General features: G+C 69.2%; 228 protein-coding genes, 1 tRNA gene and 1 pseudogene (1 of these 230 only partly in view). 79 read left to right on the top strand and 151 right to left on the bottom strand.

Annotated elements, in window-relative coordinates; genetic code table 11:
• Positions 1-14: the beginning of a hypothetical protein gene (locus HFP15_RS04505; RefSeq protein WP_168511732.1), read on the bottom strand. The gene continues 124 nt to the left of window position 1, outside the view; the window shows 14 of its 138 coding nt (coding positions 1-14); it begins with the start codon at positions 12-14; its stop codon lies beyond the left edge, outside the window.
• 163 nt (positions 15-177) lie between these two features.
• Here HFP15_RS04505 and HFP15_RS04500 point away from each other — a divergent pair, with 163 nt between their 5' ends.
• Positions 178-549, top strand: coding sequence for a winged helix-turn-helix transcriptional regulator (locus HFP15_RS04500; RefSeq protein ID WP_168511730.1), 372 nt, complete (start codon positions 178-180; stop codon positions 547-549).
• Positions 550-630: 81 nt separating this feature from the next.
• Here the strand turns inward: HFP15_RS04500 and HFP15_RS04495 are convergent, their stop codons facing one another.
• The 11 genes from HFP15_RS04495 to HFP15_RS04445 all read right to left on the bottom strand — a co-directional run bounded on the left by HFP15_RS04495 (position 631) and on the right by HFP15_RS04445 (position 6254).
• Positions 631-1203 (bottom strand): alkaline shock response membrane anchor protein AmaP, encoded by a 573-nt coding sequence (locus HFP15_RS04495; RefSeq protein WP_168511729.1) that lies wholly within the window; start codon positions 1201-1203, stop codon positions 631-633.
• Complete coding sequence (locus tag HFP15_RS04490; RefSeq protein WP_168511727.1) at positions 1203-1727, bottom strand: DUF6286 domain-containing protein; 525 nt, start codon at positions 1725-1727, stop codon at positions 1203-1205. The genes HFP15_RS04495 and HFP15_RS04490 overlap by 1 nt, the downstream gene beginning before the upstream one ends.
• On the bottom strand, positions 1724-2086 hold the full coding sequence (locus HFP15_RS04485) for an Asp23/Gls24 family envelope stress response protein (RefSeq protein ID WP_168511725.1): 363 nt from the start codon (positions 2084-2086) through the stop codon (positions 1724-1726). The genes HFP15_RS04490 and HFP15_RS04485 overlap by 4 nt, the downstream gene beginning before the upstream one ends.
• Positions 2087-2090: 4 nt before the next feature.
• Positions 2091-2267: a hypothetical protein gene (locus HFP15_RS04480; protein ID WP_168511723.1), complete on the bottom strand. Its 177-nt coding sequence runs from the start codon at positions 2265-2267 to the stop codon at positions 2091-2093.
• Positions 2268-2270: 3 nt separating this feature from the next.
• Complete coding sequence (locus HFP15_RS04475; protein ID WP_168511721.1) at positions 2271-2747, bottom strand: Asp23/Gls24 family envelope stress response protein; 477 nt, start codon at positions 2745-2747, stop codon at positions 2271-2273.
• 66 nt (positions 2748-2813) lie between these two features.
• Positions 2814-3125 (bottom strand): hypothetical protein, encoded by a 312-nt coding sequence (locus tag HFP15_RS04470; protein WP_168511719.1) that lies wholly within the window; start codon positions 3123-3125, stop codon positions 2814-2816.
• Positions 3122-3487, bottom strand: coding sequence for an Asp23/Gls24 family envelope stress response protein (locus HFP15_RS04465; protein WP_168511717.1), 366 nt, complete (start codon positions 3485-3487; stop codon positions 3122-3124). Before HFP15_RS04465 ends, HFP15_RS04470 begins: the two co-directional genes overlap by 4 nt.
• Positions 3488-3497: 10 nt before the next feature.
• Positions 3498-4046 (bottom strand): Asp23/Gls24 family envelope stress response protein, encoded by a 549-nt coding sequence (locus HFP15_RS04460; protein WP_168511715.1) that lies wholly within the window; start codon positions 4044-4046, stop codon positions 3498-3500.
• Positions 4037-4624: an RNA polymerase sigma factor gene (locus HFP15_RS04455; protein WP_168511713.1), complete on the bottom strand. Its 588-nt coding sequence runs from the start codon at positions 4622-4624 to the stop codon at positions 4037-4039. Before HFP15_RS04455 ends, HFP15_RS04460 begins: the two co-directional genes overlap by 10 nt.
• A gap of 244 nt (positions 4625-4868) precedes the next feature.
• The gene (locus HFP15_RS04450; RefSeq protein ID WP_168511711.1) at positions 4869-5672 is read right to left on the bottom strand and encodes an Rv2133c family protein; all 804 of its coding nucleotides are present in this window, start codon (positions 5670-5672) and stop codon (positions 4869-4871) included.
• 6 nt (positions 5673-5678) lie between these two features.
• Positions 5679-6254 (bottom strand): Rv2134c family protein, encoded by a 576-nt coding sequence (locus HFP15_RS04445; RefSeq protein WP_168511709.1) that lies wholly within the window; start codon positions 6252-6254, stop codon positions 5679-5681.
• Between the two features lie 109 nt (positions 6255-6363).
• Here HFP15_RS04445 and HFP15_RS04440 point away from each other — a divergent pair, with 109 nt between their 5' ends.
• The 4 genes from HFP15_RS04440 to HFP15_RS04425 are packed head-to-tail and all read left to right on the top strand — an operon-like array spanning position 6364 to position 10234.
• Positions 6364-8277 (top strand): prolyl oligopeptidase family serine peptidase, encoded by a 1914-nt coding sequence (locus HFP15_RS04440; RefSeq protein ID WP_168511707.1) that lies wholly within the window; start codon positions 6364-6366, stop codon positions 8275-8277.
• On the top strand, positions 8274-9164 hold the full coding sequence (locus HFP15_RS04435) for a S66 peptidase family protein (RefSeq protein WP_168511705.1): 891 nt from the start codon (positions 8274-8276) through the stop codon (positions 9162-9164). The genes HFP15_RS04440 and HFP15_RS04435 overlap by 4 nt, the downstream gene beginning before the upstream one ends.
• Positions 9119-9520 carry a TIGR03668 family PPOX class F420-dependent oxidoreductase gene (locus HFP15_RS04430; protein ID WP_168511703.1) on the top strand — a complete coding sequence of 134 codons (402 nt, stop codon included), beginning with the start codon at positions 9119-9121 and terminating at the stop codon, positions 9518-9520. The genes HFP15_RS04435 and HFP15_RS04430 overlap by 46 nt, the downstream gene beginning before the upstream one ends.
• A 3-nt stretch (positions 9521-9523) precedes the next feature.
• Complete coding sequence (locus tag HFP15_RS04425; protein ID WP_168511701.1) at positions 9524-10234, top strand: class I SAM-dependent methyltransferase; 711 nt, start codon at positions 9524-9526, stop codon at positions 10232-10234.
• On the opposite strand, the gene HFP15_RS04420 is transcribed toward HFP15_RS04425, so the two are convergent.
• Positions 10228-11349: an FAD-dependent oxidoreductase gene (locus tag HFP15_RS04420; RefSeq protein WP_168511699.1), complete on the bottom strand. Its 1122-nt coding sequence runs from the start codon at positions 11347-11349 to the stop codon at positions 10228-10230. The two genes, HFP15_RS04425 and HFP15_RS04420, sit on opposite strands and share 7 nt — an antisense overlap.
• Positions 11350-11428: 79 nt before the next feature.
• Here HFP15_RS04420 and HFP15_RS04415 point away from each other — a divergent pair, with 79 nt between their 5' ends.
• Complete coding sequence (locus tag HFP15_RS04415) at positions 11429-12100, top strand: TetR/AcrR family transcriptional regulator (RefSeq protein ID WP_168511697.1); 672 nt, start codon at positions 11429-11431, stop codon at positions 12098-12100.
• A 19-nt stretch (positions 12101-12119) separates the two neighbouring features.
• Here the strand turns inward: HFP15_RS04415 and mptB are convergent, their stop codons facing one another.
• From mptB to HFP15_RS04390, 5 genes are all read right to left on the bottom strand, one after another.
• The gene (gene mptB, locus HFP15_RS04410) at positions 12120-13694 is read right to left on the bottom strand and encodes a polyprenol phosphomannose-dependent alpha 1,6 mannosyltransferase MptB (RefSeq protein WP_168511695.1); all 1575 of its coding nucleotides are present in this window, start codon (positions 13692-13694) and stop codon (positions 12120-12122) included.
• 69 nt (positions 13695-13763) lie between these two features.
• The gene (nikE, locus tag HFP15_RS04405; RefSeq protein ID WP_168511693.1) at positions 13764-15377 is read right to left on the bottom strand and encodes a nickel ABC transporter ATP-binding protein NikE; all 1614 of its coding nucleotides are present in this window, start codon (positions 15375-15377) and stop codon (positions 13764-13766) included.
• Positions 15374-16330, bottom strand: a complete 957-nt coding sequence (locus HFP15_RS04400) for an ABC transporter permease (RefSeq protein WP_168511690.1) — start codon at positions 16328-16330, stop codon at positions 15374-15376. The genes nikE and HFP15_RS04400 overlap by 4 nt, the downstream gene beginning before the upstream one ends.
• Positions 16327-17340, bottom strand: coding sequence for an ABC transporter permease (locus tag HFP15_RS04395; RefSeq protein ID WP_168511688.1), 1014 nt, complete (start codon positions 17338-17340; stop codon positions 16327-16329). Before HFP15_RS04395 ends, HFP15_RS04400 begins: the two co-directional genes overlap by 4 nt.
• A gap of 7 nt (positions 17341-17347) precedes the next feature.
• Complete coding sequence (locus HFP15_RS04390; protein ID WP_168511686.1) at positions 17348-19120, bottom strand: ABC transporter substrate-binding protein; 1773 nt, start codon at positions 19118-19120, stop codon at positions 17348-17350.
• Positions 19121-19259: 139 nt separating this feature from the next.
• Here HFP15_RS04390 and HFP15_RS04385 point away from each other — a divergent pair, with 139 nt between their 5' ends.
• The 5 genes from HFP15_RS04385 (at position 19260) to HFP15_RS04365 (ending at position 27616) form a co-directional block, all read left to right on the top strand.
• Positions 19260-20087, top strand: coding sequence for a M55 family metallopeptidase (locus tag HFP15_RS04385; protein WP_168511684.1), 828 nt, complete (start codon positions 19260-19262; stop codon positions 20085-20087).
• Entirely contained in the window at positions 20080-21369 is a 1290-nt protein-coding gene (locus HFP15_RS04380; RefSeq protein ID WP_168511682.1) for a M20/M25/M40 family metallo-hydrolase, read from the top strand. The genes HFP15_RS04385 and HFP15_RS04380 overlap by 8 nt, the downstream gene beginning before the upstream one ends.
• A 186-nt stretch (positions 21370-21555) precedes the next feature.
• Positions 21556-24474: a GH92 family glycosyl hydrolase gene (locus HFP15_RS04375; protein WP_168511680.1), complete on the top strand. Its 2919-nt coding sequence runs from the start codon at positions 21556-21558 to the stop codon at positions 24472-24474.
• On the top strand, positions 24471-26630 hold the full coding sequence (locus tag HFP15_RS04370) for an FUSC family protein (protein ID WP_246271377.1): 2160 nt from the start codon (positions 24471-24473) through the stop codon (positions 26628-26630). Before HFP15_RS04375 ends, HFP15_RS04370 begins: the two co-directional genes overlap by 4 nt.
• Positions 26627-27616: a malate dehydrogenase gene (locus tag HFP15_RS04365; RefSeq protein ID WP_168511678.1), complete on the top strand. Its 990-nt coding sequence runs from the start codon at positions 26627-26629 to the stop codon at positions 27614-27616. The genes HFP15_RS04370 and HFP15_RS04365 overlap by 4 nt, the downstream gene beginning before the upstream one ends.
• 54 nt (positions 27617-27670) lie before the next feature.
• Here HFP15_RS04365 and HFP15_RS04360 read toward each other — a convergent pair whose 3' ends face one another.
• Entirely contained in the window at positions 27671-28510 is an 840-nt protein-coding gene (locus tag HFP15_RS04360; protein WP_168511676.1) for a LysR family transcriptional regulator, read from the bottom strand.
• Positions 28511-28592: 82 nt separating this feature from the next.
• Between HFP15_RS04360 and HFP15_RS04355 the strand changes: the two genes are divergently transcribed.
• A complete protein-coding gene (locus HFP15_RS04355; protein WP_168511674.1) occupies positions 28593-29318 on the top strand; it encodes an SDR family oxidoreductase in 726 nt (241 codons plus the stop codon).
• A 51-nt stretch (positions 29319-29369) separates the two neighbouring features.
• Here the strand turns inward: HFP15_RS04355 and HFP15_RS04350 are convergent, their stop codons facing one another.
• The 3 genes from HFP15_RS04350 to HFP15_RS04340 all read right to left on the bottom strand — a co-directional run bounded on the left by HFP15_RS04350 (position 29370) and on the right by HFP15_RS04340 (position 33127).
• Positions 29370-31370 carry a M3 family metallopeptidase gene (locus HFP15_RS04350; RefSeq protein ID WP_246271416.1) on the bottom strand — a complete coding sequence of 667 codons (2001 nt, stop codon included), beginning with the start codon at positions 31368-31370 and terminating at the stop codon, positions 29370-29372.
• Positions 31371-31503: 133 nt separating this feature from the next.
• Positions 31504-32214, bottom strand: a complete 711-nt coding sequence (locus HFP15_RS04345) for a histidine phosphatase family protein (RefSeq protein WP_168511670.1) — start codon at positions 32212-32214, stop codon at positions 31504-31506.
• A gap of 76 nt (positions 32215-32290) precedes the next feature.
• The gene (locus tag HFP15_RS04340) at positions 32291-33127 is read right to left on the bottom strand and encodes an undecaprenyl-diphosphate phosphatase (protein ID WP_168511668.1); all 837 of its coding nucleotides are present in this window, start codon (positions 33125-33127) and stop codon (positions 32291-32293) included.
• Positions 33128-33236: 109 nt separating this feature from the next.
• Between HFP15_RS04340 and HFP15_RS04335 the strand changes: the two genes are divergently transcribed.
• The 4 genes from HFP15_RS04335 (at position 33237) to HFP15_RS04320 (ending at position 35853) form a co-directional block, all read left to right on the top strand.
• The gene (locus HFP15_RS04335) at positions 33237-34193 is read left to right on the top strand and encodes an aldo/keto reductase (RefSeq protein ID WP_168511666.1); all 957 of its coding nucleotides are present in this window, start codon (positions 33237-33239) and stop codon (positions 34191-34193) included.
• A gap of 78 nt (positions 34194-34271) precedes the next feature.
• A complete protein-coding gene (locus HFP15_RS04330) occupies positions 34272-35270 on the top strand; it encodes a YncE family protein (RefSeq protein WP_376768845.1) in 999 nt (332 codons plus the stop codon).
• The gene (locus HFP15_RS04325; protein WP_168511662.1) at positions 35267-35485 is read left to right on the top strand and encodes a DUF5703 family protein; all 219 of its coding nucleotides are present in this window, start codon (positions 35267-35269) and stop codon (positions 35483-35485) included. Before HFP15_RS04330 ends, HFP15_RS04325 begins: the two co-directional genes overlap by 4 nt.
• 47 nt (positions 35486-35532) lie before the next feature.
• The gene (locus tag HFP15_RS04320; RefSeq protein WP_168511660.1) at positions 35533-35853 is read left to right on the top strand and encodes a hypothetical protein; all 321 of its coding nucleotides are present in this window, start codon (positions 35533-35535) and stop codon (positions 35851-35853) included.
• Here HFP15_RS04320 and HFP15_RS04315 read toward each other — a convergent pair.
• Both HFP15_RS04315 and HFP15_RS04310 read right to left on the bottom strand, forming a co-directional pair.
• Positions 35850-37172 carry a M20/M25/M40 family metallo-hydrolase gene (locus HFP15_RS04315; RefSeq protein ID WP_168511658.1) on the bottom strand — a complete coding sequence of 441 codons (1323 nt, stop codon included), beginning with the start codon at positions 37170-37172 and terminating at the stop codon, positions 35850-35852. The two genes, HFP15_RS04320 and HFP15_RS04315, sit on opposite strands and share 4 nt — an antisense overlap.
• Positions 37173-37210: 38 nt before the next feature.
• The gene (locus tag HFP15_RS04310; RefSeq protein ID WP_168511656.1) at positions 37211-38263 is read right to left on the bottom strand and encodes an NAD-dependent epimerase/dehydratase family protein; all 1053 of its coding nucleotides are present in this window, start codon (positions 38261-38263) and stop codon (positions 37211-37213) included.
• A 56-nt stretch (positions 38264-38319) separates the two neighbouring features.
• On the opposite strand from HFP15_RS04310, the gene HFP15_RS04305 reads away from it, so the two are divergent.
• From HFP15_RS04305 to HFP15_RS04295, 3 genes are read left to right on the top strand one after another with little or no spacing between them, the layout of a single operon-like run.
• Positions 38320-39165: an SDR family oxidoreductase gene (locus HFP15_RS04305; RefSeq protein WP_168511654.1), complete on the top strand. Its 846-nt coding sequence runs from the start codon at positions 38320-38322 to the stop codon at positions 39163-39165.
• Positions 39166-39174: 9 nt separating this feature from the next.
• Complete coding sequence (locus tag HFP15_RS04300; RefSeq protein WP_168511652.1) at positions 39175-39441, top strand: hypothetical protein; 267 nt, start codon at positions 39175-39177, stop codon at positions 39439-39441.
• A gap of 58 nt (positions 39442-39499) precedes the next feature.
• On the top strand, positions 39500-39901 hold the full coding sequence (locus HFP15_RS04295) for a ChaB family protein (RefSeq protein WP_168511650.1): 402 nt from the start codon (positions 39500-39502) through the stop codon (positions 39899-39901).
• 75 nt (positions 39902-39976) lie between these two features.
• On the opposite strand, the gene HFP15_RS04290 is transcribed toward HFP15_RS04295, so the two are convergent.
• Entirely contained in the window at positions 39977-40648 is a 672-nt protein-coding gene (locus HFP15_RS04290) for a hypothetical protein (RefSeq protein WP_168511648.1), read from the bottom strand.
• A gap of 107 nt (positions 40649-40755) precedes the next feature.
• On the bottom strand, positions 40756-41175 hold the full coding sequence (locus tag HFP15_RS04285) for a CBS domain-containing protein (RefSeq protein ID WP_168511646.1): 420 nt from the start codon (positions 41173-41175) through the stop codon (positions 40756-40758).
• Between the two features lie 152 nt (positions 41176-41327).
• Between HFP15_RS04285 and HFP15_RS04280 the strand changes: the two genes are divergently transcribed.
• The 4 genes from HFP15_RS04280 (at position 41328) to HFP15_RS04265 (ending at position 44468) form a co-directional block, all read left to right on the top strand.
• Complete coding sequence (locus tag HFP15_RS04280; protein WP_312871458.1) at positions 41328-41738, top strand: pyridoxamine 5'-phosphate oxidase family protein; 411 nt, start codon at positions 41328-41330, stop codon at positions 41736-41738.
• A gap of 54 nt (positions 41739-41792) precedes the next feature.
• Positions 41793-43328 (top strand): sensor histidine kinase, encoded by a 1536-nt coding sequence (locus tag HFP15_RS04275; protein ID WP_168512462.1) that lies wholly within the window; start codon positions 41793-41795, stop codon positions 43326-43328.
• Positions 43325-43978, top strand: a complete 654-nt coding sequence (locus HFP15_RS04270; protein WP_168511644.1) for a response regulator — start codon at positions 43325-43327, stop codon at positions 43976-43978. Before HFP15_RS04275 ends, HFP15_RS04270 begins: the two co-directional genes overlap by 4 nt.
• Before the next feature lie 106 nt (positions 43979-44084).
• Entirely contained in the window at positions 44085-44468 is a 384-nt protein-coding gene (locus HFP15_RS04265) for a PPOX class F420-dependent oxidoreductase (protein WP_168511642.1), read from the top strand.
• Positions 44469-44648: 180 nt separating this feature from the next.
• On the opposite strand, the gene HFP15_RS04260 is transcribed toward HFP15_RS04265, so the two are convergent.
• Positions 44649-46190, bottom strand: coding sequence for an acyl--CoA ligase family protein (locus HFP15_RS04260; protein ID WP_168511640.1), 1542 nt, complete (start codon positions 46188-46190; stop codon positions 44649-44651).
• Between the two features lie 99 nt (positions 46191-46289).
• Between HFP15_RS04260 and HFP15_RS04255 the strand changes: the two genes are divergently transcribed.
• Positions 46290-46694 (top strand): ATP-binding protein, encoded by a 405-nt coding sequence (locus HFP15_RS04255; RefSeq protein WP_168511638.1) that lies wholly within the window; start codon positions 46290-46292, stop codon positions 46692-46694.
• A 1-nt stretch (position 46695) separates the two neighbouring features.
• Here the strand turns inward: HFP15_RS04255 and HFP15_RS04250 are convergent, their stop codons facing one another.
• From HFP15_RS04250 to HFP15_RS04230, 5 genes are read right to left on the bottom strand one after another with little or no spacing between them, the layout of a single operon-like run.
• A complete protein-coding gene (locus HFP15_RS04250; RefSeq protein ID WP_168511636.1) occupies positions 46696-47946 on the bottom strand; it encodes a PP2C family protein-serine/threonine phosphatase in 1251 nt (416 codons plus the stop codon).
• Positions 47946-48935: an ATP-binding protein gene (locus tag HFP15_RS04245; RefSeq protein ID WP_168511634.1), complete on the bottom strand. Its 990-nt coding sequence runs from the start codon at positions 48933-48935 to the stop codon at positions 47946-47948. The genes HFP15_RS04250 and HFP15_RS04245 overlap by 1 nt, the downstream gene beginning before the upstream one ends.
• A complete protein-coding gene (locus HFP15_RS04240; protein WP_168511632.1) occupies positions 48932-49351 on the bottom strand; it encodes an anti-sigma regulatory factor in 420 nt (139 codons plus the stop codon). The genes HFP15_RS04245 and HFP15_RS04240 overlap by 4 nt, the downstream gene beginning before the upstream one ends.
• Positions 49348-49725, bottom strand: coding sequence for an STAS domain-containing protein (locus tag HFP15_RS04235; RefSeq protein WP_168511629.1), 378 nt, complete (start codon positions 49723-49725; stop codon positions 49348-49350). Before HFP15_RS04235 ends, HFP15_RS04240 begins: the two co-directional genes overlap by 4 nt.
• Positions 49725-50594, bottom strand: a complete 870-nt coding sequence (locus tag HFP15_RS04230) for an STAS domain-containing protein (RefSeq protein WP_168511627.1) — start codon at positions 50592-50594, stop codon at positions 49725-49727. Before HFP15_RS04230 ends, HFP15_RS04235 begins: the two co-directional genes overlap by 1 nt.
• A 126-nt stretch (positions 50595-50720) precedes the next feature.
• On the opposite strand from HFP15_RS04230, the gene HFP15_RS04225 reads away from it, so the two are divergent.
• Together HFP15_RS04225 and HFP15_RS04220 are read left to right on the top strand one after the other, a co-directional pair.
• Positions 50721-51062: an STAS domain-containing protein gene (locus tag HFP15_RS04225; RefSeq protein ID WP_168511625.1), complete on the top strand. Its 342-nt coding sequence runs from the start codon at positions 50721-50723 to the stop codon at positions 51060-51062.
• Positions 51063-51162: 100 nt separating this feature from the next.
• Positions 51163-51606, top strand: coding sequence for an Hsp20/alpha crystallin family protein (locus tag HFP15_RS04220; RefSeq protein WP_168511623.1), 444 nt, complete (start codon positions 51163-51165; stop codon positions 51604-51606).
• Positions 51607-51687: 81 nt separating this feature from the next.
• On the opposite strand, the gene HFP15_RS04215 is transcribed toward HFP15_RS04220, so the two are convergent.
• The 18 genes from HFP15_RS04215 to HFP15_RS04135 all read right to left on the bottom strand — a co-directional run bounded on the left by HFP15_RS04215 (position 51688) and on the right by HFP15_RS04135 (position 67159).
• Positions 51688-52605: an SDR family NAD(P)-dependent oxidoreductase gene (locus HFP15_RS04215; protein WP_168511621.1), complete on the bottom strand. Its 918-nt coding sequence runs from the start codon at positions 52603-52605 to the stop codon at positions 51688-51690.
• A gap of 23 nt (positions 52606-52628) precedes the next feature.
• Entirely contained in the window at positions 52629-53297 is a 669-nt protein-coding gene (locus tag HFP15_RS04210) for a response regulator transcription factor (RefSeq protein ID WP_168512460.1), read from the bottom strand.
• Positions 53284-53934: an IclR family transcriptional regulator gene (locus tag HFP15_RS04205; protein ID WP_312871457.1), complete on the bottom strand. Its 651-nt coding sequence runs from the start codon at positions 53932-53934 to the stop codon at positions 53284-53286. The genes HFP15_RS04210 and HFP15_RS04205 overlap by 14 nt, the downstream gene beginning before the upstream one ends.
• The gene (locus HFP15_RS04200; RefSeq protein ID WP_168511617.1) at positions 53931-54899 is read right to left on the bottom strand and encodes an ABC transporter ATP-binding protein; all 969 of its coding nucleotides are present in this window, start codon (positions 54897-54899) and stop codon (positions 53931-53933) included. Before HFP15_RS04200 ends, HFP15_RS04205 begins: the two co-directional genes overlap by 4 nt.
• Positions 54896-55921: an ABC transporter ATP-binding protein gene (locus HFP15_RS04195; protein ID WP_168511615.1), complete on the bottom strand. Its 1026-nt coding sequence runs from the start codon at positions 55919-55921 to the stop codon at positions 54896-54898. The genes HFP15_RS04200 and HFP15_RS04195 overlap by 4 nt, the downstream gene beginning before the upstream one ends.
• Positions 55918-56784 carry an ABC transporter permease gene (locus tag HFP15_RS04190; protein ID WP_168511613.1) on the bottom strand — a complete coding sequence of 289 codons (867 nt, stop codon included), beginning with the start codon at positions 56782-56784 and terminating at the stop codon, positions 55918-55920. The genes HFP15_RS04195 and HFP15_RS04190 overlap by 4 nt, the downstream gene beginning before the upstream one ends.
• The gene (locus HFP15_RS04185) at positions 56771-57790 is read right to left on the bottom strand and encodes an ABC transporter permease (RefSeq protein WP_168511611.1); all 1020 of its coding nucleotides are present in this window, start codon (positions 57788-57790) and stop codon (positions 56771-56773) included. Before HFP15_RS04185 ends, HFP15_RS04190 begins: the two co-directional genes overlap by 14 nt.
• Complete coding sequence (locus HFP15_RS04180) at positions 57775-59370, bottom strand: ABC transporter substrate-binding protein (RefSeq protein ID WP_312871456.1); 1596 nt, start codon at positions 59368-59370, stop codon at positions 57775-57777. Before HFP15_RS04180 ends, HFP15_RS04185 begins: the two co-directional genes overlap by 16 nt.
• A 146-nt stretch (positions 59371-59516) precedes the next feature.
• Positions 59517-60635 (bottom strand): NDMA-dependent alcohol dehydrogenase, encoded by a 1119-nt coding sequence (locus tag HFP15_RS04175; RefSeq protein WP_168511609.1) that lies wholly within the window; start codon positions 60633-60635, stop codon positions 59517-59519.
• Positions 60636-60646: 11 nt separating this feature from the next.
• Positions 60647-61753: an NDMA-dependent alcohol dehydrogenase gene (locus HFP15_RS04170; protein WP_168511607.1), complete on the bottom strand. Its 1107-nt coding sequence runs from the start codon at positions 61751-61753 to the stop codon at positions 60647-60649.
• Positions 61754-61848: 95 nt separating this feature from the next.
• Positions 61849-62181, bottom strand: a complete 333-nt coding sequence (locus HFP15_RS04165; RefSeq protein WP_168511605.1) for a hypothetical protein — start codon at positions 62179-62181, stop codon at positions 61849-61851.
• Positions 62181-62564, bottom strand: coding sequence for a hypothetical protein (locus HFP15_RS04160; protein ID WP_168511603.1), 384 nt, complete (start codon positions 62562-62564; stop codon positions 62181-62183). Before HFP15_RS04160 ends, HFP15_RS04165 begins: the two co-directional genes overlap by 1 nt.
• Before the next feature lie 10 nt (positions 62565-62574).
• A complete protein-coding gene (locus HFP15_RS04155) occupies positions 62575-63804 on the bottom strand; it encodes an NRAMP family divalent metal transporter (RefSeq protein WP_168511601.1) in 1230 nt (409 codons plus the stop codon).
• Positions 63801-64235: a hypothetical protein gene (locus tag HFP15_RS04150; protein WP_168511599.1), complete on the bottom strand. Its 435-nt coding sequence runs from the start codon at positions 64233-64235 to the stop codon at positions 63801-63803. The genes HFP15_RS04155 and HFP15_RS04150 overlap by 4 nt, the downstream gene beginning before the upstream one ends.
• Positions 64232-64357: a hypothetical protein gene (locus HFP15_RS43375; RefSeq protein ID WP_281355474.1), complete on the bottom strand. Its 126-nt coding sequence runs from the start codon at positions 64355-64357 to the stop codon at positions 64232-64234. Before HFP15_RS43375 ends, HFP15_RS04150 begins: the two co-directional genes overlap by 4 nt.
• Positions 64358-64428: 71 nt before the next feature.
• Positions 64429-65229 carry a universal stress protein gene (locus HFP15_RS04145; protein ID WP_168511597.1) on the bottom strand — a complete coding sequence of 267 codons (801 nt, stop codon included), beginning with the start codon at positions 65227-65229 and terminating at the stop codon, positions 64429-64431.
• Complete coding sequence (locus tag HFP15_RS04140) at positions 65226-66161, bottom strand: Acg family FMN-binding oxidoreductase (RefSeq protein ID WP_168511595.1); 936 nt, start codon at positions 66159-66161, stop codon at positions 65226-65228. Before HFP15_RS04140 ends, HFP15_RS04145 begins: the two co-directional genes overlap by 4 nt.
• Positions 66158-67159: an Acg family FMN-binding oxidoreductase gene (locus HFP15_RS04135; RefSeq protein ID WP_168511593.1), complete on the bottom strand. Its 1002-nt coding sequence runs from the start codon at positions 67157-67159 to the stop codon at positions 66158-66160. Before HFP15_RS04135 ends, HFP15_RS04140 begins: the two co-directional genes overlap by 4 nt.
• A 127-nt stretch (positions 67160-67286) precedes the next feature.
• Here HFP15_RS04135 and HFP15_RS04130 point away from each other — a divergent pair, with 127 nt between their 5' ends.
• Positions 67287-69008 (top strand): sensor histidine kinase, encoded by a 1722-nt coding sequence (locus HFP15_RS04130; protein ID WP_168511591.1) that lies wholly within the window; start codon positions 67287-67289, stop codon positions 69006-69008.
• An 8-nt stretch (positions 69009-69016) separates the two neighbouring features.
• Here HFP15_RS04130 and HFP15_RS04125 read toward each other — a convergent pair whose 3' ends face one another.
• Positions 69017-69445: a pyridoxamine 5'-phosphate oxidase family protein gene (locus HFP15_RS04125; RefSeq protein WP_168511589.1), complete on the bottom strand. Its 429-nt coding sequence runs from the start codon at positions 69443-69445 to the stop codon at positions 69017-69019.
• Between the two features lie 121 nt (positions 69446-69566).
• Here HFP15_RS04125 and HFP15_RS04120 point away from each other — a divergent pair, with 121 nt between their 5' ends.
• Positions 69567-70361, top strand: coding sequence for a pentapeptide repeat-containing protein (locus HFP15_RS04120; protein WP_168511587.1), 795 nt, complete (start codon positions 69567-69569; stop codon positions 70359-70361).
• A 21-nt stretch (positions 70362-70382) separates the two neighbouring features.
• Here the strand turns inward: HFP15_RS04120 and ppk2 are convergent, their stop codons facing one another.
• Complete coding sequence (ppk2, locus tag HFP15_RS04115) at positions 70383-71177, bottom strand: polyphosphate kinase 2 (protein WP_168511585.1); 795 nt, start codon at positions 71175-71177, stop codon at positions 70383-70385.
• A gap of 132 nt (positions 71178-71309) precedes the next feature.
• On the opposite strand from ppk2, the gene HFP15_RS04110 reads away from it, so the two are divergent.
• The gene (locus tag HFP15_RS04110) at positions 71310-71966 is read left to right on the top strand and encodes a response regulator (protein WP_168511583.1); all 657 of its coding nucleotides are present in this window, start codon (positions 71310-71312) and stop codon (positions 71964-71966) included.
• Between the two features lie 3 nt (positions 71967-71969).
• On the opposite strand, the gene HFP15_RS04105 is transcribed toward HFP15_RS04110, so the two are convergent.
• On the bottom strand, positions 71970-72803 hold the full coding sequence (locus HFP15_RS04105; protein ID WP_168511581.1) for a universal stress protein: 834 nt from the start codon (positions 72801-72803) through the stop codon (positions 71970-71972).
• A gap of 9 nt (positions 72804-72812) precedes the next feature.
• Positions 72813-73400, bottom strand: a complete 588-nt coding sequence (locus HFP15_RS04100; protein ID WP_168511579.1) for an Rv1733c family protein — start codon at positions 73398-73400, stop codon at positions 72813-72815.
• 196 nt (positions 73401-73596) lie between these two features.
• Here HFP15_RS04100 and HFP15_RS04095 point away from each other — a divergent pair, with 196 nt between their 5' ends.
• From HFP15_RS04095 to HFP15_RS04080, 4 genes are all read left to right on the top strand, one after another.
• Positions 73597-74157: a DinB family protein gene (locus HFP15_RS04095; protein WP_168511577.1), complete on the top strand. Its 561-nt coding sequence runs from the start codon at positions 73597-73599 to the stop codon at positions 74155-74157.
• 99 nt (positions 74158-74256) lie between these two features.
• Complete coding sequence (locus HFP15_RS04090; RefSeq protein ID WP_168511575.1) at positions 74257-74859, top strand: AMIN-like domain-containing (lipo)protein; 603 nt, start codon at positions 74257-74259, stop codon at positions 74857-74859.
• 69 nt (positions 74860-74928) lie between these two features.
• Complete coding sequence (locus HFP15_RS04085; protein WP_246271376.1) at positions 74929-75294, top strand: dsRBD fold-containing protein; 366 nt, start codon at positions 74929-74931, stop codon at positions 75292-75294.
• A 30-nt stretch (positions 75295-75324) separates the two neighbouring features.
• Complete coding sequence (locus HFP15_RS04080; protein WP_168511573.1) at positions 75325-75942, top strand: thiamine pyrophosphate-dependent enzyme; 618 nt, start codon at positions 75325-75327, stop codon at positions 75940-75942.
• Here HFP15_RS04080 and HFP15_RS04075 read toward each other — a convergent pair.
• From HFP15_RS04075 to HFP15_RS04065, 3 genes are all read right to left on the bottom strand, one after another.
• The gene (locus HFP15_RS04075) at positions 75878-77935 is read right to left on the bottom strand and encodes a cation-translocating P-type ATPase (RefSeq protein ID WP_168511571.1); all 2058 of its coding nucleotides are present in this window, start codon (positions 77933-77935) and stop codon (positions 75878-75880) included. The two genes, HFP15_RS04080 and HFP15_RS04075, sit on opposite strands and share 65 nt — an antisense overlap.
• A gap of 125 nt (positions 77936-78060) precedes the next feature.
• Complete coding sequence (locus HFP15_RS04070) at positions 78061-78831, bottom strand: universal stress protein (protein ID WP_168511569.1); 771 nt, start codon at positions 78829-78831, stop codon at positions 78061-78063.
• Positions 78828-79304 (bottom strand): universal stress protein, encoded by a 477-nt coding sequence (locus HFP15_RS04065; RefSeq protein ID WP_168511567.1) that lies wholly within the window; start codon positions 79302-79304, stop codon positions 78828-78830. The genes HFP15_RS04070 and HFP15_RS04065 overlap by 4 nt, the downstream gene beginning before the upstream one ends.
• Positions 79305-79436: 132 nt before the next feature.
• On the opposite strand from HFP15_RS04065, the gene HFP15_RS04060 reads away from it, so the two are divergent.
• Positions 79437-79820, top strand: a complete 384-nt coding sequence (locus tag HFP15_RS04060) for a hypothetical protein (RefSeq protein ID WP_168511565.1) — start codon at positions 79437-79439, stop codon at positions 79818-79820.
• On the opposite strand, the gene HFP15_RS04055 is transcribed toward HFP15_RS04060, so the two are convergent.
• The gene (locus HFP15_RS04055; protein WP_312871455.1) at positions 79766-80668 is read right to left on the bottom strand and encodes a universal stress protein; all 903 of its coding nucleotides are present in this window, start codon (positions 80666-80668) and stop codon (positions 79766-79768) included. The two genes, HFP15_RS04060 and HFP15_RS04055, sit on opposite strands and share 55 nt — an antisense overlap.
• Positions 80669-80721: 53 nt before the next feature.
• Here HFP15_RS04055 and HFP15_RS04050 point away from each other — a divergent pair, with 53 nt between their 5' ends.
• Positions 80722-81132, top strand: coding sequence for a CBS domain-containing protein (locus HFP15_RS04050; protein ID WP_168511563.1), 411 nt, complete (start codon positions 80722-80724; stop codon positions 81130-81132).
• Positions 81133-81136: 4 nt separating this feature from the next.
• On the opposite strand, the gene HFP15_RS04045 is transcribed toward HFP15_RS04050, so the two are convergent.
• Entirely contained in the window at positions 81137-82030 is an 894-nt protein-coding gene (locus HFP15_RS04045; RefSeq protein WP_168511561.1) for a universal stress protein, read from the bottom strand.
• Positions 82031-82165: 135 nt separating this feature from the next.
• Between HFP15_RS04045 and HFP15_RS04040 the strand changes: the two genes are divergently transcribed.
• The 9 genes from HFP15_RS04040 to HFP15_RS04000 all read left to right on the top strand — a co-directional run bounded on the left by HFP15_RS04040 (position 82166) and on the right by HFP15_RS04000 (position 93044).
• The gene (locus tag HFP15_RS04040) at positions 82166-82579 is read left to right on the top strand and encodes a pyridoxamine 5'-phosphate oxidase family protein (RefSeq protein WP_168511559.1); all 414 of its coding nucleotides are present in this window, start codon (positions 82166-82168) and stop codon (positions 82577-82579) included.
• Positions 82580-82966: 387 nt separating this feature from the next.
• Positions 82967-85354, top strand: coding sequence for a sensor histidine kinase (locus HFP15_RS04035; RefSeq protein ID WP_376768844.1), 2388 nt, complete (start codon positions 82967-82969; stop codon positions 85352-85354).
• Complete coding sequence (locus tag HFP15_RS04030; protein WP_168512452.1) at positions 85354-85761, top strand: roadblock/LC7 domain-containing protein; 408 nt, start codon at positions 85354-85356, stop codon at positions 85759-85761. The genes HFP15_RS04035 and HFP15_RS04030 overlap by 1 nt, the downstream gene beginning before the upstream one ends.
• Positions 85758-86129 (top strand): DUF742 domain-containing protein, encoded by a 372-nt coding sequence (locus HFP15_RS04025; protein ID WP_168511555.1) that lies wholly within the window; start codon positions 85758-85760, stop codon positions 86127-86129. The genes HFP15_RS04030 and HFP15_RS04025 overlap by 4 nt, the downstream gene beginning before the upstream one ends.
• Positions 86110-86730, top strand: a complete 621-nt coding sequence (locus tag HFP15_RS04020; RefSeq protein WP_168511553.1) for a GTP-binding protein — start codon at positions 86110-86112, stop codon at positions 86728-86730. Before HFP15_RS04025 ends, HFP15_RS04020 begins: the two co-directional genes overlap by 20 nt.
• Positions 86731-86770: 40 nt before the next feature.
• Positions 86771-87868: a glycoside hydrolase family 3 N-terminal domain-containing protein gene (locus tag HFP15_RS04015; protein ID WP_168511551.1), complete on the top strand. Its 1098-nt coding sequence runs from the start codon at positions 86771-86773 to the stop codon at positions 87866-87868.
• A gap of 69 nt (positions 87869-87937) precedes the next feature.
• The gene (locus HFP15_RS04010) at positions 87938-90658 is read left to right on the top strand and encodes a patatin-like phospholipase domain-containing protein (protein WP_168511549.1); all 2721 of its coding nucleotides are present in this window, start codon (positions 87938-87940) and stop codon (positions 90656-90658) included.
• A gap of 107 nt (positions 90659-90765) precedes the next feature.
• Positions 90766-92295, top strand: coding sequence for a CYTH and CHAD domain-containing protein (locus HFP15_RS43785; RefSeq protein WP_168511547.1), 1530 nt, complete (start codon positions 90766-90768; stop codon positions 92293-92295).
• Entirely contained in the window at positions 92292-93044 is a 753-nt protein-coding gene (locus HFP15_RS04000) for a ParA family protein (RefSeq protein WP_168511545.1), read from the top strand. Before HFP15_RS43785 ends, HFP15_RS04000 begins: the two co-directional genes overlap by 4 nt.
• Before the next feature lie 8 nt (positions 93045-93052).
• Here the strand turns inward: HFP15_RS04000 and HFP15_RS03995 are convergent, their stop codons facing one another.
• A complete protein-coding gene (locus tag HFP15_RS03995) occupies positions 93053-93961 on the bottom strand; it encodes an MBL fold metallo-hydrolase (RefSeq protein WP_168511543.1) in 909 nt (302 codons plus the stop codon).
• Between the two features lie 252 nt (positions 93962-94213).
• On the bottom strand, positions 94214-94801 hold the full coding sequence (locus HFP15_RS03990; RefSeq protein ID WP_168511541.1) for a TetR/AcrR family transcriptional regulator: 588 nt from the start codon (positions 94799-94801) through the stop codon (positions 94214-94216).
• A gap of 169 nt (positions 94802-94970) precedes the next feature.
• Here HFP15_RS03990 and HFP15_RS03985 point away from each other — a divergent pair, with 169 nt between their 5' ends.
• Positions 94971-96473, top strand: a complete 1503-nt coding sequence (locus HFP15_RS03985; protein ID WP_168511539.1) for a long-chain-fatty-acid--CoA ligase — start codon at positions 94971-94973, stop codon at positions 96471-96473.
• Here the strand turns inward: HFP15_RS03985 and trxA are convergent.
• The 3 genes from trxA to HFP15_RS03970 form a co-directional block, all read right to left on the bottom strand.
• Positions 96462-96833: a thioredoxin gene (gene trxA, locus HFP15_RS03980; RefSeq protein ID WP_168511537.1), complete on the bottom strand. Its 372-nt coding sequence runs from the start codon at positions 96831-96833 to the stop codon at positions 96462-96464. The two genes, HFP15_RS03985 and trxA, sit on opposite strands and share 12 nt — an antisense overlap.
• Before the next feature lie 68 nt (positions 96834-96901).
• On the bottom strand, positions 96902-97741 hold the full coding sequence (locus tag HFP15_RS03975; RefSeq protein WP_168511535.1) for a MerR family transcriptional regulator: 840 nt from the start codon (positions 97739-97741) through the stop codon (positions 96902-96904).
• Positions 97742-97752: 11 nt separating this feature from the next.
• Entirely contained in the window at positions 97753-98388 is a 636-nt protein-coding gene (locus HFP15_RS03970) for a TetR/AcrR family transcriptional regulator (RefSeq protein WP_168511533.1), read from the bottom strand.
• A 100-nt stretch (positions 98389-98488) separates the two neighbouring features.
• Here HFP15_RS03970 and HFP15_RS03965 point away from each other — a divergent pair, with 100 nt between their 5' ends.
• Positions 98489-99631 (top strand): thiolase family protein, encoded by a 1143-nt coding sequence (locus tag HFP15_RS03965; RefSeq protein WP_168511531.1) that lies wholly within the window; start codon positions 98489-98491, stop codon positions 99629-99631.
• Positions 99632-99655: 24 nt separating this feature from the next.
• Here HFP15_RS03965 and HFP15_RS03960 read toward each other — a convergent pair whose 3' ends face one another.
• The 5 genes from HFP15_RS03960 to HFP15_RS03940 form a co-directional block, all read right to left on the bottom strand.
• Positions 99656-104116, bottom strand: coding sequence for a HAMP domain-containing protein (locus tag HFP15_RS03960; RefSeq protein ID WP_168511529.1), 4461 nt, complete (start codon positions 104114-104116; stop codon positions 99656-99658).
• Between the two features lie 29 nt (positions 104117-104145).
• Positions 104146-104592, bottom strand: a complete 447-nt coding sequence (locus tag HFP15_RS03955; RefSeq protein ID WP_168511527.1) for a response regulator — start codon at positions 104590-104592, stop codon at positions 104146-104148.
• Positions 104593-104765: 173 nt separating this feature from the next.
• Positions 104766-105251, bottom strand: coding sequence for a flavin reductase family protein (locus tag HFP15_RS03950; protein WP_168511525.1), 486 nt, complete (start codon positions 105249-105251; stop codon positions 104766-104768).
• Positions 105248-105739: an NADPH-dependent FMN reductase gene (locus tag HFP15_RS03945; RefSeq protein ID WP_168511523.1), complete on the bottom strand. Its 492-nt coding sequence runs from the start codon at positions 105737-105739 to the stop codon at positions 105248-105250. The genes HFP15_RS03950 and HFP15_RS03945 overlap by 4 nt, the downstream gene beginning before the upstream one ends.
• 155 nt (positions 105740-105894) lie before the next feature.
• The gene (locus HFP15_RS03940; protein WP_168511521.1) at positions 105895-106785 is read right to left on the bottom strand and encodes a LysR substrate-binding domain-containing protein; all 891 of its coding nucleotides are present in this window, start codon (positions 106783-106785) and stop codon (positions 105895-105897) included.
• A gap of 104 nt (positions 106786-106889) precedes the next feature.
• Between HFP15_RS03940 and HFP15_RS03935 the strand changes: the two genes are divergently transcribed.
• The gene (locus HFP15_RS03935) at positions 106890-108362 is read left to right on the top strand and encodes a 3-hydroxyacyl-CoA dehydrogenase (RefSeq protein ID WP_168511519.1); all 1473 of its coding nucleotides are present in this window, start codon (positions 106890-106892) and stop codon (positions 108360-108362) included.
• On the opposite strand, the gene HFP15_RS03930 is transcribed toward HFP15_RS03935, so the two are convergent.
• The 5 genes from HFP15_RS03930 to HFP15_RS03910 are packed head-to-tail and all read right to left on the bottom strand — an operon-like array spanning position 108345 to position 113099.
• Entirely contained in the window at positions 108345-109664 is a 1320-nt protein-coding gene (locus HFP15_RS03930) for an MFS transporter (protein WP_168511517.1), read from the bottom strand. The genes HFP15_RS03935 and HFP15_RS03930 overlap by 18 nt on opposite strands.
• 1 nt (position 109665) lies before the next feature.
• On the bottom strand, positions 109666-111087 hold the full coding sequence (locus tag HFP15_RS03925; RefSeq protein WP_168511515.1) for an FAD-dependent oxidoreductase: 1422 nt from the start codon (positions 111085-111087) through the stop codon (positions 109666-109668).
• The gene (locus HFP15_RS03920; RefSeq protein WP_168511513.1) at positions 111084-111860 is read right to left on the bottom strand and encodes an SDR family NAD(P)-dependent oxidoreductase; all 777 of its coding nucleotides are present in this window, start codon (positions 111858-111860) and stop codon (positions 111084-111086) included. Before HFP15_RS03920 ends, HFP15_RS03925 begins: the two co-directional genes overlap by 4 nt.
• On the bottom strand, positions 111853-112656 hold the full coding sequence (locus HFP15_RS03915; RefSeq protein WP_210716713.1) for an SDR family NAD(P)-dependent oxidoreductase: 804 nt from the start codon (positions 112654-112656) through the stop codon (positions 111853-111855). Before HFP15_RS03915 ends, HFP15_RS03920 begins: the two co-directional genes overlap by 8 nt.
• A gap of 17 nt (positions 112657-112673) precedes the next feature.
• Complete coding sequence (locus HFP15_RS03910) at positions 112674-113099, bottom strand: nuclear transport factor 2 family protein (RefSeq protein WP_168511511.1); 426 nt, start codon at positions 113097-113099, stop codon at positions 112674-112676.
• Between the two features lie 113 nt (positions 113100-113212).
• Here HFP15_RS03910 and HFP15_RS03905 point away from each other — a divergent pair, with 113 nt between their 5' ends.
• From HFP15_RS03905 to HFP15_RS03885, 5 genes are all read left to right on the top strand, one after another.
• On the top strand, positions 113213-113908 hold the full coding sequence (locus HFP15_RS03905) for an IclR family transcriptional regulator (RefSeq protein WP_246271375.1): 696 nt from the start codon (positions 113213-113215) through the stop codon (positions 113906-113908).
• Positions 113909-114011: 103 nt separating this feature from the next.
• Positions 114012-114095, top strand: a tRNA-Leu gene (locus HFP15_RS03900).
• A 114-nt stretch (positions 114096-114209) separates the two neighbouring features.
• On the top strand, positions 114210-114674 hold the full coding sequence (locus HFP15_RS03895) for an AbrB/MazE/SpoVT family DNA-binding domain-containing protein (protein ID WP_246271374.1): 465 nt from the start codon (positions 114210-114212) through the stop codon (positions 114672-114674).
• Positions 114671-115711, top strand: coding sequence for a tyrosine-type recombinase/integrase (locus HFP15_RS03890; RefSeq protein WP_168511509.1), 1041 nt, complete (start codon positions 114671-114673; stop codon positions 115709-115711). Before HFP15_RS03895 ends, HFP15_RS03890 begins: the two co-directional genes overlap by 4 nt.
• A 374-nt stretch (positions 115712-116085) precedes the next feature.
• A complete protein-coding gene (locus HFP15_RS03885) occupies positions 116086-117522 on the top strand; it encodes a tetratricopeptide repeat protein (RefSeq protein ID WP_168511507.1) in 1437 nt (478 codons plus the stop codon).
• A gap of 18 nt (positions 117523-117540) precedes the next feature.
• Here HFP15_RS03885 and HFP15_RS03880 read toward each other — a convergent pair whose 3' ends face one another.
• From HFP15_RS03880 to HFP15_RS03850, 7 genes are all read right to left on the bottom strand, one after another.
• Entirely contained in the window at positions 117541-118149 is a 609-nt protein-coding gene (locus HFP15_RS03880) for a metallophosphoesterase (protein WP_168511505.1), read from the bottom strand.
• Positions 118146-118925 carry a nucleotidyltransferase domain-containing protein gene (locus HFP15_RS03875; RefSeq protein ID WP_168511503.1) on the bottom strand — a complete coding sequence of 260 codons (780 nt, stop codon included), beginning with the start codon at positions 118923-118925 and terminating at the stop codon, positions 118146-118148. Before HFP15_RS03875 ends, HFP15_RS03880 begins: the two co-directional genes overlap by 4 nt.
• 207 nt (positions 118926-119132) lie before the next feature.
• Positions 119133-120161 (bottom strand): tyrosine-type recombinase/integrase, encoded by a 1029-nt coding sequence (locus HFP15_RS03870; protein ID WP_168511501.1) that lies wholly within the window; start codon positions 120159-120161, stop codon positions 119133-119135.
• Positions 120158-120637, bottom strand: coding sequence for a hypothetical protein (locus HFP15_RS03865; RefSeq protein WP_168511499.1), 480 nt, complete (start codon positions 120635-120637; stop codon positions 120158-120160). The genes HFP15_RS03870 and HFP15_RS03865 overlap by 4 nt, the downstream gene beginning before the upstream one ends.
• 256 nt (positions 120638-120893) lie before the next feature.
• Complete coding sequence (locus tag HFP15_RS03860) at positions 120894-121823, bottom strand: TRM11 family SAM-dependent methyltransferase (protein ID WP_246271372.1); 930 nt, start codon at positions 121821-121823, stop codon at positions 120894-120896.
• The gene (locus HFP15_RS03855; RefSeq protein WP_168511497.1) at positions 121823-122455 is read right to left on the bottom strand and encodes a class I SAM-dependent methyltransferase; all 633 of its coding nucleotides are present in this window, start codon (positions 122453-122455) and stop codon (positions 121823-121825) included. The genes HFP15_RS03860 and HFP15_RS03855 overlap by 1 nt, the downstream gene beginning before the upstream one ends.
• A 125-nt stretch (positions 122456-122580) precedes the next feature.
• Complete coding sequence (locus HFP15_RS03850) at positions 122581-122874, bottom strand: hypothetical protein (protein ID WP_168511495.1); 294 nt, start codon at positions 122872-122874, stop codon at positions 122581-122583.
• Between the two features lie 805 nt (positions 122875-123679).
• On the opposite strand from HFP15_RS03850, the gene HFP15_RS03845 reads away from it, so the two are divergent.
• The 10 genes and pseudogenes from HFP15_RS03845 to HFP15_RS03795 all read left to right on the top strand — a co-directional run bounded on the left by HFP15_RS03845 (position 123680) and on the right by HFP15_RS03795 (position 136093).
• Positions 123680-124510 carry a hypothetical protein gene (locus HFP15_RS03845; protein ID WP_246271371.1) on the top strand — a complete coding sequence of 277 codons (831 nt, stop codon included), beginning with the start codon at positions 123680-123682 and terminating at the stop codon, positions 124508-124510.
• A gap of 183 nt (positions 124511-124693) precedes the next feature.
• Positions 124694-125068, top strand: a complete 375-nt coding sequence (locus HFP15_RS03840) for a pilin (protein ID WP_246271370.1) — start codon at positions 124694-124696, stop codon at positions 125066-125068.
• A gap of 246 nt (positions 125069-125314) precedes the next feature.
• Entirely contained in the window at positions 125315-127090 is a 1776-nt protein-coding gene (locus HFP15_RS43370; RefSeq protein ID WP_210716712.1) for a TrbL/VirB6 family protein, read from the top strand.
• Complete coding sequence (locus tag HFP15_RS03825; protein WP_210716711.1) at positions 127090-128109, top strand: PrgI family protein; 1020 nt, start codon at positions 127090-127092, stop codon at positions 128107-128109. Before HFP15_RS43370 ends, HFP15_RS03825 begins: the two co-directional genes overlap by 1 nt.
• A 4-nt stretch (positions 128110-128113) precedes the next feature.
• Positions 128114-129994, top strand: coding sequence for a VirB4 family type IV secretion system protein (locus HFP15_RS03820; RefSeq protein WP_168511489.1), 1881 nt, complete (start codon positions 128114-128116; stop codon positions 129992-129994).
• Complete coding sequence (locus HFP15_RS03815) at positions 129991-131229, top strand: hypothetical protein (RefSeq protein ID WP_168511487.1); 1239 nt, start codon at positions 129991-129993, stop codon at positions 131227-131229. The genes HFP15_RS03820 and HFP15_RS03815 overlap by 4 nt, the downstream gene beginning before the upstream one ends.
• Positions 131230-131356: 127 nt before the next feature.
• A pseudogene (locus HFP15_RS03810) lies at positions 131357-132632 on the top strand (ISL3 family transposase).
• Positions 132633-132665: 33 nt separating this feature from the next.
• Positions 132666-134087 (top strand): type IV secretory system conjugative DNA transfer family protein, encoded by a 1422-nt coding sequence (locus tag HFP15_RS03805; protein ID WP_168511485.1) that lies wholly within the window; start codon positions 132666-132668, stop codon positions 134085-134087.
• A gap of 55 nt (positions 134088-134142) precedes the next feature.
• The gene (locus HFP15_RS03800; protein WP_168511483.1) at positions 134143-135078 is read left to right on the top strand and encodes a replication-relaxation family protein; all 936 of its coding nucleotides are present in this window, start codon (positions 134143-134145) and stop codon (positions 135076-135078) included.
• Positions 135079-135088: 10 nt separating this feature from the next.
• Positions 135089-136093 (top strand): M23 family metallopeptidase, encoded by a 1005-nt coding sequence (locus HFP15_RS03795; RefSeq protein ID WP_168511481.1) that lies wholly within the window; start codon positions 135089-135091, stop codon positions 136091-136093.
• Positions 136094-136121: 28 nt separating this feature from the next.
• Here the strand turns inward: HFP15_RS03795 and HFP15_RS03790 are convergent, their stop codons facing one another.
• Both HFP15_RS03790 and HFP15_RS03785 read right to left on the bottom strand, forming a co-directional pair.
• The gene (locus HFP15_RS03790) at positions 136122-136457 is read right to left on the bottom strand and encodes a hypothetical protein (protein WP_168511479.1); all 336 of its coding nucleotides are present in this window, start codon (positions 136455-136457) and stop codon (positions 136122-136124) included.
• A 175-nt stretch (positions 136458-136632) separates the two neighbouring features.
• Positions 136633-137607 carry a restriction system modified-DNA reader domain-containing protein gene (locus HFP15_RS03785; protein ID WP_168511477.1) on the bottom strand — a complete coding sequence of 325 codons (975 nt, stop codon included), beginning with the start codon at positions 137605-137607 and terminating at the stop codon, positions 136633-136635.
• Between the two features lie 263 nt (positions 137608-137870).
• On the opposite strand from HFP15_RS03785, the gene HFP15_RS03780 reads away from it, so the two are divergent.
• Both HFP15_RS03780 and HFP15_RS03775 read left to right on the top strand, forming a co-directional pair.
• Positions 137871-138464: a helix-turn-helix domain-containing protein gene (locus HFP15_RS03780; protein WP_168511475.1), complete on the top strand. Its 594-nt coding sequence runs from the start codon at positions 137871-137873 to the stop codon at positions 138462-138464.
• Positions 138465-138558: 94 nt separating this feature from the next.
• Complete coding sequence (locus tag HFP15_RS03775) at positions 138559-138816, top strand: hypothetical protein (protein WP_168511473.1); 258 nt, start codon at positions 138559-138561, stop codon at positions 138814-138816.
• 259 nt (positions 138817-139075) lie between these two features.
• Here HFP15_RS03775 and HFP15_RS03770 read toward each other — a convergent pair whose 3' ends face one another.
• The 21 genes from HFP15_RS03770 to HFP15_RS03670 form a co-directional block, all read right to left on the bottom strand.
• Positions 139076-139438, bottom strand: coding sequence for a hypothetical protein (locus HFP15_RS03770; RefSeq protein ID WP_168511471.1), 363 nt, complete (start codon positions 139436-139438; stop codon positions 139076-139078).
• 30 nt (positions 139439-139468) lie between these two features.
• Positions 139469-140065, bottom strand: a complete 597-nt coding sequence (locus HFP15_RS03765; protein ID WP_168511469.1) for a hypothetical protein — start codon at positions 140063-140065, stop codon at positions 139469-139471.
• 36 nt (positions 140066-140101) lie between these two features.
• Complete coding sequence (locus HFP15_RS03760; RefSeq protein ID WP_168511467.1) at positions 140102-140338, bottom strand: hypothetical protein; 237 nt, start codon at positions 140336-140338, stop codon at positions 140102-140104.
• A 409-nt stretch (positions 140339-140747) separates the two neighbouring features.
• Positions 140748-141550, bottom strand: a protein-coding gene (locus HFP15_RS03755; RefSeq protein ID WP_246271369.1) for an IS5 family transposase whose coding sequence is annotated in 2 segments (ribosomal slippage) — positions 140748-141211 and positions 141211-141550 — 804 coding nt in all. Because the reading frame shifts where the segments join, the coding sequence is not laid out codon by codon here.
• A 355-nt stretch (positions 141551-141905) separates the two neighbouring features.
• Positions 141906-142550 carry a hypothetical protein gene (locus HFP15_RS42125; protein WP_210716710.1) on the bottom strand — a complete coding sequence of 215 codons (645 nt, stop codon included), beginning with the start codon at positions 142548-142550 and terminating at the stop codon, positions 141906-141908.
• 727 nt (positions 142551-143277) lie between these two features.
• Entirely contained in the window at positions 143278-146199 is a 2922-nt protein-coding gene (locus HFP15_RS03745) for an AfsR/SARP family transcriptional regulator (RefSeq protein ID WP_168511465.1), read from the bottom strand.
• Positions 146196-146621, bottom strand: a complete 426-nt coding sequence (locus tag HFP15_RS03740; RefSeq protein ID WP_168511462.1) for a hypothetical protein — start codon at positions 146619-146621, stop codon at positions 146196-146198. The genes HFP15_RS03745 and HFP15_RS03740 overlap by 4 nt, the downstream gene beginning before the upstream one ends.
• A complete protein-coding gene (locus tag HFP15_RS03735; RefSeq protein WP_312871452.1) occupies positions 146618-147097 on the bottom strand; it encodes a TadE/TadG family type IV pilus assembly protein in 480 nt (159 codons plus the stop codon). Before HFP15_RS03735 ends, HFP15_RS03740 begins: the two co-directional genes overlap by 4 nt.
• Positions 147058-147474, bottom strand: a complete 417-nt coding sequence (locus HFP15_RS03730; RefSeq protein WP_168511460.1) for a TadE/TadG family type IV pilus assembly protein — start codon at positions 147472-147474, stop codon at positions 147058-147060. Before HFP15_RS03730 ends, HFP15_RS03735 begins: the two co-directional genes overlap by 40 nt.
• Positions 147474-147914, bottom strand: a complete 441-nt coding sequence (locus HFP15_RS03725) for a hypothetical protein (RefSeq protein WP_168511458.1) — start codon at positions 147912-147914, stop codon at positions 147474-147476. Before HFP15_RS03725 ends, HFP15_RS03730 begins: the two co-directional genes overlap by 1 nt.
• Before the next feature lie 47 nt (positions 147915-147961).
• On the bottom strand, positions 147962-148240 hold the full coding sequence (locus HFP15_RS03720; RefSeq protein WP_168511329.1) for a hypothetical protein: 279 nt from the start codon (positions 148238-148240) through the stop codon (positions 147962-147964).
• A 73-nt stretch (positions 148241-148313) separates the two neighbouring features.
• The gene (locus tag HFP15_RS03715; protein WP_168511456.1) at positions 148314-149219 is read right to left on the bottom strand and encodes a pilus assembly protein TadB; all 906 of its coding nucleotides are present in this window, start codon (positions 149217-149219) and stop codon (positions 148314-148316) included.
• Positions 149216-150139 (bottom strand): type II secretion system F family protein, encoded by a 924-nt coding sequence (locus HFP15_RS03710; RefSeq protein WP_168511454.1) that lies wholly within the window; start codon positions 150137-150139, stop codon positions 149216-149218. Before HFP15_RS03710 ends, HFP15_RS03715 begins: the two co-directional genes overlap by 4 nt.
• On the bottom strand, positions 150139-151605 hold the full coding sequence (locus HFP15_RS03705) for a TadA family conjugal transfer-associated ATPase (protein WP_168511452.1): 1467 nt from the start codon (positions 151603-151605) through the stop codon (positions 150139-150141). Before HFP15_RS03705 ends, HFP15_RS03710 begins: the two co-directional genes overlap by 1 nt.
• Positions 151602-152429 carry a hypothetical protein gene (locus HFP15_RS03700; protein ID WP_168511450.1) on the bottom strand — a complete coding sequence of 276 codons (828 nt, stop codon included), beginning with the start codon at positions 152427-152429 and terminating at the stop codon, positions 151602-151604. Before HFP15_RS03700 ends, HFP15_RS03705 begins: the two co-directional genes overlap by 4 nt.
• 39 nt (positions 152430-152468) lie before the next feature.
• Complete coding sequence (locus HFP15_RS03695) at positions 152469-153167, bottom strand: SAF domain-containing protein (RefSeq protein ID WP_168511448.1); 699 nt, start codon at positions 153165-153167, stop codon at positions 152469-152471.
• 101 nt (positions 153168-153268) lie between these two features.
• Positions 153269-153700 carry a hypothetical protein gene (locus tag HFP15_RS03690; RefSeq protein WP_312871449.1) on the bottom strand — a complete coding sequence of 144 codons (432 nt, stop codon included), beginning with the start codon at positions 153698-153700 and terminating at the stop codon, positions 153269-153271.
• A 512-nt stretch (positions 153701-154212) separates the two neighbouring features.
• Entirely contained in the window at positions 154213-154779 is a 567-nt protein-coding gene (locus HFP15_RS03685; protein WP_168511446.1) for a hypothetical protein, read from the bottom strand.
• A gap of 28 nt (positions 154780-154807) precedes the next feature.
• Positions 154808-155251, bottom strand: coding sequence for a prepilin peptidase (locus HFP15_RS42505; protein ID WP_376768843.1), 444 nt, complete (start codon positions 155249-155251; stop codon positions 154808-154810).
• Between the two features lie 267 nt (positions 155252-155518).
• Positions 155519-156127: an SAF domain-containing protein gene (locus HFP15_RS03675; protein ID WP_168511444.1), complete on the bottom strand. Its 609-nt coding sequence runs from the start codon at positions 156125-156127 to the stop codon at positions 155519-155521.
• Positions 156128-156410: 283 nt separating this feature from the next.
• Positions 156411-156731, bottom strand: a complete 321-nt coding sequence (locus tag HFP15_RS03670; RefSeq protein WP_168511327.1) for a DUF6355 family natural product biosynthesis protein — start codon at positions 156729-156731, stop codon at positions 156411-156413.
• 323 nt (positions 156732-157054) lie between these two features.
• Here HFP15_RS03670 and HFP15_RS03665 point away from each other — a divergent pair, with 323 nt between their 5' ends.
• Together HFP15_RS03665 and HFP15_RS03660 are read left to right on the top strand one after the other, a co-directional pair.
• Positions 157055-159337, top strand: coding sequence for an ATP-binding protein (locus HFP15_RS03665; protein ID WP_168511442.1), 2283 nt, complete (start codon positions 157055-157057; stop codon positions 159335-159337).
• 15 nt (positions 159338-159352) lie between these two features.
• Complete coding sequence (locus tag HFP15_RS03660; RefSeq protein WP_168511440.1) at positions 159353-160702, top strand: FAD-binding protein; 1350 nt, start codon at positions 159353-159355, stop codon at positions 160700-160702.
• Here the strand turns inward: HFP15_RS03660 and HFP15_RS03655 are convergent.
• Positions 160699-161223, bottom strand: a complete 525-nt coding sequence (locus tag HFP15_RS03655; RefSeq protein ID WP_168511438.1) for an NUDIX domain-containing protein — start codon at positions 161221-161223, stop codon at positions 160699-160701. The two genes, HFP15_RS03660 and HFP15_RS03655, sit on opposite strands and share 4 nt — an antisense overlap.
• A complete protein-coding gene (locus tag HFP15_RS03650) occupies positions 161211-162560 on the bottom strand; it encodes a helix-turn-helix domain-containing protein (protein ID WP_168511436.1) in 1350 nt (449 codons plus the stop codon). The genes HFP15_RS03655 and HFP15_RS03650 overlap by 13 nt, the downstream gene beginning before the upstream one ends.
• A 228-nt stretch (positions 162561-162788) precedes the next feature.
• On the opposite strand from HFP15_RS03650, the gene HFP15_RS43780 reads away from it, so the two are divergent.
• The 3 genes from HFP15_RS43780 to HFP15_RS03635 all read left to right on the top strand — a co-directional run bounded on the left by HFP15_RS43780 (position 162789) and on the right by HFP15_RS03635 (position 164536).
• Complete coding sequence (locus HFP15_RS43780; protein WP_168511434.1) at positions 162789-163313, top strand: GntR family transcriptional regulator; 525 nt, start codon at positions 162789-162791, stop codon at positions 163311-163313.
• Positions 163282-163548, top strand: coding sequence for a DUF2188 domain-containing protein (locus HFP15_RS03640; RefSeq protein WP_312871447.1), 267 nt, complete (start codon positions 163282-163284; stop codon positions 163546-163548). Before HFP15_RS43780 ends, HFP15_RS03640 begins: the two co-directional genes overlap by 32 nt.
• Positions 163549-163972: 424 nt before the next feature.
• Positions 163973-164536, top strand: a complete 564-nt coding sequence (locus HFP15_RS03635; RefSeq protein WP_168511432.1) for a GntR family transcriptional regulator — start codon at positions 163973-163975, stop codon at positions 164534-164536.
• 100 nt (positions 164537-164636) lie between these two features.
• On the opposite strand, the gene HFP15_RS03630 is transcribed toward HFP15_RS03635, so the two are convergent.
• Positions 164637-164876 (bottom strand): hypothetical protein, encoded by a 240-nt coding sequence (locus tag HFP15_RS03630; RefSeq protein WP_168511430.1) that lies wholly within the window; start codon positions 164874-164876, stop codon positions 164637-164639.
• Positions 164877-165203: 327 nt separating this feature from the next.
• The gene (locus tag HFP15_RS03625) at positions 165204-165980 is read right to left on the bottom strand and encodes a hypothetical protein (RefSeq protein ID WP_168511428.1); all 777 of its coding nucleotides are present in this window, start codon (positions 165978-165980) and stop codon (positions 165204-165206) included.
• Positions 165981-166591: 611 nt separating this feature from the next.
• Here HFP15_RS03625 and HFP15_RS03620 point away from each other — a divergent pair.
• From HFP15_RS03620 to HFP15_RS03610, 3 genes are all read left to right on the top strand, one after another.
• Positions 166592-168232, top strand: coding sequence for an SIR2 family NAD-dependent protein deacylase (locus tag HFP15_RS03620; RefSeq protein WP_168511425.1), 1641 nt, complete (start codon positions 166592-166594; stop codon positions 168230-168232).
• On the top strand, positions 168229-169656 hold the full coding sequence (locus tag HFP15_RS03615) for an argonaute/piwi family protein (protein WP_168511423.1): 1428 nt from the start codon (positions 168229-168231) through the stop codon (positions 169654-169656). Before HFP15_RS03620 ends, HFP15_RS03615 begins: the two co-directional genes overlap by 4 nt.
• 514 nt (positions 169657-170170) lie before the next feature.
• The gene (locus HFP15_RS03610) at positions 170171-170536 is read left to right on the top strand and encodes a hypothetical protein (RefSeq protein ID WP_312871445.1); all 366 of its coding nucleotides are present in this window, start codon (positions 170171-170173) and stop codon (positions 170534-170536) included.
• A gap of 243 nt (positions 170537-170779) precedes the next feature.
• Here HFP15_RS03610 and HFP15_RS03605 read toward each other — a convergent pair whose 3' ends face one another.
• The 9 genes from HFP15_RS03605 to HFP15_RS03565 form a co-directional block, all read right to left on the bottom strand.
• Positions 170780-172000 (bottom strand): NAD(P)/FAD-dependent oxidoreductase, encoded by a 1221-nt coding sequence (locus HFP15_RS03605; protein ID WP_168512427.1) that lies wholly within the window; start codon positions 171998-172000, stop codon positions 170780-170782.
• Between the two features lie 23 nt (positions 172001-172023).
• The gene (locus HFP15_RS03600; RefSeq protein WP_168511421.1) at positions 172024-172215 is read right to left on the bottom strand and encodes a ferredoxin; all 192 of its coding nucleotides are present in this window, start codon (positions 172213-172215) and stop codon (positions 172024-172026) included.
• A gap of 156 nt (positions 172216-172371) precedes the next feature.
• Positions 172372-173760 (bottom strand): aldehyde dehydrogenase family protein, encoded by a 1389-nt coding sequence (locus HFP15_RS03595; protein ID WP_168511419.1) that lies wholly within the window; start codon positions 173758-173760, stop codon positions 172372-172374.
• The gene (locus HFP15_RS03590) at positions 173757-175307 is read right to left on the bottom strand and encodes an acyl-CoA synthetase (RefSeq protein WP_168511417.1); all 1551 of its coding nucleotides are present in this window, start codon (positions 175305-175307) and stop codon (positions 173757-173759) included. Before HFP15_RS03590 ends, HFP15_RS03595 begins: the two co-directional genes overlap by 4 nt.
• 15 nt (positions 175308-175322) lie before the next feature.
• Complete coding sequence (locus HFP15_RS03585; protein ID WP_168511415.1) at positions 175323-175871, bottom strand: RNA polymerase sigma factor; 549 nt, start codon at positions 175869-175871, stop codon at positions 175323-175325.
• Positions 175871-176956: an ABC transporter ATP-binding protein gene (locus HFP15_RS03580; RefSeq protein ID WP_168511413.1), complete on the bottom strand. Its 1086-nt coding sequence runs from the start codon at positions 176954-176956 to the stop codon at positions 175871-175873. The genes HFP15_RS03585 and HFP15_RS03580 overlap by 1 nt, the downstream gene beginning before the upstream one ends.
• Positions 176957-176999: 43 nt before the next feature.
• Positions 177000-178271 (bottom strand): cytochrome P450, encoded by a 1272-nt coding sequence (locus HFP15_RS03575; protein ID WP_168511411.1) that lies wholly within the window; start codon positions 178269-178271, stop codon positions 177000-177002.
• A gap of 21 nt (positions 178272-178292) precedes the next feature.
• Positions 178293-178703 (bottom strand): SCP2 sterol-binding domain-containing protein, encoded by a 411-nt coding sequence (locus tag HFP15_RS03570; protein ID WP_168511409.1) that lies wholly within the window; start codon positions 178701-178703, stop codon positions 178293-178295.
• A gap of 60 nt (positions 178704-178763) precedes the next feature.
• Positions 178764-179552, bottom strand: coding sequence for a coniferyl-alcohol dehydrogenase (locus tag HFP15_RS03565; protein ID WP_168511407.1), 789 nt, complete (start codon positions 179550-179552; stop codon positions 178764-178766).
• 335 nt (positions 179553-179887) lie between these two features.
• On the opposite strand from HFP15_RS03565, the gene HFP15_RS03560 reads away from it, so the two are divergent.
• The gene (locus tag HFP15_RS03560) at positions 179888-180487 is read left to right on the top strand and encodes a TetR/AcrR family transcriptional regulator (RefSeq protein WP_168511405.1); all 600 of its coding nucleotides are present in this window, start codon (positions 179888-179890) and stop codon (positions 180485-180487) included.
• A gap of 64 nt (positions 180488-180551) precedes the next feature.
• On the opposite strand, the gene HFP15_RS03555 is transcribed toward HFP15_RS03560, so the two are convergent.
• The 14 genes from HFP15_RS03555 to HFP15_RS03490 all read right to left on the bottom strand — a co-directional run bounded on the left by HFP15_RS03555 (position 180552) and on the right by HFP15_RS03490 (position 194892).
• Positions 180552-181217, bottom strand: a complete 666-nt coding sequence (locus HFP15_RS03555) for an Rv1363c family protein (RefSeq protein ID WP_168511403.1) — start codon at positions 181215-181217, stop codon at positions 180552-180554.
• Between the two features lie 17 nt (positions 181218-181234).
• Positions 181235-181939 carry an Rv1363c family protein gene (locus tag HFP15_RS03550; protein ID WP_168511401.1) on the bottom strand — a complete coding sequence of 235 codons (705 nt, stop codon included), beginning with the start codon at positions 181937-181939 and terminating at the stop codon, positions 181235-181237.
• A complete protein-coding gene (locus tag HFP15_RS03545) occupies positions 181936-183306 on the bottom strand; it encodes an MCE family protein (RefSeq protein WP_168511399.1) in 1371 nt (456 codons plus the stop codon). The genes HFP15_RS03550 and HFP15_RS03545 overlap by 4 nt, the downstream gene beginning before the upstream one ends.
• Positions 183303-184523: an MCE family protein gene (locus HFP15_RS03540; RefSeq protein ID WP_168511397.1), complete on the bottom strand. Its 1221-nt coding sequence runs from the start codon at positions 184521-184523 to the stop codon at positions 183303-183305. The genes HFP15_RS03545 and HFP15_RS03540 overlap by 4 nt, the downstream gene beginning before the upstream one ends.
• Positions 184520-185782: an MCE family protein gene (locus HFP15_RS03535; RefSeq protein ID WP_168511395.1), complete on the bottom strand. Its 1263-nt coding sequence runs from the start codon at positions 185780-185782 to the stop codon at positions 184520-184522. Before HFP15_RS03535 ends, HFP15_RS03540 begins: the two co-directional genes overlap by 4 nt.
• Entirely contained in the window at positions 185779-186780 is a 1002-nt protein-coding gene (locus tag HFP15_RS03530) for an MCE family protein (protein ID WP_246271402.1), read from the bottom strand. Before HFP15_RS03530 ends, HFP15_RS03535 begins: the two co-directional genes overlap by 4 nt.
• 17 nt (positions 186781-186797) lie before the next feature.
• The gene (locus tag HFP15_RS03525) at positions 186798-187841 is read right to left on the bottom strand and encodes an MCE family protein (protein WP_168511391.1); all 1044 of its coding nucleotides are present in this window, start codon (positions 187839-187841) and stop codon (positions 186798-186800) included.
• Positions 187838-189040: an MCE family protein gene (locus HFP15_RS03520; protein ID WP_168511389.1), complete on the bottom strand. Its 1203-nt coding sequence runs from the start codon at positions 189038-189040 to the stop codon at positions 187838-187840. Before HFP15_RS03520 ends, HFP15_RS03525 begins: the two co-directional genes overlap by 4 nt.
• A gap of 9 nt (positions 189041-189049) precedes the next feature.
• Complete coding sequence (locus tag HFP15_RS03515; RefSeq protein WP_168511387.1) at positions 189050-189880, bottom strand: ABC transporter permease; 831 nt, start codon at positions 189878-189880, stop codon at positions 189050-189052.
• 43 nt (positions 189881-189923) lie between these two features.
• Positions 189924-190760 (bottom strand): MlaE family ABC transporter permease, encoded by an 837-nt coding sequence (locus HFP15_RS03510; protein ID WP_168511385.1) that lies wholly within the window; start codon positions 190758-190760, stop codon positions 189924-189926.
• Positions 190761-191755: 995 nt separating this feature from the next.
• The gene (locus tag HFP15_RS03505) at positions 191756-192520 is read right to left on the bottom strand and encodes an enoyl-CoA hydratase/isomerase family protein (protein WP_168511383.1); all 765 of its coding nucleotides are present in this window, start codon (positions 192518-192520) and stop codon (positions 191756-191758) included.
• Between the two features lie 28 nt (positions 192521-192548).
• On the bottom strand, positions 192549-192800 hold the full coding sequence (locus HFP15_RS03500; protein ID WP_168511381.1) for a hypothetical protein: 252 nt from the start codon (positions 192798-192800) through the stop codon (positions 192549-192551).
• A 39-nt stretch (positions 192801-192839) separates the two neighbouring features.
• On the bottom strand, positions 192840-193628 hold the full coding sequence (locus HFP15_RS03495) for an enoyl-CoA hydratase/isomerase family protein (RefSeq protein ID WP_168511379.1): 789 nt from the start codon (positions 193626-193628) through the stop codon (positions 192840-192842).
• A 67-nt stretch (positions 193629-193695) separates the two neighbouring features.
• Positions 193696-194892 carry a TetR/AcrR family transcriptional regulator gene (locus tag HFP15_RS03490; RefSeq protein ID WP_168511377.1) on the bottom strand — a complete coding sequence of 399 codons (1197 nt, stop codon included), beginning with the start codon at positions 194890-194892 and terminating at the stop codon, positions 193696-193698.
• A 212-nt stretch (positions 194893-195104) separates the two neighbouring features.
• Here HFP15_RS03490 and HFP15_RS03485 point away from each other — a divergent pair, with 212 nt between their 5' ends.
• From HFP15_RS03485 to HFP15_RS03475, 3 genes are read left to right on the top strand one after another with little or no spacing between them, the layout of a single operon-like run.
• A complete protein-coding gene (locus HFP15_RS03485; protein ID WP_168511375.1) occupies positions 195105-195968 on the top strand; it encodes an SDR family oxidoreductase in 864 nt (287 codons plus the stop codon).
• A complete protein-coding gene (locus tag HFP15_RS03480; protein ID WP_168511373.1) occupies positions 195961-197115 on the top strand; it encodes an acyl-CoA dehydrogenase family protein in 1155 nt (384 codons plus the stop codon). The genes HFP15_RS03485 and HFP15_RS03480 overlap by 8 nt, the downstream gene beginning before the upstream one ends.
• Positions 197116-197166: 51 nt before the next feature.
• Positions 197167-197655 carry an ester cyclase gene (locus HFP15_RS03475; protein WP_168511371.1) on the top strand — a complete coding sequence of 163 codons (489 nt, stop codon included), beginning with the start codon at positions 197167-197169 and terminating at the stop codon, positions 197653-197655.
• A gap of 30 nt (positions 197656-197685) precedes the next feature.
• On the opposite strand, the gene HFP15_RS43365 is transcribed toward HFP15_RS03475, so the two are convergent.
• Together HFP15_RS43365 and HFP15_RS03470 are read right to left on the bottom strand one after the other, a co-directional pair.
• Complete coding sequence (locus HFP15_RS43365) at positions 197686-197811, bottom strand: hypothetical protein (RefSeq protein WP_281355472.1); 126 nt, start codon at positions 197809-197811, stop codon at positions 197686-197688.
• Between the two features lie 48 nt (positions 197812-197859).
• Entirely contained in the window at positions 197860-198699 is an 840-nt protein-coding gene (locus HFP15_RS03470) for a PaaI family thioesterase (RefSeq protein ID WP_168511369.1), read from the bottom strand.
• 275 nt (positions 198700-198974) lie between these two features.
• On the opposite strand from HFP15_RS03470, the gene HFP15_RS03465 reads away from it, so the two are divergent.
• Positions 198975-200195 carry a TetR/AcrR family transcriptional regulator gene (locus tag HFP15_RS03465; RefSeq protein ID WP_168511367.1) on the top strand — a complete coding sequence of 407 codons (1221 nt, stop codon included), beginning with the start codon at positions 198975-198977 and terminating at the stop codon, positions 200193-200195.
• Positions 200196-200296: 101 nt separating this feature from the next.
• Here the strand turns inward: HFP15_RS03465 and HFP15_RS42120 are convergent, their stop codons facing one another.
• From HFP15_RS42120 to HFP15_RS03455, 3 genes are all read right to left on the bottom strand, one after another.
• Entirely contained in the window at positions 200297-201085 is a 789-nt protein-coding gene (locus HFP15_RS42120) for a helix-turn-helix transcriptional regulator (RefSeq protein ID WP_210716709.1), read from the bottom strand.
• Positions 201031-202563, bottom strand: coding sequence for an ATP-binding protein (locus HFP15_RS42115; protein WP_210716708.1), 1533 nt, complete (start codon positions 202561-202563; stop codon positions 201031-201033). Before HFP15_RS42115 ends, HFP15_RS42120 begins: the two co-directional genes overlap by 55 nt.
• A 331-nt stretch (positions 202564-202894) precedes the next feature.
• Positions 202895-203629 (bottom strand): glucose 1-dehydrogenase, encoded by a 735-nt coding sequence (locus HFP15_RS03455; RefSeq protein WP_168511364.1) that lies wholly within the window; start codon positions 203627-203629, stop codon positions 202895-202897.
• Positions 203630-203747: 118 nt separating this feature from the next.
• Between HFP15_RS03455 and HFP15_RS03450 the strand changes: the two genes are divergently transcribed.
• Positions 203748-204380 carry a TetR/AcrR family transcriptional regulator gene (locus tag HFP15_RS03450; protein ID WP_168511362.1) on the top strand — a complete coding sequence of 211 codons (633 nt, stop codon included), beginning with the start codon at positions 203748-203750 and terminating at the stop codon, positions 204378-204380.
• A gap of 63 nt (positions 204381-204443) precedes the next feature.
• On the opposite strand, the gene HFP15_RS43775 is transcribed toward HFP15_RS03450, so the two are convergent.
• From HFP15_RS43775 to HFP15_RS03400, 10 genes are read right to left on the bottom strand one after another with little or no spacing between them, the layout of a single operon-like run.
• Positions 204444-205448: a zinc-binding dehydrogenase gene (locus tag HFP15_RS43775; RefSeq protein WP_168511361.1), complete on the bottom strand. Its 1005-nt coding sequence runs from the start codon at positions 205446-205448 to the stop codon at positions 204444-204446.
• A gap of 1 nt (position 205449) precedes the next feature.
• On the bottom strand, positions 205450-206991 hold the full coding sequence (locus HFP15_RS03440; protein WP_168511359.1) for a phytoene desaturase family protein: 1542 nt from the start codon (positions 206989-206991) through the stop codon (positions 205450-205452).
• 31 nt (positions 206992-207022) lie between these two features.
• A complete protein-coding gene (locus tag HFP15_RS03435; protein WP_168511357.1) occupies positions 207023-208138 on the bottom strand; it encodes an NDMA-dependent alcohol dehydrogenase in 1116 nt (371 codons plus the stop codon).
• Positions 208139-208146: 8 nt separating this feature from the next.
• The gene (locus HFP15_RS03430; RefSeq protein WP_168511355.1) at positions 208147-209307 is read right to left on the bottom strand and encodes an acyl-CoA dehydrogenase family protein; all 1161 of its coding nucleotides are present in this window, start codon (positions 209305-209307) and stop codon (positions 208147-208149) included.
• Between the two features lie 11 nt (positions 209308-209318).
• Complete coding sequence (locus HFP15_RS03425; protein ID WP_168511353.1) at positions 209319-210500, bottom strand: acyl-CoA dehydrogenase family protein; 1182 nt, start codon at positions 210498-210500, stop codon at positions 209319-209321.
• Positions 210501-210514: 14 nt separating this feature from the next.
• Positions 210515-211459, bottom strand: coding sequence for a hydroxymethylglutaryl-CoA lyase (locus HFP15_RS03420; RefSeq protein ID WP_168511351.1), 945 nt, complete (start codon positions 211457-211459; stop codon positions 210515-210517).
• Entirely contained in the window at positions 211456-212268 is an 813-nt protein-coding gene (locus HFP15_RS03415; protein ID WP_168511349.1) for an enoyl-CoA hydratase/isomerase family protein, read from the bottom strand. The genes HFP15_RS03420 and HFP15_RS03415 overlap by 4 nt, the downstream gene beginning before the upstream one ends.
• Positions 212265-213488, bottom strand: coding sequence for a cytochrome P450 (locus HFP15_RS03410; RefSeq protein ID WP_168511347.1), 1224 nt, complete (start codon positions 213486-213488; stop codon positions 212265-212267). Before HFP15_RS03410 ends, HFP15_RS03415 begins: the two co-directional genes overlap by 4 nt.
• 11 nt (positions 213489-213499) lie before the next feature.
• Entirely contained in the window at positions 213500-215095 is a 1596-nt protein-coding gene (locus HFP15_RS03405) for a class I adenylate-forming enzyme family protein (RefSeq protein WP_168511345.1), read from the bottom strand.
• Between the two features lie 39 nt (positions 215096-215134).
• Positions 215135-215902, bottom strand: coding sequence for an enoyl-CoA hydratase/isomerase family protein (locus HFP15_RS03400; protein WP_168511343.1), 768 nt, complete (start codon positions 215900-215902; stop codon positions 215135-215137).
• Between the two features lie 144 nt (positions 215903-216046).
• Between HFP15_RS03400 and HFP15_RS03395 the strand changes: the two genes are divergently transcribed.
• Positions 216047-217228 (top strand): TetR/AcrR family transcriptional regulator, encoded by a 1182-nt coding sequence (locus HFP15_RS03395; RefSeq protein ID WP_168511341.1) that lies wholly within the window; start codon positions 216047-216049, stop codon positions 217226-217228.
• On the opposite strand, the gene HFP15_RS03390 is transcribed toward HFP15_RS03395, so the two are convergent.
• The 5 genes from HFP15_RS03390 to HFP15_RS03370 all read right to left on the bottom strand — a co-directional run.
• Complete coding sequence (locus HFP15_RS03390; RefSeq protein WP_168511339.1) at positions 217229-218131, bottom strand: MBL fold metallo-hydrolase; 903 nt, start codon at positions 218129-218131, stop codon at positions 217229-217231. It abuts the gene before it with no gap.
• A 35-nt stretch (positions 218132-218166) separates the two neighbouring features.
• The gene (locus HFP15_RS03385; RefSeq protein WP_168511337.1) at positions 218167-219321 is read right to left on the bottom strand and encodes a CaiB/BaiF CoA transferase family protein; all 1155 of its coding nucleotides are present in this window, start codon (positions 219319-219321) and stop codon (positions 218167-218169) included.
• Between the two features lie 126 nt (positions 219322-219447).
• Complete coding sequence (locus tag HFP15_RS03380) at positions 219448-221616, bottom strand: 3-hydroxyacyl-CoA dehydrogenase NAD-binding domain-containing protein (RefSeq protein ID WP_168511335.1); 2169 nt, start codon at positions 221614-221616, stop codon at positions 219448-219450.
• A gap of 28 nt (positions 221617-221644) precedes the next feature.
• On the bottom strand, positions 221645-222868 hold the full coding sequence (locus HFP15_RS03375; protein WP_168511333.1) for an acetyl-CoA C-acetyltransferase: 1224 nt from the start codon (positions 222866-222868) through the stop codon (positions 221645-221647).
• Between the two features lie 193 nt (positions 222869-223061).
• Positions 223062-224541 (bottom strand): phytoene desaturase family protein (locus HFP15_RS03370; protein ID WP_168511331.1); only part of this gene is annotated, 1480 nt, incomplete at its 5' end.

The following is a 224541-nucleotide window of genomic DNA, read 5'->3' as shown; positions in this document are numbered from 1 at the left end:
AAGGTCTGGGACATCGAGCGCCTCCCTCAGGGCACGATTTGTAACAGTTCCCATCTTCTGTTCCAGCTTCTGACCTGGGAAGAAGGCACTTTGCTGTGCCAGGGGAACATCGATGTGACCGTCCAGCTCAATGGGGAACGATCTGTAACAGAGGGAATCGCTGGTAACGTGGAACACATGTCCGACGAGGTGTCCGCACAGCTGGCCGAGGCCTGCCCGATCGTCGAGGTGCTCGACCACGTGGCGGGTAAATGGAGCATCGGGATCATCGTCGCCGCGGCGAACGGACCCGTCCGCTTCACCGAACTGGAGCGCGCGGTCGAGGGCATCAGCCGGCGCATGCTGACGCTGAACCTGCGCAAGCTGGAACGCGACGGGCTGCTGGTGCGCACCGTCTACCCGACCGTGCCGCCGAGAGTCGAGTACGAACTCACCGACATGGCGCGCGAACTGTATGAATCACTGCGCGGGCTGCTGGACCGGGCGCAGAAGCATCGTGGCTCGATCGCCGCGTCCCGGATCGCCTACGATTCCGGGAACGCCGCCTGAACATCGCGTCGTGTTCGAGGCGACGCCCGCCGGCCGTCAGCCAGGCTCGGGCAACATGCCCGGCGACGGCCGCGGCGGACGTCAGCGCACGCGCGGTGCCGTCTCGGTGGCGAACCGGAACTCCACGACGGTGGGCAGGGCTTCCAGATCCAATGCCTGGCACAACCTCGGCACGCCCTGCTCGGTGATCCGCTCGCGGATCACCGACAGATCGGCGTCGGGCCCGGCGGTGACGGTGACCAGCAGCGTCGGATCGTCCTGCGGACCGGACAACGTCGCCGAGGCCTCGCGCACACCGGAATAGCCTTCGACCTCTCCGGTGAACGGTTCCGTCGCGACGTTCGCCTCCAGCCGCGTCGACCCGGTGGCGGCGGTGCCGCGCCAGCGCCAGGTCACCGTCCTCGGCCGCCGCAGCGCCTGCGCGCCCAGCCAGCGCAGGAACAACAGCCCCACCAGGACCGCGATCGCGGTCACGACGTACCAGACCCAGGTCGGTGGCAGGTGCGTGCCGGGTACCAGCGGGCGGTTCCGGTCGAGCACCCGCAGCCAGCCGTACGACGTGGTGATCGCGAACGCGCCCGCGGCGAGCAGGACGAGCCCGAACAGGGCCAGCAGTGTGCGATTGAGCCGCGCCGGGCGGTTGAGACTCGCCATCAGACCCTTCCGATCTTCGTGTGCACCCGCGGGCGACGCTGCGGCCCGATCCGGTCGAGCTGCGCGATCACGGCCTCGTCAACCCGTGCGCCCAGATCGTCGGGCGCGGTGCGCGTCGGCGTGATCTTCGCCTTCACCTTCCGGCGCCGGTACTTCAGCCGCACGGCCGCCACGCCGTCGACCGCGACGGCGGAGGCCTGCAGCGCTGCCCTGATCCCGCGCCGCGACGCGCCCGCGATGCTGGCCCCGCCACCCTCCTGCAGTGGCAGGACGAGAGCCCGGCCCGGCAGCACCGCGGCGAGGAACAGGACGAGGCCGAAGAACGCCAGCGCCGACCCGGCGATCACCACCGGCAGCGCGGTCCAGTCGAGCCCGTGCACGTACTCGGCGATGCGCCGGTAATCCAGCACCGGCCGTTCGTTGATCAGCAGCTGGATCGCGCTCGTGGCGACCAGTGCGCACACCGCGAGACCTGCGAGCGCCACGATCGTCGCGGGCAGGCTGCGCCGGGAACGGCGGATCACCGCACCCTCCTCTCCCCGGAATCCGCACCGCGCAACGAGGTCACGGTGATGTCGACCCGATCCACGATGAGCCCGGTCAGCTCGGCGACCTCGCGGGTGAGCTGCTCGCGCGCGGCCTCGGTGGTCTTCGGCACCGACGCCGGATAGGCGACGGACAACTCCACGTCGAGCGTGACCTGCTCGCCGCGCACCCGGGCGTCGATCTTCGGCTCACTGCCGCCGACGGTCAGCCCGAGCATCCGGCGCGACGAGCCGCCGACGCCCTCCATCTCGGTGACCAGCCGGGTGGCGATGCGCTGCACCGCACGGTCGGCGACCGTGGTGGTGCCGCGCGTCTCGATCTCCTCGGTCACGGTCATCGCGTCATCGCCGGTCCCGTCCGGTCAGCTGGGACAGGTCGAGCTTGCCCTCCAGCGCGCGCCCCGCGAGCCAGCCCAGCGCCCCCAGCACGGCGACGATCAGAAAGGCCCCGAACCCGCCGAACGCGCCGGCGATTCCCAGTACGAGCCCGGTCAACAGGCCAAGGACGGAAGCAGACATGGCCTACTGCACCCGTCCGGTGGCGCCGTCTTCTTCCATGTCCTCGTCGGGCAGGTGCACGTCGTTGACCATGATGTTGACCTCGACGACCTCGAGCCCGGTCATCTGCTCGATCGCGTTGATGGCGTTGCTGCGCACCGCGCGCGCCAGGTCGGCGATCGACACCCCGTACTCGACCACGAGCTGCAGGTCCACGGCCGCCTGCTTCTCCCCCACCTCGACCGAGACGCCCTGGCCCGCGCTGGCGTTGGCGCCGGGGATGCGGTCGCGGATCGCGCTGAACGCGCGGCTCACGCCGCCGCCGAGGTCGTGCACCCCGGGGATCTCGCGGGCGGCGAGACCGGCGATCTTCTGCACCACGGTGCTCGCGATCGTGGTGGTGCCCTGACTGGTCACCAGCGGCGTGCTGGTCTCCGACCGGGCCAGCTCGCCGCCCTTGCGGGACGAGGTCGCGGTCTTCTCCTCGGTGCTGCTGGTCATGCTCGACAACTCCTTCGTGGTGTTTTTCGTGCCTACATCAGGAAAGACAACGCTGATCGCGAAACGTCACGCACCGATTTGCCGGTCCTGGACCGCCGTGGCGTCCACATCGGTCACCACCAGCAGCACTGCGGCGCGCTCGAACGGCGTGCCCACAAGAGTTTTCGCGACGACCTCCCCGGCCGCGGACAACACCGGGGGCAGTGGCAGCGCGGTCGCCACGAGCCGGATCCGCACCAGGTCCTCGGCCGCGTCGATGGCCAGCGAGTCGAGGTTGAACGCGGCGGTGGACCGGACCATCGGCGGCGCGGGCCGCACGCCCTCCACAGTGGACAACGCGGCGAGCAGGGCCGAGACCAGCTCGGTGCGCGCGGTCATGAGGTGCTCGCGGGTTCGATGTCCAGCACCGCGACCGACACCTCGTCCACGGTCAGCCCGGTGTCGCGGGTGATGGCCTGCCGCACCTCCCGCTGCACCCGTCGCGCGACGACGGCCGCCTGCGCGTGCCCGCTCGTCGCGATGCCGACGCGTACCCGTACCGACTCACCGTCCACCCGCACCGCGACCCCGTCGGTGGCGACCGGCGTGATTCCCTTGGCCTGCTGCCATTTCGACCGTCCCCACGCGCGCAGCAGACCGCCGACTCCGGTCTCCAGCCGGGCCACCCCCGGTATGCCGCGGGCCGCGTGCGCGGCGATGCCGGCCACGACCGGTTCCTCGATCGCCCACTCGATGGCCATGCTCATCCCCTCACCGGTCATAGAAGTCGGCCAGCTCCAGGTCCAGCCGTGCGAGCCGGACGCCGACGCTCACGGCGCACGCGGCCATCACTCGTTCCCGCACGGTTGCCAGGAGTTCGGCCAGGTCGTCGCGATAAGTCGCGGCCACGGTCAGCTCGGCGTGGAGCACGGTCTCCCCGGCCTCGACCCCGAGGGCGCGCACCCGGCAGCGGCGTGCCCGGACCCCATCGATCTCGTCGGCGGCGAAGCGCAGCACCACGGCGACCGCCTGCTCGCTGACCTCCAGCGTGCCCGGCTCGTCGGCGTCCAGCGGCAGCATTTCACCCCTTCCACGAAGCTCGGCACGGACCGCGGACATGATCCGGTCCGTCAGGTCGATCCTGGGCTGCACGCGGTCGGCGGCCAGTTCGTCGGTGGCCTCCCGCAGCGCACGCAGGCTTTCACGGGCCGTCGCGCAGTGCGGGCAGGACAGCCCGTGTGCGTCCGCAGCGTCGAGCTGCGCCCACAGTTGTTCCAGCGACCGGCCACACGGCAGGTCGTACGTCGTCTCTACCGCCATGGCTGCATCACCTCCGCCAGTTGCGCGCGGGCGCGGGCGATGCGGCCACGGACCGCCGTGGTCGAACTGTCCACCGCCGCCGCGATCTCCTCATAGGACCGGCCGTGTACCTCCCGCAGCAGCCAGCACGCGCGCTGCTGCGGGGTGAGCTGTTCGAGCGCGTCGAGCAGCGCCCGCATCTGGGCGCTCACCTCGGCCGCCCGTTCGGGGCGCGCGTCGCCGCGCCGGGTTTCGGTCGTGTCCGGGTCCACGTCCGCCATGGGGCGGCGGGCCCGGATCGCGTTGAGACACCGGTTGGTCGTGGTCCGGTACAGCCAGCCGACGAACGCCGCGTCCTGCTGCAACTGCCCGAGCCGCCGCCACACCGTGAGGAACACGTCCTGCACGATGTCCTCGGCGTCGCCGGTGCTGCCGAGCATCCGCAGCGCCAGGCGGAACATCGGGCCCTGATACCGGCGCACCAACTCCTCGTAGGCGTGTACGTCGCCGTCGCGCGCCCTCGCGACCAGGGTCGCATCGTCGAGCGACGGCTGTGTCGCCTCTGTCGTGGTCGCCGCAGTCACCGCACCCCCGCTCATCAGCTTCACTGCCAGGCTTTCCGTATGACAGACACAGCGGATGCCGCAACGTCACGGGCCGGACACAGGTAATTCGAGTGAACGACGTCACCGGATTGGTCGTAGGCACTCCGGGAGAAGATCGGCGAGCGCGACCGGGCCGACAAGCGCCGAGCTGGACGTTGCCGGGATGGAGCTCACCGTGCAGCAGGCCTTCAGCGGCTTCTGCGCCACGCCGCCATTCGCGCTGCGGCGTCGACGGTCATCAGAACAGCGGCCAGGGGATGGCGCGCCAGTCGTCGCCGGGCTCGGGGAACACGCCCGAGGCCGCGAGTGCCTCGGCGCGTTCGGCGATCGCGCTGACCTCCAGGCCGGTCAGGTGCTCGGACAGCTCGTCGCCGAGCGGGCCGTAGATCTTCTCCGGCAGGGCGCGCAGCTTCTCGAGCGCTTCCTCCGGCAGCCGCTCGCCGATCCAGCCCCACAGCACGGTGCGCAGTTTGGGTTCGGCGTGCAGGCAGATGCCGTGATCGACGCCGTACACCCCACCGTCGGCGCCGGCGAGCACGTGCCCGCCCTTGCGGTCGGTGTTGTTCGCGATGATGTCCAGGACCGCCAGATCGCGGATACCGGGCGTGTCGGCATGGGTGAGCACCGCGGGCTCGCCGAGCCGGTCGTGCGCGTGCAGCACCACCCGCCAGCCCGGCGGGACCTCCTCCGGCGCGCGCACGTCGACGAGTTCCTCCTCGGAGGTCTCGACCCACAGCTGCACCATGCCCGAGCCGAACGGGCCGTCGCGCAGCACCGTGGGCGGGATGCTCCCGATACCCGAGCCCGCCGCCAACAAGTATGTGGCGACCTCGCGCCCGGCGAGCGTCCCGTCGGGGAAGTCCCACAGCGGGCGCTCACCCGAAACCGGCTTGTACACCGCGTTCGCGCTCAGCCCGTCCATTTCGACCGAGCAGAACAAGGTCACGTTGGAGGCGTCGACCAGACGGCCTTCGACCTCGAGCCGTCCGTGCGCGATGAGGTGCTTCGCTTCGGGATCGGCTGGGGTGAGGAGTTCGGCCACGTGCGCCTAATCCTCGGTGAGGTCGGACTCGCGGCGGTACCCGTTCTGCCGGGGGCAGATGTGGCCCGCCGGGTCGAGCGGCTCACCGCACAGCGGGCACGGCTTGCGCCCGGCGTTGACCACCCGGTCGGCGCGCTCGGCGAAGGCACGGGCGGCGGCCGGGCTGAGGAAGACGCGGACCGCGTCCGGGCCCTCCTCGGTGTCGTCGAGCACGACCGTCTCGTCGACCTCGCCCTCGGTGATGGCGAGCAGTTCGACGACGACCGCCTTGCTCTCGGCGTCCCAGCCGAGACCCATCGTGCCGACGCGGAACTCCTCCTCGACGGGCACCGTGAGCGGGTCGACGTCGACCAGTTCGTCGGGCACCGTCTCGGGCACGTCCGCGCCGAAGCGGTTCGCGACCTCTTCCAGCAACGAGCCGAGGCGCTCGGCGAGCACCGCGACCTGTTGCTTCTCGATGGTCACGCTGATGGTGCGGACATCCTCGGACGCCTGCAGATAAAACGTGCGGTCGCCAGGTTCCCCGACCGTCCCTGCGACGAACCGGTCGGGCTGGCGGAAGACGTGGATTACACGAGCCATGGCACCCCCGACCCTAAGCCACCGTTCCATGATCGGCACCCGCCGCCCCTCCGTTTGAGTCTAGTGGAGTGCGCCACAGCAGCGCCTTTTGCTGGACTACAGTGCCCCGGTGGCCGAAAAAGCACCGTATGGCAGCTGGATCTCGCCGATCGGCGCCGCCGACGTCGCGGCCGCCGGCGGGGGCGCACAGTGGCTCGACGTCGTGGACGGGCAGGCGTGGTGGGCGCAGGCCCGGCCGGCCGAGGGCGGACGGCTCGCGCTGGTGCGCGCCGACGGGCGGGAAATGCTTCCCGCGCCGTGGAACGCGCGCAACCGCGTGCACGAGTACGGCGGCAGGCCGTGGCTCGTCATCGGACGTTCGCTGTACTTCACGCACTGGGACGACCAGCGGGTTTACCTGCGGGACCTGGACAGTGGAACGATTTCGCCGATCACGCCGGAACCGGACAAGCCACAGGGAGTGCGCTACGGCGACCTCCGTCCCGGCCCGCGCGGTGAGGTGTGGGCGGTCCGGGAGACGAGCACGGGACCGCGGCGCACCGACATCCGCCGCGATCTCGTCGCGTTCGCGGAGGGCGAAATCCGTTCGCTCGCCGCGAGTCACCACTTCCTGACCGCACCACAGCTGTCCCCCGACGGCAGGCACGCGGCGTGGCTGGGCTGGAACCATCCGTCGATGCCCTGGGACGAGACGGAGCTGTGCGTCGCGGAGGTCACGGCCGACGGCGCGTTCGGCCCGCACCGGGTGCTCGCCGGCGGACCGGGAGTGTCGGTGTGTCAGCTCGAATGGGACTCGCCCGGCACGCTGCTCGTGGCGATGGACCCGGACGGCTGGTGGAACCTCTACCGCGTCACGCTCGACGGCCAGGCCGTCAACCTCGCCCCGGTCGACCAGGAGCTGGGCGGGGCGCTGTGGAAGATCGGCACCCGCTGGTTCGCGCCGCTCGGCGAGGGCAGGCACGCCGTCATCGCCTCCGGGCGGCTCGCCGTCCTCGACGAGAACGACGGCACACTCAGCCGTCTCGCACCTCGGGTCACGCAATGGCACACCACCTTCTGCGTGCACGACGGGGCGGTGTTCGGCATCGGGGCGGGACCGGAACAAGAAAGCGCTGTCTTGCGTGTCGACCCGCACACCGGTTCGGTGACCACGCTGGGCGAGATGCCGGCGGTGCCGCCTGCGGGCTACCTGCCGGTCCCGGTCGAACGTGTCTTCACCGGGCCGGACGGCGAGCGGATCCCGGCCTACGTCTACCCGCCTGCGAATCCCGGCTTCCGTGGCGAGCAGGGCGCACCGCCGCCGTACCTCGTGCACGTCCACGGCGGGCCCACCGGGCGCAACTACCCCGTCCTGGACTTGAGCTTCGCGTACTTCACCAGCCGCGGCATCGGGGTCGTCGCGGTCGACTACGGCGGCTCGACCGGCTACGGCCGCCGGTACCGCGAGCGGCTGCGCGAGAACTGGGGCGTCGTGGATGTGGCCGACTGCGTGACGGTGGCGCGGGCACTCGTGGCGGAAGGGACCGCGGACCCGGACCGGCTGGCGATCCGGGGCGGCAGCGCGGGCGGGTTCACCTCCGCGGCCGCGATGACCGGTCAACGCGTCTTCCGCGCCGGCACCGTCAAGTACCCGATCCTCGACCTCGCCGGCTGGACCGGCGACGGCGGCGAGACCCACGACTTCGAATCCCGCTATCTCGACGGACTCGTCGGGCCCCTACCGGAGACGCGGCAGCGCTACGCGGACCGCTCTCCGCTCTCGCACGCGAGCGAACTGGCCGGACCGGTGCTGTTCCTGCAGGGGCTGGACGACCAGATCTGCCCGCCCGAGCAGGCCGACCGGTTCGTGGAGGCATTGCGGGGCAAGGGGATCCCGTACGCCTACCTGACCTTCGAAGGCGAGCAGCACGGATTCCGCAAGGCGGAGACGATGATCGCGGCACTGGAAGCCGAACTGTCCTTCTACGGCCAGGTTTTCGGGTTCGCCACCCCCGGTGTGCCCACGCTGGACCTCAAGTCGTGACGGGTCCGGGAGACACCGTCGCACTCATCACGCCGGCCGGGCCGGTCGCGGCGGAGCGGATCGACGGGGCCGTCGCCGCGCTCGAAGCCTGGGGACTGACGGTGAAGCGGTTCACCGGAACACGTCACCCGGACATACCGTATCTGGCGGACACCGACGCCCGGCGTGCCGAGGACTTCGCGGCGGCGTGGCTCGATCCCGCGATCTCGGCGGTCATCTCCGCCCGGGGCGGGTATGGCACGCAGCGGATGCTCGACCTCGTGGACTGGTCCGCGCTGCGGCAGGCCGGGCCGAAGATCTTCACCGGCTCCAGCGACGTGACCGCGTTGCACGAGGCCATCGCCACGCATCTCGGGCTGCCGACGTTGTTCTCCCCCATGCCCGCAGGCACCTTCTGGGACGACGACGCGGCGGTGCGGATGCGGCAGGTGCTCTTCGGCGCGGACGTGACACTGACGGCGACTGAGGCACTGGTCCCGGGGACGGCGAGCGGGACGACGGTCGGCGGGAACCTGAGCCTGCTCACGGCCGGCGTCGGAGCGGCCGAGCACCGGCGTCCGGACGGCGGCATCGCGCTGCTCGAAGACATCGGCGAGGCGCCTTACCGCATCGACCGGATGCTCACCCAGTTGTTGCGCTCCGGCTGGTTCGACGGTGTGACCGGTGTTGTGCTCGGATCCTGGACCGACTGTGGCGACGTACGGCCGGTGCTGGTCGAGCGGCTCGCGCCGCTGGGGGTGCCGGTGCTGTGGGGCGTGCAGTTCGGGCATCGGCCCGGCGCGGCGACGATTCCGCTCGGTGTCGGGGCGACAATCGACGCGGCAAGCCTTAACGTGCGGGTATGCGGGATCCCCAGGCACGAGACCGGTTCGCGGCAGCACGGATAGCCCGGCTCGCGACGGCGGATGCCGGCGGTGTGCCGCATCTGGTGCCGGTCACGTTCGCGGTCACCGGCGACGAGATCGTGTTCGCGGTGGATCACAAACCCAAGCGCAGCACCGACCTGAAGCGGCTGCGCAACATCGCCGCCAACCCGGCGGTCACGTTCCTCGTCGACGCCTACGACGAGGACTGGACCCGGCTGTGGTGGGTCCGCGCGGACGGCCACGCCGCGATCCACAGCAGCTCCGACGACGCGGTGGCGAGCCTGTGCGAGAAGTACGCGCAGTACCGGCAGCGGCCACCGGAGGGCCCGGTCGTGCGGACGCGCGTTCACACGTGGCGGCACTGGTCGGCGAGCTGAGCCGTGGCCGACGACGCCTTCGGGCATCCCCGGCTCGCCGCGCTATACGACCTGCTCGAAGGTGACCGCGAGGACCTGGACGCCTACCTCACGCTCGCGACGGAGATCGGGGCTCGGCACGTACTGGACATCGGCTGCGGGACGGGCGCGTTCGCGCTACGGCTCGCCGCACGCGGGTTCGCCGTGACGGGTGCCGAACCGGCGCTCGCGTCGCTGGAGGTCGCGCGCGGCAAACGCGGCGCGGAGCGCGTGCGCTGGATTCACGGCGACGCCACCGCGCTGCCGCCGATGCGGGCGGACCTGGCCACGATGACCGCCAACGTCGCGCAGGCGATCGTCGAACCCGATGAGTGGCACGCGACGCTTCGCGGCATTCACGGCGCCCTGCGGCCCGGCGGGCTGCTGGCGTTCGAGACCCGCGACCCGAGGCGCCGCGCCTGGGAAGAGTGGAATCGCAACGCTTCCTACCGTGTCGTCCATGGGGTCGAGGTCTGGGTCGAGCTGCTCGATGTGCGTCTGCCTTTGGTGAGCTTCCGCTGGACCCACGTGTTCGAAGACGGCGAGGTGCTGACCTCCGACTCGACCTTGCGATTCCGGGACCGCGAGGAGATCGAAGCCGCCATCACCGAACACGGCTACTCCCTCGAAGACGTCCGAGATGCCTCCGACCGGCCGGGCAAGGAGTTCGTGTTCCTGGCGCGCAAGCCTTACTGAGGCTGTCCCGTGAACAGCCGGACCAGGCTGTGCGGAACGTCCGCCCCGAAGCAGATGTCGAAGTCCCGGGCGGCTTCGGCGGCCTCATCGGCGTTTCGTACGAACAGTTCCCGCTCGTACGCGGCGAGCGCGGCCTCGACGTCCCCGGGCCGCGCGGCGAGCGCCTTGCCGAGTTCCGCGCCGTCGAACATGGCCAGGTTCGCGCCTTCCCCGTTCGGCGGCGAGAGGTGCGCCGCGTCGCCGAGCAGGGTCACGCCCGGCACGCGGGCCCAGCGGTGCCCGATCGGCAGCGTATTGAGCGGACGCAGGACCGGCGCGGTTTCGCCGTCGGTGATCAATGCCGTCAACTCCGGAGCCCAGCCGTCGAACTCCTCGGCGATCCTGGCTGCTGCCGCGGCGGAATCGGTGAAATCGATCTCCGCGAACCACTCCTGTGGCTTGGACAGCGTGACGTAGGTGTGCAGGTTCCCGCCGCTCTCCCGGTGCGCCTGGATGCCCTTGCCCGGTGCGAGCGCGAGCATGGCCCCGTCGCCGACCACTTTCGCGGCCGCAGGGTGCCGCGTCCGGGCATCGAACAGGTAGGTCTCGACGAACGAGGTGCCGATGTACTCGGGCACCGCGCTGGAAACGAGCGGCCGGACGCGTGACCAGGCACCGTCCGCGCCGACCAGCAGGCTCGTCACGACGGTGCTGCCGTCGGCGAAGGTCACCTCGTGACGCCCCTCGCCGAGTACGCGGACGCCGCGGACCTTGCGTCCCCAGCAGACGGTCCCAGTCGGGAGCGATTCGAGCAGGATCCGGCGCAACTCGCCGCGCTGGACCTCGGGGCGGTTGCCCGTGCCGTCGTCGGCTTGATCGAACAGGACGGTCCCGTCCCGGTCGAGGACACGTGTCGCCTCACGGCCTTCCAGGATCAAGCCGCGGAACTCCTCCGTCAGGCCCGCCACGTCCAGCGCGATCCTGCCGTTGTGGTCGTGGATGTCGAGCAGCCCGCCCTGTGTGCGCGCCGCCGGCGAGTCCTCCGCCTCATAGACCGTGGCCGGGATCCCGTGCACGTGCAGGACACGGGCGAGCGTGAGGCCGCCGAGTCCGGCGCCGATGATCGTGACGTGCATGATGCCCCCTCCAAAACACTCTGGAATGTCGTTCCATAGCTAGTTTGGAATGGAATTCCAGTTGTGTCAAGATGGAGGCATGGCAACGCGGACGCGGCGCACGGACGCGCTCACCCGGGAACGCATCGTCGGGGCCGCCGTCGAACTTCTCGACACGGCCGGCGAGGGCGGGCTGACCTTCAAGGCACTCACCGAGCGCCTCGCCACCGGCGCCGGGGCGATTTACTGGCATGTGGCGAACAAGGACGAGCTGCTCGACGCCGCCACCGACGGCGCCGTCGCGGCCGCACTGGCCACCGAACCCGGCGGGCAGTCGCCACGAGAGGAGATCCGCGCCGTCGCGTTCGGCCTGTTCGACGCGATCGACGAGCATCCCTGGCTCGGCACCCAGCTCGCCCTGCAGTTCTCCCGCAACCCGTGGGGCACGGTCACGCCGCGGATCTTCGAAAGCATCGGCCGGCGGGTGCGCGCGCTCGGGGTCCCCGAGGCCGCCTGGTTCACCGCGACCTCGGCGCTGGTGCACTACATCCTCGGCGCCGCGGGCCAGAACGCCGCCAACGCCCGTGGCGCCGGAGCCGGCGTGGACCGGGCGGAGTTCCTCGACAACGCGTCGAAGGCGTGGGAGAAGCTCGGCCCCGACGACTACCCGTTCCTGCACGCCATCGCAGGCCAGCTGCGCGAACACGACGACCGCGAACAGTTCCTCGCCGGGCTCGACTTCGTCCTGACCGGCATCACCGCGTCGGTCTGACCGACGCGTCAGCGGACGCTCACGCCGCCGGGATCTGACCGCCCTCTTCCACCGGGGCGGGAGGACGCTGCCGCCGCCACGCGCCGATCAGGCCGAGCGGGTCCGGCCGCAGCAGCGAGGCCGCCGCGTACACGCCGATGGCGATGCTGATCACGACGAACCACCAGTCGTAGAGCGCCTGCTCGCCCGTCGGGTAGTACGCCATCACCAGGAACACCGCGACCCCGACCACCACGGCGAGATGCCGCCTGCGCCACGGGAACGCCGAGGCGACCACGAAGCCCCAGGTCAGGTACCACGGCAGGGTCGGCGGCGCGAGGATCGCGGTGGCCAGCAGCGCCATCGCCATCCGGAAGACCGCCTCGTTCCCGCCGAACCGGGACTTCCACCACTGCCGCGCGAGGAACACCGCCAGCGCACCCCACGCGAGCAGCCGGGCGACCGTGACGAACGGCGACTCCGGCACGGTGATCACCAGGTTCACCAGCGTGTGCACGGCCTGACCGATGCCGGTCGGGAAGTTCAGCCAGTTCGTGACCAGGGTCGGTGCCTGCAGGCCGGTGACCCAGCCGAGGTTGAACGACCCGAGCGAGACCCACGTGCCCAGCACGAACACGACGGCGAAGATGCCCACCGACAGCGCGCCGGCGCGCAGGAAGTTCCGGACGCGGTTCTCCCCCGGCAGGTGGTTGGCCCACACCCACACCAGGAACGGCAGCGCGACCGCGGCGGTGGGCTTGATCAGCATGCCGATGGTGACCAGCGCGATGCCCACCGCGTGCTTGCGTTCCAGCACCGCCAGCACGCCCAAGGTCAGGAAGCCCAGCATCAGGACGTCGTTGTGCGGCCCGCCGATCAGGTGGATCACCGTCATCGGGCTGGCCACCGCGAGCCACATGGTGATCGGCAGCTTGCCGCCGAGCCTGCGCACGAGCTTGGGCAAAGCCCACACCATCGCGCCGAGGCCGAGCAGCAGCACCAGCCGCATCACGATGACACCGGCGATCACGTTGTCCCCGGTCAGCGCGACGACGCCCTTGGCGACCAGAAGGAACAGCGGACCGTACGGAGCGGGCGTGGTCTGCCACACCGGGTGCACGTTCTGCACGATGTTGGGCAGGATCTCCAGTTCGGCGGGGCCGTGCGCGTACGGGTTGAGCCCGTGCAGCAACTGGGCGCCCTGACCGAGATAGGAGAAGACGTCGCGGGTGAACAGCGGCGGCGCGACCAGCAGCGGGCCCATCCAGCAGGCCGCCGCGATCAGGATCGGCCGGGTGCCGACGCGCCCGGCCAGCATGTACCGGCCCAGCCGCACCCAGGCCCACACGACCAGCGCGAACCCCGTGTAGAGGATCACGTTGGCCAGGATCTGCCCGTGCCCGTAGCGCACCCACGACAGCGGGCCGGTGCCGATCACCGGGTCACGGATCAGGATGCCGCCGGCGCCGAGCGCGCCGAGCAGCAGCAGGACGCTGCCGATCGTTCCCATCGAAATGGTGCGGTAGGGAAAACGGGACGGCTCGCGCGTGCGCGGCACGGAGGCATCGCCGAGTCCGGTGACGGCCTCGGGCGCGGGGTCAGTAGTGGTCGCCATTTCGCTTTGCGAGATTACACACCGCGCCTGAGCCGTTTCGCGGCGGCGGTTCATTTTCTTGACATCCCGTCAGCCCGCGCTGTAGTGAATTCCGCCGGGCAGGGCGTCGAGCAGGGCCTTGGTGTAGTCGTGGCGCGGGTTGAGCAGGACCTGCTCGACCGCGCCCACCTCGACCAGTTCGCCGCCGTACATCACGGCGACGCGGTCGGCGATGTTCCAGGCGAGGCCGAGATCGTGGGTGATCACCAGCCCGGCGAGCCCGAGTTCGCGGCGTAGCCGCAGCAGCAGCCCGAGGATCTCGCCGCGCACCGAGGCGTCCAGGGACGCGACGGGTTCATCGGCCACCAGCACGCTCGGCTGGAGCGCGAGCGCCCCGGCGATCACGACCCGCTGCCGCTGCCCACCGGAGAGTTCGTGCGGCCGGCGTGGGAAGAAGTGCCCCGCGGGGCGTAGTTCGGCGGCTTCGAGCGCGGCCGTGACGATCTCGCGTTCGTCGCCGGGCAGCCGGTGGATGCGCGGGCCCTCGGCGACCGCCTCGTACACCGTGTGCCGCGGGTTGAGCGCGCCGGCCGGGTCCTGCAGCACCAGCTGCACCTGGCGCCGGTAGGCCTTGAGATCACCCAGCGGCGCACCCTTGAACCGGACCTCACCCGACGTCGGCCTCTGCAGACCCAGCAGCGTGCGGGCCAGTGTCGTCTTGCCCGACCCGGACTGGCCGACCAGCGCGACGATCTCGTCCCGGCGCACATCGAGATCGACCCCGGCGACGGCCTCGATCTCGCCGAACCGGACGCGCAGATCGCGTGCCGACAGCAGCACCTCACCTTCGCGGGAGCCGGTGCGGCCGGGGTCCGGTGGCAGCGGCGTGCTCGTGGCCGGGGCGAACCGGGAGACCGGGTCGCCGACCGTCGGGAAGGCGGCGGCCAGTGCGCGTGTGTGGAAGTGTTCCGGCGAGGCCATCAGCTCGGCGCCCGGGCCCTGTTCGACGACCTCGCCTTGGTACATGATCGCGATGCGGGAGCAGGTCGCGGCGAGAACCGACAGGTCGTGGCTGATCATCACCAGGCCCAGTTCCCGCTCGGCCACCAGCCTGCGCAGCAGATCCAGCACCTGTGCCTGCACGATCACGTCGAGCGCGGTGGTCGGCTCGTCGGCGATGATCAGCCGCGGGCGGCATGCGAGCGCCATCGCGATCATGACGCGCTGCTTCTGCCCGCCGGAGAGCTCATGCGGATAGGCCCCGGCACGCGAGGGCGGCAGGCCGACCTGGGACAGCAGTTCGGCGACGCGCTCGCGAACGTCGGCCTCGCTGAGCGCTTCGGCAGCGTGCAGCCGGATCGGTTCGGCGATCTGCGCGCCGATACGGCGCACCGGGTTGAGCGCGTGCATCGCGCCCTGGAACACGACCGACGCCTCGGCCCAGCGCACCGCGCGCAGCCTGCCCCACCGCATCGCGCCCACGTCCTCGCCGTCGAGCAGGACCTCGCCCGAAACCCGTGCCGATTTCGGCAGCAGCCGCAGGACGCTCATCGCGACCGTGGATTTGCCCGAACCCGACTCTCCCGCCAGCCCCAGCGTCTCGCCGGGCGCCAGGGCCAGGTCCACGCCCCGCACGGCCTGCAGTTCGCCGCCGCCGGTGCGGTAGGTGACGCCGAGGTTCCGCAGTTCCAGCAACGGTTTCACGACCGCTCCCCGGTCTTTCGCGGGGCACCCGCACCCGATCGGTCCTTCGTGTCGCGCCCACGGGGTGCGGCGCCACCGGCCAGTCTCGGGTTCACCACGGCTTCCAGTGCGCGGCCGACGAGGGTGAAGCACAGCACGATCACCACGATCGCCAGCCCCGGCGGCAGCAGGTACCACCACGCTCCCCCGGTGACCGCGCCCGACCCCAGGGCCCGTTGCAGCATCGATCCCCACGACACCGTGTTCGGATCGCCGAGGCCGAGGAAGGCCAGCACCGACTCGGTGATGATCGAGTTGCCGACCACGAGCGTGGTGTTGGCCAGCACGAGCGGCAGCACACCGGGCAGCACGTGCTTGCCGACGACATGTGCGTGCCCGGCGCCCAGCGCCCGCGCGCGTTCGATGTAGGGCCTGCTCTCGATCGTCAGGGTCTGCGCCCGCACCAGCCGCGCCGTCGTGGGCCACGCGGTGACGCCGATGGCGAGTATGATCGTCGCGACGCCTTGCGGCAGGACCGCGGACAGCGCGATCGCGAGCACGAGCGAGGGCAGCACCAGGAAGAAGTCGGTGAACCGCAGCAGGATCGCGGCCACCCACCGTCCGAAGTGGCCCGCCGCGAGACCCACCACGGTGCCGATCAACACCGACAACGCCGTCGCGGCGAACCCGACCAGCAGCGATACCCGCGCGCCCCACAACGTCAGCAGCAGCACCGACCGACCGTCCACATCGGTCCCGAGCGGGAACTCCACACTCGGCGGCTGCAGCGGGCGCCCGGGCGCGTTCGTCACGTCGAGGGCGGCCTCGTCGGTGAGCACGGGCGCCAGCACGGCCAGCGCCACGATCAGCGCCAGCAGCCCGAGACCGGCCAGGCCGCCGCGGTTCGCGCTGAACTGGCGCCACACTCCGGCGGCGGCCGCGCGCCGCCGCTGCCACACGATCGACGCGGTCATGTCGTACGCACCCTCGGGTCGAGCAACCGGTACAGCACTTCGGCGAGCAGGTTCATCACGATCACCGATCCCGCCAGCACGACGAAGATTCCCTGCAGCAACGGCAGATCCGGCACGCGCAGCGCCTGGTAGGTCAGCAGACCGAGCCCCGGCCACGAGAACACCGTCTCCACCGTCACCGCGCCCGAGACGACCATCCCGAACTGGAGGAACACCAGCGTCACGGTCGGCAGCAGCGCGTTGGGCACGGCGTGGCGGCGGCGCACCAGATCATCGCGCAGCCCCTTGGCGCGGGCCGTGACGAGGTACTCGGCGTCCATTTCGGTCAGCAGCGACGACCGCATCACCAGCATGTACTGCGCGTAGAGCACGGCGAGCAGCGTGACGCACGGCAGCACCAGGTGGTAGGCGACGTCCAGCGCCTGCGGGAAGAACCCCGGCGCCGTGTCCGGCGAGCGCATCCCGCCGCTGGGGAAGAGCCCGTGCGTGGCGACGAGCAGCAGCAGGCCCAGCCAGAACTGCGGCACCGACCACAGCGTCAGCGCGATGCCCGTCTGCGCGCGGTCGAATGTGCTGCCGCGCCGCCACGCCGCGCGGGCGCCGAGCCAGACGCCGAGCGCGACGGCGAGCACGGTGGCCGTGCCGACGAGCAGCAGCGTGGGCCAGAACCGTTCCGCGATCAGGTCCGCCACCGGCCGGTTGTAGCCGTAGGACGTGCCGAGATCGCCGCGCAGCAGGTCCCCCAGGTAGTTCAGGAACTGCTGGATCAGCGGTTTGTCCACGCCGAGCCGTTCCCGCAACAGGGCCTGCTGGTCGGGACTGGTCGGCCGGTCCTTGGTCAGCGTCGCGACCGGATCGCCGGGGATCATCCGGAACAGCAGGAATCCGAGTGCGACGACGAGCAACAGGCTGACCGCGGCCCCGCCGAGCTTGCCGAGCAGGAAACGTGCCCTGCCCGACCCGCCCCGCCGCTCCCGGCCGAGGTCCGCGGCATTCAGTGTCTGCGTCACTGGGGTTCTACTCCCGGTCGTCGATCGACTTCTTGCGCCGCGCGGTGACGGTGCCGCCGATCGCGACGACGATCACCACGCCCGCGCCGATGCCGATCCACGCACCCGCGGGCAGGCCGCCACCGCCGGCGTCCGCGCTGCCCGCCGGGGTGGCGCCGTAGAAGCCCCAGTAGCCGCTCTGCTCCATGATCTGGCCGGTGCCCGAGGGCTGCTTGGGCAGATCGGAGAACCGGTCGGAGCGGTAGGCCTCCAGCACGTTGTCGTAGTCCAGCACGACGCTGGGCGCCTGTGTGTAGTAGCGCGCCTGTGCCTGTCTGACCAGGCTCGCGCGCCGCGCCTGGTCCAGTTCGGTGCTTTCCTGCTGATACAGCGCGTCGAACTGCGGATCGCAGAAGAAGGCGGTGCTGCTGCCGCTGCCCGCGACGGCGGGCAGGGCCGAGCAGGTCTGCTTGGCCAGGATGTAGTCCGGGTCGGGGCTGGTGCCCCAGCCGGAGAGCGCGAGGTCGTAGGTGCCGGCGTTGGTGCGCTCGTCGACCTCGTTGTCGGAGACGAGCTGTTTGGTCACCTTGATGCCGATCGCGCCGAGCCAGCTGACGATGTAGTCGGAGGCGCGCTGGGAGAAGTCCTCGCCGGCACGGCCGACGAGGCGCAGGTCCAGCGGTTTGCCGTCGGGGCCGTTGCGGATGCCGTCCGGGCCGCGCAGGTAACCCGCCGCCTCGAGCTGGGCGTTGGCGGCCACGGCGTCGAACCTGTAGCGCTCGTCGGCCGTGGGTTGCCAGTGGTAGGTCGGGAACGAGGCGGGGATGACGCTGGAGCCGAGCTGCCCGTACCCGCCGAGGACCTTGTCGATGAGGGTCTGCGGGTCGATGGCCTTCGCGATCGACTGCCGCACCCGCACGTCCTTGAGTGCCGGGTTGCCGTCGCCGAGGGGCTGGCGGTCCGCGTTCTGCGCGCCGGGGTTGATCATCAGTTCCCGGTAGCGGCGGCCGTCGGCCTTGTTCGTGGTGATGTCCGGCTGACGCTGTAGTGCTTCGAACTGTGTCGGCGTGAGCCGGTTGACGAAGTCGACCTCGTTGTTGCGCAACGCGTTGACCGCGGCGTCGGCGTTCTTGTAGCTGATGAACTGCAGCTCGTCGATCTTGGCCTTGCCGCGCCAGTAGTCCGGGTTGGCCTTGAGCCGCACCAGTTCGTTCGGGCGGTACTCGGTGATCAGGAACGGGCCGTCGCCGACGCCGATCACGGACACGTCGTCGGTCTTCGGGTCGTCCATGTCGGGCTGGTTCGCCCATACGTGCTCGGGCACGATCGGCACGTCGAGTGCGGTCATGCTCGCCTGCGGCGTCTTGGTCCTGATCACCAGCGTCCTGTCGTCGGGTGCGGCGACGGACCGGAAGTTCTCGACGTAGGTGCCGTTGGCCTCCTGCGCCTTCTTGTCGGTCATGATGCGGTGGAACGTGTAGGCGGCGTCCTTCGCGGTGACCGCTTGCCCGTCGGACCACTTCACGCCGTCACGGATGTGGAAGGTCCAGGTGAGCTTGTCCGGCGAGGTGTCCCACGAGGCGGCCAGGCCCGGCGTCGGCGTGTTGTCCTGGGCGGAGGGCAGGGTGAGGAATTCCCACGTCATCCGGCCGACCATGGTGCTGGAGGCGAACGAGGCGAGGAACGGGTTGAGGTGGTCGATCTCCTGTACGAGCGCGACACGCAGCGTGGTGCCGCTGGTCTGTGCCTGGGCGCCGGACACGAACGGGCCCGCCGTCAATCCGGCGGCCAACGCGACCACGCCCACCCGTCTAGAGAAACTCGCCCCCACTGTCCCCACCTCTCTGCAAGCATCCGAGGCGGAAAAGTAACCACCTCAGGCCGGTGTGCGTCAACGATTACCACAGGTAGTTGCCCAGCCGTAACGTAAGGTCTGGACCATGCGCATCTTGATCTCGGCGGACATGGAAGGCGCCACCGGCGTCACGTGGACCGACGACGTGGTGCCCGGCACCGAGCAGTGGCAGCGTTTCCGCAGGCTGTTCACCAAAGACGTGAACGCGACGATCGAGGGGCTGCACGCGGGCGGGGCGTCCGACGTGCTTGTCAACGAGGCGCATTCGGCGCAGCGCAACCTGCTGCTGGAGGACCTCGACGTACGGGCGCGGATGCTCACCGGGCGCCACAAACCGCTGTCGATGATGGAGGGCATCGACTCGGGTGTGGACGGTGTGGTGTTCCTCGGCTATCACGCGGGCGCCGGCTGCGACGGCGTGCTGTCACACACCTACCTGCCCAACCAGATCACCGGGGTGTGGCTGGACGGCGTGCCCGCGAGCGAGGGCAGGCTCAACGCCGCACTCGCGGCCGAGTACGGCGTCCCGGTGCTGCTGGTCAGCGGCGACGACAAGACGTGCGAGGACGCGCGCGACTACGCACCCGGTGCGGCGCTGGTGGCGGTCAAGGAGGCGGTGAGCCGGTACGCCGCGATCTGCACGCCGCCGCAGCGCACCGCCGCCGCGCTGACCGAGGCGGCGGAGCGTGGCATGAAAACCGCGGGGCGCGGGAAGCCGGAGACGCGGGCGCACCGGATCGAGGTCGAGTTCGACGCGAGTCACCTCGCGCAGGCGACCGCGGTCGTGCCCACGGTCGAGCAGACCGGCGTGCGGCGCGTGGGTTTCGACGCGCCGGACATGACCGAGGCGATGAAGGCGTTCAAGGTGGTCACCGCGATCGCCGATGGCGCGGTACAGGGGAAATATGGCTGACGTAGTGGACCTGTGTGCCTCTCTGGTGCGCTTCGACACCACCAACCGGGGGCACGGTGACGCGGAGGGTGAGCGCGAGGCGGCGGAGTTCGTCGCGGGCGTGCTGGCCGACGCCGGGGTCGAGGCGAAGATCCTCGAATCCGCGCCGCGCCGGGCCAACGTGCTCGCCAGGATCCCCGGCGGCGACCCGTCGCTGCCCGCGATGCTCGTGCAGGGGCACCTCGACGTCGTGGCCGCGGACGCGGCGGACTGGACGGTGCCGCCGTTCGCCGGGGAGATCCGCGACGGCTACCTGTGGGGCCGCGGCACGGTGGACATGAAGGACTTCGTCGCGATGGTCCTGTCGCTGGTGTCGGAGGGGCTGCGGCCACGGCGGGATCTCGTGCTGGCGTTCGTCGCCGATGAGGAGGACCGCGGGGAATGGGGTGCGCACTGGCTGGCGACCGAGCATCGTGAGGAGTTCGACGGCTGCGCCGTCGCGATCAGCGAGTCCGGCGCCTACACCTACCACGTGCCGGCGGCCGACGGCCGGACCGTGCGGCTGTATCCGGTCGGCACGGCCGAACGCGGGACCGCGCATCTGCGGCTGACCGCACGTGGCCGCGCGGGGCACGGTTCGCGGCGCAACGACGAGAACGCCGTGGTGCGCCTCGTGGACGCGCTGCACCGGATCGCCGCGCACCGCTGGCCGGTCCGGCTGACGCCCACCGTCGAGGCCTTCCTGCTGCGCACCGGCGAAGCGCTCGGGGTCGAGGTCGACTTGTCCGATGTGGACGCGACGCTGGCGAGGCTCGGGCCCGCGGCGTCACTGGCCGAGAACACCGTCCGCAACAGCACGACGCCCACCATGCTCGACGCGGGCTACAAGGTGAACGTGATCCCGAGCATCGCGCGGGCGCAGGTGGACACCCGCGTGCTGCCGGGCACGGAGGACGAGCTGCTCGCCGAGATCGACGCATTGCTGGGGCCCGGTGTGGAGCGTGAGTTCGTGGCGCACCAGCAGCCGGTGCAGGCGCCGGTCGACTCGCCGTGGTTCGCGGCGATGGCCGAGGCGCTGCGCTCGGAGGACCCGCAGGCGGTCGTCGTGCCGTACTGCATGGGCGGCGGCACCGACGCGAAGGCGTTCACCCCGCTGGGCATCGACTGCTATGGTTTCGCGCCGCTGTGGCTGCCGGAGGGCTTCCCCTACCGCGCCATGGCCCACGGCGTGGATGAGCGGGTACCGGTCGAGGGCCTGCGCTTCGGCACACGCGTGCTACGCCACCTGCTGACGAACTGCTGACACACAGAACAAACAACAGGACGAACGAAGCCGCCAGGTGTGGTCATCCCGTCGCCTGCCCGCCGGCGAGCCATCCCTTTCTCGTGGTGCGGTTCCCCCGGCGCCGGTCCCGACGAAGGCTGCCGGTTCGTGGTGACCCCCGCGGCATAACAGGACCCCCGCCGTGCGGCCGGTTACGGTAGCCGCGTGTTCTTCACGTCGTTCGAGGAGGGGGATCCTCAGCCGCTGGCGGGCGTCGTCGGCACCGGGCCACGGTGGTCGCCTACCGCGAAGCCGGGCGTGGGGTTCACCGGGCTGCGGGCGTTGCGCTTCGACGGGCCGGTCCGGAGCAGGCTGTTCGACCTCGACACCACGACCGGCGAGCACACCGAGCTGTCCTACCTGGTGTTCCCGGAGTCCGCGCCCGGCGACGTGTACGCCGCCACGTGCGTGGTCCTCGACGTGGAGTTCGCCGACGGGACCACGCTGACCGAGCCGCTCGATCCGGACGCCCTCTACCCCGACCAGTGGAACCTCGTGCGCCGCGCGCTGCCCGTCGGACGGACCGTCCGGGCGATCCTGCTCCGCAACGACGGCGGTGCTGGCTGGGTCGACGACGTGCGGATCGCGGACCGGCCGCCTCGGCAGCGCGATCCCGTGGACTGGGTGCGCACCACCCGCGGCACCCACTCCAGCGCCGAGTTCTCGCGCGGCAACACCTTCCCGGCCACCGCCGTGCCGCACGGGTTCAACTTCTGGACCCCGGTCACCGACGCCTCGTCCACCACCTGGCTGTACGAGTATCACCGCCGCAACAACGCCGCGAACCGCCCGGTGCTCGCGGGTTTCGCGCTCAGCCACCAGCCCAGCCCGTGGATGGGCGACCGCCACACCTTCCACCTCGTCCCCGCCGGAGACCTGGCCTTCGGGCACGAGAACGAGACCGACCGGCCGCACCACTACGGCGTGCGGTTCGACAGCGGGCTCACCGTCGACCTCGCGCCCACCGATCACGCCGCCATCGTCCGCTTCGCCTTCCCGGGCCCGGCCGAGGTCGGCTTCCGCTGCAACCGGGGGCGCGTGCGGCTCGACGCCATGCGCGGTGTGGTCAGCGGGCACACCAGCGTGCGCTCCCGGCTGTCGGTCGGCGCGCGCCGCATGTACCTCTACGGCACCTTCGACCGGGAAGGCCACAAACACGGCAAGGCGTTGCGGTTCGGCACCTCCGAGGTGCGGCTCCGGATCGCGACGTCCCTGATCAGCGTCGAGCAGGCACGCCGCAACCTCGACGCCGAGATCCCGGCCGGAACCACATTCGAGGAGGTCAGGGAGCGGGCGCGCACCCAGTGGCAGGACCTGCTCGGCCGGATCGAACTGGACGGCGCGAACGAGGACCAGCGCACCACGTTCTACTCCTGCCTCTACCGCCTGTTCCTCTACCCCAACTCCGGCCACGAGGGTGGCAGGCACGTCAGCCCGATGACGCGCCGCCGGCGCGTGTTCGACGGCCCGATGTCGGTCAACAACGGCTTCTGGGACACCTACCGCACCGCGTGGCCCGCGTACGCCCTGCTCACACCCCACCGGTGCTGCGAACTGATCGAAGGCTTCGTCCAGCAGTTCCGCGAGGGCGGCTGGATCGCCCGCTGGTCCTCCCCCGGCTACGCCGACCTCATGACCGGCACCAGCTCCGACGTCGCCTTCGCCGACGCCTACCTCAAGGGCGTGCGCGGGTTCGACGTCGAAGCGGCCTACCGCGCCGCGCTGCGCAACGCGACGGTGCCCTCGCGCCGCCGCGGCGCCGGGCGCAAGGGCCTGCGGGAGTCGATCTTCCTCGGCTACACCCCGGCGAGCACACACGAGGGCATGTCCTGGGCACTGGAGGCGTGCGTCAACGACTTCGGCATCGCGAACCTGGCGCGGGCGCTCGGCCGTGCCGACGACGCGCGGTACTTCCGCCAGCGGGCGTTGCAGTACACGCGTCACTTCGACGAGCGCATCGGGTTCTTCCAGGGCCGCCACCGCGACGGCGGCTGGCGGTCGACCCCCGAGGAGTACGACCCGGCGCGCTGGGGCTACGACTACACCGAGACCGATGGCTGGAACATGGCCTTCACGGTTCCGCACGACGGCAACGGCCTGGCGAACCTGCTGGGCGGGCGCGCGGCGCTGGAGTCCAAACTGGACGCGTTCTTCGCGACGCCGGAGACCGGCCGCAATCCCGGCTCCTACGGCGGCATCATCCACGAGATGACCGAGGCGCGGGACATGCGGATGGGCCAGTACGGGCATTCGAACCAGCCCTCGCACCACATTCCGTGGATGTACCACCACGCGGGCGCGCCCGCGAAGACACAAGCCGTCGTGCGGGAGGTGCTCAGCCGCTGTTACTCCGGCAGCGAGATCGGCCAGGGCTACCCCGGGGACGAGGACAACGGCGAAATGTCCGCGTGGTATGTCTTCGCCGCGCTCGGGCTGTACCCGCTGGCCGTGGGCAGCCCGGTCTACGTCCTGATCGCTCCCCTGTTCCCCGCCGCGACGATCCACCTGGAGAACGGCACCGACGTGACGATCACGACCACCGGCACCGGCCCGTACGTGCGCGGCCTGCGGCTCAACGGCGCGCCCCACGACCGGGCGTGGCTCACCCACGAGGATCTGCTCGACGGTGCCCGGCTGGAGTTCGAACTCGGCGCCGAGCCCACGGGCTGGGGCGCGCCCCCACCGTCGCTGACCGAAGGAGACGCCCTGCCCGGCCCGCTCACCGACCTCACGGCCGGCGCGCCGGGCAGGCTGTTCGACGACACCAGCCGCACCCAGGTCGTGTTCCGCACCCGCACGCCCACCATCGAGTACACAGTGGAGGGTCGGCGGCGGCCGGTGCGGATCTACACCCTGACCTCCGGAACGCGCGACACGCCGAGCGCGTGGACCCTGGAGGGCTCATCGGACGGTCGCACATGGACGGTACTGGACGAACGTGACGACGAGGTGTTCCTCTGGCACCGGCAAACCCGCCCGTTCGCACTCGCCCGGCCCGCGTCGTTCCGGCATTACCGGCTCCGCATGAGAGCATCCAGCGGCAGAAGACCGTCGCTGGCCCAATGGGAGCTCTTGGCCTCATGATCGAACGACTCACGACGATGTGGGATCGCAACCGCGACCGGCTGGTCGCCTCCGATCCCGGTCTGGTCCGGCTGCGGCTGGCCGGCCTCGCCGTGTCCGGCATCGTGTGCTCGGTCGTCGTGCTGGCCGCGCTGGGCAGACCGCTGCCGACGATGCTGGTCGCCGGGATCGCGTCCATGCAGTGCGCGTTCACCGTCAACGACCGCACGCCCCGCGCGCAGGCCGTCACGCTCGTGCTCGCGTGCGCCTCCGGCGCGCTGTCGATGACCGTCGCCGCCTTCGGCGCGACCGCACCGCCGCTGGACAGCGTGCTGTTCATCCTGCTGATCTTCTTCGCGGTCTATGCCCAGCGGTTCGCCCCCAGGGGCAACGCGATCGGCGCGCTCGCGTTCTTCATGTTCTTCTTCTCGATGTTCCTGCAGATCCATCCCGCGCAACTGGGCCCGTACCTGACCGCGATCGTCACCGGCGTCGCGGCCAACGCGTTCGCCCGGTTCGTGTTGCTGCGCCGTAGCCCGGAACGGGAGCTGGTGCGGGTGCGCAAGGCGTTCCGTGCCCGGCTGGGCGCGGTCGCCCGCGCCGCGGCCGCGTACCTCGCCGGTGGCGGCACCGACCGCCGCCGGGCCCAGCTGCGCCGCGCGGACTCGCGGCTGCACGAGGCCGTGATGATGATCGAGGACACCATCGGCGACGTGCTCGAGCCCCCGGCCTCGGAACTGCTGCGCCGCCGCGCGATCGAGGTCGAGCTCGCCGCGCAGTGGCTGTCCATCACCACCCGCCGCACCAGCACCGAGGACCTGCCCGACGAGGTCCGCGACGAGCTGGCCGGCAACCTCGTGCGGTTCGAATCGCTCATCGAGCACGATCCCCGCGAGCTGCCGGTCATCAGCGACACCGACGAGTTCAGCAAGGTGCTCGTCGCGGGCAGCCGGCTCGACCGCGGTGCCCCCGGCGACGAGCTGCGCCGCGCGATCGCCGAACTGGCACTCGCCGACGTCAACGCGCAGCGCATCGCGGAGCACGACTACTCCGCCGAGGTCGAGCTGCCCGAACCCGAACCGCCGCAACGGAAAAAGGTCTTCGCCTACGACAACCGCACCCGCAGCGCGGTGCAGGCGACGATCGCGGGCGGGCTCGCCGTGCTCGGCGGCGAGCTGGTGTCGCACCAGCGATGGTACTGGGCGGTGCTGACCGTTTTCGTCGTGTTCCTCAACACCTCCACCGCGGGCGCGACGTTCGTGAAGGGGCTGCGCCGCGTCACCGGCACCCTCGTCGGGATCTTCGGCGGCATGGTGCTCGCGTTCCTGGTCACCGGGGACCGGACGGTCACCGTCGTGCTGCTGTTGGCGTGCGTGTTCGGGATCGTCTACACGGTACGGATCTCCCAGCTGATCGGTTCGGTGTTCATCACCTGCATGCTGGGCCTGCTCTACAGCCTGCTCGGCACGTTCAGCTTCGACGTGCTGTGGCTGCGGGTGGCCGAGACCGCGATCGGAGCCGTGGCCGGGATCCTCGCCGCGGTCGCGGTGCTGCCGGTGCGCACCAGGACCGTACTGCGGTCGGACATGGAGAAGGTGCTGGCGAACCTGCACGACTTCCTCGACCAGAGCGAGCAGCTGCTGTCCGGACGGGAGAACGTCAACGTCATCGAGTACTCCCGTGAGCTGGACCGCTCGATCGACCAGGTGCGCACCACCGTCGAACCGCTCACCCACCCGATCAGCCTGGCCAGCCGCCGCGACTACGGCTCCTACGTGCTCACCACGCTCGACCGCATCTCCTTCCGCTCCCGCCTCATCGCCGCCCGCGCCGAACCCGGAATGCTCGCCGGTGACGACCGCCTCACCACGATCGTGGACCGGCTCACCGCGAACATCGACATCCTGCGCGCCGCGCTCGGCCCCGGTACGCAGAGGGACCTCGACCTCGACACTGAGACACGTCTCACCAGGAAGTCCGACGACCCGGGAGTGCGGTCGATGCTGATCAGTTTCGGGCGGCTCGACGAGGGGATCATCGCCCTCGGCAAGGCGTTCGAGGTGCCCGCCGCCGAATCGGTTCAGGTGAACGTGAGGCGACGCACCGTATCGGAAAAGCCGGAGGCCGATAGAGTTCGGCACATAAGCGAAGAGAACGTCCGCAGGAGTACGCAATGACCCAAGCCCCCGTCAACGTCACCGTAACCGGCGCCGCCGGCCAGATCGGCTACGCGCTGCTGTTCCGCATCGCGTCCGGTCAGCTGCTCGGCCCGGACACCCCGGTGAAGCTGCGGCTGCTGGAGATCCCGCAGGCGGTCAAGGCGGCCGAGGGCACCGCGATGGAACTCGAGGACGGGGCCTTCCCGCTGCTGGCCGGCACCGACATCTTCGACGACCCGAAGCAGGCCTTCGCGGGCGCGAACGTCGCGCTGCTGGTCGGCGCCCGCCCGCGCACCAAGGGCATGGAGCGCGCGGACCTGCTGGAGGCCAACGGCGGCATCTTCAAGCCCCAGGGCGAGGCGATCAACGCCGGCGCCGCCGACGACATCAAGGTGCTCGTGGTCGGCAACCCGGCCAACACCAACGCCCTGATCGCCCAGTCGAACGCACCCGACGTGCCCGCCGAGCGGTTCACCGCGATGACCCGCCTCGACCACAACCGCGCGCTCGCGCAGCTGGCCAAGAAGCTCGGCGTCTCGGTCGCCGACATCAAGAAGCTGACGATCTGGGGTAACCACTCCGCCAGCCAGTACCCGGACATCTTCCACGCCGAGGTCGCCGGCAAGAACGCCGCCGAGGCCGTCAACGACGAGAAGTGGCTGGCCGAGGAGTTCATCCCGACCGTCGCCAAGCGCGGCGCGGCGATCATCGAGGCGCGCGGCGCATCCTCCGCGGCGTCGGCCGCCTCCGCCGCCATCGACCACGTCCACACCTGGGTCAACGGCACCGCCGAGGGCGACTGGACCTCGATGGCCATCCCGTCGGACGGCTCCTACGGCGTGCCCGAGGGCCTGATCTCGTCGTTCCCGGTCACCACCAAGAACGGCAAGTACGAGATCGTGCAGGGCCTGGAGATCAGCGAGTTCTCCCGCACCCGCATCGACGCCTCCGTCGCCGAGCTCGGTGAGGAGCGCGACGCGGTGCGCAAGCTCGGCCTCATCTGAGTTTCCCGCGAAAAGGGCGCGGTGTCCACTGTGGACGCCGCGTCTTTTTCTTGTTCAGAGCCGGGTCGCGGTGCGGACCAGATCGGCGATGGCGCGGGAGCGGCTCTGCGGCGGCCACGCGATCACCGTGGTGACCGGTGGCGCGTCGAGCACGGGCACGGTCGCGTGCTCGGCCGCGAGGTGGCCGCGGACGGACTCCGGTAGCACCGCCCAGGCACGGCCGAGCGCGATCAGTTGCAGCAACTGCGCGTTGTCCCGGAGCTGTGGGCCGGGCCCGTCCGGGTAAGTCCCGTCGGACCTGGGCCAGCGCGGCGCCGGCGGCTCGGTCAGGGCGGTGAGCTCGGCCATGCGCACGTGGCCGCGGGTGGTGAGCGGATGCCCGGCGGGCAGGACCGCGACCTGGCCCTCCGTGCGCAGTTCCTCGGTGTCGAATCCGGCGATCGAATCGAAGGGCAGGTGCAGCAGCGCGACATCCGCCCGGCCGTCGCGCAGCAGCTGCCCCTGCTGGGCGATCGCACACAGCTGCACGTCGACGGTGACCGCGCCGGGTTCGGCGGCGTAGGCGTCCAGCAGTTTCGCCAGCAGTTCGGTGGCGGCACCGGCCTTGGTGACCAGGACCAGGCCCGGCCCGTCCGTCGCGGCCCGCCGGGTGCGGCGCTCGGCGGCCTCGATGGCGTCGAGCGCGGTCCTGCCTTCCCGGAGCAGCACGGCGCCGGCCTCGGTCAGGGTGACGCCCCGGCTGTTGCGTTCGAACAGCACCGCGCCGAGCCGGCGTTCCAGCTGCTGGATCGCCCGCGACAGCGGGGGTTGTGCCATGCCGAGTCGGTGCGCGGCGCGGCCGAAGTGCGCTTCCTCGGCGACCGCCACGAAGTACCGCAGCTCGCGGGTTTCCACGCACGCAACGATACCCGTGCGGTATCGCTGCCGACCCGATCGGTGTTGGAGCGGGCGCGGGGGGCGGGCACACGATGGAGCCATGAGCCAACAGAAGATCGCGCTGGTCACCGGCGCGAACAAGGGGATCGGATACGAGATCGCGGCGGGGCTCGGCGCGCTGGGCTGGAACGTCGGCATCGGCGCTCGCGACGACCAGCGCCGCGAGACCGCCGTGGAGAAACTGCGTGCGGCAGGCGTCGAGGCGTTCGGCGTACCACTCGACGTGACCGACGACGCGAGCGTGACCGCCGCCGCGCACCTCATCGACCAGCACGCGGGCGGCCTCGACGTGCTCGTCAACAACGCCGGGATCACCGGTGGCGTGCCGCAGGAGCCGACCAGGGTCGACCCCGCGACGATCCGGAGGGTCGTGGAGACCAACGTCATCGGCGTCATCCGGGTCACCAACGCGATGCTGCCGATGCTGCGCCGGTCGGCATCGCCGCGGATCGTGAACATGTCCAGCAGCGTCGGCTCGCTCACCCGGCAGTCGACGCCCGGCGCGGAGACCGGCCCGATCTCGGCGGCCTACGCGCCGTCGAAGTCGTTCCTCAACGCAGTCACGATCCAGTACGTCAAGGAACTGGCCGGCACCGGGATCCTGATCAACGCGGGCTGCCCCGGCTTCACCGCGACCGACCTCAACGGCTTCCGCGGCGTCCGCACGCCGCAACAGGGCGCGGCGATCGCGATCACGCTGGCGACCCTGCCCGACGACGGCCCGACCGGCGGGTTCTTCGAAGACGACGGCGAGGTTCCCTGGTAGCCGGCCGTGCGGTCCCCCTCATGGCGCGGAGCACCATGAGGGGGCCACGGCTCAGGCCCCGGTGAGGCCGCGGCGCTTGAGCAGCGGCGTGATCTCCGGATCGCGGCCGCGGAACGTGCGGAACGCGGCCATCGAGTCCAGGCTGCCGCCGCGGCTGAGCAGCTCGCGGCGGAAGTGGTCGCCGTTGGCCCTGCTCAGCCCGCCGTTCTCCTTGAACCACTCCACCGTGTCGGCGTCGAGCACCTCGCTCCAGATGTAGGAGTAGTAGCCGGCCGAGTATCCGCCGCTGAACACGTGCGCGAAGTACGTGCTGCGGTAGCGCGGCGGCACGGTGTGCAGGGCGACGCCTGCCTTCTCCAGTGCCTGTGCCTCGAACCGGGTGACGTCGGAGATGTCGTCGTCGGTGCTGATGCCGTGCCATGCCTGGTCCAGCAGGGCGGCGGCCAGGTACTCGGTCGTCGCGAAGCCCTGGCCGTACTGGGCGGACTCCTCCAGCCGCTCGACCAGCCGCTGCGGCAGCGGCTCGCCGGTCTGGTGGTGCTTGGCGTAGTTGGCCAGCACCTCCGGCCACAACATCCACATCTCGTTGACCTGCGACGGGTACTCGACGAAGTCACGCGGCACGTTGGTGCCCGAGAACGTCGGGTACTTCACCGCCGACAGCAGGGCGTGCAGCGCGTGCCCGAACTCGTGGAACGCCGTCACCACCTCGTCGAAGGACAGCAGCGTCGGCTCGCCCTCCGGCGGGCGGGTGATGTTGAGGTTGTTCACCACCACCGGCCGGTCGCCGAGCAGGTCCGACTGGTCCACGAACGTGTTCATCCACGCGCCGCCGCGCTTGGAATCGCGCGTGTAGTAGTCGCCGAGGAACAGTCCCAGCGGCGAGCCGTCGGCGTCGAAGACCTCGAACACCCGCACCTCGGGGTGGTACTTGGGCAGGTCGTGCCGCTCGGTGAAGCTCAGCCCGTACAGCTTGCCCGCGGCGAAGAACACACCGTCGACGAGCACCCGGTCGAGCTCGAAGTAGGGCCGCAGTGTCGCGTCGTCCACGTCGTAGCGCGCCTTGCGGACCCGTTCGCCGTAGAACGCCCAGTCCCACGGCTCCAGCTTCGCGCCGGGCACGTCCTCGGCCAGGTAGCGCTGCAACTCGTCGGCGTCGCGCTTGGCGTTGGCCACCGCCGCCGGCGCCAGCCGCTCCAGCAGCCCGACCGCGGCGTCGGAGGTGCGGGCGGTCTCGTCGGAGATCACATACCCGGCGTGGTGCGGGTAGCCCAGCAGTGCGGCGCGCTCGGCCCGCAGCGCCGCGATGCGCCGCAGCACGGCCGTGTTGTCGTTGTCGTTGCCGCGATTGCCGCGCGAGACCGACGCTTCGAACAGGCGCCTGCGCAGCTCACGGTTCTGCAGCGACGCCAGCAGCGGCTGGGACGTGGGCAGGCTCAGGTTCAGCAGGTACCGGCCCTGCTCGCCGCGCGCCGCGGCCGCCTCGCCCGCGGACGCGATCGCGTCCGCGGACAGCCCGGCCAGCTCCGCCGGATCGTCGACGAGCACCGCGAGGTCGTTGGTGTCGCGCAGCAGGTTCTCCTGGAAGCTCGTGCTCAGCATCGACAGCTCTTCGTTGAGCTTGCGCAGCCGCCGCTGGTCGGCCTCCGGCAGGCCCGCGCCCGCCCGTTCGAAATCGGTGTGCACGCGCTCCAGCAGCCACGCCGACTCGGCGTCCAGCCCGAGTTCCTCGCGGCGCTCGTACAGCTCACGCACCCGGCCGTAGAGCTTCGGGTCCAGGCGGATCGCGTCGTGGTGTGCCGCCAGCTTCGGCGCGACCTCGGCCTGCAGGTCCTGCAGCACCGGGTTCGTGTCCGAGGAGGTGAGGTTGAAGAACACCGAGGACACCCTGCCGAGCAGCCGGCCCGAACGTTCGAGCGCGACGATCGTGTTGTCGAACGTGGGCGGCTCGGCGCTGCCCGCGATCGCCTCGATCTCCGCGGCGTGCTCGGCGAGCCCGGCCTCGAACGCCGGGGCGTAGTGCTCCTCGGTGATCCGGTCGAACGGCGGCATGCCGTAGGGCAGCTCGCTCGGCTTGGCGAACGGATTGTCCGGCGGCAACGCGGTACTCACAGGCGCGCCTCGCTTCCCTCGGCACTCCCGTGAGCCCGTACTGCTGTGGTGCATCGTTCGTTCGCAAGCTCACTCACGCGCGGCCCCTTTGTCCCGTAGAACCTCCGACCGTGGCGTCGGAGGATGCCTTCTTCCTACCGCGCTTGGGCTTCTCGGGCACTATTGCCGCGAAATCCGAGCCGTGATCATTCACGCGCAACACGAATGGGCGAGTCTCGGTGTAGCGCACGACGGAGACCGAGGCCGGGTCGACCACGATCCGCTGGAACGAGTCGAGATGCTGGCCGAGCGCGTCGGCGACGATCGCCTTCAGTACGTCGCCGTGACTGCACACCACCCAGACCGCGTGGTCCCCGTGCGCGGCGGTGATCCGCGCGTCGTGCTCGCGGATCGCGGCGACGGCCCGCGCCTGCATGCCCGCGAGCCCCTCCCCGCCGGGGAACACCGCCGCCGACGGATGCGCCTGCACGACCCGCCACAGCGGTTCCTTCACCAGCGTCTTGAGCTCCCTGCCGGTCCAGTCGCCATAGTCCACTTCGGACAGGCGGGGCTCGACGGTGCGCTCGATGCCGCGGTCGTCCAGTAGCGGGGCCAGGGTCTGCTTGCAGCGCAGCAGCGGCGACACCACGGCCTCGGCGAGCGGCACCTTGGCCAGCCGGTCGAGCAGGGCCTTGGCCTGGGTGCGCCCGGTCTCGTCGAGCCCGACCTTCGGCATCCGGCCGGCGAGCACACCCGAACCGTTGGCGCTCGACCGGCCGTGCCGGAGCAGAATGACGGTAGCCACGCCCCGAGAGTAGCCGCGGCACGCAATGCCTCCGTTGAGGGTGGTGGTGGGCGAGGGGCTGGCCCCTACGTGCAGCTCAGAAGTCGGGTCCCGCGCTGGGATCGAGAACCCCGGTGAAGATCAGCACGAACAACGCGGCGCCCAGCGCGACCCGGTAGATCACGAACGGCAGGTAGCTCTTGGTCTTGATGAAGTTCATCAGCCACGAGATCACCAGGTAGCCGACGCCGAAGGAGACGAGCGTGGCCAGGATCGTCGGCCCCCACTGCGGGCTGTTCGCGCCGCCGATCTTGCTGACCTCGTACAGGCCGGAGCCGAACACGGCGGGCACCGCGAGCAGGAACGCGTACTCGGTGGCCTCCGCGCGGGTGTAGCCGAGCAGCAGACCGCCGGTGACCGTGCCGCCCGAGCGCGACACACCCGGCACGAGCGCCAGTGCCTGCGCGAAGCCGTAACCGAGCCCGTGCGGCACGGTCAGCTGATCCAGGGTGCGCTGCTGCGAGCCGATGCGGTCGGCGATGGCGAGGATGATGCCGAACACGATCAGCACCGTCGCGGTGATCCGCAGATCCCGGAAGGTGTGATGGATGTCGTCCTGGAACAGCAGCCCCAGCACCACGATCGGGATCGAGCCGACGATCACCAGCCAGCCCATCCGCGCGTCCGGGTCCTGCCGGTATTCCTTCTTGTACAGGGAGAAGAACCAGCCCCGGACGATCTGGCCGATCTTGCGGCCGAAGTAGAGCACCACGGCGAGTTCGGTGCCGATCTGGATCACGGCGGTGAACGCGGCGCCGGGGTCGTCCCAGCCGGCGAGCGCGGCGGTGATCCGCAGGTGCGCACTGGAGGAGATGGGGAGGAACTCGGTGAGGCCCTGGACCAGGCCGAGGACGATGGCTTCGAACCAGCCCATGATCACCGGGCCCTGGCGAAAAGTCTGTTATGCACGGAGCGCAGGGTAGCGATCGCGGGATCGTGGCCCACACGGGCGTCGCTTCGCCACCCAGTTACTCTCTGGAGTTATGGAGAAGCGACAGCTGGGACGGTCGGGACTGCGCGTCTCCAGGATGGCGCTGGGCACCATGAGCTGGGGCAGCGATACCGACGCCGAGGAGGCGGCGAGCCAGCTGGTCGTGTTCGTGGACGCCGGGGGAACGCTGGTGGACACCGCCGACATCTACGCCGAGGGCGAGTGCGAACGAATCCTCGGCTCCCTGATCGCCGACCTGGTTCCGCGCGACGACCTGGTGATCGCGACGAAGGCCGTCGCCCGCCGCACCGACGGGCCGTTCGGCGGCGGCGCCTCGCGCGGCGCGCTGCTCACCGCACTCGACGGGTCGCTGCGCCGGCTGGGCACCGATCACATCGACCTGTGGCAGCTGCACGCGTGGGACGCCAGCGTGCCGCTCGAGGAGACGCTGTCCGCGCTCGACTACGCGGTCAGCTCCGGCAAGGTCCGCTACACCGGTGTGTCGAACTACGCGGGCTGGCAGCTCGCGACCGCCGCGTCGCGGACGTCGCTGGTCTCCACGCAGGTCGAGTACTCGCTGGTGGAGCGCGGCGTCGAGCGTGAGGTGGTGCCGGCCGCGGTGCACCACGGGATCGGGCTGCTGCCGTGGGCCCCGCTCGGCCGCGGGGTGCTGACCGGCAAGTACCGCACCGGCACGCCCGCCGACTCGCGCGGCGCCTCCCCCGCCTACGCGGGCTACGTCGAACAGCACCGCACGGACCGGGCGGCCCGCATCGTGGAGGCGGTGTCCACGGCCGCCGATGGCCTGGGCACCTCTCCCCTGGTGGTCGCACTCGCCTGGGTGCGCGACCGGCCCGGCGTGGTCGCCCCCGTCGTCGGCGCCCGCGACACCGGCCAGCTCACCGGCTCTCTCGCGGCGGAGGAGATCGCTCTGCCGCACGCCATCAAAGCCGCGCTCGACGACGTCAGCGCGATCCAGTTCGGTTACCCCGAGCGGTGGCCCAAGTGACAAGCAGGTGACACACGCGTGACGTGGCGGGCAATCTGGAGCATGCTAGGCCCAAGTGAGCAGAAGTCCGGAGGGCGCGTGCGGAGGTCGGCCGTGGCGGTGGCGATAGCAGGTGCGCTACTCGCTTCGGGCTGCTCGTCCGGTAACGGCCAGGGTGACGACGAGCTGCAGATCGTGACCAATCCCGTCGCGGCGACGGCACCCGTTTCGCCGGCGCCGTCGGTTCCCCCCGCGGGCACGGTACTCCCCTCGGCGGCGGTGACCGCGATCGTCACCGATCCCGCCAGCCGCACTCTCGCCGTCGCGTCCGGCCAGGACGTGCTGCTCTACCGGTCCGACGACACGGCCGCCGCCCCGGTGCGCGTCGCCGTGGACGGGCCGGTCGAACAGCTCGACGTCTCCGGCGGGCAGCTGCTGGCGACGATTCCGGCGAAGGGCGAGGTGGCCCGCATCGCGCTGCCCGCCGGGCAGGTATCGGTGCTCAAGGTCGCGGGACAGCCCGCGAGCGCCGTCATGGCAGGTGGCCAGACGCTCGTCGCCGTGCGCGACCGCAAGGCCATCGACGTCTTCCAGGGCGACGCGCTGGTCAAGACGATCACCGGCGGGCTCTACAGCGCCGATCAGGTCCTGCGGCCCGGCGACCACACCGTCGTGCTCGACCGGCTGCGCACGGCCGTGTTCTCCGTCGACGTCGCTGGCGGCACGGTCGGCGAGGGCCTGCGGGCCGGTGACGGCGCCACGAACGCGGTCACCGACTCCTACGGGCGGGTGCTGGTGACCGACACGCGTGCCGGCGCGCTGCTCGCGTTCTCCGCGGACCCGTTGCTGCTGCGGCAGATGTACCCGGTCCCCGGCGGCGTCTACGGCATCGCCTATGACGCCAAGCGGTCGCTCGCGTGGGTCACCCTCACCGGACGCAACGAGGTCGTGGGGTTCGACGTGCGCGGCGGCGAACCGGTCGAGAAGTACCGGTTCCCGACGGTGCGACAGCCGAATTCGATCACCGTCGACGAGCAGACCTCGCGGGTGTTCGTCGGCTCGGCAACAGGAGAAGGGATCCAGGTGATCCAGCCATGAAACAGCAGGAGGCGGTGGTCGACGAGGATTGGGAGTACCGCCGGCTGCAGCTCCCGCCAGGCCTGTCCCGGCGTGCGGCCGCGACCCAGCTCTCCATCCACGCCGAGTTCGCGGGCTGGGAACTGTCCACGGTCCGGCTCTACTCCGACGGCACGCGGCGCGTCTGGCTCCGCCGCAAACGCCGTCCCGCCGAGGTCGGCTACCTGGCCTCCTAGCAGGCCCGGCATCGCCTGAACTCGAAGCCCGTGTCGGCGCGCTGGAGATGCGCGTCGGTGAGTTGACCGTCGAGGCACGCGCGGCGCGGCAGGACGCAGCCGCGGCGCGACACATCGCCGATCTGGCGGTCAAGGTCGACGCCAACCGCCAGGCGATCAACGTATTGGCGGTGCAGACGCGGGAGCAATTCGGCGCAGTGGACCGGCGGTTCGACGCGGTGGACCGGCGTATCGACGCGCTCGAGCGCAAGGTCGACGACGGTTTCACCGAGATGCGGGGCAAGTTCGACGTGACGGCCGCGGGGCTCGACCAGATCACCGGTCTGCTGACCACCCTGATCAGCCGGGAGAACGACCGGCCTTCCTAGGCGCTGCGGAAGAACCGGTCCAGCACACGAGTCCCGAACCGCAGCGCGTCGACGGGTACCCGCTCGTCCACGCCGTGGAACAGGCCCGAGAAGTCCAGATCCGCGGGCAGCTTGAGCGGGGCGAAACCGAAGTTGCGAATCCCCAGCGACTGGAACGACTTCGCGTCCGTGCCGCCCGAGAGCATGTACGGCAGCGTCCTCGCGCCCGGGTCCTCGGCCAGCACCGACGCGGTCATCGCGTCCACCAGCGCCCCGTCGAACGTGGTCTCCACCGGCGGGAGTTCCATCCACTCCTTCTCGATGTCCGGCCCGAGGATCTCGTCCAGTTCGCGGTCGAACGCCTCCAGCCTGCCGGGCAGGATGCGGCAGTCGACCGCCGCCTCGGCCACCGACGGGATCACGTTCGACTTGTACCCGGCGGTGAGCATCGTCGGGTTGGCGGTGTCGCGCAGGGTCGCGCCGATCATGCGCGAGATGTTGCCCAGCTTCGCCACGGCGCCGTCGAGATCGTCCTCCGGAAAGTCCCAGCCGGTGATCTCGGTGACGCCCGCGAGGAACTCCCGCACCGAATCGGTGAGCACGAGCGGGAAACGGTGGTTGCCCAGGCGCGCGACCGCCTCCGACAGCTTGGTGACGGCGTTGTCGCGATGGATCATCGAGCCGTGCCCTGCGGTGCCGCGCACCCGCAGCTTCATCCAGCGGATGCCTTTCTCCGCCGTCTCGATCAGGTAGGTGCGGACGTCGTCCTTGAGCGTGATGGAGAACCCGCCGACCTCGCTGATCGCCTCCGTCGCGCCCTCGAACAGCTCGGGCCGGTGCTCCACCAGCCACTGCGCGCCGAACTTGCCCCCGGCCTCTTCGTCGGCGAGGAACGCGAAGATCATGTCGCGCGGCGGCACGATGCCGTGCCGCTTGTAGTGCCTGGCCAGCGCCAGCGTCATGCCGACCATGTCCTTCATGTCGACCGCGCCCCGGCCCCAGACGTAACCGTCCTGGATCGCGCCGGAGAACGGGTGCACCGACCACTCCGACGCATCGGCGGGCACCACGTCGAGGTGGCCGTGCACCAGCAGCGCGCCACGGCCGGGGTCGGCGCCGGGCAGCCGCGCGATGACGTTGTGCCGGTTCTTGCCGCCGGACTCGACGTAGGTGATCTCGTAACCGGCCTCGGTGAGCTTATCGGCCACGTACTCCGCCGCCGCCCGCTCCCCCACCAGCGTGTCCGGATCACCGGTGTTGGTGGTGTCGATGCGGATCAGCTCGCTGGTGAGCGTGACGGCCTCGTCGGCCGCGCTGTCGATCATGCTCGGTTCGGTCACCGGCTCTTCCTATCATCCTCGCCGGGTACCGTGCCGGGTCAGGCTTGGCTTCCGACCCCCGTGCGCAACTCGGCGAGCCGTCCGCGCGCGCTGTCCGGCGCCAGCGGCGGGGTGTCCATGCCCGCGCCGTGGCGAAGGCCGGTGAGGAACTCCGCGATCGCGTCCGTCGCGGTGTAGCGAGGCGTCCAGCCGAGTTCGGTACGCGCCCGCGAAGTGTCCATTGTGGGCAGTCGGAGCACGGTCTCGAAGAGCCCGGGAGTCGCCGGGACGACGTGCAGCCGCCAGGCCGCGGCCAGCGGTCCGCGTAGTGCCCATTTCGGCAGGCGCACGGTGCGCGCGCCGATCAGCCCGGCGAGCACAGGCGCGTCAAGCACCGGCTCGGCGGCGACGTTGAACGCTCCGCGCACGTCGCGCGTCGCGGCGAGCCGGTACGCCTCGGCGATGTCGGCGGTGTGCACGCCCTGCATCCGCAGCCCCGGCACGTCCGGCACGACGGGCAGCAGCGACGGGAGCAGCCCCGGCACGAACGGGCCCGCGAACAGACGCCGTTGCTGGGAGGCCGATTCCCGTTTGAAGATGAACGCCGGGCGCATCCGCACGACCCTCGTCTCGGCGTGCGCAAGTTCGAAGGCGTCCAGAAACCGTTCAAGATAGGCCTTTTCGCGTGGATAGGCGGCTTCGGGCCAGCCGTGCGTCGGCCAGGACTCGTCCACCGGCCCTTCCCCGTCCCCTGGCGAATAGGCGCCGACGGAGGACGCGTGCACCAGTGCCGGTACGCGTTCCCTGGCGACCGCCTCGAACAGCCGGATGCTGCCCAGGACGTTGACGCGCCAGGTGACCGTCGGGTCGTGCGTGGGCTGGAACAGCCACGCGAGATGGATCACCACGTCCGCACCACGCACCAGGTACCCGAGATCGTCCTCCCCGACATCGGCCAGCGCCCATTCCGTCTTCGGCGGCGTCCAGCCCGGCTGGCGGCGAACGATACCGAGGATCGAGCCGACCCCGGGATCGGCGGCCAGTGCTTCGATGACGCTCGTGCCCACGTTGCCGCTCGCGCCGGTGACCACGACGCGCAACCCGTTACTCATTCCGGCCGGGTACCCGGCGACGTTTGGGCCAATCGGACGTGGGCATCACGACCGGTATGAGCACACCTCCGCAGCAGCAGGAACCGCCCGGCTCGACCGAAGAGATGCGGCCGAAGCCGCGGGACGCGATGAGCGACTACACCGGGCGTGACCTGCTCCGGGACCGGCGTGCGCTGATCACCGGCGGCGATTCCGGGACCGGCCGCGCCGTGGCGGTCGCCTTCGCCAAGGAGGGCGCCGACGTGGCGATCGCGTACCTGTCCGAGCACGAGGACGCCGAGGAGACCGCCGAGCTGGTGCGCAAGGCCGGCAGGCAATGCGTGCTGTTGCCCGGGGACCTCGCGCGCGGCGAGCACTGCCGCGAGGTGGTCGAACGCACCGTGTCCGCGCTCGGTGGGCTGGACCTGCTGGTGAACAACATCGCGACGCAGCAGGAGCTGGATTCGCCGGACGAACTCACCGAAGACCAGTGGCTGCACACGTTCGACGTGAACATGCACAGCTTCTTCCGGGTGACCCAGGCGGCGCTGCCGCACCTGGGCGAAGGCAGTGCGATCGTGAACAGCGCGTCGGTGAACGGTTTGCGCGGCAACAAGAAGCTCATCGACTACTCGGCGACCAAGGGCGCGATCATCGCGTGGACGTACTCGATGGCGCAGGCGCTCGCCGAACGCGGCATCCGGATCAACGCCGTCGCACCCGGTCCGGTGTGGACTCCGCTGATCCCGGCGACGCTGTCCGAGGGGCATGTCGAGAAGTTCGGCGAGCAGGTGCCGCTCAAGCGCCCCGCGCATCCGGACGAACTGGCGCCCTCGTACGTGTTCCTCGCCGCGAACCAGATGTCGTCCTACTACACCGGAGAGGTCATCGCCGCGCTCGGCGGCGAGACCATGCCCGGCTGAGGAGGAGAGATGGCCGAGAACCGATCCGAACAGCAGGAAAACCTCGAACTGGAGCCGGAAACCGCCCCGCTCGAGGACCCGGTGACCTGGCGTGTCGAGGATCCGGACTACGCACGCGAACCGGATTCCGAGACGCCGGGTGGGCAGTTCGCCGCGCCCGACCGGTCCAACGAGATGACCGACGACGAGGGCGCGGAGATCGCCGACGGTCACACTCCCGAACGGCCCGCCGGCGGCGCCGAGGAGCAGGCCTTGCACGTACGTGACCAGGTTTGATGAAGATCCGGGCCGGGAACTCCTTCGGCAAGCGCAAGACGGAGTGGAGGTAGTCCCAATGCCAGGACGAGAGGTACTGCCGAGCACGCTGAAACGCTCGCCGAAGCATGCGCAGGAGACCTGGATCAAGGCGCACGACTCCGCCGCCGAGACCTACGGCGACGGCCGCCGCGCCCACCAGACCGCCTACGCGGCGCTCAAGCACAGCTACGAGAAGGTCGGCGACCACTGGGAGGAGAAGGGCCACAAGGGTCCTTCCGACAAGCAGGCCAGCCGGGGCGCCAACCGCAAGGCCACGAAGACGGCGGGCGGCGTGGACGCGTCGGCCAGCAAGCACCACCTGTACGAGGTGGCGCAGAAACTGGACATCAAGGGCCGCTCGTCGATGAACAAGCCGGAACTGGTCAAGGCGATCGAGCGCGCCAACAACCGCAAGACCGCGCAGGCTCGCGGCAAGTAGCGACAACGCCGTGAGGGACCAACCTCATGTGGGGCCCTCATGTGGGGCCCTCACGGCGCGACGGCGGGACAGGCCTCATGCCGGAGGCAGGTGGGGTTTCCCGTCGCGTTCGATGACCTGACGCGCGGCCCTGGGCACCCGCCAGTCCAGCCGCGTGCCCGCGCTGCGCTCGAGTTTCGCCAGCACCTGCCGCGCCGCCGCGTAGGCGGCCTCCGCCTCGGCCGGCGTCGCCCCGCCCTGCGCCAGCTCCAGTAGCTTGATGCCCTGCGCGATAAGCGCGCGTTCCTCCGCCGTGAACCGCGACGCCCGGAGTTTCTCGGCCGCCTCGCAAGCCGCGGCCCACGCTTTCGTGGCGGTTTCGGTCGCCTCGGCGAACTTCCGTGCCATCGGGTCGCCGGGGTACTCGTCGGTGTGCAGGGCCATCGCCTCGTGGAAGGCATCGATGAACCGGCCCGTGGAAGGCACCTCGGGATCGGCCAGCGCGGGCAGCCTCAGCACCCGCAGCGGATCCGATTCGTATTCACCGTATTCCGTGGCGACCTTCGCGTACTTCGCCCGCGCTTCCTGCCACCGCACCCGCGTGGGCTTGACGTGTGGGGGCTGGGAAACCTGGACCGGGCGGCGCCGTGCCGGCTGGGGCTGGGTCCGCCATCGCCGGTACAGCGCCGCCCGCGAGTACATCGAGACGATCAGCCACAACAGCACGATGAACGGCCAAAGCAGTGGCTCGAAAAACTGCATGGGCATGGCGCACGGCTCCTTCACCCGGTTAGGGCTTTGAAACCATGATGCGCCTGCCGATGTATGTCAGGTGTTTTTCCGATGCCGGGCCATCCGGAGATTTTCCGGCAGGCTCACTGATTGCCGCGTGCCGAGCTGATCTCACCGAGTGCGGAGTTAGGGTCCTTCTCCATCGCGGCATCGCCCAGCGACAGCACGCCGACGGGCTTGCCCTGCTCCACGACCGCGATCCGCCGGATCGAGTTCTGCCGCATCCGCCGGATCGTCTCCTCGGCGTCCTCGTTCGGGTCGGCCGTGACGACGCGGTCGCTGCACACGTCGGAAAGGTGGCAGTCGGACAGGTCGTCGCGTTCTGCCAGGCCCCGGACCACGATGTCGCGGTCGGTCACGATGCCGCGCAGATCGTTGCCGTCGGCGACCAGGACGTTGCCGATGTCGCGTTCGCGCATCTGCCGCGCGGCCTCCCGGACCGTGGCGGTCGGCGCCAGCGTCACCGGGTCGCGGGTCATGATCTCCTTGACCGTTGGAGCCATGGTCGTTTCCCTCCTTCTTCGTTTCGGGTGCGGTCGTAACCTTCCCGGTCCGGGCCAGGCCAAACGGGCCGGAAAGCACCGGGTCGAATGGCCCTACCGGCCGGTTCGCCGGGGCGGGATGGTGATCCGGGGACGCTTCCGGAGGAGTGAGGGTGGACGGCGCGATGCTCGATGCGTTCGGTCTGGAGGTGCTCGACCGCGACGAGTGCGTCGCACTGCTGGCCAGCGTCGAGGTGGGCAGGGTGGTGTTCACCAAACGTGGCCTTCCCGCCGTGCAGCCCGTCAAGTACCTGGTGCAGCAGGATTCGGTCTGGTTCCCCGTGCAGGCCCGCACCGACCTGTTCGGCTCGGCCGACGACGGTGTGGTGGCCTTCGAGGTCGACGCGTTCGACCCCGGCCTGCGCACCGGCTGGTGGGTGACGGTCCTCGGCCGGGCCAGCGCCGCCGTGGAATGCGATCTGCCGCAGCGCCGCCCGGAGTTATCCTGGCAGCCACCGCTCGCCACGGACGTACGATGTATCCGGATCCCGATCGAGGTCGTGTCCGGGCGCCGGGTCGCGTGACACGGCACGGGGCGCGGTCGGCGTACGTCAGGCTTCGGCAGGGAGTTGCCGGTGATGGAACCCAGCGCGCGGGCGCTGCTGGACGCGGTGATCGACATCGCGGCCGACCTGCGGCAGCCCACCGTGCTGCAGCGCGTCGTGGAGCATGTGCGGGCGCTGACCGGTGCCGACCACGCGGTTGCGGCGGTGCACGATCCCGGCGAGCGGCTCATCGAGGTCGTCCAGTCCGGTAAACCGGCCGAATACCGCACCACCGCGGACCTGCCAGCCGGCCCGGGCACGCTGAGCCTGCCCATCGTGGTGGACGGCGAGCCGTTCGCGCGTCTGTGCGCGAGCGCGAAGCCCGGCGGGTTCACCGGCACCGACGAGCAGGTCTTCGCCGAGCTCGCGCACACGGCCGCGGTCGCTGTCCGCAACGCGCGGACCTACGACCACGCGCTGCAGCGGGAACGCTGGCGCGACGCGTCCCATCAGGTGACCGCCGCGCTGCTGGTGGGCGAGGACAGCGGCACCACGTTGCGCCTGATCGCCGAGCGGGCCCGTGACGTCGCGCGCGCGTCCGCGGGGGCGGTCGCGCTGCCCAGCGAGTCCGAGCCCGGCACGCTCGTGTTCGATGTGCTCGCCTCCCCCGACGCGGAGTACCAGTGGCTGGCGGGCGCGACGGTGCCCGCCGAGGGCACGGCCACCGGAGTCGCCTACACCAGCGGTCAACCGGTCGTGGTGCGGGAGTACGGCGGGCACGTGGTGGCTCAGCAGGCCGGGACGAACCGCACGCTGCCCACGACGATCAAGGATCTCGACTCCGCCATCGCGGCGCCGCTGATCGTGGGTTCGGAGACGCTCGGCGTGCTGCTCGTGGCGAGGTTCCACGACAAGGTCCCGTTCACAGACGCCGAGGTGGAGCTCGTCCGTGACTTCGCCATGCACGCCGCGCTGGCGGTGGAGTTCGCGCGCGCCGAGGGCGACCGGCGGCGGCTGGCGGTGTTCGAGGACCGCGACCGGATCGCCCGTGACCTGCACGACCTGGTGATCCAGCGGTTGTTCGCGATCGGGCTGGGACTGGAGGGGCTGAGCCGGACCAGCGACGACCCGGTGCTGTCGGACAAGGTCACCGGCTTCGTGCGGGATCTGGATCGCACCATCCGGGACGTCCGCAACAGCATCTTCTCCTTGCAGGAGCCGGCGGAGGCGCACGGCGTGCGGTCGGACCTGCTGCGTCTGGCGCAGGACAGCGCGCCGCTGCTGGGCTTCGAGCCACGGGTGAGCTTCGACGGGCCGCTGGACGCCGCGGTGCGCGGGCCGGTGCGGTCCGATCTGATCGCGAGCGTGCGGGAGGCACTGTCGAACGTGGCCCGGCACGCGGACGCGTCGTCGGCGGCGATCGAGGTGACGGTGGACCGGAGCGGGCGGCAGCTGACGCTGTCCGTGATCGACGACGGGGTCGGGCTGCCGGACGAACTGCCCGGTGGTGCGGGACTGGTGAACCTGCGGCGCCGCGCGGAACGATGGCACGGCACACTTTCCGTGCGACCGCGCACGGTCGGCGGCACGAAACTGCAATGGACGGCGGCGCTCGAGGGGCAGCCATGACGATCTCGGTGTTCCTGCTCGACGACCACGAGGTGGTGCGGACGGGGCTGCGAACGCTACTGGAGGCGGACGGGGACCTCAAGGTCAGCGGGGAGGCGGGCACCGCGGCCGAGGCGATGGCGCGCATTCCCGCGGTGCGGCCCGATGTCGCGATCCTGGACGTGCGGCTGCCCGACGGCGAGGGCGTATCGGTGTGCCGCGACATCCGCGCGCTCGTCGAGCCGCCGCCGGCGTGCCTGATGCTGACGTCGTACTCCGACGACGAGGCGCTGTTCGGGGCGATCATGGCCGGTGCCGCGGGGTACATGCTCAAGCAGGTGTCCGGCAGCAACCTGGTCGAGGCCGTGCGCACCGTCGCCGCGGGCGGCTCGCTGCTCGACGCGAACCTGACCGCGTCGGTGCTGGCACGGCTGCGCGGCGAGAGCAGCGAGCCCGATCCGCAGTACGAGCAGCTCAGCCCGCAGGAGCGGCGCGTGCTGGAGCTGATCGCGGGCGGGCTGACCAACCGGCAGATCGCCGAACGGCTGTTCCTGGCGGAGAAGACCGTGAAGAACTACGTGTCCTCGCTGCTGCACAAGCTGGGGTTCGAGCGCCGCACCGAGGCCGCGGTGTACCTGGCGAAGAGGAATCACCAGCCTCCTCGGCCCTGAGCGGGCCAGGCCGGGCGCGCCGCCACGAGCAGACGCCGGTGCCCGCCGCTGTCACGAATCGCCGTGCCGCCACGTCCCTGACACAACACCCGAAGGGACACCGGCCATGACCACGACAGTCCAGGATCTCGCCCGGCAGCACACGATTCTGCTGACCACCTTCAAGCGTGACGGCACGCCCGTCGGCACCCCGGTCAACCTCGCCGTCGAGGACGACCACGGGTACTTCCGCACCTACGACAAGGCGTGGAAAGCCCGGCGGCTGCGCAACAACCCCGAGGTCACGATCACCCCGTCGACCTTCGGCGGCACACCGACCGGCGAGCCGGTCCGCGCCCGGGCGACGCTGCTGAGCGGCGACGAGGCCCGGCACGCCGCGCGCCTGCTGACACGCAAACACCCGCTCCTGCACGGCGTGCTCGTACCCCTGGCCCACAAGCTCAAGGGCTACCGCACCCTCCACTACCGCGTGGAGCTGGAGAGTGTCTGAAAGTGGTCTGCGTAGCGGCGCCAGTGGCGGAACCTGAGGCGGCCCCTCGCTGTGGGATCGCCTCCTCATGAATGCCAATTCACCACGTCGGCGCTGTCCTCGCGAGGAACCACCTCAGAACCCGCGGCGGTGCAAGCTGAGTCCCGCACAACAAGCGGCTCCGCCGCTTACAAACACGCCTTAATCGCCTAGGTCGCGGGCCCATTCGCGGAGCAGGAACTTCTGGATCTTGCCCGTCGAGGTTTTGGGCAGCGGGCCGAACACCACGGACTTGGGTGCCTTGAAGCGCGCGATCCGCTCGCGGACGAACTCGATCAGCTCGGCCTCGGTCACCGCGGCGCCCTCGTGCAGGGTCACGTACGCGGCGGGCACCTCGCCCCACCGCTCGTGCGGCACGGCGACCACCGCGGCCTCCAGCACCGCCGGATGCTCGGCCAGCACCTGCTCGACCTCGACGGAGGCGATGTTCTCCCCGCCCGAGATGATCACGTCCTTGCTGCGGTCGCGCAGCTCGACGTATCCGTCGGGATGCACGACGCCGAGGTCGCCGGTGCGGAACCAGCCGTCCGGCGCGGCCTGCCTCGTCGCCTCGGGGTCCTTGAAGTAGCCGAGCATGACGTTGTTGCCCCGCAACGAGATCTCGCCGATCGACCGGCCGTCGGACGGCACGTCCGCGCCGTCGTCGCCGATCACCCGCGCCTGGCAGGAGATCATGTTCCCGACGCCCTGCCGCGCCTTGAGCCGGGCCTGCGTCGCCGGGTCGAGTTCGTTCCATTCCGGCCGCCAGTCGCAGATCATCGCCGGGCCGAACGTCTCGGTCAGCCCGTACAGGTGCGTGACCTGGAAACCCAGCTCCCCCATGCGCCGCAGGATCGCCGGGGACGGCGGGGCGCCGCCCGTCGCGACGCGCACCGTCGACACCGGGCTCGCCTCGGGCGCGTAGGCCAGCATCGACAGCACGGTCGGCGCGCCGTTGAGGTGCGTGACGCCCTCGTCGCGGATCAGTCGCCACACCTCGGCCGCGTCGACCTTCGGCAGGCACACGTGCGTCCCGGCGGCGGCCGTGACCGCCCACGGGAAACACCAGCCGTTGCAGTGGAACATCGGCAACGTCCACAGGTGCACCGCCGAGGGCGACAGCCCGGTGTGCCCCACCATGGCCAGCGCCTGCAGGTAGGCGCCCCGGTGGTGGTACATCACGCCCTTGGGCTTGCCGGTGGTGCCCGAGGTGTAGTTGATCGACAGCAGGGAACGCTCGTCGGTCACCGCCTCGGCCTTCGGGGTGGCCGAGGCGAGCAGGTTCTCGTACTGCTCCCCCGCCTTGACCAGCACCGGCGAAGCCGGCAGTCGGGGCAGCACGTCGGTCACGACCTCGGCGAAAGCCGCGTCGTAGATCAGCACCGAGGCTTCGCTGTGCCGCAGGATGTGGGCCACCTCGGCCGAGGAAAGCCGGGTGTTCACCGCGACCAGCGGCACGCCGGCCCAAGGCACCCCGAAATGCGCCTCCAGCAGCACGTGCGAGTTCGGCGCCAGCACCGCGACCGGACGGCCGTGCGCGATCGGGGCCAGGGCCCCGGCCAGCCGCCGGCAGCGGTCGTGCAGTTCGGCGTAGGTCCAGCGCCGCTCCCCGTCGACGACCGCGACCCGGTCACCGTGCGCGCCCGCCGCCCGGTCCAGGTAGGACACCGGCGTCAACGGCTCGAACGACAGCTCCTGCGACATTCCCCGGCCTCCAGACGGTGCGCTGGCCCACGAAGCCGGATCGTAACCCGTGCCCGCACACGGGGATAGAAGCGCCACCTCTGGGTATCCGGGAGTGAAATGGGCGGTGACGTGCACGGCGGACCGCGACGTGCGCAGCGACTGCGGCTGGCGCCGACGAACCGCGCCGCGACAGAGGCGAGGACCTTCGTGCGGCGGGCGCTGGGATCGTGCCCCGTCTCCGACGGGCTGATCGCCGACGTGGTGCTGGCGGCCTCGGAGCTGGTCACGAACGCGGTCGAACACGGCGACGGGGGCGTCGTCGTCGAGCTTCTCGTCGACGACGCTCGGATGCGGCTGCGCGTCGCCGACGAGGCCACCAGCCCGCCGGTGCTGCGCGGAATGGACCCGCTGTCGGCACGAGGCCGGGGGCTGGCGCTCATCCACGCCATCGCGAGCGCCTGGGGGCACGAGGTCACCGACGGCGGCAAATGGGTGTGGGCGGAGTTCGACCTGCGCAGGTGACTCAGTCGCGGCCCCATTCGCACAGCAGCAGGCACACGTCGTCGTCGTGCTCGTCCTCGCCGAGCAGCTCGCGCAGGATGTGGTCACCGGCGGCGTCGATGTCCATGCCCTTCGTACGTGCGAAAACCCCGGCGAGCCGGTCCATCCCGTCGTCGATGGACTGCGAACGCCGCTCGATGAGCCCGTCGGTGTAGAGCAGGACCGTCTCCCCCGGGTCGATCTTGGCCTCGTACTCGGTGAGGCGGAACGTGAACGGCACCCCCATCAGCGGGGCGTTGGGCCGGTCGAGCGCGCGCACCTCGCCTTCCTGGCCGGACACGAACACCGGCAGGTGCCCGGCGTTGGCCCAGCGGATGCGGCCGGTGGACAGCTGCAGGTCCATCACGACCGCGGTGGCCAGCAGCGGACTGCCCCAGCCGCGCAGCAGGTTGTGCGTGAGCCGCAGCGTGCCTGCCGGGCCGTGGCCCTCGAGCGCGTACGCACGCAGCGCGTTCTGCAGCTTGCCCATGATCACGGCGGCTTCCAGGCCGTGCCCGGTGACGTCGCCGACGGTCAGCACGACGGTGCCGTCGGGGCGGGTGAAGGCGTCGAACCAGTCGCCGCCGACGTTGACCCCGCGGGCCGCGGGCAGATACCGCGCGCACATCCGCAGTTCCGGCGGCACCTCCAGGGTCGGCAGCATCGTGCGCTGCAGGCGTTCGGCGAGGTCCCGTTCGCGTTCGTACTCGTTGGCGTTGCGCAGGCCGACCGCGGAGCGGGTGGCCACGGCGGTGACGAAGGCGAGATCGTCATCGCCGAATCCGGGCTCGTCACGCCGCAGGTCCAGCACGCCCATCAGGTTCGGGCCGACCGTGAGCGGTGCCAGTATCCGGTCCTGTTCCATCACCGGCTGGCGGGTCGCGAGCACGCGGTTGACGGCGGCGTCCGGCGTGCCCGCCGTGCGCGGTTCGCAGTGCACCTGGTCGTGGTCGTTGAGCATCCAGACACAGGCCGAGGAGGCCACGCCTTCGCGTTCGACGAGCTGCACGAGCGCGTCTGCCACCTCCTGGCCGCGCAACGAGGCGGAGACGGTGCGGCTCACTTCGTCGAGGAACGCCGAGCGCTGCCGTTGCCGCTCGACTTCGCTGTGCAGGGCGAGCAGGCCCGCGTTGGTCTGGGCCAGCTCCTGCTGGTGCATGCGCAGCTCGCGCTGCTGGCGTTGGATGGTCTCGCGCAGCTCGCGGACCAGCTCATCGTGTTGCAGGTCCGTCATCAGCCACCTCCGGCGACCGCCACGACACAGGCGTCGTCGCGACCACGGCTCTGCTGCGCCAGCACCCAGGCCGCCACTACGGCCGGGTCGTGCCGCAGCAGGCCCGGCCAGTCCCCGGCATTCCACCGCTCGGACACTCCGTCAGTGTGCAGCACCAGCCAGCTCGACGGCGACCACGCGCCGGTGGAATCCGGCGCCGGGCGTGCCGTTCCCGCGCCGACGATGCCTGGCCGTGACAACAACCGTTGCACGGGCGCGTCGGGGGCGGAGTAGCCACGTACGGCGATGTTTCCTATGCCGCAGAAGCGCATTCGGTCGTCGGCGGGCGTTATCTGCGTGATCGCGACGGTCGCACCGCGGGTCCGGGCTAGTGAGGCGTGCATCGCTTCAAGGATAAGGGCTGGCCGTCGTCCCGCATGAGTGGCAACCGTTTCCACCGCCGCCTCGCTGGCCGTCGCCGCACCCGGACCGTGCCCGAGGCCGTCGCTGAGCCCGATCGTCACGGTGCCGCCGGCGGTGCCGAACCCCCACATGTCACCGCATTCGGTCTCGCCGGGTGCGGTCAGCCGCGCCGCGCCGATCCGCACGCCGCGCGGAGGTTCGCCGGAGGTGTGCCAGCGCGCGAGCACCGCGGTGCCGCGCCCGGACAGCGAGTACGCGTCGTAGAAGTGCGCGGCGCGGCGGATGGCGCCGAGCCCGCCGCCCAGCGTGCCGGTGGTCGAGTACCCGTCGCGCATGCTCTGCTCCAGCCTGCGGATGCCCGGGCCGGTGTCGGCCGCGAGCAGGTCGAGCTGCCAGGGCAGCGCCACGACGGTGAAGACACCGCGCCTGGCGTGCTTGACCAGGTTGCTGGCCAGTTCGGTGGCCGCGAGCGCGACCTTGTGGACCTGGGCGGTCGGCAGCCCGGCCGACTGTGCCGCGGCCGCGGCGAGGCGGCGGGCACGGCCGACGTGGCTGTCCTCCGACACGACCAGGTCGGTGCGGGTCATGGCGATCTGCGCGCGGAGATGGACATCCGGATGGTCGTGCCCTTTCCGGGGGCGGAGTCGATCTCGAACTGGTCCGACAGCCGCCGCGCGCCGCCGAGGCCGAGTCCGAGACCGGAACCCGTGGTGTAGCCGTCGGTGAGCGCGACCTCGACGTCGGGGATGCCGGGACCGTTATCGGTGAACGTGAGGTGCACGGTGGCGGTGCCGGCGGTCTCCTCGACGGCGATCTCGGCCTGCCCGCCCCCGCCGTAGACCAGGGCGTTACGGGCCAGCTCGCTGGCGGCGGTGACCAGTTTCGTCTGCTGCACGAGGCTGAACCCGGCCTTGATCGCGGCGTCACGTGCGGCCTTGCGGACACCGACGATGTCCGGCTCGGTCGTGATGGCCACGGTTTCGGTGGAAGGAGTCTGGGTCACCGAGGCCCCGTCCGCACCGTGCCGTTGCCGCGGCCGAGCAGTTCGAGACCGTCCTCGACCGACAGCGCGGTGCGCAGGCCCGGCAGTACCAGCCCCAGTTCGACGAGCGTGATGGCGACGGCGGGCCGCATGCCGACCACGACGGTCTGCGCGGCCAGCAGGCTCGTGGTCGCCGCGATGTCGTGGAGGGTGCGGGCGAGAAAGGAGTCCACGACGTCGAGCACGGAGATGTCGATGAGCACTCCGCGCGCGTGCTGTTCGACGACCTGCTCGCCGATGTGCTGCTGAAGTTCGGACACCGAGTCATCGAGCAGCTCGTCCTGGATGGTGACCAGCAGGACGCCGTGGATGTTGATGATCGGGACCTGGACCATCAGAGGTCGCCGGGTCCCGTGCCGACGACGGAGAGCCCGAGTTTGCCCAGGGCGTAGGTGAAGGCGTCGGCCAGCTTGGCCCGCGTCACGACCTCTTCCAGGTCGATGCCCAGCTGGACCATGGTGTGCGCGATCTGCGGCCGGATGCCGCTGATCACGCATTCGGCGCCCATCAGACGGGCCGCCTGCGCGGTCTTGAGCAGGTGCTGGGCGACCATCGTGTCGACGGTCGGCACGCCGGTGATGTCGAGGATGGCCACCCGTGCCTGCTGGTCGAGGATCGCCTGCAGCAGGCTCTCGGTGGCGACCTGGCTGCGCATGCTGTCCAGGGTGCCGATCAGCGGGATGGCCAGCACGCCGTCCCACAGCTTGATGACCGGCGTGGACAGCTCCGCGAGCTGCTCGCGCTGGCTGGCGATGGTGTCGCGGCCCGCGCTGAGCGCGACGTCGAGCAGCACCAGGCCGAGCGTGTCGACGGCCGCGCCCAGCAGGATCGCGCCGGGGACGACCGCGCCGTCGGCGAGGTTCTCCTCGTGCCACAGGCGCAGCAGCGGGTCGCGCAGCGAGCGGATGCTGGCCGCCGTGTCGACGACGAGCCGCGAATCGTCACTCTGCTGGGCCGTCAGGACCTCCAGCAGCGTGCGGATGCCGGCGAAACCGTCGGCCGCGGGGTTGTCGGCGTCTCCCGCGACCACCGCGCGCCGCACGCCGGTGAGCACCTCGGCGCAGTCGATGGCCGCCTGCTCACGGTCGCCGCCTCCGCCGGCGAAGAACTGCGACGCCGACCACTCGGCGACGATCGGTTCCCTGCGCCTGTCAAGGAACTCGCTGACAATGGAACTGATCTCGTGGTCCGCCGACGCTGTCATCGCTCCCGAGCCTAGATGTGGCGGACGCGGTACGGTCCGCCAAGGGTTTCCCGACTTGAGGGCAAAGCTAAGTCACGCGGTGCCTCGCGACAACACGGGGGCCCGGAGATGATCAGGAGCGGCCAGATGAGAGAGGACGAAGCCATTCATCCCAGTGCGAACGCGGTGAAGGTCGAGGCCGGTGGCGAGACCGGGCGGATCCGCCTGCTCGGCGAGATCGACCACACCGCGGTGCAACAGCTCGACCGGGCGGTGTCGGATCTGCTTGACCAGGGCGTGCAGCGGCTCGTCGTGGACTTCGCGGACCTGTCGTTCTTCGACTCGGCGTGCATCAGCGCACTCGTGCGCGCCCGGACGATGGCCGAGGAGCGCGGCGGCACCATCACGCTCGCCAACGTCAACAAGTACGCGCGGCGGATCCTCGATCTGACCGGCTTGTCCGCGGTGTTCGCTCTGGACGAAAGCTGAGTTCAATACGCTCAACTTTGGGAACAAGCCTCGACTCAATTTCGTAGTACGAGGTGACGGCCCGACGGGCGGGCCGAGAAAGTTTCAGGAGGTGAGCGACATGGCGCTGCCTGCCATGCGTACCGGCGGCTCCGTGCGCCGTCTGGACCCGTTCCGCGACTTCGACCGGCTTTTCGACAGCCTCGTCCCGCGCCGGGACGAGCAGCCGCAGCCGGAGCTATTCACGCCGAGGGCCGACGTGTCCGAGACCGAGCAGGAGTACGTGCTCGACATCGAACTGCCCGGCGTCCGTCGCGACGACATCACCGTCGAGGCCGACGGCACCGACATCCGGGTGACCGGCGAGCTCAAGGACAAGGAGCGCGAGGGCCGGTTCCACCGCAAGGCCCGTCGCGTCGGCAAGTTCGCCTACCGGGTCTCGCTGCCGCGTGACGTGGACGGTGGCAACATCGCCGCGACCCTCGACGAGGGTGTGCTGACCGTACGCATCCCGAAGGCCGAGGCCGCCAAGCCCCGGCGCATCGAGATCACCAGCGGCGAGTAATCCCGCGGCCGCCTGGCGCGGCGCCCACCGGCGAGTGGGTGCCGCGCCGCTTTCGTACGGTGGGCAAGACCCTGCGCTCGGCTACCCCTCCCCTGCCAGGTCCAGCGGGATCACGGGCAGCGGACCGGCCAGCTGGTCCGGCGCCGCCGGGGCATAGGCGAAGTTCTTCGCCCGCGCGCCGCCGTCCACCACCAGATCGCAGCCCGTGATCAGCCGCGCGTAGTCCGAGCACAGCCAGGCGACCGCGTGGCCGATGTCGGTGGGCGTTCCGGTGGTGCCCATCGGCACCAGCGGCATCCGCTCACCCGCCCAGCGCGACGGCCGCCGCCACGATTCCCCGCCGGTGGGGCCGCCCAGTCCGCCCGTACGCGGCCGGTCGAGCACGCCGCCGGGGCCCTGCTCGGCGATGAGGTCCGGATTGTCCGGCGTCGGCGCGGTCGGGGTGAAGCTGTTGACGCGGATGCCATAAGGCGCGAGGTCCATCGCGGCCGCGCGCACGAAGTTGTTCACGCCGCCCTTGTGGAACGCGTAGGCGATCACCCCCGCCGTCCCGGACCAGCCGTTGGACGAGGAGATGGACACGATCGAGCCACGGATGCCGTGCTCGGCCATGTACCGCCCGGCGTGCTTGGTGTTGAGGAAGTTGCCCATCGCGGCCACCTGCACGGCCTGGGAGAAGAACTCGGCGCTCTCGTCGAGCACCCCGCGGCCGCCGAGCAGTGCCGCGTTGTTGACCAGGATGTCCAGGCGGCCGAAGGTATCGGTGACCGCCTTCAGGTACGCCAGTACCTCGTCCTCGTCGGTGACGTCGCCGGGAATCGCGATCGCGCTGCCGCCGTTGCGCTCGATCCGTTCCACACACGCCTTCGCCGCGTTCGCGTCGAGATCGTTGCACGCCACCGTCGCGCCGTAGCGGGCGAGCGCCAGCGCGATGCCGCTGCCGATGTTCGGACCGGCACCGGTGACGACGGCGACCTTGCCCGCGAGTGAAATCTCCATGTCCCACCTCGGTTTTCGTTGGTTCAACAGACGGTGCCGGGCGGCGACACGAGGCCTTCCCGGATCGCCAGCAGGGCGGCCTGGGTGCGCGAGGTCAGGTCGAGCTTGCCCAGCACGTTGCTGACGTGGGTGCGCGCGGTGCGCTCGCTGATCACCAGCCGGTCGGCGATCTGCTGATTGGAACTGCCGGACGCGACGAGCCGCAGGATCTCCCGTTCCCGCGCGGTCAGCGCGGCCAAGCCCGTCTTCGGCGCGGTCAGCTCACGGGTGAGCGAACGCGCGACCCGGCCGGACAGGCGCACCTCCCCGCGCACGGCGGCACGCACCGCGGCGGCGATCTCGTCCGGTTCGGCGTCCTTGAGCAGGTAACCGGCCGCACCGGCGGCCATCGCCGCGTGCACGCGCTCCATCTCGCCGAAACTGGTGAGCACCACGACCCGCACACCCGGATAGCCGCGCGTGACCTCGCCCGTGGCCTCGACCCCGCCGAGCCCGGGCATCATCAGATCCATCAGCACCACGTCGGGCAGTTCGGTCGCGCCGCCCAGCCAGCGCAGCGCGTCACGCCCGTCACCCGCCTCGCCGAGGACGCGGATGTCCTCCAGCACGTCCAGATACGCGGTCAAGCCCCGTCGCACGACGGCGTGGTCGTCGACGAGCAGCACACCGATCGTGTCCTCACGGGTCAGCATCGCCACCTCCTGCCTCCTTCGCTCCCAGTGCACGGGAAATGCCGCGGGCCACCGCGACGACGGCGGAGACGTACCGCGCGGTGCCCGCCACGCCGATCGCCGCGACCACGGCGCCGGTCCCGTCGTGGACCGGGGCGGCCACGCCGTCCGGCGTCGCGGCGAACCCGCAGCGGCGCACCCGCGCCAGGTCGCGCTGCCCGTCGCTGATCTCCGGCGGGGCGTGCGCGAGCAACACCAGGCCCGCGCTCGTCCCGTTCAGCGCCCGGCGCCGCCCGCACCCGGCTTCGCCGTCGGGGCGATACTCGTCGCACACCAGCTCACGTCCCTGCCGCATCGCGAGCACGACGGGCTTTCCGGTCGCGGCGCCGAGGTCCTCGACGAACGGCCGGGCCAGCTCCCGCACGCCGAGGCCGTGCGGCGCGTCGATGACCGCGCGCCGCAGCCGCGCCCCGATCCGGTATCCCGCCGCGCTTTTCTCCAGCGCACCGCACCGGACGAACTCGCCCGCCATGCGATGAGTCGTGGACAGCGGCAGCCCCGCGCGGTGGCTCAGCTCGGTCAGCTTCAGCGCGCCGGTCGCCGCGCCGAACGCCTCGATCAGCCGCAGCACACGCCGCGCCGGCGGTTCCCTCGTCACTCGCCCGTCACCGGGAAGTGGCACGCGACGGTGTGCTCCGGCGCCAGCTCGCGCATCGGCGGCGCCTCGGCCGCACATTTGTCGGCCGCGCGCGGACAGCGGGTGCGGAACCGGCATCCGCTCGGCGGGGACACCGGCGACGGCGGCTCACCCTTGATCGTGACCCGCTCACGGGTGGCGCGCGGATCGAGCTTCGGGATCGAGGACAGCAGCGCGACCGTGTAGGGGTGCAGCGGCGCGCGGTAGAGCGACTCGGCGGGCCCGACCTCGCACAGCTGGCCCAGGTGCATCACCGCGACCCGGTCGCTGACCTGTTTGACCAGCGCGAGATCGTGGGAGATGAACAGGTAGGACAGGCCGAGTTCGGCGCGCAGCCGCTCGAACAGGTTCAGCACCTGCGCCTGGATGAGCACGTCCAAAGAGGACACCGCTTCGTCGCATACGATCAGCGCCGGGTCGAGTGCGATCGCCCTGGCGATGGCGACCCGCTGGCACTGCCCGCCGGAGAGCTCGTGCGGGCGCCTGCGGCCGAAGGTGTCCGGGTTGAGCCCCACCAGGTCGAGCAGATCGCGCACGCGCTGCTGCCGGTTCGGCGCGCCGTAGCCGACGAGTGGCTCTTCCACGATCTCGCTCACGCGCCAGCGCGGATTGAGCGAGCCGAACGGGTCCTGGAACACCATCTGCATGTGCCGCCGCGCCTCGGCGAGCCCGCGGCGCCTGCGTTTCATCAGGTCCTCGCCGCGGAAGAACACCTGACCGGATTTCGGCCGCGGCGCCTGCAACACCGATCTGGCCAAAGTGGACTTTCCGGAGCCGGTCTCCCCCACCACGCCGAGGGTTTCGCCGGCGCGGATGTCGAACGACACGTCGGACACGGCGTGGACCACGCCGCCCTTGGTGCCGCCGCGGCCCCGGGCGGTGAATTCCTGCACGACGTTGCGCGCGAACAGCAGAGTGGTGTTCATGACGCTCCTTCGCACGGATGCCAGCAAGCCCACCAATGCCCCGGTTCCCCTTCGGCGAACGGCGGCGCCTTCGTGTGGCAGTCGTCGCCGGCGCGGGAGCAGCGCGGCGCGAACGGGCAGCCGGGCGGCAACGCGGTCAGGTCGGGAGGCTGGCCCGGGGTGACCGGAAGCTTCGCGTGCGGCGGCCGCTCCAGCCGCGGGATCGCGCCCAGCAGCGCCTGCGTGTAGGGCATGCGCACCCGGTCGAACAGGGTGCGCGCCGGGGCGTACTCCACGGCCCGGCCCGCGTACATCACGATCACCTCGTGCGCGTAGCTCGCGGCCAGCCCGAGGTCGTGACTGATCAGGATGATCGCGGTCCCGAGCCGCTGCTGCAGTTCCAGCAGCAGGTCCATGATCTGGGCCTGGGTGGTCACGTCGAGCGCGGTGGTCGCCTCGTCGGCGATGAGCAGTTTCGGATCGGCGGCGAGCGCGATCGCGATCATCACCCGCTGCCGCATCCCGCCGGAGAGCTGGTGCGGGTACTCGTGGAAACGCCGCTCCGGCGCGGGCAACCGGACCAGCCGCAGCAGTTCCCTCGCGCGCTCGCGCGCGGCTTTCTTGTCCCCGCTGGAATGCGCGCGGACGGCCTCGGTGATCTGGGTGCCGATGCGCATGGTCGGGTTGAGCGAGCGCGCCGGGTCCTGGAACACCATGGCGATATCCGCCCCACGCCGTTTCCGCCATTCCTTTTCGGACAGTTCGAGCAGTTCGGTGCCGCGGAACCGCGCCGAGCCCGTGATGCTCGCGGTGGGCGGCAGCAGCCCCATCAGCGCCCGTGAGCTGACGCTCTTGCCCGAGCCGGATTCCCCGATGATGGCCAGGATCCGGCCTGCCGCCAGCCGGTAGGACAGCCCGTTGACGGCGTTCACACGCCGGCCGCGAGCGTCGAAACGCACCCGGAGGTCCTCGACCTCCAGCAGCGGCTGGGAATCCCGGGCCGCCGGCGTCGCCGCGGCTTCTGCTACCTCGTCGATGCTCATCGGCCACTCCAGCGTGCGCGCAGCGTTTCGCCGAGCAGGTTGAAGGCCAGTACGGTCACGAACAGCGCCAGGCACGGCCAGACCACCAGCATCGGCGTCGCCGACAGGCTCTGCTGGCCCTGCGAGATCATGTTGCCCCAGCTCGGCGCGGGCGGCGGGATGCCGAGCCCGAGGAAGCTCAGCGCGCCCTCGATCACGATCACGATGCCCATCCCGAGCATCGAGAACGTGACCAGCTGCGGCGCGATGTTCGGTGCGATGTGCCGGAACAGGATGCGGAACACGCTGGTGCCGCACAGGCTCGCGGCCGTCATGAACGGTTGTTCCCGTAGCCGCAGCGTCGCCGATCGGGACAGCCGCGCGAAGGCCGGGACCGAGAAGAACGCGAGCGCGAAGATCGTGTTGAGCAGGCTCGGCCCGAGGCTCTGCGCCACCGCGAGCGTCAGCACGAGCGAGGGGAACGCGATCAGCACGTCCAGCACGCGCATGATCACCGCGTCGGCGACGCCGCCGGCGTACGCGCTGACCGCGCCGAGGGTGCCGCCGATGACCAGGCCCAGCACGTTGACCGAGACGCCGACGATGAGCGAGGTCCGGCCGCCGTAGAGCAGGCGCGCCCACACGTCGTTGCCGTTGGGGTCGGTGCCCAGCAGGTGGCCCGGCGAGAACGAGGGCAGGCTGGACTCCAGCACGTCGCCTCCGACCGGCTGCGGCACCGCCCCGAACAGCGGCCACACGAAACACGCGCCCGCGACCAGCACCAGCACCCCGACCGGCACGATCAGCTCGAGGTGGCGCAGCCAGCCCCGGCGCCGGACGGGTTCGGCCACCAGGACCGACGCGGTCGCGTCAACTGTCGCCATAGCGGATCCTCGGGTCGAGAACGGCGTAGAGCAGATCGGTCAGCAGGTTGGCCAGCACCGCGACGATCGCGAACACCACGACGCAGGCCTGCACGACCGTGAAGTCACGGGTGTTGATCGCCTGCAGCAGCAGCTGGCCGATCCCGGGCAGGGCGAAGATCTGCTCGATGATCACGGTCGCGCCGATGAGCGAGCCCAGATTGAGGCCCACCACCGTGATCAGGCCGAAGGAGGAGTTGCGGAACGCGTGGCGCAGCAACACCTGCCACGGCCCGATGCCCTTCGCCCGCGCCGTCACGATGTAGTCCTCGCCCTGGAGCTGATCGACCAGATCGCCGCGCAGGAACCGGGTGTAGAAGCAGAACAGCGGGAACGCGATCGCGACCGCGGGCAGGAACATCGAATGCAGGTTCTGGCCCAGCCCCTGGCTCAGCGGCACGAACCCGATCGCCGGGAACACGGTCAGCTGCACCGCGAACAGCAGCACCAGCAGCAGCGCGAACACGTAGTTGGCCACCGACAGGCCGGTGATGGACACGAGCATGCTCACCCGGTCCAGCAGCTTGTTCGGCCGGTGGGCGGCCAGCAGCGCGACCGGGATCGCGAGGCCGAGCGAGATCACGAACGCCAGCCCGACGAGTTCGGCGCTCACGCCGAGCCGCGAGCCGAGTTCGCCGGTCACCGGCTGGCCGCTCACCAGCGAGTTGCCGAGATCGCCGGTGAGCGCGCCGCCGAGCCAGTTCAGATACCGCAGCACGGCGGGCTGGTCCAGGCCCATCTGGTGCTGCATCGCGGCGACCTGCTGGGGCGTGGCCTCCGGCCCGAGCAGCAGCTGCGCCGCGTCACCGGGGATCAGGCTCAGCACCAGGAAGGTCAGGATGCTCACGCCGAGCACGATCGGGATCGCGGCGAGCAGCCGCCGGGCGAGGAGCCGCAGACTCGGTGACCGCAGGATCCGGGCCGCCGCGCCCGGACCGGTGCCGGTCAGGGTCACTGCGTCATCCATACCGTGTCCCAGTTGACGGTCGTGTTGACCAGCAGTGGCGGGATCTGCGTGGTGAGGCCCTGCCCGTGCACCTTCGTGGAAGCGATGTTCGCCGGCGCGAAGGCCAGGATGTAGGGCGCGTAGGCCTTGTCGCTGATGAGCTGGCCCGCCTGCGTGTAGGAGGACTCGCGTTGCGCCGGGTCGGTGGCGGCGGCCGCCTGGTTGAGCAGGGTGTCCAGTGCCGGGTCGGCGACTCCGCTGAACGGCGAGGTCGAGTCGAACCGGAACGAGACGCCGACCCCGGCGGCGGGATCCCACGCGCCCGCGGTCTGCAGCATCGCCTGCCATTTGTTCGAGTTGAAGTTCCCGATCAGGGCATTCAGCTCGTCGGAATGCATCGTGACCGTGATGCCCGCCGCCTCCCACTGGCTCTTGAGCGCGGTGATCACCTGTTCGGCCACGTAGTTCTTGAGCGTGCCCAGATCCACCGTGAGCCCGCCGAGTTCGGCCACCAGCGCCTTGGCCTTGTTCAGGTCATAGGTGCGGTAACCGGGAATGGTGGCGTGATGGAACAGCCCGCCGGGCCCGGTGAAGGTCTGTGCCGCCGGGTACCAGTCCTTGAACAGTCCTTTCCGGATCGCGTCCACATTGGTCGCGTAGTAGATCGCCTCACGCGCCTTTTCGTTGTTGAACGGCGCGGCTTTGGTGTCGAGCTGGATCACGTACGGCGAGGTGGGCGGCTGGATGGTGACCGAGAGCTGCTTGTTCGCCTTGGCCTGCTCGATCAGCGGTGTGGTGACCATGCCCTCGTAGGCCTGGGCCTGCCCGGCGAGCACGGCCTGGTAGGCGGGCTGGTCGCCGCCGACCGATTTGAAGATCAGCTTGTCCAGGTAGGGCTGGCCCTGCTTGTAGTAGGTCTCGTTGCGGGTCAACCGCAGCTCCGAGCTGAGCGTGTTGCTTTCGACCTTGAACGGACCGGCGCCGACCGGGGTGATCTTGAACTGGTCGGGACCCTGCTGCTGCAACGATGTCGGCGAGGCGATCCAGTTCGAATTGGACACCAGCATCGAGTTGATCACCGAGGCGTAGGGCCGGGTGAACTTCAGGACCACCGCGTTGCCCTCGGTCGTGATGCCGCCGCCGGACACCAGCGGCCACCGTGGGGCGCACGTGCAGGTGGATTTGATGTCCCGGTTGAAGTTGAACGCGACGGCCTCGGCGTTGAACGGCGTGCCGTCACTGAACTTGACGCCGTCCCGGATCGTGATCTTCACCGACTTCCCGTCGGGGCTGATCTCGTATCCGCCGGCCAGATCGGGAACGACGTGGGCGTTGGTCCCGTCGTCGTTGGCCTCCAGCCGGAACAGGCTGCCGAAGATCGCGGTCATCTGGCTGATGTTCGCGCCGCCGGTGGTGTTGGTGGCGGGGTCGAGGCCGCTGGGCCACGCGCCGGCGAAGCTGCCGGCTTCGAGCACGGTGAGCGTGCCGCCGCGCTGTGGCGGGCCGGACGGCGACGTCCCGGCCTGGGTGGTGCCGCCGCAGGCGGCGAGGAGGAACATCGTCGCCAGCAGGGCGAACAGACGCTGTGTCCTGGTTTTCACGTGAACTCCCGCTCCGTTGCGGAACTCATCGGGGCCGCGTCGCGGCCGGGATCAGGGTGTGCGATGGCCCGTCCGGCGTGCGGTTCGCTTTCGCCGGGCGGAAGGGAACTTGCCCCGCCTACGTCATTCGTCTCGGCGGTGGCCGTTCAGACGTCGTGCAGGATGATGCCGCGGATGTTCTTGCCGTCGAGCATGTCGGCGTAGCCCTGGTTGACCTCGTCGAGCGAGTACCGGTTGGTGATCAGCTCGTCGAGTTTGAGATCGCCCGCGCGGTAGAGGTCGAGCAGTCGCGGCACGTCGTAGAGCGGGTTGGAGTCGCCGAAGAGCGCACCGCGGATCTGGCGCTGGTAGCCGATCAGCATCCCGCCGGGCAGGTGCACGCTGTTCTCGCCGAGTTTGCCGACGGCGGTGATCGTGACCTTGCCGCCCTTGCCGGTGATCTGCACGGCGGCGTTGACGATCTCCTCGGTGAGCACCCCGGGCGTGCAGATCGCGTGGTCGGCCAGTTGGCCCCAGGTGGTGTCCACCACGAACTCGTGCGCCGATTTCGCGTCCGGGAAGGTGTGGGTGGCACCGAAAACCTTGGCCATGTCCCGTTTGAACGCCACCGGATCGACCACCACGACGTTCTTCGCACCGGCGTAGCGCGCACCCTGCACCGCGTTGCTACCGACTCCCCCGGCACCGTAGATCACCACGGTCTGCCCGGCACGCACGCCGGCGGCGTGCACGGCCGACCCCCAGCCGGTCGGCACCCCACAGCCGACGAGCGCGGCGATCTCGAAGGGAATGTCGTCGGCGAGCGGGATGCACGCCCATTCGGACACGACGGCGTACTGCGAGAACGTGCCCAGGGTACAGAAACCGCCGAGATCCTCGCCGTCGAGGTGGAAGCGGAACGTGCCGTCGAGGAACATGCCGGTGGAGGCATTGAGCCCTTTCTCGCACATGTTCTGGTGCCCGGTGGAGCAGGGGCGGCAGGCGCCGCAGGCCGGGATGTAGGAGCAGACGATCCGGTCTCCGGGTTTGACGCGGGACACGCCGGGGCCGACGGATTCCACGATCCCGGCGCCCTCGTGCCCGCCGACGACCGGCAGCCGCACGGGTGCGTCGCCGCGCGTGATGTGGTCGTCGGAATGACACAGCCCGGCGACGTGGAAGCGCACCCGCACCTCGTGTGCTTTCGGTTCGTCCAGTTGGAGTTCCACGATCTCCCATGGCCGGTGGGCGGCGCGGGTGATCGCGGCACGAGTCGTGACAGGCATGCCAACCCCAATCAGTGTTCGTGGACGAGCACGCCACGGATGTTCTTGCCGTCCAGCATGTCCTGATACCCCTGGTTGACCTCGTCGAGCGAGTACCGGCGGGTGATCAGCTCGTCGAGCTTGAGATCGCCGGACTGGTACAGGCCCAGCAGCCGGGGCACGTCGTAAAGCGGGTTGCAGGCACCGAAGATCGCGCCCTGGATGCGGCGCTGGTAGCCGATCAGCATGCCCGGCGGCGCGTCGATCATGCCGGCGCCGACAGCCGTGATCGTCACCTGGCCGCTCTTGCCGGCCACCTGCACCGCCGCGTCGATCACCTCGTCGGAGAGCACGCCGACGGTGATCAGCGCGTGGTCGGCCAGTTGGCCCCAGGTGGTTTCCACCACGAACTCGTGCGCCGATTTCGCGTCCGGGAAGGTGTGCGTGGCACCGAAAACCTTGGCCATGTCCCGTTTGAACACCACCGGATCGACCACCACGACGTTCTTCGCACCGGCATAGCGCGCACCCTGCACCGCGTTGCTACCGACACCGCCGGCACCGTAGATCACCACGGTCTGCCCGGCACGCACACCGGCCGCGTACACGGCGGTGCCCCAGCCGGTGGGCACCCCGCAGCTGACGAGCGCGGCCACGTCGAAGGGGATGTCGTCGGCGATCTTGATGCAGGAGTACTCGGAAACCACGGCATACTGGGAAAAAGTGCCGAGGACGCAGAGCCCGCCGAGATCCTCGCCGTCGAGGTGGAACCGGAACGTGCCGTCGGCGAACATGCCGGTGGACGCGTTTTTCCCTTCGTCGCACAGATTCTGCTGTCCCGTCGAGCAGTAGCGGCAGCGGCCGCAGGCGGGGATGAACGAGCAGACGACGTGGTCGCCCACCGCCACCCTCGTCACGTCGGCACCGACCGCGTCGACGACGCCCGCGCCTTCGTGCCCGCCGACGACGGGGAAACGCATGTGCGCGTCGCCCTTCTGGATGTGGTCGTCGGAGTGACACAGACCCGCGGCATGGAACTTGATCCGGACCTCGCCCGCCTTCGGCTCGTCGAGCTCGATTTCGGCGATTTCCCAAGGGCGCCGGGGTTCCCGGCAGATCGCGGCACGCGTGATGGTCATCTGGTTCCCCGTTCTGGAGGCGGCGCGGGTCAACGATGCGCCGGCGGGCGCGGGGACGGCCACAGCCCTTCCACGTCACGAAAGGCGCGGCCCGGTCACGAGCTGATTTCGGTGAACCGTTCCAGCTCGTCGCGGGATTTGCTGATCTCGATCCGCTCGCGGCCGATCCGCCGCACCGCCGACCATTCGACGAAGCGCGAGCGGCGGCTGAGCCAGCGGAACAACGCGGTCAGCGGCCACGGCCCCGCCATGGTGTCGCGCGTGTAGCCCAGCCGGTCGCCGACCCCGGCCTTGCCGCATTCCAGCCCGACGAGTTCGAACCGCGGCGGGTCGCCGGGCACGATGCGGAACACGAGATCGTGCACGTAGCCGACGTTGCGGCCGTCGCGATCGACGACACCGCGGCCGATGAACCACACACCCCGCATCAATGACTCCCGGGAATACGGCGGACGATGTGCTCCCGTGTCCATTCGCGCAGGCGTTCGGTCGGCAGTTCGCCCGCCGGAGCCCGCAGCCGCACCTCGTGGCGGTCGAACCTGGTGACCAGCTCGGCGGGAATGCGGACCGGGTACAGCTCGTCGTTGGGCCGCAGCCGCCGCCCGATCGCGGTCCACCACATGCCCAGCCGGCCACCGAGCCTCGGGCCGAGCGCGGTCGGGCCGCACAGCAGAGCCGTCAGCACCGGCGTCCCGCCGTCGCCGGGGATCGTCACCTCGATGTCGTCGACCTTGCCCACCTCCACGCCGTCGCGGTCGTAGATCTGGCGGTCCAGGAGCATTTCGTTGGCGGTCACGATGTCATCGGCCATGACGCTTTCCCTACTGTCCGGCCTTCGTCGCGAACAGCAGTGGCAGCGTCGCGACGGAGACGACGAGCATCACCAGCAGCGCGATCGTGGCGAGTCCGTTCTGCCAGTGTTTGTTCACGTACTCGCCCATGTACTCGCGATCGTTGGCGACCACCAGCACCGGCAGGTACGTCAGTGGTACGGCCGCCGCGCCGAGCACGACGCTGACGATCGTGACGGTGATCGGGTCGATGGTGGTCAGCACGAACCCGGTCGCGATGATGACCGCTGCCAGGCTCACCACGTGGAAGCGCGGCGCGGAGGACGGCCGATGCCATTTGCCCCACGACCACCCCAAATACTGGCCCACGCTGTAACCGCACGACAACGCCGATTCCGCGGCCGCGGCGAAGGTACAGGCGAAGAACGAGATGAACGTCAGGATCAGGCCGATGACGCCGAGCGCCTGCGCGACCGGCAGCGCGACCTGGCCGAGATGCTTGACGTCGACGGAGTCGGGCCGCAGCACCGGCACCATCACGGCCATGACGCTGAGACTGAGCAGCCCGCCGAGAGGAAAACCGACGAACGCGTTGCCCCGCGCCTCCCGCAGGTTGCGGATCGACCACCGTTCCTCGCGCCCGCCGGAGGAGAAGAAGATCACCTGGTACGGCACGATGCACGCGCCCACGAGCGAAATGGCGTAGAACAGCCACGTCGGCAGCGCCTCGCCTTGGGGCACCGCGGGATGGATCATCTCGTGCCAGAGCTCGCCCCAGTCGGTGGGCAGTGCGACGAGGGCGACGGCGAACACCAGCAGGCACAGTCCGAGCAGGCCGAACGCCGTTTCGATCACCTTGAACGGTAGCCGCCAGATGCTCAGCCACACCACCGCGCCCACGACCGGCACCCAGATCAGGTACTGCACCCCGGTGACCAGTTGCAGCACGAGTGCCACGCCGCCGATCTCGGCCGCCAGCGTGAGCAGCGCGAGCAGCAGGTTGGCCACGAGGTTGACCATCGCGAACCGCACCCCGAGCCGTTCACGGACCAGATCGAAGGTCGCGCGCTGGGCCACGGCGGCGACGCGGCCCGTCATTTCGCCGTAGAGCACCATGATCGCCGTCGCGAGCACGACGGCCCAGGCCAGCGTCATGCCGAACCGCGCGCCCGTGACGCCGCCGGTGACGATGTTGCCGATGTCGACGAACCCGCCGATCGCGGTCATCACGCCGAGGGTGAGGTTGAGGACGCCTTTCATCCGGAGACCCCGGACAGCTGCTGGAAGGCGTCGAGCGGCCCGCCGAGTGCGTCGGCGGCCGCCCGCTGGGCGTTGTCGTCGTTGTCGCGCACCGCGACGCGCAGATCGGTGAGCAGCGCGGTGGCCTGCTGCAGCGGTTGTTCGACCTGGTGCCGTAGCCGGTCGGACGCGTTGTCGGGCGGCTGCCTGCTTTCGATAGTGGTCCGTACCGAGCCGGCGTCCTGTTCGGCGTCGCTGACCACCGAGTCGGTGACGGTGTGCAGCAGTTTGCCGTCGAGATCGAGGCGCGCCGCGTGCTGTGCGGTGACGATGATGCTGCTCATGGCTTTCGCCGTCTGAGTGACCTTGGCCCGGTACTGGCCGGCCGAGACGGTCGGGCCCGCGCACGAGGCCAGTAGCAGCGCCGCGACGGCGAGCCGCACGGCCCTCATTCGTCGTCCTCGTCGAGCGGGTCGCGACGGCCGCCGCGCAGGATGAAGAACGCGAGCAGACCGAGCAGGACGGCGAAGATCGCCCAGGCGATCAGGATGTCGAGTCCGGCGGTCTCCAGCATTCGCGTCCTCCTGGCGGAGGGCTACCCCTGCTCCCCATGCCGAAACCCGCGCCGTGCGCGCTGCGTGACCACTACGGCCTGGGCCGCACCACCGCGATAGGGCAGGTGGCGTGATGCAGCAGCCGCTGGCTGGTCGAGCCGAGCCCGGCACCCGCCAGGCCACCGCGGCCACGTGAGCCGACGACCAGCAGCTGCGCGCCTTCGGCCGCGTCGCGCAACGCCTCCGGCGGCGACTGCGCCGAGACCTCCTGCCGGACCTCGATATCGGGATACTTCCCCTGCCACGGGGCCAGCTGCTCGGCCAGCAACCGTGAGTCGCCGCCGGCATCGCCGTGCGCGTGCACCGCGACCAGCGGCACGTGCCTGCTGAGCGCGGCCTCGAAGGCGAACTCGACCGCGTCGTCGGACAGCGCGGACCCGTCGACGCCGACCACGACCGGCCCGTCCTCCGGCGGCTCACCGCGGACCACGACCACCGGGCAGTGACCGTGCGCGGCGAGCCCGACCGCGACCGAACCGAGCAGCAGACCGGTCAAACCGCCGAGCCCGCGCGAACCGAGGACGACCAGTTCGGCGCCGGCCGAGGCGCGCACGAGCTGGTCGATGGCCTGTCCCGCGCGCAGGGCGGTGCGAACCGGCACGTCCGCCACCTCCCGTGCGGCGGTCCGCGCCTGATCGAGCCAATCCCGGCCCTGGTCGAGCAGCGCGTCACCGTAGGAGCGGGGCAGCCGGATCGGCGTGTAGGGCGCGGGTACCGGCACGTAGCAGGCGTGCAGCAGCATCAGCGGCGCGTCCCGGCGGGCCGCTTCCCGCGCGGCCCAGCGCACCGCGTCCAGTGCCGAATCCGAACCATCGACGCCGGCGACGATCATGGCCGTCCCCCGCTCGCGATGGCCGATGCGACGGGAATCGGGGTCGCGGTGACCGGGTAGCCGAACCGGATGATCACCTGCGGGTAGCCGGGCAGCGACAGCTTGTCGATCAGGCCCGAACGCGTCTCCGGCAGGTGCAGCGGCTGGGTCAGCACCGACGCGACGAGACCCGCGCGGATCCCGGTGAGCCAGATCCGCTGCATCGCCTCGCCGGCGAGCACGTGGTCGCGCTTGCTGTCGTCCGGCGTGAGCACGACCAGCAGCCGCTCGGCGAGCAGCCGCTCGGTGAGGGTGATCGCGTCGGGCAGGCGGGTGTCGGCGCGCACCAGCCCCGCCCAGGGCAACGTCGAGGGAGCCCGCAACGGTTCGGGGAACTGGGCCGTCCACGCGATCAGCTCGCGCTGGTAGGCCCGGTCGTCGCGCAGCACCTCGGCCGAGTAGAGCAGCAGTTCGGCCAGCGCAGCCGCCTCGGTGGCGCCGTCGATGGGGCGGGCCTCGGTCCCGGCGGTCGCGGCGTCGGCGAGGGTGCGCACAGCCTGTGAGGAGAGCTGGTGCAGGCTGAACGGAGCACGGTAGCTGCGGCGCCGGAAGATCGCGGAGTACAGGTCCACCTCTTCGGCGTCGGCCTCGTGCGGGCCGTCGGCGAGCACGCGCGCGAGCAGTTCGGGTTGAGCGGGATCGGGGAACAGCGTCGTGGTGGTCGCCCATCCCATCGCGCGCAGCGCCAGCTCCAGATTGGCGAGCGCGGCGCCGCAGGACAGGGTGCGGTCGCGGCCGAGCGGATCGTGCCGCGGCAACACGATGTCACGCCGTTCGTAGAGTTCGGCCATGGCTTCGCCGGTTTCCAGGCTCCACGGCTGAGTGTTGTGCACTGAGGGAGACCGGTCGACGGCGCATGCCAGCACCCCGGCCTCGGTCGCTGACCACGTCATGACGAAAACTCCTCGGTCCGGGCCCGTGGGCGCGTGATCTTTTCGGGGGCGCGGCGCGGCGTGGCGGGCGCGGTGAAGCCGTAGCCGAACCGGAGTACGGCCTGCGGGTGACCGCGGCCGCCGAGCAACCGGGTCAGGGCCCTGCGGGTCGCGTCGATCTCCACCGGCTGCGAGAGGAACGAGGCACTGATGCCGGAGGCGGTGCCGGTGAGCAGCACGCGCTGCATCGCCTGCCCGGTGCGCACCTGCGCGAGCGCGGTGTCGGTGAACGAACTGAGCACCGCCACGAACGGAACCCGTTCGTACGGCCGTTCCTCGCGCGTACCCGACGGGTACTGGCGCGGCGCCAGCAGGCTGCCGGGCACCGGGCGCGGACCGCCTGCCGAGGCAGGCACGCCGTCGTCACGCCGTTGCCCGTTGGCGGTCCACTTCTTCAGCTCCGCCACGAACTCCGGGTCCTCGCTCTGCATGTGCTCGGCGCGGCGCAGCAGGGCCGCGACCATGTCGAGTTCGGCAGGCCGCTCGAGCGGCGTCAGGTCGGCACCCTCGATCCTGGCCGCGTGCACGAGCGTGGTGCGGAGCCAGCCGGGCACCGCACGGTCGGTGAACGGGCGCCGGTTGCTGCGCCGGACCATGATCGCCCTGGCCAGCGCCTTGTCCTCGGGGGTCGGCCGGGCCGGGCCCTTGACCAGCAGGGTGCCCATGTGTTCGGGGCGGTCCCGGTCGGGCAGCAGCCACACCACCGACGCCCGGCCCGCGGCCCGCAACGCCAGCTGCATGTTCAGCAGCGCCGCACCGCAGGACAGCCGCGCCTCCCGGCCGTCCCTGTCGGCGACCGCCAGCACCCGGTCGGTGTCGAGCAGGATGTCGATCCGGTCGGTGTCGACCTCGAACCGCCAGGGCTGCGTGTTGTGCGGCGAGGGCGCCCGGATCGCGGCGTCGAGGGCGATCGCGACCGGATCGCCAGGCCGCGGGTGGCTGGTGGGCGTCTGCTCCATGTGTTCCACCGTCGCGAACCGGTGCCGCGTGAGGCAGGGGACGGCGTCCCGAACGAGTGGGCCTTTGTGCTCTGAAAGACGATTCAGCTACCTGGCGTTCCGCGCCGCGCGGTGCCAAGCTGACTGCATGTCCGAAGAAGGCGGTAGCCAGCCCTCGTTGCGCGGCACGTTGTCGCAGCTGCGACTGCGTGAGCTGCTCGGGGAGGTGCAGGACCGCGTCGAGCAACTGGTGAGTTCGCGCGACCAGATGGACGGTCTGCTGGAGGCGATGCTCGCCGTCGCGGGCGGCCTGGAACTGGACGCGACCCTGCGCCGGATCGTGCACGCCGCCATCGAACTGGTGGACTGCCGCTACGGCGCGCTCGGCGTGCTCAACGCCGACGGCGAGGGGCTGGCCGAGTTCGTCTACGAGGGCATCGGCGAGGACCAGCGCCGCGAGATCGGGAACCTGCCGGAGGGCCACGGGCTGCTCGGTCTGCTCATCGAACAGCCGAAACCGTTGCGGCTCACCGATCTGTCCCAGCATCCGGCCTCCACCGGGTTCCCCGCGCACCATCCGCCGATGCGGTCCTTCCTCGGCGTGCCGGTGCTCGTGCGCAACCGGGTGTTCGGAAACCTCTACCTCACCGAGAAGTCGGGTGGCCAGCCGTTCACCGAGGACGACGAGGTCGTGGTGCAGGCGCTGGCCGCGGCCGCCGGTATCGCGGTGGAGAACGCGCGCCTGTACGAGGAGACGCGACTGCGGCAGGGCTGGCAGGAGGCCACCAGCGAGATCCGCGCGGAGCTGCTCGCCGCCGCCGACCCGATGGACGTGCTGCACATGATCGCCACGCGCGCGCTCGCGCTCGCCGGCGCCGACTACGCGTTCCTCGCGCAGCCCGATGATCCCGAGGCGCCCGCCGAGGACGTGCGGCAGCTCGTGGTCACCGTGTGCGCCGGGCTCAACGCCGAGGTGTTGTCGGGGCGGGAGATCCCGGTCGACGGATCCAGCTGCGGCCAGGCGTTCCTGGACGGGGTGCCCAGGCAGGCGGCGAGCCTGGAGTACGACCTGTCCGAGGGGATGGACGCCAGTTTCGGCCCGGTGCTGCTGATGCCGCTGCGCACGTCCGCCGGTGCGGTTTCGGGTGTGCTGGTCGCAGTGCGCACCGCGGGCAAGGAACCCTTCGACTCCTACCAGCTGCCGCTCGCGTCGGCGTTCGCCGAGCAGGCCGCGCTGGCGCTGCAGCTGGCCGACGACCAGCGCAGGCTGTACGAGCTGGAAGTGCTGGCCGACCGCGACCGCATCGCACGGGATCTGCACGACCACGTCATCCAGCGGTTGTTCGCGCACGGGCTCGCGCTGCAGAGCACGAGGTTGCGCAGCCGTTCTCCCGACATCCAGCGGCGGCTGGCCGACATGATCGACGATGTGCAGAACATCATCGCCGAGATCCGGACCGCGATCTTCGACCTGCACGGCGGGCTGGAGGGCACCACACAGCTGCGGAAGCGGATGCACGAGATCATCGCCGAGCTCACCGCCGAAAGCGGCCTGCAGACCACGGTGCGGGTGTCCGGTCCGGTCGGCGTGATCTCGCCCGATCTTGCCGAGGACGCCGAGGCCGTGCTGCGTGAGGCGCTGAGCAACACGGTCCGGCACGCGCGCGCCACGAGCGTCACCGTGACCGTGTCGGTGGCCGACGACCTGATCATCGACGTCACCGACGACGGGGTCGGCCTGCCGCCGACTGTCGCGCGCAGTGGTCTGCACAACCTGGCCGAACGGGCTCGGCGGACGGGCGGGACGTTCAGCACCGACCGGCCGGACGACGGCGGCACACGGCTCGTGTGGTGCGCGCCGGTGTCGTGACGCCGGTGCTAGGGCGCCGCCCCGTGCGGTAAGGCCTCGTTGTCTTCGATCAGGGAGAACCCGGTGACCAGTTCGGGATGGATGCGGATGACGTACTCCATCTCGTCCGGCACCCAGGGCCGCAGCAGGCGTTCGTAGCGCTCGATCTCGCTCGCGCCCCGCAGCCGTCGCGCGACACCGGTGATGACCACGCTCCAGCCGATGTGGTCGTCTTCGGAGATCGCGTCCGCCTCGTAGGCGACGACGGAGTCCACAGCGGACAGCAACGCGGCACCGGGATGCGTGCGCAGCACGATCGCTCCGTTGTCCACCAGATGGTTCACCGGACGCACCGCGGGCAGCGCCTGATGCGTGAACACGATCCGTCCGACGCTCACGCTGCCCAGCCGGCGTAGGGACTCCTCCCGCGTCAGCTCTTCGAATCGACGGGGATTCATAGCCCGCTCCGGGCGGTCACACGCGCGTACACGAACACATCGTGGTCCAGCCGATCGTGTCGCGAAAGAGCACAAAGTCCCCGAGCAAGATCACGGCGGCACGGTGCGGCATTATGAGGACATGTCCGGATTGCGAGCTGACTGTGCGAGTTGCTCCGGCCTGTGCTGCGTGGCGCTGCCCTTCGGCCGGTCGGCGGATTTCGCCGTGGACAAGGACGCGGGCACGCCGTGTGTGAATCTGCGGGACGATTTCCGCTGCGCGATCCACTCGCGATTGCGGGAGCGCGGATTTCCCGGTTGCACGGTGTTCGACTGTTTCGGCGCAGGTCAGCAGGTCACCCAGGTGACGTTCGCGGGCCGCGACTGGCGCGACGATCCTGGTGTGGCGGAGCCGATGTTCGCGGTCTTCGCGGTGATGCGCCAGTTGCACGAACTGTTGTGGTACCTCACCGAGACACTGTCGCTGGTGGCGGCCGGGCCGGTGCACGAGGACGCCCGGCGGCTGCTGCACCAGACGCGGGCACTGACCGGGGGCGGCGCCGAGGAACTGCTGGCACTGGACGTCAGCGAGCATCGCGCGCATGTCAACGCCGTGCTGCTGCGGGCCAGCGACCTGGTGCGTGCCGGTGCCGGGCGGAGGAAGGACAGGCGTGGCGCGAACCTCATGGGTGCCAGGCTCAAGGGGGCCGATCTCCACAAGACGAGCCTGCGCGGCGCCTATCTCATTGGTGCGGACCTGAGGGGCGCCGACCTGTCACTGGCCGACCTCATCGGAGCCGACCTGCGCGGCGCGAACCTCGCGGGCGCCGATCTGGGCACGAGCCTGTTCCTCACCCAGCCCCAGGTCAACGCCGCCACCGGCGACGCGGCCACGACACTGCCACCCGCGCTCGAACGCCCCCGTCACTGGTTTTGAGTCCATAGTGGACCAGGGGCTTCACAGTGATGCGGCGTGGTCGGGTACGTAGCTGCCGGGATTCTTCGACGGACGCCGGTAGCCATCGGCCGGTGGCCGGTGCGGCAGGCGCATCGCGGGCGGGGGTACCTCGCGGTAGGGCACGCTGTCCAGCAGGTGCGCGATCATGTTCAGGCGCGCGCGGCGCTTGTCGTCGCTGTCCACAATGGACCACGGAGCCTCGGGGATGTCGGTGTAGAGGATCATCTCGTCCTTGGCCCGCGAGTAGTCGTCCCACCGGGTGATCGACTCCAGGTCCACTTCCGACAGCTTCCACCGGCGCACCGGATCGTCCAGCCGCGCCCGCATCCGCTTCTGCTGCTCGCCGTCGCTGACCGAGAACCAGTACTTGCGCAGCATGATCCCGTCCTCGGTCAGCAGCCGCTCGAAGATCGGGCACTGGTGCAGGAACCGGCGGTGCTCCTCCTCCGAGCAGAACCCCATCACCCATTCCACGCCCGCCCGGTTGTACCAGCTGCGGTCCATCAGCACGATCTCCCCCGCCGCGGGCAGCTGGGCGACGTAACGCTGGAAGTACCACTGGCCCCGTTCGCGGTCGGTGGGCTTGGGCAGCGCGACGATGCGCGCCACGCGAGGGTTGAGATACTCGGTGACACGCTTGATGGTGCTGCCCTTGCCCGCGGCGTCGCGGCCCTCGAAGATCACGATCAGCCGCTTGCGCTCGGCGCGCACCCACTCCTGGAGCTTGACCAGTTCGGTCTGCAGCCGGAACAGCTCCTCGCGGTAGACCGCGCGTCGCAGTTTTTCCCTCGTCATGAACCTCCACTGTCCTCCACCGCAACCCGGAATTCGAGGACCTTAGGCCCCCGCGCCGGTGACCAACGCAGTTCCCTGGCCGCCTCCGGCGTCGTAACCTGGGGTCAATTGTCATCGCGGAAGGTGAGCACCTTGATCAAAGTGTTTCTCGTCGACGACCATGAGGTGGTGCGTCGCGGGGTGGCCGACCTGCTGGAATCCGACCCGGAGCTGACCGTGGTCGGCGAGGCTCCCACCGCCGCACAGGCACTGGCCCGCATCCCCGCGCTGCGCCCCGACATCGCCCTGCTCGACGTGCGCCTGCCCGACGGCAACGGCATCGAGCTGTGCCGCGACCTGCGCTCGAAGCTGCCCGAGCTCAACGTCCTGATGCTGACCTCCTACACCGACGAGGAGGCCATGCTCAACGCCATCCTCGCCGGCGCCGGCGGCTACGTCATCAAGGACATCCAGGGACTGCAGCTGGTCTCGGCGGTGCGCGAGGTCGGCTCCGGCCGGTCGCTGCTGGACAACCGCGCGGCCGCCACGCTCATGGCCAAGCTCCGCTCCGACGCCGACGACGCGGGCCCGCTGGCCGGGCTCAGCGAGCGCGAGCGGACCCTGCTCGACCTCATCGGCGAGGGGCTGACCAACCGCCAGATCTCCGAGCGGATGTACCTGGCCGAAAAGACAGTCAAGAACTACGTGTCCCGGCTGCTGACCAAGCTCGGACTCGAGCGCCGCACCCAGGCCGCGGTGCTCGCCACGAAGATGCGCACGAACCGGCAGCAGCGCGACCAGGAGTCGTGAGGCTCACGGCCCGGTCCGCGCCGCGCCCGCCGCCGGCCCGGGCGACGCTTCGGTAGGCACGATCGCGATCGGACAGGCGAGGCCGCTCCCCCACTGTCCTGTCGCCGAACCCGCCGCCACACCGGGGAATCCGGCACGGCCGTGTGGTCCGACGACGATCAGCCTGGCCCGTTCGCCGTAGTCGAGCAGCACGCCGCCCGCGCGACCGCGTACCAGGACGTGTTTCACCGGGATATCGGCGAACTCGTCGGCCAAGGTGGACAGTTCGGCGGCCAGCGCCGCGTGTTCCTTGCTCCGTATCGCCATGGTGTCGGGGGTAGCCGGTGCGGCCCAGGCGCGCACAGCGGTCACGCCGGTGCCGTAGAGCGCGGCCCGTTGGAACGCGAACCGCGCGGCCGCGGCACAGTCGGCCCAGTCGTTGACCCCGACGACCACCGGTCCGGTTTCCGGTATCGCGTCGCGCACGACGACGACCGGGCAGCCGCCGCGCAGCGACAACGTGATCGCGGCGGGTCCCAGCAGCGGGCCGTGCCCGCTCGCCCCGAACACGATCAGCGCCGCGGTACGGGATTCCCGCAGCAAGGTGGTGCGCGCAGGGCTGCCGATGGTCGCCGACTCGATCGCGAGTCCTTGGTGTGTCCTGCGCGCCACGGATTCCGCCGCGCGCATGAGGGATTCGGCCCGTCCCGCCGATGTGGTCAGCACGTGCACGAGCCGTAGCCCGGATCCGGTGAACGCGGCCTCTCGCGCGGCCCAGCGGACCGCCATCAAGGCCGAGGGTGATCCGTCCACGCCGACCACGATCGGGCCGGGCTGCCGTCGCGGGTCGCTGTCCATTGCGGACGGTCAGGACCGGTTGAGGTCGCGGCCGAGGCCGGCCCATTCCCGCGTCCACGCCGCGGCGCGTGCGCGGTCGAGCGCGAACCGGGCGAGCCAGCACAGCAGAGCCAGTGCGGCCACGAAACCCACCCACGCGAACACCGCGGCCGCCACGCCGAGACCCGTCGCGTTGGACGCGGTCAGCGGCGGCTGCACGGGGTTGCCCGCGGGGTCTGTCCAGATCGGCACGTGCGCACCCTGGGGGGTACCGGCGTCCGCGGTGATCACTCCGGTCCGGTCACTGCCATCGGGCAGCCTCCAGACCGCGTTCACCGTCACCGGGGTCGCCGGCTGAACCTCGCTCGGCGCGGCGTCGGGTGCCCGCACGAGCAGAACGGCCGTCGTCTGTGTTCTGGTGGCCTGCTGGGCCGCGGCAGCGCGCAGAGCGTCCGCTCGCGCCGTGGAGCCCACGGACAGCGCCACCGGGATGGCGAGCAAAGCCAGCAGCAGCGCGACGGCCACCGCCGCGAGCTCGATGCGGTCCGAGGATCGCGCCAGCGGGTTGCGCCAGGCGCCGAGCCAAGTCAGCCGTCTGCCGAGCCAAGTCGTGTTCATCAGGCACCTCCTCCGCGCCACTACCTACTGTCGTCGCGGCCCGGTGTCACCCGAAGGGCCGATGGTCACCCTTTCCACAGCGAAGTGCCCGCCCGCCCGGCGACCCGTTGTCACCACATCGCGGGCTCCCGCTACCCCGACCGGAGGCTCTACGATGCCCGCAGCGCACGCCGCGTCGCGTCGGGGAGAGCACGGAATGGACATCGAGTGGACGGTCCAGCTTGTCGATCAACTCGACTGGCACTGGACGAACCAGCTGCGGCCGCGCCTGAGCGGACTGGGCGACGACGAGTACTTCTGGGAGCCCGCGCCGGGCTGCTGGAACGTGCGGCCCCGTGAGGAGAGCACCGCGCCGATGGCGGCGGGCGCAGGCGAGTTCGTCGTGGATTTCGGGTTCCCCGAACCGGTTCCGCCGCCGGTCACGACCATCGCGTGGCGGATCGCGCACATCGTCGTCGGCGTGTTCGGGATGCGGGTGGCCAATCATTTCGGCGGCCCCGCGGTCGACTACGGCAGCTTCGAGTACGCGGGTGACGCCGCGACCGCGCTGCACCAGCTCGACACGGCCTACGCGAGCTGGATCGAGGGCGTGCGCGACCTCGGCGAGGACGGTTTGGCAAAACCGTGCGGCCCCGCCGAAGGGCCGTACGCCGACGCGCCGATGGCCGCGCTCGTGCTGCACATCAACCGCGAGGCGATCCACCATGGCGCGGAGATCGCGCTGCTGCGCGATCTGTACCTGCGCCGGGCGGGCTGACGCCCGGCGCACGCCACGCACCGCCCGCCGCTTTGTCCGCGCCCGGCTCTCGTCGACGCGACCCGAACGGCGCATGCTCGCCTCGGCAAGGAGGACAGCATGCGTATCGCGGCGATCGTCGCCACAGCGGGAATGCTGCTCACCGCGTGCACCGGCGGTGAGCCCGCGGTCACGTCCCCGGTACCGCAGATGCTCTCGCCGGTGCCGCTGGGATCCGTCCCGGCATTGTGCTCCACGGCGGATTGGGAGACCGGCGCGATCGACGCGACCGGCGTGAGCACCGACCCGCTCGCCGGCGTGCGCGCCGGGCGGCACGACTGTTACGACCGCATCGTGTTCGACATCGGCGGGGCGAGCCTGGTCGGTTTCTCGGTGCGGTACGTGCCGCAGGTCGCGGCGGTGGACTCGGGCGCGCCCGTGCCGGTGCCCGGCGGCGCTGTGCTGCAGGTGGTGGTGCGCGCGCCGGCACAGGACGTCTCCGGGAAGGCGCTCGCGGCGACCGGCGGCGATTTGATCGATCCCGCACATGTGGCGAACTGGGACGCCCTGCGCGCGGCGCGGTTCGCCGGATCCAGCGCGGACGCGAGCACGATCGCCGTCGGCGTGCGCGAGCGGCTGCCCTTCCGCGTGCTCAGCCTGCTCGATCCAGACCGGGGCACCAGGCGCGTCGTGGTCGACATCGCCCACCGGGGATCGCAGTAGAGGACGTTCGGCCCTACGCCCACAGCCCGCGAACAGGGAGGCTGGCGACAGACCTTCAAGGAGTGTCACATGGGACGACGAGCGGCGACCTGGACGATGGACGTCGAGTTGCATGCCGAAGACGGAGAGACTCGCGCACGACTGCGCCTCGCCGCACCTGGCGGGACGAGCTTCGTGGGCATTGGCCTGGTTCAGGGTGGGCCACGCGGAGTGCACCTGCCGGAGGTCGCACAGGAGCTGGCGCTGGCACGTGCCTTCAGTGATCTGACCGAGGAACTACTGGAAGCCGTCGCCACCGACATCGAGTCGGCCGCGGACAATCCGCTCCCGGTCGCCGCGGCGCAGCACGTCGCGGCCGCAGAGGCCCTTGTGCCGTTCCACCCCGTTACCTCCAGCTCTGCCGCCGCGGCGGCACCCGCGCGAGGATCGTGGTAACCGCACGGGACTCCACTTCGGAAGGCAGCCATGAAGCCGACCACGCGAGCCAACCGGCGTTTCGGACTGCTGCGGCAGATGATCCGGTTGCGCGGCTACGAGGAACTCAGTGCCGCCCCAGACCCCGGCGGTGAGGCCATCGTCGCGGGAGTGCTGCAGGGCGTGGGCGCCGAGGATTCGGTGGTGTCGACGTATCAGGAGTACGGCGCACGGTCGGCGAGCAGGCAGCGCCCGCTGATCATGGTGTGCGTCTACGGCGACGGTGCGATCGACAACGAGGACCTGTACGACTCGTTCAACGACGCGGTGCACTGGCAGCTGCCGGTGCTGTTCTGTTGCGAACACAACCTGTGCGGGCCGTTCCATCAGGATCTCATGCTGCCCGCCACGTTCTTCGGGATGCCGGCGTACTCCATCGACGGCATGGACGTGCTCGCCGTCGCCGACACGGTCGACGAGGCCACCGAGGCGATCCGTTACGGCGCCGGGCCGCGGTTGCTGGAGTTGTTCAGCTACCGCTCGCAGGATCTGTCGTTCGATCCGATCGAAGTCCTCAGCGACCGCATGACCGCCGAGGACGGCCTCACCGAAGCCGATCTCGCGGACCTGCGCCAGGCCGTGGCCACGGAACTGGCGACCTCGTCCTGAGCGTCAGGCCGAGTGCCACCGTGGCGATCAGGTTGACCGACAGCAGCACCAGCGGAGCGATCTTCAGCGCGACCCCGGCCACCATGGTCGCGAGCACGAACGAGGCGGCGCCGAGACAGCTCGGCAGCGACCAGAGGAGGAACCCGCGGAGCTTGTGCAGCGCGCTCCGGCCGTCTCCGATGGCCGCGACGATCGACGCGAAAGCGTCGTAGCACAGCACCAGATCGGCGGCGTCTCGGGCGGCGTCGGTAGCGCGCTCCCCCAGCGCGATCCCGGTGTCGGCGCCGCGCAGCGCGGGCACGTCGCTGAGGCCGTCCCCGGTCATCGCGACCGTTTCGCCGAGCCGGTGCAAAGCCCGGACCAGGCGGAGCTTCTGTCCGGGAGCGATCCGCGCGAAAACGGTGGTCTCCAGCACGAGGGCATCGAGGCGGTCGTCGTCGAGCAGATCCAGTTCGGCACCGGTGAGGACCACCGGATCCGCATCCAGCCCAACGGTCCTCGCGACGGACGCGGCGGTGTCGGGATGGTCGCCGGTGATCATCTTGACCGCGATTCCCTTCCGACGGCACGCCGCCACCGCCTCGGCGGCCTCCGGCCGCACGGGATCCCGCATCGCCTGCAGCCCCAGCAGCGTCCACCCACCGCGATCGACCTCGCCGGTCAGCGATTCGCCACCGGTCTCGAACCGGGCGAACGCGAGCACGCGCAGCCCGTCGTCGGCGAACACACGGTGCCTGCGCAACGCCGAGTCGGTGTCGACCGGGCGGAGACCGCCGTCGCTGGTCAGTTCGTGCTCGCACCGGGCGAGGATCTCTTCGACGGCGCCCTTGGCGTAGCCGAGGTGGTGTACCGAGACCATCAGGCGCCGTTCCGATTCGAAGGGCAGCAGGTCCACTCTGGCCAGTCCGGCCCGTGTCGCGTGCGGATCGAGACCGGCCAGTTCGGCGACCGGGATCAGCGCCGTCTCGGTGGGATCGCCCGACACGGCCCACTCTCCGTCCACAGCAGACAGTTCGGATTCGTTGCACAGCAGGCCTGCCAGCGCGCATTCGCGTAACGCCGGGTCGGCGAGATCGGGCAGCGCACGGACGTCGATCGTGCGTCCTCCCGCGGAGATCGTGGTGACCGTCATCCGGTTCTCGGTGAACGTGCCGGTCTTGTCGGCACACACGACCGTGGTGCCGCCGAGGCTTTCGACCGCGGACAGATTCCGGGGTATCGCGTGGTCGCGCACCATCCGGACGGCGCCGCCGGTGAGCACGACGGAGGCGGCGCCCGGCAGGCCGCGGGGAGTGGCGCCGATCGTCAGCGCGACGGCCGCGATGACCACGTCGGTCACCGGCTCACCCCGCACGGTGCTGAGAACCAGCACGAGCACGGCGATCGCCAGTGCCGCGCCGCTGACACGGTGACACAACGCGTTCAGTTTCCGGCCCAGACTGGTGTCCAGACCGAATTCGGCCGGCCGCGGGGCGTCCGGGCTCGTGGTGACCGCCGCCTGCGCCACCCCATGGGAGACCGTCGCGCCGCGGCGCACGATGTTCCCGCGACCGGCGGGCCGGGCTCCTCCGGCGCTCTCGTCGACTTCGAGCAGATACGCCTCGGTGATCCGGACGTCGGCGGGAACGCGGTCCCCCGCCGCGAGCCGCACCACGTCGCCGCGCGCCAGTTCCTCCACCGGGATCCGGTGCGTGCCGTCGTCGCGGACGACGCTCGCTCGCGCGCGCACCAGGTTCGCGATCCGGCCGGCGCGGGTGTGCTGCTGGTACCAGGTCAGCGTGGTGACCGCGAAAATACCCGCGATGAGGTACGCCTCGGTGTAGCCGCCGAACGCGGCGGCCAGCGCACCGGCCACCAGCAGCGCGGCGAACTCGGGTTCGCGGGCCCACGCCGCCTGCCAGGAACGCGTGCGCACCGCCGCCGGCGGCTCGTCCACCGGTGCCGGATCGAGACCGGCCACCCCTTCGGCTGTTCGCCCGCTCGCTACGCGCACCACTTACCCTCGGTCGGCTGCTGGACGCTGGCTACCCGCACAGCGCACCGATTATGCGCCATGGCCTCCGCACGCGCGATCCGGTTACAGCAGGGGATTTTCCGTCACTTGTCCTATGTGGATCATCATCCCGCGTCGCGGACTATCGCTACCGGGCAGGGGGCGGCGCGCACGAGCGCCTGACTCGTGGCGCCGAGGCCCCACGCCTGACGGCCGATCACGATCAGCTGGGCCTCGGTGCCGTAGGCCATCAGGCTCGGCCCCGGATTACCGGTGATCACCAGCGGATCCGACGGGACGCCGGGAAACCGGCGCTCCCACTGCCGCAGCCGCTCGGCCAGCGCGAGCGCGCGTCCGGGCGCCTCCTCGTCGGCGGTCTGCAGCGCGGTGACCGTCGTCGCCCGCAGGTCCGCCTCGTCGAAACCGAACGACAGCGCGGCCTCCGCCGCCCCGTCGACCCCGACCAGTACCGGACCGGCACCGCTCAACCGGCCCCGGACGACGACGAGCGGGCAGCGGGCGTCGCCGGTCAGCCGCCGCGCGACCGTGCCGAGCAGAACCTCGTGGCCGGAGCCGAGCCCGCGCGCCGCGACGATGAGGATCGCGGCGCGCACCGATTCCGCGATCATGTTCTCCACCGGGTCACCGATGCGCAACACCGTCTCGGCCGTCTGCCCGGATTCGGTCATCGCGGCGACGGTGGCCGCCTCGCGCAGCCATTCACGGCCCATGGCCGGGGCCACGCAGGCGTGCACGATCCGCAGCGGCAGCTTCCTGCGCGCCGCCTCGGTCGCGGCCCACCGCACCGCGTCGAGCGCTTCGCCGGACCCGTCGACGCCCACCGCCACCGGACCCGTCCGCACGCTCGCGAGATCCCCGCCCCCGGCGGTGGTCACAGGATGGGTCCGGGCGTGTAGCCCGCCGTGGCCGAGGCGTGCTCGTTGATCACCTGCGCCGGCACGATCACCACCGGGCACGTGGCGTGGCGCAGGCAGTGCGCGCTCACCGAGCCGACGAGCGCGTGCATGAGCAGGCCGTGCCCGTGGCTGCCGAGCACCAGCAGGCTCGCGTCGTTGGCGGCGGCGAGCACGACCTCGCGCGCGTCCCCCTCGACAACCTGCGTGCGGATCGTGACCTCGTCGTGCGGAACCGAGTCGATCAGCTCGTCGAGCGCCCGGCGGTGGGCGGCGGCGATCTCCGTCACCGTCGACTCCGGCGCGCCCGGATCGAGCGCGGGCGTGTAGGTCCATGCCGTCACGGCTTCGACGGCGCGTCCGGTGGCCTTCGCCTCGGCGACGGCCCATCGCAGGGCGGCGGCACTCACGGGCGATCCGTCGACGCCGACGACGATCGCGCCTTTGCTGGTCATCATGGGAATCCTTCCGTGGCCTCGGTGCCCAGCCAAGGCCACCGCGGCGCGCGGTTGAAGGGCACTTGGTCACCGGTTCACGGCGGAAGTAGCCCACGATCGCCGCGGGCCCCGCCGGCGTTAGCGTTGGTCATGGGCTCCAGCAGCGGGGCCGTGCGCCGCCTCGCCACTCGTCTGTCCGAAGAGGACAGAGCGGAGGCACGCGGGCTCGACCCGTTCGAACGCGTCACGTGCCGGGTCCACCGTCGCTGGCTGCACCAGTGCGTGTCCTCACCGGTGCACGTGGTCGCCGTGACCGGCTACCGATGGTGCCGCGACTGCGAATGCCCGGTCGATGTGGCCGTGGACGAGCTCAACCGCACGGTGCGGCTGCACTGCCCCGGCTGCGGCCGGGCGCCGGACTCCCCCGCGACACGGCAGATCGTGCGCACCTGCCGCGCGAGCCTCGCCGCGGCCAGAGGTCAGCGCGACGGCACGACCAGCACCGGACAGGACGAATGGTGCACCAGCGCGTAGGTGGTCGAGCCGAGCAGCAGCCCGCGGAAACCGCCGCGGCCGCGGGAACCGACCACGACGAGGCCCGCCTTGTCGCACCACTCCAGCAACTGGTGCCGCGGCCGGTCCTTGGCCAGCACCCGGGACACCGCGACGTCCGGGTACCGCTCGCACCAGCCCGCCAGCGCCTCGGCGAGCACGCGGTTCTCCGTGTCCCGCAACGGCTCGAAGTCGAATTCGGCGCGGGCCGCGCTGAACACCTGCTCGCTGTCGGCGTCGCTCCACGAGTGCACCGCGACCAGCGGCACGCCGCGCAGCGAGGCCTCCTCGAAGGCCAGCGCGACCGCGGGCGCGTTCGCGGGGCTGCCGTCGACGCCGACCACGACCGGTGCGTCCGCGGGCTGGGAGTCATCGCCGCGCACGACCAGCAGGGGGCATTCGACGTGCCCGCTGAGCGCGCCGATGACCGACCCGGACAGCAGATCCCCGAGCACGCCACGCTCCGCCGAGCCGAGGACCAGCATCCGCGCCTCGCGCGAGCGCTGGAGCAGCATGGGGATCGGAGCGTCCACACTGGACTCCGTGCGGACGGCCAGGCCCAGGTGCGCGCTCGTCGCCGCGACGGCGGCCTCCTCGAGCAGCGCTTGCGAGGCTTGCTGCCTGGACCGCAGCCATGTTCCCGGCGGCATCGCTTCGCCGTAGAACGCGTCCGGAATGCCGAACGCGTGAATGATGGTCAGCGGCGCGTGCCGGAGCGCGGCTTCCCGCGCGCCCCAGCGCACCGCGCGTACCGACGCCGGCGTCCCATCGATACCGACCACAACCGCGGCGGCCATCGCCGCACCTCCCAGCTCTCGTTCGCTGCTCACCCGGTGTCCTTCGGCCCTTCCACCGCGACACGGGGCCGTCGATGCTCGGGCGCATGCGAGTACGCGACATCATGAGCACCCCGGTCATCGGCATCGCACCGGAGGCCACCATCGACGAAACGGCCGAGGTGATGCTCGACCGCGGATTCACCACACTGCCCGTCGTCACGGCCGACGGGATCCTGCTCGGCCTCATCACCGAGGCGCATCTCGGCGCCGCCCGGTGGGGTTCGCCCCCCGATTCCGGGCCGCACCTGGTGCGCCAGGTGATGCGCGCACCCGCGCTCGCCGTGGCGGCCGAAGCCGACCTCGCCGATCTGGCGAACGCGATGGTGGAGTCGCATCAGCGGTGCCTTCCCGTCATCGAGGACGGCCACCTGTGCGGGATGGTGAGCTGGCGGGACCTGTTGTCCCACTACGCCCCGGAGTGGGAGCGGCCCCGCCACGACTCACCGGTCGGCTGAGGCGTCAGCCGCGTTCCGGCCGCACGATCATCACCGGGCATTCGGCGTGGTGGATCAGCGCCTGGCTCGTGGAACCGAGCAGCAGTCCGCTGAACCCGCCACGGCCGCGGCTGCCGACGACGATCAGCTGCGCCCGCGCGGTCCGCTCGATGAGCTGGGAGCGCGGCCGGTCCTTGACCACCACCCGGTCCACGTGCACGTCGGGGTACTTCTCCTGCCAGCCGGCCAGGCTTTCGGCCAGCACCCGCTCCTGCTCGTCCCCGGGCGGTTCCCGGTCGATCATCGCGTACTCGACCGGCAGCGTGGTCACGTAGTCCGCGTCGCTCCAGGCGTGCACCGCCTCCAGCGGCACCCCACGCCAGGCGGCCTCGTCGAACGCCGAGCCCAGCGCGCGCTCACTGGTCGCGCTGCCGTCCACACCGGCGATGACGGGCCCCTCGGCCGGCACCGAACCGTCCTGCCGGGTGCGGACCACGACCACCGGGCATTCGGCGTGTGTCGCGACCGCGATCGCGGTGGAGCCCGCCAGCATCCCGGTGAAACCGCCGTGCCCGGACGCGCCGATCACGACCATGCGGGCGACGCGAGCCGCGTCCAGCAGCGCCGGGATCGCGGGGATCCGCTGCCGGTCCTGGGTGATCACCAGCCCGGCGTCGACCGCGTGCGCGGCGGCCGCCGCCTCCGACAGCTTGTCGCGCGCGTAGTCGTCCATCGCGTCGTACATCTCCTGCGGCACGGGCAGGCCACCGCCGTAGGCGGCGAACAGCGGGTCGAGTCCGCTGACCAGGTGCAGCCGCAGGTTGCGCCGCGAAGCCTCGGCGGCGGCCCAGCCGACGGCGCGCGCCGCCTGCTCCGAACCATCCACACCCACGACGATCGCGTCTGTCGCGTCGCTCATTGATCTTCCTTTCGACACTGGTTGCCGTCATCGAACGTAGGTGAGTGCGAACGCGCCCGGCTGTGGCCAGGCGTCCCCCTGTTCGGTGACTTCTTACTCTCTCCGGTGCGCGGGAGCGGTCCGCACACTGTCGCCATGAACGAGTTGCGGCCACTGTCCTCCGAGGAATGCGTCACGCTGCTGTCCTCGAAGCCGGTGGGCAGGCTGGTGTTCACCGAGGACGCGATGCCCGCGATCCGGCCGGTGAACTTCGTCCTCGACAGCGGCGGGGACATCGTCGTGCGGGTCAGCAGCCAGGGCGCGATCGCGAAACTCTCCAGCGAGGTCGTCGCCTTCGAGGCCGACGAGATCGATCCCGTCACGCACACCGGCTGGAGCGTCGTCGCGGTCGGCAAGGCAGAACCGATCGTCGGCATCAACGAGCTCGTCGAGCTGGCCGACCCCGCTCATCGCCCGTGGGCCCCTGGCGAGCGTGCGCGGTTCCTGCGCATCCGCGTCGAGCTGCTCAGCGGCCGCCTGCTCACCCTGGGCGGTGCCCTGCCCCGCTGACCCCGTCTCGACGCGATCGCGCGCGTGCGCGGCTACTGAGCGTGCCCGCCACGCCGAGCGCCCGTTTTTCGTTGCCTGGGGCCAAGATCGCACGGTGAATCCATCGTCTGGTGGCGATCTCTCGATGGTTGGAAATTTGTCACCTGTGGGTGTCAAGTGCCACATTCGGATGAACCAGAACATGAAGTTGACTCACAGTTGGCACATGAATAATCTGCGGAAGCGCTGGCGGGGCCACCCGGCTTTTTCCGGCGCGGTACCGGTGGGGTGCGGGGGCCCTCAGATCTGACCACGAGTGCGGGAAGGCCCTCAGGAGCCTTGAAGAACATAATCGGACCGGGTAGCGGGCGTGCTTCGATCCGGACGCGGGTACTGACCATCGCCTTCGTGCCCAGCATCGCGCTGCTGGTCTCCGGCGTCGCGCTCACCGGATACCTGGTGTACCAGGCCGTCGCGGCGCGATCGTTCATCACCAAGGTGCACGACTCGGCGCCGATCGCCACGCAGTACTTCGCCGCCGTGCGCACCGAACGCCAGCTGACGCTGACCGATCTGGCCACGCACGGCACGGTGCACAGCCAATTGGTCCAGGCCAGGGCGAAGACCGACGCGACGGCGGCGGCGCAGGCGCAGAACCTCGCCGGCCTGCGCGACCAGGCGCCGGACCGGGTCAAGGCGAGCATCGACCGGACCGCGGCCGCGCTGGCGCAGCTGCCTGCGTTCCGCACCAGGGTCGACGCGGGCCAGGCGACCACGATGGACGCCTACAACGTCTACAACGGCCTGATCGACGAGTACACCGAGGGACTCAACGGCGTGGCCGAGGGCTCGCCCGACGCGGAGTCGGCCTACCTGCGGGTCACCGCGATGCCGCTGTTCTCCGGGGCCGACGCGATGGCGCGCGGTGACGCGATCGCCGCCGCCGCGTTCGCCGGCGGGGGCCTGCGCAACGACGAGTTCAACGCCTACGTCGCCGCGATCGGCGCCTACCACTCGGCCTTCGACGGCCAGATCCGGGAAATGATCCCGTCGGTCCGCGAGAAGTACGAGGCACTCAAGGCCAGCCCGGCGTGGGCGACGCTGAGCACCGTCGAAAACGCCGTCCTCAACGGCGAGCACAACACGGTGCCGGTCGCACAGCAGCAATGGCGTAACGCGGCCACGCAGGTCGCGGGCCAGCTGATGAACCTCTACATCGAGCAGAGCACCAACGCGACCAACACCGAGATCGACGCGGGTAACCAGCGGCTGGTCACCGCGATCATCGCCGGGGTGGCCGCGCTGCTGGTCGGGATCGGCGTCTCGGTCTTCGCCTGGCGGATGTCGAGCAAGCTGATCCGGCGGCTGACGGCGCTGCGCGAGGACACCCTGGACAAGGCCGAGACCCAGCTGCCCGAGCTGGTGCGCCGGGTGCGCAGCGGCGAGGAGGTCGACCTCGAGACCGAGATGGCGCTGCTCGACCACGGCGAGGACGAGATCGGCCAGGTCGCCGAGGCGTTCAACAAGGCGCAGCAGACCGCCGTCGCGGCCGCCGTGGACGAGGCCAAGACCCGCGAGGGCACGAGCAAGGTGTTCCTCAACATCGCGCACCGCAGCCAGGTGCTCGTGCACCGGCAGCTCAAGGCACTGGACGAGGCCGAGCGCAAGCAGGAGGACCCCGACCAGCTGGATCTGCTGTTCAAGCTGGACCACCTGTCCACCCGCGCCCGCCGCAACGCCGAGAACCTGATCATCCTCGGCGGCGAGCGTCCCGGCAGGCAGTGGCGCAACCCGGTCGCGCTGGCCGACCTCATCCGCGGCGCCACCGGCGAGACCGAGGACTACACCCGCGTCACGGTCGGCAGGATGCCCTCGATCGCCGTGGCAGGCCCGGTCGTCGGCGACCTCATCCACCTGCTCGCGGAGCTGCTCGACAACGCGACCTCGTTCTCCCCGCCCAAGTCCAGGGTCGACGTGTGGGGCGATCTGGTCGGCCGCGGTGCCGTCGTGGAGATCGAGGACCAGGGGCTGGGCATCGAACCGGAGCAGGCCGACGAGCTCAACGAGATGTTGCGCAACCCGCCGGACTTCAGCGTGATGGCACTGTCCAGCGAACCGCGGCTGGGCCTGTTCGTGGTCGCGCGGCTGGCCTCCCGTCACGGGATCAAGGTGACGCTGCGGCCCTCGGCCTACGGCGGCACCCGCGCGATCGTGCTGGTGCGGTCCGAACTGCTGACCCCGCTGCCCGAGGAGGTGACCGAGCCGCCGGAGGCGCCCGCACCGTCGGTGCCGGCGCAGGGACCGGGCACCGGGCATCCGAGCCTGCCGGTGCGGCGGCCGCAGCCGGTGCCGGCCCCCGGGGAAACCGGGCGGCACAACGGGGTTCTGCACGACAACGGCGTGCTGCCGGACATCGCGCCGCTGCCCGAGGCGGATACCCGGATCGACCTGTTCCGCCCGGCGCACCCGCAGCCGCGTTCCCCGCAGGGCTCGCGCCCGCCTCAGGACACCCGGCCGCACGACACCCGGCCGCCCCAGGACATGCGCCCGCCCCAGCCTCCGGCGGGACCGAGCCCGATGTCGGGTGACCGGCCGCCGCTGCCCCGCCGCCGCCGGCAGCAGAACCTGGCCCCACAACTGATGACCAGCGAGCCGCTCGCGAACGACCCGGCCGAGACGGCCGCCGAGGACGACCCGGAGCAGGCCCGCAGCCGGCTTTCGGCGTTCCAGCAGGGAACGCGCCGCGCCCGTGCCCAGGACCTCGCAGCCACCGACTTCTTTGGGGAGCGCAGATGATGACCAATCCGGGCGTCAACGAACTGGACTGGTTGCTCGACGACCTGCTGCAGCAGGTGTCGGGGGCCGACCGCGCCGTGGTGCTGTCCGCGGACGGGTTGCTCATCGGGCGGTCCACCAACCTCACCGAGGAAGACGGCGAGCACCTCTCCGCGGTCGCGTCGGCGTTCCAGAGCCTGGCCAAGGGCACCGGACGGCACTTCGGCGGCGGCCGCGTGCGGCAGACCGTGGTCGAGATGGACCACGCGTTCCTGTTCGTCACCGCGGCCGGCCAGGGCGCCTGCCTCGCGCTGCTCACCAGCGAGGAGGCCGACATGGGTCTGGTCGCCTACGCGATGAACATGATGGTCAAACGGGTCGGCGCCGCGCTGAGTGCCGCACCGAGGGTTGAGCACACTTCGCCATGAGCGCGCGGGACGAGTCGTGGTTCGACGACGCCGCCGGGCCGCTGATCCGCCCTTATACGGTCACCGGCGGCCGGACCAGGACGGACACGTTCGGGCTCGACCTGCTCACGCTCGTTGTCGCGATGACCTCGAGTGCGCAGGCGGCGCAGCTCTCGCCCGAGTACGCGCGGGTCGTCCGGCTGTGCCAGCAGCCGCTGTCGGTCGCGGAGGTCGCCGCGTACCTCGAGCTGCCACTGCCGGTGGTCAAGGTGCTGCTGTCGGATCTGATCGAACAGCAGCACGTCATCTTCCGCAGCTCGCAACCCGTGACCGCGGCCCCAGACGAACGGATACTCCAGGCGGTTCTCGATGGCATCCGGAAACTTTGACCACCCCGCCCAGCGTGGCGGCCCACCGCGGCGCAACCTGTCCGCGACCACGCTCAAACTGCTGATCGCGGGCGGTTTCGGCGTGGGCAAGACCACCATGGTCGGCTCGGTCAGCGAGGTCCCGCCGCTGCACACCGAGGAAGCACTCACCGCGGCGTCGGCCTCGGTCGACGACCTCACCGGGGTGGAACACAAGACCACCACGACGGTCGCGCTCGACTTCGGCCGCATCACGATCAACCCCGAGCTGATCCTGTACCTGTTCGGCACACCGGGTCAGGACCGGTTCTGGTTCATGTGGGACGAACTGGCGATCGGCGCGCTCGGCGCGGTCGTGCTCGCCGACACCCGGCGGCTGGAGAGCTGTTTCCCGGCGCTGGACTTCTTCGAACGCCGCGGCCTGCCCTTCGTCGTCGGGGTCAACTGCTTCGACCACGCCTACCGCTACGGCACCGAGGAGGTGCGCTCCGCGCTGGAGGTGGACCCGCAGGTGCCGGTGCTGCTGTGCGACGCCCGGGACAAGGAGTCCACCAAACAGGTCCTCATGACCCTGATCCAGCACGTCATGCGCACCGGCAGGGACCTCGCCCGCACCCACTAGACTCCACGTGCCGTTCGCCCGGTACGACCCGTTGGAGCCGATGAAGTTTCACGCCTGCGCGCTCGCCCTGGCCGTCGTGTCCGTCGCCGGATGCGGCAGCGCCCCGCAGCCGGGTACCGCGCTTCCGGCCCCCGGCACGCCCGCGGTCTCGCCGTGCGCCGCCGTCGAGTCGCAGATGAGCCCGCGGCAGAAGCTCGCGCAGCTGCTCGTCGTCGGCGTGGATGCCGCCGATCCCGGCGGCGCCGCCGCGCTCGTCCGCGACCAGCAGGTGGGCGGCATCTTCGTCGGCGGCGACGCCACCGAGCTGCTGCGTGACGGCGCGCTCGACCGGGTGCGGCAGGCCGCGCACTGGCAGGTCTCGGTCGCGGTGGACGAGGAAGGCGGGCGCGTCCAGCGCATCGACGAACTCGACGGGCCGATCCCCAGCGCCAGGAAGATGGCCGCGACGATGACCCCCGGCCAGGTGCACGACCTCGCCCGGCAGCGTGGGGAACAACTGCGTGCCCGCGGCGTCACCGTCGACTTCGCCCCCAGCCTCGACGTCAGCGCGCAGCCCGACCACGGACCGATCGGCGATCGCTCGTTCAGCGCCGACCCGGCGGTGGCGCGCGCCTACGGACTCGCGTTCGCCACCGGCCTGCGCGACGCCGGGATCGAACCGGTGCTCAAGCACTTCCCCGGCCACGGCGAGGCACAGGGCGACTCCCACGAGGGCCGGGTCACCACCGCCCCCCTGGACCAGCTGCGCACGCGGGATCTGCGGCCGTACGAATCGATCGGCGAGTTCGGACCGGTGTCGGTGATGGTCGGCCACCTGTCGGTGCCCGGCCTCACCGGTGCGACGCCCGCGTCCATCGCGCCCGAGGCGTACCGGCTGCTCCGCGGGGACTACCGGTTCACCGGCCCGGTGATCACCGACGATCTCGGCGCGATGCGCGCGATCACCTCGTCCTATCCCCTGCCCGACGCCGTGCTGCGCGCCCTGCTCGCGGGCGCGGATCAGGCCCTGTGGTCCTCGGGCGGCGACGTCACGCCGGTGCTGGACCGGCTGGAGAAGGCGCTGGCCGACGGCGAGCTGCCGCAGTCCCGCGTGACCGACGCGCTGTCCAGAGTGCTGCCCGCCAAGCAGTCCTGTTAGCGGCCGGCCCTTTACAGCGTCGAGGTGTGACGCCACACTTCCGGACGGTTCACGAACTGGGGAGGCCTGATGGGAAACCGCTCCGCACTGCTCCGGCCTGCCGAAAACCGGCCGGGCAGACGGGGTGCGGCGGCGACGGTGGCCGTGGCGATCATCGCGGCCGCCGCGGGGCCGGCGCTGTATCTGCTGTTCGCGCCGCACGTCGGCATCATCGGCATCCAGCTCGGCGGCGCCGCGCAGCCGACGCCGTTGCCTCCGGGTACGGCGGCCGCGCTGTGGTGGGATTTCGTGCTCGTCGCGGGTTACGGACTCGCGCTGCTGCTCGGCACCACGGCCGCGGTGTGGGTTTCGTGGACGCCGCGAACGCTGGAGCTGACCCGCTTCGCGCGGATCGCCGCGGTCGTGGTCATCCTCTCCGAGGTCGTGGAGAACGTGCTGCTGCTCGCCGCGACCTCGGCACCGTCGCCGTGGCTGCTGCACTGCGCCGCCGCCGCGGCGATCGTCAAGTTCAGCGCCCTGCTGCCCGCCGGGCTGACCGCCACCTACGGCCTGGCCACCACGTTGTGGCGCTGCACGATCCGCGAGCGGGCCGGGGTCGAGGGCGTGCCCGCCGCGCCGCTGGAGGACTGCGACTTCCCCGAGTCCGCCGGCACGCCGAGGTCTCAGGACCGGTGGAGCCGCGGTTTCTCGCTGCCGGACGGCAACACTGGTGGCGGCGTCGGATTCTGCTTGTCCGGCGGCGGGATCCGGGCGGCCAGCGTCGCGATGGGCGCATTGCAGACGCTGCGCGAGCAGCTGCTCGGCGCCCGCTACCTGGTGTCGGTCTCCGGCGGCGGCTTCACCGCCGGCGCGCTGCAGCAGGTGCTCACGACCGCCGCGGGAGACCGCTCGCCGGCCACACCGGCCGACGCCTACGAGCACGGCAGCGTCGAAGAGGACCACGTCCGCAGGCATGTCAGCTACCTCGCCGACTCGATCCCGGAGACGCTCACCGCGTTCGGCGTGCTCGCCCGGGGGCTGGTGCTGTCGCTGATCGCGTTGTTCTCACCGGCGATCGTCGCCGGTGTGCTGGCCGGGTGGCTGTACCAGCGCGTGCCGGTCATCGCGTTCCCGCAGTCGGCGGGCGACTTCCCCGAACCGCGAGCCGGCGCGCTGCTCGCGGCGGGTGTCACGGCGGCCCTGGCGCTCGCGGCCGCATTGTCCAGCCGCACGTTGCCTCTGTCATGGCGGCAGATGCGCGGCATCGCGGCACGCCTCGGTCATCGGCTCGCGCTGATCGCCGCGGTCGTCACCGTGCTGGCGATCGCGCTGCCCGTGCTCGTCTGGCTCGCCTACGCGCTGCTGGCCACGACCGGTTCCGGCGTGCGCATCGGCAGCCCGGTCGGCGCGGTACTACTGAGCTATCTCTCCTCGCTGGCGTCGATCCTGTGGCGCAAGCGAACGCTGCTCGGTCAGTCCGGAAAGGACGGTGGGATCACCGCCGCCGTGCCGAGCAGCCTGCTGCAGCGGATCCTCGTCATCGTCACGACCGTGATCCTCGGACTGGCATGGCTGCTGCTGTTCGTGCTGATGATCGGCGCGCGCGGGGACGCGGCCGCGCTGTGGACCGCCGCCGGGGCAGGCGTGCTGCTGGTGATCGTCGGCGGCCTGCTCGACGAGACCTCGCTGAGCCTGCACCCGTTCTACCGCGAGCGGGTGGCGCGCACCTTCGCGGTGCGGCGGATATCCCGCGACGGCACGAACTACGCGGCGCCGTACCCGCCGGACGAGCGCACGAGCCTGTCCCGGTATGCCTCACGGGTGCCCGGCTTCCCGCAGGTGATCTTCGCCGCCGCGGCCAACCTCACCGGCGAGGGCCGCACACCACCAGGGCTCAACGCCGTGTCGTTCACCATGAGCGGGGACTGGATCGGCGGTCCGGACGTGGGCTGGATGCGCACGGCGGAACTGGAGCGCGCGGTGCCTCGCCGGTTCCAGCGTGATCTGACCGTGCAGGGCGCGGTCGCGGTCAGCGGCGCGGCGTTCGCGTCGGCGATGGGCCGGGCGGCACGCTGGTTCCAGGTGCTGCTCGCGGTCTCCGGCGCCCGGCTGGGTGCGTGGCTGCCCAATCCGGCGTTCGTGCTCGCCACGCCCGGCAAGGGCTGGGCCTACCCACGCCTGCCGCACGCGCGGCGGCTGCCGTATCTGTGGCGCGAGGTGTTCGGGTTGCACGCGCATCACGACCGGCTGCTGCACATCACCGACGGCGGGCACTACGACAACCTCGGACTCGTCGAGCTGCTGCGGCGCCGCTGCGAGCGCATCTACGCCATCGACGTCAGCTCCGACGCACCGCCGACCGCGAGCAGTCTCGCCTACACGCTCGCGCTCGCCGAACAGGAACTGGGCGTGCGCGTCGTGCTGCGCGACCCGTGGACCGCCGAGCCCGGCACCGCGGACCCGCTGGAACCGCAACGACAGCTGAGCGTGCTCAATCCCCGGCTGGCACGAGACCCGGTGATCGTCGGCGACATCCACTACCCGCCGGAAAGCGGGCTGCCGGAGCAGCGGCGCACCGGGCTGCTGATCGTGGCCAGGACGCTGCTGTGGCGGGATCTGCCCTACCCACTGCTGTCCTACGCCGCGCACAACCCGGAGTTCCCGCACGACAGCACCGGCGACCAGTTCTTCAACGACGGCAAGTTCACCGCCTACACCGAACTCGGCCGTCAGCTCGGCCTCGCCGTACGGGCCAGGGAGAAAACCCTCTCCGCTGACGAAGTGGTTGCGGCACAAGGGAAAACCGACTGAACATAGTCGGCGACACGAACAGGTGAACGCCAGGCGAACGAGAGAGCGCCGTTGTGTGAACTATACTGCGGCTCGTCCCCTGTCCTTGATCGTTGGAAGTGCCGCCCGTGCCGACCTCGCTGAACCTGCTGTGGCAAGGCCGGCCGACGCGCGCCGAGCCGGGGCCGGTGCTGAAGTGCCTCGCACCGCTCACCCGCCGCTACGAACTGTCCGCCGGGCCACGCCGGGTGCACACCTCGGCCTATCTGGACACAGTGGACTGGCGGCTGCGCCGCCGTGGCCTCGTGCTCAGCCACGAGGGCGACGCGTTGATACTCGACGGCAACGCCGCGCCCCGCACCGAAAAGCCCGCCTCCCGGACCAGCTGGCCCGCCAGGATCGAGCACCTCGCACCGGGTCCGGTGCGCGACGGCGTGGCCGAGGCGATGTGGATCCGGGCAGTGGCGCCGAAGGTGCGCACCCGCACCGTCACCAGCGAGGTCGCGGTACTCAACGAGGACGGCAAAACCGTCGCCCGCATCGAGTGGACCGAGGCCACGGGCGTCGAACCGGCCAAGACCGAACCGCTGACCCGCGTCACCGTGCGCCCGCTGCGTGGCTATGCAGGCGACGCCGAACGGGTCGCCCGTGTCCTGCTCCGCACCGAGGGTTTCGCACCCGCCGACGGCAGCCTGTACGAGGACCTGCTGCACGCCACCGGGCTGAGCGAGAGCGCGGCCAAACCGGTGATCACGCCCGGGATGCCCGCCGACGTCGCCGTGGCCACCGCGCTGCTCGGTTTCGCCGACGCCATCCGGGACAACCTCCAGGGCACGATCGACGACGTCGACACGGAGTTCCTGCACGACCTGCGCGTCGCCGTGCGCCGCACCCGTTCGCTGCTCAAGATCTGTGGCGATCTGCTGCCCCCGCGACTGGCGCAACGCTACGCGCCCCGCTTCAAGTCGGTCGGCGACCTCACCACGCCCACTCGTGACCTCGACGTGTACCTGCTGGAACTGGACGACCTCGCCCGCAGCATCACCGTCGGCGAGCCCGGCGATCTGGACCCGTTCGGCGAGCATCTGCGCGAGGAACTCGCCCGTGAACGCCGGGCTCTGGTTCGTGGTCTTCGGTCGAAGGGCTTCACGCGCATGCTCGACGGCTGGCGCGACGCGCTGCGCGAGGTGATCGAGAACGGGGACTCGCCGGTCACCGCACGGCAGCTCGCCGCGGAACGGATCGGGCAGGTCGCCAAGCGGGTGGACCGCAAGGCGCGCGCCATCACCCCCGAGTCGCCGGCCGAGCACGTGCACGAGCTGCGCAAGCGGTGCAAGGAGCTGCGGTACGTGCTGGAGGTGTTCAAGCCGCTGTGCCCGCCGGAGACCTTCCGGGCCGTGCTCAAGGACCTCAAGCGGCTGCAGGACGTGCTGGGCGCGTTCCAGGACGGCGAAGTGCAGTCGGACAAGCTTCGCGTGTACGCCAAGGACATGCTCGAGAGCAAGCACCGCCCCCCTGCCGCGACGTTGCTGGCGATGGGTGAGCTGCTGGCCAGGTTCGTCAGGCAGCAGCACGAGTCCCGGCACGAGCTGACCGGCGCGCTGGAGCAGTTCCTCGGGCCGAAGACCCATGCGCGGATCGAGGAGCTGCTCGCGTGAAAACCGTCGCGTCGTACAACATCAAGGGCGGGGTCGGCAAGACCACCGCGGCCGTCAACCTGGCCTACGCGTCGGCGCTGGCGGGGCGGCGCACCCTGCTGTGGGACCTCGACCCGCAGGGTGCCGCGACCTACCTGTTCCGGGTGAAGCCGCGGGTGAAGGGCGGCAGCGAGAAGCTGATCGGCGGCAAGCGGCCCGTCGACGCCGCGCTCAAGGCCACCGATTTCGACAACCTGGACCTGCTGCCCGCGGACTTCACCTACCGCAACATGGACATCGATCTGGCCCGCGGCGGGGCGAAGAAGGCCGTGCGGACCCTGTCGAAGCTGCTGCGCGAGCTGTCCGGCGAGTACGACGTGGTCTTTCTGGACACACCGCCGAGCCTGTCGCTGGTGTCGGAGAACGTGCTGCACGCCGCGGACGTCCTGGTCGTGCCGATCATCCCGACGGTGCTGGCGCAACGCACCTTCGAGCAGCTGGTGGACTTCCTCGCGGGTTTCAACGGCCACCGCCCGCGGGTGCACGGCTTCTTCTCGATGGCCGACCGGCGCAAGTCGTTGCACCGCAACCTGATCGCCACCCTGCCCGGCGAACGCGACGACATCAGTGCGACGGCGATCCCGGCGCTGTCGGTGATCGAGCAGATGGCCGTGGAGCGGGCGCCGCTGGCGGTCTACGCCCCGCACAGCTCCGCGGCGCGGGCTTACGACGCGCTCTGGGCCGAGGTGGCCGGGCTTCTCGGCAGCTGAGCCGCGAGCTACACGCTTGTCGGTAGCGGGCCGCCGTTCCAGGTGGTGGCGTCGGTGAAGGCGGCGATCAGGTCCAGGTCCTCGCCGTCGCGGTCGGCGTAGGCGCGGTGCAGGTTGAGCACCAGGCGTTCCGCGTCCGCCCAGACGGCGAACTCGCCCAGCTCGGTCCGTGTCGCCGCGTCCAGCGGGCTGAGACCGTCGCGCACCGCGTCCAGCACCAGGCGGTAGTACCGCTCGTGCTGCCCGAGGACGTCCGGCAGCGCCGCCCCGCCCAGCAGCGGACCGTGGCCGGGCACGATGTGCTCCGGTTCGAACGAGGCCAGCCAGTCCAGCGACCGCAGCGCCCCGTCGACCGAGCCCATGAACACCAGCGGAGTCAGCCCGTGGAAGAGCAGATCCCCGGTGAACAGCACCCGCTCCTCCGGCAGCCACGCCACCACATCACCGGGGGTGTGCGCCGCGTAGCCGGGATGCCGCAGCTCGATTCGCCGCTCGCCCGCGAAGATCGTGAGTTCGTCGCGCAGCACCACATCCGGCACCCGCGGCGTCACCGCGCCCCAGTCCGGGACGGGCGACCAGAACGGCGGGCAGCCGTGGATGATCGGGTCGGCGGCCAGTCCCGCGCGCATCGCCTCGTGCCCGATCAGCACGGTTGAGGCAGGCAGCAGGCAGTTGCCGTAGGTGTGGTCGCCGTGCTGGTGGGTGTTGACGGCCCAGCGGAGCGGTCGGTCGCTGATCCCGGCGACAGCGTCCAGGAACCGGCGGGTGCGGTCTTCGGTCGCGCATGTGTCGACGAGCAGTGTGCCGCCCGCGCCGGTCACGACACCGGCGTTGTTGACCCACCACGTGCCGTCCGGTTGCACCCACGCGTACACGCCATCGACGACTTCTTGCAGCCGTGCGTCTTCGGGACCCATGAGCAGCACCGTAAAAGAGACGGGGCAGCCGACGGAAACCGGCTGCCCCGTCCTGGAGCCTCCGAGCGGACAGTTTGCCCCGACCGGCCGTAGCGGACGCTCCGGTGCGAGCGGTGTCCCCGATTGATACCACCCGCTCCCCGCCGTGGCAGATACCCCGAGCACCGCCACGCACAGTCCAGTGTGGGCGGTCCGGCGCAGCACGCATACGGCTGAAAGTCCCCACCTCCCGAGGACTTCGGACCACAGACCTCACGCCGGATAGAGCCGGCCCATGAGTTCGAGCACCTCGTCGATGACGGTGCGGGCGTCGGCCTTCGTGCTCGCCGCGGCCACCTCGCGGCCCGCCTCGGTGGCCATCGCGGTCAGGCACAGCACGAGAACATCGGACAGCGGCCGGTCGTGCCCGTTCACCAGTGTCGCGTTGGCGTGCAGCCAGTCGCCGAAGCGTTCGCGGGTGATGATGCCGAACCCGGCGGGGCCGCTGCCGGACAGGAACACCGCCGCGAGCTTGCGTTCCTGCCAGCAGCCCTCCAGATACGCGCGGGTGCCGACCACGAACAGCCGCAGCGCGTCCTGCTCCCCCGCCGCCAGCGCGGTGCGGAAGGCCTGCGCGGCGCGGTGCTGCTGGCGCAGGTGGTATTCGTTGTAGAGCGTGGTGTAGAGATCGGACTTGGCCGCGAAATGGTGGTACAGGCTGCCGATGCTGGCACCGGCGCGATGTGCGATGTCCACCATGCTCGCGCCGTCGTACCCGGCGACGGCGAACACCTCGCGGGCCGCCTCCAGCAGCGCCGCACGCGTGACCTGGGCCCGCCTGCTGCCGGTCGTCTCCGTCATGCCCTGAATTCTGCCGTACCGGGCCGTGCCCACCCAGGCTTCGCACCAAAACAGAATCAAATTCGGCAATGTCCGAAAGATCCGGGTCACCCGGCGAACCATGTGGACACCGAAACCGAATCGCGTTCTAAAATGAAGATCGACGCCGATGCCGACGAAGGGAAGCCGCATGCTCAATCTGTCCGTGCTGCTGGAGTCCACGGCCCGCACGCTGCCGGACCGCGCGGCCCTCGTCTGCGGCGGAGAGACCACGACCTACGCCGAACTCGACGCGAGCTCCGGCAAGGTCGCGCAGGCGATGCGTGAACGGGGCGTGCGGCGCGGTGACCGCGTGGCGCTGATCTGCCCGAACCTTCCCGCGTTCCCGGTGATCTACTTCGGACTGCTCAAGGCGGGAGCGGTGGTCGTGCCGCTCAACCCGCTGCTCAAGCAGCGCGAGCTGAGCTTCATCTTCGGCGACTGTGGTGCGGTCGCGGTCTTCGCCTGGGAAGGCAACGACCAGTTGCCGGTGCTGGAGAACGCGCGCGCCGCCGCGGCCGAAGTGGACAGCGTCCGGCGCGTGCTCGGCATCGGCGAGCTGGACGAGCTGCTCGCCCCGTACTCCGGCGAAGCGGAGACCGAGCAGACCGGCGCCGAGGACACCGCCGTGATCATCTACACCAGCGGCACGACGGGACTGCCCAAGGGCGCGGCGCTCACGCACGTCAGCCTGCTGCTCAACGCCCGCACGAAGGAGCAACTGGTCCCCAAGGCCGACCACGACGTCGTCCTCGTGGCGCTGCCGCTGTACCACGTCTTCGGCCAGACCTCGGTGATGAACGGCAACATCTACGGCGGCGGCACCCTGGTGCTGCTCCCCCGGTTCGATCCGGACACCGCGCTGGACCTGTTGCTGGAGCACCGCGTGTCGCTGTTTTCCGGCGTGCCCTCGATGTTCCAGGCGTTCCTGCAGGTCGATCCGGAAGGCACCCGGTTGCGCGAGGCAGGCAAGACGCTGCGCGTGGTGACCTCGGGCGGCGCGCCGCTACCGGTGCCGCTGTTCGAACGGTTCGCCGAGCTGTCGGGCGTGGAGGTCCGCCAGGGCTACGGCCTGTCCGAAACCAGCCCGACGGTCACCTTCAGTCCCTGGGACGAGCCGATCCGCCCGGCGTCGGTCGGCAAACCCGTGTGGGGCGTGGACATCGAGATCTTCGACCGCAACGACAAACCGCTGCCGGCCGGGAGCGTCGGCGAGATCGTGATCCGCGGCCACTGCGTGATGCAGGGCTACTTCAACCGGCCGGAGGCCACCGCGGAGGCGATCCGGGACGGCTGGTTCCACACCGGTGACCTGGGCCGGTTCGACGAGGACGGGTACCTCTACGTCGTGGACCGGGTCAAGGACCTGATCCTGCGGGGCGGCTACAACGTCTATCCGGCCGAGGTCGAGCAGGTGCTGCTGGCCCACCCGTCGGTCGCGTTCTGCGCCGTGGTCGGCGAGCCGCACGAACGGCTCGGCCAGGAGGTCGTCGCCTATGTCGTGCCGCGTACCGGGCACGAGATCGACCCGGCCGGACTGGCCGCCTGGGCCCGGGAACGTCTCGCGGAGTACAAGTACCCGCGCCGGATCGAGGTCCGCGACGCACTGCCGATGACCGCCACCGGCAAGATCCTCAAGCGGTCACTGGGCTGAGGACTGCTGCTCCTGGATCTGGTGCCGCACCTGGTCCATGTCGAGGTCGCGGGCCTTGCCGATCAGCTCCTCCAGCGCCTGCTCGGGCAGCGCGCCCGGCTGCGCGTACACCACGACGCCGTCGCGGACGACCATCAGCGTGGGGATCGAGGAGATGCCGAACGCGCCGGCCAGTTCCTGCTCGGCCTCGGTGTCGACCTTGCCGAACACCACGTCGTCGTGCCGTTCCGAGGCCGACTCGAACACCGGGGCGAACATCCGGCAGGGGCCGCACCAGGACGCCCAGAAGTCGACCAGCACCATGCCCTGCTGGTCCACCGTGTCGTTGAAGTTGTCCTTGGTCAGCTCGACCGTCGCCATGGGGTCTCCCTCTTCTTGGTGCCTGTCACCCGCACAACGTGTGCCGCGGCGTCCGAATTCCGCGCGGGTCAGCGCGTCAGCGCCGTCAGCGCCTCGTTCAGGCTCGCGACGTGCTCGGTGCCCGACGGCCGTCGCGAGGGCCAGCCGGGGCCGGCGGTGATCCGGCGCACCGGATGGTGGCGCAGCGACCTGATCGCGTCGAGGTGTGCCGTGTCCGGGCGTTGCGACCACAGCACGACATCGGCGGGACGGGACGATTCGACCGCCCGCGCCAGGCTCTGTGTCGGGGTCGCGGCGCCGAGCATCCGGGCCGGCCTGCCGCGTTCGGCGAGCGCCGCGGCCAGCGCTTCGAGGGCGAGGCAGTGCTGTTCGGTGCTGGTGCACGCGAGTAGCACCACGGGCGCACCGACGGGATGCGGAACGCGGTGCAGTGCCGCGGAAATCGCCCACGACAACGCGTGCTCGGTGTCCACGCAGTCCGGATCGTCGCGCTGGTCGGCGTCGATCGTGACCAGCGCCGGGCGGCACAGCCGCTCCCACGTCTCGACCACACCCTGCCGCCGCAGCGCCTGCTCGACCAGGCGCAGGCAGCGGGCGCTGTCCAGCGCCCGCGCCGCGGCGAGCGTCTCGGCGAGGTCCTCGCCCGGTGAACCGCCGTGGCGGGCTTCGGTGTCGATGGATCTGGCCGCCTCCGAGGGCAGCATCCCGGTGTCGATCAGGTCCCGCATCCGGCGCAGCCGGATGACGTCGTCGGCGGTGTAGCGGCGGTACCGCCCGGGCTGCGGATTGTCCGGCCCGACGCCGTACCTGCGATGCCACGCCCGCAGGGTCGACTCCGCGATCTTCAGGTGCCGCGCGACCTGTCCCGCGGTCCACACGGTTCCCGGTTCCGGCTCCCCGCGCTGCATGATCCTCATCGTCACATGCCGTCGTCGCCGTACAACATCCGGTGCGCGGTCGCTTTCCAGATCGTGACGTGCGGATCGGTCGCCGGGTTGCGCTCCTCGAACGCATAGGGCATCGCCGCGCCGCGCATGCTGGTGAACAGCAGCTCCCGCATCTCCTCGTAGCGGGGGTGCGCGCACACCGTCGGCCCCCACAGCCTGCTGCCCACGGCGCGGATCGCGTCCCGCAATGCCCGCTCCGCGGGGCGCAGGGCCGTCGCGAGGGTGCGGTTGGTGCGTGCCGCGGTCCACAGTTCGATGGCCGCCCAGAAATGCGGCTCCTGGAAGGTCAGCCACAGCAGTTCGATGCAGCGGTCGACACGCGCGGGCCCCTCCGGCTCGTCGGCGAGCAGTTCCGCGACGCGCTCCTCGGTCTCCTTGATCCGTGTGGTCGCCAGATGCTGCGCGGCCGCCACCAGCAGTTCGTCCCGCGACGGGAAGTGGTGCAGCAGCCTGCCCCGGGAGACCCCGGCCTTGGCCTGGATCGCCAGCGTGGAAGCGCCCGCGTAACCCAGTTCGACGAGGCATTCCACGGCCGCGTCGATGATGAGCGCACGGCTGTCGGCGGTGCGCTCATCGCGCCTGCGCGGCGCGGCCTGGGTCCGGGTCACCGCGTCAGCGTAACGCCCCCGGCCGCAAAACAGTCGGTGTTGACTGCCGCCGGTGCTTCCTGGGAATCTCGGAACAACGTCATCTCATCGAGGAGGAACCGTGCGAGACGCGGTCATCGTGGCAGCCCTGCGCACCCCGGTCGGCAAGCGCAACGGCGGCCTGTCCGGAGTCCACCCCGCCGATCTGTCCGCCGAGGTCCTGCGCGGGCTCGGCGAGCGCGCCGGCATCGACCCGGCACAGGTCGACGACGTGATCTGGGGCTGTGTGAGCCAGGCGGGCGAGCAGACCGGCGACATCGCGCGCACCGCGCTGCTGGCCGCGGGCTGGCCGGAGTCGGTCACCGGCGTCACCGTGGACCGGCAGTGCGGCTCGTCGCAGCAGTCCGTGCACTTCGCGGCGGCGGGACTGATCGCGGGCCAGTACGACGTGGTGGTCGCGGGCGGTGTCGAATCGATGAGCCGGGTGCCGATGGGCTTCTCGTCGCAGGGCGCCAACCCGCTCGGTGAGCGCTACCTCGCCCGCTACGACGGCGTCCGGCCCAACCAGGGCATCGGCGCCGAGATGATCGCCGAGCGCTGGGGTTTCAGCCGCACCCAGCTGGACGAGTTCAGCCTCGCCTCGCACCAGAAGGCCGCCGCGGCCCAGGACTCGGGGGCCTTCGACGACGAGATCCTGCCCATCACCACACCGGACGGCGTGGTCGCCGCCGACGAGGGCGTCCGGCGCGGGGGCACGGTGGAGAAGATGGCGGGCCTCAAACCGGCCTTCCGCGAGGACGGCGTGATCACCGCGGGCAACAGCTCGCAGATCAGTGACGGCGCGGCCGCGCTGCTGATGACGACCAGCGAGAAGGCGGCCGAACTGGGCCTGCGCCCGATCGCGCGGGTCCACACCGCGGTGCTGGCCGGTGACGATCCGGTGATCATGCTGACCGCGCCGATTCCGGCGACCCACAAGGCTTTGCGCCGCAGCGGTCTGTCCGCTTCGGACATCGGCGTGTTCGAGGTCAACGAGGCGTTCGCGCCGGTGCCGCTGGCCTGGCTCGCCGAGACCGGTGCCGACGCCAAGGCGCTGAACCCGCACGGCGGCGCGATCGCGCTGGGCCATCCACTGGGCGGCAGCGGCGCGCGCATCATGACCACACTAGTGCACCAGATGCGCGCGTCCGGCATCCGCTACGGCCTGCAGACGATGTGCGAGGGCGGCGGACAGGCCAACGCCACCATCCTCGAACTGCTCTGAGACCGGGCTGCCCGCCGCCTGAGCTCACGCGGCGGGCAGCCACCGCGAAATGCACGCGAGCAGCTCGTCCGGGTCGACCGGTTTGGTCACGTAGTCGCTGGCGCCGGACGCGAGACTCTTCTCCCGGTCCCCCGCCATCGCCTTCGCGGTGACCATGATGATCGGCAGCGTGTCGAAACGCGGCATCTCCCGGATCGCGGCGGTCGTCGCGTAGCCGTCCATCTCCGGCATCATCACGTCCATCAGGATCAGGTCCACGTCCGGGCTGGCCAGCAGCGCCTCGATGCCCTTGCGCCCGTTGGCCGCGTGGCTGACCGCCATGCCGTGCAGCTCCAGCATTCCCGCGATCGCCAGCACGTTGCGCGCGTCGTCGTCGACGAGCAGCACCTTGCGGCCACACAGCCCGGGAGCACCACCACTCTCGCCGCCCGCCGGGACCACGACCTCGGCGGGCACCGGCTCCAGCTGCGCGGGATCCAGCGGCGCCGCTTCGACCTCCAGCCCGTCCCCGAGGACCAGCAGGAACTGTTCGCGCAGCTCGTCCAGCGACGGCAGCAGGTTCACCAGATGCCGTTTGGCGTGCGCGTCGATGAGCCGTTCCTGCGCGGGGCTCAGCCGCCGGGTCGGATGGGCCAGCACCGGCACCTGCAGCGGGTCCTCGTCATCGGCGACGCGTTGCAGGAAGGTCAGCGCGGCCGCGCCGGGCAGGCTCGCGTCCAGCACCACGCAGTGGTGCGGATGGGCGGCGAGCATCTCGACCGCCTCGTCGGGCGAGGTGGCCGACTCGACGTACACCGGGTCGTCGGTCTCGCCGAGGTCGGCGACGAACTCGCGCACCAGCAACGTGAGCAGCTTGGTCTCCGGGCCCTCCACGACGAGCACCCGGCGATCGCCGTCGGCGTCCTGCCGGGGCCGCGGTTCGCTCACCCCGGCCTCGAGCACCGGCGTGACCGGCAGGAACAACGTGAACGTGCTGCCGTGTCCCAGCTTGCTCTCCGCCTGGATCTCGCCGCCGAGCAGGTTCGCGACCTGCCTGCTGATGGACAGGCCGAGGCCGGTGCCGCCGTAGCGCCTGCTGGTGGTGCCGTCGGCCTGCTGGAACGCGCCGAAGATCGTCTCCAGGTTCTCCTCGGCGATACCGATTCCGGTGTCGCGCACCGAGAACGCGACCTGTTCGTCCGCGCCGTCGACGAGGCGGACGCGGAGCTCGACCCGTCCGGACTCGGTGAACTTGACCGCGTTGGACAGCAGGTTCCGCAGCACCTGCCGCAGCCTCTGCTCGTCGGTGGCCAGCCGCTCGGGCATCTCGGACTCCACGATCACGTCGAAGTCCAGGCCCTTCTGCGCGGTCAGCGGCTGGAACGTGGTCCGCACGTACTCCAGCAGCTGCGGCAGCGCGACCTGGTCGAGATGGATGTCCATCTTGCCGGCTTCGACCTTGGACAGGTCGAGGATGTCGTTGATCAGCTGCAGCAGATCGGTGCCCGCGGACTGGATCACCTTGGCGAACTCGACCTGCTTGGGGGTCAGGTTCTGCGTCGAGTTCTGCGCGAGCACGCCGGCGAGGATCAGCAGGCTCGTCAACGGCGTGCGCAGCTCGTGCGACATGTTCGCGAGGAACTCCGACTTGTACTTCGACGCCAGCGCGAGCTGCTGCGCGCGTTCCTCGATCTCCTGCCGCGCCTGCTCGATCTCGAAGTTCTTGATCTCGATGTCGCGGTTCTGCTGTGCCAGCAGCTCGGCCTTCTCCTCCAGCTCCGCGTTGGACTGCTGCAGTTTCACCTGCTGTGCCTGCAGCTCGCCGGAGCGGTTCTGCAGCTCGCCGGCGAGCCGCTGCGACTCCTCCAGCAGCGCGTCGGTGCGCGCGTTGGCGATGATGGTGTTGACGTTGACGCCGATGGATTCCATCAGCTGTTCCAGGAAGTCCCGCTGGACCGGGGTGAACCGGTCGAACGAGGCCAGCTCGATCACGCCCAGCACCTGGTCCTCGAACACGATCGGCAGCACGATCAGGTTGGCGGGCGGGGCCGCGCCGAGGCTGGAGGTGATCTGCACGTAGCCGGGCGGGGTCTGGTCGACCACGATCGGCTTCTTCGTCTGCGCCACCTGCCCGATGAGCGATTCGCCGAGATTGAACTGCGTGACGTCGGTGGCGCCGTGCCCGTAGCTCGCGATGAGCTGCAGCAGCGGGCGTTCCACCTCCATCAGGAAGAACGTGCCGTGCTGCGCGCCGACCAGCGGGGTCAGCTCGTTCATGATCAGCTGCGCGACGGCACGCAGATCGCGGTGTCCCTGCAGCAGCCCGGAAGTACGGGCCAGGTTGGTGTTGAGCCAGTCCTGGTCCTCGTTGGCCCGGGTAGTCTCGCGCAGCGACTGCACCATCGCGTTGATGTTGTCCTTGAGTTCGGCCACCTCGCCCTTGGCCTCGACCGAGATCGAGCGGGTCAGATCGCCCGTGGCCACGGCACTGGCGACCTCGGCGATGGCCCGCACCTGGCGGGTCAGGTTCTCGGCCAGCTCGTTGACGTTCTCGGTGAGCCGCTTCCAGGTACCGGACACGCCCTCGACCTCGGCCTGGCCACCGAGCCGGCCTTCCTTGCCGACCTCGCGCGCCACGCGCGTGACCTCGGCCGCGAACGAGGACAGCGTGTCGACCATCGTGTTGATCGTCGTCTTGAGTTCGAGGATCTCGCCGCGCGCGTCGACGTCGATCTTCTGGTTCAGCTCGCCGCGCGCGACGGCGGTGGTGACCTGCGCGATCGAGCGCACCTGGTTGGTCAGGTTGTTCGCCATCGAGTTCACGTTGTCGGTCAGGCTCTTCCAGGTACCCGCGACGTTCGGCACCCGCGCCTGGCCGCCGAGGATGCCTTCCGTGCCGACCTCGCGCGCCACGCGCGTGACCTCGTCGGCGAACGCGGAGAGCGTGTCGACCATCGTGTTGATCGTTTCGGCGAGCGCGGCGACCTCGCCCTTGGCCTCGACCGTGATCTTCTGCGACAGGTCACCGCGGGCGACGGCCGTCGCGACCTGCGCGATCGAGCGGACCTGTGCGGTGAGGTTGTCGGCCATGACATTCACCGACTCGGTCAGGCCCTTCCAGGTGCCGGACACGCCCTTCACGTCGGCCTGGCCACCCAGCCGTCCCTCGGTACCGACTTCCCGGGCGACGCGCGTGACTTCGTCGGCGAAGGCGGACAGCTGGCCGACCATCGTGTTGATCGTGTCCTTGAGCTCCAGGATCTCCCCGCGCGCGTCGACCCGGATCTTCTGGGACAGGTCGCCGCGGGCGACCGCGGTGGTAACCTGCGCGATCGAGCGCACCTGGTCGGTCAGGTTGCCCGCCATGACGTTCACCGATTCGGTGAGGTCCTTCCAGGTGCCCGACACGCCCTTCACGTCGGCCTGGCCGCCGAGCCGCCCCTCGGTACCGACCTCGCGCGCGACGCGGGTGACTTCGTCGGCGAAGGACGAGAGCTGGTCGACCATCGTGTTGATCGTGGATTTCAGCTCCAGGATCTCGCCGCGCGCGTCCACCGTGATCTTCTGCGACAGGTCACCCCGGGCGACCGCCGTCGCGACCTGCGCGATCGAACGGACCTGTGCGGTGAGGTTGCCCGCCATGAAGTTCACCGAGGTCGTCAGGTCCCGCCACGTCCCGGCCACGCCCGGCACCTGGGCCTGACCACCGAGCATGCCCTCCGTGCCCACCTCGCGGGCCACGCGCGTCACCTCGTCGGCGAACGAGGACAGCGTGTCGACCATCGTGTTGATCGTCGACTTCAGTTCCAGGATCTCGCCACGCGCGTCCACGGTGATCTTCTGGGTCAGGTCGCCCTTCGCCACCGCCGTGGTCACCTCGGCGATCGAACGGACCTGTGCGGTGAGGTTGCCCGCCATGAAGTTCACCGAGGTCGTCAGGTCCCGCCACGTCCCCGCGACGCCGGGCACCTCGGCCTGGCCGCCCAGCCGCCCCTCGCTGCCGACCTCGCGCGCCACGCGGGTGACCTCGTCGGCGAACGAGGAGAGCTGATCCACCATCGTGTTGATCGTGTTCTTCAGTTCCAGCAGCTCACCTTTGACGTGCACGGTGATCTTCTGGGTCAGGTCACCCTTCGCGACGGCGGTGGCGACGCTGGCGATGTCGCGGACCTGCGCGGTGAGGTTGCCCGCCATCGCGTTCACCGATTCGGTCAGGTCCTTCCAGGTGCCCGACACCGCGGGCACCGAGGCCTGGCCGCCCAGCTTGCCGTCGGTGCCGACCTCCCGCGCCACGCGCGTGACCTCGGTGGTGAACAGGGCGAGCTGGTCGACCATGCCGTTGAACACGGTCGAGATCTCGTCCATCAGCGGATCGCCGACCTGCGGCAGGCGCGTGCTGAAATCGCCGTCACGCACGGATTTCAGGCCGTCGAGCAGTTGCTGCAACCGCTCGTCGTCGACGCGGCCGTTCTCGCGGCGCGCGGGCGTGGCAGGACGTGGCGTCATGTGCTTGCACCACCTTCACTCAGGCGGGCTCACCGGCTTGCGGGACGGCCCGGCAGATCGATGTCGAAGAAGTCCTGGCCCGCGGCGACGCGGCGGATCGTGGCGAGCAGGTCCTCCAGCAGCCCCGCCTTCAGCAGCAGACCCGCGCCGCCCGCGGCGGCGATCCGGGCCACCACGGAGCGGTCCGCTCCCCCGGTGAAGATGAGGACACGCGTGTGCCCGCACTGTTCGCGCAGTGTGCCGATCGCGTCGATGCCATCGCCGTCGGGCAGGCGCCGGTCCAGCAGCACCACGTCGGGCTGCAGTTCGGCGGTGGCGGCGACGGCCTCCTCGATCGAGCGGGCCTGCCCGACGAGTTCGATATCGGTGACCGTCTCGAAGGCGGAGTCCAGCGCCATCGCGACCAGCGAATGGTCCTCCACCAGCAACAGCCGGATGGGACTTCCCTCGGGGCGGCTGGACACGGGTTCGGCCACGCTTCATCTCCCACCTGGCTGTGCGACGCGAGCCGAGTTTAAGCCGCTCAGAGATTTGTGGCGAGGCCCAAAGGGGTTTCCAATTCCACCTCTGGCCGCCTTTTACCACGGCGGGAGACAATTTCCGGAATGGGTCGCGGTGCGATATCTGCTGACCCTTTCCGCATTCGCGCTCAGGCCACGTGCAGGCGCCGGATCGTGCTGCGGTGGAAGACGATCGGCGACACGTCGGGCCGGGTGGTCAGCTCGTTGATCCGCAGCACGACGATCGCGTGGTCGCCCGCCGGGACCTGATCGGTGACCGTGGTGTCGAGCCACAACCCCGCGTCGTGAATGAATACCGCACCGCCGCCGTGGGTTTCGGTCGTCAGGCCCGCGAAGCGGTCTCCCGTTTTGGCCGCCAGAACGCGCACCGCCCGGTCGTGCGCCTCGCCGAGCACGGTGATCCCGATATGGGGCGCCGGCGCGAGGCGCGGCCACGTGGTGGAGGTGTTCTGCACGCAGAACGACACCAGCGGCGGGTCCAGCGACACCGGCACGAAGGTGCTCGCGGCCATGCCCAGCCGCTCCCCGTCCACCTCGGCGCAGATCGCGACCACACCGGTCGGGAACTGGCCGAACGCCTCGCGCAGGGTGGTCTGGTCCAGATCGGTCTTCACGCCAGCACCGCCTTCAGCGCCGGCGCCCAGCGCCGGGTGTAGTCGGCGATGCGGGTGTCCTCGGTGTAGGTGCTGTCGATCAGGTACAGGCCCGGGGCCGGGGTGGTCGCGCCGAGTTCGACGAGCACGGGTTTGAGCAGCAGGTCGGGGGCGAGCGCGTGCCCCGGTCCGGCGCCGAGCATCAGTGGCACCGCGACCACGTCCTTGAGCCCGTCACCGGTGGCGAACTGGTCGAGGAACAGCTTGAGGACACCGGTGTAGGTGGCTTTGAAGGTGGGGCTGGCGAACACGACCAGATCGGACCCGGCGACGGTCTTGACCGCGGCGGCGACGTCCGGATCGCCCCAGCCGAGCAGGCCGGGCCCGAGCGTGATGACGTCGATGACGCTGTCCGGGGCGCGGCCGCTCACCGCTTCCGCGAGCCGGGTGGCGGCATCGAGCGTGCGCGAGCCGGGCTTCGGGTTGCCCGCGACCACCGTGACCTTCATCGTTGGAAGCCTCCTCCGCGCTCGCCCACCGGATGGTTTCACCGACCACACTTCACCCCTCGATCCTCGATGTCGAAGCGGCCCGAGGAGTGGACATCGCGACGCAGATCACGTCGTCGCGGCCGGGATTTCCCGGCGATCGTGACCGGCGCTGGTCACGGCGTCGGCAGCGCCCGCTCCGCGATGTCGAGCACCGCCCGCAGCGCCGCCGAGGGATTGTCCTCGCGCCACGCCAGCGCCGCCTGCAGGCGGATCCGTTGCCCCGCCAGCGGCCGGTAGACCAGGCCCGTCTGCTGGATGTGCTGGCACGACGTGAGCGTCAGCGTCACCCCGACCCCGGCGGCGACGAGCGCGAGGATCGTGTACGAATCCGGCGCCTCCTGCACGATCCTCGGCGCGAACCCGGCGTCGGCGCAGGCCCGCACGGTCGCGTCGCGCAGCGTCGACCCGGCGTTGGCGGGGAACGAGACGAACGGCTGCCCGGCCAGGTCCCCGATCGGCACGCGATCGAGGCCGGTCAGCGGGTGATCGGAGGGCAGCGCGCACAGCATCTCCTCCTCGTCGACGACCCGCGTCCGGATGCCCGGCGTCGTGACCGGCAGCCGCACGAAACCGAGGTCGAGCGACCCGTCGGCGACCTTGGCCAGTGCGACGTTGGCGTAGGTCTGGCCGCGCATCACCAGCTCCAGCCCGGGATGCGCGGCCCGCACGGCCCTGGTCAGCGTCGGCAGGCTCTCGTGGCTCGACGCGCCGGCGAATCCGATCGTGACGCGTCCGTACTCGCCCCGGCCCGCCGCCCGCACCACGCGCTCGGCCTGGTCCAGCTCCTCGAACACGCGCCGCACCGGCGCCACGAACGCCTCCCCCGCGCTGGTCAGCCGCACCGACCGGGTGTTGCGCTCGAACAGCTGCACACCCAGCTCCTTTTCCAGCAGCCGGATCTGCTGGCTCAGCGGCGGCTGGGCCATCCGCAGCCGCCGTGCCGCGCGGCCGAAATGCAGCTCCTCGGCGACGGCGAGGAACGAGGTCAGGTGCCGCAGCTCCATTGATATCCAACTCGTCTCGATCTGACTCGAATTCTGAATTGGACACTAAACAATCGGCCTGACAGGGTGAGAGACTGGGTATGGCCGCGATGAGGAGGGCGTCAATGCGTATCAGGATCGTCGGCACCGGCGTGATGGGCCGGGGCATCGCACAGTGGGCCGCCACCGCGGGGCACACGGTCGAGCTGGCCGACGCGCGCCCCGAATCGGTCGGCGAGGCGGTCGCCTTCGTCCGCTCGATGCTCGACCGCGCCGTCGAGAAAGGCCGCACAACAGCCGAGGACGCCGCCACGATCGTGGACCGGCTCATCCCCCTGTCCTCCCCCGCCGAGCCGGGCGACGTGGACCTGGTCGTCGAGGCCGTGCGCGAAGACATCGAGACGAAGGCGGCGCTGTTCGGCGAACTGGAGAAGGCCCTGCCCGCGACGACGGTGTTCGCGACGAACACCTCGTCCCTGCCGATCACCCAGATCGGCGCCACGCTCGGCGATCCGTCGCGGCTGGCGGGCCTGCACTTCTTCAACCCGGTGCCACTGATGAAGATCGTCGAGGTGATCCCCGGCGCCGCGACCCGGCCGGAGATCGTGGACACGCTGACCACGCTCGTCCGCGACACCGGGCACCGCGCGGTCGTCGTGAGCGACACGCCGGGCTTCCTGATCAACCACGCCGGGCGCGGGCTGGTCACCGAGGCGCTCGCGCTGCTGGAGGAGAAGGTCGCCGAACCCGCGGTGCTCGACCGCATCGCCCGCGACGTGCTGGGCCTGAAGATGGGCCCGTTCGAGCTGATGGACCTCACCGGCCTCGACGTGACCGCGACGGTGATCGAGTCGATCTGGACCGGATTCCGCTACGCCGACCGGCTGCGCGCCTCGTACCTGACGCCGAACCGCGTCGCGGCGGGCCTGCACGGGCGCAAGACGGGCCGCGGCTGGTTCGACCACGGCACCGGCGCCGGGCCGCTCACCGAACCGGAGATCACCGGCGACGCCACGCGCCCGGTGTGGGCCGAGCGGGCCGTCCGCGACGCGCTCCCCGAGGCGCACTGGCAGGAGTCCGCCGAGTCGCTGGTGCTGGTGGCGACCTGGGGCACGACGGTCGCGGCCGCCGTCGCGGAGCAGGGCCTGCCCGCGGACCGTACCTTCGGCGTGGACCCGCTGTCGCTGGACACCGGCCGTCGCGTACTGGCCGTCACGCCCGCCGCCGATCCCGTGGCGGCCCGCGACGCCGCGGCGGTTCTGGCCTCCGGTGGGAAAAAGGTGTCGATCGTGCGGGACACCGCGGGCAGCGTGGCGCAGCGGCTGCTGTCGTCGATCGTGTCGGTCGCCGCGGCGATCGCCGAGCAGGGCATCGCCTCGCCCGCCGACATCGATCTCGGTGTCACCACCGGTCTCGGCTACCCGGTCGGCCCGCTGGCCTGGGGTGAGCGGGTGGGCGCGGACCGCCTCCTCGCGTTGCAGCGTGCGCTGCACGCGAGTACCGGCGATCCGCGCTACCGGCCCACTCGCTGGGTCACCGAACGCGCCCAGCTCGGCCTGCCGCTGACCGAGGCGGGCACGTCACCCGCGGACGTCTAGCGCGGCCTCCGGCTCCGTCTCGGCCGGGCGTTCCCGCGGCACCTTGAGGAACGCGAGCATGATCGCGCACACCACGAGGCAGCCGATCGGGAAGTACAGCCCGGCCGAGACGTTGTTCACGGTCGCGCTCTTGCCGATCACGTACGGGCCGAAGAACCCGCCGAGCGCGGCGATCGAGTTGATCGCGGCCAGCCCGACCGCGGTGTGCTCCTTCGACAGCACACGCGAAGCCATCGCCCAGTACGGCGCCATGTAGCCGAGCACGCCCACCGCGACCATGGACAGGCAGGTCAGCGCGATCACCGGGGTGTGCCGGAATTCGATGGTGCCGAACAGTCCGACGGCGGCCAGCAGCATCAGGAAGATGACGTGCCCGCGCCGTTCACCGGTGCGGTCGGAGTTGCGCGCGACCACGAGCATCCCGACCGCGCCGACCAGGAACGGGATCGCGCCGAGGAAACCGATGTTGGTCGCCGAGTACGACGAGTCCATCTGCTTCACGATCTGCGGCAGGAAGAACGTGAAGCCGTACAGCCCGCACGCCGCGAAGAAGTTGGCCACCGCCAGGTAGAGCACCTTGCGGTCCTTCATGATGCGCAGCTGACCGAGGAAGGTCTCCTTCTCCTCGGGCCGGTACTCCTTGGCGATCTCGCCTTCCAGCCACGCGCTCTCCTCACGCGTGAGGAAGCGGGCCTTGCTCGGCACGTTCGGCAGGTAGGCCAGCACGACGATGCCGATCAGCACGGCGGGAATGCCCTGCAGCAGGAACACCCAGCGCCAGCTGGACAGGCCGAACCAGTGCACGTGGTCCAGGATCAGGCCGCCGGTGAGGCTGCCGATGATCATCGCGACCGGCTGCGCCAGCGCCAGCCCGGCGATCGCACGGCCGCGGTCCTTGTCGCGGTACCACAGGGTCAGGTACAGCAGCAGGCCCGGGAACAGCCCCGCTTCGGCGACGCCGAGCAGGATCCGGGCGATGTAGAGCTGCGGGATGTTGTGCACGAACCCGGTGACGCCGGTGACGATGCCCCACGTGATCGCGATGCGGGCCAGCCACAACCGGGCTCCGACCTTCTTCATGATCATGTTGCTGGGCACTTCGAACACCACGTAGGCGAGGAAGAAGATCGCCGCCGCGGTACCGAAGATGGCCGCCGTGATCGCCAGCTCGTGCTGCATTCCCAGCTGCGCGTAGCTGATGTTCGACCGGTCCATGTAGTTGAACACGTACAGCAGGCCGATCAGCGGCATGATCCGGCTTGTCACCTTCCGGACCGTGCGTGTGCCGAGCTCGGTCTCCATGTCATCTCCTCGTTGAAATGCGTCGAGCGCTGTTGTGGCCGGCGATCCGGCCGAAGGTCAGTGCGTTGGCGACGGCGTTGCCGCCGCCCACGTAGCGCAGGCCGAGCACCCCGGCACCGGCCTCGCCTGCGGCGAACAGCCCCGGGATCACCTCGCCCCGCTCGTCCAGGACGGCGGCGTCGCCGTCGATCCGCATGCCGGCGTGGGTGCACACCAGTTCCGCGGGAAGGATGCGTGCGGCGTAGAAGGGTGCTTCGCCGATCGGGGCCGGAGGCTCGGTGGAGCCCTTGTTGGCCAGGGTGCGGTGCCGCAGGAATTCGGGGTCTGTTCCGTTCGGCAGTCGGTCGTTCCAGCGGTCGATCGTCGCGGTCAGCGCCGCGGCGGGGACGCCGATCTTGCCCGCGAGTTCCTCGACGGTGGCCGCGCGAATGGTGCGTCCCGCCTCGGCTTCCCGCAGCACGACCTCGGCGTCCCAGTGCGCGTACCCCGGTGGCAGTTCGCGGCGGGCGCGCTCGTCGAAGATCGCCCACACGGTCCCGCCCTGCGCGTCGATGATGCCGCTGGACACCGCGTAGGAGGCGTCCTCGTCCATGAACCGGCGGCCGTGCGAGTTGACGTAGATCCGGGACTTGGGCGGGAAACCGGACTGCCAGTGGTGCAGACGCTGGAAGTAGGCGGTCGGCAGCATCAGGCCCCAGCCGTCACCGGCCAGCGTCGCCCCGACCTGCTCGCCCCAGGCGATGTGGTCTCCCCTGCTGCCCTCGGCGGCGACGACGAACAGATCGTCCCCGGCGCGCAGCGCGGCCGGGTAGTACTTCGCCAGCAGTTCCGGGTTCCGGGCGAAGCCCCCGCTGGCGACCACGACCGCGTCGGCGCGGACTTCGAGGTCGTCGGCGACGACACCGCTCACCCGGCCGTCGTCCTGCAGGAGTCGTTGTACCCGCGTGTTGAGCACGATCTCGACGCCGTTGGCGCGGGCCGCTTTAGCGAGCACCTGCACCAGGCCGAACCCCTGGTCCTTGGGCACGTGCCCGCGCCACACGTCCTCCACCCCGGCCTGGCACAGGCCCGGCATGTGGGCGTTGGCCGACACCTTCGCCGGGATCTCAACGCCGAGGCCGATCAGCCATTCCACGGTCGGCGCCGCGTGCTCGCAGAACGTGCGGATCAGGCCCGGGTTCAGCATCCAATGGTTGAGGTCCATGTAGTGCTGGAAGAACTTCTCCGGCGTGTCCTCGATGCCGAGTCCCTTTTGGACGCTCGTACCCGCCGCGGTGAACATGCCCGCCGAGAGCTGCGTCGAGCCGCCGAGTTCCGTTTCGGACTCGAACAGCAGAACCTTCGCACCCTCTTCGGCCGCGGACACCGCGGCCGCGAGACCGGCGCCGCCGCCACCGATCACGATGACGTCGTAGTCGTTCACAGCTGCCCTCCCGACTCGGCGATGATGCGGTGGTACAGGCCGTTCGAGACCAGCCCACCGTCCACAGTGACCTCACTGCCGTTCATGTAGGTCGAGCGGTCCGACAGCAGGAACAGCACGACGTTCGTGATCTCCTCCGGCGTCGCCATCCGGCCCGCCGGTGTGCTCGCCACCGCCGATTCGACGAACCCGTCGGAACCCTCGAGCAGCGCCGTGCCGACCATCCCGGGGTGCACGGAGTTGACCCGGATACCCCACTTCGCGAAGTTGCCCGCGGCCGATTTGGACAGTCCGGTCAGACCCCATTTGCTGGAGGAGTACGCGGGCGAGAAGTAGCCGATCTGTCCCGAGATCGACGAGATGTTGACGATCGAACCGCCGCCGGAGTCCCGCATCAGCTCCGCGACGGCCTTCATCCCGTAGAACGGGCCGAACAGGTTGATACGAAGGACTTTTTCCCAGATCTCGTCGGTGGTGTCCAGGAACTCCAGCCGGCGCGAGATGCCCGCGTTGTTGACCAGCCCGCCGAGTTCGCCGCGGGTTTCGCGGATCTCGGCGACGACCCGGGCCCACGCGGCGGGGTCGGTCACGTCGAGCGTGTGCGCCGAGGCCGAACCACACTTCGCGGCGATCTCCTCGACCACCGGGGTCGCGTCGGCGACGTCGGCCAGGCACACGTGCGCGCCCTCCGCGGCCAGCGCTTTCGCGTGGCTCGCGCCCATGCCCGCCGCCGCGCCCGTGATCAGCACGACGCCCGGGTACCGCTCAGACATGCCGGGAACCGCCGTCGACCGCGATGCTGTGGCCGGTGACGTAGCGGGCGCTGTCGGAGAGCAGGAACAGCAGCGGCCCGACGACCTCCTCCGGGGAACCGAGGCGGTGCAGCGGCACGACGTCGAGCGCGTGCTGGAGCGCCTGCGGGTCCTCCTTGACCCAGCGGGTCATCTCGGTGTCGATGTAGCCGGGAGCGATCGCGTTGACGCGGATTCCCTTGTCCCCCAGCTCCACCGCGAGCGATTCGGTGAGGTGCGCCACCGCCGCCTTCGACGTGCAGTAGGCGCCGCGGCCCTTGCGCACGCGCAACGCGGAGACCGAGGACATGTTCACGATCGCGCTGCCGGGCTCCATGTGCCGGGCCGCGGCCTGCGCGCCGTAGAGGACACCCTCGACGTTGACCGAGAGCGTCGCGCTGATCTGTTCCGGCGTGATCTCGTCGACGAGCGCGAACGGGAAAATGCCCGCGTTGTTGACCCAGAAGTCCAGGCGCCCGAAGCGCTCCAGTGCCAGCTGGGCGACGGCCTCGTGCTCGTCCGGTTTGGTCACGTCCACCGTGGCCGCCACGACCTGGCCGGGTTTCTCCTGCGCGGCAAGGCTTTGGTTGATCTCGGCCGCGGTCGTCTCCATCTGCTCGGGGTTGATGTCCGCGGCGATGACGTGCACTCCGCGCGTGGCGAGCGCGGCGGTGAAGCGGGCACCCATGCCCCGGGCCGCTCCGGTGACGACCGCGGCCTTGCCCGCGAACTCGGGGTAGACGGCGGTCATCGGCTCGTGCTGGACACGGCCAGTCATGTGGTTCTCCTGTCTTGTCAGCGGTTTTGGTCGTCGCGGCGGACTTCCCGGCGCCGGATGCGCCAGGTGCCGTCGAAGCTGAGGCGGTCGGTGATCGTCGTCTGCCTGACCAGGCGCGACGGTCCGTCCGGAGCGGTGTGGACGATCTGAAGGTAAGCGACCACCGTGGCCTCGTGCTCGGTGGCCTGCTCGATGTAGAGATTGGTGATCACGTGCCGCGTGACGCCGTCGCCCGCGGCGAACCGTTCGGCGAAGGCGATCAGCTCGTCGGTCCCGGCGACGGGGGCCGGGTAGCTCGGCGAGTGGAACTCCCCGTCGGAGGTGAAGGTCGCCGCCCAGTCACGGGCGCGGCCGCCGTCGATGAAATGGCTCTGCGCGGCGTAGAGCTGATGGACGCGCAGCAGCGTTTCGGCACTGACGTCAGCGACGACACCGGGATTCACGACTACCTCTTCTTCGGGGCTTGCACGCTGTCCTAGGCGTGCTATTATCGCACCTACCGTGCGATGTACGGACACATTAAGCACGCTGTCGTGCGCCCGTCAAGAGGAGTGGCATGTCCCTGCCCGAGGTGAAGATCGACTCCGGGATGTCGAAGACGCTGCATCATGGGGTGCGGGTGCTGGAGTTGCTGGTCGCGCATCCACAGGGCCTGACGCTGACCGAGATCGCGGACGGCGTGGGTGTGCACCGGACCGTGGCGCACCGCCTCGTGCGCACGCTGGAGGCGCACCAGTTGTGCAGGCGTGACAAGTTCAAGCGGATCTCGCTGGCCGCCGGCCTGGTGCGCCTGGCGGAGCCGGTTGAACAGGATTTACGCACCCTGGCCAGGCCGGTGCTGGAGGAACTGGGCGAGGCCACCCAGGCGACGGCGCACCTGGTCGTGCGCGAGACGGCGACGCGGGTGCGGATGCTGATGATCGTGGAGCCCAGGCAGGCGCCGATGCACGTGAGTTTCCGCCCCGGGCAGGTGGACCCGATCGATCGCGGGTCGGCGGGCCTCGCGATGCTGGCCGCCGCCCCGGCGCTCGATGGCGAGCGCGACGAGGTTGCACGGGCCCGCGCGCGGGGTTTCGCCGTGTCCTACGGGGAGATCGCGCCCGGCATCGTCGGAGTCTCGGCGGTCGTCCCCCGGCCGGCGGGGGCCACGCAGATCAGCATCGGCGTGTCCCTGTTCAAGGCCTCGGAGGAGGATCACCTGGGCGGCCAGGTGGTCGAAGCGGCCACGCGCCTAGCCACCCAACTCCGGTGACGTTGCGTGAGCAACTGATCCTTATATCGCAACTGTGCGTCGCAACAGTCAAGGCCCCCCGGTTTCAGGGCTGTAGTGCATGGTCTAATCTGTTCACACGCAAGTCCGAGTGGCGGAATGGCAGACGCGCTAGCTTGAGGTGCTAGTGCCCGTAAAGGGCGTGGGGGTTCAAGTCCCCCCTCGGACACAGTTTTGTCGCATCCCTGCTACATCTGACGTACTGGTGCTCGAACGAACTCCAACACCGTGGACCGGCGTTCTGCCGGACCCGGTCACGTCTGTGGCGGCGGCGGTGGTGGGCATGACCGGTGCTGTGATTGCCTCGGTCGCCGTCCCGGCCACACGGGTCCGGGACGGGCGTTCCCCGATGGCCGCGTCGAACCGGCCGCTGCCGTTGCCCACCGTCCCCACGCCGCGCACCGAGACCGCCGTGTACGGGCTGGCAGCCGTGGACTGCCGCGGGCGGGTCGCCGATCGCACGGTGTTCGCTGCATTGGGCTGGGTAGCCGGGACACCGCTGGCCATCAGCGTCACCGACAGAACGCTGGTGATCGGCACCGACCCCGGTGGCGTGTTCGGCATGACCAGCCAGGGGCATCTCCGGCTTCCTGCACATGTACGGCACCGCTGCGGCCTGGTCTCGGGCGACCGTGTGCTGCTGGCCGCCTACCCCGAGCGCAGTGTGCTTTTCGTGCACCCGCCGGCGGTGCTGGACCGGCTGCTCGCCGACTGCCACGCGGCCCTGTTGGGCGGTGATCGCCCATGACCGCACACCGCCATCAGCATGGTGTGTCGGTAAACCGGGCTGCCGATCTCGACGCCGCCCGGCTGTTGCTGGCTCGGATGGATGTCACCGCCGAAGACCTGCTTCGCGAGCCGGCCACCGCGCGACCGCTGCAGACCTTCGCCGAATACATCCCCGTCGTGTCCGATGCGGTCTCCGAGGGCACTCGCCGCGTCTACACCTCCTACTGGAACCGCATCATCGAGCACTGGGGGCACCGCCGCCTGGACGAACCAACACCCTCAGAGATCAAACACCTCGTCGAGCACATCAGGGCTACGGTTGTCCCCCGCCGGAACGCCCGCGGCGGACGCAGCGCCGGCGAACACCTGATCGCCGCCCTGCGCTGCCTGTACAAGCACGCCGAAGACGACCGCCTCATCGACCCCGGCGACAACCCCGCCCGCAAGGTCGCCAAACCCGCACGACTCCCCTCGACGCGCCGCGCGGTCGCGGGCGACCGGCTGGCCGAGATCAACCACACCGCGGCCACCACCGGCAACGACCCAGCCCTCGACACCCTCATCCTGCGGCTGCACACCGAGACCGCGTGCCGCCGCGGTGGTGCGCTCGCTCTCCGGCCGCAAGATCTCGATCCGGAGCAGTGTCTCGTCCGGCTGAGGGAGAAAGGCGAAACCGTACGTTGGCAACCGGTCTCGCCGACGTTGATGGCGCACCTGCAGCACCATGCCGACGAGCGAGGGGCTCCCCGCGATGGACAGCTACTTCGTTACGCCGACGGGCGTCCCATCACCACCCGCCGCTATGACCACCTCTGGACTCGGTTGGGCAAGCATTTGCCCTGGGTGGCGACCCAGCAAATCTCCACGCACTGGCTCCGGCACACTACGTTGACCTGGGTCGAGCGCAACTTCGGCTACGCCGTGGCCCGTGCCTATGCCGGGCACGCCGACCACGGCAGCAATGCCGGAACCACCACGACCTACGTCCGCGCCAACATCAACGAAGTTGCTGCTGCGCTAGGGGCTCTCACGGGCGAACCACATCCCATTGCCTAAGAGATCGGCGGCGCGTGGGTGCGTCGAGTGAGTCGCACCGGCGCTTGCTCCACGCACCCACGATGAGAGGCGCGCTAGCGAAAAAGGAAACTCGGCGGTCTGAGGCGGAGCCTCACTGGGTAACCGCTCGATCAGCGGGAAGGCTGCCATCAGGCGGAACGATCGAAACCGGCTCCGATCGGGATGTCGGCATTTCGCGTGGGTCGGGGCGGACGCAGGTTGCAACGCCCCCGAGCATGCGCCCGGCAATCGAAGAACGTTGGCCTCTTCGAAACCGGACGTCCACGTTCAGCCAGTCGGTCCGCATTTCCCGTAGGTGGTTGCCGAGCGCTACCGGCGGTGCAGTAGATGCACCGGGGGTATTGTCCGGTGTCATGGTCGACGCTCTGCCACTCCGCATCTTTCTGGCCTCGCCTGGTGACCTTGTAGATGAGCGTGCCGCTGTTCAAGCTTGCGTTGACGAGTACAACGCTAGGCGCAGCGCCGAAAGCGTTGTCACCTACGACGTCGTGGGGTGGGAGCGCGTGCGAGGGACTGCCCGGAGACCGCAGGAGGCGATCAACGAGCTCATCAGTGAGAGTCACTTTCTGGTCGCGTTGTTCAAGGGATCGTGGGGAAGCGAGCCAGGTAGTCCCTGGGGATACACGTCCGGCACCGAGGAGGAGCTCTTCACCGGCCTGCTTGAACTCGGCATGGCTGAGCAGCCGATGCGGGACGTGTGGGTGGCCTTCCTCGACCACCCCTCGCCCGCTGAGCGGATTGTAGGACTCCGGCGGCAGTTGTCTCGAGATCACGCAATGATGTACGAGGCAATCGCCGACATCCGTGAGCTCAAGCAGAAGCTGACTGAACGTCTCGAAGGCTGGGAGGCGCTAGCAGGATCCAAGGTCCACAGGCACGTCAACTTGCTGTCATCGACGGGGAAGGAGGTCCTACGAGCAGCAAGCCTCCGGCTACGTGGTGAGAAGCTAGTAGAGCTTGGTCAGCCCGACGCGGGACGGGAGGCGCTCAGCGAGGCTGCTGTCTTGGGCGGGCCGCGCGAGCACTTGGCCTACGCCAGATTTCTGGGTCACCATGGGGAGCTCACCAAGGCTCATGCCTTCACACAGCGAGCCATCGACCACTTCGCCAGCGGAGCCTCGGACCTGTACTCACCGCTCGCGGCGGAGGCTTTCGCTGCTCAGGCAAGGATACTGCGTCGGCAAGGGCGTGACGTTGACGCCATCGGACGGCTCGAACACGCGCTGACTCTTCTCGGCGAACGCGAGGACGTCGACGCGCAAGAAGTCCGCTGCCGAATTCTCGACGACCTGGGACTCGCGCATCAGAAGACCGGCCACCTCGCGTCCGCTCGACGCGACTTCGAAGCGGCTCTCAAACCTAGACGCGAGTCTCGACCCGGCTTGGAGGTGTGCCAATCGCTCGTGAATCTGGCCAGGCTCGAGGTTCGTGCGGGCAACTTGGAGACCGCAGCCGCCTATGCGGATGAGGTGGTCACGACTCTACGCGGAACGCCCCCGACGACACTTCACGCCAATGCCGAAGTGCTGGTCGCGCAGGTGCGTCTCCGGCAGGGCCGACCAGTCGAGGGCCTGCCACACGCCGAGCGGGCGCTATCCCTTAACCAGCAGATCGCGAGCAGGCACGGAGAGGCCATCTCCCGGCTTCTCCTTGCCCAGTGCTGCCGTGCGGCAGGAAAGGACGGTGACGCAGCGGACCATGCGCGCGCCTGTCTTGAAATGAACAAGTCGATGGGAGACGAGGTAGGCATTGGCCGCGCGCAGTGGATCCTCGACCAACTAGCCGAGTGACCGAGCAATAAGCCCCACTCAGTGCAGAACGACGATGCCACGGGCGTCGACTTGGACGTAGTCGAGGCTCGGCCAAAACAGAGCCGTCAGCCGTCCGGACTTTCCGCCACACCCGGTGTCGAGCTGCGCCGAGTGATGCTCGATCCGCGGTAACTTGCCGACCGGCACGTGGGCGCCAATTCGAAACTTGGGTGTCGATGCAGCCGGAAGAACATGCTGAGCGATCAAGTCGTCCGACTCGTATGTATCCGGCATGCGCCGGATCGCCTCCAGGTGTTCGGTCGGAAAGCTGGCGCGAAAGCTCTCGAGTACCTCGGGCGCGACTCGCCTGCCGACGTACGATCTGATGGTCATCGCCCCGCCCATCTTGAGGAATGCACTGAGGTCCCCAGTGTCCAGCGCCTCAAGCAGCGCCGTCTCGTGGTTCCCTGCAAGAAGCGTCGCACGCCCGGCTTGTGAGTACGCGAGGAGTTCCTGAATCACTTCGGCAGAGTGCGCACCCTTGTTGATGTAGTCGCCCAGGAATACCGCATGTGAACGACCGCGCATGTCCAGGGCGTGCCACAGCCCGCGGAGAGCGCTCAAGTTTCCGTGAACGTCGCCCACGAATACGACTTCGGTATTCACAGGAGGATCTTCTCCATCTCGGCGTAGCCGGAGCCCTTGCCGGTGACGCCCAGGGCCATGAACGCCATCGAGAGGAGGTCGCTTGCGCTTCCCCATTCGTTGACGATGGTGGCTTCGAGGGACCCGTGTTCACTGGGCGGGAATTCGCCAACGATCCCGCGCAGCCGAGACAGGCACTCATCGAAGTCGGCGATCGTCGGTTCACCTGGTTGCCTCGATGCCAGGAGTCGAGCCAAGTCCGGGTCATCGTGCCGGACGGCGAGCTCTCGCACGGAGAAGCAGGAGTCATCGTCCGCTATAGCCTGCGCGTACAGGCAGCTACGCAGCAGGTAGCGGGCTTCACGCAGGAGGCCGGGAAGATATTTTGGCAGGTCCCGCTCCGGGTTGGTGAAAAGTTCAGACATACACCGCACACGCGCAAGGAGCCGGTCGGTGTCGACCTCACCCATATCATCGACTGCGCGGGTCAGATGGCCGGAATGGTCCCAGATCACCTTGGCGTCGCGCTTGAGGTGAGCCCCGAAGAGCGTGCCCACGCCGGTCGAGAGTTGCTGGCGGGTGTAGTAGCTGACGTTCACATCACCGGAGTAGGTGCTAGGCCTGGGAGCCGCCACCAATGCCAGCACGTCCAGGTCAGAACCCGGCACCGGGTCCCCGCGAGCCTGGCTTCCGTAAACCAACAGTCCTTCGACGTCTGCAGGCAGTTCGGGAAAGCTCTCCAGGACGTCGGGCGAGATCTTCATCCGTAGCAGTGCACTGACCACGTCGTCACGCATCCCGCTCGTTCCCAACGCTTGTCGTCCGCCTAACCACTCAGCACCGCCCGAACTTCCCCGACCCGCTGGAAACTACACGCGGGTGCGTCAGCACCAGCGCCCAGCCTGCGCTGGGCACTTGGCGCCGTCTCAACAGTCACTTCATCGGTCGGTCCGCGCAGCATTGACTCCGGCAGCAATGAGCACGATCGAGATCGATCCAGCGCGTCACCAGTTGTTACTACTTGGCCCAACGAGAGGATGTGGTTCGCCGGTCAGTGCGGCCAGCGCGGCGGCGACTTCAGCGAGGTCCGCCCGGACGTAGGTCGACGTCGTCCCGGCGTCGCTCTTGCCGTCGTGCCCGGCGTAGGCGCGAGCAACGGCGTAGCCGAAGTTCCGTTCGACCCAGGTCAAGGTGGTGTGCCGGAGCCAGTGGGTGCTGACTTGCTGGGTGGCGACCCACGGGAGCTGTTTCCCGATGCGTTGCCACAGATGGTCGTAGCGCCTCGCGGTGATCGGCTGCCCGTTGCGGTAGCGCAGAAGTTGCGCTGACGGGTCTCCGTCTCCTCGCTGTTCCTGGTGGTTGATCAGGTGGCGCATCAACGTGGGCGAGACCGGTTGCCAGCGCACGGTTTCGCCCTTCTCCCGCAGCCGGACGAGGCACTGCTCCGGATCGAGATCTTGCGGCCGGAGCGCGAGAGCACCACCGCGGCGGCACGCGGTCTCGGTGTGCAGTCGCAGGATGAGGGTGTCGAGTTCGGGATCGTTGCCGGTAGTTCCCGCAGCGTGGTTGATCTCGGCCAGTCGCGCGTCCGGGATGGCTCGCCGGGTGCTGGCCAGCCTTCTCGGTTTGGCGACCCGCTTGGCGGGATTGTCGTTCTCGCTCAGCAGTTCGTCGGCGATGGCGTGCTGGTACAAGCAGCGCAGGGCGGCGATCAGGTGCTCGGCCGCGGTGCGTCCGCCTCGTGAGTTCTTGCGGACCACGACCCGGTGTCGGACGTCTTCGGCGAGTTGCTTGATCTCCAGCGGCGTGGGCTCGTCGATGCGTCTGTCTCCCCACACCTGGACTACCCGTCGCCAGTACGTGCTGTAGACGCGACGAGTTCCGGCCGGAACGGCGTCGGATACGCGAGTGACGTAGTCGCGAATCAGCGGCAGTGCCTCACGGGCGGCGGAGGGCGCGGCAAGAAGTTCTTCGGGCTTTACTCCGAGCCGAGCGAGTAGAAGGCGGGCTGCACTGATCTCCGCGTCATTCATCGCGCATCCTGATGGCGCAGAGCCCTGTGGTAGGCCAGCAAGCTGGCTTCAACGGACGAGTGCGGATAGACGGCCAGGAGGTCGCGGTCCGGTGATGCCGCAACGAGCAGACGGGCGCCGGTGTCGAGGCGGCAGACATGGCGCACTCGCGCGGGCAGTCGAAGGTGTCCTTGACTGGTAACGGCATCCGGTCCGGCTGACCGTGTGGCAACAATGGCCGCACGGCCCACAGTCGTGATGGTGATCGCGCAGTCTGGCGTCCAGCCGAGGATGCGCAACGGCGACTGATCTGCCAGTCGCCCACGACTGTCGATCGTCGTCACGACGAAGTAGAGCGTGCTGCTTTGCACAGGTTCGAGCAGCGTCGCGACGGGAAGACTCTTGGTTTGCTGACGTGTCTGGGGCGTGCCAGCCGACAGAGTGGACAGAATGTGGTCCTCGATGGACAGCGGTTCCTCATCGTTCGCGCGCATCATGAATCCCTCGTGGACGGTTGGGCAGCCCTGGCATCACGGTCGGCGGAAGCTCGTAGGCGGCAACGGCGGTGTCCTGCATCGCTGAGCCCGTCCACGACTCGGTGGATGCGGCTCGCGGTCCCCTGCGCGCCGGTCGTCTCGGCACGGCGGGGACTCAATGGAACGCGGGTCGAGAGGGGCACCTACCGACGTGACCTGCGCGCCGTGTTGGTCGGCGGCCACGTCCTCGTCGCCAGAATCAGGTATCGTCCTGCACCTATGTGACCGTCGGTCGCTCCACGACCGAACGAGTGCCGGAGCCTAGTCCGACCCTGAGAACCAAAATATCCTCGTGCGCTATGACCCAGGCGGGCACGCCGCGGTCGCGGAGCTTGCGCACGTAGTCCAGTTGGAAGAACGATGAGCGCGGGACGAGTTTGCCGTCACGCAGCCCCGCCAACAACCCAACGCAGCGTTGGACGGGGTCGAGTCCGGCGTTGATCGCGGCGTCCAGCGTGAGTGACGGGAAGTCGATGAGTCTGCCGTCGACGCGGAACGGGCGGGTGGTGATCGCGACGACTCCGCCGGGGCGCAGCAGCGGGAGCGCGCGGCGCAGGATGTCGGTGAACCCGCGCAACAACATGGGCAGGCTGCGGTGCGCGAGGTTCGCGCGGTCGCGGCCGTAGCGGTTGTCGTGCTTGCGCACCGGGCGGTGTCCGGGGGCGTGGACCTGGCCGTGGACGCTGGCCCCATACGGCGGCGAGGTCATCAGCAGCCCGACGCGCCCGGCGTGGCGGTCGGCGAGGTCGGGCAGGACCTGGCGGGCGTCGCCGACGTGCACCTCACCCTGCCCGGTCGCCTCCTGCAGGGCGGCGAGCGTGAGGTTGGCTTCGGTGACGTTCGCCCACCGGTTTTCGTATTCGATGCCGAGGGCGTCGCGGCCTTTGTGGACGGCTTCGACCAGGGTGGTGCCGACCCCGCACATGGGGTCGAGGACGAGGTCGCCGGGCGCGGTGAAGGTGTCGATGGCGTGGCGGACAATCGCGGGCAGCATCTTCGCCGGGTGCGCCGTGCTCTCGGCGATGTAGCGGGTGCCGCGCTGAGTGCGCGGCGCCTGCTGCGCGGTCGGCCACACGGTCACCGGTAGCTCGACCAACGCGTCGCTGCCGCGGGTCAGCGCCTGCTGCGGAATGTGGTGGGTACTCATCAGGCGGCACCTCCGAAGTAGCTGTGGAACACCAGCAGGTCCGTGTGCGCCTCGGTGTGCACTGCGTCGGCGGGCAGGGTGACCGAGGCCGGTGGACTCGAGATGAGAAGCCGGTCGCCCTGGATGTGGGCGAGCACGGCGATGATGTGCTGCAGGTAGCTCAGCCCGGCGTTGGTCGCGGCGGTCACCACCGCCCCGGCGTGGTCGGCGAACCGGCCCGCCCCGGCCGGGTTGCGGGTGGCCACGACGAGCACACCGCCGGGCGCCAGCCAGCGCGCCCAGGTGGTGTAGGGCTGGCCGTCGGTGTCGATCCACGGGGCGGGCAACTCGGCGGCCAGCAGCAGGTCCATCGAGCCGGATTCCGGGGTGCGTGCCCCACCGCCGACCGGGTCGCGGCGGCCACCAACGGTGACGGTCTCCGGGTCGACGCAGAGGACTCGGCGGTCGCTGACGGTGTCGGCGACCGCGGCGATCCGGGCGGCGTCCGGACCGGTCACCGCGACCGTGTTCCCGCGGCGGGTGAAGGCGGTCACGGCTTGGGTGACGAGGCTGCGGGTGAGGCCCTCGATCAGCGGTGGCAGGCCGTGCTCATCGGCCGGCGCGGGTGCGCACAACCAAATTCCCAGCGGCACGGTAGCGCTTTTCCGTGGCCGTGGTTGCGGGTGTTCTTCGATTTCTGGTGCGGATTCCGGTGGGAGGGGAACAACGCTCATCGTGAGTGTCCTCGCAATTCGCGGTTGCGGGCTCTGACACTGCTCTAAAGCGCGGTGTTGCGCCGGATTTTGCAGACGAGTTTGAACTTTTTTTCCGGACGGCCCGACGCGTCCTGCTCGGAGAAGGTGCCGCTGTGGGCGCGACGCCTGTCCCGGGCGTCGCAGTGCCCCTGGCGACCGCGCTGGCGATTACAACCGCGTGTGGCGCGCATCGGCCAGGAGTGCCTGCGCCCGCGCCCGGCAGCAGGCGCGGTCAGCGGGGCGGGCACGGCCCCGGTCGAGTCTTCGCGCTGCGCGCCGCGGATGGCCAGCGCGCGCCGAGGGACCGGGTCGGTCACGGCGGCGGATTCACCGCGAAGCTCGCTTCCGGTGCCCGAGTGCTCGCGGTCCGGCGCCGCACGGGGCCACCGGACCAGCGTCGCCGGACGCACGGGTCGAGACCGACCGAGCCACCGTCGCGAGCGCGTCGTCTGCGGTGCGCGGTGCCCGGCGCGCGAGCGTCATCGGACCGCGATACGCGCCGCTCGTGCTCCCCGCGCCCGTGCCGTCGCTACGGTCGAGCCACCGCGCACTTCGGGGGCTGACAGGGAGGCGGACCGACTCCGGTGTCCGCTCACATCCGCCGCGCGAGCCGTGGCATGGCCCGCCCCGCGAACACCCCGCCTCGTGTCCACCCGAGCGCCGCTGGAGCTATTACCCGGCTCCACCGCGAGCGCCACCGACGTGGCCACGGGCCGTGTCGGGGCGGGCCGCTCACGGCGGCGTTCACCATCCCCGAGTCTGGCCTTCCGCGGCCCGCTTCGGCACGGTCTGCTCTTCGTGCTGCCTGCGTAAGCAACCGGCCTGCAAGCGGCTCCACAACCGGGTGGTCAAGATTTTTCGGAGCACTTCCGGCGAGAGCGGTGACCGCTCGACAAGCCCCTTGCGGTTTCCTTGCACCACAGGTCAAGCGGTACGCGAGTCCGATCGGCAACCGGTGTTGAGCGATCGGGGTGATCCCTTGCGGTTTCCTTGCACTCCGGTTTTCAAGATCAACGTGGAAGGAAAGCGCAAGCGGTCTCCGGCGGCATGGACGGCATCAATTGACCACGCCGATCCGCCCAGTTGTTTCCCGCGGATCGGCTCGCACAAGGGAGTCCTGCGATGCCGTCCATGCACCCGGGTGCCCACCGCCCGCAACCATCCCGTGCCCGCCACCGCGATCGGGACACCAGCGCCGAGTCGGTGGAGTCCGTCTCGGCGATGGACGCCGCGGAGTCGGCGTTCCGTCTGTTGTGCACCGGCCCGGAGCCACTCGCCGTCGACTGTGCGCGGATCGGGCACAAGCTGCCGCGGCGGCGCGTGCCGTTGGTCGAGTTGCGCGACGTACTGCTGGATCGGGCGACCACCGAGGCCGCCCGGGAGGCGGTGTGGCGGCAGTTGGTGATCGCCGCGCAGACCTCCGATCCGGCGTGGGTGCTCGGCGCGGTCGGCGTCGCGCTGCCCGGGTTGCGCAAGGCGGCCGGCGAGCTGGCGACCGGTTACACCGGCGACGTCGAGGACATCGACGCCGAGATCCTGGCGGGGTTCACCACCCGGCTGAAGGAGATCGATCCGGACGCGGGATCGCTGGGGCCCCGGTTGGTGTGGGCGGCCCAGCGCGCCGGGGCGAAGTTGCGGGCGGCGGAGTGGGACTACGCCGCCCGCACGGTGCCCCGCTGGGAGTCCTTCGAGCCACGCCAGCCCGACCAGGGCCACCCCGAACTGGTGCTCGCCGAGGCTGTGCGCGAGGGCGTGCTCACCGAGGCCGAAGCTTCCCTGATCGCGGACACCCGGCTGGATGACATACACCTGTACGAGGCCGCCGAAAAGCTGGGCGACTCGTATTTCCGCGTACTTCGCGCCCGGGAAAAAGCCGAGGCGGCGCTCATTTCCTGGCTCGGTGCCGAGCGCCCACCAAAAAAGTCGAAATCCGTCTGCAAAAAGTCGGCCTGAACCCCGCTTTAGAGCGGTGTGAGGGGAATCAGGTCGAGAACCGGGCACACGCGCACCACGGCAGGCGCCCGCCACCGCCGCACCTACCGGGCACACCGGGCCGCGCCGCGGGTGACCGGTTCCCTGATTTCCGTCACCTCCGCCTGGTCCACCCGCCACCGGTGTCCTCGGGAGGGATCCTGGATGTTGCTGCGATCACCGCGCCGCCCGCGCGGCACACGTTCGCGAACGCTACACAACGTCGGCCTGCTCGGCGCCGTCGTGGGGGTGCTCCTGCTCGTCGCCGTCACGCCCGCGTCGGCCGACACGCTCGTCCTCGCCGCGCCGCCTGGATCGCTCGGGGAGGTCATCGACAAGCTGCGCAACTTCTTGATCGGTCTCGCGGCTGGTCTGGCCACGTTGTTCTTGACGATCGGCGGCGTCCGCTACCTGACCGCGGACGGGGACGCCGGCGAGGTCGAGCGAGCGAAGAAGAGCATGCGCAACGCCGCGATCGGCTACGGCGTGGCGATGCTCGCGCCGATCATCGCGGCCATTCTGCAGAGCTTGGTGAGCTGAGCGATGCCGACCTCCTCCACACCGGCTACCAACGCGTCACTGTCCCGTGTGCGGCGAGGCGCCGCGCGACTGCGACTCGCCGTTCTGGCGGGGTTGGTATGCGCGTTCGTCGCAGCGCTATTGGGTGCCGCGGCCGGGCAAGCGCACGCGCAGCCTCCGGTGCTGCCCCTGCCGCCCGTGGCCACCCCCGGCCCGGAGGCTCCGCTCCCGTCCCCTCCGCCCGCACCGACCCCGTTTCCGTCGGCGGTGAACCCGTCGGTTCCGCTGCCGCTGCCGCCGGTTTCGGACTGGCCGAGCGAGCTTCCGCCACCGCCGAACCCGGGCGGGGCGCCGCCGACGTGGAACCCGCCGATCCTGCCGCCGTCGAGTTCGGTGCAGCCGCCGCCGATCGTGGTCGACCCGAACCAGCCGGTGGCGCCGCCACCGGCGCCACAGCAGCAGGGGCCGCAGCCGCAGTCCGGGTCCACCGACTGCGGGTGGCTGGACGTCGTGTGCAAGGCCGGGCAGGCGATCAACACGTGGTTCACCACCCTGGCCACCTCGGCGATGGACCCGGTGCTCGACCTAGTCGGCCGGACCTCGATGACCACCCCCGATTTGGCCGGCAACCCGCAGATCTCACAGCTGTGGGACATCACCCGCTGGGTGGCGAACTCGCTGTTCATCGTGTTCGTGATCGTCGGCGGGATCGTGGTCGCCTCGCATGAGACGTTGCAGACCCGGGTGACGGTGAAGGAGACGTTGCCGCGGATCGTGGTCGGCTTCATCGCCGTCAACGCGAGCCTGTCGCTGATCGGACTCGCGATCAGCTTCGTCAACGGGATCGCCACCGGGATCCTGGCCGGCGACTCGTCCGGCGGCATCACCACCGGGGTGAAAGACGAGATCCACCGGCAGCTCGACCAGGGCGGGATCTTCATGATCCTGGTCGCCCTCGTCGTCCTGATCCTGGCTGTCGTGTTGTTGGCGCTGTATGTGCTGCGGCTGACGATCACGATCGTCATCGTGGTCGCGGGGCCACTCGCGTTGGTCTGTCACGCCTCCCCGTACACCGAGGGCATCGCGAAGCTCTGGTGGCGCGCGCTGTTCGGCGTCCTGGCTATCCAGATCCTGCAAGCGATCACGCTGATCGTGTTCGTGAAGGTGTTCTTCGTCCAGGGCACCTCCGGCCCCGGCTCCAGCCAACTGCTCGGCGTGTCGGGAGGGCTGATGAACCTGGTCATCTCGGTCGTGCTGCTGTTCATCCTGATCAAAATCCCGTCCTGGGTGATGCAGCAGGTCGGCCTCGGCGGGCGCTCGCAGGTCGCCTCGATTGTCAAGTACGCGCTGCTGGCCAAGGGCCTCGGGATGCTCGGCGTCGGCAAGGGCGCCGGTGCCGCCGCGACCCGCAGGAGCGGTCGCCGCGGTTCCGGTGGCGCATCGGCACGGCCGCGGGGTCGTGGCCCGACCGGTGGCCCGCGTCCGGGCGGTGCGGCGCCCCGTCGCCGGCCAGGTGCGGCAGTCGGCGCGGGTGCGCATTGGATGGCCCACGGTGCCGCACGGGCGGCGCGGGAGCGGGCTGCCCGCGCGTGGGCCGCACCTGCCCGCATGGCCCGCGACGCGCGCGCCGCCACCCGCGAACACAAGCAGCCACTGGGCGATGGCGGGTTCACTCCGGCGTCCGGGGCGTACGTGCCCGCTCCGATGTCGACCACGCCGTCCGCGGCGAGCGTGGCGCCGCCGATCGAGTCCACCCGCTGGGGCTCGCCCGACGCCCGGCGCCGTTCCACCACCGCGGGAGCGCGGTCTGCGGGGTCGTCGCGGGCGCCGCGCCCGGCGACCGCGAGCCAAGCCCGCGACCGGACCACGCCCCGCAGCACGGGCGCGGCCCCGGCGGCTCGCCGGAGTTCCTCGCCGTCTACCCCGAGCGCGACAGGCCGCGGCGCACGCGCGGGCAACGGCACGGCACGGCAACAGCCGGGCGCGCCGCGTGCCGGAGCGGCGAAACCACAACCACGCAACCCGAAGAAAGGGGGCCGCTGATGCGCAGCGATGACGAGGTCCCGATGTCGGCACGGGTGCCCGCCGATGTCGAGAAGCCAGACAAGATCGTGTTCGGGCTGACGGCGCGGCAGGCCGGGATCCTCGGCGCGACCGGACTACTGCTGTGGGGGCTGTACCAGTCCGCGCGGAGCCTTGTGTCGCCGGTGGTGTTCGCTGTGGTGGCGATCCCGATCGCCGGGCTGGCGTTTGCTCTGGTGACCGTGCGCCGGGACGGGCTCACGTTGGATGCGTGGCTGTTGGCCGCGCTCAGGCAGCGGCGCAGTCCGAAGCGGCTGGTGCCTGCCGACAGCGTGCGCGGCGGCACCGTGCCCGACGCGCCCGCCTGGGTTGCGGCGAACGCCGGGCCGCTGCCCGCGCCGCTGCGGCTTCCCGCGGAGGCGATCTCGATCGACGGCGCGATCGACCTCGGTCCGCAGCATGGCACCGCGCACGCCGCGGCCTGCTCCACGGTGAACTTCGGGCTGCGCACCGCCGGGGAGCAGAACGCGCTCATCGGCGGGTTCTCCCGCTGGCTGCACTCGTTGTCGGGTCCGGTCCAGATCGTGGTCCGCGCCCAACGCCTCGACCTCGACCCGTATCTCGATGTGCTCGCCGACGGGGCCGGCGGACTTCCGCACCCCGCGCTGGAAGCGGCGTGCCTGGGGCACGTGGACTTCCTGCGCGATCTGTCGGCCAGCCGGGATCTGTTGCGCCGCCACGTCACGGTCGTCCTCCGGCACCCCGCCACCGGACGGCACGGCCGCGACACCAGCGCGGCGCACACCGTAGCGCGGCGCGCGCAGGAAGCAGCCCGCGCGTTGCGGGGCTGCGAGGTCGTGGTCGCCCCGCTCGACGGTGCCCAGGCCCATGCCGTGCTCGCCGCTGCCGCCGACCCCAACGGCGGGCCGCAGGCCACCCGCGCGGGCACCGCCTCCGGCGTGGTCACCGCCGACCCCGCCCTGCTGCGCCCCGCCGACACCGATACCGCCGCGGATGTGGCCGAGGACGTGGAGGTCTGAACCGATGAATGCACCGAGCACCGGCGGCCTCCTGCGCCGCGCCGCGCGCCGCATCCTTGGCCGCGCTCCCTCGTCCGGGTCGGTCGGGACCGGGGCGGGCGCGGTGGCGGGGCCGGACGCGGTCGAGGTCGGGCCGCGGTGGCTGCGGGTCGGGGACGGCTACACCGCCACCCTCGCCATCACCGGCTACCCCGCGGAGGTCGGCGCCGGGTGGCTCGAGCCTCTCCTGTCCTACCCAGGCCGGTTGGATGTCGCGCTGCACATCGACCCGCTCCATCCCGCGACCGCGGCGAAAAGGTTGCGCACGCAGCAGGGCCGCCTGGAGTCCACGCGCCGCTCCGCGGCACGGGACGGCAAGCTGGACGACCCGGAGACCGAAGCCGCCGCCGCGGACGCCGCGGACATGGCCCTCGCCCTCGCCCGCGGCGAGTCGAAACTGTTCCGCGTCGGGCTGTATCTGACAGTGCACGCCCCCACGCGCGAGGACCTCGACGCCGACATCGCGGAAGTCCGGTCGCTCGCGTCCTCGCTGCTGCTGGACGCGCAACCGGCGGCGTGGCGGTCGGTGCAGGGCTGGACTTCCACCCTGCCGCTTGGGGTGGATCTGCTGGGGGTGCGCCGCACTCTCGACACCCCCGCCCTCGCGGCGAGCTTTCCGTTCACGTCACCGGATTTGCCTGCCGTGGATCCGTCGCCGCACGCTCCGCTCACCGGCCGTCTGTACGGCGTCAACGCGTCGAGCAATGGGTTGGTGTTGTGGGACCGGTGGGGTCAGGACAACTACAACTCCGTCACCCTGGCCCGTTCCGGCGCGGGGAAGTCGTACTTCACCAAACTTGAAGCCCTGCGCAGCCTGTACCCGGATCCGCATCGGCCTACGCCGGAGGGCGAGGTTGGGGTGCAGGTGTTCGTCATCGACCCCGAAGACGAATACCAGCGCCTGACTGAGGCGGTCGGCGGCACCTATCTCCACCTCGGCGCGCCCGGCGTGCGGCTGAATCCGTTGGACCTTCCCCCTGGGGCGCAGCGGATCCCGGATGCGTTGACCCGCCGGTCGCTGTTCATCCACACGCTGCTCGCCGTCATGCTCGGCGAGCCGCTGTCGCCGCAGGAGCGCGCGGTGCTCGACCGCGCGGTCACCGCGACCTACGCCCGGGTCGGCATCACCGCCGACCGCCGCACCTGGACGCGCCCGGCGCCGCTGCTGGCCGACCTCGCCGATGCCCTCGACGACGACAGCACCGAGACCGGCGACCCGGCCGGAACCGATCTCGCGGCGCGGCTCACACCGTATGTGTCGGGCTCGTTCTCCGGCCTGTTCGACGGCCCAACGACGCGTTCGCCGGATGGGCATCTGGTGGCGATCTCGTTGCGGGACTTGCCCGACGAGCTGAAGTCGGTCGGCACCTTGATCGCGCTGGATGCGGTGTGGCGGCGCGTGCTCGATCCGCACCGCCGGCGCCGCCGCCTGGTTGTGGTGGACGAGGCGTGGCTGCTGATGCACCAGCCCGAAGCCGCGAAGTTCCTGTACCGGCTGGCGAAGTCGGCGCGCAAGTACTGGGCCGGGTTGGCGTTCGTCTCCCAGGACGCCGGAGATGTCCTCTCCAGTGACTTGGGCAAGGCGATCGTGTCGAACGCCTCGACGCAAGTCCTGTTGCGACAGTCCACTCAGGCGATCGACACCATCGCCGACGCCTTCCGCCTCTCTGAGGGGGAACGCGCTTATCTGCTCGCCGCCGGGCCGGGCGAAGCGCTCTTGCTCGCGGGCACCAGTCGGGTTGCCTTCCACGCCTTGGCTTCCGACGAAGAAGACACCTTGATCACGACCGACCCCCAGGCCCTGGCCGGACTGGACGCTGGCGAGGAGGACGACCTCGAACCATGAGCACACCCTCGAACACTTTCGCCTCGATCACCAACCCTACGTCCGGGATCGCCGACGCGCCCACCGCGGCCTGGGAACGTGCCTGCACCTGGCTACAGCAGCATCTCGTGCTGCTGATCGTGCTCGCCGTTCTCGCCGCCGCCTGCCTCGCCGTGCTGGCGAAGCTGCGGTGTGCGGCGCGGCGCCGGTGGTATGCGGGGGCGCGGGTGGTGACCGTGCTGCCCCCGGCGGGACTCGACCCCGCCGCGGCGGTGGCCGGGGCGCGGCGGTTGTGGTGGGACCTGCCCAGCCTGGCCCCACCGCGCTGGAAACGGCTCGTGGCCGGGGTGCCGCACCTGGCCGTCGAGTACCACCTGGCCGCGGGCGAGGATCTCGCCGTGCGGTTGTGGCTGCCGGGGCCGGTGCCGACGGCCCGGATCGACGCGGCGCTGCGCGCCGCGTGGCCCGGCACCCTCGTCCTCGACCACACCCGAACCACGCCCCAGCAAAACGACGAGTCGGCGGCTGCGGGTAAGGCGGGGCTGGTGGTGACTGGGGGCACTGTGCGGCCGGAACGGCCCGAGCATCTGCCGCTGCGCGTCCCCGACGCGCGCGACGAGTCGCTCGATCCGTTGCGGGCGCTGGAAGCCGTGTCCGGGCAGCTCGCCGAGGGCGAGTCGGCGGTGGTGCAGATCCTGGCCCGGCCCGCGGTCGGACGCCGGTTGCGCCGCTACCGGCGCACGGTCGACCGAATGCACTCTGGCCGGCCGGGACGCCGCTCGGCGCTGGCCAGCTTCGTGTCGGTGCTGGTGCGCGAGGTGATGGAGATCGTCACCGGCAGCACGTCCACCGCGACCACCCACGGCACCAGCGAGCAGGCGCCGCGGCGGCTGGACCCGCAGCAGACCGAGGAACTACGCGAGATCCGAGCGAAAAAGCAACAGCCGCAGTGGGAAGTGGCGCTGCGCTACTACGCCGCCACCACGCATCACGGGCCGCAGGCCGCCGAACGGGTCCGCGGGATCGCCGACGCGCTCTTCGGCGCGTTCGCGCTGCTGGCCGGGCGTAACGCGCTGGCCCGCCACCGCCTGCCCAAACCCCGGGTCGTGATCGCGGCGCGGCGGCTGCGCCGCGGGGCGCTGCTGTCGGCCGGGGAACTGGCGGCGCTGGCGCACCTGCCCGCCCGCACCGAAGCGCTGGCCAGCGGCCAGGCCCGCAGCGTGCCCGCACCCCCGCACACCACCCGCCGCCTCTGACTGCCCAGCAAAAAAGGCTCTGTTGATCTATGTGTGGGCCCGGTTTGGCCTGGTAGAAGGGGCACGTCGTTGCTGGGTCTAGGTTTCTGAGCTGTCGAGGAACAGAAACGAATAGTCGGAGAACGACGTGCCCTCTGCCAGGGTATGGGGTCGGCTGCTGAGTGTGCATCCCGCGGTCGTGGAATCGGTGGTGTTCGACGAGGCCGAGCAGGTGCTGGTGGCCCGGGTGCGGTTGCGGCGCCGGGACCGGAACCGGTGTGGGGTGTGCCGCCGGCGCTGCCCGCGCTATGACGCGGGGCGGGGCCGACGACGGTGGCGTGCCCTGGATCTGGGCACCGTGCAGGCGTTTGTCGAGGCTGACGCGCCGCGGGTGCGGTGCCGCGCGCACGGTGTTGTGGTCGCGGCGGTGCCGTGGGCTCGTCATGGTGCCGGGCATACTCGCGCCTTCGATGACACCGTGGCGTGGTTGGCGACCCAGTCGTCGAGGACCTCGGTGCGGCAGCTGACGCGCCCCGACCGTGGGGGCGATCATCACCCGGGTCCGTGCCGATATCGACGCCCAGGTTGATCGGCTGGCCGGGCTGCGCCGGATCGGGATCGACGAGATCAGTTACAAGAAGAATCACCGGTATCTCACGGTGGTGGTGGATCACGACACCGGCAGGCTGGTATGGGCAGCGCCGGGCAACGACAAAGCCACGCTGGCCGCGTTCTTCGAGTTGCTCGGACCGGACCGCTGCGCCCGGATTACCCATGTGTCAGCGGATGCAGCCGCGTGGATCGCCCACACCGTGGCCCAGTACTGCCCGGACGCCATCCGGTGCGCTGACCCATTCCATGTGGTCGTGTGGGCCACCGACGCCTTGGACAAGGTGCGGCGCCAGGCGTGGAATACCGCGCGCCGCCAACCCGGCGGCAGCAGCAAGGACCGGCGCGGCCGCACCGCCTCGGCCGGTGCCGCACAAACCATGAAACGAGCACGGTGGGCTCTGTGGAAGAACCCGGAAAACCTCACCGATCACCAACGCCACAAGCTTGCCTGGATCGCGAAAACGGATTCTCGCCTTTACCGTGCTTACCTGCTCAAAGAAGGACTCCGGCACGTCTTCGCAGTGGGCGGGGAAGCCGGTAAGGAAGCGTTGCAACGCTGGCTGTCCTGGGCCGCACGATGCCGGATACCCGAGTTCACAAAACTCGCGCGAACCACCCGATCCGAACTCGCTGCCATCCATGCGACTCTCGACCACGGCCTGTCGCACGCGCTGATCGAGTCAACCAACACCAAGATCCGCCTACTGACGAGGCTGGCTTTCGGGTTCAAACACCCCGACGCCCTCATCGCCCTCGCGCTCCTCGCCCTCGGCGGCTACCGCCCCGAACTACCCGACCGCACCCACACATAGATCAACAGAGCCAAAAAAAAAAGGGGGTTGTCATTGCCCGCCAACACAAAGCCCGCATCCACGGCCCGACGCACGGACTCCGCAGCGGTAGCTGGCCCGGCGCGGCTCACGCTGCGCCCGGCCAACGACCGCCGCCGCCGGACACCGAAATCGCTCGGGATCACCGACGCCGGACCGGCCCGCCAAGTCGTGCTCCCCGTGGTCGACGCCCGCCACCACCTCCACATCACCGGTACGACCGGGAAAGGTAAGTCGACCGAGCTGCTGCACCTTGCGCTCGCCGACATCGAGGCCGGACGCGGAGTCGCTGTCATCGAGCCCCGCGGCGACCTCATCCGGGACCTGCTCGACCGGATGCCCAAAGACGCCGGCGAGCGACTCGTGCTCATCGACCCCGACGAAGAACTCGCTCCCGCGGCGCTGAACGTGCTCGACCCGGCCGGACTCGGCGGCGAGACCGTCGCCGAGCACCTCGTGTCCACGCTGCACCGCATCTACTCCTCCTGGTGGGGACCGCGCGTCGAAGACACCCTGCGCGCCGCGGCCTACACCCTCACCGGGCGGCCCGGCTCCACCCTGGCCGACATTCCGTTGCTGCTCACCAATTCCCGCTTCCGCACAGAGGCCACCCGCCGCATCCGGCGCGAAGACCCCACCGGGATCGGGGCGTTCTGGAGCGCCTACGACAAGCTCACGCCCTCGGCCGCGGCCCAGCAGGCCGGGCCGGTGCTGTCCAAGCTCCGCGCGGTCACAGCCCGCAGGTTCGTCGCCGACCTCTACGGCACCGCCACCTCCAGCTTCGACCCGGCCGACGTGCTCGACGGCGGCATCCTGCTCGCCCGCCTCCCCAAAGGCGAACTCGGCGAAGATTCCGCGCGGCTGGTCGGGTCGTTGCTGGTGGCTTCGCTGTGGCAGGCCGCGATCGGCCGCTCGCACCAACCCGAGCACACCCGCGCCGACGCCACCATCCTGATCGATGAGGCGCAGAACTTCCTGAACCTGCCCACCCCGCTCGGGGACGCGCTGGCCGAGTCCCGCGGCTACCACGTCGGCTGGGTGCTCGCGCACCAGCACCTCGACCAGCTCACCCCGGCCCTGGCGAAAGCGCTGGACGCCAACGCCCGCAACAAGCTGTTCTTCGGCGTGAGCCCGGACGACGCCCGGCATTTGGCCGCGCACGTCGGCCCGCACCTCGACGCGGGCGATCTCACCCGGCTGGCCAAGTTCCAGGCCGCGTGCCGATTGTCGATCGACAACCGTGACACCACCGGCTTCACCCTGCGCACCCTGCCACCGCCGCCCGTGATCGACGGCCGGGCCGACGAGTTACGCGCCGCGGCCCGCGCGCACGGCATCGACCGGGCCTCTCGCGACCGTGCCCGCAGCCGCCGCACCTTCGCCACCCGCGCCCCACACGACGACACCGAGACCGATTTCGACAGTGACCTCGACTGACGCTCCCCCAACGGGCATTGGTCGTCACCCGGCAGGCCGTTCCTGGAGGATTCCTATGCCTGACAACGGAAACACGCCCGCGGTGAGCCCTCCTGCACGCCGCCGGATTCGCCACCGCGGCGGAGCCGTCGACCCGGTCGAGCTGGCGTCCCGGCTGACCGAGCGGGACCGGACCCTGCTGCGGCTGCTGGACGAGCACCGCGTGCTCACCAGCAACCAGATCGCCGACCTGTTGCCGTATCCGAATCTCAACCGGGCGCAACGGCGGCTGCTGGCCTTGTGGCACTGGCACGTGCTCGACCGGTTCCGCCACCCCACCCCGAACGGGGCGCTCACCGGCTGGCGCTACACCCTCGGGGTGGCCGGGCATGGCGTGCTCGCCGCCATGCGCGGTGCGACTCCGCCTCGGCCGAGCAGCGTGCGCGAGCAGGTGCTGCGGCTGGCCACCGACCCCCGCCTCGATCATCTGCTCGGCATCAACGACGTCTTCGCCGCACTCACCGCGCACGCTCGCGGCAGCGGCGAGGCCGAGCTGCGGTTGTGGCACGGCGAGCGGTCCGCCGCCGCTGACTGCGGCGGCCTGGCGCGGCCCGACGCGCTGATCGTCTACCGCGAGCACGGCGCTGGGCTGGTGGCCTGCTACGAGCACGACACCGGCACCGAACCCCTCACCCGCGTGGCGGAGAAACTCGACGGCTACGCCGAACTCGCCCGCGCGGGCGGCCCGCACCCGGCGCGGAAAACCCAGCAACACCACGGGTTCTGGGTCCTGTTCGGACTCCACTCCCCCGCCCGTGAAGCCAACCTGCGCCAACGGCTGGCCACAGTCGACCACACCGGACCCGCGCTGGCCGACGGGGACGTCGGCTGGCGCATCGCCACCGCTAACGGCGAGGACCTGCACACCCCGGCCGGGCCGGTGTGGCTGCCACTGCACGCCCGCCAGCGGCAGCACCTGGCCGACCTCGCCCACACCCGCGCCGACAGATGAGGAGGACCGCGTGCAAGCCGGCATGAAAATCGCCGTGGCCGCAGGCTGCGTGTTGCTCGCGCCGGTCCTGTTCCTCTCCGCCACCCTCGGCGCGGTCCTGGGCACAGACGGGGCCAGCAGCGGCGCGGGCGGGGTCATCGCCTGCACCACCGCCGGCGCACCCACCGGCAGCGTGGCCGGATACGACCCCGATCAGATGGCCAACGCCGCCACCATCGTCGCCGTCGGCAAACAACTCCAGGTTCCCGAATACGGGTGGGTGATCGCGGTCGCCACGGCGATCACCGAATCCGGTCTCCGCAACCTGAAATACGGAGACCGCGACTCCCTGGGGCTGTTCCAGCAGCGCCCCTCGATGGGCTGGGGCAACCCGCAACAAGTCACCGACCCCACCAACGCGGCGAGCCAGTTCTACCGGCACCTGCTCGCGGTGCCGAACTGGCAACAAATAGGCCTCGCCCCCGCCGCGCAAGCCGTGCAAGCCTCCGGCTTCCCCGACCGATACGCCAAGTACGAATCCGACGCGCGGCAGATCGTCAGCGCGCTGACCGGAGTGTCCTGCGCCTCAGCCCCGGCTCCGTCGAGTAGTGGAGGGTGGGTGGCGCCGACGGCGGGGCGCTGCACGTCGGGGTTCGGTCCGCGGGGTGGGGAATTCCACCGCGGGCAGGACATCGCCGCGCCGATGGGCGCCCCGATCGTGGCCGCCAGCGGCGGGCGCGTGATCGCCTCCGGCCCTGCCAACGGCTACGGCCTGTGGGTCCGCATCGAACACGCAAGCGGGGTGATCACCATCTACGGGCACAATAACCGCAACCTCGTTGCCGTCGGCCAAACAGTCCACACTGGACAGATGATCGCTGAGGTTGGCGACCAAGGCGAGTCCACTGGCTCGCACCTGCACTTCCAAGTCGAGACCGGCGGACAATCGGTCGACCCGGCTGGGTTCTACCGGCAGCAGAACGGCCCGGCGCTGTGTGCCCCGTCAGCGACCCGGCAAGCTCCCGGGGTTCGGTGAGAGTGCCTGCGGTCCGGCCGGGATCAGGTCACGCTGTCTCGCGCCGGTTTCGATTCTCGTTCCGGCGGCGAAGGTCAACGCCGAGTCCGGCCAGCTCGTGGACGGCGTTGCGCAAGGCGCGGTGGTCCGACGCGGTACACGGGAGGGTGTAGGCGTGCCCGCCGGGCAACGCGACCCGCCAGTGCTTTCCGCGGCGGGCCAGCTCACATCCGGCCGCCCGCAGCCGGGCCCGGAGTTCGCGCCAGGTGGTGGGCCAGACGGTTCCGGCACCGCCGCGGCGGCTACGCCGCGCCGGCGCGGCGCGCGGGGCCATCGGGGGCGGACTGGTGGTGTCGCTGGCGGGGTGGAACGTGACGTAGCACACTAAGCCATCTCCGGCGCGCACGCGCAATTCGCAGTCGGGTCGGCGGTGCCGGAGAAGGTCGGGCGCACCACGCACTGGTGCGGTCCAGTGCGGGTTGTGGAAGGTGGCGAGCACGGCTCGTGTCGCATCCGGTGTGGACACTCGGCGAGCCGCGCCTGGGGTCATGCGCGGCAACTCACCGCTGGTCATCGCGTGCATCCATAGTGGACTTGTATTCGCTGCGTAGGTCCCACAGGGTGCGGCCGTCGCTCACCCGGCACCAGAACTGCCATCCGTTCTGGTGCGGACTGCCGAGCGCGGTCGTCGCGGCTGAGGGATTGGTGAAGAGCCGCCCGTCATCCAGCCGCAACAAGCCCTCCGCAGTCAGCTGGCCAGTGCGGTGCACGCCGAGACCCGGCCGCCAATACACCAACTGTTCACCGGCGTCTACCAGCCCCGCCGCGAGCAGGTCGCGCAAACTGACACGCCCTCGACCAATAACCTGCATCGGCGGCGGCACAGGCGGGGCGACCTCCGCGGCGTCGATGTAGGCGCCCATGATGGCCGCGGCGGCAGGGGCGACCACCTCGGGCCAATCGTGGCCACGACGAGGCCACGTTCCCGCGGGAATCCACCGGTCGCCGTCGGCAACGGCCAGCCGCACGCACACCGCGTCGGACTCATCGTCGGTTGCGGTGGGCGAGGCCAATTGGACGATGAGGTCGCCGCGGCAACCGGATGCCGGATATTCGTGTTCGCACCATTGCCCGGCGAACAACACCACCTCGCCGGTCGCGGCGAGCCGATCTGCGGCGGTCACCAGCAACGCCCAGGCACCGGGCGGCATCCGCATGGGGACGGCCTGAATGCCGCCGTCGGCAATCAGCACCGCATCCTCGCGGGCCAGCCCTTCGGTGACTCGTAGGTCTGTGAGGCTAGGCGCGCCGTCCACCGTGACGCGCATGATGCCCTGCGGACCAGACTCGTCGGTCGTAACAGGGGACGCGGCCTCCGCGGCGATCAGGTCATCGCCCTGGACGTCGAGGATGCCGCGTTCGGGCCGTTTGGCCACGTCGGACAGCGGCAGGCCCGCCGTGTCGTCGCAATGGTCGCCGATCACGTAGTCCCGATCTGGCAACGCGTTCGCGGTCTCGAGGTCGGTATGCACCATGGTTGCGATGTCCTTTCCGTGGAGGTGTTGCGCGGCTCGCGCGCACACATGCACGCTCGACTCGTGCCGGAATGTCAAGCCGCACAAGGCAACCGCCCGCCACAAAAAGACGCCTGTCTTGTTTGGACGGACGAGTTGACTTCACCCCGGGATCGAGCGTTGATGGACGCGTAGCCCGCACAACCCCGGTAGCGCGCCGGAGAGCTACAGCCCCCGGGGGCATGACCAACCCGCAACCAACCCGATCAAGGGAGTGCATCGTCATGCCACACACCAAGACCACCAAGAACGCGAAGGCGGCGGACGCCGCGAACGCCAGCACTGGCCCGTCGGCTGCCGACAAGCTGCGCACCGCGCTGCGCCGCAACCCGGGCACGACCGCCCGCGAACTGGCCGAGCTAGCCGGCATCGGCGGCTCGACCGCAACCAAGCTCCTCGCCGTCTGGGCCACCGACGGGCAGGCCGTACGGCTGGTCGACGAGGACACCGGCGGACGCAAGGCCGCCACCCGGTGGGCACCGCCGGAGCCAGCCGACGACAGCCCGCCCCGCGAGTGCGACACGACCGCGTCGCCGTGCATGACGGCCGACACCACCGAAACTAAGGCCACCACGGCGAACTCCAGCGACGCCCCGCCGAGCGGCAGGCTGCCCAAGGGCGCGCTGCACGGCCTGGTCGAGGACTTCCTGTCCGAACCCGAGCGGCGTGACAACGCCTACACCGCGGGCGAGATCGGCCGCAAGCTGGTCCGATCCTCCGGCGCCGTGCGCAAGGCCCTGGACAGGCTCGCCGAGAAGGGCACCGTCGCCCTGGTCCAGGAAGAGCCGCGCCGCTACCAGCTCGCCGACGCCGACTGACCCGTCACCACCCGACCGGGCGGGGACGCCGCTGACCTCGGCGGCGCCCCCGCCCGCCATGGCGGTCGATGCCCATTCGAAGGAGGGACTGCCCATGCAGCTCACCCCGCCCTACCCGCTGTCCCTGTTGCGGGCAGCGCACCGCGGTATCGCCCGCGGTGACGAACTCGCCGTCACCGCCGTGATTCCCGAAGCCCACTGCGCCGCCGATGCGCCGCGCCGGGTGTCCGGTCCGGTAATCGGGATCGGGTCGCGGATCAGCGTGCACGACCGCGAGACCGGTCGGCTGGTCGAGGATATCCATTCCGCGTGGATCACCCACGCGACCGTCGAACGGGGGCGGCAACCGTGACGCGCTGCACCTACCGACGTGGGGACGTGGGGTATGACTGGCTGCGGGCGATCACCATCACCCCGGCCGACGACGGCGACACCCCTGCCATCGTCAGCTGGACCGCCTAAACAGGGCTTCGACCGACACGCGGCACAAGACCGTGACCGGCGCCGGGGCAGCAGCTCACCGGAGCGAGGGCACGCACAGCCACGCTCGGAGTCCATAATGGACTCCGGACTCCAGTTGCCTGCGTTGCCCGGTACACCATCACGCCGTGTCAGCTTTCGACGAGTGCGCGGAGCGCGGCGAAGGAGTCGGCCAGCTCATCGATCAGCTCCTCGAACTCGTCTCCGGGGACGTTCAGTTCGGTGAGGGCGTTCACAGCCCGGACGACCCGGGCGAAGGTCTCCGCATGCTCGGGCACGGGCACGAAGCGGGGTCGGTCCTGGTAGCGCAGCTCGACGCAGTGCCGGTGCAGGAGGTAGCGCTCCCCCGGCGCGGCGAGCTCGCACACTCGCACCACCACCTCGCCGCCGCCCAGGGCGAGTCCGCACTCCCAGCAGCCCTCCACACTGCCGGGGCCGACGGACTCGACCGAGACCACGATCAAGCCACCGGGCACCACATCGTTCCGCTGCACGGGCGGTACCGTCGTGCGAGCCTAGGTGCACTAGGTTGGGCGCGGCTCGGTGAACCCGTCACACACCCACCCGCAGTTCCCGTCGTCCTGGGGGCGGTCACGGTCCCACAGCTCGAGTTGCACGGTCTGGCCGTCCCGGTCGGCGTCGCGCTGCGCAGCCCGGTTACGCGCGGGCCGGGTGTTGTAGTAGGTCAGCCGGTAATCGACGTTCGCGCCGCGGATCGTGCGGAACTTGCGTGCCGGACGGCGGTGGTTCGCCGCCGCGTCGGTCGTGGTGCGATCAGGGAGGGGCGATGCCGTCGAAGCGCCGTGTGCCGGTTGCCACGGGCCAGTGCGGGTGTGGCGGATCCACACCTGGCCATCGTCGAAGGCGTACGCGAGGTCGGCCAGGTCGCTGTAGTCGTACGGGTCGGCCTCGTCCGGGGCGTAGGCGTGGCCGACCCACTCGTCCCACACCCGCAGCAACGCCGCGACCGCGGCCGAGTAGCCGCCCTCGGTGGTGGCGTCGAGGGGCTGGTGCCCGCCCTCGGCGCCGGTGAGCGCCAGAGGTATGTCATCGCCCCGCACGGTTCCGATCCACTCGGCGTTCTCGCCCCGGCCGACGTAGAAGGCGGCGTAGCTCGTCATGGCACTCCGTCCACAATGGACTATTTTCGTCGGCGTCTACCGTGATGGCGCTTCGGTTTCGATGACGTTCCATCCCGAGTCCCAGCAGCCGCCGTTACCGGCGCCCCAGTTCCCGTCGGCCGGTTCGGTGTAATACACGTTGACGAGCGGCTCGTCGTGCTGGTTGACCATGCCGTTCTCTCCGACACGGGCGACAGTGCGTACCGGCCGCCCGAGGTCCATGACGTGTGGCAGCAGGAGCCGCATCCCGGGTTTCAGGTCCCGGGTGGTCATGCGTCGGGTGCGTGGCAGGGCCACCCCACACGGGTAGACCTCGGGTATGTGATCGCTCGTCGGTGTGACAGCGTCGAACACTGATACTCCTTCCTCGGGATGGCCGTACGACTGAGTGTGCACTATGGACTTATGTCTTGGTGTCGTAGTCGGCGCCACAGTTGGGCACGAATCGGCCAGGTAGTGTCGGGTGCCCGCAATCGCTCCGGCTGGGTACCGGTGGACGTCGCGACGGGTGATCGTGCAGGCAAGGTGGTCATCCGGAGGAACGGGTGCACGATCGACCTCGCGGGCCCATGTACTGACGAAGGGCAGTGCCCGCACGTTCCGTTGATTGTCAGCAATAATCGCCATACTTTGTCCGTCCATTGTGGACGTGTTCACTAGACCCAGCGCTTAAGAACTTGTCTCATTTGGCGAGTTTCTTGTAGTAGGTGATGGTGGCGCCGAGGGTGAGGAAGGCGAGGTAGTGGCTGGGTTTGCGTTCGTAGCGGATGGTCAGGCGCCGGTGGCCGGTCAGCCAGGCGATTGTCCTTTCGATCACCCATCGGTGTTGGCCGAGTTTCTCTGTGGATTCGATGCCCTTGCGGGCGATGCGCGGGATGATCCGGCGCTGCCGGAGCCAGTCGCGCAACGCGGGAATGTCGTAGGCCTTGTCGGCGTGCAGCTTGGCCGGTTTGCTCCGTCGTGGTCCGCGGCGGGAGCGGATCGCGGGGATCGCGTTGACCAGGGGTTTGAGGGCGTGGCTGTCGTGGGTGTTGGCCGCGGAGATGCCGACGGTCAGCGGCAGGCCGGCCCGGTCGGACAGCACATGGATCTTCGAGCCGGGTTTGCCGCGGTCGACCGGGCTCGGGCCGGTCAGTCCGCCCCTTTGGCCCTGACGGATGCTCCGTCGAGGACCGCGCGGGACCAGTCGATCATGCCTTGGCTGCCCAGTTCGTCCAGCACCGCCCGGTGCACATCGCGCCACAGTCCAGCGGCCGACCACTCGGTGAACCGGCGATGCGCGGTGGGTACCGTGACCCCGAAGCTGGGCGGCAGATGCCGCCAGGCGCACCCGCTGGTCAGCACGAACACAATCGCGGTGAACACCGCCCGATCGTCCACCCGCGACATTCCGCCGCCCTGCGGGCGCGTCTTTCCCGGCGGGATGAGCGGTTCCACCAGCGTCCGCAACTCGTCGGGCACCAGCCGCCGCGACAACTCGTCCATCACAACTCATGATCTTGCCCGCACCTCAACCCACATCCAAGTGAGACACGCTCTAAGTGAAGGGATCCAGGGCACCGACCCATAGTAGTTATACCAATAATGGCCGCGCTCACCGTAGTCAAATTCGCCCTTGACCTGTTGAACGCAATTCTCGGCGACGTTCATCTCGTTTCCGAACATCTCGCACGCGATCGCGGCCATCGCTTTCGCCTGGTAGTCCGGCAACCCCCAACTGTAGGCACGGTGGTAGATCGCGCTAAACGTCCCTGCGCTGTACGCGCCTCCTGGCTGGTACGCGTGCCCGTTCGTCATAGTTTCGGTGACGGGGATGTCTTCCACGCCACTACAGCTCGCTCTATCCACTGTGGACATTGGTTTCTAGTTCGGGTTCGGCTGCGCGCAGGGTGGCGTCGAGCACCTCGGCGGGCGCGCCTGCGATCAGGGTTGTCCAGCGGATCAGCCGGGCGCGGTCGCCGGTGAGGGCGGTCACGGTGAGCGAGCCTTCGCGGTCGGTGATGGTCACCGACACCTGGCCGCCGGGGCTGCGGAACGTTTCGCCGTTGGCATCGGGCTGGAATTCGTAGCCTTCGAGTACCCGGAAGTAGTCGAAAATGATCTTCGTCATAGTTCCTCCTAGAAGTCCACTGTGGACTCGATCTCGGCCGAGAGCGACCTTCACGTCGGGGTGGTGAGCAGCCGGTATCCAGGTGTGATCCGGCTTCCGGATCCAGACCCGCGTGCCGTCGAAGGCGTACATGTAATCGGTATCCAGCGGCGGGGTGTCGTCACGGTGCCGCGGGTAGATCGCAGCTCCGTGCCCGTCGTCTTCCCATACGGTCAGGAGGTCTTCGACCGCATCGCGGTAGGTGTCGGGGTCGGTGGCGGTCAGGGCTAGGCGCCCGGGACCGACCGCGGCCACGCCCGCGGGGTAGCTGTCACGTTGTAGCGTGCCGAGCCAGGTGCCATTTGACCCGGTCAGAAATTGGGCGTAGGTGCTCATGTGTTTTCCCGTTTGTCGTTCGGGCATTTTTTGGGCGGGGTGCGGAATTTTTGGGTTTTGCGGTTTCCGTTCCTGCTGACATTTCCACGCTAGCTCGGCGCGGTAGGGCGCGCAATAGCCGGGCGCGGATTTTTCCGATGTTTTTGCTATCCGGGTAGCGCGTGTGACGTGCGCACATAGGAGACCGGCGCGCGACAAGAATTGCGGCACCATTCCGCCGTTTTTCGGCGGAATGGTTGTGTGTCGCAGAATGCGACACACAACAGCGGCGGAAGCCGCAAGGAGGTGAGCAGCATGTGAGGTGAGAGGCCCGTACGGAGTGGTTATCGTGACCAGTCTGGCTCGTCGGCCACCCGACGCAAGGCCGGTCGAGCTGCGACGCCTTGGGACGCAAGGGGGTCAGTGGGGGGTCATCCTTAAGACGACGTGCCTTCGACGTCCACGGCGACGTCCCGGATGACCCCCCACTGACACCGTCCTTGGCGGCTACACCACCCCGGAATCGACTCGTGCCGGCGGACCTGGTCGCCGAACGATCTGCGCTCATTGCGATGGGGTGAATTGCGGAATCGTGAGCTCGGTGCGTGCACCGATGCGGTTTTATGTGGTTACGTCGACGGAACATGTACTTACTCATCACGGGGCCTGGTTGCCGATGTTGTGGGTATGTCGTTGCGGCCTGGGCCGGAGTGGAACACACCTTCATGTAGAGGGGAAGCGGCGGAATTTAGCTCTGTCGGACGGGTGTTTTATCGAGTAGTGCGGTGGTGCCGGGATCGGGTTCGAGGTCGATGTCGCGGAGATTGGCGTGCAGGCGCCGGTAGGTGGCCTGCGCGGCGTCAAGGCGGCCGAGGTCGCGTTGCAGGGCAATGGTTCTGCGGTAGAGGGCTTCGGTGTAGGGGTCCCAGGCGATGGCCACAGCGAGCGCGTCGAGGGCTTCGTCGGGGTTGTGGTCGCGGACGTCGCTGGCGAGGGCGACGAGGGCGTCGACGGCCTGGCTGCGCCAGTGCTCGGCCACCGGTTCGGCCCACGCGTACGGCGCGCCCTGCAGCGGTGCTCCGGCCCGGCATGCGTGGGCGAGGCGGCGTAGTGCCTCCAGGCGGGTGTCGGGGTCGCTGCTGGTGCGGGCACGGGTAAGAACGTCTTCCAGCTCCCACACGTCGGCGGTGAGGGTGTCGGGGTCGAGCCGGTAGCGGCCGGACTCGGCGAGCACGAACATCGCCTCGTTCTCGCCGGTGGCTTTCCGCAGGGCCGAGCGGGCGTGGGAGATGGCTTCGTGCAGGCGCGCGGCGGGCTGATCGGGCAGGACGGCCTCGCGCAGCGTGTCCGCGGTGGTTCCGTGCCGGTGGGCGGCGAGGTAGGCCAAGACTTCGCGGGCGCGAGTACGCAACCCGCGGACGTGGCTGCCGCGGGCGTGCACGCGCACCCCGCCGAGCAGCAGCACCACCACGGCCGGTTCCTTCTCGGACGCCGTCGTGGTGTGCGGGCTGCTGGCGGGGGTATCGGCGTTCACGCCGGGGGTGTCGTCTGCCTTCGACTGGTCGTCCAGCGTGGTGTCGTCGCGGGGTTGGCGGGGCGCGGGAGTGCGGGCAGCGGCCAGCAGGTGCCAGATCTCGTCCGCTTCGGCCGGGGTGAGGGTTTCCGCGCGCGCTCCGGCCACCGGTTCGGCGCCGGGGCCGTGCGCGACGGTGATGGTGCCGTCGACGTCGAGGGTCAGGTGCGTGACGTCGCCGGCCTCGTGAAGGTGATCGTCGTCCAGGAGCAGGGCGTGGATACCGACCGCGCGGCCCTGGTCGAGCAGAGTGGCCCATTCGCGCCGATGCGGTGGGGACGGGCGGGCTGCCACCAGCAGCAGCACCGGCTCGGTGCTCTCGCCGGGCCGCTGCTGGTGGCTTTCGTCAGGGTGGAGGTCGGCGTCGAATTGGTCGTCGTCGCGCAGCCGGGTACGGCGGGTGAGCTCGGTGCGCAGCCGCGCCAGCGCCGCGGTCTCGTCGGCGGTGACCTCCACCCCCGGGGCCTGCCGCAGCGCAAGATCGTCCCCTCCGGCGACCAGCTCGGCGATGGCGGAGTCCGCCAGCAGCGCCTGGGCCGGGTAGCGCGCGTCAACGGCCAGCACGGTGGCCAGCACGGCGCGGACGGCAGGCGCGGCACCGGGGCCGCTCAGCGCGAGCCCGCCCGTGGCCGACAGGTCCAACGCCCGGGCGGTGGTGCCGGTGTGGACGGTGATCACCGGCGCGAGCGGCGGCCAGACCCGCCGTCGTCCGGCCGAAAGGGCGTCGACCCCGTCACTGCGATCAACGGCGTCGCCCGAGTCGTCATCCCATTCGGCGTCGTGGCGGTGTGTGGCGCGCAACGCGGCGTGGTCGAGGGTGGCGATCACCGAGCCGGGCCCCGCGGGATCGGCAGGCCCGGGATGGCGGTCGGCTGGGGTGAGTCGGCCAGTTGGGGTGCGGCGCGCGCGGCGGCGCCGCCGCGCCAGGACGAGCAGGACGGCAATGCTCAACGCCAGGCCGAGCCCGACCAGCCCACCGCCGGGAAGTTCCACCGGCGTGTGCTGGTCAGCCTGCACGCCCTTGTCCTGCTCCGGACTCGACGAGTTGCTGGGTGGCGCGGGCGCTGTCGGTGTGCTGCTCGGCGGTGGTGGGGCCGGGCTGGGTGGCACGGCCGGCGGTTCCGATGCGGCACGGGTTGCTGCTGCGGCCGGGAGGTGGATCTGCCAGCCGGGCAGGAGCTGGTCCGGGTGGCGCAGGACGCGCCCGTCGGGCTGCGGGAGCCCGCGGTTGGCGTCGAACAGCGCGGGCCAGGCGTCGGGGTCGCCGAGTTCGCGTTCGGCGATGGCGGAGAGGGTGTCGCCGGGCTCCACCGGCACGGTCCGCGCGCTCGCCCGGCCGTCCGGGGCATTCGCGGGCAGGTTGACCGCGTCCGACGGGAGCAGCAGCACATCGTGCGGATACAGCTCGTGCGGGTTGGGGATGCGATCGGCGTTGAGGACGGCGATCTCGTGGTAACGGCGGCCGTCGCCGAGGTGATAGACGGCCAGCCCCCACACCGTGTCACCGTGGTGAACGGTGATGCGGGGGAAGTCCGGCCGTATCGACGGGTCCACCCACGTCCGGCTCGGCTTCTGCTGTGCCAGCGAGTCCGCCTGCGCCGACACCGGCTCGGCGGTGGCGTGGGTGTGGGTCTGCTGTGGAGGCCGGTGCGGGGCGGTAGCCACGATGGGGCTGCCGGTGACGGGCAAAGCGGACGCGGTGCCCGACGAGATCAGCACCAGCGCCGCCGCGACAAGCCCCGCGATCCACCGGCCACGCGGAACCCGGGCCAGCACACCGCGGGCGGTACGAACTCCCTGCCTGGTCTGGCGAATCACTTCAGCCGTAACGGACAAGGTGAGCAGCAACCAGCCCGCCCACGCCACGACAACCAGCAGCACGGCGATGAGGTCGCCGGTGAGCCACGCCCACCGCACGGTGTTCCAGATCCGCTCGGGCCAATGGCTGATCGGAGCTAGATCCGGCCAGCGGTCGGGAATCAGCCGGGTGGGGTCGGCGCCGAGGGCAAGGAGTCCGCACGGTGTCCCGACGACGAAGGCGAGTAGGGCCAGCGCGGCGAGCAGGCCACGCAGCCGCTGCACTGCTGGCGACGTCATGGCAGGTTGCCGTCTCGGGTGCCGACGCCGAGCTGGGCCAGTGCGGTGCCGGTAGCCTGCGCGCTGCCGCCGAGCAGGCCGATGGTGGTGGGCTCGGTAACCGTGACTGTCACGCGGACAGCGCGGGGGCCGGTGATGGTGACCTGGCCGGGGTGCCCAGCGCGGGCGAGGTAGTCCGCGGCAGTGCGGGCCGCGTGGACGGTGTCGACCCCGACGTTCGAGCTGCGGGTGTCCACGGCCGTGTTGGCTGCACGGGCGGCCTCGGCCGCGACGGCGTCGGCGCGGGCGATGGCTCGCAGCCGCGCGGAACCGTCGACCACCAACGCGAACACCAACAGCAGCGCGGGCACCAGGACCGCGACCATCACGCTGACCGACCCGGCATCCCTCGGCGCACGGGCAATGGTTGCGCGGGCGGTCATGGGATGCTCCGGTACGGGTCTGCCGGGCTGGTGAAGGCACCTGTGACGCGGGTGTCGCCAGGGATCGGGAGGGCGAGATCGCTCAGCGGCACGCGGCAAGTCACGCGGACCCGAACCTGACCGGCACGGCCGAGGGCGATCTGGCTGGCATCGACGGACACACTGGAGTCACGGCAAGTAATGCCCTCGCGCCCCAACCGTTCCCGGGCAACTGCCCCTCCGGCCTGCTGTGCCGCGGCGGGGCCGCGGGCGATCGAAGCGGCGCGCGCCCCGGCGGTGGCGGCGTTGTCGACCGCCTGCTGGGCCGACGAGGTACGGGCACCCGCGACGATCAACAGCCCGACCAAGACCACGGCAGGCACGAGCACGGCGGCCTCGACGCTGACCGAGCCCGCATCACTCCACCACCGTCGGCGAACGTGGCGTCGGCGGGAATTCACGAGCCACCGCCAGCGGCGGCCAGCGGCGTGGTCCACCGCTCCTTGCTTGCCTGCGCGCTGGCTTCGACGCGGATATCCAGGCCCGGAATCGGGAGCACGCGAGGCGCGGTGCCCGAGACCGTGACCTCGACGGTCTCGACGGTGACCGCCGCCTGCACCTCGACAGCAGTGAGGACGCCGCTCCCGGCACGGGTGGTGAACGAGCGCGCGGCCTCGGTCGCCGTGGTGGTCGTGGCACGGACCGGACGCCCGGCGTCGACGCCTGCCTGCGCGGCCTGGGCGACGACGGCGTGTGCGTACCACCACACCCCGCCCTGCACAGCCGATAAGATCAGCAGCAGCACGATCGGGAACAGCACGGCCAACCCCACCGACTCCGACCCGGTGTCCTCGCCCAGAGGGCCCCGCAGCATCACCCCACCTCCGCGGTGACCGGCTCGGCCGTGTTGACAGTGCCGTCGCCGGGCGCGGGAGCTCCAGTGGGGGCGGATGTCTGGCCCGCTTGGGCTTCTCGTGTGGACGGTTCCCGCCTCGCAGCGTTCTTCACGCCCGACGCGTCCCCTGTGGGCTTCGGTGTCTTTCGCTGGGGGCGGCTGGATTTCCGGCTGCCCAGCCATCGGGTGAGATCCGCGGCGGGGACGTCGGTGAACCGTGCCAGCTCGTCGATGCCGATGACGTCGCGTGCCTGGGCGAGCGCCTCGCCGAGTTCCCGCTCGATGTCGCCCAGTTGTTCCGCGACCGTGGCCCGGCGCTGGGCGAGTTCGCCGATCCGTTGTGCCGCAGCGGATCGCTGCGCGCTGCGGGCGGCATCAGCCTCGGCGACACGACGTTCGATCTCCTGGGTCGTAGCCATCCTCGTTCCTCCGATCTGTTGACTCCACGACGAGGCGGGGCGGGTGATCACGGCTGGGTGGGAGGTTTGTACTGGCCTTGAAGTTGGACGACCAGGGTGCGGATCGCGAACCCCAGCCCGACTGCCACAGCCAGGCCAATGGCCACCAGCACGGCCTTCTCCACAGATTCCGATCCCCGGTCCCCGCAGGCGCGCATCCGCGCCCACCGGGTGTCGAGACCGTTGGCGCAGGCGAATAGCAGCCCGGTCAGCGCGAGTCCCAGGCGCACGTAGTGGTGGCGCGCTCCGGCCACGATGCGGATAGTGTGGTGGATGGTGTTGGACATCCGAGGTCAACTCCTTCGCTCCAGTGGCGGGGATACGTTGTCCCGCAACGGCTTTTCTTCGTAGTGGCTCCGGCTAGGCGGCCCCGGTCAAAAGGCGGATGAGCGCCGGGAAGATCGCCAGCAGCAGGAACGCGACCAGCAGCAGCGCCACCGGCAGGGCGAGGCGTTGGGAGCGGGCGTTGGCGTCGGCCTTGTCCCCGGCCAGAGCGGCGGAACGCAGCGCACCGGCTTTGGCGAGCAGGGTGGTGTAGATCGCGGCGCCATCGGCGGCAGTGGCGAGAATGTCAGCCAGGTCCGCGAGTTCGACCACGCCCATCCGCTTCCCCAAGCGGGACAAGGCAACCCAGGGAGTGTGTCCGGCGCGCAGGGCGCGGCCGAGCGTGCGGCTGATCCGGGCGAACACCCACGAGTCACCGACGGCGGCGGCTTCGGCGAGAGCCTGGCTCGGGGCGCGTCCGGTCGCGCGTTCCTGGGCGACCAGATCGAGGTAGGCGGCGGTGGCCCGGCGGAACTCCTCCCGCGCCTGTCCGGCGTCCTCCCGCACGGAGAGCATCGGCACCACCGACCCCGCCATCGCGGCGAGCACGGCCGCCAGCACGACCACCGTGATGGGGAGGCCGAGGCCGCCGACCCATGCCAGCCCCACCAGGACGAGGACGCCCGTGGCGGCGCCGGCGGCCCAGGCCAGGCGGCGAGCGACATAGCGCTCCGGGGTGTGGTTGAGGATGTCGAGGTCGGCGGTGGGGATGCCCCACCAGCGGCTCGACGACCGAGCCGAGTAGCTGGCGAGTCGCTCGAGTCGGGTCGACCAGCGGCTTCTCGGGGCAGCGCCTTCGGCGTGGCGGGCGGCGCGGTCGTCCAGCTCGGCGATCGCGGCGGCCAGGTTGACCGTGGCCGGGCGAAGCAGCGCCAGGATCACGCACACCATCGCGAGCCCAGCGAGCGCGCCCAGCCCGGCGACAGTGAGTCCAGGGCTCATCGTGACACCACCTCCTCGGGGTGGGAGGCTGCGGCCAGCCGCCGCTTCGGTGTCGGCGCGCCGACCGGGGTGCGCGACGCCGTGCCGAGTAATCGAGCCGGACGGCGAGTGCGGGTCAGCAGGTGCATCCACCACCCGGATGCACCGAGCAGACCGGCGATCCCCGCCATCACCACTTGACCCAGCACGCCATCAAATGGAGTGAGGAACTCACGCGCGAACACCACCAACCCGGCCACCAAGACCGCGGTGATGCCAAGGATCGCGCGCACATCGGTACGGGGTTTCGCACGGTCGGCCTCGATGTCCCGGCGCGCCACCACCTCGGCCTCCAGCGCGCGGGCCTTGCCGTTGAGGACGTCAACCAGGCCGCGTCCGCCCGCACGGGCGCGCAAGATCAGCGCCAGGACCACCTCGTCGGCGGCCTCATCGCCGACGTCCTCGGCGAACGCCCGCAGCGCTGGTTCCAGGCCGCGGGTGCGCAGCCGCACCCCCAGCGTCTCCACCTCCGTGGCCAGCGCCTCGGGGGCCGTGCGGGCCGAGCTGGCGATCGCCTGCTCCACGCCCCCGGCACCGGAGGCCAGCACGTCGGCCAGGCGCCGCGCCCAGCTCGCCAACGCATCCAGCCGCGCAATGACACACTGTGCGTCGTGTCCGCGCGCCAGGATCGGCACCGCAATCACCGCGGCCGTGGCCAGGACCGCGGCGACCGGCCAGCTCGTGGCCCACCACACCCCCACACCCGCGGCCACCGCGACCAGAACCCGCCGCAACGGCAGCCGAACAGCCAGCACCCGCCAGTTCAGCTCCCGGCGCGTGGATCCTCGAGCAGACTCCCCGTGCGGGACAAACGCGGCGACCGCGCAGGCGACCGCCCCCACGGCAAGGATGCCGAGCAGCCCCGGCCACAGCCCCGTCATCACAGACCCCCTCGATCCGAGACACCAACGGCCTGCCAGGCACCAGCGGTGTCGAGCCCGGTGCAGTCGAAACCGTGGCGCTCCAACCGCTCCACCAGGTCCCGGCTAGGCGCGTAGGCGGGCACGGCGCGCCCGTCCACTGGGCGCGGCCCGAAGATCCGGATGGTGTCCGGGCGGCCGAAATCGCCGACCGAACCGACCTCGATCACCTCGGACACAAACCGCTCACGGCGGTGGCCGCCCGGGTCGTCGTGGTCGGTGCGGGCGACGTGCACGACCAGGTCGATCGCCGAGGCGGTCCACTGGTGCGCTGCGTCGATGGCCAGCGGTGGATTGGCAAGCTGCCCGAGGGCGGCGATCCGATCGAACACCGCCGACGCACTGGTGGCGTGCAGGGTGCACATGCCACCGGTCGCCCCGTTCCCCAGCGCGCGCAGCATCGCGGTGACTTCTCCGCCGCGAACTTCGCCGACGATCACCCGGCTCGGCGAGTGCCGCAGCGTCTGCTTGAGCAGGTCGTCCAAGGTGATCTCGCCGCTGCCCTCCGAGTTCGCCGGCCGGGCTTCCAGTGGGGTCACCAACGGACGGGGACCGATGTGCAGGCCGAGCTCGTACTCCTCCTCCACCGTGACCACATGCTCGGCGACGGGGATCTCGCTACACAACGCACGCAACAAGGTCGTCTTCCCCGCAGCGGGGCCACCCGAGACCACCGTGTTGCAGCCCGCCCGCACCGCGGACCGCAGAAACGAGGCGAGCAACGGGTCGAGGGTGCCGCCCGCGACCAGGTCGTCCAAGCCGACGTCGACCAGGCGGTGGCGGCGGATCGCCACCCGCGGCCGGTCGCTCACTTCCATCACCGCCGCCACTCGGGCGCCGAGCGGGCCACCGGCCCGAATCCGCACGTTCCCCAGCGGGCGACCGGCGTTGAATTCCCGGCTAGTTTGGCCTTGGCGGGCGAACATCGCCGCGAGCATCTCGATCAGCTCGGCGTCGGTGTCGGCGACCGGATGCGGCCACTGTTCGATTGTGCCGTCGGCCAGTTCCAGCAGGACGTGGTCGCAGCCGTGCACGTGGATGTTCTCCACGTCCTCCCGCTCCAGCAGCTCCTCCAGCGCGCCCAGCCCAGACAGCGCGGCCACCACCGCGCGCACCAACCGCTGCTCGTCGTCGACCGACAGCGGCGCCTGCCCCGCGGCGGCGCGCCGCTGCACCCAGGCCGTGACCTCCTCGGCCACGTAGGCCCGCATCCGGGCCTGCTGCTCCACGACCGACAGCGGCGCATCCAGATGCGTGTCCCCGGCGGCGACACGTTCCAGCCGGGCCGCGACCGACTCCCGGATTTCCCTTACAGCGTGCGGGTCCAGGAACCCGCCCACGGCACCGTCCTGCGGTGCCGGATTGGCCGGACCTCGGAAGGCGGTGGGGCCGGTGGCGGGGCGGTACCCGTTGTGTGGCAACGTCATTGAGATCCTCCGGTGAGCACGCTCGGCGACACCGGCGCCGCCGGTGCGCGCAGTTCCGCCGTGGTGTAGTGGTGGTAGGTGCCGTGCAAACGGCGGGCCGCGCGGCGCGCACTGTGCAGCAACGGCGACCGGCGCGGCAGCGCACCGGCGTCGGCGCCGTCGGAGAACACCGCCGCTGCTCGCGCATCGAAAGCGACCTGCACGCCCGCCTCCCGGCCCAGCGCCGCGCGGACCTCCCGGCTGCCCGCCGGCGTCGTGGCGCACACCGCCAACCCGAGCCGCTGCGGGACGATCCGCTCGGCGAGTTCGGCCAGCAGCGGGCGCGCGGCCAGGATGTGCCGCTGGGTCGGGCGTACCGCCACCAGCACCAGGTCGGCGGCCAGCAGCAGCGGCCACGGGGTCAGCGCGCTGTAGCGGCCGAGGTCGACCAGCGCATCGGCCGGGTGACCGGACGTGGTCTTGAATGCGGCCAGCGCCGCGGTCAGCCGCGTCCACCCTGCGGTGCCGACCGCGGCGTGCTGGCCCGGCGAACCCAGCCCGGCCAGCAGGCCGACGTGCCGGGCCGGAGGTACCTGCTGCGCGTGGTCGAGCAGGGTGGCCGGGTCGCCCGCCGTCGCGTGCCGGGTCGCCGTGGCGTGGGAGAGCACACCGAGATCGGTGCGGATCGTGCCGTCCACGACCCACTGGCCCAGCCAACCTGGCGCGAGGTCACCCCCGGCCGGGTCGCAATCGGCCAGCAGCACCGGCGCGGGCCAAGCCGCGGCCAGCGCGGCCAGCGTCGTGGTCGCGCCGGGTGCTCCCTTGCCGGAGACGATCGTGATCATTGCCAACACCCTCACCGCCCTTCCAGACAGCAGTTGCTCCTAGGCGCCGGGGCCGAGCTGGACCAGGACCACCTGGCCCGCGGCGGCGCTGCTTGCGGCCTGCGCGGTGTCCGCGCCGACCAGGACATCGACCGTGACCGTGCCAGTGGAGTCCGGCGGGCCAACTCCGAGCACCCGCGCCCGAAACGGCCCGGCCGCGCTCGCCGTGGCTTGGCTCCCATCGGTGCCCGTGCCACCCGCAACCGGGATCACCTGGACCAGGTCACCGGGCGCCAACCCGCGTGCGGGCAGGTGCCCCGGCTTGACCGGCAACCCGACGAGGCGTTCGCCCGGCCCGGGAACCGGTTGGGCGGTGAGCTGGCCGGGGGCAAGCATGGTGCCCGCGGGCAGCGTCGAGCGCGTGACCTGGCCGACCACCCCTGCTCGGTCGCTGGCGGAGACGGAGGCCAGCGCCTGGTCCGGGACCGCCTTGGCCACGCCGAGATCGCCCTCACCGATCCGCTGGCCCCAGCCCACATCCCGAGTCAGCACCAACACCTCGACCCGCTCGTCCTGACCCGCGATCAGCGCGCAGTTGCCGTACGCGACCACCGCGGCCAGCGCCACCGCGACGCCCAGCAGCCACCAGCGGCGCCGCCGCGGCACCCGCGGACCAGCGCCGCCGTCGGGCTGGTCCGCAGCCACCGAGTCGCCGCTGCGCGGCTGCGGCGGCCGGGAAAAAGACACAGCAGTACCCACTGGGGTCACTCCCTCCCCATTCCAGAAAAGTTGTTGCCGTTATGTCCGCAGAACGCGAGAAACCGATACGTCGCAGAATGCGGTTGTCAAAATCCTGCTCGTCAGTTCGCGCGCAGCGCCTGCACCTCGGCGACCGCGAACGTCGCCGTCGCCCGCGAACTCATCTGCGGGAAATCCCCGCCGACATCTGCGGCGCCGTCCGAACCGACCCAGCTCACCGACCACTGGATCGCCCATTCCGCCGTGGCCTGGTCGTTCGGTAGCCCGACCGAGGAGCGGGTGTAGACGAAGCCGCAGTCCGGGCTGGCCGCATGTAAGCCGTACGAGCGGTCATAGGGGGTGCCCGGCCCAGAGCACGACATCGCGCCGCCGGTGCCGGAGTTGAAGGTCATGCCCACCGGGGTGGCGGTCACCTCGGCCCAGACCGGGCCGACCTGCACCCTCTGCACGGCTGGTTTCCAGACGCTGCGGTCGGTCCACAACCAGGTGTTCTCCCCGACGATCGTGGCGTCCCGTCCATCCGGCAATCGCACATCTGGCGAATGCCGCGGCACCGGCAGAGGAAGGCGAAGCTGCTCGAAGGCTCGTGCGGCTAGCTGTGCCGGAGTCGGCGGCGGTGGAGGGAGTGGAGCCGATGCCTCGGGCGGGGTGTCCGCCGGAACGGCCGGCAGACACCGCACCCCGAAGGCGCCGCCGCCAGCTGGGCCACCCCCTGGTCGGGCACCCATACCGAACCCGCCCAGGAAGCAGCCCGAGCGTAGACCACTGGGCATGTTCGCCGGCCCGGCTCCGCCCCTGCCCGCTCCCACCCCGCGCGACTTCGCTTGCGGCCCGCTGCGGTTTACGGGTGCCTCGCCGTGCGAGTACAGGGCCCCCAGGTCAACCTGCGGCGGCGCATACTGGCCAAACGGGTCCACTGGCGTCACGATCACCTGACCGTCGTCGCCGGACTCAACCCCTTCAGCCGCAGCGAGCGATCGGCTGCTCGCCAACAGCCCTGTTACCGCGGCAAAACATATGGGGATCGCGAGCAGTCCACGGCGCATCAGCACGCACCCCCAGGAAAGTTGAGCTGAGCCACCTTCCACTGCCCAGACACCGGATCCCGCTTCATCGCCGCGGTCACCGGCATTCGAGACACACCAACCGTTTTCGGGTCCCCGGTGCCCGCGTCGGCCTGACCCGCGCGGGAGGCGTCCTGGCAGTCGACGACCGTGGCCGTGTTACCCGCAACCTCGACCGAGGAGATGCGCACGACGACCTCGCCGTAGGTGGTCAACCCGGCCGCCCTGTTACGGTGCATTGCCTCCAACGTGATGCTCAACTGCGGGTCGACCGCGATCAGGGCCATCGTGCCCTGCCAGGTGTCCTCCGGCTTGTGCGGGGCTTGGGACGAGCGTGGCCAGAACTGGGTGTAAGCCGCCTCCACCGCCGCCCGTTCATCCTGAACCGGCGGGGCGGGCGCTTGCGACGGCGCGGCGGACAGATTCACCGACGACAGTGTGGTCGGCTGCGGAGCGCTGCCACATCCGGCTACCAGCGACAGCGCGCCGAGCGGTATCGCCACCATTAGACGCCGAGCCAACGAGCGGCAGTTCGTCAAAACCATCATGCATTCCCCCGCGTTCTTGGCCTCGTAGTTAGGCGATCAGCATCCCGAGCAGCGCACCGGCCAGTACCGACGGCCCAGCGGGAAACCGCGCCCGAGCTCGGCGCGTGACCACCGCGATCAGGATCGCGACCACAGCGGTCAGGCCGGTGGCCAGCAGCAGGCCGGTCACCAAACCATGCCAGCCGAACCAGCCCAGATAAAGCGCGACCGCTCCGTACAGGGCGGTGTCTCCGCCACCCGTGTACTCCGGCGCCACCACCTGCACCGCTGCCGCCGCCGCGAACACCCCCACCGCGGCCACGCAGGCGAAGCCCACGTGCGTCCAACGATTCTCGGCCGCCGCAGCCATCGTCAGGCACCCCAAGCCACCCGCCGCCATGACGGCCACGATCGGGAACGGCAAACGCCGAGACCGTACGTCGGTGATCGTCAGCACACAGCTCGTCGCGCATGCCCAGCACCACGCGACCATCAGCGGGCTCGGCCCAAACCTTGCCCATCCGGTTGCGAACAGGGCCGCACATCCAGCTGACGCCGCGGCCATTGCTGCCGCATATGAGCTTCGCTGTAACGGCGGGCCGATGGTGCGTTCGGCCGCGGCAACCACTCCGGGACCAACCAGCATCCCCCCGGCGATGGGCCATAGTATGGTCGCCACTCGAAACACCCCTCGTTCCTATGCGGCGCGCGCGTCCACGATTGCCGTCCATTGGATCTCCTCCTTTCGTGACAACGCGCACTACGGCCCCATGAGGGAGACGATGATCGGCCGCGTCGCGGCGGCAAGGGCAGCCCGCGCGTAGGTGTGCGAGACCATTACATCGACCACGACAACGCCGATCGGGTCGGGCTCGCTGGCGTCAGCCACGTAGGCGCGGAACGAACCACCCCGACTCGATCCGTCGGCGTCGCACGGTAATGCCGCGGGAAGCGGAGAGACGCAGACCTCCGCCCCAGGACGGATCGGCTGTGCTGGTCGTTGGCCGACCTCCGTCCGCAGCCCCACCAGCTGTGCTCCCCCAGAGGGGAACTCGGGCGAGTTGAGATCCTTCCGGGTCAGGACGCTCCCGGCGGGAAGGCCGGTGGTCACGGTCTGCCCGATGACGGTGTCCCTCTCGCCAGCCTGGATCGCTTCCAGGTTACGGTCGGACGGGATGTCCACAGTGGTGAGATCGTCGGCGGTGATCTTCTCGGACCACCACTTGTCCCGGGCAAGGACAAGAACTGCCTCCCGTTGAGTGTGGAGCGCGAGCACGGTGCCCGCGCTGAACAGGGCTACAGCAGCAAGCCCGAAAACCATCACGTGGCGCGCCCAGCGCGGCATTCGGCGCGTCTCGTCCGCCGTCATCGGCCCCTGGTCACGCACCGGGCCGTCGATATGGAGTATCGACTCCGACATGGTGATCACGGTGCCCTCCGAGCCGGTCCGGACATCTCGTCGGCAGCGTCGTCGACGGGGTCGGTGGCTTCGATGACGATCCGCCAAGCGCGGCAGCGGTCACACCATGCGTAACCGGGCAGTTGATCGGGATCAGTCAGTGCCTCGTCTGTGATCGCAGGGAGCGATTGCACGTGTTCGCAGTCCAGCATGTAATGCCTGACCATGCCTTCGATGTCCTCGCCCGTGATCGCTATTCGTAAAGGCCAGGGGCACATCCGACACCGCCGTTCCACCATGCGTCGATCACGGCCCACCGAACGTAGGCTTGAAGGTTCGTCACGCCGGGGCCAACACAAACGTGGTGGGTTCCCCAGAATGTGTCCGTCACGTCGAGCATGACGGTTGATCCGGTCCCACCGTCGCAGTGTCGATACTGCGCGACCGGGAAATAGCCACAGGGTTCGGCCAACTTCTCCTCAACGGTTTTGTGCTCCGCGGCAGCCGCCGTACCTGGCCCGGCGAGCAGGGTGCCGAGGGCGAGCAGGGTGCCGAGGGCGAGCAGTCCACCCACCGCAGCTTTCGTAGCAGCTCGGTGCCGGCGGCTGAAATACCTTCGAGTTCGACGGGAAGGCACAGCGTCAGCGACGGTCATGTCCCTGCAATTGTTGGTCACTCTTTCTTCCCAGTGGAGCATGGTGACTACCCCTTCGCGATTACGGACAGCGGTTGTCTATCACCCAAATAGGCGAAGCCTTGGGTTTGTTTTCGTGTGAGGTTCAGCCCGAAAGCGGCTGCGTTACCCTGAGAACTTGGGTTTGCGCTACCAGCCGCGTCCCGGCCAACTTCAGTGTTCGTAGCCGCGGCGGGGTGAGCCAAGGGGGTTTCTGTATTCACATGAACGGAATACGGAATACGGCCACAAGCGGAGATGCAGGCGCGTTCGCGAAAAAACTCCGCGAACTTCGGTCAGAACAAGGCCTGTCCATCGCCGCGCTGGCGCATCGTGTCCACTACAGCCGGGGCCACCTGAACAACGTCGAGCACTGCGTCAAAGCACCCAGCCCGGAACTGGCTGCGGCTTGTGACGAGGCTCTTGGCGCTGATGGCGAACTTGAGGCGCTGATCCCGCGCCAAGCACGCGCCGAACACCGTCCGGCGATCCGCCCGGCTCAGCTGCCCGGGTGGGCCGGGCACTTCGTCGGCCGCGTTCACCAGCTCGAGGCCATCGACACGCTGCTGACCCGCCGTCCGCGATCAGCCGTCGGCGTGATCCACGGACCTCCGGGCGTCGGCAAGACCACCCTTGCTCTGCAATGGGCGCAACTGCACCGCGGCGACTTCCCCGATGGGCACCTGTTCGCCGACCTCCGCGGTCACGCACCCAACCGGACTGCTCCGGCGGACCCCGACGAAGTCCTCGAAGAGTTCCTGGTCTCGTTGGGTCTACCGTCGTCGGAGGTGCCGCCTCCGGGCGAAGAGCGATCCGCACTGTTCCGCAGTCTCACCGATGGCCAGCGGCTGCTGATCGCGCTGGACAACGCGGGCTCCTCGGGCCAGGTTCAACCGCTGCTGCCCGGAGCTGCTGAGTGCGTAGTCCTGGTCACCTCCCGAACCCACCTGTCGGGCCTTGCCGTGCGCACCGGCGCCGTCCAGGTCCGCCTTGAACCGTTCAAACCCGACGAAGCGCTGACCTTGTTGCGCGAGATCGTCGATCCGGCTCGGGTTGACGGGGACCCGGAGGTAGCGCAAGCGATTGTGGAACATTGCGGGCATCTGCCGCTGGCCGTCGCACTCGCCGGGGAGCGCATCGCTGCCCATCCGCCGCTTACGCTGGCCGACCTTGCCGCCGAGCTCACCGAGGAACGTGCACGGCTTGCCGCGCTCGCGGCCGAAGACGACGACCAGACCACTGTCCGCACGGTCTTCTCGTGGTCCTACCGCTCACTGGAACCAGCTACCGCCAAGATGTTCCGCCGGCTCGGCTTGCATCCCGGCCGCGAAATCAGCGCCGGTGCGGCCGCCGCGCTCGCGGATACCTCGACCGAACGAGCACATGCCTTGCTACGCATGCTGTCCGCAGGCCACCTTGTCGAAGAAATGAGACAGGGACGCTTTGTATTGCACGACCTTCTTCGCCTGTACGCCAGCGAGCGAGTCGCCGTCGAGGAATCTGAGAACGAGCGAGCCACCGCCGAACGCCGGGAACTGATCTGGTATCTGCATACGGCAGAGGCCGCGGGCCGCAAGCTCGCCCCGTACGAGAATCACCCAATGACGTCGGCTGCGATCTTCGCCGAGTACCAGGATGCCTTCGACTGGTGCGAAGCCGAGCTGCCGAACTTCATAGCGATCATCAAACTCGCCAACCGGCTCGGCCAGCACGATCTGGCCTGGCATATCCCGCGGGCGCTGTTCCCCTACTTTCATCTCCGCAAGCCCTGGGGCGCTTGGGAGAGCACCTATCGACTCGGGCTCGACGCGGCGCGGGAGGAAGCCGATCCAGCTGGCGAGGCGGTGATGCTACAGGGCATCGGCCTCGTCCGTCTCGGGCTCCGACGTTTCGAGGAGGCCCTGATTCACTTTCAGCGAGCCTATGACGTCCTCGACTCTACCGGTGACCGCTCGGGATCTGCCTGGAGCCTGGTCGGCATGGGGCTGGCGCACGCCGGGTTGCGGCACTTGGGCCTCGCGCGCAGCTACCTCGAACGAGGGCGGACAACCCAGCGGACCGCGAACGACCGGCACGGCGAAGCCGTCACGCTGATCCACCTGGCCGACACGTGCCGGGAGCAACGTCGCGCTGAAGATGCTCGCGACTACGCAAGCCGGGCACTTGGGATCTTTCGCGAGATCGGCGACGTTTACGGTGAAGGGCTCGCGCTGTATCAGGTCGGCAATGCACACGCCGCTGCAGGCGACTTCACCGAGGCCGCGAGATATCTGAACGAAGCGCTGGAGGTGAACCGGTCGGCGCGCGATGACAAGGGAGAGGCCGACACGCTACACGCCTTGTCGCATGCGCTGCTGCGTGCTGGCGACAAAGATACCGCCCGCAAGCACCTGTACGAAGCCTTAAGAATCTTCGACAAGCGCGGTGATCCGGCGGGAGACGAAGTTCGGGCGCGACTGGCCTACCTTGAGGAAGAATCGGAGACGGATTCGCCGGATTCGGCATGAGGGGGTGCCTGACACATGACGGAAATCGACGCGCTGCTGCCCCAGCTCAACGAGTGTCTGGTGACCGACGTCGACGCGCGGACAGGTGTGGCGATGGACTTCGGTCGCATTATCAGCGAGCTTCCGCGAGCGGTCCTGCGCCCGCAGTCGGCTGGGGACATCAGCACCGTGCTCCGTTACGCGGATCACCACTCGATACCTGTGGTGGCTCGCGGCCGGGGCCATAGCGGCTACGGTCAGGCCCAAGTGTCGGACGGCATCGTCGTGGAAATGGACCACCTCGCCGAGGTGCACCACGTCGGCGACGATCACGTCGTGGTCGGCGCCGGCGCACGGTGGCTCGACGTGCTCCACGCCACGCTGAAGCAGCACCGGACTCCGCCGGTGTTGACCGACTACCTCGGTGTCTCCGTCGGCGGCACCTTGTCGGCCGGAGGAGTCGGTGGCGCGAGCCATCGCCACGGGGTCCAGACCGATAACGTGCTGTCGTTGGAAGTCGTCACAGGCGATGGCGTGGTCCGTACCTGTTCGCCCACCGAGTCTCCTGATCTTTTTCATGCGGTACTCGCCGGACTCGGACGCTGCGGTGTCATCACACAGGCGACGCTCCGGCTCGCGCCGGCGCCCGCCCGTGTCCGCCGCTACAAGCTCTACTACGCCACCGCGGCGGAGCTGCTCAGCCACCAACGCCAGCTGCTGCACGACGGCCGGTTCGATTTCCTGCAGGGCCAGGTACTGCCGGTCGAATCAGGCTGGACGCACATGCTCGAAGTCGCCACGTACTACAGCCCTCCCGAACAACCCGACGACCAGACCGCGTTGCACGGCCTTGGGTACAACTCGGCCAGGGACCAGATCGACGATCTGTCGTACTTCGACTTCGCCAACCGTCTCGCCGATACCGCCACGTATCTAGAGCAGACTGGAGAATGGCACCACCCACACCCGTGGCCAAATCTCTTCCTCCCTGACTCGGCCACCGATGCCTTCCTCGAGCCGACCCTGGCCGATCTTCAACACGCCGACCTCGGAGCGTCCGGTCTCCTACTCGTCTACCCGATCTTCACCCGGCCGCTCACCACGCCCTTGTTCCGCGTGCCCGACGAGTCCGTCGTGTTCCTCGTCGCTGGGCTACGCTTCGCACCGCCTGACGATCCGGCCGCCCCCCAGAGACTGATCGTGGCCAATCGGCAGTGGTACGAAACAGCACTCGAAAGCGCGGGCACCGTCTATCCAGTTGGGACAATCCCGTTCGACGAGGCTGATTGGCGCAGCCACTACGGCCCGACGTGGGCTGGCCTGGCAGCGGCCAAGCAACGCTACGACCCGCGCAACATTCTCCGCCCAGGCTTGGTACGAAACTAGCCTCGATACTGCTGGTGTTGCTGGGCCTCGAAGTACACGGTTGTCGCATCCTGTCGTGCTTGGAGTGCGGCATTGAGCCGGTGCCAGACGTAGGGACGTAGCAGAGAGCGAGCGTCGTCGGCTGGCATGAAGGCGAGTTCGTCGAGCTCGGCGTCCGTCGGCTGCAAAGTCGCGATCGTGGCATCGTCTAGCGTGCCGCCGTCGAAGACGAACATCAGGGTGTCGTCCCACGGCCCGTGGGGAGGTGCCCATTCCAGGACCAGCAGTTGGCCAACCTCAAGATCGAGGCCAAGCTCTTCACGGAGCTCACGTCGTGCGGCGGCGCGGGGTGGTTCGTTGGCCTCCGCCATGCCACCGGGCATGTCCCAGTCCGGTTTGTAGGTCGGGTTAACCAGGAGAATCTGCCCGGCAGTGTCGGTCAACAGTACGTCGGCAGCCACCCTTTTGCGTGCTTGTTTCGCGTTACCTTCGGCAAGGTAGGCAAAGCGGTCAGGGTCGTCAGCGTCACCTACACCGGCCACGTGTCCTCGCCCGACCCTGCCGCGTTACCTTGCGCATGGTCGTAGTCTGCCAGGAACTCCGCGACTCCTGCTAGAGAGGCGTAGGGTTGGAGCGCTTCGGCAAGGTCGTCCAGGCGCGCGAGCACGCGCGCCGAGGCGAGCGAGGTGGCGAGGGCCGTCACCTGACCGCCGAGCGCGGCAGCTTCCTCGACCTCGTCGGCCTGGACAAGGATCTGGGCGAGGGTGAGTTGGCCGAAGGCGCGGCTACGGACCCGGTCGTCGACGCGCAGCTCCAGGACCCGGCGCGCCTGTGCCTCGGCGGCCCGGAGGTCGCCAAGCTCGCTGAGGCACAACGCGGCCTCGCTAGCCAGTGCGCCTTCATCGAACGGACTGATCCATTCACCAAGTCCGTCTCCGTCCACGCGGTTGAGAGCCTCTTCCGCAGTGGTCAAGGCCGCGCGGCATTCGCGAGTGCTGCCAACGGTGGCCAGGCTACGGGCGCGCATCGCGTGGAGGCGCGCGGATAGCCGGTGTCGCGCTGGAGCGTGGGTCGCGTGTCGCAGACCGGCTTCCGCGATACGGACCGCGTCCGTCGGGGCCTCAAGCTGCCGCGCGAGGTGGCTCATGCTGGCGCACACGTTAGCCGTGACACTAGGGTGGCCAGCCGCAGAAGCGAGCCGGTAGGCCTGATCCAGGTGATTCCGGGCGTGCTGGTCCCGCCCGTTGTCGTGGGCCATCCAGCCGGCCATTTCCGTCAGGGAGGCAGCCGCAGCGAACAGGTGACGGCACGTCGACCCGTTCGCCGGTTCCAACAGCCGTGGGCTGATCTCGGCGCGAAGATAGCTCAGCACATTGTTGTAAAGTTTTCCGCCGCCAACCTGCCGATCCGCGGTGCGGTAACCAGCAGCCATCGCCTTGATCGCCGCCAGGTCAGCTCTCGTGGTCAGCTCGACGGACGTCGCCGCTCGTGTTGGCGACCGCGACACGAGATCGTGAGTCGCCCCATCAAGATCGTGGACGGGCGTGACCGCCGGTCGCTGTCGCCAGGCTGCGATGGTACGCCGGGCGGCTGCGATTTCGGAGTCGCGAATCCGGCGCTCGTAGTTCGCTGTCAGCGTCTCAAGCTCAGCAAGAGCCGCAATCAGTGCGCCACCAGCATTGAGTTCATCGTCTGCACGTTGCCAGAAGGTGCGGTCCTTACTACGTTGCCCGGCTTCGAGGCGCACGATTACGGTGCGGTGACAATACAGTTGCCGCGCGAGCTGCGCCTGGGTCAGGTTGGCAAGTTGACGATTTGCAGCCAGGAGCTGGCCCAGAACGCGCCGCTGCGCGGCTATTTCCTTCGGTTCGCGTTCCATGCTGGCTGGCCTCTTCCTTAATCACGATGGGCGCGATCCACATTGTCGCAGGTGACTGGCGGTGTGCCAAGCGAATGCACAGGGTTCCGCACGCTCGCCGTCACGTTGTTGTGTCGACGACGAGCGACCGTTTTCGCAGCCACGACGGCACGTGGAAGGAGTGATCATGGCTAACAGCAATGGCTCGCACGGCTGGTACCTACTGTGGACGCTTGCGGTGATCACGTCATGAGTGACGAAAGTCCGGCTCATCAGAACGCGCGGCCATTCAACCCGATCGCAGCACCAAGTCGCTATCTGTACGAAATGGTGGCCGAACACTTGGCCGATCGCATCGCCGCAGGCGACCTGCGTCGCACTGACCCACTGCCAGCGGAGGGCCACCTTGCCGCGCAGTACGACGTGTCCTTGGGAACGGTCCGGCAGGCGACAAGGCTGTTGCGGGAGCGCGGGCTCGTAGTTACCGTGCGGTCCAAAGGTACGTATGTCGCGAGCTCGGGGCAGCGGCAAGAGACCCGGGAATCCGAGCGCAGCGCTGAGGTGCCCCGGAGGATCATCGAGGGTGTCGATCTCGCCGGAACGTCAGCGCCGGTGTCGATCGAGCGCCGCGTCACCGCGGCAGGCCCGGCCGTGCAAATGCGTGTCGAGAGCGGCGGCGCTGTCGTGTTGTCGGAAAAGCTTGTCGACGATCTGAAGCGGGCCCGGGCGCACCTTCTTAGCAATGACTATGACGAATCTGACCAGAAGTGGTGAGGCATCAATGCATCAAAGCGCGCACCAGCAGTATTGGGTTTCGCCGATCGCAGGTGACTGGGACGTCACGCGTCAGAACGAAGTCTTGTCTCACCACGGGCGCAAGCGGGATGCGGTCAACGCTGCTGCCCGTCTTGCCCAGGCGAACCAGCCCAGTATCGTCACGATACAGCGTCGCGATGGCTCCATCGAGACACGGCGCTTCTACGGAAAAGGACCCGTAGCTTCACGCTGATCCGGAGGAATTCGACAACGCGCCGGATCAGTCCGTCGACGATGAAAACCTAGCGAAACTCGCAGAGTCTGGCTTTTAAGAAAGGGGATTGGCGTGGGGAGGCATAGTAAGGGGCCGGGAACGCACCGATGTCCGGCGGTCTCCAGACGTGACCGTGCGGGCCGCGCGTGGTCGGTGCCCTGTCGAGGTCGAGATGGTCACCGTACGGATGTCTGGGTGTCCACGGCGGTAGACAGGTTGACGCTCGCCACCGGAGCCGACATGCTCTCGTTCAGCCCGGTCCAGGTTGGACGGTTACGCGCGGCACTGCGTGAGGCGCTGATTGCGATGTACCCGGCTGCCCAGGCCGAAGCCGGAGCGCGGCGCCCTGAGGCTGGCATGCAGCTGAGCCGCGATCGCGCCACGCCCGGAGAGGATCAGGGACATGAGTAGCGAATCCACGCAATACCGCATCGACCCAGACGGCCCGGTTGCGCCGTGGCGGCAGGTGGCCGAGCATCTGGTGGGCCGGATGGAGGCAGACGAGTGGCCTGACGGACGAATGCCGCGCCAGAAGGACCTTGCCGAGCAGTATGACGTCTCCACCCCGGTGATCTCCGACGCGGTCGCCGAGTTGCGCGAGCAGGGCAAGGTGTTCACCGTCACGGGTCAAGGCACCTTCGTCGCGTCGTCGCGTGCCGCACAGGAGCAGCCGCGACGCAGAAATACACCGGTGCGCGGAGACAAACGGCAGCGCTGGGAGGCCTGCGAGGTAACCCAGCCGCTGGTCGCTTGTGGCGATATCTGGCACCTCGTCGACCGTGTCCTGGACTTCGAGCGCAGAACCATGCGGCTCCTTCAGGAGATTCCGTGTGAGGTGACTGACTCCTCCAACCTTTCCCGAAAGGCGCTGCGGCGGCTGGACGCGCTCGAAAACGCGGTCGTCGCACGTCAGTCTCAGCCCCTGGAGCCGAACCCCTGCAACGGAACTGGGCGGTTTGGCGCGTGACCTTGAGAGGCCCCATTCGACGGCCGCGTACCCAGACCAGGTCGACAACGCCGCTGATCCAACGAGCACCCGAATTCTGCGTAAGCACAGAACGGGCATCTCACGTGCGGCTGGCCGTCGAGGTCTCTCGCGGGCGGAGATCCTTGATCGCCGCGTGTATCTTGGACCATTCGAAAGTGGCGAGGCCGTCGTCGGCTCGGGTGGTTACGTCGTCGGGGTCCATGATGGGCACTCCTGAGCGGGCCAGTCGTGTGATGCTGTCGTGGTAGGCGGGGCCGTGCAACGCGTTGAACACAAGCGCATCGAACTCTTCACCGGCAAGCAGGCTGGCCTCTTCCATGAAGGGAGCCTCGCCGGGTTGGGGCCAGGAGAAGATCCAATCCAGGTTAAGTCGGACCAACTACGACACCGCCGTGTCCTCATAGCTCGAGAACTTGAGCGCAACCCCAGTCTGCAGCGTCATCACCTTGTCCCAGTCCTCTTCGGAGACAGGTCCGAGAGACGTGGGTGCCCGTTGGTTCCTCGTCAACGGGCCAAGCGAAGCACCATGGTGCAAGATTAGCGGCGGTGACACCGGAAGTCACATTCGCGAAGGTCGATGCCGTTCTCGGCTTTCATTACGCGCAACTCCCCAGTAGCGGCCACCGCGAGCGGTCGGCAATGCTTGCTACAGATCCGCGACCAGAGGTTCCAGCTGTTCACGGAGCTCCTCCGCCGTCTCACCGATGACAAGATGAAGCCGCACGACGCCGGACTCGACGGCATCTTCCCAAAGTCGTTGAAGCCGCCCCGTAAACGGTCTGTTGGTCACGAAGACGACCTCTGGATGTCCACTCATGGCGGCCCGTCCGACCAGCGAGCCGATGGTCTGGGCAGATGCCCCAGCGAGTCCGTACTTCACCTCAACGGCAACCCGCCGTTTGCCTTCGAGGACGAAGTCGAATACGCGATCGTCTGACCGAAGATCCACGGCCCGGGCTCTGACCAAGGCCCTCAGTACAGCGCCCACGTCCTGTTCGTACACCATTGCATATAGTCGACGGCCGGCAGCAACCTGGAGGTCAAATGCTGAACGTGCTTGTGAGCCAGAAGGGTTTGCGTTGACGACGGCCGCGACAAGCTCTTCCGCCTCCTCCGGCTCCGCATCCTCGATGCGTTTGGCCACGGCCTTGGCGATTGGCGGCGGCATCTGGACCTCGTTGTCGCCGAACTTGATGCGGCTCGGCAAGCGCCCGCTCAGGCCGATCAAGCCGAACAACGCACCGGCGGCCAGCAGCACTGCCGTGCCCGCCTGGTTGTCGGTCATGAACACTGCGGTCCCGCCGGCACCACCCAGCGCCAGCGCTGACAGACTGGCGGCTACCCGGGCCGTGCGGCTGAGTTCCGCTCCCGTGTGCAGCGCTTCGTTCAGATCAGAGTGACTATCCGGTTCGTCTGCAGCCATCGAGTCCCCCTCATCGTGCGACGGCACACTCTACTCAGACCATCGAGCGGCACCACAGGTCGGCCTCGTCTCCAGCACCGTCCCGGGCACCGACGTCAAGGTATCCGCTCTGGCCCTACCCATCGGAAGACACAGCGTTGTTGATACGCGGCCGGGCCGTCCGGTTACCGCCGTCCCGACCGTCAGCCGCCCAAATCCCCGCCAAGCAACCCGATCGGGTTACTCAAGCTTCAGATGACCCGACACGGCGTGTCCAGCTTGACGTGAGATCGTTTCGGATTACCGTCGGTGACGGCTGCTCACCCTGCTCGTCCCCGCAACAACCATTTCTCTCCAGAACGCAGCCGGAATACGAGGAACACCGAATGGCCACACTACATCCCGGCCCTTCACGTGCCCCCGCTCTCGATGCCCGCACGTTCGCGCGCGGGTTCGCCCGCCGGGCGCGAAACACCGCCTGGCTCGTCGGAGCCGGCACCAGCGTCGAAGCAGGAGTCCCCACGGCCGGCCAGCTGATTGACCGATTACTCGCGATATTGTATGCGAGCGACAATGGGATGACGCCGGACTCAGTCCTGGCACAGCCAGGTTGGCGGGACAAGGTTCATTCGTTGTACGACGGCCAGGGCGGACTACCCGCGCTGGCCGACGACGCCTTTTACTCTGCGATCTTCGAGCGGACCTATCCAGATCGTGACTCTCGCGCCCTCTTCGTCATGGATGAGCTGAACAAAAGCACGCCACATCATGGCCAGCACGTTCTTGCCGGCCTCGCAGCTTCCGGCCTCGCGCCACTGATCGTCACAACGAATTTCGACCAGCTACTCGAGGACGCCCTCAATGGGATGCTGCTTGAGGTTGACAATACAAAGCGTCTCGTTGTGTTCCACCCCCAGAGCTCGGACGGTACACGCTTCGCCTTGGCGACCGACCGGCAACTGGTCCTGGTGAAGGTTCATGGTGACCTTGGCACCGTCACTCTGTCCAACACTGAGGCCGAATTGGCCCTGCACGATCCGGCGCTTCGGTCCATGCTCCAGACGCAATTGTGCCGGTACGGGCTTGTTGTCGCCGGCTACAGCGGCAGAGATGCCGCCGTGATGCAGATGCTGTCCGAGGTCCTGGAGAAACCCCATCCGTTTCCGTCCGGCTTGACCTGGGTCCGGCGCCCAGAAGATCCACTCCCGGCGACTGTCGCGGACCTTCTCCGCAGAGCGCGGGCTGCGGGAGTGGAGCCCGTCCACGAAGTGGTCGTCGGCGGCTTCGGCGAACTGATGAGCGTGCTGGAACCAGCCTGCGGCCTGACCACACCGGTCCGGAATCGGCTGAAAGCCTTACGTCCGCGACCAGTGCGCACCCCCGCCGCTCGCGTCGACGGAAAGGTGCAGAAATATCCGCAGGTCCGGTTCGGCGCCGTCGAGATCACTTCCCTGCCACCGGCCGCACGGCGGCTCAAGGGGGCAACATCGTCAGACCTCGCCGCCATCCGGCGCGCGCTCCGGGCCGACCGGGTCCGTGCGACCGTCGGCTGGGCAGCAGGCGAGCTCGCCGCCTTCGGGTCCGACGAGGAACTCCAAAGCACATTGCGCCCGCTCAATGTGAACGTGACCGACGAGATCGTCCCACTCCGACCAGGCCACGATGGCACCGTTGACAACGGAACCGTCGGCCTGCTGGCCGAAGCGCTCACGCAGGCACTCGCACGAGGTACCGGCCTGACGACGGTACTGCGCGGCGGGCATCGCCCGATGGTGCGTGTGCGAACACCTCGGCCCGGCGCCACGAAACCACCATCCAGCTCGTCGCCCACGCTCAAGGCACTTCAGACGGCGGTCGGTGGTCCGGTGACTGGTGCCTTACCCGGCCCCGACGGCGCCACGTTGCCATGGGCCGAGAGCGTGACCATTGGCTTGGAATGTGTCGATGGCCATTGGCTTATGGTCTTCGCACCCGACATCTGGGTCCGCCCCACGTTCGTATCGGCTCAGAATCCGGCGCCAAGCCGGGATGCCGCGGCCAAACTGGCAGCAGAGTTCGTTCGCGAACGCACGGCGAACCGCTACAACAGGCAGGCGGGAGCAATCCTGGGCGCGTGGCTGAAGCTCTTGGTGGCTGGCGGCGGCACGGCACGCGCTTTCGGGACTGAGCCAAGTGCCGGTGTCGACGCAGTGTTCTGCTTGACCAACAGGCCAGTCATCTCCCAACAGCTAGCAGGCTCCCCCATCCAGATAACACCAGGACAGGTGCCATGACCGCCGATGCCCTCAGCTTGGTTCACCAGCGACTGGCCGAGCCAGACCTCGCATTCGACCCGGCAGATTCCCGGCAACGCCATCCCAATCCACTCGTCGGGATCGGCACGTTCAAACCCTTCGCTCCAGGGACGCTGAGCGGCGAACGCCGGCAGGTGCGCGTCGCGACCCTCGGCCCGGCGGATGCTCGCAGCCAGATGAAGATGCTTCTAGAAGAACTGCGCGTCGAAGCCGCGCCGACCGAGCGACGCGAATACCTACCTCCCTATCCTGGCTTCACCCAAGCGTTCGACGCCTCGCTCGTCCCCGCCGAAAGCGCGCGCATCGATCTTCCCGGCAACCTTGATGCCTCGCTCGCCGCGAGCAAAAAGCCGCATCGGGTTCTGGGACAGGCCCTGACGGACGGCCTCGACCGGCTTTTCACGCTGCGGCTTCAGTTCGATGTCATCGTTTTCTACCTGCCCGAACGGTGGCAACGGTACTTCGTCGCCGACGGTTTCCACTTGCACGACCACGTGAAAGTACATGCCGCGAGCCTCGGCCTCACCACACAGATTCTGACCCAGCAGGCTCTCGACTACCGGTGCCGCGCCTCGGTTCGCTGGCGGCTCGCTACCGCCCTGTATGCCAAAGCCGGCGGAACACCGTACAAGCTCGCGGTTGGCGGCCTGCTCGACCCCGGCGCGGCGTATCTCGGCCTCGCGTACGGGATCCGCGATTCCGGCGGCCCGGACCAGCAGTTCGTCGTCTGCTGCAGTCAGATGTTCGATGCCGAAGGCGGAGGACTGGAGTTCATCGCCCACGAGGTCTTCGACGATGTCGATACCCGTAACCCGCTTCTGTCCCGCCAGGGTATGCGTACGGTGGTGAGCCGTTCCCTGTCGGTCTACGCCGACCGGCACGCGGGACGGCAACCGAAGCAGCTCGTCGTGCACAAGCAGATCGCGTTCAACGACGACGAGATCGCCGGCGCCGTCGACGCCTGGGGCCGTGTCGACGGCCTGACCTGCGTCTCCATCAGCCGCCCGGCATGGCGCGGCGTACTCGTCACCGGTCCCCCGCCCAGCAAAACGCAAGGTTTGTCATACGGCTACGCAATCGACCGCGGAACATTAACGCAACTGGACGACCACTCCGCATTGCTGTGGATAGCCGGCAATGCCCGAACCGCCACCCTCAACGGCAAGAACTACCTCCAGGGCAAGAAAGGAACCCCGCGTCCGGTACACATCACCCGGCATGTAGGCGCCGGAGCACTGGCCGAGCCAGCCGCCCAAATACTCGCGCTGTCAAAGATGGACTGGAACACCGATTCGCTCTATTCATCCCTACCTGCCACAATCACTTACGCTCAGGTTCTGGCGCGCGTCGTGAAGACGGAACGAATTACGAATGTACCCTACGACTTTCGCCTGTTCATGTGAGAAGTGATCAAACGACAATCGAGTTACAGTAAAGGCGCTTGAACCCAGTCTCGCCGACTTTCCGATCACCGCAAGTGGTGTTTGCAGAATCGGGGACGTACGCTGCGCTCGCCGCCAGACTCGTTGGAGCATAAGAACTTGCGACAATGAATCAGACGCGTGAACATGCTGGCGGTCCATCGCGACACATGGCATGGTCTGTCGCATGAACACCTGCATTCTGCAGGGACGCCACGTTTCCGTGTCCGATTCCCCCTCGGACACAGATCCACGGGAGATTCCCCGTGCCAATCGGTCACTGGCCCGCTACGGTGGGCCACACCCTCCTTGATCGCGGCGCCCCATCCGGTAGGCTGGGTGTGCTGGCTTCCTCCCCCCTGGTTGTGGTTGAGGGGCGGATGCCGATGAATGCGCAGATCCGATTGTTCTCGCCCGCCCTGAGCGTGCGGGAATCGTCGCGCGCTCTGTCTGATCGTCCGGCCGATCTGTTTCGGCGCCGTTTTCCGTTCCGGTGGTGCCGGTTCCGGTGGAGCGCGAGCCGCTGTATTTCGGTACTGCCCTGGTGGATGCGTCTGGTCGTATTCAGGACCGGCGTGCCGCGGCGGTCCTGGGGCGGCAGCGCGGCGACTCGTTGGCGATGACGGTGGTCGGTTCCTCGGCCGTGATCGCGCGGCGCCGGGACGGGGTGTTCACGATGACCGCGAAGCCCTACGTCGCGCTGCCGGCCCCGGTGCGCGCCCGCTGCGCAATCACCGCCGGCGCCCGCGTGCTCGTAGTGGCCGACGCCGGCCAGGACGCGCTCGTTGTCCACTCCTCTGGCGCGGTGGGCAGCATGCTCGCCCAGTTCCACCACCAGCTCGCACGTGGTGAGCGCCCATGACCCGCGACGCAGCGGCCGGCCAGGCCGAGGTGGAGGCCGCCCGGGCCGAAGCTGTTGATCGACCTCAATGTTGCTTCCCCTGGTTTCGCTTCTCCGACGGCAGGCCGACGGAGAAGCGTCTCGGGCACGTCGACGATATGCCGTCGCCCACGGGGCAAGTACACCTAACCTCGAGCCTGCCTCAGCACGCGGCCGTTCGTACGCCGCCTGGCAGACGTCCGGCCAGGTCCAGAAGGCAAGAGGTCACGCCGCGCGCCGGCTCTCGGCGAATTCGAGCGCATCGCGCCAGTGGGTTCGCTTCGTGATCAGAGTCCGGTACTTCATGATGACTGACTGGCCGTTGATCGTGAGCGCGCCGATGAGACGGTCACCGTCACGATAGAGCGCCACGCACCGGCCACCGGCCACATCGCCATCGACGACCCGCACCTCCTCCGCCTGCGGGACACCGACGAACTGAATCCGGCTGTCGTACCAGTCGGACCAGAAATACGGCACGGTCTGGTATGGCTTGGCGGACGCGGGATCCAGGGCGTTCCGGACCGCGGCCGCCGCCTGCTCTGCCGCGCTCGTCCAGTGTTCGAGACGCATCGCGCGATCGAACAACGGGTTGTGCCATCGCGCCACGTCTCCCGCCGCGTATACCCCGCTGACACCGGTCGACAGCGTTGCGTCGCACACGACGCCGTTGTCCAGGCTCACTCCCGAGCCATCGAGCCATTCAGTCGCCGGCGTAGCTCCGACACCCACGACGACCAGGTCGGCGTCCACTGCGGAGCCATCCGACAGAACGACCTGCTCCACCTTGCCCTCACCGCGGATCTCGGCTACCGCGACGCCACACCGGAGATCAGTGCCGTTGACGCGGTGCAGGGACGTGCACGCCTCGCCCATCAGCTCCCCGACAGCACGCACCAGCGGCGTGGGCAGCGACTCGACAACGGTGACGTCGAGCCCGCGCTTGCGCGCGGCGGACGCGACTTCGGAGCCGATGAACCCGGCGCCCACCACGACGGCGCGAGCGCCGTCCTCGAGGGCGGCACGCACAGCGACGGCGTCGTCGATCGTGCGCAGCGTGTACACGCCTTTCAGGCCGGCCGTGCCCGGCAGCGTGCGTGCGATCGCACCGGTCGCGACAACCGCCAGGTCGTAAGGAACCTCGCGATCGCCGACCCATACCACCCTGCTGCCGGTATCCAGGACCGTGGCCGCGGCGCCCAACCGCAACTCCACGGCAAGCTCGTCGCGAAGATACGACTCTGTCCGGAAAACCGGAGCCTCGGGCCGCACGCCAGGATCAAGCGAATCGAGGTATGCCTTCGACAAAGGCGGGCGGTCGTAGGGCAGATGTTGTTCAGAGCCGACGAGCGTGATGGCTCCCGTGAAGCCCGCCTTGCGGGCGGCTTCGACCGCGCGCAATCCCGCTAGCGAGGCACCGACCACGACGAGGCGTTCAGCAGGCATGTCGATCACCGTTTCCTGGACGGTCACGCTCGCAGGCGGAGGGCCTCGGTCGGGCAGCCCGCGACAGCCGCCTCGACGTCGTCCAGGTCAGCGCCGGACACGGACTCCGCGAGCACAACGAGCTCACCGTTGTCGTCAACCTCGAACACGCTGGGCGCCAGCGATTCGCAGATTCCCAATCCGGTGCACTTCGCGCGATCGACGATGATCTCCATGTCATCCTCCTGGAACTCGATGCAACATGAATTTGATTATGTTGACTTACGAGCACGATATCACAGCTATAAGCCCTACAACACAACGCTTTCACGTGACACAGCACCGATTAAGTCACTGTGTCATTATGTTGTCGCAGGCACCGAAGTGAGCGGTCAGAAGAAGCGCCGCATCATCCGAAGCTTGCCGTCGGTGTATGGCGGATAGAGCAGCGAGAGATCCGGCCTCGACGGTTTCGACACAACCGACTTGCGATGGCTGAAGGTCTCGAACCCCCACCGGCCGTGGTAGCTGCCGATCCCGCTCGGACCGACACCGCCGAACGGCAGTTGCGGTGTGAGACAGTGAAATCCCAGGTGGTTGATGACCACGCCGCCCGAACTGGTGTTGTCCAGCACCGCCCGGTGCTCCGATTTACGGCGGCTGAACAGGTAGGCTGCCAACGGCTTGGGGCGCCCGTTGACGAAGTCGATCGCCGCCTCGAGTGAATCGACGGTGATCACCGGCAGAATAGGGCCGAAGATCTCCTGCCCCATCAGGGCCGAGCCGGGATCTGGATCAACGATGACGGTCGGCTGGATCGTCCACGTCTCGTGGTCGGCACCGCCGCCGAGAATCGTGTCACCGCCCGCTCCCTCGATGAGGCTCGCGAGCCGGGCGAATTGGCGTTCGTTGACGACGCGCAGGCCGGCGGTCGTGTCGCCGTTGCGGAAAGTGCTGATGGTCCTCCTCAGATGCTCGAGGAACTTGTCTCGCACCGCCTCTTCGATCAAGACGTAGTCAGGGGCGATACACGTCTGCCCGGAGTTCAGCAACTTCAGCCAGGCGATCCGGCGGGCGGCGACCTCGAGGTCCGCGCTCGCGGTGACGATCACCGGGCTCTTGCCGCCCAGCTCGAGCGTGACCGGTGTCAGGTGGGTGGCCGCGGCCTCCATCACACGACGGCCGATCTCGGTGCCGCCGGTGAAGAACGCGTGGTCCAGACCCTGAGCCAGCAGCTGCTGCGTGACCTCTGCCTCGCCTTCGAGCACCGCGACGGCGTCGGAGTCGAGATACTTGGGAAGGAGTTCCGCCAGCAGTGCCGATGACCGCGGAGCGTGCTCGGAGGGTTTCACGATCACGCAGTTGCCCGCGGCCAGCGCGCCGACGAGCGGGCCCAACGTGAGATAGAACGGGTAGTTCCAGGGACCGATCACCAGTACGACGCCGAGCGGTTCGAACTGGTACCAGCCGCGGCCAGGCAGGCCCGTCATCGGCAGCCGGGTACGCCGTGGGCGCATCCACCGGACGAGCCTCTTCCGCGCGAAGGTCACCTCGGCCCTGGTGGCTCCGATATCGCCGATGAACGCCTCGGCGCTGGACCTGCCGAGATCCGCTGCCAGAGCCTCGGCGATCTCGTCCTCGGACTCGGTCAGCAACCGGCCGAGCCCCTCCAGTTGCGCGACGCGCCAGCTCAACGGCCGGGTCCGCCTCGTGGCGAACGTGCCGCGGAGCCTGGCGACGGCGTCGGTGACCGGGGAGCTGGTGATCGCGTCGACACTCATCGGGTCACTTCCTCGGGCTGTTCGGTGAGACGTTGCTTGAGCAGGCGTTTGAGGAGCTTGCCGGTAGGGGTGCGCGGCAACTCGGCCACGAACTCCACACTGCGCGGCGCCTTGTAGTGCGCGATGCGGTCACGCACGTAGTCGATCAGCTCCCGTTCGAGGCCGGCGTCGGCCTCGACTTCGGGAGCCGGCTGCACCAGGGCCTTGACCTGTTCGCCCATTTCGTTGTCGGGAACGCCGATGACCGCCACGTCGGCAACCTTGGGGTGCAGTGCGAGCGTGTCCTCGATCTCCCGCGGGTAGATGTTCACGCCGCCAGATATGATCATGAAGTCCTGGCGATCGGCGAGGAACAGGAAACCGTCGTCGTCGACATAGCCCGCGTCGCCGACGGTCGTCCAGGCCGGGTGCTCGGGATGCTGCGCGCTCTTGGTTTTCTCGGGATCGTTGTGGTATTCGAACGGCAGCTCCTCGCGTTCGAAAAAGACGAGCCCGGTCTCCCCTGCCGGCAGCTCGACCCCGGCGTCGTCACAGATGTGGATCGTCCCGAGCATGCTGCGGCCAACGGAACCCGGCTTCGCGAGCCACTGCTCGGTGTCGATGAAGGTGATGCCATTCCCCTCGGTGGCCCCGTAGTACTCGTGGATGATCGGCCCCCACCACTCGATCATCTTCTGCTTCACCTCGGGCGGGCATGGCGCCGCGGCGTGGATCGCGAGCCGCAGGCGTTCCAGGGAATAGCGCTCACGAACATCCGCAGGCAGCTTGAGCATCCGCACGAACATCGTCGGAACGACCTGCGTCGCCGTGACCCCGTACTTGTCGATCGCGGCCAGGAAGGCTTCCGGATCGAACTTCTCCATCATCACCACCGTCGCACCGAGCGAGTGCATGACGGCGGACCAGCGCAGCGGCGCCGCGTGATAGACGGGCGCGGGTGACAGGTAGACATCCTCGCTGGCGATACCGAAAACGGCACTCAGCAGACCCACGATAGGGTCGCCGGGCTCGTCCACATCGCGCTGGGGCAAGGGCGGCTTCACGCCCTTCGGCTTGCCCGTGGTCCCCGACGAGTACAGCATCGCCGCCCCACAGGGTTGCTGGGTCAAGGGCGACCCGGCACCGTCCAATTCCGACTCGTAGTCCCGGTACCCGGCAACCGAACCGCCGAAGGCATAACGCAAAGCGATGTTCGGCGTCTGCGCCGCGACACGCTCCGCGAGATCCGCGAGACCGGCCGAAGCGACAACCGCCTTGGCGCCACTGTCGTTGATGATGTAAGCGACCTCGTCCGCGGACAGGTGCCGGTTGATCGCCGTGACATAGAGGCCCGACCGCATAGCAGCCCAATAGACGTCGAAGACCTCCAGGCGGTTGTCCGAAAGCACAGCCAGGACGTCTCCGCGGCGCAGACCGGCGTCGTGGAGCAGTCGCGCCAGCCTAGCGGAGTTCTCATCCAGCTCGCGGTAGGTGCGGGACTCGCCGGTCTCGGCGATGACGACCGCCGTTTTGTCCGGTGTCGTTTGCGCGAATTTTCCAGGATACATGTCATCCTCCGGGTATCACGGCGCCAGTGCGCAGGTGGTGACCAACTCACGTAACCTGTGGATGCCACGATTCTGCAACGCCCTGACGGCACCGGCGCTCCGCCGCATCGCGACAGAGGTCTCGGCAACGCTGCACTCTTCGAGGAACCGCAAGGCGATACAGCGTGCCTGCTCCTTGCCCAGCCGCGCCACGCTCGCTCTGACCAGTTCCCGGACGTGCTTGGCACACAGCAGTTCGGCCGGGCCGGGATCACGTGATACGAAAGAGATCTCGTCAGCCGACTCGGGCAGCGGTGCGCGCCGTTTCGAGCGAGCGCTCTTCATCTCGTCGGTCAGCAGATTGCGCGCGATCGTGTAGAGCCACGCCCTGATCGGCCGATCGCGCGCGACATAGCGATCGAACCCGCGCAGCGCGCGCACGAATGTCTCGCTTGTGAGGTCCTCCGACAGGTCGTGGTCCCGGCATCGCGAGTAGAGGTAGGCATACACGGCCTCGCGATGGCGGCGATACACCTCAGCGAAGGCATCCGCCGGATCAGCACCTGCGCCGCCGCACGGTCTCATCACAGGTCTCCGCGGCTCGGTTGGTAGGCGGTGGCACCGTCGAGCGTGGTCGACGAATGCCGGCCGATATCAGCCGGTAGTGGGTCGACCCCGTAGTGTGCCTGCTCGGCCGGGCTCAGCGATTCGATGATCCCTTCCTGCGCGGCCGGCGGCAGGGTGTGCAGGATCTGCATGACGCGGTCCTTGCGACGGATCGCGCCCTGCCGGGTGGGCATGCCGGGCGCGGGCTGCATCTGCGCGGGGATGCCCTCGATCTCCTCGACACCACCGGCGTGGTGCCCGGCCTCGAACATCGCCCGCTCCGCGGCGATCGTGGCCGAGTCCTTCTCCTCCGACATCCCGATCGGGCCGTCCATCCGCCCGTTGAGGAACTGCTTGACCACCGGCTCCTCACTGGTCAGCAGCACCTCCCGCGGCCCGAACATGACCAGCTCCTTGCGGAAGAGCATGCCAAGGTTGTCCGGCACCGTACGGGCCAGGTTGATGTTGTGCGTGACGATCAGGAACGTCGCGTCGCTCTGCGCGTTGACGTCCAGGAACAGTTGCGAGATATAGGTGGTGCGCACCGGGTCCAGACCGGAGTCCGGCTCGTCGACCAGAATGATCTCCGGGTCCAGCACCAGTGCACGGGCCAGGCCGGCACGCTTACGCATACCGCCGGAAATCTCACCCGGCAGCTTCTTGTCCGCACCGGCCAGACCGGTCATCTCGAGCTTTTCCAGCACGATCCGGCGAATCTCGGTTTCCGACTTCTTGGTGTGCTCACGCAGCGGGAACGCGACATTGTCGTACAGAGTCATCGACCCGAACAACGCGCCGTCCTGGAACAGCACCCCGAACAACTTCCGCGTCTCATACAGCTTGTGCTCGCTGCACCGCACGATGTCCACACCATTGATGACACACGTGCCACGCTCCGGCTTCAGCAAGCCGATCATCGACTTCAGGAAAACCGACTTGCCAGTTCCCGACGGACCCAGCATCACCGACACCTCACCCGGAGGCAAAGTGAGCGTCACATCGCGCCAAATCGTCTGCCGGCCGAACGACTTCGTCAGACCCTCGATGACCACCTCGGCACCCATCGCACCTCCTTGCGCTCAGTCGTCGCCCCACACGTCCGGGGGCTCAGCCTTGTGGCGTGAAAACACACCGCTGCTTCTTGATTCCGTTGATGAACGTGCTGGTCAGATACTCTGGCTCTCCCTCGGCCCGAATATCGGGAAGGCGGGTCAGCAGTTCCGAGAAGAGCACCTTGAGCTGGGTCTTCGCCAGGTGGTTGCCAAGGCAGTAGTGCGGGCCCCGACCCCCGAAGGCGACATGGTTCCGGTTGTCTCGCGACAGGTCGAATAGCTCCGGATGCTCGAAAACAGCGTGATCCCGGTTCCCCGAGCTGTAGAACATGACCACCTTGTCGCCTGGCTCGATGATCTCGCCGCCCAACTCGAACCGCGCCAGGGCCGTTCGACGGAACGTCATGACGGGAGTCGCCCACCGTACGAACTCGTCAACCGCCGGACCGATCCTGTTCTCGAGATCATCCATCAAATAGCGACGCTGCTCGGGGTACTCCGTCAGTGCGCGAAGGGTGTGCGTCGTGGTCTGCTTCGTGGTGTCGTTGCCGGCCACGCACAGCAGGACGAAGAACGACCTGATCTCGTCGTCGGTCAGCTTCGCACCGTCGACCTCCGCCTGCACGAGCGCGGTCAGCAGGTCATCGGCCGGTTCCGCGCGCCGCGCGTCGATGACGTCCTGGCACGCCCCGTGCAGCGTGGCGATCCCGTTGAGCATCGCCGTCGCCGCGTCGAGGCCACCGGTGACCTGCTCGTCGTCCCACGAGATCATCAGGTTGGCGGCCGCGGTCACCTCTTCGCGACTCTCCTCGGGAATCCCGATCATCTCCGAGATCGTCCACATCGGAAGGCGGGCGGACACCGACGAGACGAACTCGACCTCGCCCAGCGGTGCGATACTGTTGACGATCTGGCGAGCCTGATTGGCGATCTGGTCGCCGATCAGGGCGATTCGTTTCGGCGTGAAGGTCGAACTGATGAGCCTCCGCACCTTTCCGTGCTGGGGGGCGTCCATGGTCAGGATGGAGCTGGCCATCTCCAGCGCTTCGGGAGGCATGTCCTCGAAGGTCACGCCGCCGGTGGCCGACGAGAAGACGTCGGCGCGCTGGCTCACCGTCACGATGTCCTCGTTGCGCACGACCGCCCAGTAACCCGTCTCGTCCTCGTTCACCTCACCCATCAATGGGCTCGGGACCGGACGTTGCCACGACACCGGGCGCTCATTACGCAGCTGCGCGAACACTCGCTCGCGCTCCTCTGGCGGCCGGGCCCAGAAGCCCATGTCGGAGATATCGACAGTGTCGAATTCACGCGTTGTCGCGGTCATCGTGCTCGTCCTCGCATTTCGTCAGGAAACGACGAGATCCTGGCGGTTGTCCGCCTTGAGCATCTCGACATAAACGGGATAGAGATCCTTGGCGACGGGAGCCAGCCTCAGCAACTGCGAAGCCGAGCCGCCGATCTTCAGCTTTCCCTTCGCCATTGCGAGAGGCAGGCTGACCTTGCCCTGCCAGTAGCGGTTGGCGGTGTCGGCCGACATCGTCAGCACCGCGTCCGCTTCGATGTCCGCCTCGGCGCCCGTCAGGACCTTCTGCCCGGCGAAGTCGACGGTGACGATCGAATCCGGATCCGAGAAGTTCATCCGCAGCCTCATGCCGGTGGCGATCAACTTCGGCCCGATCTTGTCGTCCTGCAACGCTTTCTCGAAGATCCCGCCGATGTACCTGTTGACCTCATCGACCGTGACGAAACCCGACATAGTGACACTCCGTGAAATCGGATGGAATTTATTACAAAAATGGGAATGCGTGCGCCAGAGTCAGATCTCCGGTGCCGGGACCAGTCCGGAGAGGATCGCGCCCCCGATACCGCCGTCTGCCCCGATGCTGACTCCGTTGATCCACGCGGAATCACTCGATGCCAGGAACACTACGATTCGTGCGATGTCAGCCGGTGTGGCATGTCGGCCGACGAGATCTCGCACGCCGTCGAGATTCTCCTTGCCCATCGTCTCCTCGAAATCGCCGAGAATCGGCGTCTCGACCGGCCCCGGGCTCACGGCATTGATCCGCAGACCCCGCTCGGCCAGTGCGAGCCCCATGGTCATGACATAGACCGTCAGGACTTCCTTCGAGAAGTTGTAGGCATTGCCGGTGATCGGGTTTTCGCGCAGCCACGTCAGGCCCGCTTCGAAGTCGTCGGTCGCCAGCAGCTCGTGAATCTTCTCTAGACGCAGCGGCCAGCCGAAGCCCGCCATTGAGGCGACCGAGACAATGGAGCCCGCCTTGTTCATCCGATCGAAGAACAGCTCGATCAGGTGCCGGTGGCCCAGGAAATTCACCTTCATGACAAGCTCCGCCGGTGCCGTACCCGGCACACCGGCGACGTTGCAGAGAACGTCCCAGCCCGAACCGAGCTGGTTCACCGCCTCCTCGATGCTCACTGGGTTCGCGAGATCGCACTCGACGAACCGCTCGACCGGCAACTCCGGTGCCTTGAGGTCCAGGGCCGTCACACTCGCACCCTGGGATGTCAATTGTTCGGCGACCGCCGCACCGATACCTGACGCCGCGCCGGTCACGACGCAACGCAAGCCACGTACGTCCATACCACTTGTTCCTCTCGGCCAAACGGGTACGCCGAAGGGACGAACATGTGCATCGGCGCACCCTTGACGGCCCCGGACGGGCTATCGCCCGGGATTCGTCGTAATCAGACGGCTGAAATCGTGACACGCATCATCAACAACAGGGAAATCTTAACATAAACTAGTTTATGTGCAAGCCTTAACCAGAGCCACTCTTTCCGTTCCCCCACCTGGGACAGCGGGCCTCGTCGACCGGCATCGTGCTTGTCCTGTTTCGAATAGGACGTACTATGAGCGGGGTAGCGAAACGGAACCAGTGGCGCCCGCGTGGGTGCCCGCCCAAGATCGGAGCAGCGGTGCCGACGTTGGTCACACGCCAGGAGTACTTTGACAGCGCGCTGGAGATCCTCTCCAAGGAAGGATTCAAAGGGCTCCAGGTCGTCAAGCTGTGCAAGGTCATGGGTATCACGACCGGCTCCTTCTACAACTACTTTCGCAACCTCAAAGACTTCGTCGCGGAGTTCCTCAAGACCTGGCGGCAGAACCTGACGAAGCAGCTCATCGAAGCGGCGGAACTCGTCGACGAACCCGACGAACGCCTCCGCAAACTCGCCGACATGGCGATGACGGTTCCCCATGAGGCCGAAGCCGCGATCCGAGCGTGGAGCAAGGTGGACCCGATGGTACAGGCAGTACAGGACGAGGTGGACCAGCTGCGGCTCGACCTGCTGCGCAGGGCGGTGCTGCACGCATCGCCGGACGACCCTGACGCGGACCGGCTGGCCACCCTCGGGCTCAGCATCGTCGTGGGCACGCAGCAATTTCAGTCCCCTATCAACCTCGACGACTTGAAATGGGCACTCGACCAGTACGTGGAGCTCGTACTCGCACGAGCCGCCCAGCGAGCCGGCAAAACACCCCGGCGCAACGGCAGCTTGCCGAAACCCCGACGGTAGGAAAGCCATCCGAGTCGGCACATAATCCGGATTACGTGCCGACCCGGATGAACCGTTGTCACAGTCACAGCGGCGTCAGGTTCGAGATCAACCATCGGTCCCCCACGCGGGTCATCGTGACCTGGACACGGCTCCCGGTGAGTTGTGGTCCCTGGCTGGCCTTGCTCGTCGTCGTCTGGTTGACGAAAAGCAGGACGTCGACCGTTTCCGGTGTCGCCGACACAACCGACGAACGCGCGACACTCGCGTTGGTCACGGTCTGCTGGTCCAGCGCCGCGGCGCGCACCGTACCGGTCATCAGATCGTGGTAGCGCTGCTGGAAATCGCCGGTCAACGATCCGGACGCCGCGGCCACGTCTTTATCGAACGTGTGGTAGTCGTACGACAGCATCGTCGTCACGCCGGTCCGGGCCGCATCGGTGGCCGCTCCGCGCGCGGTCTCGGTCGCGGTCTGCTGGTGCCGCACGATCGTCGCCGCGACCACGCATCCGGCCAGCAGTACGGCGACAACAGCGGCAAGGCTCAGTGTCAGCACCGGCTTGCGCATGAGCAAGCGGGCCACAGCGCGGGCAGCCGTGACTGGCCAACGCACCACCGACGGCACGGAGAACCGGCGCCGGGGCCGTGCCGCCTTTTCCTCGGCAGCGTCGGCAGCCTCGCCGGACCGCGGATCCTGCGATACCTGTTCGTCCAACTCTTCGCGTTCCTCGACAGAGGTGTCGGTCGCCATGGCTGTTACTCCTTCGATCACGGCACGAACTCGATCTGGGCGGCGAGCCAGTGGCCGGCTTCCTTCTGGAGCTGGACACGGATCCGGTAATCCCGGGCCTGGGGCTGGCCGGACGAAGCCGAGTTGGTCACGCTCGACGTGGCGGCGACCAGCACGCTGGCTTGGCTGTCGCTGGCGGATTCGACCCCGATCGCGCGAACCTGGCCGGTCGAGGTGACGTTCTGCTCCTTCACCACTGACGTGAAGACGTCCTTGCGCGAGGTGAAGTCGTTCTTGAACTGGCCGGTCGAGCCGTCGATGATGCGTTGCACATCCGCGTCGACCGTCTTCGGGTCGATGGTCAGGACGTTGATGACCTCGGTGCGGGCGGCGTCGGTGGCCGCCGCGCGATCGACGTCATCGTTGTGCCCGCGCAGCACGGCCGACCCCGCGAGCGCGGCGACGACAGCGAGGCCGGCACAGACCAGCAGCAGCGCGCCGATCAGCCAGCCGTAGAGCCGCGACCGGGGCCGGGCCTTGCCGGCTTCGTCCTGGTCCCGTTCTGACGCATCCGCGTCATGGTCGGTGGCGGTGTCGCTGCCCGCCGCGGACGGCTCCTGCGCGTCGTCCCCCTCGGCGCTCCGCGGACGCGGACTCGGCCGGGGGGCGACCGAGGGGATCTCGGCCGGCTCGCTAGTCGTCTCGCCGGTAGGGATCTCCGCCGAGACCTCGACGTCGATCATCGTCCCACCGGAGCCAGCAGCATCCGTTGCCATGTCAGATCCTCCTTCGTTTTCCCGTCGGCGCCGATGCCGCCGATGTCGAACAGGTACCCGTCTGCCCCGACAGCGGAGCCGGTCTTCGGGTCATAGGCCGCCGAGGTCAGGTTGCCCAGCGGGCTACCTGCCGGGAACGGGCTGTTGTGCTGCTGCGTCGGCTGGAACCCGTCGCCCGCGCATTCCTCCGCGGTGCCCGCGCGGCGGCCAGGTGCGTTCAGGCACGGGAAGTTGCGGGCCCCGCGCACCTCCGTAGGGTCGTTGTGCGGCAGCTTGCAGTACAGATCGTCCGGAGTGGACACTTCGCTGAGGTCGTCAGGTGACCGATGCTGATCCGACGGCAGGAAGCCGGTCGTGCAGGGTGGTGGAGTCAATGCGGTGGTACGGAAGTCGATCGCCAGGCTCTGGTCGTCCTGATGAGGCGCGGTCGCCGATATCAGCGCGGTGGTCAGGGCCGGATAGTTGACCAGAATGGACTCGAGGGCGGGGTTGTAGGTCACCAGGACCTGCCCCACGCTGGTCATGTTGGCCAGCAGGATCGGTAGCGTCGGCTTGAGGTCCTGGAACAGCCCGTTCACCTGAGCCGCGGCTGGAACGCCGCGGTCGATCAGGGACCGGATCTGGCCGTCGTCGGCCGTGACCGTGTCGGTGAACCCGGCGAGGCTCGCGACCAGCGACCGGATCTGCTGGCTGCTCGCGGTCTGGGTGTCCAGCAGCGGCCCGGTGTCCTTGATCAGTCGCAGGGTGGGATCGAGGTTCTGCTGCGCGCTGTCCAGGAGGTTGCTGCCCTGGTCGAGGATCTGCTGCAGCCGCGGTCCCGTCCCGGTGAAGGCGTCCGAGAGCTCGTGCAGGGACGTCGCGAGGCTGTCGGGCGGCACGGACGCCACGAGCTTGTTGACGTCGTCGAGCAACACGCCGGTCGGAGTCGGAATCGTCGTCCTGCTCACCGAGATCGTCGCGCCATCCGCCAGCCATGCCGAAGGCTTGGGGCTTTGCGGCGTCAGGTCGATGTACTGCTCGCCGATGGCGGAGACGCTGTGCACGTTGGCCCAGACGTCGGACGGTATCCGGTAACCGCTGTCGACCGAGAGGTTGGCATCGGCTCCGGCGGGATCGACGTCGACCGAGGTGACCCGCCCGATCTCGACCCCGTTGTAGGTGACGCGTGAGCCGACGTAAAGGCCGCTGGCGTCGGCCAGCTTGACGGTCAGCCTGTGCTGCCCGTAGCCCAGCAGCATCGGCACCTGAGCGTAGACAATGGCGACCACCGCGACGCTGATGATGCTGACCACACTGAAGATCAGCAGTTGGATTCGGACGAACCGGCTGATCATTGGCCACCTCCCAGCCCGCCGAGCAGGCCGTTGAGTACGTCGTTGACGCCGCCGGCAGATTGCGATGGATCGTGTGCGTTGTCCGGCGGCGGGGCGGGCAGCGGCCCGGAGCCGCCCATGCCTTGGTAGGGACCACCGGTCGGAGCTTGCAGCGGGTCACCGGACGAGCCGCCGAGCCCCGGCAGGACATCTCCCAGCGGGGTGCCCTTTAGCAGCGACAGGTAGTACTTGCTGATCGCGCTGTTGGTGAAGTCGAGAATGATCGACAGATTCGCGTAATCGCCCTTGAACAAGCTCTTGTTGGTCGACAACGGGAACAGGCCGGTCGCCAGCAGCCCGGTCGACCCGACCAATGCGTGCCCGGCGTCCGCGAGCCCTTGCAGCACCGGCGTCAGGTTCTGGAGATTGCGCGTCAGCGTGTCCCGGACGTCGTTGACGGTGCCGGTGGCGGCGTCCGAGAAGTTCCCGAGGCTGTTCAGCGCGTTGGTCAAAGCGGCGCGTTCGTCGTTCAGGGTCTGCAGCGCGGTGGGCATCTGCGTGAGGACATCGGAGATGACCTGGTTGTGCGCCTCGGCCTGAGCGCCGAGTCGATCGAGCCCCGTCAGCGCCGCGGTGATGTCGTCCTTCTGCCGGTCCAGCGTGCCCATGAAGGTGTTCAGCTGTTGCAGCGTCTGCCGGACCTGTTCGTCGCGCCCGTTGCCGAGCGCCTTGTTCAGTTCAGTGGTGATGGTCTGCACCTGCTGCAGACCACCTCCGTTGAGCAGCAGCGACACGCTCGCGAGCACGTCCTCGGTGTCGGGGTAGTCGTGGCTTTGCGACAGCGAAATCGTCGCGCCCTGGGCAAGCTTGCCCTGCGGCGCCACCGTGGTCGGTGGCTCGAGGGCGAGGTGCTTGGCGCCGAGCAGGCTCGTCTGGCCGACCGTGGCGACCGCGTTGGCGGGCAGGTTCACATCGGGGTTGAGTGAGACGGTCAGATTGGCGTGCCACCCCTGGCGCCGGACCTGGGTGACCGTGCCGACATTGACGTTGTCGACCATGACGACGCTGTTCGGGTACAGCTCCGAGGCGTCGGCCAGCTCGACCGTCACCGCGTAGGAACCGTCTGAACGCCCCTGCGTTCCGGGCAGCGGCAGCGCGCCGACCCCACCGGGCTGGCAGCCGGTCACGGCGAGGGTGCTCCCGATCAACAATGCGGTGAATGTGCTACGTCGCTTCACGGTGTCTCCGAACCCCCGAGGAGTTGTCCGAGTGTCTTGGCCCCGTTGCTGCTGGGCCCAGGTGCGGCGCCGGGACCTGGCGGGGTACCGGGGCCTGGCGGCCGGACTGTGCCGCTGCCGGGCGTCCCTGGCCGTACAATGGGGTTGGCCCCGACCGGCGGGTAGTTCATCTGGAGCAGGTTGAGCAACGGCCCGAGCTTCTCCTGGCAGAGCTGGCCCGCCTGTACCGGAGTCGCGTTCGAGGCCGTCCCGATCGCCGAGCAGACGAACTGTGCCGGGTTCTGGAAGTTCGGCAATTGCAGCGCACCCGTGAAGGCGCCGCTGAGGGGGTCGTAGATGTTGTAGGCGTTGGCCAGCACCGTCGGTGCCGCGTGCAGCGCGTTCGCCAGTGCGTCCCGCTCGTTCGCCACGACGCCGAGAATCTCGGACAGCTTGTCGGTTCCGTCGTTGAGTTGCCCGCGGTTGCTCGCCAGGAAGTTCTGCACGTCCGACGCGGCGCTGTTGAGCTTGGCGATGGCGTCCGAGAAATTGTCCCGGTTGTCGTTCAGGGTCGCCGACACACTGCTGAGCCTGCCCATGAACTGCGTGATCTGATCATCGCTCGCGTTCAAGGCGCTGACGAACACCGCCAGGTTACGTACGGTGCCGAACATATCGGTACGGCCGTCGGACAAGGTCTGGATCGCCTGCGTCACCTGCGCGATCGTGTCGTTGAAAGTCTGCCCCTGGCCGCGGTAGGAGGCACCGGTGTTCAGCAGTCGCGTCAGCGCGCCGGACTGGTTGGCTCCGTCGGGGCCGAGCGCGGTCGCGAGCTTGCTGAGCTCGTCCTTGATCTGGTCGAACTCCACGGGTACGACCGTGCGCTCTTGGGGAATGGTCGCTCCGTCGGCCAGAACTGCTCCTCCGGAGTAGGCGGGAGTCAGTTCCACATACCGCGACGAGACCAACGCCGGCGAAATGATCACCGCTTTGGCGCCGGCCGGGACCCGGTACTTCGACTCGTAGTGGAACTGGACCTGGACGCCATTCGGCGTGGGCGTCACGCTGTCGACGGACCCGACCGTGACGTCGAGAATCCGCACGTCGTCTCCAACGTAGAGGCTGGTGGCCGATGGGAAGACGGCGTTGGCGGTCGTCGTTCCACCGCGCAGCAGCAGGACCACGCCGGCGCCGACAAGGCTCAGCACGACCAGCCCACCCAGCAGCCGGTACAGCAGCGATCGGGTGCGGCGAACGCGCGGCAGGCGCAAGCCCTTCATCGGTTACCTCCGCTCGTCCCCGCCGCGGCCGCGCTGCCGGGGAGTTTGGGCAAGGGGATCAGGTTTCCTGGAAGCAGGTTCTGGATGTAGGCGTCCCAGAACGGGCCACTGGAGATGGCCTCGCCGAGCCGCGTCGCATAAGGACCCAGCTGGTTGAGGGCAGTCGCGATATTGCCCTCGTTCCGGCGCAACATGTCCAGCACCGAGTTCAGGTGCGTCAACGCGGGGCCCAGCTGGGCCTCGTTGTCGTGGACCAGCCCGGACAGTTGAGTCGCCATCGCGCTCACGTTGACCAGCAGGTCGTGGATTGCCTGCTTGCGCTGCACGAGCTCGGACAGCAGCGAATTGCCGTCGACGAACAGCTGGGTGAGCTGCTTGTTCCGGTCCGCGAGTACCGCCGTCACGCCCTCTGCGCGGCCCAGGAGCTGCTGGATCTGCTGATCACGCGACGAGATGGTCTGCGACAGCCTGCCCAGCCCCTGCAACGCCTGCCGCATTTCCGGGGGAGATCCGGCCAGCGCCGAGGAAACCGAATCCAGTGCCTGGGAAAGGCTGTTCACGTTGATTTCGCCGGTCGTGGTGGTGAGGTTGCCCAGCTGTGTGGTCAGATCGTAGGGAACCTGCGTGCGGGTGATCGGGATCTCGGTGTCCGCGTCGGCGGTGCCCCGACCCTGCGGCGTGATCGCCAGGTACTTGCGCCCCAGCAGCGTCTCAGTCTTGATCGCCAGCGTGCTGTCCTGGCCGAACTGGGTGCCGCTCTCGGTGATGTCGAAGGTCACCACCACCTTGTCGCCGGACAGTTCGATATCGCGGACCTTGCCGACTTGCACGCCGCCGATCTGCACCGCATCACCGGTTTGCAGACCGCCGGCATTGGCGAAGTCGGCCTTGTACTCGGTGGCGCCAGTCAGCTGGGGAAAAGCGGTGATATTGAACAGGAACACCACGGCCGCCGCCACCACCGCGATGCTGATCACGCCAACGCGGACCGGGTTCATCTCTCGGAACGATTTCATCAGTTTTCCCTGCAACGATGGCTGCCGCTGTTGGAGTCGATCCACGGTGTGTAGATCGTCTTGCCGTCGGGCCCGGTCAGCTTGATCTGCAGGCCACACAGGTAGGCGTTGGTGAAGCTGCCGTAGGCGCCGATCCGGGTCGCGCGGGTGTAGAAGTCCACGAGGTCCCGGAGGTTCTGGTCGAGCTGGCCCTTGTCGCCATCCACGTTGGCGATGGTGCGGCCGAACTGGTCCACAGTGGTCTTCAGCGCTGGCCTGGCCTGATCGAGCATCGTGGTGAAGGAGTCGGCCACCGAAGCGATCTTGACCAGCGACGACCCGATGGTCTGCCGGTCCGCGGCGAGTCCGCTGATCAGCTGCTGCAACTGCGTCAGCGTCGTGGAGAACTGGGCGTCGTGCTGGTTCACCGTGCCCAGCACGGAATTCATGTTCGTGATCACGCTGCCGATGACCTGGTCCCGGTCCGCCAGGCTGTTGGTCAGGCCACCGATGTGGGTCAGCAGCTCCTGAATGGTGCCGCCCTGGCCCTGCAACACATTGATCAGCTCTTGGGACAGCTGGTTGATCTGGTCGGGTTGCAGGCCCTGGAACAGCGGCTGAAAGCCGCCCAGCAACGAGTCCAGGTCCAAGGCCGGCACGGTGCGCGACACCGGGATCGTGGTGCCGGCCGCGAGTACTGTGTCCGAGGTGCCCTTTTTGGACAGTTCGAGGAACCGGTCGCCGACGAGATTCTTGTACCGGACCGCCGCGTGGACGTCATCGGTAATGGGAAGTCCCTTGTCGACGGCGAACGTCACGTGCGGCACGTTGTTGACAATGGAGATGCTGTCGACCTCGCCCACGCGGACGCCTGCCACGCGGACCTCGTCCCCTTGGCGTAGTCCGCTGACGTCGCTGAACGAAGCGGCGTAGGTGTTCTCGTCGGAGAATGTGGTGCCGGACAGCTGAATGGCCAGCAGCGCGACAATCACGACTCCGATGGCGGCGAAGACGGCCACGCGGACCAGGTCTCCCCGCACCGCGATCGCCGATGACCGCTTCATTTCGCTCCTTGGGGACGGCTCGTGGGATCGAGAAGAAGTTGCAGCGGCGGGTTTCCGACCTGAATAGAGTCCGAACCGGGGCCGCTGGGCGGAACGTATCCGTTGCCCGGAGTCACGATCTCGGGCGCCGGCACCGGCGTATTGGCAAGGTTGGGCAGTCCGTGACAGTTGGGCCCGGACTGCGCATTGACCTCGGGGAGGTCATCCGGGTACTTGTAGGGCTCCTTGCCGGGAAGGACCTGGACAGTCAGCACGCCGTACGGCGCCTTGCCGCCCAGCGCCGGCTCGAGGAGGCGCCGGGCGTTGTCTTCACCTTCGAGGAAGCAGCTGATCTCGGGCGAGTACTCGTGCAACAGGCCGGTTGTGGGCTCCAGCAGGTGCAGCATATCGATGAGCTTCCGCCCGTTCTGGTCGAACAGGTCGGTGCCGGTCGCGCCGAGGCGATCGAGCTCCTGCAGGAAGCTGTGCAGTGCCGCCTGCTTGTCGGTCACGGTCGCGCCGATCCGGACCGCGTTCCGCAGCGTCTTGAAGAAGTCTGGCGAGATGTCGGCGTACAGGTTGCTGACCTTGCCCACCTGCACCAGATCGTAGTCGAGATCGGGCAGCGCGGGGTTGATGGCGGCTAGGTAGGAATTGACCTCGGTGAGGAACTGTCCGAGCTGGTCGCCCCGGCCCCGCAACGCCGAAGAGACCGCTTCCAGCGTTCCGTTCACCTCGCTCGGTTTCGCCGCTGCCAGTACGTTCATCAGGTTCTGGAACACGGTGTTGATCTCGGTCCCGACGTGGTCGGCAGTGAGCACGCTGCCGTCGCGCAGTCGAGCCGTCGTCGGCGCCGACGCCGAGGGCGGCATCAGCTCGATGAACTTGTTACCGAAGGCGGTTTCCGGGCTGATCGCGGCGGTCGCGTTCGCGGGAATCACCGAGGCCTGGCCCGGATCGAGACGCATCACGATATCGACGGAGTCGCCGTTGAGCTTGACCCCGGACACGGTGCCCACTTGCACGCCGTTGTACTTGACCCGGTCCTTCGCGGCCATCAGCAGGCCCGCGCGATCGGATCGCACGGTCACGGTTGTGGTCGGCGTGAACGACTCGGTGAACATCGCCCAGACCAGCGCGAGGACCCCGGCGAACGCGACGATCATGCCAAGGCCGGCAAGCCTCTTGGTCACCGGCGAGGCAAGGGTGAGATTCGGCATGTGTGGGTCCTATCCCGAGATCCGCAGGGTGTCGTGGGCGCCATAGACCGAGAGAGCGACGAGAAGGGTGACGATCGTGACGCCGATGAGCGAGGTCCGGACCGCTCGTCCCACGGCCTCACCGACCCCGGCTGGACCGCCCGTCGCGGTGTACCCGTAGTAACAGTGGACGAGGATGACCACCACGGCCATCGCCAATGCCTGCAAGAAGGAATAGAGGATGTCGACCGGCTGGAGAAAGGCGAAGAAGTAGTGAGTGTATCCGCCGGACGAGACGTCGTAGAAAAGGACGGACACGGCCTCGTAGCCGACGTAGCTGAGGATGAGGGCCAACGCGTAAAGGGGAACGACGGCGATCAGGCCGGCGATCAAACGAGTGCTGACGAGGTAGGGCAACGAGGGCACACTCATTACCTCGAGCGCATCGATCTCCTCGTTGATCCGCATCGCGCCGAGTTGCGCGGTGATCCCGGTGCCCACGGTCGCGGCCAGACCAGCGCCGGCGATGATCGGCGCGGCAAGCCTGGTGTTGATGAACGCCGAGGCGAAGCCGGACAGCGCGGTCAGATCGACCTGGCGCAGCGCCTGGTACGCCTGCACGCCAGAGCTGGTACCGACAAAGAACGTCATGAATCCGGTAATGGCAACGGATCCGCCGATCATGGCCAGCGCACCGCTTCCCATGCCGACCTCGGCCACCAGCCGGGTCTGCTCCTTTTTGTACCGGAACACCGCACGGTAGACCCAGGCGAACACGCGCAGGTAGAACGTTCCCTGGTCGCCAAGTGTGTCCAGGAGACGGACCGGCGCACCCGCGGTGTGTTTGAAGCGGCTCAGCATCGACTCGTTACTGTTCTTCACCGTAATCGTCCTCCCAGTACCGCTACTTGCCGACAAGCCCGAGGTTGTACGGCAACGCCGTGAGGAAAAGGTTCGCGACGAACAACATCATGAACGAGTACACGACGGTCTCATTGACGGCGTTGCCGACGGCCTTCGGCCCACCCTTGACGCTGATTCCGCGATAACAGCCCACCAGTCCGGCCAGCATGCCGAACACGATCGCCTTGCATTCGCTCTGGATGAGGTCGGGGACGCCGACCAGGAGGTTGAGGCCGGACACGTACAGAGCGGGCGAGGCCCCCTGCACGTAGACCGAGAACACGAAACCTCCCGCGAGTCCGATAAGGATGATCAGCGCGTTGAGGATGGCCGCCGTGAAGACCGATGCGAGCACGCGCGGCGACACCAGGCGGTGCACGACGTTGATGCCCAGCACCTGCATCGCGTCGATCTCTTCGCGGATCGTCCGCGCCCCCAGGTCGGCGCAGATAGCTGTGGCGCCGGCCCCGGCGACGACGAGTGTCGCCACCACCGGCCCGATCTGGGTGACGGTGGCCAGCGCCGCACCGGAGCCACTCAGGTCGATGGCACCGACCTCACGCAGAACCTGGTTGAACTGGAACGTGACCAGACATGTCAGGGGAATGCCGACGAAAATCGCCGGCCCGATCGAAACCCGCGCGATGAACCAGGTCTGCTGCACGAACTCGCGCCACTGCAGCGGCCGCTTGAACATGACCCGGAAGGCTTCGATCGCCATCGCGAAGAAGCCGCCGAGTGGCGTCATGAGCCGGGCGAACGTGCTCGTCGACGGCAGGAAGTCGGTGTCGACCGACGACTGGCCGGGAAGGGCTGACGTGGTGGAGCGCGCGGTCATCGACCCTCACCCCGTACCCGCGCCCCAGCACCGGTTGATCCACAAGGGATCGGCATCGGCACGGCGCCGCCCGCGACGGAACGAGCGCCGTGCGTCTTGTCCACAGTGAACGATGGGCGCCCGACCGATGACAGACCGTCCGCCGGCCCGTCGACCGCGACGAGCAAGTCCCGCAAATTCACGCTGAAATCCGTTCTCTCGCAACGTCCGGTGCGCCAAAGAACACCACAGCGTGCTCCAGCGCACCATCGTCGAAGCTCCCCAGCCACAGACAAGTCGCATGACCGTATGGGGAGAATTCTCAGTAGATGGCCCTGTGATCGGGGCCACCGTTGGAGTGCAGAGTAACATAAACCAGATTCTGTACAAGTCTCAATTGGGTTCAGATCGAGATCTCGCACATCCGTAGGAACGCTAATTGTTGCCCGCCGCCAAGATGTAGCCGGATAACCGGCGGAAACTCTGCTGCTGAGCAGGTACAGCTAGTACTTCCCAGCGCGACAGCATCACCCGTTCGAGCTACTTTTGCCGGCCATCGTGACCGCACGGTTCGCGCGGATCCACACGTGACTTGGCCGACTTGGTACCATAATTGTAATTATGTCGGCGCGAATGACGGCGTACTGGATCCGCGAGTCCGAATGCGACAGAGACCTCCCCCGCGCACCTGGTCGACAGCCCATGGCGCTACCCTCGGATTCCGTACCATGCACTATTTCGCGCAAGCCGCGCCAGGGGCTGCATGTTCGCGGAGATGGCCGGCGCACCCGCACGGCCGGTGACTCGCACGCAACGCTTCGCACCCGGGGCCTCCACGTCAGCCGCCAGAGAGGCAGGGCCTGCCACCTCGAACGGTCGACATACTAACTAGTGACTATTCACTTTACAAGTGGTCGGCGCCGTCGGTCCTCCGGGCTCGATACGCGGCCCGTCCCTCGAGCCCGATCACGACTCGCGGACGCTCCCGGCTCGCGATCGGCCCGGCGCGAGGTGCGCTACTTCCGCTTCTTGATCTTGCTATAGGCGTCGTTGATCCGCGCGACGATGTCCGGATGCCAGATCACCTCGCGGTAGGCCAGGGTCTCGTAGGTCAGTGCGCTGATGGGATCCAATCCCGGCGATGTCCGCGCCATCTCCTTGTTGTTCACCGCGGACTTCACGGTCGTCCCGGCGATCGAGTTCGCGAGCGCGGTCGCTCGTTCGACGACTTCGCCGGCCGGCACCAGGCGGTCGATCAAGCCGATCCGGAGTGCTTCGGCGGCGTCGACACGGTCACCCGAGAAGGTCAGCAGCTTCGCCTGGCTCAGGCCGACGATCCGCCACAGGGGCGAGAAGTAGGGCGTGAGCCCGAACTTGATCTGGGGATAACCGAAGATCGCGTTCTCGGCACCGATCCGGATGTCGGTGAACACCGCGATGTCGCAGCCGCCGCCCAGCGCGGGCCCGCCCACAGCGGCGATGGTCGGCTTGCGATAGTCGAGCAATGTCCCGTACGCGCGCAGGCACGTCTCGGAGTAGATCGACCGCGTCTGCTCAGTGAATCCCGACTGCAGGTCGAGGTCCAGGCCCGCGCAGAACACGTCCTCGCCGCCGGTGAGCACCACCGCGGCGACATCGTCGTCATAGGCCCAGGCGTCGAGCTGGTCGATCATGTCCGTCATCAGTTCAACGCTGAGGGCGTTGCGGCGGTCGAGCCGGGTGAAGGCGATGGTGCCGACGCCATCCTTGACTGTCGCGGCGATGTTCCCGTATTCGGTCATGTGATCGTCCTTTTGATCCGTGTCTTTTCTACGAAGAGATGTCTTCGCGACCGGCGAGCCGCGCGTCGGGAACGGAGGTCACGGCGACGGCTTCGATGTCGGCACCCGAGGCGAGGGCGAGCTCGATGTCCATCGTCGAGAACTTCTCGCTGCCGCGATTGATGATGTCCTTGCTGCGGCCCCGGCGTGCCGGTATTCCGCAGCCAACTTCGACACCGTCGTCATTGACGGCTCCCTTCTGGTCGTACCGGCGCTGGCCGCTGCTTGACAGCCGGGACACCACTCGAATCTAGTTACTTTTCACTAACATGGCTTCGGGTTACGAGAGCCGTTCGGTCGCCTTGCTCCGTCCCGATCGCAGCGCGGCGAGCCCATCCGCGAGGCGCCGGGTGAACAGGCCGCGTTGGATGAGGTCCGCGGTGACGCGCAGTTCGTAGGCGGTCGCACCGATGTGGTCCATGTTGCTCGCTCGCAACGCGACCTCCTTGAGCACCGTCGTCAGCTCGGCACCGGCCTCAGCGATGTGCCGGGCGAGGCGCATGCCGCTCTCCCGGACGGTGCCCGCCTCGACCACTTCGTCGACCAGACCCACCCGGTGGGCCTCTCGGGCGTCGATCGGGTCCCCGGTGAACAGCATCCGCCGGGCCCGCTGTGCGCCGACCTTGCGCAGCATTCCGTGGTAGAACCCATTCATCGCGTACTTGACCTGGGTCGAACCGAAGGCAGCGTTCTCCGATGCGATGGTGATGTCGCACATGTTCGCCAGGTCCATCCCGTATCCAGGGGCGACGCCGGCGACGGCCGCGACGGTGGGCTTGCGGTAGTCGTAGACGGTGGTCATGAGCTTGCAGGCCAGGTCGTTGAATCGGATGAGGTCGTCTCCCGTGACCTCTTCGAGCACGTCGAGTGCCCAGCCGGCGCAGAAGTAGTCCTCATTGCCCACCAGCAGGACCGCGGCCACCCTGTCGTCTTCGGCCCACTCCTTGAGCGCGGCGATGATCTCGCGATGCAGCTCCCAGCCGAGAGCGTTGCGTTTCTCCGGGTGATTCAGCTGGATCACGCCTACGCCGTCCTCAATGGAGGTAACAAGGTACCGGTAGTCGCCCACTGTTAAGTCCTTCCTGCGTGAATTCGGGCGGTGAGTTCCGCCGACTGCTCTGCGGCTGCCACTGTCGTCACGCGGGGTCCCGATGACCGACGGCGCGTGGCAACTCCACATTCAGCGCCGCGTGCGCGAGGGTCTCGAGTTCGGCACCGATGTTCGTACGCGTGTGCAGGCCGCCGACGCGCACGACGTCGTTCACAATGCCGCGGGCCGCGTGGACGAGAACCAGACTCGCCGGCTCGCTCAGCTCGGGCCGGCGCCGGCGTAGCGCCGTGGCCCAATCGGCGACGTTCGCCGTCAGCTCCGTCCGAATCCGGCGCCCGTCCTCGGGCGGTAAGTTCACCGCCTCGGTGACATAGACGCCGAAAAGTTGGCGTTGCCGCACGCCGAGGTCGATGTAGGCGTGAACGAGCGCGTCGAGCTCCGCATCGTCCGCGCGCCGCACCCGTTTGGCCGCGAGCTGGTGGGCCGCCCTGCTGAACGCCGACACGAGAAGGTCGGACTTCGTGGCGAAGTGGTAGTAGATACTGGGACCGGTCAGCCCGACTTCAACGGCGATCCGGTCGAGGGTGACCGCCGCATAACCGTGATCGTGGAACAGGGTGATCGCTGTCTCGAGAAGCTGCTCGCTCCGGGGCCACGGCACGGGCTCCTGCTTCGCCGCCGCCGACACCGAAGTCGGCCTGGAGTCGGGAAGCTCCGCCTGTGCGACGGCGACTCCGGCGGCGGTGAGAATCCGCTGATAATCCTGCGCTGGAACGCGTAATCCGCTCACCGACGGGCTGGCGAGGACGCCGAGCACGGCCGTCACCAGGAGCGAAAGCTGACCTTCGTCGGCTTCGGGCCGCTCGGCCCGTATCCGGGCGGTCAGCCCAGCCACCAGAGCGTTGAACCGGGCCCGGACAGCCAGCCGCTCCGGCTCGTCCAGGTGCCGGGCTTCCCGCTGCAGCAATGCCCAGAGGTCACGCCTTTCGAGCGCGGCGCCCGCCAGGTTGAACAGCACGTCGGCCAGCGGCCGCCCAGAGCGCTCCAATGCGGCGTCGACCAGGTCGAGCCCACTTTCCACGACCGTTGCCAGCAATGCCTTCTTACTGCGGAAGTGCCGGTAGAGCGCGGGCGCGGTGATACCGACCTGCCTGGCCACATCGGCCATTGCCACGCCGTGGAACCCGTGCCGGTGGAAACACCGCGCGGCGGTATCCACCAGTTGCCGCCGGCGCCGTGCTGCCGCGGGGCGTGGCGTTCCGCTGCCGTATCCCCTTCGCACTGTCGCCTCCGCCACTTCCGCGCCTTTCACTCGCACAGGTCCCGATCCTGCTTCTCATTCGGCTTAGTGAATGTTAACTTGATTGGAGTCGCAGTCAAGGACCAGTGTCCACACCGGAAGGAAGCGCCAGCGATGCCGAAGTCGCCGTCGACACCGGAAGCGTTCATCTACCACGCGACCGTCCACAGGGCCACCAACGGAGAGGACTACCAGTGACCACGCAGGACGAACTGCGCCCGCTGGCGGGGCGGACCATCCTGATGTCGGGCGGAAGCCGCGGTATCGGCCTCGCCATCGCCCTCCGCGCGGCACGCGACGGCGCGAACGTAGTGCTGCTGGCCAAGACCGACAAGCCCGACCCTCGGCTGCCCGGCACCGTGCACACCGCGGTCGCCGACATCGAGGACGCGGGCGGGAAAGGGTTGGCGGTCGTCGGTGACGTGCGCAAGGAAGAGGACATCGCAGGCGCGGTGGAGCGGGCGGTCGCGACGTTCGGCGGCATCGACATCATCGTGAACAACGCGTCGGCCATCGCGCTGTCCCCATTGGGCGAACTGCCGCTCAAACGCTACGACCTGATGCTCGACATCAACGCGCGTGGCACATTCGCGCTGACCAGCGCCGCGTTGCCGCACCTCTACAAGTCCGATAACCCGCATGTCCTGACCCTGTCCCCGCCGCTGAACCCGGATCCCGTCTGGCTACATCGGCACGCGCCCTACACGATCAGCAAGTACGCCATGAGCATGCTCACCCTGGGGCTGGCCGGCCAGGACCATCCCCGGCCGCTCGCGGCGAACTGCCTGTGGCCGCGCACCACGATCGCCACCGCCGCCGTGCAGAACATCGTCGGCGGTGAGGCGGCGATGGCCGTGTCACGCCGTCCGGAGATCATGGCCGACGCCGCGCACGCGATCCTGTCGCGTAAGGCCGAGGACTGCACCGGCAATTGCTTCATCGACGAGGACGTCCTGCGCGCGGAAGGCGTGACCGACCTCGCCGCCTACCGCTACGGCAGCGCCACCGAAGCCGACCTCAAGCCCGACCTGTTCCTGCCCGGAGCCGAAAATGCGTGACGTCGGCCGAACGATATACGACGAGCAGCACGAGCTCTTTCGCGAAACGGTACAGGCTTTCATCAAACGCGAAGTCGCGCCGCACGACGAGAAATGGGAGCAGCGCGGACTCGTCGACCGGTCGCTGTTTCGCAACGCGGGCGAGGCGGGACTGTTGTTGTTCGCCACCCCGGAGGCATATGGCGGCTCGGAAATGAATGACTGGCGCTTCAGCGCGATCGTGGACGAGGAATTCGGCCGCGCCGGATACTCCTCGGCCGGCCTGTCGCTCGCGCTACAGAACGACGTCGTCGGACCGTACCTGCTCGACCTGACCAGCGACGAGCAGAAGAAGCGCTGGCTTCCGGGCATGACCTCAGGCGAGCTCATCGGCGCCATCGCCATGACCGAACCCGGTACCGGCAGCGACCTCACCGGCATCGCGACCCGCGCAATCCGCGACGGCGACGACTACGTGCTCAACGGCTCGAAGACGTTCATCTCCAATGGCCAGAACGCCGACGTCGTCGTGGTCGCGGCGCGCACTTCCGACGACAAGCACCGGGGACTCACCCTGTTCGTCGTGGAGCGGGACATGCCGGGTTTCAAACGAGGACGCAACCTCGACAAGCTCGGCCTGCACGGACAGGACACCAGCGAACTCCACTTCACCGACGTGCGCGTTCCCGTGGCCAACCGGCTGGGCGAGGAGGGGCAGGGCTTCTTCCAGCTCATGCGCAACCTGCCCCAGGAACGGCTGTCCCTGGCGGTCACCGCGGTGTCGGCCGCCGAAGGTGTACTGGCCCGCACGATGGAGTACGTGACGGAACGACGCGCGTTCGGGCAGCCGATCGGCACCTTCCAGCACAACCGGTTCCTGCTTGCCGAACTCCACACCGAAGTGCACATCGCCCGCGTCTTCGTCGACCACTGCGTGGACTTGCACGCGCGTGGCGAACTGACCGCCGTCCAGGCCGCAAAGGCCAAATATTGGTGCACCGAGCTGCAGGTTCGCGTCGCCGACCGCTGCCTGCAACTCCACGGCGGGTACGGCTACATGCGCGAGTACCCGGTGAGCCGTGCATACGCCGACGCACGAATCCAGACGATTTACGGCGGCACGACCGAGATCATGAAGGAGATCATCGGCCGCGACCTCGGACTGTGAACCTGATCGGAACACGCAGTTCCCCAGCACCGCACTCAGGAGTTGAGCATCATGATCGACAACGCGGTCGTCGACGCGACCTTCCTCCGGACGTACGCCACCGACTGGCTCGCCGCATGGAACTCCCACGACACCGACCAGGTCCTCTCGGTCGTGCACCCGGACATCGAGTGGGACGACACGGTGTTCTGGCCGGAAGTCATCCGCGGCCGGGAGGCACTGCGCGAGTATGTCGAACGGGTTTGGAAGGCAATGCCCGACGTCCGCTTCGAGGAGATCCAGCTGTTCACCGCACCCAAGGACGGCCGCGGGGTCGTCCTGTTCCGACAGGAAGGCAGCGGACCGCCGCAGCTGGACCCCACGCGCCGTTTCAGCACCTACGGCTGCGATATCTTCCTCGAATTCACCGACGGCCTGCTCTCCCGATACCTCGGCCAGTACGAGATCACCGACATGATGCGACAGCTCGGTGCGCTACCTCCGCGTGGCGGAAAGGTCGGCGGCGCGTACCTGCTCTCGCTGCTGCACCGTCAGGCTTGAGCGCCGAGCGCACCCGAACGCGGGTGCTAGTCAGGCGTCGGGCATCGACGCCTGCCGGGTGCACGCCGCCTGCCCCAACGCGGCCAGCCGGCGGCTCGCGTCTTGCCCTGGCGCGTCCACCGCCGCCTTCACATAGGCGATGGCGGACCTGGGCATCCGGGAAATCTGTGCCGCGTAAGCGTTCGCGGTGGCGGGCGCGTCGTCTCAGTCCGCACGCCGCCCCGTCACGGTCGCGGTAACACACGGGCGCCCGGATCCATCCCGTCCGGTCACCTCGACCACACCGAAAGAGCGACCGGCATGAACGGGTCTGGCTATCGCGGACACCGGAGACCCGAGCCCAGGTGACCGCAGGTAACTGACATGGACATGAGCTGTCCGCAGGCCAGTGTCCGCCAACACTTCGCCCGCCGCGAGCTCGACAATGCTCGCCCACACTCCGCCGTGCAGCACCCCGTAGTCGTTCGTCCAGAGTCCTGGCTCCACGAGATCCGCGCGTGGATCGCCGTTTTCCGCGCCCAGCCGGACACCCAGGTGCGCGGCGAAGTTCACGGCCGACGGCCGCTCATCACCGTTGGCCTCACCGGTTTCGACCTTCTCCTGCGGCGTCCGGGCCGGAACGTATTGGACCCGCGTAGTACCGACGGCGAGCAGCGCGCCACGCTGGTCGACCAACTCGGCCTGCGCGAACCCGCCTCGCGGCCCGCTGTCGGTCACCCAGCCGTTGACGTGCAGCGTCTCGGTCTCCCAGCCTGGGGCCACGACGATGTCGAACGTGAGTTCTGTCGTGAGCGCCCAGTGCTCGGCGGGCGCGACGGCATACAGGGCTTCCCCCATGACGTGATCGAACTGCACGCCGGCCGCGCCGGCCTGCTGGCCGCCGTGAGCGCTGTCCATCCACGGGCCAACGTGCGAGACCGACTGGAGCAGCTTGCCCTCCGTCCGGCAGGCGGTCAGGCCGAAATGTCGCTCCACGACGCCAGGCACACACTCCAGCGACGCGCCCCGCACCAACTCCCCATCGCCCGCACACAGCAAAGACATCGCACTCCTCCAAAGGCGCCTACCCGTCCCCGCAAGGATAGGTGAGTTAACATTCACTAGCTGAGCGGTCCTCGATCGGCGGGTGGTCAACACACATCGGTCGCACGCGGACCAGGCAGAGATCCCATTCGGGCACCACCGCCGCGGCGCACGCGGCTGGTCGAGCCTCGCAGTGGCTCACCCGGCGATTGAGCGCCCGTCAATCCCCCGGCACCCTGACAGCCGCGTCAAGCGGGACAATAGGCAGCGACGACCGGGCACCCTCCGGCTTCGACATGAAAGGCAGGGAGTTGGCCGCGTACAAGAGCGCACCGGTGACGGCGGCACGCCTCACCGCCGCCGAACGCCGGGCCCGACTGGCGGAGGCGGCCGCGCGCCGGTTCCAGGACCTCGGCTACCACCGTGTCGGGCTGGCGGACGTCGCGGCCGACACCGGGGTGACAGCGCCGGCGGTCTACCGGCATTTCCGCAACAAGCAGGCCCTTCTGGCCGGCGCGATCGCACACGGCATGGACCAGGTCGAGGCGACACTCGCCCGTACCGCCGACGAGTCACTCGAGCAGATGGTCGCCGCGATCGCCGACCTGGTGCTCGACCGGCCGTACCTGTGGACACTGCTTCAGCGGGAGGCTCGCTTCCTGACTGCTGACTCGCACGCGGAGATCCAGCGCCAGTTCGATCGTGTGATCGACGAGTTCGCCCGCCGTCTCCGCCGGCGTCGCCCCGGGCTCGGCCTCAAGGACGCTCGACTACTCGTCACGGCGGCCACATCGGCCCTGGCAGGCCCTTCCTTGCCCCGGTCCGCGCCGCGGTCCCTGGTCGCCGCCGAACTGGCCGGTGCGGCGATGGCGATTCTCCTGATGCCCATGCCGGTGGCGCCGATGCCTGCGCAGAGCCGAGCCGGCAGGCGAAGGACAACCGCTCCACAGGACCCCGCGGACTCGCGGCGGGACGAACTGCTCGACGCAGCCATCGAGTTGTTCTTCCGTCAGGGCTACTCGGCGGTGAGCATCGACGACATTGGCTCCTCTATCGGCATCACCGGGCCGAGCATCTACCACCACTTCCCCACGAAGGCCGACATCCTCGTCGCGGCATTCGACCAAGCAACCGAACGCCTCGCCGCGGAGCACGACGACCGCGCGGGCGAGCAGGACCATTCACTGGCCGGGTTGATCGGCACGTACGCCGACTTCTGCCTCCGCAACCGCCGGCTGGTCGGAATCTATGTCTCCGAGGCGATCAACCTCCCGCCGGACTCCCAGCGCCAGGTCAAGAACGCATTGCGCGTCAGGGTCACGGACTGGACCGATGCTTTGACGTCCGAGCACCCGGACGTGGAGCAACGGACCGCGCGGATCCGCGCGCACATCGCGCTGACCGTGATCGATGACGTCGCGCGCCTTGGCCACCTCCACACCCGGCCTGCCATCTCGGCCGAGATCCGCGCCGTGGCCACGGCTGTCCTCACCGGGAATCGACCGGCGAGCGAGTAGGACACCGCCGGCCCACGTACCGGCTCGCGGTCCTGGCAAGTCACCAACCGCGGGAAAGCCCGCCGTCGACGAGGTGCTCGGTGATCAGCGCGACCGGAGTACTACGAGCGTGCGTCAATGCCGCCGGCCCGGGCGGTGAGCAGGGCGGCGACCTGGACGCGGGAGGTGAACCCGAGCTTGGTCAGGATGTTCTCCACGTGGGTGTCGACCGTGCGCACCGCGATCACCAGCTCCTCGGCGATCTGCCTGTTGGTCTTCCCGCTCGCCACCAGCTCGGCGATCTCGCGTTCCCGTGGCGTGAGGGGCAGGTCCTCGCGGTCCCCCGCCGGGCCCGGGCCGGTGGAGGTGGCTTTCCCCGAGGCGTACGCGACCGCGCGGTCCCTCCCCAGGCCGCGCCCGACCTCCAGCGCCTTGTCGAAGGCACGCTGCCCCAGCGATTCGCGCGCGTGACGTGTGTGGTCACCGTGCCACTCGCGCAGCTGCGGGTAGCCGACGAGGTGCGCGCCGAGTGGCTCGGCCACCGCCTCGCTGGCGCCGATCAGCCGGACGCCCCGCTCGGCGTCGCCGCTGTCGATCGCATGCCAGCCAAGGAACTCGAGGGCGAAGCTGATCCCGAGCGGGTCACCGACCGCGTGCTTGCGGGTGAGTCCTTGGGTGAGCAGGGTGCTCGCGTCGGCCTGCCGGCCGCCGAGGTGCGCGGCAAGCCCCAGCAGGATCTCGCACCATGACAGCAGCCAGTGTTCACCGTGGCGGGCGCAGAGCTGCCTGCCTTCCTCGAGCACATCGATCGCGGACACCAGCTGCTTCTCGTAGCACCGCACCGCGCCGAGGTGGATCAGCGCTTCGGCCAGGACAGCGTCGGCCGCGGGCAGCCGCCGTCCCAGCCGCACCGCTTCTTCGAAGTGGGCGATGCCCTGCTCGTGCTGGCCGAGGAAGCTTGCGGCCAGACCGCGCACAAAGCTGGCGTGGGCCGCGCCGTCCAGGTCGCCGAGCGCCGCGGCGAGCTGGTCGCACTCGTCCAGCAGCGGCAACCGGCCACCGGGTCGCCGCCGGTGATGGCGAGCCAGGCGTTGATCCACAGCGCCCGGACGCGTTCCCTGGTCGGCTCGGTGTCGGCGGCCAGCAGCCGATCGAGCCAGTGCCGCCCCTCGACCTGCAGGCCGCAGCCGGCCCAGAAGTGCCACAACCGGCCCGCGATCCGCAGGCCGACGGTTGCTTCGCCGGGCTGGGTGAGGCAGAACTCCAGCGCCGCACGGAGGTTGGCCTGGTCGGCGAGCGCCCGTCCGAGCAATGCGGCCTGGTCCGGGCCGAAGGAGTCGGCGGCCAGGTCCTCGGCGAGTTGGGCAAAGTAGTCGCGGTGGGCGAGCGGGGCGAGCTGCTGCTCGTCTAAGTCCCGCAGCCGCGCCCGCCCGTACTCGCGGATCGTCTCCAACATTCGATAGCGGCTGCCGTCGAACGTCACGATCGATTTGTCGACCAGCTCCGACAACGCCTGCGAGATACTCGCCGCCGTCAGGCCGGGCCCGGCGCACACGGCTTCGACCGCGTTCAGGTCGGCGCCGCCGGCAAACGTCGACATCCGCGCCCACAGCCGCCGGGCCTCGGGCGAGCACATCTCGTAGCTGTAATCCACCACCGCGCGTAACGTTCGGTGACGACGTGGGGCGGTGCGGTTACCGAGGGTCAACACGCTGAAGCGGTCGTTCTGGCGGGTCAGCAGTTCGTCGATCGACAGCGCGCGGCTGCGGATCGCGGCCAGCTCGATCGTCAGGGGCAGCCCGTCCAGATGCCGGCACAGGGCACACACGGACCGCTCCTGCTCCGGCGAAAGCGAGAAGTCCCCACGCACGGACGACGCTCGCTCGACGAACAGGCGGACGGCGTCGTACCTGTCCGGCCACGCTGTCGCGTCCCCATTCGTCGGGACCGACAACGGCTGTACCTCGAACAGCACCTCCCCCTCGATGCGCAACTGTTCCCGGCTGGTGGCCAGCACTTTCAGGTGCGGGCAGTTGCGCAACAGGTCCGTGATGAGCTTCGCGCACGCCTCGACCATGTGCTCGCAGTTGTCCAGCACCAGCAGCAAGTGCCGATCGCGCAGATAGTCCGACAGCTCCGCGACACCGATTCCCGCACTACCCTCCGGGCGGGAAATCACCGACATCACGGTCAACGGGAGCAGATCCGGCTGTGTCAGCTCGGCGAGCGGCACCAGCCACGCGCCGTCCGTGAAGGCCGACTGCAACTGCCGTGCGACGTGCAGAGCCAGGCGGGTCTTACCCACCCCACCGGTGCCGGTCAACGTCACCAGAGGCGACGCCGACAGTAGCCGCTTGATCTCGCCGCTTTCCGCCCGCCGCCCGACCATGCTGGTCAGCTCGGCGGGCAGCTTGCCCTGTCTCCCCCCGGGTGCTCTTGGCCATAGTGCCGCCTCGATGCCCAGTGCCCGTCAATCCACACATCGTACGCGGGGCAACCGCGGCTCCAGGTGTGGCCGAGCGAAGATGCGTGACGTGAACATGAGCGCTGTCGGCCAGTTCGGCCTGCCCGAACCCACGGGCCGTTGCTCGTCACCAAGCCGGCGGCATGCAGTGTCTCGCCCTCCCGCGGCGGGGCCACGATGATGTCGCGGCCGCCCGTTGGCCGTTACCCAGAACCCGTGCGATCCGATGGCGGTCGCCTGCCCGGGCCTCGGCGACTCACCAACCGTGGGAAAGCCCGCCGTCGACGAGGTGCTCGGTGCCGGTGATGTAGCTCGATTCATCTGAGGCGAGGAACGCGACCAGTTGGGAGATCTCGTCGACATTGGCGGCGCGGCCCAGCGGAACGCTCTTCAGGCGCTCGGTGTGCGTCGCCGAAGCGAGCATCGGCGTGTCCACGAAACCGGGATGCACGGTGTTGACGCGGATACCGTACTGCGCGAGCTCGATCGAAGCGACCTTCGTCATGCCGCGCAGCGCGAACTTGGCCGCCGCGTAGGCGAAACGGAGCGAGCTCACGGCATGCATGCCGACGATCGAGGAGATGTTGACGATCGAGCCACCACCCGCGCGCTTCATCGGCTCGATCGCTGCCTTCATGCCGAGGAAGACGCTGTTCTGGTTGACCTCGATGACCCGCCGGTATTCGTCCTCGGTCATGTCCTCCAAGGACTTCTGCAGGTCGATCGCGGCGTTGTTGACCAAGATGTCAACCCGCCCGAACGCCTCTTCCGCCGCCTTGATCACGGTTGCCCAGTCCGCGGCCTCCGTCACATCCTGCTGAACGAAAGTGATCTTGCCGCCGATCTCCCGCGCGGTCTGGTGCCCCAGCTCATTGTTGATGTCGCTGATGACCACGGCCGCGCCCTCGGTGAGCATGCGCCGGGCATGTGCGGCCCCCTGCCCCTGCGCACCCCCGGTGATGATCGCGACCTTTCCGTCAAGCCGCCGCATTTCGCGCCTCCTCTCCGAGCCGGCCGGCCGCGCCCCACTGCGCGGCTCCGTCCCGGCCCACTCATTCTATCTGACACACGTCAGATAGAGGCGCGAAGCGTGGTTAGGATCGAGCAGCATGGACCCCCGCTTCCGCCGCACCCGCGAGCGGCTGCGCGCCGCTCTCTACGAGCTCGCCGCCGTCCGGCCTGTTGCCGACGTCAGCGTCGCCGAACTCTGCCGCATTGCCGGGATCACCCGCGACACCTTCTACCGGCACGCCAAGTCACCGGTTGACCTGCTTGCCGACTTCCTCGGTGAAGAGGTCGCCCCCATCACCGAGACCCGCCCGGAAGAGACGGCTTCCGATCGTGACATCTGGACGTCGATGGTCGCCGCGGAAACGGCGCTGCTCGAACATGTCGTGGCGCGCGCGGCGATCTACCGGAACGCGATGAACCCACACCTGATCGCACCGCTGCGGGATCGGCTCGAGGCACTCATCCGCGACTCGCTGATCAACCGCGCGAACCGCCGCCCCGAAATCCTGCCCGGAGCCGTCGCGGCTGCCGGCCAACGGGGCATCGAGGTGGCGGCAGCCTCCGCGGCGGCGGGCAATATCGGCGCCATCGAGGTCTGGCTGCGAGGCCGCGACCTCGACATCAGCCGAGACCTGGGATTGATTCTCGCGGCCGCACCGGCGTTCTGGTGGGGCACCCCGCCAGACGATGATCCCCGCGACAGCCGCGTTTCCGGGTCCCCGATCGCCTGACAGCAATGCGATGGGAAGTCCCGGCTTCCCCACAAGCGGCTGACTCACCGACCGCCCTTTCGATCAGGGAAGTGGCCGGGTGTCGCGGGCGGAGAAGTCGATCACGACCCGCCCGGACACCGTCCGGCCACGGAGCGCCTGCGCGGCGCTCGGGATCCCGTCACGATCGACGACAAGGCCGACGCCGGCGTCGAGCTCGCCCTTGACCAGCAGGCGCCGGACGCGCTGCCAGGAATCCTCCAGCAAGTCCGGCGATCCGGCGAGCAGGTTGGCGACGTGCAGCCCGCCCACGGTGACGGACCGCTGCCAGAGGAACGGGAGCTTGAGCCGGCGGGGCGGGGTGCCGGACGAGGCTCCGATCGTGACCAGCCGCCCCAGGGGCGCCATCACCTCCGCGGTGCGGTCGAACACTTCGCCGCCTACCGACTCCAGCGCGACGTCGATCCCACGGCCGGCGGTCACCTCCCGCACCAGTTCGGGGAACTCCTCGTAACCGGTGACGTGGGTGGCACCCAACGCGGCAGCCTCCGCCTGCCGGGCGGCGGACCCGGCCGTCGCGACGACGGTGTCGATGCCGCTGGCGCGGGCCAGCTGGATCGCGCTGCGGCCCACACCCCCGGCGGCGGCATGGACGAGCACCGACTGCCCCGGGACAAGACCGCCCACGGTGAAGAGCCCGACGTCAGCGGTCAGAAACGACGTCGTGATCGCCGCGGCGTCGATATCGGTCAGCTCGTCCGGGATGCGCCGGACGAACCGGGACGACGCCGCGACCCGGTCGGCGAAGGCCGCCGGGCGCGGGAGGAAGCCGAAGACCCGCTCCCCCACCGCGAACCCGGCGTCCGGCCCGGCCTCGACGATGGCCCCAGCGAACTCGTGACCCGACACGAACGGCGGATCCGGGACCGCACCGACGTAGCCCCCCTCCTGCTGGAGCACGTCGCTCCAGGCGAGCGCTGCCGCACGCGGCTCGACGACCACCCCGTCCCGAGGGCAGGCCGGCTCGGGGTATTCCTCCCAGGAGGCCGACCATTTCCCCGAGCCGGTCCGGACCACGTAGGCCCGCACGTCAGCGGCCCCAGGGCGCCAGCAGGTGGGTGTAGTCCTTGCCGGTGACCGCGCCGACCGTGAGGCAAGCGCCGTGGCCGACACCGTCGGTCGCGATGCCCCACTGGGCCACGTTGTCGCCGGTGTGGAACAGGTTCTTCAAGGTCGGGTGCACGACCGGGAGCCGGCGATCGCCGAGCTGCCCCGGCGAGATGGACATGCCGTACATGTCCTTCGCCTTGGTGAAGTAGCCCCATTCGTAGACGTCGTCCCACTGCGGGTACTGCTTGCGGAAGAAGTCGTAGATCCGGTCGATCAGGGTGGCGATCAGGTCGTCGTTGTCGATCTCCGACGGGCCGAAGGGGTTCTTCGGGTACAGCGAGATCCAGGTGTTCATGAGGCACTTGCCCTCGGGCGCCCTGGTCTTGTCGGCCTCGCTCGTCTGCTCGAACGAGAAGATCGAAGCGTCACCGATGACGCCGAGGTCCTCGGTACCGGGCAGCCTGCGAATGCTGAAGTCGCCCGCGCGGCCGTCGCCCTTCTCGATCGGCTCGGTCAGCCCCATGAAGCCCAGTAAGCCGGACAGCGGGAACTGCGACTCGATGCGCTGACGGAAGTCCAGCGGCCAGTACTTGTCCGGCAGCACCCGGCCCAGATGCCGCGGCGGCACGTTGTTGATGATGACGGGCGCGCGGAGCTCCTTCTCGAGGCCGGCGTCGGTCTTGACCCGGACACCGACCGCGGTGTTGCCCTCGACCAGGATCTCCCGGACCGGGTGCGACGTGAGGATCTCGCCGCCGTTATCGGTGATGACCTCGGCGAAGATGTTCGCGACGACCTTGAACCCGCCGGTGACGACGCCGCCACCGCCGCCCTTCTGGAAGTGCGTCCCCGCCATGTTGTTCATGTTGTTGACGCGGATGATCTCGCCGGCCGAGACGGTCCGGGGGTCGTTCAGGCCCGCCGAGTAGCAGCCCATCAGGCCGTAGTAGTCGATGACGCGCTGATCGGTGGTCAGCGAACGCAGGAAGGCGTCGTAGTCCACGTGGTCGTAGGCGTGCGACTCCTCCTTCGAGATGCGCGAGGTCTCCCACGCCACGCGGCGGCGCTCGTCCTGCGACTCCTTCGGCCAGCCCGCGGCGATGGCGCCGATCTGCTGGAAGCGGCCGTCCTCGTAGTACAGGAAGCCGACGGTCGGCGAGATCGGGATCTTCTTGCCGAGCGCCTGCGCGATCTGGGCGAAGCGGTTGCGCGGCCCGACCGACATCTGGTGCCAGCCGGTGTCGAGGATGTAGTTCTTGAACAGGCCGTGCTTCTCCATGATCGTGGAGAAGTCCGGATCGGAGTACACGATCTTGGAATGCCCGCACGCGGCGAGGCTGGTCTTGTACTCCTCCTCCGTGATGTCGGGGTTGTGCGGGTAGCCATAGGACATGATCTTGCCGCCGATGTCGGCGTTACGTTCCAGTACGAGGACCTTCTTGCCCTCCATCTGGGCGAGCATGGCTCCGCAGATCAGGCCGCCGAGGCCGGATCCGATGATGATGACATCGTGGTCGGACATCGTTGTTCTCTCCGTGGTTCGGTCGGGCTGGCTAGTTGCCGTTGACGAGGACGCCGCGCAGATTCACGCCGTCCTTCATGTCGGCGTAGCCCTTGTTGATCTCCTCGAGCTGGTACGAGCGCGAGATCTGGTCGTCGAGGTTGAGCAGGCCGCGCTGGTACAGATCGAGGAGGCGGGGGATCTCGTCGTTCGGATTCGCCGACCCGGACAGCGAGCCGACGATCTGTTTCTCCCGCATGGTCAGGTCGAACAGGTTGAGCGTCAGCGGCTGCGGGCCCGCTGCCGCGAGACTGCAGAGCACGATGCGCCCCAGCTTGCCGGTCATCCGCAGGATCGGCTGCAGCACCTCGCCGCGGGTGGCGTCCATCGTCACGATCACGCGCTGGGCGAGGCGCCCCTTCGTCTCGGCCTTCACGAGGTCGTAGGCCGCCTCGATACTCTCCGCGACGTGGGTCGCGCCGAAGTGCAGAGCGAAGTCCCGCTTGGCTGCCACGGGGTCGACGCCGACGATCGTGCGGGCACCCGCGAACCTGGCGGCCTGCACCGCGTTGACACCGACGCCGCCTACCCCGATCACGACGACGTCGTCACCGGGCTTGATGCCCGACGCGTGGATCACCGAGCCCCAGCCGGTGATGACGGCGCAGCTGACCAGGCCCGCCTGGGCGAACGGGATGCCAGGGTCGAACGGGATGGCCTGGGACTCGTGAATCACGGTGTGCCGGGAGAAGGTGCCCAGCAGGCACATCAGCGCCAGGTCCTCGTCGCGCGCGTGGTGGCGGGCGGTCTGGTCCTCCAGCTGCTTGCCGGAGCCCATGATCCCGAGCCGGTCGCACTGGTTCTGGTGCCCGGAGGCACACGCCGGGCACCGTCCGCAAGACGGAACCGAGGAAAACGTGACGTGGTCCCCTGGCTTGACGCGGGTGACGCCCTCGCCCACGCGCTCGACGACGCCCGCGCCCTCGTGTCCGCCGATGATCGGCAGGGCCGATGGCAGGGCGCCGGTGGCGAGGTGACCGTCGGAGTGACAGAGCCCGGTGCTCTCCATCCGGATCAGGACCTCGTTGCGGCGGGGCTCGTCGAGCTCGATGGACTCGACGCTCCACTCCTCGCCTCGGCCCCAGAGCACTGCTGCTTCGGTCTGCACGTGCCCTCCTAGAATCCGCGCGGCATGCCGAGCTTGCCGGCGATGAAGTTGCGGGACATTTCGCTGGTGATCGGGGCGATCTTCCAGAGCCGGGCATCCCGCCAGTACCGCTGCATGTCCGTCTCGGCGGAATAGCCCAACCCACCGAGCAGCTGCAGCCCGATGTCCGCGGCCTGCACGGCGTACTCCGAGCAGATCATCTTCGCCATCGTCGCTTCCATCTCGCACGGCTTGCCCTTCGCCAGCAGCCAGGCGGCGTGCCGGGAGACGAGCTCGGCGGTGTGCCGCCAGGCGGCGATGTCCACGACCTTGTGCTGCAGCACCTGGAAGTGGTCGATGGTCTTGCCGAACGCCTCGCGCTCCGACAGATAGCGCAGGGCGTCCTCGAGCACCCCGTCCAGGATGCCGGTCGAGCAGGCCGACAGCAGCACCTTGTCCGCGTTCAGGCCGGCGGCGATGCCCTTCCAGCCCTTGCCGCGCGGGCCGACGATGTTCTCCGCGGGCACCCGGACGTCGTCCATGAAAACCTCGTACGACGCCAGCGAACGCACCCCGAGCTTCGGGATGTGTCGCTTGTCCAGGCCCTTGCTGTTGGCCGGCACCATGATCAGGTTGGTGCCCTTGGACTCGCCGTCATCGCCGATGTTGCGGGCGAGGACCATCAGGTAGTCGGCGTGGCCCGCCCCGGTGGACCACATCTTCTGGCCGTTGATGACCCACTCGTCGCCGTCGAGCCGGGCGGTCGAACGCATGCCGCCGAGCAAGTCGGTCCCACCGCCGGGCTCGGTGATCGCGATGGCGAACTTGATCTCGCCGGTCGCCATCTTCGGGAGCAGTTCCTTCTTCTGTTCCTCGGTCGCGGCGGCGAGCAGCGTCAGCGTTCCCCCGACCGCGGGAGCCAGCCAGATCGCGATCAGGCCACCCAGGTTGCGGGTTAGTTCCCTGGCGGCGATCGCCTGGGTGAACACCGTGCCGCCCTGGCCGCCGTATTCCTCGGGGATGCCGACGCCGTGATACCCGGCCTCGGACAGATCGTCCCAAAGCTGTTGCGGGAACAGCTCATCCGAGGCCTCGATCTCACGGGCACGGCTCTTCGGGTACTTCTTGTCGACCCACTCACGGGTGGCGTCCCGCCACGCGAGATCGGTCTCGTCCAGATCGAAGTCCATCGTGCCGCCCTTCAGTACGACTTGGGGAGGCCGAGCTTGCGCTCGGCGAGGTAGCAGAGAATGAGCTCGGGGCTCACCGGCGCGATCCGGGTCAGCTTGACCTCACGCCACAGCCGCTCCACGTGGTACTCCTTGGAGTAGGAGTAGCCACCGAGTGCCTGCATTGCCCGGTCCGCGGCCTGGAAGCCGTACTCGCCGCCCAGGTATTTCGCGGTGTTGGCCTCCGCACCACAGTCCAGGCCGCGGTCATAGAGCGAGGCACCGCGCAACACCGTCAGCCAAGCCGACTCCAGCCGCGCATAGCTGTCCGCCAGCGGGAACTGCACGCCCTGGTTCTGGCCGATCGGCTTGCCGAAGACCATGCGTTCCTTGGCGTACTCGACGGCGATCTCCAGCGCCTTCCGGCCGATCCCGATCGCCTCGGAGGCGACGAGCAGGCGCTCGGGGTTGAGCCCATCGAGGAGCAGCTTGAAGCCCTTGCCCTCCTCGCCGACCATGTCGCGATCGGGAACGCGCAGGTCGTCGATGAACAGCTCGTTCGAGTCGACCGCCGCGCGGCCCAGCTTCTCGATCTCCCGCACGTCGATGTGGTCGCGGTCCAGGTCGGTGAAGAACAGCGTCAGACCGTCCGCCTTCGACTTGCCCTCGGCGGGCTCCCGGGTGCGGGTGAGCAGCAGGATCTTGTCCGCGACCTGCGCGGTACTGATCCACACCTTGCGGCCGTTGACCACCCAGTCGCCGCCGTCGCGCACCGCGCGGGTGCGCAGGCTGGTGGTGTCGAGCCCGGAGTCGGGCTCACTGACCCCGAACGCCACCTTCATCTTGCCCTCGATGATAGCGGGCAGGTTCTCCCGCTTCATCTCGTCCGAGCCGTGCTTGGTCACCACGTTCGTGCCGAACACGTTCATGTGGACGGTGCTCGCCGCGCTCAGACCACCACCGCGGGCGATGCCCTCCATCATCATGACGGCCTCGGAAATGCCCAGGCCCGCGCCGCCGTACTCGGCGGGCTGTGCGATGCCGAGCCACCCCTGCCGCGCGGCGAAACCGAAGAACTCGTCCGGGAACTCGCCCGCCTTGTCGATCTCCCGCCAGTACTCCAGCGGGAACTTCTTCATGCCGTCGTCCACGGCGGTCTTGATCGCCACCTGGTCCTCGGACAGGTCCCAAGGATGCTGGCCGTTGTCGCTCATGTCGTCTTCCTTCCTCAGCCGGCCAACCCGGTGCCGGTGCGCTGCACCTGGCTGCGCCCGGGGGCGCCCTGGATTCGCTCGGCGGTCACGCCCGCCGCCAGCAGCCGGCCGACGTCGATCCCGGTACGTACGCCAGCCCGCTCCAGCAGCACCACGATGTCCTCGGTACTGACATTGCCCGTCTCGCCGGCATGATTCTGTTCCACTGTGGACGGTTCGCCGCCGATCCCGCCCAGGCACGAATCGATGCAACCCACCCCGGCCAGCAACGCCGCCCAGGTGTTCGCGATCCCGGCACCGCGGGTGTCGTGGAAATGCGCGATCCAGCCGGTGCCGGGGTAGGTCTCGACGGCACGGGCGGTGTAGGCGCCGGCACGCACCGGATCAGCGAGCCCTGTGGTGTCACTGAGCATGATCCGGTCGACGCCGAGGCCGATGAGCCGCCCCGCCATGTCGAAGACGGTCTCCTCGGGCACCTCGCCGGTGATCGGGCACCCGAAGGCGGTGGCCACGGCAGACACCGTTTCCAGGCCCGCCTCGTGCGCGGCCCGGACCATCTCCTCGATCTGGCTCAGGTGCTCGGCGTGTGTCCGCTTGAGGTTCGCCAGGTTGTGCGCCTCGGACGCCGAGATCGGGAAGCCGATCGCGGTGATCGCACCAAGCCGCTCGTTGAGCTCGACGGCCCGTTGCACACCACGCAGGTTCGGGGTGAGCACCCGGGTGCGCAGCCCGCGTCCGGCGATGGCCTCGAGGACCTGCTCGGCGTCGGCGAACTGGGGCGCGTACTTGGGCGGCACCAGCGAGGTGACGTCCAGCTCGCGCACCCCGGCCTCGACGACAGCCTCGATGACGGCGATCTTGCCCTCGGTGGGCACGACCTCGGTCCACGACTGCAGGCCGTCGCGGGCCCAGCACTCGCAGATGCCGACCTGGGCAGGCGGCGCGGGCAATGCGGTCACGCGTCGTCCTTCCACACGGGCTTGCGTTTCTCGGCGAACGCGGCGGTGCCCTCCTTGGCGTCGTCCGTGCCGGTGGCGACGCTCAGCATCGCCTGCAGCAGCGCCAGCGCCTCCTCCGGCTGCGAGCCGAGCACCCGGTAGAAAGTGCTGCGGCCCAGGCGGATCGCCGCGGGCGACTGCGCGGCGATCCGCTCCGCGATCCGGTCGACCGCCAAATCCAGTTCGGCGGCCGGGACCACCTCGTTGACGAAACCGATGCGCTGCGCCTCGGTCGTGTCCACCCGTCGCCCGGACATCATCAGTTCGAGAACGATCTTCGGCGGCATCGAGCGCAGCAACGGCACCGTGATCATGTAGGGCCACAACCCCACCGCGACCTCGGGCGTGCCGAACACCGCGTCCTCGGCGGCCACCACAATGTCGCAAGCCATCGCAAGCCCGAATCCGCCGGCCAGCGCGTAGCCGCGGACCTTGGCGATCGTGGGTATGCCAGCCGACCACATCGTCCGGAACAGGTCGGCGAGATGGCCGCGCCCCTCGTGTGCGGCCTCCGCGTCGAGCTCGGCCCCGCGCACGCCGCCGAGGTCGGCACCCGCGCAGAACGCCCGGTCACCCGCTCCGGTAATGACAATCACCCGCACCCCGCTGTCGGCCTTCGCGCGGAGCACGCCGTCGCGCAAGCTGGCGAGAGTCTCGAAGGTCATCGAGTTGCGGCGCTCGGGCCGGTCGATCGTCAGGGTGACGACATGGCCCGAGCGGTCGTAACGCACCGACCGTTCGACCTCATCCCAGCGCCGCTCGGCGGTCACGAGGCCGCCTTCCTGACGTGCAGCGGCATGCTGATCAGCGAGCGGAGCACCGCGTTGTCCTTGTACCTGGGAGTGAAGCCCGCGGGCACGTCGAAGGCGTCCAGCCGATCGAGCAGGTGCTCCAGGGCGATCACGCCCTCCTGCCGCGACAACGTCGCACCGAGACACAGGTGAATACCCTTGCCGAAGGACAGGTGCGCGCGAGCGTTCTCCCGGTCCAGGTCGAAACGGTCCGGATCCGCGAACACCGCGGCATCCCGGTTCGCCGCGCCGGCCACGATCAGGACCCGCGAGCCCTTCGGCACCGGGGTCCCCGCGATCTCGGTGTCCGCCTTGCACAGCCGCACGCTGCCCTGGACCGGAGTCTCCAGGCGCAGGGCCTCCTCGACCGCCGTCGGGATCTTCGAGCGGTCCTCGCGGAGCCGGGCCAGCGCTTCCGGATTCTGCTGCAGCAGCAACATCATCCCGGACAGCATGTTGACCGTGGTCTCGTTCCCCGCGACGAGCGTGACGTAAGAAATGGCGAGCATCTCCTGAACCGTCAACGGTTTCTCGTCCTTGTCGACCGCCTCGATCAGCATCGTGAGGAAGTCGTCCGCCGGCTTCAGCTTGCGCTGCGCGATCTTCTCGTCGAAGTACCCGAGCAGTTCCTGCAGCGACTCCTGGCACTCGCGCGAGCGCTCCGGGGTGAGCGTCCCGCCCAGCACCTCCGCCGCGTCGTCCGACCACTTGCCGAACACATCGAGGTCGCTGCGGGGCACCCCGAGGAAGTCCGCGATCACGATGAGCGGCAACGGTTTCGCGAAGTCCCGGACGAAGTCGATCTCGCCATCGGCCGGGAACGCGTCGATGAGGCCGTCGACGATGGCCCGCATCGCGGGCTCGAGTGCCTTGACCCGGCGGGCGGTGAACGCCCTCGCCACCAGCTTGCGGAAGCGCGTGTGCGACGGCGGATCGTTCGTCAGCAGCGTGCGCACGACCCGGTACTTGGCGTCCGGCAGGGCGGCCTCCGCGCCCATGAGCGCCTTCTGCCGCAGGCCCGGCCCGGCCTTGTTCGAGAACTCCTCGACCCGGCTGAGCACCGAATCGGCGTCCGCGTGCCGGGTGACCAGGTAGACGTCCTCGTCCTCGAGCTGGTGCACCCCCTGCTCCTCGCGGAGTTCCTGGTAGTACGAGTAGGGACACTGGACGGTGTCCTGTTCGTAGAAGCGGTCGGTCAAGCCTCCTCCTCTCAGTGTGCGATCGGGGCGACGCCAACCGGCGAATCCCCGTCGCGTGCCGCGCGCAGCAGGTGCTTTTGCACCTTCCCCGACGCGGTGCGCGGAAGTTCCCCGACGAGATGCCACTCGGTGGGGATCTTCGCCCTGGCCACGTCCTGGGCCTCCATGAAATTCGTCAGCTGCTCGGGGGTCGGTGGCTCGGCTCCGGCGCGCGGAACGATGTACGCGCATACGTTCTCGCCCAGTCGCTCGTGCGGCACGCCGAAGACCGCCGCGGCCGACACGTCGGGATGGCGATGCAGGACGTGCTCGATGTCCGCGCTGGAGAACTTTTCGCCGCCGCGGTTGATGATGTCCTTGGTGCGGCCCGTGATCCTCATCCAGCCGTCGTTGGTCACCAGCCCGCGGTCGCCGGTGTCGAACCAGCCCTCGTCGTCGATCTGGGCGCGGTTGAGTGCGGGATCGGTGTATCCGAGCAGCAGCTGAACACCACGGATCGTGATGACACCCTCGGTCTCGGCGGGTAGCGGTGTGCCGTCCACATCAAGGATGCGGGCCTCGGCGTTGTCGGCGAGCTTGCCGTCCCAGCAGGCGCGCCGCTCGACCGACGATTCCTTGGGAGCCAGCGTCACGACACCCGACGCCTCGGTCATCCCGTAGGTCCGCGCCGCCCACATCCCGATCGCGTCGGCACGTTCGATCAGGTCGGGGGCCGTGTTCGCGCCACCGCTGACGTAGTGGGTCAGCACATGCAGGCCCTCGTCCCGGCGCTTCTCGTATTCCTCGACCATGTCCTTGAGGAAGACCGCTGCGCCCAGCGACCAGGTCACCTTGCGCTCATCGATGACCCGCACGGCCTCCCGCACGTCCCACTTCGGGAGGATCACCGCCGACGCGCCGGTCGTCAGCGGCACAAGACAGGCCGCGAGGAAACCGGCGATGTGCGCCACCGGTGCCAGCGCGAGCCCGGTATCGGTTTCACCGATACCGAGCCGGTAGTTGAACTGCCTGCCGCCGAAGATCACCGACGGCGAGTGCAGCCGGACGCCCTTGGGCGCGGATGTGGAGCCAGAGGTGTAGAGACGCAGGCACTCGTCGTGCGGCGCCGACGGCTCTGGCAGCTCGACATCACCGGCCGGCACGCTGTCGCGGCCCGGCAGTGTCCGCCACCCGTCGACACTGTCCTCGGTGTCGGCGAGGTAGCGAACCTTGGGTTCGACGCCCGCCGCGCTCAGGCACTCGTCGAGCTCGTCCGCAAGCTGGCGGGCCCCCAGGGTCTTGGTCGTGAGCACCGCGGCTGGTCGTGAGTCGGTCACGATCTCGCTCAGTTCGTGCCTGCGGTAGATCGCTACGACAGGCGTCGCGATGGCCCCGATCTTCCAACTGGCTATCGCCGCCGCGACGACCTCCAGGCGGTTCACCAGCAGCATCATCACCCGGTCGCCGGCACCCACCCCGTGCCGAACCAGATCCTCCGCGATCGCGCTCGACCACCTGTCGACCTCGGCGAAGCTGAGTGCCAGCTCGCCGAGGCGCACGAACTCGCGATCGCCCCATTGCGCTGCAGCTGCCGAGGCCAAGTCTCCAACCCGCTCAGTGCCGTTCATCTGGACCTCCTTGTCCGTTTCGCACAACCAGCGATCTTTTTAGTCGAACTCGGGGAACCGGGAGATCGAGACGTAGGCCTCGATGCCCAGACCCGTCATCAGGTCCTTGTCGAGCGCCCGCCTGATCGGCCGCTGCAACAGTTGCCGCGTGTGCCGCAGAACCAGCGGATCGACATCGGCCAGGCTCCTGGCGATCTCGGTCGCGCGCGCCTCGAGATCGCCGGGTGCGACCACCTCGCCGACGACACCCAGTGAGAGCGCCTCGTCGGCGTGAATCTTCTGACCGGTCAGCAGGAAATGCTTGCCCCGCACCGGGCCCAGCACCATTGGCCAGAGCACCTGCACCCCATCGCCGGGCACGAGCCCACCGGGCAGGTGGGCGAGGTCCTGGAAATAGGTGCGGTTCGTGCAGACCACCGCGTCGCAGAGCAACACAAGCTCGGCGTGCCCGGTGACCGGCCCGTTGACCGCGGCGACGATCGGGACTTCGAGGTCCAGCAAGCCGGTCAGCATCCGGCGCGCCTCCCCGAGGCCGCGTTCCCAGTCTGCCGGCTTGACCTTCCCGCTGCGGTACACGTCCCCGTAGCCCTCGGGAGTGCGAATGAACGATTCGCCGGTACCGGTGAGCACGAGGACCCGGTTCTCCCGGTCCTGGGCGATCGCGTCGAGCAGCTCAGGAAACTCCCGGTGCGCCAGCGCGGTCCAGGTCATGGGCCCTTCCCGGTAGTGCATACGCACCGTCAGCACACCGTCCTGGCGGGACAGTCGGAACACCTTGAAGGTGTCCACATATTCGTCGAGCTTCATCCAACCTCCCGCCGGCGCCCTCGCGCCACTTACCCGATCGGCCGACGCGAGCAAACCATACCCGAGTTAATATTCACTAGGCAACAGGTCTTGGCACCATCTTCGCGACCGGACACGATGACCAGGACGAGAAGGGAAACGGTGATGGCCGCACCACACAGCCCGCCACCACGCGCGGCCCGGCTGAGCGCGATCGAGCGCCGCGAGCAGCTCGCGCGCCTGGCGGCCCGGCGTTTCCACGAACTGGGGTATCACCGGGTCTCCCTCAACGATGTCGCGACGGAAGCAGGCGTCACAGGCCCGGCCGTCTACCGTCATTTCCGCAACAAGGAAGCCCTGCTCGCGGCGGCCATTACCAGCGGCATGGACCTCGTCGAGCACGCCGTGACGACGGGCGCGGAGCACTCACTCGAATATCTGGTCTCCGCGGTCGCCGATGTCGGGTTACACCGCACCGACATGTGGATACTCCTGCAACGCGAGTCCCGGTTTCTCGGACCCGAACTGGGCATCCCGGTTCAGGAGCAGTTCGGCCGGGTCGTCGACCTGTTCTCCAGGAGGCTGCGGCGCGAACGGCCGGACCTCGGCGCCGACGAGGCCCGCCTGCTGGTCACAGCGGCGACCGCCGTCCTGTCCCTGCCGTCCACGACGCGAACCAGCCTTGTGCCGGGTGAATACCGCCGGGAGCTGATTCGTTCCGCCCTGGCATGCCTGCGGGCCGACCCCGCCGTGGCCTGCTCGACGCGGCTCCCTGACCATTCCGCCGGCGAGGCAACGGCCGCGAACCGGCGCGAGCAAGTCATCGACACGGCTATCGACCTGTTCTTCCGACGCGGGTACAGCGGGGTGAGCTTGGATGACATCGGCGCCGCGGTGGGGCTCGCCGGACCCAGCATCCTCCATCATTTCTCCGCGAAAGCCGACATCCTCGTCGCCGCCTTCGAACGGGCGTCTTCCACACTCGCCGAAGCCCAGGCACGGCGCCGCGCCGCTGGCGCACCTGACCTCTCGGAGTTCGTGTCCACCTACATCGCGTTCTCGCTCGCCAACCGGACCATGCTCGGGGTCTACGTGTCCGAGCAGCTGCATCTGCCCGCGCATGCCCTCGACAGGACCAGGGCAACAATCCGGATCGAGCTCGGGGACTGGACACGAGCTCTCCTGGCGACATCTCCCGGCCTCGACGATCACGTAGCGCGGGTCAGGGTCCGCGCAGCCCTCTCCGCGATCAACGACCTCGTCCGCGTCGGGCATTTCGCCCGCCGCCCCCGGATCGCCGCGGAGATCGCGGTGATCGCCGAGGCGGTCCTCGACGGCGCGAGCTGATCAGCGGGCGACGGCGCGGAAACGGCCAGGTTCGACCTCGGCGACCGCACCCAGGCGAACCAGCCTGGCGATGTGCTGTTCCGCCGTGCGCGCCTCGACGGTTTCCACGTAGGGCCCATCGACATGCGGGCGGTAGACGAACCGCCGGTCGACGACCTCGGCGAGGGTTCGAGGCTCGGCAAGGAAGTCGGCCAGCGCGGCATCGCGGCGCTCCATTACCGCGCGGTAGGCGCGCAACCGCGCACGGAATTCCTCCGCGCCCTCGATCACTCCCTTGTGGTGAAAGGTCCCGTACCAACGGGCCTCGATTCCGGCACAGGTCTCGATCGAGCGCTCGAAGCCCGCCAGGCTGCTCCCGACGTCACCGTAGAACGGCCCGAACGAGCTCAGGTCGATGTCGGCGACGTAGAAGAAGCCGTCCGGTTCGACGAGCAGGCCGCTGTGTCCGGCGGTGTGCCCGGGCAGGTGGACGACGGAGACCGTGCGGTCCCCGAGGTCGAACCGGTGACCGTCGGCTACCCCGACAGCGTCGGGCCGGCTGCGCACCCGGAACTCGTCGACGAGCCGGCCGCCGAACTCCTCGGCGGCCGGGGCCGGCAGGCCGTAGCCCGCCAGCAACACGTCGATGTCCCGGACGGCGCTGAGATCGGCCTCGTGCACGTGGACCGGCGCCGCGAACGTGTCGAGCGCCACCAGATGATCCTCGTGCGCATGGCTGACGAACACCGCGTCGACGGCGAGCCGGGGCGCGGAGTCGGCCACGGCCAGGGCCGGGTCGACGAGCAATGTGCCCGCGCTCCCGCGGATCAGCAGCGAGTTGCCATTGGGGTATGCCCCGCCGTCGGCAGCCCTGAGCAGCGTCACCGCCCCGTAATCGTGGGGCGTCCAACCTGCCGTCCTCATCAACGCCATCCCACCTTGGTGTGCTCGGAGTTCGCTCAGCCCTCGGTGGCGGCCCCGGAACGCAACAACGGTTCAGGATCCACTCCCCACGCGTCGAGGACCTGCCGCGTGTCCCGCCCGAACGGGGCAGGCCGGGCGGGGCGCGCCCGCGGATGGGCGGAGAACCGGGGCGCCGGCGCCGGCTGGACGAAGCCGTCCTCGTCGAGCACCGCCTGCCTCGCACGAACGTGCGGATGCGACGCGGCCTCGACGAGGCTCAGCACCGGGGCGACGCATGCGTCGGTCCCCGCGAACACCTCGGTCCACTCGCGCTGGGTCCGGCTGCGGAACGCCTTGGCGATCCGCTCCCTCAGCTCAGGCCATCCCGCCTGCTCGTTCTGGGCGTCCGGAGATTCTCCCGTGAGCGCCAGACCGTCGAGCAGCGCCTGGTAGAACTTGGGCTCGAGCGCTCCAACCGCCATGTAGCGGCCGTCCGCCGTCTCGTACACGCCGTAGAAGGGCGCACCGCCATCGAGGGTGTTGACCCCGCGTTCATCCCGCCAGGTCCCGGTGTTGAGCAGCGCGTGCGTGCCCGCGAGCAGGTGAGCCGTTCCGTCGACGATCGCGGCGTCGACGACCTGACCACGCCCGGTCCGCTCCGCCTCGCGCAGTGCGGCCAGCAGGCCGGCGACCAGGTACATGCCGCCGCCGCCGTAGTCGCCGAGCAGGTTGACCGGTACCTGGGGCGGGCCTCCCGCCTCGCCGATGGCGTGCAGGGCGCCGGTGACGGCGATATAGCTGATGTCGTGGCCCGCCGCGGCCGCGAGCGGGCCGTCCTGGCCCCAGCCGGTCATCCGCCCGTAGACCAGCGCGGCGTTGCGCTCCCAGCACTGCTCCGGCCCGATCCCGAGCCGCTCGGCGACGCCGGGTCGATAGCCCTCGATCAAGGCGTCGGCCCGCTCGACCATCGTGAGCAGGGCCGCGACGGCTTCGGGCCGCTTGAGATCGAGCGTGACGGACAGCTTGCCGCGGTTGACCACGTCGAGCGTCGGATCCCCGGGAAAGATCCCGGGGCCGCCCGGCCGCTCGATCCGCACCACCTCGGCGCCCATATCGGCCAGGGTCATCCCGGCGAAAGGACCCGGGCCCATTCCGCCGATCTCCAGGACGCGCAATCCCGCGAGCGGGCCGTCGCCGTGGGTTTCCTGCATCTGGTCAGCCTTTCCAGAATTCCCGCGGGCTCAGGACGTGTTTTATAAGCGGCGGAGCCGCTTGCTGTGGGCCGTCCCCTGGCACCGCCACCCGCACCGCCACGCAAATCATTTTCGAAAAAATCCTCAGTCGAAGGACTGGCCCTGCTCGGCCCGGCGTACGAGCGACTCCGGCGGCGTGAACCGGTCGCCATAGCGGTCGGCGAGCTCACGCGCCCTGGCGACGAATCCGGCCGGCCCGCCCTCGTACTGGTTGATGTACTGCAGCACGCCGCCGGTCCAGGCCGGGAAGCCAATGCCGAGGATCGAGCCGACATTCGCGTCGGCGACCGAGCGCAGCACGCCCTCGTCGAGGCAGCGGACCGTGTCGATCGCCTCGGCGAAGAGCATGCGCTCCTGCATGTCGCGCAGGGGCAGCCGAGTCGACGAACCGAACTTCTCCGCGAGACCAGGCCAGAGCCCGGCCTTCTTGCCGTCGCGGTACTCGTAGAACCCGGCACCGGCGAGCCTGCCGCCACGGCCGAACTCGTCGATCATGCGGTCGACCACGGCCGCAGCGGGGTGCAGTGGCTTCTCGATCCCCTCGGCCGCAAGGCCGGCAATGGTCTCGTCCCGGATCTTCCGGCTCAACGTCAGGCTGATCTCGTCGAGCAGGGCCAGTGCACCGACCGGATAACCGGCCTGCGTCGCGGCCTGCTCGACCGAGGCGGCGGGCACGCCCTCGCCGACCATGGCGATCGCCTCGTTGATGAACTCCACGATGACCCGGCTGGTGAAGAAGCCACGGCTGTCGTTGACCACAATCGGGGTGTTGCCGATCTGGCGGGCGATGTCGATTGTTTTCGCCAGTGTGACGTCGCTGGTCTTCTCGCCGACGACGATCTCGAGCAGCGCCATCTTGTCGACCGGCGAGAAGAAGTGGGTGCCGATGAAATCCTCGGGTCGCGACACCCCCTCGGCCAGCCTGGTGATCGGCAGCGTCGAGGTGTTGCTGGCGAGCACGGCGTCCGGCGCGAGATGCGGCATGACCTCCGAGATGACCTTCTTCTTCAGCTCGGGATCCTCGAACACCGCCTCGATGACGACATCGGCGCCTGCCGCATCGGCCGGGTCGGTGGTCGGGTGGATGCGCGCGAGTACCTCGTCGCGCTTCGCGGGCGTGCTGCGCCCTTTGTCCACCGCCTTCTGGAGAATCTTCGCGCTGTAGGCCTTGCCGCGTTCCGCCGCCTCGATGCTCACGTCCTTGAGCACGACGTCCAGGCCCGCCTTGGCGCTGACGTAGGCGATGCCCGCACCCATCATCCCGGCGCCGAGCACCACGATCTTCGACGCCTTGTGGCTCGGTACTCCCTCAGGGCGGTTCGCCCCACGGTTGATCGCCTGCATGTCGTAGAACATCGCCTTGATGATGTTCCCCGACTCCTTACCGCAGATCAGGTCGGTGATGTAGCGCGACTCGATGGTGAGCGCGTTGTCGAAGTCGACTTGCGCGCCTTCGACGGCGGCGGCCAGCACGGCGGCTTGCGCCGTCGCGGGCGCGCCATGCGTCTTCTGCCGTAGCGCCGCGGGCAGGCTCGGCAGTACCGCCGTGATCTTCGGCGACGCGGGGCTGCCGCCAGGGATCGGGTAACCCTTGCGATCCCAGGGCTGCACGGGCTCGGGGCCGCCCGCGATCCACCGCTTGGCGGCGGCCAGGCCCGCGTCGCGGTCCGGGACCACTTCGTCCACCAGGCCTTTCGCCAGGGCGTCGGCCGACCGGTACTTGGCCCCGGTCAGCAGGAGGTCCTGGAGTGCCGGCAGCAGACCGAAGAGGCGCACGGTGCGCACCACTCCGCCGCCACCGGGCAACAACCCCAACGTGACCTCCGGCAGGCCCACGACGGTGCCGGGCGCGTCGACCGCGATCCGGCGGTGGCAGGCGAGCGCGAGCTCGTAGCCCCCGCCCAGTGCCGCACCGGCGATCACTGCGACGACCGGGCGACCGAGCATCTCGAGGCGGCGCAGCTGTGCCTTCGCCTTGTCGAGCATCGCCCGGGTCGCGGGCTTGTCGTCTTCGCCAGCCCGCATCAGCGCCGCGAGATCGCCCCCGGCGAGGAAGGTCTTCTTCGCGGACGTGAGGATGACGCCGGTGATCCCCTCCCGCTCGGCGTACAGGTGGTCGACCAGGACCACCAGCTCGTCGCGAAACCGGTCGTTCATCGTGTTCGCGGACTGGCCCGGATCGTCCATGGTGACGGTGACGACACCGTCGCGGTCGATCTCCCAGCCGAACATGGGATGGTCGAAATCGCTCATCGCAAGGTCTCCTTGAAGATCAGGGCGCTCAGAGGCGCTCGACGAGGGTGGCGACGCCCATGCCACCGCCGATGCAGAGGGTCACGACGGCGCGGCGCGCCTGGCGGCGTTCGAGCTCGTCGAGGACGGTTCCGACAAGCAGGGCGCCCGTCGCGCCGAGCGGGTGCCCCATCGCGATGGCGCCTCCGTTGACGTTGACCTTCTCGCCCGGCAGGCCGAGGTCTTTCATGTACTTCAGCACGACCGAGGCGAAGGCCTCGTTGATCTCGAACAGGTCGATGTCGTCGACCGCGAGCCCGGTCCGGTCCAGCAGCTTGCGCGTCGCCGGAGTCGGCCCGGTCAGCATGATGGTGGCATCGGCCCCGGAGGTGGCCGTGGCGACGATCCGGCCACGCGGGGCGATGCCGAGGCGGGATCCGACGTCCTCGTTGCCGACGAGGACGAGAGCGGCGCCATCGACGATCCCCGACGAGTTGCCGGCGTGGTGGATGTGGTCGATCCGCTCGACCCAGTGGTAGTTCTGCAACGCGACGGCATCGAACCCGCCTTGGCGGCCCATCTGCTCGAAGGACGGCTTCAGCGCGCCGAGGGACTCGACGGTGGACTCCGGCCTCATGTGCTCGTCCCGGTCGAGGACGACCATTCCGTTCTGGTCCCGCACGGGGACGATCGACTTCTCGAAGTACCCACCGGACCAGGCAGCGGCGGCTCGCTGCTGCGACTGCACCGCGTAGGCGTCCACGTCCTCGCGGCTGAATCCCTCGATGGTGGCGATCAGATCCGCGCTTACGCCCTGCGGGATGAATGAGGTCGAAAGATTCGTCCACGGGTCGTTCATCCAGGCACCGCCGTCCGTTCCCAGCGGACACCGCGACATCGACTCCACACCGCCGGCGAGGACCAGGTCGTCCCATCCAGAACGCACCTTCTGCGCCGAGGTGTTGACCGCCTCCAGACCGGATCCGCAGAACCGGTTGAGCTGCACGCCCCCCACGGTGTCGGGAAGCCCGGCGGCCAGTGCGACGGTGCGCGGGAGCACCGAGCCCTGATCGCCCACAGGTGTGACGATGCCGAGCACGATGTCATCGATGAGCGCGGGGTCGAGGCCGGGGTGCCGGGCTCGCAGCTCGTCGACCAGCCCGACGACCAGTGACAGCGGCTTGATCGTATGCAGTGAGCCCGAAGCCTTACCGCGACCACGCGGTGTCCTGATCGCGTCGTAGATCAGCGCTTCGGAAGAGGGTCCGGACATCTGTGCTCCGTCCTTGGTCGGATCACGGTTCAGCGCTTCCGTCATCCGGTCAGAATCAACCTAGGGAATATTAACTAAACAAGTGCTGCCCGGGAATGAGACCCGGAGCACGCGTGGCCCGCGCACGCCGTTACCTCGGGCGGGACGGCCGGGATCGACCGCGCCACCTCAGTGCCGTCACGGCGTACTACGCCTATACCTCGCGCTGGTACGGCGGCAGGATCTCCTCGAGATAGTTCTTGCCGGTGATCGCGTCCGTGGCCAACAGCGCGGTGTAGGCGACACCGTCCATGAACTGCCCGTAGTTCTTTACCGAGTCACCCACGAAGTACAGCCCCTCGACACCGGGGCACTTCGGGTCGAGCATCCCGTCCCACGCCTGCTCCGGCGTCGGCTGCACCGAGGTGACCCCGTCAATGGCTGGGAACAGCGCCCACTCCAGCGCATCGGCGAACCCGGGGTGGCTGGCCTTCATGAAGTCCGTGATCGTCTCCGCGAGCATCACGAGCTTGCCGGCCCGCTCCAGCTCCCCTAGCTCCTCTGTGGACAGCCCGATCCAGCACTCGATGATCTCCTTGCCGTCGGGGGCCTTCCCCTCGACGAACAGCGAGTGCGCCTCGTAGCCCAGCATCACGCCGTCCGGCAGGGCCGGGTCGTCCACGGGGACCTTGGTGAACAGCATTCCCGGGATGTCGATCACGGACTTGCTGAGCCCGTAGATCGGGACGAACGCGCCGCCCGACTTCAACCCTCGCACGTGCTCGGCGAACTCCGCCGGCAGGGCCTCGCGTGGGATGAGCTTCTCCACCGCGAGCGCCGCTGGGACGTTCAGAACCACTGTCTCGGCCAGCAGGTCGCGCGTGTTCCCCGCCGCGTCGGTGACCCGCAGTCCCTTCGCGACGCCGTCCTCGACGAGCACGGTCCGCACCGTCTGCCCGGTCCGGACATCCCCGCCGTATTGCCGGATGACGTCGGCGAGGTTGAACGCCATCTGCATGAAACTCTCCCCGCCCATCTGGCCGAGGGTGCCGTCGGCGAAGTGCAGGCCCGCACTCATCGGCATCCGGGTGGCGAGGATGAACTCCCCCGCGGACAGCTCGCGCGCCGAGTTCATCCCGACGGTGAACGCGCCCAGGATGTCGAAGAACTCGCGCACCGCGGGGTTCTGCGTGCGCGGCGCGACGAAGTCCAGTAGCGAGATCCGGTTGACCTCGCGGACCTCCTCGATTGGCATGCGGAGCATCTCACCCAGGATCCGCTTCATCTCCAGGTGGTCCTGCTTCTCGAACCACGGGAAGCTACCGCGCTCGAGCTGGTGCAGCACGCCGTCGTGCCAGAACCCGCACGCCTTCAGCGGCACGATTTCGACCGGCACGCCGAGGTGGTTCAAGATGTGCACCATCCGCGACTGCGCGCCGTTGACGATGTCGTGCATCCCCAGTTCGAAGCTGTAACCCGCGAGCAGCTTCTGGTCCAGAATCGCGTCCAGGTCCGGGATGCTGTGCGCGAGCCGCCCGCGCGAGGCCCGCAGCGGGCCAAGGTAGTCCTCGGCCTCGCGGATCTCATCACCCTTGAAATGGTGCATCCGGCCGCCGGTACCCTGCTCACGCTCCACCACGAGGACCTTCTTGCCCTCGTCTTTCGCCAGCAGCGCAGCGGTACTCAGCCCACCC

This window comes from Amycolatopsis acididurans, from assembly GCF_012328925.1.
GTDB lineage: Bacteria > Actinomycetota > Actinomycetes > Mycobacteriales > Pseudonocardiaceae > Amycolatopsis_E > Amycolatopsis_E acididurans.
This window is presented reverse-complemented; position numbering and strand designations above follow the sequence as displayed.

Bases quoted from the DNA above. Each gene is read 5' to 3' on its own strand.
- HFP15_RS03895 (WP_246271374.1), top strand. From the start codon at position 114,210: ATGACCGGTGCTGTGATTGCCTCGGTCGCCGTCCCGGCCACACGGGTC.
- HFP15_RS03400 (WP_168511343.1), bottom strand. From the start codon at position 215,902: ATGAAGCTCGACGAATATGTGGACACCTTCAAGGTGTTCCGACTGTCC.
- HFP15_RS04500 (WP_168511730.1), top strand. From the start codon at position 178: ATGTCCGACGAGGTGTCCGCACAGCTGGCCGAGGCCTGCCCGATCGTC.
- HFP15_RS03625 (WP_168511428.1), bottom strand. From the start codon at position 165,980: ATGGCTGCAGACGAACCGGATAGTCACTCTGATCTGAACGAAGCGCTG.
- HFP15_RS03505 (WP_168511383.1), bottom strand. From the start codon at position 192,520: ATGACCGAATACGGGAACATCGCCGCGACAGTCAAGGATGGCGTCGGC.
- HFP15_RS03455 (WP_168511364.1), bottom strand. From the start codon at position 203,629: ATGCGGCGGCTTGACGGAAAGGTCGCGATCATCACCGGGGGTGCGCAG.
- HFP15_RS03875 (WP_168511503.1), bottom strand. From the start codon at position 118,925: ATGCGTGACGACGTGGTCAGTGCACTGCTACGGATGAAGATCTCGCCC.
- HFP15_RS04145 (WP_168511597.1), bottom strand. From the start codon at position 65,229: ATGATCGTCGCCGGCGTCGATGGTTCGGATTCGGCACTGGACGCGGTG.
- HFP15_RS42505 (WP_376768843.1), bottom strand. From the start codon at position 155,251: ATGGTCGCGTGGTGCTGGGCATGCGCGACGAGCTGTGTGCTGACGATC.
- HFP15_RS03405 (WP_168511345.1), bottom strand. From the start codon at position 215,095: ATGAACGGCACTGAGCGGGTTGGAGACTTGGCCTCGGCAGCTGCAGCG.
- HFP15_RS03685 (WP_168511446.1), bottom strand. From the start codon at position 154,779: ATGATGGTTTTGACGAACTGCCGCTCGTTGGCTCGGCGTCTAATGGTG.
- HFP15_RS04340 (WP_168511668.1), bottom strand. From the start codon at position 33,127: ATGGGCTGGTTCGAAGCCATCGTCCTCGGCCTGGTCCAGGGCCTCACC.
- HFP15_RS04230 (WP_168511627.1), bottom strand. From the start codon at position 50,594: ATGACAGCGTCGGCGGACCACGAGATCAGTTCCATTGTCAGCGAGTTC.
- HFP15_RS03705 (WP_168511452.1), bottom strand. From the start codon at position 151,605: ATGACGTTGCCACACAACGGGTACCGCCCCGCCACCGGCCCCACCGCC.
- HFP15_RS03860 (WP_246271372.1), bottom strand. From the start codon at position 121,823: ATGAGTACCCACCACATTCCGCAGCAGGCGCTGACCCGCGGCAGCGAC.
- HFP15_RS03940 (WP_168511521.1), bottom strand. From the start codon at position 106,785: ATGGAGCTGCGGCACCTGACCTCGTTCCTCGCCGTCGCCGAGGAGCTG.
- HFP15_RS04310 (WP_168511656.1), bottom strand. From the start codon at position 38,263: ATGAGTAACGGGTTGCGCGTCGTGGTCACCGGCGCGAGCGGCAACGTG.
- HFP15_RS04355 (WP_168511674.1), top strand. From the start codon at position 28,593: ATGAGCCAACAGAAGATCGCGCTGGTCACCGGCGCGAACAAGGGGATC.
- HFP15_RS04470 (WP_168511719.1), bottom strand. From the start codon at position 3,125: ATGACCGCGCGCACCGAGCTGGTCTCGGCCCTGCTCGCCGCGTTGTCC.
- HFP15_RS04250 (WP_168511636.1), bottom strand. From the start codon at position 47,946: ATGACGGACCTGCAACACGATGAGCTGGTCCGCGAGCTGCGCGAGACC.
- HFP15_RS03730 (WP_168511460.1), bottom strand. From the start codon at position 147,474: ATGCTGCGGGGCCCTCTGGGCGAGGACACCGGGTCGGAGTCGGTGGGG.
- HFP15_RS03765 (WP_168511469.1), bottom strand. From the start codon at position 140,065: ATGACGAGCTACGCCGCCTTCTACGTCGGCCGGGGCGAGAACGCCGAG.
- HFP15_RS03570 (WP_168511409.1), bottom strand. From the start codon at position 178,703: ATGTCGGGTTTCGTCACGGTCGATGAGGTCAACAGGTACATCGGCGGG.
- HFP15_RS03920 (WP_168511513.1), bottom strand. From the start codon at position 111,860: ATGTCTGAGCGGTACCCGGGCGTCGTGCTGATCACGGGCGCGGCGGCG.
- HFP15_RS03640 (WP_312871447.1), top strand. From the start codon at position 163,282: ATGACTATGACGAATCTGACCAGAAGTGGTGAGGCATCAATGCATCAA.
- HFP15_RS03395 (WP_168511341.1), top strand. From the start codon at position 216,047: ATGGCCGCACCACACAGCCCGCCACCACGCGCGGCCCGGCTGAGCGCG.
- HFP15_RS03385 (WP_168511337.1), bottom strand. From the start codon at position 219,321: ATGCAGGAAACCCACGGCGACGGCCCGCTCGCGGGATTGCGCGTCCTG.
- HFP15_RS04025 (WP_168511555.1), top strand. From the start codon at position 85,758: ATGAGCGCGCGGGACGAGTCGTGGTTCGACGACGCCGCCGGGCCGCTG.
- HFP15_RS04030 (WP_168512452.1), top strand. From the start codon at position 85,354: ATGACCAATCCGGGCGTCAACGAACTGGACTGGTTGCTCGACGACCTG.
- HFP15_RS04380 (WP_168511682.1), top strand. From the start codon at position 20,080: ATGGCTGACGTAGTGGACCTGTGTGCCTCTCTGGTGCGCTTCGACACC.
- HFP15_RS04020 (WP_168511553.1), top strand. From the start codon at position 86,110: ATGGCATCCGGAAACTTTGACCACCCCGCCCAGCGTGGCGGCCCACCG.
- trxA (WP_168511537.1), bottom strand. From the start codon at position 96,833: ATGGCGACGGTCGAGCTGACCAAGGACAACTTCAACGACACGGTGGAC.
- HFP15_RS04350 (WP_246271416.1), bottom strand. From the start codon at position 31,370: ATGCCGCCGTTCGACCGGATCACCGAGGAGCACTACGCCCCGGCGTTC.
- HFP15_RS03615 (WP_168511423.1), top strand. From the start codon at position 168,229: ATGACCGCCGATGCCCTCAGCTTGGTTCACCAGCGACTGGCCGAGCCA.
- HFP15_RS04065 (WP_168511567.1), bottom strand. From the start codon at position 79,304: ATGACCAGCAAAGGCGCGATCGTCGTCGGCGTCGACGGATCGCCCGTG.
- HFP15_RS03820 (WP_168511489.1), top strand. From the start codon at position 128,114: ATGAATGCACCGAGCACCGGCGGCCTCCTGCGCCGCGCCGCGCGCCGC.
- HFP15_RS03555 (WP_168511403.1), bottom strand. From the start codon at position 181,217: ATGGCGACCGACACCTCTGTCGAGGAACGCGAAGAGTTGGACGAACAG.
- HFP15_RS03535 (WP_168511395.1), bottom strand. From the start codon at position 185,782: ATGAAGGGCTTGCGCCTGCCGCGCGTTCGCCGCACCCGATCGCTGCTG.
- HFP15_RS03890 (WP_168511509.1), top strand. From the start codon at position 114,671: ATGACCGCACACCGCCATCAGCATGGTGTGTCGGTAAACCGGGCTGCC.
- HFP15_RS04170 (WP_168511607.1), bottom strand. From the start codon at position 61,753: ATGACCATCACGCGTGCCGCGATCTGCCGGGAACCCCGGCGCCCTTGG.
- HFP15_RS03725 (WP_168511458.1), bottom strand. From the start codon at position 147,914: ATGGCTACGACCCAGGAGATCGAACGTCGTGTCGCCGAGGCTGATGCC.
- HFP15_RS03915 (WP_210716713.1), bottom strand. From the start codon at position 112,656: ATGACTGGCCGTGTCCAGCACGAGCCGATGACCGCCGTCTACCCCGAG.
- HFP15_RS04485 (WP_168511725.1), bottom strand. From the start codon at position 2,086: ATGACCGTGACCGAGGAGATCGAGACGCGCGGCACCACCACGGTCGCC.
- HFP15_RS04370 (WP_246271377.1), top strand. From the start codon at position 24,471: ATGATCGAACGACTCACGACGATGTGGGATCGCAACCGCGACCGGCTG.
- HFP15_RS03780 (WP_168511475.1), top strand. From the start codon at position 137,871: ATGCCACACACCAAGACCACCAAGAACGCGAAGGCGGCGGACGCCGCG.
- HFP15_RS03715 (WP_168511456.1), bottom strand. From the start codon at position 149,219: ATGAGCCCTGGACTCACTGTCGCCGGGCTGGGCGCGCTCGCTGGGCTC.
- HFP15_RS03515 (WP_168511387.1), bottom strand. From the start codon at position 189,880: ATGCTGAGCCGCTTCAAACACACCGCGGGTGCGCCGGTCCGTCTCCTG.
- HFP15_RS03520 (WP_168511389.1), bottom strand. From the start codon at position 189,040: ATGCCGAATCTCACCCTTGCCTCGCCGGTGACCAAGAGGCTTGCCGGC.
- HFP15_RS04100 (WP_168511579.1), bottom strand. From the start codon at position 73,400: ATGAACACGACTTGGCTCGGCAGACGGCTGACTTGGCTCGGCGCCTGG.
- HFP15_RS04225 (WP_168511625.1), top strand. From the start codon at position 50,721: ATGAGAGAGGACGAAGCCATTCATCCCAGTGCGAACGCGGTGAAGGTC.
- HFP15_RS03635 (WP_168511432.1), top strand. From the start codon at position 163,973: ATGAGTAGCGAATCCACGCAATACCGCATCGACCCAGACGGCCCGGTT.
- HFP15_RS04015 (WP_168511551.1), top strand. From the start codon at position 86,771: ATGAAGTTTCACGCCTGCGCGCTCGCCCTGGCCGTCGTGTCCGTCGCC.
- HFP15_RS43375 (WP_281355474.1), bottom strand. From the start codon at position 64,357: ATGCTGGAGACCGCCGGACTCGACATCCTGATCGCCTGGGCGATCTTC.
- HFP15_RS04480 (WP_168511723.1), bottom strand. From the start codon at position 2,267: ATGTCTGCTTCCGTCCTTGGCCTGTTGACCGGGCTCGTACTGGGAATC.
- HFP15_RS04495 (WP_168511729.1), bottom strand. From the start codon at position 1,203: ATGGCGAGTCTCAACCGCCCGGCGCGGCTCAATCGCACACTGCTGGCC.
- HFP15_RS04290 (WP_168511648.1), bottom strand. From the start codon at position 40,648: ATGCCCATGCAGTTTTTCGAGCCACTGCTTTGGCCGTTCATCGTGCTG.
- HFP15_RS42125 (WP_210716710.1), bottom strand. From the start codon at position 142,550: ATGAGCACCTACGCCCAATTTCTGACCGGGTCAAATGGCACCTGGCTC.
- HFP15_RS03480 (WP_168511373.1), top strand. From the start codon at position 195,961: ATGCGTGACGTCGGCCGAACGATATACGACGAGCAGCACGAGCTCTTT.
- HFP15_RS03595 (WP_168511419.1), bottom strand. From the start codon at position 173,760: ATGAGTGTCGACGCGATCACCAGCTCCCCGGTCACCGACGCCGTCGCC.
- HFP15_RS03530 (WP_246271402.1), bottom strand. From the start codon at position 186,780: ATGAACCCGGTCCGCGTTGGCGTGATCAGCATCGCGGTGGTGGCGGCG.
- HFP15_RS03580 (WP_168511413.1), bottom strand. From the start codon at position 176,956: ATGGGTGCCGAGGTGGTCATCGAGGGTCTGACGAAGTCGTTCGGCCGG.
- HFP15_RS03600 (WP_168511421.1), bottom strand. From the start codon at position 172,215: ATGGAGATCATCGTCGATCGCGCGAAGTGCACCGGATTGGGAATCTGC.
- HFP15_RS04085 (WP_246271376.1), top strand. From the start codon at position 74,929: ATGGGACGACGAGCGGCGACCTGGACGATGGACGTCGAGTTGCATGCC.
- HFP15_RS04175 (WP_168511609.1), bottom strand. From the start codon at position 60,635: ATGCCTGTCACGACTCGTGCCGCGATCACCCGCGCCGCCCACCGGCCA.
- HFP15_RS04140 (WP_168511595.1), bottom strand. From the start codon at position 66,161: ATGACGTGGTCAGCGACCGAGGCCGGGGTGCTGGCATGCGCCGTCGAC.
- HFP15_RS03585 (WP_168511415.1), bottom strand. From the start codon at position 175,871: ATGAGACCGTGCGGCGGCGCAGGTGCTGATCCGGCGGATGCCTTCGCT.
- HFP15_RS04190 (WP_168511613.1), bottom strand. From the start codon at position 56,784: ATGGCGACAGTTGACGCGACCGCGTCGGTCCTGGTGGCCGAACCCGTC.
- HFP15_RS03870 (WP_168511501.1), bottom strand. From the start codon at position 120,161: ATGAATGACGCGGAGATCAGTGCAGCCCGCCTTCTACTCGCTCGGCTC.
- HFP15_RS03845 (WP_246271371.1), top strand. From the start codon at position 123,680: ATGCCGTCCATGCACCCGGGTGCCCACCGCCCGCAACCATCCCGTGCC.
- HFP15_RS03815 (WP_168511487.1), top strand. From the start codon at position 129,991: ATGAGCACACCCTCGAACACTTTCGCCTCGATCACCAACCCTACGTCC.
- HFP15_RS04285 (WP_168511646.1), bottom strand. From the start codon at position 41,175: ATGGCTCCAACGGTCAAGGAGATCATGACCCGCGACCCGGTGACGCTG.
- HFP15_RS03865 (WP_168511499.1), bottom strand. From the start codon at position 120,637: ATGATGCGCGCGAACGATGAGGAACCGCTGTCCATCGAGGACCACATT.
- HFP15_RS03885 (WP_168511507.1), top strand. From the start codon at position 116,086: ATGGTCGACGCTCTGCCACTCCGCATCTTTCTGGCCTCGCCTGGTGAC.
- HFP15_RS04235 (WP_168511629.1), bottom strand. From the start codon at position 49,725: ATGGTCCAGGTCCCGATCATCAACATCCACGGCGTCCTGCTGGTCACC.
- HFP15_RS04445 (WP_168511709.1), bottom strand. From the start codon at position 6,254: ATGGCTCGTGTAATCCACGTCTTCCGCCAGCCCGACCGGTTCGTCGCA.
- HFP15_RS03905 (WP_246271375.1), top strand. From the start codon at position 113,213: ATGTCCCTGCCCGAGGTGAAGATCGACTCCGGGATGTCGAAGACGCTG.
- HFP15_RS03700 (WP_168511450.1), bottom strand. From the start codon at position 152,429: ATGATCACGATCGTCTCCGGCAAGGGAGCACCCGGCGCGACCACGACG.
- HFP15_RS04300 (WP_168511652.1), top strand. From the start codon at position 39,175: ATGGCCGAGAACCGATCCGAACAGCAGGAAAACCTCGAACTGGAGCCG.
- HFP15_RS03985 (WP_168511539.1), top strand. From the start codon at position 94,971: ATGCTCAATCTGTCCGTGCTGCTGGAGTCCACGGCCCGCACGCTGCCG.
- HFP15_RS43780 (WP_168511434.1), top strand. From the start codon at position 162,789: ATGAGTGACGAAAGTCCGGCTCATCAGAACGCGCGGCCATTCAACCCG.
- HFP15_RS03995 (WP_168511543.1), bottom strand. From the start codon at position 93,961: ATGGGTCCCGAAGACGCACGGCTGCAAGAAGTCGTCGATGGCGTGTAC.
- HFP15_RS04160 (WP_168511603.1), bottom strand. From the start codon at position 62,564: ATGGCCGATGACATCGTGACCGCCAACGAAATGCTCCTGGACCGCCAG.
- HFP15_RS03665 (WP_168511442.1), top strand. From the start codon at position 157,055: ATGAACGGAATACGGAATACGGCCACAAGCGGAGATGCAGGCGCGTTC.
- HFP15_RS03930 (WP_168511517.1), bottom strand. From the start codon at position 109,664: ATGGAGACCGAGCTCGGCACACGCACGGTCCGGAAGGTGACAAGCCGG.
- HFP15_RS04475 (WP_168511721.1), bottom strand. From the start codon at position 2,747: ATGACCAGCAGCACCGAGGAGAAGACCGCGACCTCGTCCCGCAAGGGC.
- HFP15_RS03465 (WP_168511367.1), top strand. From the start codon at position 198,975: ATGAAAGGCAGGGAGTTGGCCGCGTACAAGAGCGCACCGGTGACGGCG.
- HFP15_RS04245 (WP_168511634.1), bottom strand. From the start codon at position 48,935: ATGACCCGCACCGACCTGGTCGTGTCGGAGGACAGCCACGTCGGCCGT.
- HFP15_RS03380 (WP_168511335.1), bottom strand. From the start codon at position 221,616: ATGAGCGATTTCGACCATCCCATGTTCGGCTGGGAGATCGACCGCGAC.
- HFP15_RS04150 (WP_168511599.1), bottom strand. From the start codon at position 64,235: ATGAGGGCCGTGCGGCTCGCCGTCGCGGCGCTGCTACTGGCCTCGTGC.
- HFP15_RS04465 (WP_168511717.1), bottom strand. From the start codon at position 3,487: ATGGCCATCGAGTGGGCGATCGAGGAACCGGTCGTGGCCGGCATCGCC.
- HFP15_RS04120 (WP_168511587.1), top strand. From the start codon at position 69,567: ATGTCCGGATTGCGAGCTGACTGTGCGAGTTGCTCCGGCCTGTGCTGC.
- HFP15_RS03430 (WP_168511355.1), bottom strand. From the start codon at position 209,307: ATGGACTTCGATCTGGACGAGACCGATCTCGCGTGGCGGGACGCCACC.
- HFP15_RS04155 (WP_168511601.1), bottom strand. From the start codon at position 63,804: ATGAAAGGCGTCCTCAACCTCACCCTCGGCGTGATGACCGCGATCGGC.
- HFP15_RS03390 (WP_168511339.1), bottom strand. From the start codon at position 218,131: ATGAGGACGGCAGGTTGGACGCCCCACGATTACGGGGCGGTGACGCTG.
- HFP15_RS03840 (WP_246271370.1), top strand. From the start codon at position 124,694: ATGTTGCTGCGATCACCGCGCCGCCCGCGCGGCACACGTTCGCGAACG.
- HFP15_RS03745 (WP_168511465.1), bottom strand. From the start codon at position 146,199: ATGACGTCGCCAGCAGTGCAGCGGCTGCGTGGCCTGCTCGCCGCGCTG.
- HFP15_RS43365 (WP_281355472.1), bottom strand. From the start codon at position 197,811: ATGCCCAGGTCCGCCATCGCCTATGTGAAGGCGGCGGTGGACGCGCCA.
- HFP15_RS04220 (WP_168511623.1), top strand. From the start codon at position 51,163: ATGGCGCTGCCTGCCATGCGTACCGGCGGCTCCGTGCGCCGTCTGGAC.
- HFP15_RS03565 (WP_168511407.1), bottom strand. From the start codon at position 179,552: ATGGACGTACGTGGCTTGCGTTGCGTCGTGACCGGCGCGGCGTCAGGT.
- HFP15_RS04275 (WP_168512462.1), top strand. From the start codon at position 41,793: ATGGAACCCAGCGCGCGGGCGCTGCTGGACGCGGTGATCGACATCGCG.
- HFP15_RS04185 (WP_168511611.1), bottom strand. From the start codon at position 57,790: ATGGATGACGCAGTGACCCTGACCGGCACCGGTCCGGGCGCGGCGGCC.
- HFP15_RS03550 (WP_168511401.1), bottom strand. From the start codon at position 181,939: ATGATCGACGTCGAGGTCTCGGCGGAGATCCCTACCGGCGAGACGACT.
- HFP15_RS03450 (WP_168511362.1), top strand. From the start codon at position 203,748: ATGGACCCCCGCTTCCGCCGCACCCGCGAGCGGCTGCGCGCCGCTCTC.
- HFP15_RS04090 (WP_168511575.1), top strand. From the start codon at position 74,257: ATGCGTATCGCGGCGATCGTCGCCACAGCGGGAATGCTGCTCACCGCG.
- HFP15_RS04045 (WP_168511561.1), bottom strand. From the start codon at position 82,030: ATGAGCGACGCGACAGACGCGATCGTCGTGGGTGTGGATGGTTCGGAG.
- HFP15_RS03660 (WP_168511440.1), top strand. From the start codon at position 159,353: ATGACGGAAATCGACGCGCTGCTGCCCCAGCTCAACGAGTGTCTGGTG.
- HFP15_RS04335 (WP_168511666.1), top strand. From the start codon at position 33,237: ATGGAGAAGCGACAGCTGGGACGGTCGGGACTGCGCGTCTCCAGGATG.
- HFP15_RS04195 (WP_168511615.1), bottom strand. From the start codon at position 55,921: ATGAGCATCGACGAGGTAGCAGAAGCCGCGGCGACGCCGGCGGCCCGG.
- HFP15_RS04135 (WP_168511593.1), bottom strand. From the start codon at position 67,159: ATGGAGCAGACGCCCACCAGCCACCCGCGGCCTGGCGATCCGGTCGCG.
- HFP15_RS03990 (WP_168511541.1), bottom strand. From the start codon at position 94,801: ATGACGGAGACGACCGGCAGCAGGCGGGCCCAGGTCACGCGTGCGGCG.
- HFP15_RS04260 (WP_168511640.1), bottom strand. From the start codon at position 46,190: ATGTCGCAGGAGCTGTCGTTCGAGCCGTTGACGCCGGTGTCCTACCTG.
- HFP15_RS04295 (WP_168511650.1), top strand. From the start codon at position 39,500: ATGCCAGGACGAGAGGTACTGCCGAGCACGCTGAAACGCTCGCCGAAG.
- HFP15_RS03440 (WP_168511359.1), bottom strand. From the start codon at position 206,991: ATGTCCGACCACGATGTCATCATCATCGGATCCGGCCTCGGCGGCCTG.
- HFP15_RS04320 (WP_168511660.1), top strand. From the start codon at position 35,533: ATGCGCGTCGGTGAGTTGACCGTCGAGGCACGCGCGGCGCGGCAGGAC.
- HFP15_RS03605 (WP_168512427.1), bottom strand. From the start codon at position 172,000: ATGCCTGCTGAACGCCTCGTCGTGGTCGGTGCCTCGCTAGCGGGATTG.
- HFP15_RS03935 (WP_168511519.1), top strand. From the start codon at position 106,890: ATGCGTATCAGGATCGTCGGCACCGGCGTGATGGGCCGGGGCATCGCA.
- HFP15_RS03650 (WP_168511436.1), bottom strand. From the start codon at position 162,560: ATGGAACGCGAACCGAAGGAAATAGCCGCGCAGCGGCGCGTTCTGGGC.
- HFP15_RS03740 (WP_168511462.1), bottom strand. From the start codon at position 146,621: ATGACCGCCCGCGCAACCATTGCCCGTGCGCCGAGGGATGCCGGGTCG.
- HFP15_RS04460 (WP_168511715.1), bottom strand. From the start codon at position 4,046: ATGGCGGTAGAGACGACGTACGACCTGCCGTGTGGCCGGTCGCTGGAA.
- HFP15_RS03475 (WP_168511371.1), top strand. From the start codon at position 197,167: ATGATCGACAACGCGGTCGTCGACGCGACCTTCCTCCGGACGTACGCC.
- HFP15_RS04270 (WP_168511644.1), top strand. From the start codon at position 43,325: ATGACGATCTCGGTGTTCCTGCTCGACGACCACGAGGTGGTGCGGACG.
- HFP15_RS04125 (WP_168511589.1), bottom strand. From the start codon at position 69,445: ATGAATCCCCGTCGATTCGAAGAGCTGACGCGGGAGGAGTCCCTACGC.
- HFP15_RS04455 (WP_168511713.1), bottom strand. From the start codon at position 4,624: ATGAGCGGGGGTGCGGTGACTGCGGCGACCACGACAGAGGCGACACAG.
- HFP15_RS03375 (WP_168511333.1), bottom strand. From the start codon at position 222,868: ATGTCCGGACCCTCTTCCGAAGCGCTGATCTACGACGCGATCAGGACA.
- HFP15_RS04095 (WP_168511577.1), top strand. From the start codon at position 73,597: ATGGACATCGAGTGGACGGTCCAGCTTGTCGATCAACTCGACTGGCAC.
- HFP15_RS04210 (WP_168512460.1), bottom strand. From the start codon at position 53,297: ATGCTGACCCGTGAGGACACGATCGGTGTGCTGCTCGTCGACGACCAC.
- HFP15_RS04105 (WP_168511581.1), bottom strand. From the start codon at position 72,803: ATGGACAGCGACCCGCGACGGCAGCCCGGCCCGATCGTGGTCGGCGTG.
- HFP15_RS42115 (WP_210716708.1), bottom strand. From the start codon at position 202,563: ATGGTCGGGCGGCGGGCGGAAAGCGGCGAGATCAAGCGGCTACTGTCG.
- HFP15_RS04040 (WP_168511559.1), top strand. From the start codon at position 82,166: ATGAACGAGTTGCGGCCACTGTCCTCCGAGGAATGCGTCACGCTGCTG.
- HFP15_RS03785 (WP_168511477.1), bottom strand. From the start codon at position 137,607: ATGGTGCATACCGACCTCGAGACCGCGAACGCGTTGCCAGATCGGGAC.
- HFP15_RS03710 (WP_168511454.1), bottom strand. From the start codon at position 150,139: ATGACGGGGCTGTGGCCGGGGCTGCTCGGCATCCTTGCCGTGGGGGCG.
- HFP15_RS04415 (WP_168511697.1), top strand. From the start codon at position 11,429: ATGGCAACGCGGACGCGGCGCACGGACGCGCTCACCCGGGAACGCATC.
- HFP15_RS03775 (WP_168511473.1), top strand. From the start codon at position 138,559: ATGCAGCTCACCCCGCCCTACCCGCTGTCCCTGTTGCGGGCAGCGCAC.
- HFP15_RS03575 (WP_168511411.1), bottom strand. From the start codon at position 178,271: ATGACCGCGACAACGCGTGAATTCGACACTGTCGATATCTCCGACATG.
- ppk2 (WP_168511585.1), bottom strand. From the start codon at position 71,177: ATGACGAGGGAAAAACTGCGACGCGCGGTCTACCGCGAGGAGCTGTTC.
- HFP15_RS03545 (WP_168511399.1), bottom strand. From the start codon at position 183,306: ATGATCAGCCGGTTCGTCCGAATCCAACTGCTGATCTTCAGTGTGGTC.
- HFP15_RS03470 (WP_168511369.1), bottom strand. From the start codon at position 198,699: ATGTCTTTGCTGTGTGCGGGCGATGGGGAGTTGGTGCGGGGCGCGTCG.
- HFP15_RS04265 (WP_168511642.1), top strand. From the start codon at position 44,085: ATGACCACGACAGTCCAGGATCTCGCCCGGCAGCACACGATTCTGCTG.
- HFP15_RS03590 (WP_168511417.1), bottom strand. From the start codon at position 175,307: ATGTATCCTGGAAAATTCGCGCAAACGACACCGGACAAAACGGCGGTC.
- HFP15_RS03760 (WP_168511467.1), bottom strand. From the start codon at position 140,338: ATGACCACCCGGGACCTGAAACCCGGGATGCGGCTCCTGCTGCCACAC.
- HFP15_RS04255 (WP_168511638.1), top strand. From the start codon at position 46,290: ATGGGCGGTGACGTGCACGGCGGACCGCGACGTGCGCAGCGACTGCGG.
- HFP15_RS04365 (WP_168511678.1), top strand. From the start codon at position 26,627: ATGACCCAAGCCCCCGTCAACGTCACCGTAACCGGCGCCGCCGGCCAG.
- HFP15_RS04325 (WP_168511662.1), top strand. From the start codon at position 35,267: ATGAAACAGCAGGAGGCGGTGGTCGACGAGGATTGGGAGTACCGCCGG.
- HFP15_RS03825 (WP_210716711.1), top strand. From the start codon at position 127,090: ATGCGCAGCGATGACGAGGTCCCGATGTCGGCACGGGTGCCCGCCGAT.
- HFP15_RS04080 (WP_168511573.1), top strand. From the start codon at position 75,325: ATGAAGCCGACCACGCGAGCCAACCGGCGTTTCGGACTGCTGCGGCAG.
- HFP15_RS04200 (WP_168511617.1), bottom strand. From the start codon at position 54,899: ATGAACACCACTCTGCTGTTCGCGCGCAACGTCGTGCAGGAATTCACC.
- HFP15_RS03675 (WP_168511444.1), bottom strand. From the start codon at position 156,127: ATGACGGCGGACGAGACGCGCCGAATGCCGCGCTGGGCGCGCCACGTG.
- HFP15_RS04060 (WP_168511565.1), top strand. From the start codon at position 79,437: ATGGGCTCCAGCAGCGGGGCCGTGCGCCGCCTCGCCACTCGTCTGTCC.
- HFP15_RS04400 (WP_168511690.1), bottom strand. From the start codon at position 16,330: ATGACCGCGTCGATCGTGTGGCAGCGGCGGCGCGCGGCCGCCGCCGGA.
- HFP15_RS03945 (WP_168511523.1), bottom strand. From the start codon at position 105,739: ATGAAGGTCACGGTGGTCGCGGGCAACCCGAAGCCCGGCTCGCGCACG.
- HFP15_RS03525 (WP_168511391.1), bottom strand. From the start codon at position 187,841: ATGAAGCGGTCATCGGCGATCGCGGTGCGGGGAGACCTGGTCCGCGTG.
- HFP15_RS03975 (WP_168511535.1), bottom strand. From the start codon at position 97,741: ATGCAGCGCGGGGAGCCGGAACCGGGAACCGTGTGGACCGCGGGACAG.
- HFP15_RS04305 (WP_168511654.1), top strand. From the start codon at position 38,320: ATGAGCACACCTCCGCAGCAGCAGGAACCGCCCGGCTCGACCGAAGAG.
- mptB (WP_168511695.1), bottom strand. From the start codon at position 13,694: ATGGCGACCACTACTGACCCCGCGCCCGAGGCCGTCACCGGACTCGGC.
- HFP15_RS04215 (WP_168511621.1), bottom strand. From the start codon at position 52,605: ATGGAGATTTCACTCGCGGGCAAGGTCGCCGTCGTCACCGGTGCCGGT.
- HFP15_RS04130 (WP_168511591.1), top strand. From the start codon at position 67,287: ATGTCCGAAGAAGGCGGTAGCCAGCCCTCGTTGCGCGGCACGTTGTCG.
- HFP15_RS04385 (WP_168511684.1), top strand. From the start codon at position 19,260: ATGCGCATCTTGATCTCGGCGGACATGGAAGGCGCCACCGGCGTCACG.
- HFP15_RS03800 (WP_168511483.1), top strand. From the start codon at position 134,143: ATGCCTGACAACGGAAACACGCCCGCGGTGAGCCCTCCTGCACGCCGC.
- HFP15_RS03510 (WP_168511385.1), bottom strand. From the start codon at position 190,760: ATGACCGCGCGCTCCACCACGTCAGCCCTTCCCGGCCAGTCGTCGGTC.
- HFP15_RS03425 (WP_168511353.1), bottom strand. From the start codon at position 210,500: ATGAGCGACAACGGCCAGCATCCTTGGGACCTGTCCGAGGACCAGGTG.
- HFP15_RS04050 (WP_168511563.1), top strand. From the start codon at position 80,722: ATGCGAGTACGCGACATCATGAGCACCCCGGTCATCGGCATCGCACCG.
- HFP15_RS04010 (WP_168511549.1), top strand. From the start codon at position 87,938: ATGGGAAACCGCTCCGCACTGCTCCGGCCTGCCGAAAACCGGCCGGGC.
- HFP15_RS04165 (WP_168511605.1), bottom strand. From the start codon at position 62,181: ATGCGGGGTGTGTGGTTCATCGGCCGCGGTGTCGTCGATCGCGACGGC.
- HFP15_RS04430 (WP_168511703.1), top strand. From the start codon at position 9,119: ATGCGGGATCCCCAGGCACGAGACCGGTTCGCGGCAGCACGGATAGCC.
- HFP15_RS04420 (WP_168511699.1), bottom strand. From the start codon at position 11,349: ATGCACGTCACGATCATCGGCGCCGGACTCGGCGGCCTCACGCTCGCC.
- HFP15_RS03720 (WP_168511329.1), bottom strand. From the start codon at position 148,240: ATGTCCAACACCATCCACCACACTATCCGCATCGTGGCCGGAGCGCGC.
- HFP15_RS03960 (WP_168511529.1), bottom strand. From the start codon at position 104,116: ATGACGCCACGTCCTGCCACGCCCGCGCGCCGCGAGAACGGCCGCGTC.
- HFP15_RS03630 (WP_168511430.1), bottom strand. From the start codon at position 164,876: ATGGAAGAGGCCAGCCTGCTTGCCGGTGAAGAGTTCGATGCGCTTGTG.